Here is a 230,686-nt window from a genome sequence, read left to right as displayed (position 1 = left end):
GCGGCGGGTTCGGACCATCGTCGAGACCCGAAGACGTTTTGCCCAGGCTGAGCCAGGCCCGGATGACGGCCACAACGCCAAGATCAGCACGGACGAGGTCGCGACGATTGACGCCGAACCCGGAGTGCAGAAAGTGCAGATGGCCCTGCCCGGCGAGCAGGGGACGTATTCTGATCCCTACTGGGTCTGGCGCAAGACGGAGAACGGATTGCAGAAGCATGGTATCTTCAAAGGGTCAGGCGAGGGCTTTGCGGATCACTACGACCTGCGCGCAGAGCAAGTTTACGCGGACGTCGGGGACATTGTCGGCGTGGAGGTTCCGGCCTGCGCCCAGGGGAAAATGACCATCGGCGGCCAGGTACGAGAGGGCATCTATGTCCGCAATGCCAACGGCACCTGCCTCAAGCATCTGAGCCATGAGGCCCAGATCGCGCTGAAGCCTCAGATCGCTCGCGACCGGGTGCTCGCCGCATTCCTGGGCGATCACGACCGGCACATGGGAAACTACCTGGTCACGCGCGACGGTCGGGTGATCAGCATCGACCACGGGATGGCCGATGTCTGCGGGAAGCGCCTGCTTGAGAACAATCCCTTCGCTGATGACGCAACCTTCCGGATGGCGATGAAGAGCCGTATCGTTGACATGGGCCGTGGCCGCTACGGGCTCACCTATATCGATGAACACATGACCATTGAGGATATGCTGCCCACGATAGAGCGGATCGAGAAGCTCTGTAACGACCCCGATGGGCTGCGCAGACTCCTCGCCAGGACGTTATCTGACGTGGAACTGGAAGATGCTGTGCGGGTACTGACAGGACGCGCCAGGGTCCTTCGACAGGTTATGCAGGAGTGCTTTGGCAGCGCCGCTGACCCACAAGCAATCCCCGTGCGGGTGTCCGCGCGGGCCTTGCCCTCCCACGACATTGGAAATGGGGCATGCCGGGCCTTGCGAGCGGCGTGAGCACGCCCCGGGTCAGGGGCCGCCGGGCGAGCGCAAGACCACAGGCCCACCAGGCAGGCTCAGTCGGTTCGACCCACCTGAGGTCCCTTGTCGTTGGTGGCGCCAGGTGGCGGGAAGGTCGTGGTCGCCGTCGGCCGGGAAGCGGGAGTGCTTTCCCAATACGCTGCGGCCCTGGGACTCTCTCGCGGCAGCGGCGGCCGCGGATGTGTGCAAAGGAGATGAATTGACCCGCTTGCTCGCAACCGGCTCTCCGCGATATCCCTCGCAGGTATGACCGTCGCTGGAGTCGTTTCGTGGGGTCACGTCCAGGGCTGAATCGGGATAGCACCCTGCATAGACCCCATCGAGCTCTTGCCGCCTGGCAACCTGTCACAGGGTGTGCCGGTTTCACTCTGCGTGGAGACCTTAGCGTCTTGCGTGAACACGGGGATATCGCTGAATTGAGGCAAGTCATCGATAAGGACCGGGCCGTCCTGGGTGCTTTGGAGCGCAAATCGGCGGCTGAACTCGCCGCGGTGGGTCAGCGCCACTTGCCGGCCGGATGTGTGCTGAATGAGCCGGTCATCCGTCCGCGCAAGAATGAACTGACGGCAAATGGTCTCGGCCTTATCTGACGGCCGTCTCGTCAGCGAACAGGGGCTCGTCACACCTGTGCTTGGCTAAAGGCGCGGGCCACCGAGAGACACGGGGCTCGCAGCTTGAGGTCTCGCAACACCGTGCGCTGGCCGGCAAGTGAACTATTGATCTATGGGAGACCCAGATATGTCAGCAATCAAACTGGGAGCATGGGGGTTGGGGCGGATCGGGTTTGTGCATGTGGAGCAATTTGCGGCTCAGACCGGGATGTTCGAAGTTGTGGCAGGATGCGACATCGAACAAGCGAAGGTCGACAGGCTGGTGGCCAGGTACAATTGTGCGGGTTACACCGACGCCGAAGACCTGCTCGCGGATCCCAACGTCGAGCTTGTGATCATCGCAACGCGTTCAATGACCCACGTGGACAACGCCTTGCAAGCCCTTGCCGCCGGCAAGCTCGTCTTGCTGGAGAAGCCCATCGCCCAGTCCTTCAGCGAAATCGAGCAGTTGCGCCAGGCTGACCGGAATTACCCCGGAAAGCTCTTCTTCCTGCACAATCATCGCTTCGAACCGGCGATGCAACAGATCTTCGGGATCGTCCGCAGCGGCATCCTTGGTGAGATCATACAGGTCAAGCTGTGCCGCCACCATAACTTCTCGCGCCGGGCCGACTGGCAGGCCTATCTGCGTTACGGTGGCGGGCAGTTGAACAACTGGGGGTCCCACATTATCGACCATGCTCTGCAGTTCATCGGCGGCCCGGTAAGAGACATCTGGGGCAATCTGAAGGCCGTCAATGCCATCGGAGATGCGGAGACCCACGTGAAAGTCATCTTGACCGGCGAGAACGGGACCGTCGTCGATCTGGAGATCAGCAACAATGTGGCCCTCCCCGGCGCCTTCTGCACCGTCTACGGTAGCCGGGGAAGCCTGCTCTGCGAGGATGAGCGGCGCATTCGCCTGCGCTATCTCGAACCGGGCTTCGACTTCCCCGAAGCCACCGCCGGCACCGGTTCGCCGCCCCTAAACGGTGGTCATTGGAGCGATACGGAGCTTCCCTGGCGAGACGAGACGCACGCGGTCCAGCCCGATACGAACATGTGGGTCCACGTTGAGATTGAGACCGCTCGACATCTGTACCGGGCTGTGCGCGAGAATGTGCCATTTCCCGTCGCGAACACCGAAGCCCTGGAGGTGAGCCGCATCATCCAGGTGATCAAGGCCCAGAACCCCGAGTTCACGTGGGATTTCCAGAACCAGGACTGAAGGAGTGGACCGATGCGACCATCGTTCCTGCGGCTGCAGTCACCCTGTCTCGCGGCCATCATCGAGGCAGCAACGCCGGAAGCGACCATCGCCAGTATTCTGAAATGCGAACACGAGGGCGCTGAGGCCTTCGCGGTGAACTTGGCATCCTGGGAGCGGGACAGGCTCACACTTGAGGAACTCTCGCGCGTCTTTCACTGCACGGGACGGCCGATGATGCCGCTATGCTACCGTTCGGGCAATCTCGCCGCTGACATAATGGACGATGATGCCCGCGCTGATTTGCTGCTGCTGGCCGTAGACGCAGGCGCCGCCGCGTGCGACATCATGGGCGATCTGCACGATCCTGCGCCTCGTGAGCGTACCCGCGACCAGAAGGCGATTGAGAAGCAGAAGCGTTTGATCGACCGCGTCCACTCCAGGGGAGCCGAGGTGATCATGTCCTCGCATGCCCCGAACGAGTTCCTCAACAGTGAGGAAATCCTCGAGCACTTGAGTGATTTTGTGTCGCGTGGTGCGGACATCCCGAAGATCGTTGTGCGCGCGGACACCGAGGACGAGGTGGTTGAGGCATTCCGGACGACGGTCCTGCTGAGGCGGGAACTCCGTACACCCTTCGTGCATCTGTGCAGCGGGAAGTACGGCCGTCTGCAGCGCTACGTGGCGCCGATGCTCGGCTCCCTGCTGACCTTCGCGATGGAGAGTTCGGTGCAAGGTCCGCAGCCGCTGGTGCGGTCAGCCAGGGGCGTGCTGAACGAGTTGCAGTGGCCCCCGCGCTATCCCGAAGGCGGGTAGCGGCGCCGCACACGCGGCCTTGGCGCACTGCGGGTCTATTCTCCGCGCGGCACGTGCGAGACCGTAATTCCGCGCCCTGAGTATCGAGGTGCAGTCGCTTCCACCGTGACCGGTTTGACGATGAGGACGCTACAACCAACGAATGGAACTCCATCGTGCACTTCTGCCCGACTGCGGCCGGAGCGCAAGTATGAGCAGGCCGACCATGACCCGTCGGGAGTTACTTCGCCTGGGAGCGCTGGCGGCCGGGGGAGCCGCAGCGGGGCCAGCCTTCGGCGCACAGGCTACGGCAGCTAACGCTGGAAATCGTGAGGAGAGAGCGATGCCGCCGAATATTGTGCTGTTTCTGGTGGACGACATGGGTTGGCAGGACACATCCCTGCCGTTCCACGAGAGGCGCACCCCATTCAACAACCGCTACCACACGCCCAATATGGAGCGCCTGGCCGACAGCGGCGTCAAATTCACCCAGGCCTACGCATGCTGCGTTTGCTCGCCCAGCCGGGTATCTCTGATGACGGGGCTGAATGCCGCGCGCCATCGCGTCACCAACTGGACGCTTCACCGCAACAGGAACACCGACCCGGAGCACCCTGACCTGATCATCCCCGACTGGAACGCGAACGGTCTTAGTCCAGACCCCTCGATGGAGCGCGCGGTGCATGCGACAGCTCTCCCAGCGCTGCTCGGGAAGGCGGGGTACCGGACGATCCATGTTGGGAAGGCGCATTTTGGTGCTCTCGACACGCCCGGCGCAGACCCGCTCAACATCGGCTTTGACATCAATATCGCAGGACACGCCGCGGGCGGTCCTGGCAGTTACCTCGGCACTCAGAACTTCAGCGCCCAATGGCGTGGTGGCGGGCATGTATGGGATGTCCCCGGCCTTGACCAGTACCACGGCCAGGACATCTTCCTCACCGAGGCCCTCACCATCGAGGCGAACCGGCAGATGGATCAGGCCGTGGCCGACGGCGTGCCATTCTTCCTGTACATGTCCCACTACGCCGTGCATGTGCCGTTCGCCGAAGACAAGCGGTTCATAAAGCGTTATCTCGACGCGGGTCTGGACTACACCGAAGCCCAGTATGCGGCTTTGCTGGAGGGAATGGACAAGTCGCTGGGGGACATCCTGGACAACATTCAGGCCCGGGGCATCACCGACAACACGATTGTGCTCTTCATGTCCGACAACGGTGGCCTGAGCGCTCACGGTCGCGGCGGCGAGCTGCATACTCACAACAGGCCGCTGTCCAGTGGGAAGGGTTCGGCTCACGAGGGTGGGATCCGGGAGCCGATGATCGTCCGATGGCCGGGAGTCACACGCGCCGGGACGGTGTGCAACAGTCCGGTCATTATCGAGGACTTCTTCCCCACCATTCTCGAGATGGCGGGTGCTCCTCAACATACCCAACCCGGCGGCGCAATGGACGGCATGAGCTTCGCGCCACTCCTGCGGGGCGATGAACCTTCCGGGCAGCGTTCTCTTTTCTGGCATTATCCCAACAACTGGGGACCCACCGGGCCCGGCATCGGGGCTTCGAGCACCATCCGCCGGGGCGATTGGAAGCTGATCTACTACCACGCGGACCAGCGTTACGAGCTGTTCGACGTGGCAGGCGATCTTGGCGAAACGAGAAATCTGGCCGACGACAAGGTCAGCCTTCGCGCCGATCTGGCCGAGGAGTTGAGGGAGTACCTGGCCGGTGTCAACGCGCAGATGCCGGTTCTCCGAGCTACAGGCGAGGAAGTGCCCTTGCCTGGCTAACCGGAAGCCACGGAGCGCAAGCTAACCGACGATGGAGCACAGACAGAGGGAAGGCAACATGCCCCCGGGAAGCGAAGATTCCGCAGACACTGTCTCGGCCAGCGGTCTCCGTTCGTCACAATCTCGGCGCGAAAGGTGAGAGTGTTGGATTCAAGACAGGACGCGTGGAGACAGCTGAAGGAGCTCCTCCAAGGTCAGGCGCTGGCTGTCCTCGCTACCAGCCACGAAGGGCACCCGTACTGCAGTCTGGTGGCTTTCGTCGTGTCAGACGATATGCGCACTATTCTCTTTGGGACTTCACGCAACACGCGGAAGTTCGCAAACCTCACCAGTGATCCCCGTGTCTCCGTGCTCATTGATAACCGCGGCAACACCGACGCGGATTTCCACGAGGCCTGTGCGGCAACAGCGGTTGGCCGCGAGGTCAAGCTGCCTGAAGTGGAATACATCGCTCTGCGCAAGAAGTACCTGGCGCGCCACCCTCACCTGAGAGACTTCGTGTCTTCGCCCACCTTCGAGCTTGTTGCGCTGCGTATCGAGACCTATTACCTTGTGACCCGATTCCAGCACGTGATGGAGTTGCGCCTGGAACCGTGAAGCTGCTAATGTCGCTGGAACAGATCGCCGAAGAGTATCCGCCGGACGCGGGAGGCAAGGCCCTGGCGCTTGCGCGGATGTATGCTGCGGGAATGAACGTGCCATCGGCTCTCGTTCTTCGCGCCGAGGCTTACCGCGAGTATGTAACCGTCACGGGTCTGCGAGAACGCATCCTGCTGGAACTGAACCGCAAGAGTTTCGAAGACATGCGCTGGGAGGAGATGTGGGACGCTGCCCTGCGCATCCGCAGCATGTTCCTGAGCACGCCGATGCCGGCAGGTATGTATGAAGAGATCGCTCGGGGCATCGCACAGGTATTCTCCGCAGTGCCTGCCGCTGTCCGGTCCTCTGCCCTGGCAGAAGATGCCGAGGGCACCTCATTCGCCGGGCTCCACGAGTCGTACGTGAATGTGCGCGGCGCCAACAGTATCCTGGAGCATATCCGCCTGGTCTGGGCGTCGCTGTGGTCTGACGGTGCGCTGCTGTATCGCAAGGAATTGGGTCTTGACGTGGCTGACAGCGCGATGGCGGTGGTGATCCAGGAGATCGTTGCAGGGCAGGCTTCCGGGGTGTGTTTCAGCCGTGACCCGGAAGATGCCGGACGGGCCATCGTAGAAGCTGTGTACGGCCTCAACCAGGGACTGGTGGACGGTACCGTTGAGCCGGATCGCTGGTTCCTGGATCGTGCCTCGCGACGCGTGCTCAGCCATCATCAGCCCAGACGAGAGAGCGCTATGCGGACTTCAGAGCGCGGGGTCGAGCTTGTCCCGCTCTCCGCCCGAGAAGCTGCCTCGCCGCCCGTCGACGAACGGGAACTCACGCTGGTACTGGATCATGCGCTGCGGGCCGAGGCGCTCTTCGGGAGCCCACAGGACGTGGAATGGACGGTACGCGGTGGCGTCCTTCATGTGCTGCAGTCACGGCCAATCACCACCGGCGAGGCCGCAGATGAGAGCAAGGCGTGGCATCTCAGCCTGCGGCGCAGCTTCGATAATCTGAAGATATTGCGCCAGCGCGTCGAAGGCGAACTGATTCCTGCGCTCATCGAAGAAGGCAGGGCCCTGGCGCAGATCGATCTCGCAAGTCTTGACGACGCTTCACTCGCTCGGGAGATACAGCGCAGGGAAGCCCTTGCGCGTCACTGGACGGATACCTACTGGGAGCATTTCATCCCGTACGCCCATGGCGCGAGGCTGTTCGGGCAGGTCTACAATGATGCGGTGCGGCCCGAGGACCCTTTCGAGTTCATTGCATTGCTTCAGACAGGTGAGATGGAGAGCGTGAAGCGAAATGCCCTGCTGGAGCAGATCGCGGATGCGATCCGGCAGAATCCAGCGCTTGCCGGAATGATCGAACAGGGCGCCGAACTCCCGCTGCCCGTCCAGCGGATGATCGTTGAACTGGCTCAGTTGGTTTTGCCGGCAGAAAGCCAGGCGGGCGCCGACACCACACGGATCGCCCGGCTGGCGCTTCAGGCCTCGCGGGTTCAGCCCGACCGGCGGGGGCCGGATTCCCCGTCCCGCGAGACACTCGAGAGCCGTTTCCTGGATTCCCTGCCTGAGGATCAGCGTCCATGGGCGTTGGAACTGCTGGACCTTGCCCGGTCGAGCTACCGCCTGCGTGACGATGATAATGTGTACCTGGGGAGACTGGAGGCGCAGGTTTCGGCGGCCATTATGGAGGGGCGCCGGCGACTTGCGGGTCGTGGGACCCCTGGGGCGAGTGCTGTGGCGGACGCCGACGTGGCCTCCGCGCTGCTGGACCCGGGTTTCGTCCCACAGACGGCATCCGCTATCGCACCTGCCCCGCGGGTGGCAATCAGGCCGCGCCAACTCACGGGACAGCCTGCAGGACCCGGTGTGTCCACCGGGCCTGCGCGAGTCATCCGCACCAATGAAGACCTGTTCAAGGTTGAGGCAGGCGATGTGCTGGTCTGCGACGCCATTGACCCCAATATGACCTTCGTCGTCCCCGTCTGCTGCGCCGTGGTCGAGCGACGAGGCGGGATGCTCATACATGGCGCCATTATCGCCCGGGAGTACGGCCTGCCCTGCGTGACTGGCGTGCCCGACGCTACCGAGCTGATCCAAACGGGAGACATATTGACCGTCGACGGCTTCCTCGGCATTGTCGTGGTGAGACACGCTGATTGACGAAGCGCGGAACGCAGTGCTTTTCCACTGAGGGAGCGACTGGATGATCCCCCATGCCCCCGCGCCCTTGCGTAACCTGGTGATCGTCCTGGGAGATCAGCTCTCCCTGGCGTCCCCGGCACTTGACGGATTCGACCGGTCCCGCGACGCGGTCTGGATGGCAGAAGCATCCGGGGAGGCCGTCCACGTGTGGTCACACAAGGCGCGCATAGCTCTCTTCCTCAGTGCCATGCGACACTTCAGGGACTCCCTGCGTGCGCGTGACATCATGGTCCGTTACAGCGATCTTACCGATCCCGACAATACGGGCACGCTTTCCGGGGAACTGCGCCGCGCCATCGAGGATCTCAGACCGCGGTGCGTCGTGATGGCCGAACCCGGGGAATGGAGGGTGCGCGAGGAACTCCTGGCGGCCGTCCGAGAGGCGGGTGTAGACCTGCAGGTACGCCCCGATCGCCACTTCATCTGCTCCCTGGATGATTTCAACCGCCATGCGGAGGGCAGAAAGCAGCTCCGTATGGAGTACTTTTATCGCGAGGTCAGGCGGCGGACCGGCGCTCTGATGGAAGGCGACGGGCCGCGAGGAGGACAGTGGAACTTCGATACGGAGAACCGATCTGCCTTCGGTGAGTCGGGGCCCGAAAACGTTCCAGACCCGTTGGGCTTTCCCCCTGATGAAACAACGCGCGATGTCATCCGACTGGTGACGCAGCGGTTCAGCGACCACCCGGGGAGTCTACACCGGTTCGACTGGCCTGTAACGCCGGATCAAGCGTCCGCGGCGCTTCAGGATTTCGTCGCCAACCGCCTGTCTTTCTTCGGACCTTACCAGGACGCCATGTGGACCGGGCAGCCCTGCCTGTACCATTCGCGGCTGTCCGCGGCGATGAACCTGAAACTGCTCGACCCCCGGGAGGCGGTGGCGGCTGCGGAAAATGCACTCGACGCCGGCGCAGCCGATCTCCCTTCGGTGGAAGGGTTTATCCGCCAGATCATCGGCTGGCGCGAGTACGTCCGGGGCATCTACTGGCGGTTCATGCCCGGGTATCTCGACCGCAACGCACTCAATGCCGAAGCACCTCTGCCCAGGTTCTACTGGACTGGGGATACCGAGATGGCCTGTTTGCGTGAGGTCATCGGCCAGACACTGGAGTACGGCTATGCGCATCACATTCAGCGGTTGATGGTGACCGGGCTATTCGCGCTGCTTCTCGGAGTGGAGCCGCGGCGGGTGCACGAGTGGTATCTCGCCATCTACGTGGACGCCGTCGAGTGGGTCGAGCTCCCCAATGTGTATGGGATGTCACAATATGCCGATGGCGGCCTGATGGCATCCAAGCCCTACGCCGCCTCCGGCAAGTACATCCAGCACATGAGCAACTATTGCAAGACCTGCCGGTACAGGCCCGGTGAGCGTACAGGTGAAGATGCCTGCCCGTTCACCACCCTCTACTGGGACTTCCTGCTGAGGAACGGGCCTGCGCTGAAGGAAAACCCGCGCATGGCTCTGCAGCTGCGGAACGCGGCCCGGCTGCCGCAGGACGTATCGCGCGCGATCCGCAGCCGCGCGGACGAATTGAGGCGCAGGATGCTATAGAGGGGGAGGCAGCGCTGGAGACGGATTGACGCGAGCGGCTATCGCTAACACGCGGCGCGCAGGGAATGTCCGGTCGAACCGCTCTCTCATGCCTGGCGCCGCACGGCCCCGACAACGCCCTGAGGGACGCACCGAGAGGTATGCTCCGACTGATGCGGAACTCCTCTCGAGCTGGGGCCCGGGTGCGTCAGGAGGTATGACCTGCATGCCGAAGGCTGTTGTCATAGGCGCAGGGCTGTCGGGAATCAGTGTTGCTGCCAGACTGGCGGCTCGTGGGTTCGAAGTTACGGTGCTGGAGCGGCTGAAGGCGCCGGGTGGACGCTGTGGTCGCCTGGTGTCCGGCGAGTACTGTTTCGACACCGGGCCGACCCTGTACCTCATGCCGCCGATCTTTGAGGAGACTTTCGCCGCGCTCGGGGAGAATGTCACTGATCACCTCAAGCTGCTGCGCGTAGACCCCACCTACAGGGTGCACTTCAGCACGGGCGGCGCTCTCGATATCACTTCGGACATGGTGCATATGCGGGAGCAAATGCAGAGCATCGAGGCCGGCTCATTCGCCAGGCTCTTGCAGTTCCTCGCGGCGGGGGATGTATTCCTCGAGACTTCCCTTCAGCGGTTCGTGGGCAGGAACTTTTTCACACTGCTGGACTACTTCAGCCCGGCGAACCTGCCGCTAATGTTCCGCCTCAGAGCGCTCCAGAAGCACTTTCCTTTCGTCGCCGGCCACTTTCGTGACCCGCGTCTCAGAGCCGCCTTCTCCTTCCAGAACATGTACCTGGGTCTCAGTCCCTATGCCGCCATGGCGACCTACGCGCTGCTGCAGTTCAGCGAGATCGCCGAAGGCGTCTGGTTCCCTGAAGGCGGGATCTACCGGGTGGTCGAAGCCCTGGCTGCAGTTGCGCGATCCCTCGGGGTCCGATTCGAGTTCGATACTCCTGTCTCACGCATACTCGTCTCCGGCACCATCGCAGAGGGAGTCATGACGCAGGCGGGAGCTACTCTGTCGGCGGACCTCGTTGTGGCCACTGCCGACCTGCCCTACGTGTACGCAAATCTCCTCCCGGACGACGGCAGTGCGGCCCGACTGGCCGCCAAGCAGTACACCTCGTCTGCCATCATGTTCTACTGGGGGCTGAAGGGCGAACGGTCTTCCGCGCTTCTGCACCACAACGTGTTTCTGTCCGAACACCGCTATCGCGAATCCTTCGACAGGATATTCCGGGAGCACTCATTGCCCGATGAGCCATCCTTCTACGTGGCCGCTCCCAGCAGGTCTGACCCGGCCACCGCTCCCCCCGGGGGCGACGCGCTTACGGTGCTGGTCCCGGTGGGGCATCTCGACAGCCAGGCTGGGCAAGACTGGCCTGCGATGCAGGCTCGGGCGCGCGAGGCAGTGCTCTCAGGCCTCGAACGTGTCGGTGTGCCGGACGTCGACCGGCGCATCGACTTCGAGGCGACGATGACGCCTGAAAGCTACGAGCGCGAGCTCAACCTCGTGAAGGGTTCTGCCTTCGGCCTGAGTCACAATTTCCTGCAGGTAGGGTATTTGCGCCCTCACAATCGGCACAGTCGCTTCCGCAATCTCTACTTCGCCGGTGCGAGCACCCACCCGGGAACGGGGCTCCCACTGGTACTGTTGTCCGCGCGATTGGTTACGGAACGCATCCTGCGTGATCTGGGTCTGGCCCCGTAGAGCGATCGGAGGTGCACGAGACGGATGCAAGCTGAGTGGGAGGACCGCTTGACGGCGGAGGCGCTATCGTCACTGCAGGGAACGTCCCACGCGCCGGCCGTGTCCGCGTCGCCCGCAGAGTTGGAACTGGCCTTCTCGGTATGCCGACGGATCACTTTCGAGCACAGCCGGACGTTCTTTTTCGCAAGCGCCTTGCTACCCGCGCAGAAACGCCGCGCAGTGCGCGCTCTCTATGCATTCTGCCGGTCCACGGATGATATCGTCGATGAGAAGGGTGTCGACGCGGCCGAGAGGATGCGCAGTTGGCGGGACGCCGTGGCTGCGCCGGTTCCCCCGCCGGACCACCCGGTGCTGCTGGCATGGTCCCATGTGCGGACCCAGTACAGGATACCGGATACGCTTCCCGCCAAACTGATTGAGAGCGTCTCCCGGGATCTGCACCAGACGCGCTACAGCTCCTTCGATGACCTTGTGGATTACTGCTATGGGGTGGCCTCGACGGTGGGGCTGATGAGCATGAAGATCATCGGCTTCAGTGGGGAAGAGGCGGCCCCGTATGCGCTCAAGCTTGGGATCGCCATGCAACTGACGAACATCCTGCGGGATGTCGCGCAGGATTACGGTATGGGCCGTATCTACCTGCCCCAGGACGAACTGAACGCCTACGGAATCGACGAGACGCACCTTGCACAGGGGGTCGTGAACGAAAACTGGCGGCGCTTCATGCGGTTCCAGATAGACAGGGCGCGCCGCCTGTACTCCGAGGCGCGGCCGGGTATCCCGATGCTGTCAGCCGACGGGCAGTTCGCCATCGCTGCCGCTTCGGAGCTGTACGCCGGGATACTGGGACAGATCGAGCGCCAGGGCTATGATGTTTTCTCGCGAAGGGCGCAGGTACCGCAACTGGCCAAGGCCTGCCGTCTGCCCGGCATCTACCTGCGACTGCTCAGCGCAAGGCGCAGCACGCGGCACCAGGCCTGACGGGAGTGAGCATCGTGGCGAACCCGCTGTGGGAGCACCCCGGACTGGTCATCGCGCTGCAACTGATCATCTGGTCAGTTGTGTGGCTGGTGGCGGCCGTAGTCGGCCTGTGGCGCACGAAACACGAGGCCTGGCGTGGATTCTGGTTCGTCACGGGTATCTGGTGCGCCATAGACGCGGCCATCGGCATTGCGGGCCTTATGGGGACGATCGCGCCGCTGTCCGATCTGCGACGCCTGCTCCTCATCAACGCCGGGCTCGACGTGTTATACGTAGCAGTGGGGGTAGTGCTGGCCACCCGTCTCAGGCCTGTCCTGCGCGGTGCGGGATGGGCAGTGGTCATTCAGGGGCTCTTTCTATTGTTCTTCGACTTTCTCCATGCGATGTCTATTCCCGTGGGACCATAGCGGCATGCTCGCTCTCCACTGGCTTCGGGCCGCGCTCCCGGTTCCCACTGCACCGGTACTCATCCGTCGACAGGCGCCCCGCCAGGATGCAGGTGAACTCAGAAATCGCAGGGCGGCGTTCCGGCGCCAACTCCTCGAGTAGCTCTGAAATGGTCCGGCTTGCTTCCCTGAGCCATGTGGGCCTGTCCGCGCTGTCACACCGGAAAGGCGGTCCGGCGATAACATAGGCCTCCGGGTGCTGGTGGATGCCCTGCTCAATGTGGATCGCCACCGGCTTCAGTTCCACCTGGGGCAGGCGCGTGTGCAGCCAGTGCAGCCCCTCCTTGAAGGGCGCTAGCTGCGGCGCGGGATGCATGTCTCCCTCGGGGAAAAGGAACAGCAGCGAAGGCCCCGAGCGCAATGCCCGGAGCGTGCGCTTCAGGGTCGCCGCCCGGGCGATGGGATCGTCTTCCGGGAAGGGCAGGGCGCCGATGGCCTCGAAGGGCGGGAATGGGGTCAGTTCTCGCATCCACACCATGCTCTGCCCAGGGCGCCAGTGACGGGCGAACAGGTGCAGCAGATAACCATCCCACCAGTAGTGGTGGTTCGCGAAGACAATCAGGGGCCTGCCGGGGTCAGGCACACTGCGATCAAGCAGATACACGCCGCGAAAGTGGCTGCGCAGCGACCTCATTATGAGCCAGTCGGCAAACCAGGCTTTCACCCGTTTCATGGCTCCCCGTACACCCTCCGCTTCCATGTCACGCGCTTCATCGAATACCAGACCACGGACCGCAGCATAACGGCCACGCCGAGAACCATGGCGGCCGGGCAGCAGAGCGCATACCAAAATGGCAGCCGGAGCATCGACACGGACCAGCCGTACAACGCCATCGACGTGCCGACCAGCGCCCATGCGGGGGAAGAGCCGGCGATCCCCAACACAAGGGGCAGAATATTCACCAGCCCCGTGAGGGCCGCGCAGATAACCGCTTGCAACCTTCCGCCGCAGATGACTGCGGCGTTCTTGGAGAAGCCGTCGAAGGCCTCACGCAGGCCGCTGTACATCTCCACGGCTGCAAGATCAGTGGCGTCCCCGATGAGCACCTGGCCGCCCTCTCGCTTCACGAGCCGCGCGATCTCCACATCCTCCAACAAGGATGAACGCACCCGGCGATGGGGATCAAGCTGCCCATAAGTGTCTCTCGAAAAGCCCATCATTTGTCCGTTGGCGAAGGCGAATGCAGGGTGTGGGTGACGTTCCGCCAGAAACAGGGGAAGCAGCGTGAAAACCGACCACGGGACCATGCCGATAAGCAGGCCGTCTCCCAGCCCGGAGGGGCAAATGCGCGGGAGAGCTGTTACGAGTGCGGCCTCGCTCGCCCCGCACCACCCCGCGAACCTGCCGAGGAACTCGGGACCGGGACGCACGTCGGCATCCATGAAGAGCAGCCACTCCCCGCTGGCCCGTCCTGCAAGCTGCGCGCAAGCCCAGTTCTTGCCCGTCCAGCCATCCGGGCGTTGCGCCCCGGCGAACCATCCCACACCATACTCCTCAGCGTGTTCCACCAACCATTCAGTGGTCCCGTCGGTCGAGCCGTCATCGCAGACCAGTACTTCCAGTGGGGCATGGCTCTGCTCGGCGAGCAGCGATAGCAGCGTGGGGAGGTTGCGGATCTCGTCGCGCGCGGGTATCAGAACGGAAATGCTAACAGGTGTGGATTCGGCCAGCCTGCGCCTGTACCAGTAGGTCAGGTTGACCGCCAGGACTGTTATCTGCATGCCCAGGATGATCCCTGCCGCCCATAGAAGCGCGATCAAGCCGATCCGTTCTCTCTTCGCGGAGTTTCCGCCGGGGACGCATACCACCTGACCAGTCCCCAAAGCACCGCCAGCCCGGCGAGCCAGACGACGGCGGTCCACGGTCGCCCGTACAGGACTGCGAGCAGCGCCGGGAAGAGACTCTGCACCAGGTAAAGCGCGAGAGGCATTGCCGATCTGTCGGCCGGCTTCTTTCCCAGTACGGCCAGGCAAGCCAGCGCCAGGAGGAAAGCAGTCAGGAACCATCCGAGGAAGTTCTGAAAGGGGATGCCATAGTAGACGCCGCCCTCCTGCCACTCCCATGCTCTGGCGCCCGCGGTCATTGCCGGGTCCAGGGCGAGGTCCCAGGTCACCATGGCAAGACCGGCGAGCGCGGCTTTTCCTGGCACACGGAGGCGCGTCTGTTGCGCCATCTGCAGAGCGGGGTACATCATCATGAACCAGGCAAGGGGGATGACCGCCGGCAGTACGCCGCCGAGCTTCGGTCCGAGCTGATCCGTATAGCTGTATTCACCGAAGGGGATACCGGTCGCCACACCAACGGCTTCCACGCTTCCGCTAATGGCGGCGCAGAGCAGCAGCACCTCTACTGCCGTCCGGCCACCCCCCACCGCCCACAGCCAGGCCATGCACGCGCCTGATGCGAGAACGATGTTCGCTATCCCGAGTGCCTGGGAGAGACGCTCATAGTTGGCATCGGGAACATCGAGGTTCGCCAGAGCCCACGTACCTGCCAGAGAGAAGACTACAATCGCAGTGCTCAAGCCGAACAGGGCGGCTCCCACGGCGCGCAACAGCCCGGGTCTCGCGCCCCTGTCCGTCTCGTTCATTCGCTGTCACCGCTAATCCGGTCGTCCCATGAGCGCAGCCGCATCACAGCAGACCGGTTTCGACACGCGGCGGCAGTTCTCCTGCCCGATCCCGCAGCACCAGTTGCCTAGCGCTGTCTCAGCCGTTCCGGTTCCATGCAAAGACCCGTCTCCAGGTCGATCAGGTGCCGGTAGTAGTCCGTATCCTCGAACAGGTCCCCGGTTTTTTCGATCCACTCCTGCAATTCGCGCTCAAGTTCCTGCGGCACTGCGCCTGCACTGCGGGTCTCCACCAGGTTCGCCATCTGGTACGGGTCGCGTTCGTTGTCGTACAGCACCCAGGGTCCCGACCGGTCGCGAACGTAGGTGTGCGTTCGGGTGCGGATGCCGCGGTACGGTCGGACAAAGCCGCGGGGCGCTCCAAGTCCGCGGTAGTCGTCCACATACTGCCATTTCTTCCCCCACGTGAGCGCGGAGCACACCCACAGCATATACGCCGATCGATCCACCGGATCAGCGCTCTCATCTCGCAAGACCGGTGACAGGTCGTCCCCCTCGATGCCCTCCGGAATGTCCAAGCCCATCAGCCCCAGGAGGGTCGGCAGGACGTCCGGCTGGCCGACCGGGGCTTCAAGACGTCTGCCCCCACGAATAGCGCGAGGATAGCGAATCAGCAGTGGCACGCGCACCGACTCGTCCCAGGGCTGCACCTTGTACATCTGCCCGTGGGAGCCCAGCATCTCGCCGTGGTCGGAAGTGAAGACAACGATTGTGTCGTCGGCGATGCCCTGGCGCTGGAGCGTCTCCATGAGTCGCCCGAGGTTCTGGTCCAGGCTGGTAATCGCGCCGTAGTAGCTGGCTGTCCAGTCCCGCAGGACTGCCTCGGGATCGGCAACCTCGGTCAGTTCGGCGGTGCACGGGAACCCTTCGGGCGGCAAGAGAACGTTCTCGCGCAACTCCAGGCGGTCGGGGTCGTACAACTCGCGGAACTCCGGCGGGCAGGTGAAGGGTGTATGGGGTGGTCCCCAGGACACTACCAGCGCGAAGGGATCCCGCCCGGTGATATCATCGGCAACGTGCTCGCGGATGAACTCAATGGCGAGATCCGTCTGGGCGTCCGGTTCCCAGCCTTCAACGCGGATGGGCTCCGGCGTGTCCCGGTAGTAGGTCGCCTCCCAGTAGGCATGGGAGCAGTGGTGTGTGGCCCAGTAGTCGAACCCGTGGCGAAGCTCACCCGGGGGAACGTAGCCGTTCTGGAAGTCGTTGTATGCGGTCTGACCGATATAGGCCTCGCCGGACAGATGCCACTTGCCGATATGCCCCGTGGCGTATCCCTCGTTGCGCAGCATCTTCCCCATGGAAAGCATGTCGTTGGGTAGCATGGAGTTGTTGGTGAGAACCGTGTGGGACAGCGGGTAGCGACCGGTCATGAGACACGCACGGGCCGGAGTGCAGACGCCCACGGTGGCGACAGCGTTATCGAAAGTGACGCCTTCGGCTGCCAGCCGGTCGAGGTTTGGCGTGTGGACCTGCCCATTTCCGGCGCAGCCCATAGCGGTATATCGCATCTGATCCACGAGAACAAAGAGCAGGTTCGGGCGCTTCCAGTTTTCCCGGGGCATGTTATGTTTCGCTCCATGTCTCTGGGGGCCGTACCGGTGCCGCAATGATGACGGAAGTCCCCATCGAACGGGGGATCAGACGTATCCCAAAGCGCGAAGCCGCTCGCGGAAGTCTTCTTCGTCCTTCTGCGTGTAGAGCGCCTCGTTGCCGCGCACGTCCGGAGGGGCTGCAGTGGCGCGCAGGACATCCTTCCGCGCAATGTCGCCCGCAAGATGCTCCGTGAGCACGCGGCCATCCATGTACGTCGGCACTGGAAGGCCCAGCACGTGCAGCGCCGTCGGGGTGAAGTCTTCCAGCGAGCAGGCCGTCTCTCCGGACCAGCTCCCTGCCGCGGCGACGTCTCCGCTCAGCATCATGATCCCCGTGCTCGCATGCACGCCTCCGTGGGGCACCATAGGAGCCACCACATCAGTTTGTTCCAGGAATGGCGCCATGTCCGCCTCGTCAAAGGCCACACCGAATGCCAGGTCCGGTGGGGGATCGGCCAAGACAATGTCCGGTGCACCCTGCAGCGCCCAGCCGCTGTACGCTTCCTCGCGCGTGAGTACCCTCCCGAACAGCGGCCGCCCGGTCCCCGGATCCTTGATGTCTCTCAGCTTTTCGACAACCCCCTGTCTGACTTCCGCATACTCTTCGGGGGCGACGATGCCTAACGGATCGCGTCCTCGCACGTTCAGCCGCACTGTCCCGTAGGGCCCCACCGGCGCCGCCACGGTCTGCTCCCAGTCAATGCCCACTCTCGGTCCTGAGTTCAACACCGCTTCACGCTGCCGGTCAGTCGCCCGCCGAATGTGTCGCACCCAATCCGACGGCAGCACACGCTTGGCCATGTTCCAGCCTCTCACCAGCGCCGATCTCAGGCTTGCCCTCCCCCTGTCACCATCCCAGCGGAACTTCATCAGGCCGAGCTGGTGGAAGAGGACATAGAGGTTCGCCTGCCGCCGGGCGCAGCGCATGCCGTGGTCTGAGAGCATCATTACCGGGGTACGCGGCCAGTCAAACATGGCCAGCAGCTCGCCGATCTGCGCGTCAATCGTCCGGGCCACTTCCAGTGCGACCCCGCCGCGTTCAAAGTCCTGCGCGTAACCATGTCCGGCCCAATCCAGGCTGCTGAAGACTACCCCGAACACATCGTAGGAGCGCTTGCTCAGCAGCCACTCAGCCGCCTGCGTGCGCATCCTGCAGAATCGGCCAAGCTCGCGGGCGTCCGGGTAGATCACCGGGCCACACTTCTCGGGATGAAACGCGTACTCCGGCAGGGCCTGGACAAGCTCATTTCGCAGTGCGCGCGGGTGGAAACCCTGTTCGGACATGCCCGGGCAACCCATCCCCGAGATGATCACACCATTGATCGCCTCGGCCGGGAAGTTCATCGGCAGGTTCACCAGGCCGCAGGAAAGCCCTGCTTCCGACAGGATGCGCCACAGGCTGGGGCACCGTCTGGGCTCAGTCCACCATGGCCGCCGGTTGGGAAAGCTGAAATCCCAGAAATCATACAGCCCATGCTTGCCCGGATTGCAGCCGGTGAATGCTGTGGTCCAGGCGGGCGCGGTGACAGGGGGGTGTGTGGAACTGCAAGGAAGGAGGCGTCCGGATTCACAAAGCTTCGCGAGGTTCGGCAGGTGCCCCCCCGCCAACCATTCCGACATCAGGATGAAGTCGGCGCCGTCGATACCGATGACCAGCAGACGGGTTGGTGCTCCCATTCGAGGAACAACCGCCTTTCAACGCGAGCGCAGCGGAATGCCTGATGAGCGCAAGGTGCGATGAGTGTCGTGTGGCTCGCGCCGGCGAGGCGAAACCCCGAGAGGGCGCGATTGTGACCTGCCGCGATGTGGATGGCGCGGCCACTCAGCGTGCTCTCTCCGGGCGCCGCGCGCAGTGCGGCGCGTGTAGCCCTGCTTTGGCGTGCTCATCAACGGCCGGAAGGTGGCCGCCGGCAACGTCCGTCTCCCGCCCCGGCATGCGGGCCTACTCGTCACAGCAGGCAGTTCGGCTCAGTCTTTCATAACTGGGTAATGCAGAAACAAACAATCGGCCCCCAACGGTGTTCCACCCCAGATACGCAATATCCCGCGAGTGTGCCCGGCCATCGTCTCCGTCACCTCGGTCCGGTCAATCAGCCGCCGCTCCTACGCTGTCTACCCGGCCAAAGCGACGTCCCGGGACGCCTGGCGGCCACCGATACAGCGCCGGCGTCCCGGGGCGGCAAGCGCGATTTCAGCGCGTCTTCTGCCAGTAAGTGGTGTAATGCTTCGCGTACGATTCCCACGATCCGCTCTTCTGCCATTTCACGTGGCCGTCGCAGAAGGACATGTTGGCACCTTCATTGTGAAGACCGAAGTCCTGCCCGACGGTGAATGAGCCACCAGCGACTTCGATGATCCCGGCGGGGCGGCCGTAGCAGTCATCACCGCGGCTGCCTCCGGTTCCCATCGGCGTGGCACACCAGCGCGAAGCTCGAATGGCGTCGAAGGTGAGCAAGGTCTGTGCCGGGTAGGTTATCTGGCCGATGCGGTTGTCGAATGCTCCGCGCCCCCCATTGCAGACGTATCGGTTCACGGCGTAGGAAGTGGTGATCGTGGTGCCCGCGTAGTTGGTGGATGGGCCGGTGAGGGTGCTGTCATTGCCGCTGGGACAGCGGAAGATCTGCTCATTCTTCACGTAGGGCTTGACCGCGTCAATCCAGATGAACAGCGGCCAATCAGCCGTGGTTGCCTTGTAGTAGAAACCCGGGAATGCTTCGTCGTAGTCCTGCCCGTACATCAGGATGCCCAATGCGATCTGTTTCTGGTTCGATGAGCAACTTGCCTGCCGGGCTTTCTCTCTGGCGCGCGCAAAGACCGGGAAGAGTATCGCGGCCAGAATCGCGATAATCGCGATCACCACCAACAGCTCGATCAACGTGAACCCGCGTCTCATGCATTTCGACCCCCAGTCAGCCGCCTGCAGGCGGCATGCAGGACAGATGACGCGCAAGCGCCATCCACCAGTCCCTAAGGACGAGTGACGTGTACCATTCCCGCGAAGTTCACTCCTTCGCGCCGGCTTTTTTTCGCGAACTTCATGGGCACGGGGAATCGGGAAACGCACGGCGAGGAACGGCGCCTGCGCGATGACCGAAGTCTGCTGATCATCGCTGCCGGAACAGCCCGGGTTCAGTCCTTGAGGCCTTCCAACAACCCCACGGCCGTCTCGACGATCAGTTCGCCAAACCCCGGCTTGTAGGGGCTGGAGTTGGGTTCGTACCCTCCTTCCTCGAAAGCACGCCGGGTCGGGATGTAGCCCACACTGTCATTAGCCAGCTCGATCACCATGGTCTGCGCAAAAGGCGAGCGGCGCTTGATCTCCAGGCCCAGTTCGACGAAGAACTCTCCCGGCGCGCCCACCAGTGCAAGGTCACCGACGCGCAGGGCCTGAACCACCGTGGCCCGAGCAGCAGGTGGCTCCGCCTCGAAGCGCCGGACGCGCCGCTGGAAGGATCGCTCGCCCATGAGCACGTGTTGGCCAGCGGCGAGACGGTCCTCGATCTCCCGTGCCTTCGCCAGGTCCTCTTCAGTGGCCGGCGGGCGAGGTTCCAGGGTGATCTCGGCAAGCGCGCTGCTAAGGCGCGTCTGCCCGGTGAACTCCGCTTCGTTCCACGCATAGAAGGCGCTCGCGGCGACGATTGCCCCCGCGCGTTCGCAATGCTGGTACCGGTCATTGCGCCTCACGGACCGGCCCAGCACGTCCACGTTATTGATGTCCCCCGATGCACCGTTAGACAGGGCGGCAACGAAGCTCTCCCCCCGCAGCCGCTGCACCATGGTTGAGAAGAATCCAAAATAGTCGGCCGAGAAAGACGTGAAGTCGTCGGGGATACCCACGTAATGCAGCGAGTAGTTGCCCAGCAGGCCCAGCGTCCGGCCATCCGCGCGATGAAGTGCAAGAACGCCTACTTCGGGGTCAACCGGTCCAGCCGGCTCGACCACATCGGGATTGCCCACGCCCGGATTGGTCTGGACAGAGCCATCCGCCATGTGGTACCGGCGATTGAAAACCAGCCTCGCCTCTGTGGTCCGCGCCCATCCCACTTGCGCGGGTTCCCGGGCCTGCCAGGCGATGCGCACACCGTCGGCGATGCGTCCCCAAAGCCACTCTGTGTAAGGGTCATCGCCGGTTTCCGGTCCGGTATGGGTGTGGGTGCAGGCGATCATCACCTGCTTCGGCTGCAGGCCGGTGGTCTCAGCAATTCGGGGTTTGGCCCGGTCCAGGTATTGGCGGCTGATGCCGATCACATCACAGACGGCGATGGCAAGCGCGGCGCCGGAATCCTCCAGGGCGAAGCTGCGCACGTGCAGGGGATCGTGCACGCTGCTGGCCGTGCGTTCCTCGAAATAGCCGCGCATCCGGGTCCCCAGAGGAGGAGTAATATCCAGACAGGACACTCCGGCCGTGAGCATGAGCGCACCTCGTTGCGAGGGAGTCGTGCCGCGTCACTGCAGGACTGTTCCCCTCGGCAGGCGTGGAGACCTTGCAGGAACCGCACCGGCCTTTGTCCAATCCCGCGGGAAGGTGGAGTGTACTTCCCACGTGGAAGAGTCCAGGGGCCATCGCTCTCTATGTCTGCTGCACAGGCAACACACAAAGGCACTACGCATCGTGTGGGTCCGACTGCCGCGCAGATAGAAATGGCCTGAACAACCTTCGGACCGCCCTGAGTGCTCTCCGAGGGCATTCCGTCACAGAACCGAGGCACACGCGAAATGAAAAACAAGATCCGGATCGGCTGGGCACAGCGAGACATCACCCCTCAGGGGCCGGTATCCCTTCACGGACAGTTCAACCTGCGCATCGCCACACGAGTGCAGGATCCGCTCACATTGACCGCCTTAGTGCTGCAGAGAGACGATGACCATGCGGCGATCGTTTCCGTGGATGCGTGTTCAGTCGCTGGCGAAGTGCTCCGGGAGGTGCGAGCGGCGCTTGCCGAACGCGTTCCGGAGCTGGATCCGCACAAGATCATCATCGGCGCGACGCACACGCACACCGGACCATTTAACGGAACCGGCGGCTGGCAGCAGGATGCCGAGTACCTTGATGCCATCAGGGCCCGCTATCCTGATTACGTGACCGTAGCCGAGTACACCGAGATGCTCATCGAGGCGCTGGTGGATGCGGTGTGCGAGGCGTGGAAACGGCGCTCGGAGGGGCACATCGGCTGGGGCTACTCGCACGCAGTGGTGGGCGAGAACCGCCGTGTCCGGTACTTCGACGGCAGCGCGAAGATGTACGGCAGCACCAGTGTGCCCGAGTTCTCTCACATCGAGGGCCACGTAGACCACGGCGTGAACCTGCTGTTCACATACGACTCCGCGAGGAACCTGACGGGCGTGCTGATCAATCTCGCCTGCCCGTCGCAAGCCAGCGAAAGCGGGCAGGACTTTGTCTCGGCCGACTACTGGCATGACGTCCGCGAAGAGTTGCGCCGGCGGTTGGGCGCGGGCCTTTTCGTGCTGCCCCAGTGTTCGGCCGCAGGTGACCAGAGCCCGCACCGGCTGATCGCGAAGAAGGCTGAAGATCGTATGCTGCAGCTCAAATACGGCGGCGGAGTTGGCCGTCCCCTGAACGCCGCTCTGCGCACCGAGATTGCTTGCCGCATCGCGGACGCGACCGTTGGGGCCGAGACCGTCATCCGCGGCGATCTGCGGGACCGGGCGGTACTGAAACACGAGAACCGCACGCTCCAACTCGAACACTGGAGGGTCACGGCGGCGGAGCATGCGGATTTGATGCAGGACATTGCAGAGGCCGAGAGGCAGCTGGCAGAACTGGGTGATGCCGATCGTCTGGGGAGCCAGTACACATCTCTGCGCTCGAGGATCGCCTGGTGCCGGCGCGCGGTGGACCGCTACGAGAACCCGCCGGATAGTGTGCCCACCGAGGTCAATGTCCTGCGTGTGGGCGACATTGCTCTTGTCACAGCGCCATTCGAGTACTACCTGGACTTTGGTGACCGCATCAAAGGGCGCTCGCCGGCGGTGCAGACTTTCGTGGTGCAACTCGTCGTCGGTGGTCCCTATCTGGCAACCGAGCGCGCGGCGGAGGGACTGAGTTATGGTGCGGTGCCGGCAAGCTGCAATGTGTCGCCCGCCGGTGGCCAGCAACTCGTTGATGAGGCCGTGGGGATCCTGGAGACCATGTTCGCGGCAGATTAGGCAGCGCCCGAGGTCCTGGGACCCGCAATGCGGCGCAGGATGCGGCACAATCTCCTGGGCGTCTGCGCATGACATGATAGCCGGCCCGCCCGCGTCTCGACCAACCGAAGTCAGGCGGCTCTCCCTGCTGGGTATGAGTTGCGCAAGCCTGGAGCCTGCTGGAGTCTCGCCGTCGGGCCTTCCGCCTCACAGCCCGCCAAGCGTGCGGCAGCCTTTGGCCACGGGGGGAGTGGAGCGAAGCGGAACGGAACCCGTGGCATCGGTGCGCCTCAGACCGCCTGAGCCCCCGAATGGGACGAAATGTTTGAAGCGCTGCCCGGTTGTGTCGCCCTTGCAGGGGCTTCTGGGTGCTTCTCGGGCGCGTATGTCAGGGGCCTGTGGGGCCCGTATCGCGCGCTTTGCCTCAACGGCGGCGTCTCTTTTCGTTCTCGGGTGGAGGCGCGGAAAGCGATGAGGCCCCTGCCGACGGCTGCTGGTCCATCCATTCTCGGATACGCGACTGAAGGTCTGCGCGGCTCTGTTGGCTAATAGACATGTGGGCCGTCCTCCCGTGAGACTGGTGTTCGTGAGCGCAACTCCATTCTCGCTCCAAGAGGACGGCTCCTGCCATATCCACCCAAGAACCCACCTACTCTCGCCGAACGCACCCCACCTTTCGACGCGTTTTGACATGTCCACGGTGGTGTGGTATAGTAATCTCGGTCTTGTGGTAGTTCACAAGACTGACGCATGCACGACTAAGGTACCTGGTGTGCGATTGTCCAGCTCGGCAGATACATCTCTGCCATTTCTGGTCGCGGCGGGGGTTCCTGGTCGAAACTGGCGAATGGAGGTGTATCTGTTTTGCCTACTGGCACCGTCAAGTGGTTCAACGACGAGAAGGGCTTCGGTTTCATTGAGACCGATGGTAGCGAGGACGTTTTCGTTCATTTCTCCGCCATTGTTGGGGAGGGCTACCGGTCTCTGGCCGAAGGCGCGAAGGTTGAGTTCGACGTGGTCCAGGACGCGAAGGGCCCTCGGGCCGAGAACGTCATGGTCATCAACTAAGACACTCACTGCGCGAGCCCAAGACCCCGCCAGGGCAACCCCGGCGGGGTCTTTCATTTTCAGGCAACAGCCCGCCCACTATGCTTCACGGTATGGGAACATTTCATCCACCGGAGCCGCGGCGAGCTCGGTAATGAACTGCGCCAGCTTGCCGACGATCGCTTCCTCGTAAGCCGCACCTTTTTGCGCTGTCGCACGTGCCGGGTCTCCGAAGCTGCTGTCCACGGTGAACCGGTCCCACGGACGGGCCACCCACGCCCAGCCCTCGCGCATCGCTCGGAAAACCGGTTCGCGCGTCGCCCCGTCTCCTGCAAGCTCCATCCGCACCAGGTCCGGCCGCATGTGCAGGAGCATGGAAGTCTCCATCTCATCCGCATGCTCTCCAGGCCGCTCGAAAACTTCTCGTGCCGCTGCCTGGTTGGCCATGTACCAGTTCACGAGGAACAACCTCACGCTGGTCTGCCGAAAAAGCTCTCGCAGGAGGGGCTGGAACTCGTTTCCTCCGTGGCCGTTGAGCACTACCATCTTCGGGATTCCGTGCTCCTCAACACTGGACACGATGTCCGTGACCACCTGGAACAGCGTACTTGGGCGAAGACTCATCGTCCACTTGAACCCCAGGGTGTTCTCATTGATCCCGAAGGGCAATGCGGGCAGCAGCAGGACCCTGGCGCCGTCCCCCGACGCCCGCTCGCACGCCAGCCTCCCGAGGCGTTCCACCATGATCGTGTCGGTTGCGTACGGAAGATGCAGTCCGTGGGCCTCGGTTGCTCCCACAGGCAGAACCGCGACTTCGTACTGCTCATCCCGCGCTAGTCCCAGGGTGGTCTCGGCAAGATTCCAGTTTGCCATCCGTCGCGTCCTCCGTTCCATATTCCGGTTCAGGGCAGCAGTCGTTTCGTGGTCATCCGCGGCCATTGCGTGAGCTGCCGGAAGCCTTCCGCATAACGGACTCCGCACTGCATGCCGCGGAACTCGGCCATCACCCGCGCAACATCCACGATGTCCAGCCCGTCGTGCTCGCGGATCCATTGCACCTGGCTGGCGTGACACTCGATGATGCGGACCTTGGTCTCCCAGTACGGGGTGATGTCCACGTACTCGGTAGGCTGGAAGCCCGTGCCGGTGGGCGTGTCCATGTAGAAGACTGCGGGCACACGGTCATGTCCCGGCAGGTCTCGCAGTCCTTTCACATTGGGTGCGCCTGCCAGGAAACTCGCGCTGAACACAAGGGCGCTGGTGTTGCAGTGGTCCGGGTGATAGTCCTCGGGGTTGTGTGTGATGATAATGTCGGGACGGGCCTGTCTGATTGCGTCGATGAGCGGTGCACGGCACGCTTCATCCACGAAAAGCTCACCGTCGGGCAGACTCAGGAACATCAGCTCCGCTCCGAAGATCGCGGCTGCTTCCCCGGCTTCCCTGCGGCGGACGGCTGCAAGCTCCTCGCAGGTCATCTCATAGGCGCCTTTGTCGCCGTTGGTCATGCAGCAGACGAACAGATCATCGCCTCTTGCGCGGCAGGCAAGAAGAGTCCCTGAGCAGTACATCTCCACATCATCGGGATGCGCCCCGACGGCCATGACTCGCACGTCGCGTCACCTCTTCCGTACAGGCCGGTCGTCACGGCCGGCATCGCATTGCGCCGTCCACTTTTCACCGGGACTTCCTCCGGGACCTGCGCCCTCGCGTCACTTCTCCGGCGGGGGAGCGTAGGTGTCCAGCAGTAACCGCAGCGCCGGGGGCAGGTAGATGGATTCCAGGTCCTCGGCTGCCAGCATGACCGCCAGCGCGTCCACCTTCCCCCGCAGGTTCTGGCTGCTGTCCACGATCATCACCTTGCGCCCCTGGAGCACGCACTTGCCGCTGCGTCCACCCGCGGCCTCGTATCGGATTTCGTACCCCAGCGAGGTCGCCAGACGCTCCAGGCGGTCCAGCAGTTCGTCGTCATCCATCGGCCGCACCCTCCCGCACGGTCAGGAATCTGCGGTTCGCCCCGCAGCCCGACTCAAAGCCAGCGCCGTCGCTTGAAGTACCAGAGCATGAGCAGAGCCGTCACCGCCATTGCCGCGACGCAGGCCGCAAATCCCCCGACCCACCTTGTGCCCGGCATGTACTCGAAGTTCATACCATAAACGCCCGCGATGAAAGTAATCGGCATGAACAAGGTGGCGATGAGGGTGAGCACCTTCATCACCTCATTCATCCGGTTGCTCACCACCGACAGGTGGGTATCGAGCAGGCTGCTGAGCACGTCGCGGAAGGCCTCCAGGGTCTCGATGGCCTCGACAACATGGTCGTAGACGTCGCGCAGGAAGACCTCGGTCTCGGCTTGGAAGAGCGGGCAGTCGCCGCGGCGCAGGATGCTTACCACGTCCCGCAGCGGCCAGATGGCGCGGCGCATCGCCAGCAGCTCCCGGCGAAGTCCGTGCAGATCGCGTATGCCACCGGACCCACCGTCGCCCGACAGCGCCTGCTCGATCTCCTCGATGCGGTCGCCGATGGCCTCGAGCACCAGGAAATACTGGTCCACCACCATGTCCAGCACGGCGTATGCCAGGTAGTCCGCACCACTGGAGATAATCCTGCTCCTACCTTCTCGAATACGCCGGCGTACCGGTTCAAGGAGCCCCGTTGGTCTCTCCTGGAAGGTCAGAAGGAACCCGGGCCCCAGGACGATGCTGATCTGCTCTGTCATCGGACGCTGGGCCGCGGCGTCCCAGGACAAGAGCTTCGCCACGAGGAGTATCTGGTCGCCGAAATCCTCGACTTTCGGGCGGTGGTGGGTGTTGACTACGTCCTCCAGACCCAGGGGGTGAACGCCGAATGCTTCACCCACAGCCTGCACGGCTTCCACATCATGCAGGCCGTGGACGTTCACCCACACTACGGCGCTGGTCGCCCGCGCCTCAAGGCAGTCGGACAGCGTTGCCTCGCGTTCCACCGCCAGCCCGTCCGGCCCGTATGCGATCAGGCTGACGCGAACGCGGTCCGCTTTCTTCTCACCCACATGCACCAGGGTGCCCGGAGGATTGCCCAACTTCTGCCGAGGCCGGCGGCCAATTCTGCTATGGAACGTGTCCTTGCCGGACATGGTTTGCACTCCCGCACGCTTCGAGACTGGGCCTGCACTAACCATGTCTGGGATTCCGCGCTCGGGGCTATTTCCCCTGCGTCCGTCAAGCCGGTGTTTTGGCAGTGCAAGTGAAGGTGCCTCGCCCGCGGCGCGTCGAATACTTTACCAGCCACGGCGAATGATCTCACGCAGGAGGACCTGCCATGAGCGACAAGCTCCGCGATCGGATACTCGCCCGTCTAGAGTCGATCCGCACCGTAGACTGCCATTCACACACCCAGCAGCCCGAGGATTACGCCAATGTGGCTCCCCTGAACCTGTTCAGCCTCATGAGCTACTTCGTGCGTGATTTCGAGGCGACACTGGGCAAGTCCACGGGGCAGGCTTATGAGGGCTGCGACACCCATGCCGAGCGCTGGCAGGTACTGCGCGGAGTGGTAGATCGCTGCCGGAACATCTCCTACTGGCGGCACAATCTCGTCACCTACCAGGCTCTGTTCGGTTTGCAGGATGCTGAGCTGACCGACGACAACTGGGAGGCGGTGAACGAGCGCATCATCGCAACCACCTCCGATCCGGGCTGGTACGCGCAGGTCACCGGCCTGTGCAATCTGCAAACCCAGATGCTCAACGTCGACTGGTTCGGCAACTGGGATCCGACATACTTCACTGCCATCCTGCGCATGGAGTCGGCGCTGAACCTCCACCATGCAGATACACGGGCGCGGCTGGCAAGCCATCTCGACCGAGACTTCGGTTCGCTTGCTGACATCAGGGAAGGCCTGGCGCAACTCATGGCCGAGTATCAGGCTCGCGGCGCCCGGGGGATCAAGCTGGCCCACGCGTACTCGCGTACGCTCCTGTCCGAACCGGTTGACGAGCGCACCGCCACCGCGCTGTTCTCGCGAAGCCTGGTGGGGCAGACCTTGACAGCGTCCGAGATCAAGCAGCTTCAGGATTACATCATCTTCTACCTGGCGAGGACAGCGGGGGAGATGAACCTCGTCTTCGACATCCACACCGGTGTGCAAAGCACGTGGGGGCTTGTTCCCGAGTCTGATCCGTTGCACTTGATACCGCTCTTGCGCGCAAACCCGGGCACCCGGTTCAGCTTGTACCACGCCGGATACCCCTACAGCCGCGAGATTGGCATGCTCGCTAAGCACTTCCCCAATGTCTGGTTGAATATGGCGTGGATATACGTGGTGACCATGGAGGGAACGCGCCAGAGCCTCAACGAGTGGCTGGACCTCGTTCCGGGATACCGCATCCTGGGGTTCGGCTCGGACGTTCCCTGGCCGGAGATGCTGTACTCGCATCTTGCCATGGCGCGGGCCTGCATTGCGGACGTGCTGGCGACCAAGGTGGAGCGCGACTTCCTCAGCGAAGACTGCGCGCTGGACTTATGCGACAAGATGATGCGACAGAACGCGATGGAATTGTATGCGTTGAAGGAGTGAGGTCAGGTCGGAAAAGGTGGGGCACAGGCGCTCACCTTAGCCCCACCTGTTCGCTTTGTTCCGCCAGGTCAGCGCCTCTCCACCGGGAGCCTTGTTTGCAGCCGACTGTTAGCCGCGCGCTTCCTCATGGTCGCATTCCGGGCAAGCCTGATCCCGGACCTCCGCGACCTTCTCTCTGGCCCTCTCAGCGACCTCATGCGCTGCCTCACGGGCCTTCTCGGCGACCTCGTGAGCCGTTTCCTTTGCTTTTTCGGCGTATTCTCTTGCCTTGTCGCCGATGTCCGCCCGCAGTTCGGACCCGGACTTCGGCGCCAGCAACAGGGCTACTACCGCACCAACCGTCGCCCCGATCGCACCCGCTATGATAATTGTCGCAAGATCGCTTCCGCCCCGCTCAGAGGACATACCCGATCGCCTCCCACCATCTGCTGTTTGCGCCTGGAATGTACCTTCGACGCTCGCACCGCAATCCCCTCCTAACCGACCAGGATCCGGGCGAACCGGCGCTTGCCTACCTGCAGGACGTCGCCTGTTTTCGGTGACACCTGGGCCATCTCGTCGTTGATGACCTCGCCGTTGATCTTGACTCCGCCCTGCTGCACGAGCCGCCGCGCTTCTCCGTTGGTCTGGGCAAAGCCGGCAATGACCAGGAGTTTCACGATCCACAGCGCCCCATTCTCAAGCTCGCCCGACACGTCCAGCTCGGGCATATCGGTGGGCAGCTGGCGCTCGGCATGGACGCGGTCGAATTCGTCACTAGCGGCCTGACCGGTAGCGGCGTCGTAGTAGATCGCTACGATCTGCCGACCCAGCTCGGCCTTGAAATCCCGGGGGTTCGCGCCGGCCTCGATGGCTCTTTCCATCTCCGCGATTTCCGCATTGCTGCGGTTGAGGATCAGCCGGAAGTACTGGGCAAGGGCGCTGTCCGGGATCGACATGACCTTGCCGAACATTTCGTCCGGGCTTTCGGCGATCCCGATATAGTTTCCCAGTGACTTGCTCATCTTGTCCTTGCCGTCGGTGCCCACGAGAAGCGGCCAGGTCATGACCACTTGAGGCGGCAGGCCGTAAGCGCGCATAATGTCCCGACCCACAAGGAAGTTGAAAAGCTGGTCCGTTCCCCCCATTTCCAGGTCCGCTTGCACTGCCACCGAATCGTATGCCTGCACCAGCGGGTACATGAGTTCCAGCATGGATATGGGCACTTCGTCCCGCATCCGCAGGGAGAAGTCGTCGCGTTCCAGCATGCGCGCGATGGTGTAGTTCGAAGCCACCGCCAGGAACTCCGCCGTCGTCATCTTGCTGAACCACTCGCTGTTGTAGCGAATCTCGCACTTGCTCACATCCAGGATCTTCCCCACCTGCTCGGCGTAAGTCTTCGCATTGGCCTCGACCTGTTCGCGCGTGAGCATGGGGCGAGTCTTGGACTTGCCGCTGGGGTCGCCGATCATCCCGGTAAAGTCGCCGATGATGAACACGATCTGGTGGCCGAGCTCCTGGAATTCGCGCAGTTTCCACAAGGGCACGCTGTGACCCAGGTGCAGGTCGGGCGCGCTGGGATCGGCGCCGTACTTGATGCGCAGCGGGCGGCCTTCCTTCAGCTTGTCCAGCAGTTCCTCGCGTGTGTGGAAATCCACGCAATTGCGGGCCAGGATCTCGAGTTGGGCTTCGGGGGTCATCACGTATTGCTCCTGTGAGTTTGAGGCGGGGAAAGCCGCCGGTGTGGTCGCGAAGTGGGCCCGTGCACGGCCCCGATCAGGCATACGGAAGCAGGCACTGACCCCGGGATGGGATCAGTGCCTGTGGATAGACATACCTGTTCTTGCCAATTCGCGCCATGTTATCTCCGGGGCGGGGTGGGCGGCTCAAGTGTCAGCCGAGTCAGTCACCGAGTCCCTCGAACTCCAGGTGAACGATGAGCACACGTGTGTCCAACTCATGCGGGGCAAAGCGCTCCCGCGAACACAACCGTATTGATGACGCGCGCTCCGTCCTCGGTTGCAGTCCGACGTCAGCCCCCAACGGGGGCGGCAGATGAGCAGCGGTTCCTGTCTGCCCGCTGGGGCTTCGCGTCTCTGCGGTCGCGTACACCTGATTCCAGGGGCGCCCGCCCCTGGCTGCATACGGACGGCCCCACCGGGGTTTCACGGCGGCGACAGGGCATAGACGCCGACAGTGCAGCGCCCTCCGTGTGTTTCGCTTCTCCCGGCGTGACCCATGATGGGCGGATGGGGCCCCTGCCACATGACCACCCTCCCCCGGTTGCTTCGCGGGGGCCGGTGTGGGTATTATGGCCCATATTATAACCACCGGCCCGGAAGCGGTCACCCCCATTTCGGGACCCCACGAGGCATACCCGCGCTCATGGACACAGACATCCGCATCACCGACCCCGAAGCCTACCTGCGCAGTCTCAGCTTGCTCATCAAGCCCGCCGGACCTGACTGCAATCTGCGCTGCGAGTACTGTTTCTACTTGCCGAAACACGCGATTTATCCCGGCGGCGGCCACAGGCTGTCGCGCGAGGTCATGCACCGGCTCATAGGTGAGTACATGGAGATGTCTGGCGACAATCCCTCTTTCGGTTGGCAAGGTGGTGAACCCACACTTCTCGGTGTGGATTTCTTTCGCAGCGTGGTGGCTGTCCAGCTTCAGAAAGCGCGGCCTGGCCAAAACATCGCCAACGGCCTGCAGACCAACGGCATGCTCATCAATGATGAGTGGGCCCGGTTCTTCCGAAGGTATAGCTTCCTCATCGGTGTGAGTCTCGACGGCCCGAAGCACATCCACGACCATTACCGCCGCACGCCCACCGGCGAATCTACATGGGACCGGGTCATGCGCAGCACCGAAATACTCGACCGAAATGGCGCAGAGTTCAACATCCTGTGCATGGTCACCGCATACTCGGGCGACAAGGCCGACGAGATCTACGACTTCTATATGCAGCACAACTTCCGCTATCTGCAGTTCATCCCGTGCATCGAGCGCGATCCGGAGACGGGGAAGCTTTGTCCGTACAACTGCACCCCACGACAGTTTGGCGAGTTCCTGTGCACCATTTTCGACCGCTGGCAAGCGGAATCAGCACCGCGAACTTACGTGCGCATGATGGACGACCTGCTTATGGTCTATCTCGGCCACGAGTGCCCATCGTGCGACATGCGCCGGACGTGCGCGGACTATCTGCTCATCGAGCACAACGGCGACGTCTATCCCTGCGACTTTTTCGTGGAGCCGGAATACCGTCTGGGTAATGTAATGGAGACACCGCTGCGAGAGATCGCGCTCTCCGAGAAGTTCATGCAGTTTCGGTTCGACAAGGCCCGGACAGGGTGCGGGTGCGAGGACTGCCCCTGGTTCGGCCAGTGCCACGGTGGCTGTCAGCGACACCGGCTCACCGGCCTCGGCACTATCAACGGCCCGAGCTACTTCTGCGAATCATACAGGATGCTCTTCGAGCACGCGGATGCGCGCCTGAAGGCGATGGCGAAGGAATTGGCCGAGGAACGCCCGGAAGTGGTCGGGCCGAACCCGAGGTTCTGACGGACGGGTGGTGCTTGTAACGTCCGCAAGATAAGCAGCCAACGTGCCGCAAAACTACGCCTGAGCGGAGGGGAGACTTGGCAGCGGGTCAGAACACTCCCACAAACCCTGTACTGCGCGTTTCCAGCCTGCTTCGCTTCTCCGTTGCCGTCTCTCCCCGCGTGGAGTACTATCTGCACAGGTCCGCAGGCGCTCACTCATCCCGCGCGAGAGTCCCCATGACGCCCGAGACCCCGCCGTCATACGACACGCGTACCCGGCGTTGGCTGCTCGTCGGGGCGATTATCGGCATCCTCGCCGCAGGCGCCGCGCTCTGGTCAGTGGCGCGTCCCGCACCGGTGGAGGTCATTCGCCCGCGCATGACCCTGGCGCCGGAAATCCTCTCTGTGGACGGCGTCGTCTTGGGCCCGAAGCAGGTTGAGCTGACCTTGCACGACCCAGGCATCATTGTGCAGATGCTGGTCACACCGGGCAGCGAAGTGTCCGCGAACCAGGTCATCGCGCGGCTTGGTTCCCAGAGCGGCGCTCGAGACCTGGAGCGTGCTGAAGCCGTGGTCAAGGATGCCCGCGCTGAACTGGACGCGGTGCGACGAGCCATCGAGCGTGAACCCGACAGCACGCCGGAATTGGCAGCCACCGACACACTTGCACAGGCCCGGAATGAGGTGCGGCGCCTCCGCGAGGAGTTCGCCCGTCTCGCCAAGGAAGCGTCGGATTCCCGGGATGCCATGCGCGAGATGAAGGACGCGACGAAGGAGCTTGAGAGCGCCCGCAGTCGCCTGGAGATCGAGCAGGCCCACGTGGACCGAATGACGAAGCTGCGCGACCACGCCCGGCAGTTGATGACCGAGGGGAAGAAGGAACCTGAAGTCCTGGCCCAGGCTCAGCTTGATCTGGACCGTGCCACGCGGAAGCTCGAAGCCGCGAAGCGGGGCCTGGCCGCGGCGCAGGAGCGCTCAGATGCCCTGCGGTCCCGCGCGAGGAGGGAGCTGGGCGAGGAGCTCGAGAAGGCCCGGCGCGCGCTGGAGGATGCCGAAGCGCGCTATGTCGCCGCCCTGCGCGAGCAGCAGTCTACAGATGGGCCTGAGCCTGCCCCGAACATATTGGAGAAGCGTCGGCAGGCCCTGGACGAGCGCCTGAAGGCTGCCCTGGAGCGCCTGGAACGTGCCGAGAACCTGCGCGACCAGATCGACGCGTCCCTCCGGACAACTGACGTCAAGTCGCCCTTCGACGGCATTATCACCGAGGTCCTGCGGCAAGAGGGCGACTTCGTGAGCGCCGAATCAGTGGTGCTCACGATCGCGGAAGCCAGACCACCCGTCGCCCGCGTGCAGGTCCCGGCGAGGGATGCAGCGCGCATCCGTCTCGGCCAGACCGCACGCGTCGCGCTGCGCGGTTCGCCAGACGAGAGCTTCGAAGCCACGGTGAGTGAAGTGCCTGAGCCCGGTGACGAGCGGGAAGTGGTCACCGTTACACTGCAACTGAACGCGAGCGCCGACGCAGTGGAAGGCAGAAAGCCCGCTCTTGCCGACATCATCGTGGATGCGGACCGGCAGCTCCCGGCGGTAGCTGAAGCGTGCCTCGTGCGCGTGGGGCAGGAGGCATACGTGCTTCTTGTTGAAGGCGGACACATCCGGCGGCGCCCGGTGCTTCCCGGCCCGCGCACGGATGAGGGCACGGCGATACTCGAGGGTCTCACTGTGGATGATCTGGTGGTGCTTGACCCGTTGTCCGTGAAGGTAGGCGCGCGGGCTCGGCCGGTTGAAGTGAAGACAGCAACCGAGGCAGAAGCCATTGGCAAGCGGCCTGAGAACGCGCCGTGACGGCTAATCCGCCTCCTCCAGCGCCAGCAATTCCACCGGCCGCCAGATGCCGCCTGCGAAGGCCGAGTCATTCACCTTCACCGCGATCTGGTTGGCCTGGCCCCACTTGATCGCATGGCTCACATCCAGCCGGAAGGGCTTGTCCCAACCCATCGGGCCGATGGCATGGGCTCCGGCGGACTTCCCGTTGATCCACACCCAGCAGTCTTCATCCACCCCACCGAAAGCCAGCACCGCCCGGGCCGGTGGCGGATCGATGGCGGGCAGTTCCACGGTCCTGCGGTACCACGCCACGCCATCGTAGGTGTGCCCGAACTCCTCCCACGACTTGCCGATGCCAATGTCCAGCCAGCCGGCATCGTCCAGGTCAGCTGCGAACCAGCCGGCCTGCTCGCCCTGGTTGTCCGGGTCGGTCCTGAATTTCCAGTCCTCCTCCGGCAGGGGAATCGTGCGCACTGTGACGAACCGCGTTCGCAGGACATCCAGCGCCGCGTCGCGCACGAGTTGCTGTTCGTCCGATGTGGCGAGGGCGATGGCCTGCGAGACCTCATCAGACATGGGCCGCACCCGGCTCAGCGCAAACACCGCTGCCTGCCGGATCAGCACATGCGGATCTTTCATCGCCTGCATGAGGTCGGCTACGGCGGGCTTCCCGATAGCTCCCAGGGACGCCACCGCATTGCGCCGAACCAGCAGATCGTTGCTTTGCAGCGCTTTGCGCAAGGATGGCAAGGCGGCATCTCCAAACTGTCCGAGAAGACGGGCCGCCGTGCGCGCTACCACCGGATCGGGGTCATGGAGTGATGCCGAAAGCCGCTCGACAGCCGCGAGTTGCCCTGGCTTGAGTGTCAATAGAAGCGCCCGGCGCGCGGCAGCGTTCTGCTGGGCCGAAGAAGGCACAACCAGGCACAGCGCGCACGTTATCAATACAAACACTCGCGACATTCGCATCAGTCCTCCCAAGTCCGATATTGCCCGGGCCGCACCAGTTCGGTATCCGGCGCGGCGGCAGCGGTACAGCTGTCTGCCGGAGACAGGTTCCGCTCCCGAGCAGTAATCCCTTCAGCGGGGCATGCAGGCGATGGTCTCTTCCCGGGCGAACTGTTGTCATGGAGGTGTGGTGAATGGCTGACACGGTGCAGATCAACAGGGCCCCCGTTCTTGCGCTCTGGGCCGCAGTGGTGTGCGAACGCCTTGGGCACGACGAGGATGCGGCGCTCACCCTCGGGAAAGCCCTGGCGGGCCTCAACGCCCAGTCCAAGGGCCGGAGCCTGGGCGTTTTCGGCCCCCCGAGGCACCTGGATGAAGAGGGCAAACCAAAGAAGAAGGGTCTCGGCGAGGAGTTCTGGGTGGAGGTCCTTGGCAGGCCGGTCCCTGCCAAAAACACAGACGCAGGCTTGCGAGCTGTGGTCAAGGACGAGGCCATTGATCCAGAGAAGGTCCGCACATATCTTCAGAACAAATTCGGCGCGGACCTCGACCGGGTGCGCGACGCCATGCGTGCGCTCGCGGACTCCCTGGAACCAGAAGCCCTCGCGGAGGCAGGCTATGAGCTGTATGAGCGTTTCCGGCCACAGATCGCGTCAGGCAAGAAGGGCTGGGGGCAGAAAGGCGAGCTGGACCTGGACCTGATCCGCTCGCTCGCGAAGCTGCGGTAGTAAGAGAAGCGGGAACAGCGCTCCGTTTTTCGCATATCCTCTGCCGGCCGCCATGCTGAGAGAAGGCGACATGACAGACCCTGAACCGGAGAAACTGGCTGTCCGGGTTGCCCGGGCGCCGCTGCGCATCGCGGTGCTCTGGCTGCGCATTGCCAGGATCGCATACCTGCGCTTCTACTTCACGGGCACCCATTTCATGGCCGCTGCGGTGGCCTTTTACTCCCTGATCTGCCTGGGTCCGCTGGCCGTGCTCCTCGCCGCCGGGCTGCAGATGCTCCTGGGCCCCGGGACTGATGTGTACGAACGCATCCGCGAGGCGGCGCGGGAGCTTGGCCCAAATGCCGCTGACCGGATCATCCCCATGGTCGAGGGGCTGCTTGCAAATCCCATCGGCACCATGGGTTCGGGGGATGCATACGGACTCGTGGGGCAGGGCAATGCGTATCTTGCCTTCGCCGCAAGTCTCGTTACCGTGATCTGGGCCGCAATTCGCCTCTTCGAAACCCTGGAGCGCAGCCTGACAGAGGTCTGGCCGGGGAAGATCACGCGCGGATACCTCACCCGGAAGCTGGTGGCGTTCAACAGCATGGTGGTGGCAGGACTGCTCCTGGGGAGCTTCATGCTTCTCAACGCCCTGTGGGCCTCGGTGCGAACGTGGCTGCTGCAGTTCCCGGAGATCAATCCAGCAATTCTGGACGCCGCTCAGCCATGGTTCGTGGAGGCCGTCCAGATCTTGCTGGTCTGGGTGGCGTTCGCCCTTGTGTACAAGCTCATGCCTGTCCAGCGCGTCCCTAATCAGGCAGTGTTGGCGGGCTCACTGGGCGCGACGGTTTTGTGGCTCCTTGTCTCTCACATATTCACCAGCATTATCGCTCAGTCACAGCAGTTCGGCACGATCTACGGTGGCCTCACCGGCGTCGTCGTTTTCTCACTGTGGTCCTTCATCGGCTCCCAGACGCTCCTGTTTGGCGCGCATATCGCCGTAGGGTTCGAGCACGTCATGCTGCGGCGCCGTGGACTACTGGAGGACGACAAGCTCACGGGCGTTGCGCAGCGTCGGGCCGAGCGGGTCTGGCTGGAGCCTTCCACCAGACGTGTCCCGGGCGCTGCCGTCTCTGCGGCGTGCCAGACCCCGCAGGAGTCGCGCGAGCATGTGGATGCTCTGATCCTCGCCGGTGGAAGCTCGGGCCGCGATCTCGCCGAATGGACCGGTTGGGGGCACAAGGCGCTGATACCGATCCTGGGCAAGCCGAGCATCGCCCACATCATAGACGCCCTGCGAAAAGTGCCCAATGTCCAGAGCATCACCATCGCCGGTCCGGATGACCTGCTGGGGGAGATGGTCGGCGAGGGCAAGGCGGACCGGCTCATCGTAGAACGGCCGGGGCTCACCGCGAACCTGCTGGGCGCCATCGAGGACATAGGCACACACCGTCGGGTCCTGGTGGTCACCTGCGACCTGCCTGCGGTCACTCCCGCGGCGCTCTGCGAGTTCCTGGCGCATTGCTCGGGCGACGCCGAGCTGTGTCTCCCCCTGGTGTCGCGGGATTCCGCGGAGATGGTGGCCCCGGAGCGCCACTGGGCCTGGCTGCCTGTGAAAGAAGGCTGGGTGACCCACACCGGCGTCGCGCTGGTGCGGCCGGACGCGGCGGCCGAGTTCCGTGGCGCTCTGGAGCAGTTTCTGGTCCTGCGCAGGCGCCCGTGGCTTGCCGCCTCACTCGCCGGGCCGGGGTTTCTGCTCCGCTTCCTGGTCGGGTTTGTCAGCCCGCGGGCCGGCACGAGCATATCCGCGCTTGCGCGCCTTCTGGAACGGATGACCGGTGCCGCGCGCTGCGAACTGATGATCCTGGACCGCCCCGAACTCGCGATGGACCTGGACCGGCCGGGGGATGAACGGGACATAGAGGACCTGCTCCGAAGACTGAATCGACCAGCGCCGCCGCCGGACAATCCCTGGGAGCAGAACCAGCTCTGAGGCCGAAGGCAGGGACAAAGGAACCCGGAAGCAAAGGGAGAATCTCCCTCACGGGTAGTCAACAACAGACAGGGAGACACACTATGGCCGCGCTGAGCCGTGACAAACTTGCCGGAGTGTGGTCGGCGACGCCCACGCCTTTCAATGACGACATGACGCTGGACGAAGCCTCGGTGGAGCGCATGGTGGAGCACCATTTGCGCCTGGGGGTGAAAGGCCTGTTCCTCGCAGGGACTTGCGGTGAAGGCGCCTGGATGCCCGATTCGACCCGCCGTGCGTTGGTCAGAGCCACCGTGAAGGCTTCTGCGGGACGGCTGGTAATCGCGGTGCAGGTCACCGACAACTCCTCTGCGCGGATCCTCGACAACATCGCGATGGCTGCCGAGGACGGCGCGGACGTGGCGGTTATCGCGCCGCCCTACTTCCTCCTGAACGCAACGCCGGACAACATTCTCGCTCTGTATCAGGAAGCGATCCGTGACAGCTCCTTGCCAGTAGGCGTCTACGACCGTGGCAAGCTCGGAGCTGTGGTGGTCCCGGATGAAGTCCTGGCCAACATCTACGCCGAAGACAATGTGGTCCTCGTCAAGGACAGCTCTTCGGATGACGGCCGCCGGAAGATCGCTCTCGAAGCCCGCCGCAAGCGCCCAGACCTGCTTCTGCTCAACGGGAACGAGTTCAAGTGCGTGGATTACCTGGCGGCCGGCTACGACGGACTCCTGCTGGGCGGCGGAATCTTCAACGGCTACCTGGCGGGGCTCATCATGCAGGCGGTGAAGTCCGGCGATCTGACCACTGCGAATGCCTTGCAGGAGCGCATGAACACCATGATGTACGCGGTTTTCGGGGGCGAGAGCATCGCGTGCTGGCTGGCCGGGCAGAAGCGGCTTCTCGTGGAGATGGGCATCTTCAGCACCTGGCGGCATTTCCTGCGCTACCCGCTGACGCCCGAGTGCGAGCAGGACATCAAGCGCATCGTCAAGGAAGAAGCCGACGTGCTCTTCCCGTGACTTGACCCGAGGTGGGCGACATGACCTCCCGCGAGAGAGTCCTTGCGGCAATCGACCATCGCGAGCCTGACCGCGTGCCCCTGGACATCGGCGCCACGCCGGTCTCGGGCATCTCTGCGTCTACGCTGTCGAAGCTGCGCCTGGCGCTGGGTCTTGACAAGCCCGGTGATCGCGTACGGGTGATCGAGCCGTACCAGATGCTGGGCGAAGTCACCGATGATCTGCGCGAAGCTCTGGGCATCGACACCGTGGGCATCGGCGGGAAGGACACCCTCTTCGGGTACCCCGCCGAGGACTGGAAGCCCTGGGACATGCCGGACGGGACGCCGGTCCTCGTTCCGGGAGGCTTCAACACCCAGCCCGAACCCAACGGCGATCTGCTCCAGTACCCTGGCGGCGACCAGACTGTGCCGCCCAGTGGCCGGATGCCCGCGGGCGGCTTCTACTTCGACAGCATTATTCGACAGGAGCCGATTGACGACGCGAGCCTGGACCCTGAAGACAATCTGGAGGAGTTTCAGCCGGTCACTGAGGGTGAACTGGCGCGCTACAGCACTCTGGCTGCAGACCTGGATGCGTCAGACCGGGCAGTGGTCGCCAATTTCGGCGGCACTGGATTCGGTGACATTGCCCTTGTCCCTGCGCCTTTCCTGAAGCATCCGAAGGGAATCCGCGACGTGGAGGAATGGTACATATCCACGGTCGCCCGCCGCGACTATGTGAAGATCGTTTTCGCCAGACAGTGCGAAATCGCCCTTCGCAACCTCGAGCGCATCGCCGCGGTGGTTGGTGACGCCGTGCAGGTCGCAATGGTTACCGGGACCGACTTCGGGACCCAGCGCGGGCCCTTTGCGTCGGTGGAGAGCTACCGCGACCTGTTCAAGCCCTTCCATCGCGCGGTGAATGACTGGATCCACGCGAACACCCGGTGGAAGACCTTCATCCACTCCTGCGGCGGCATTCGCCCGCTTCTGGAAGACTTCATCGACGCCGGCTTTGACATCCTGAACCCGGTCCAATGCTCTGCGGATGGCATGGAGGCGCGGGGGCTGAAGGCGGATTTCGGCGACCGCATCACCTTCTGGGGTGGCGGAGTCGACACCCAGCGCACGCTGCCCTTCGGCACGCCCGAGGAAGTGCGCGCCGAGGTCCTGGAGCGCCTGGAAGTCTTCGCTCCTGGAGGCGGGTTCGTTTTCAACACCATCCACAATATCCAGCCGAACACGCCGGTCCCGAATTTGCTGGCGATGTTCGACGCGATCCGCGAGTTCAACGCCGTTCATTGAATCGGACACCGGTGAGGCACCATGCACGAACTCAGTCCAGCAAACGAGCCACTCCTGAAGCGCTATCCCGGTAACCCCATCATCCACCGCAATGCGACGCCCACCTCCAACAGCATCATGAACAGCAGCGTCATCCGGGTGGGCGACGAGTACCGGGGGGTCTTCCGGGTGGACGACCAGGCCCGGAACATGACGCTTCACTCCGGCCAGAGCAAGGACGGCATCGACTGGCACATTTCGCCGGAACCGATCCGGTGGCGCTGTGGCAATTGTGATCTCTCGCGCTTCGAGTACGGCTATGACCCGCGCATCACCCAGCTTGACGGCCGCTACTACGTGACTTGGTGCCATGGCTACCACGGCCCGTGCATCGGCATGGGAGTGACTGACGACTTCGAGGACTTTGAGCTTCTGGAGATAGCCCTGCCGCCGTGCAATCGCAATGCGGTGCTTTTCCCGCGCAAGATCAATGGGGAGTACTGTATGCTCCACCGGCCCAGCGACATGGGCCACACGCCCTTCGGCGACATCTTCCTGTGCTTCTCGAAAGACCTGATCTACTGGGGCAAGCATCGGTTCGTCATGGGCCGGCGCGGCGGGTGGCAGAGCACGAAGATCGGCGCGGGACCCGTGCCCATCGAGACCCCTGAAGGGTGGGTAATGATCTATCACGGGGTGCTCACGTCCTGCAATGGCTTCGTCTACAGCGCGGGTGCGGCGCTTCTTGATCTTGACGAGCCGTGGAGGGTGCTCTATCGCACCAGCCGCTACATCCTTGCGCCCACAGCCCTCTATGAATGTGTGGGCGACACGCCGAACGTGGTCTTTCCGGTGGCTGCGACCCACGACCCGGAGACCGACGAACTCCGGGTGTACTACGGCGCGGCGGACACCTGCGTCTGCCTGGCGACGACCACGCTGACAGAGCTGATTCAGTTCATCAAAGACAATAGTTTCGACGACTGAGGGGCAGCGGAACCGCTGACCAGTCTCAGCCACAGATACGAAGGAGGCCTCACCATGCGCGCCACCGTGTTGTGTAGTTGCCTTCTCATTCTCATCTCCACGAGCTTCGCCGCGAGGCCGAGCATCCAGCGCCTGGACTTCGGGAAAACTCCCGAGCAAGGCAAGCCCGTGGACCTGTACGTCCTGACTAACGTCAACGGCCTGGTCGCGAAGATCATGACCTACGGCGCGCTGCTTACTGAACTGCACGTACCGGACCGCGAAGGCAAATTGGGCGATGTGGTCCTGGGCTTCGACAATCTGGACGCGTACCTCGCCGGGCACCCGTACTTCGGCGCAACCGTGGGCCGGGTGGCGAACCGCATTGGGGGAGCTAGGTTCACGCTGGATGGCAAGGAGTACCTCCTTGCGGCCAACAATGGCCCGAACACCCTCCATGGCGGCATTGTGGGCTTTGACAAGGTGGTATGGAAGGCCACGCCGCTCCGGACTGCCGCCGGTCCGGCGGTGCGTTTCGAATACCTGAGCCCAGATGGGGAAGAGGGGTTCCCGGGAAACCTGCGAGTGCGCGTCACATACACCCTCACCAATGACAACGCCCTGCGCATCGACTACCGGGCCACTACCGACAAGGCCACCCCGGTCAACCTCACGCACCACAGCTACTTCAATCTGGCCGGTCCGGAGAAGGGGGATATTCTCGGCCATCGCCTGACCCTGGCGGCCTCGCACTATACGCCGGTGGATGACACTCTCATTCCCACGGGCGAGATCGCACCCGTGGCCGGCACGCCGCTGGACTTCACCCGCCCCAAGCGCATTGGCCGGGACATCGACATGATGACGGGCGACCCGGGCGGATATGACCACAATTTCTGCCTGGATTCAGGCGGCGGTAAGTTGGCCTTCGCTGCGCGGGTTGAGGAGATTACCACGGGGCGCGTGATGGAGATCTACACGACGGAACCCGGCATCCAGCTGTACACCGGGAACTTCCTGGACGGCACCCTCAAGGGCAAGGGCGGCGTGGTCTACCAGAAGCACGGGGGGTTCTGCCTGGAGACCCAGCACTACCCGGACTCCATCAACAAACCCGAGTTCCCATCCGTCGTCCTGCGACCGGGACAGGTGTACCGGCAGACCACGATGCATGTGTTCGGGGTGAAGTGACCGGGCCGTTGCGCTCCGGTGGTCCTTTGCGCTCGCCGTTCACTATCAACTGTTCACCATAAACTATGCATTCGCCGTATGTTTGACCCACCCCCATCTTGGGGGTATAATAGCTTTGTGAGTGCGGTTTGGGGGCGATTGGTTTCGACGGGGAGACAGGAAAGGCAAGGCTGCGAGCCGAGATCCCCGAGTCTCGTAAAACGCGGGAAAAGAATAACTGCCAACAACGAACTGGCACTGGCTGCTTAACGTAGCCATGTCTCCCGGGGCGAGCCAACCCGCTTCGGATGAGACATCAACTGGGTTGGATACCGACGTCCCAAACGCCCGCTAAGGGACGCGGGAACCAAATTCGGGCTGGCCGGGGATACCGGGCGACCAGGGAAGCCACGGCGAGATCGAATCGGCCGCTACGCTCGTAGACGCAGTGTCGTTCCTCTCTTCGGACGCGGGTTCGATTCCCGCCGCCTCCACCAACCAACACGGTGGATCTGCCCGGTTATGCCGGGCCTTTTAGTGTGCTTGTCCGGGATCGCCGCGCGCTGTGGCGGCAGTCTCGGCCCCGTGATATCGCATCGAAGCCTGCATCACAGACCGCAACACGGGACTGGGTAGCCGATGGGTAGCCGTCTTGGTGGCGTGTGGGTCCTCGGAACGATCATTTTCGCCGGCGTCTGCGTGGCGCAGGAGCCGGTGGGCGTTGTTATATGCGGCCGGGCCCTGGATAGCGGCCCGGCAGCGCTGGTTCTGGACGGCGTTGTCTGCGGCCCACTCGCTGATGCTGCCCGACTGGCTTCCGCGCGCGCGGACTGGAACAAGGCTGAGCAGACACTTACCCTGACCACGGCGCGCGGGCAGAGCGTGAAGCTCGCAGTCGGCAGCGCCACCGCTCAGATTGCCGGCAATCCCCGCGTGCTTCCGCGCAAGATCGAACTGCGCCAGGGCACCTGCTACGGACCTCTTGAACCAGTGCTCACGGCTCTCGGCCTCTCCTTCCGCTGGAAGAAGGGCGACGCATTCGTGCTGGCCAATGCGGTCCTGACTCAAGTGGAAGTGCGTGCGGATGCGCGCGGTGCGCGAATCCGTTTGGACTGCTCCGCGCCGGTGACGGGAAATACCGAACGCATGGCTGCCCCCACCCGCTTCTATGTTGACCTGCGCGGCGCCGAGATTGCCCCTGACGTGCCGATGATCCAGTATATCCACACCGGCCCGCTTGCCAGGGTGCGCCTGGGAGTACCGGTTCCTCAGCCGCCGACCGCTAGAGTGGTTGCCGATCTCGGGAGCGACCAACCGGGCCGCTGGGAGCCGGCGGCAGGCGGGTATGGCGGGATAATGATCATCGGCAGCCCGTCGGACAATGCGCCCGTCGTCAAGCGCCGTTTCCCGGCGATTACCGACGTGACGCTTGTGCAAGGCACGGACGACTCCGAGCGGCTGCGCATTCTCACGGACTGGCCTGTGACCCCAAACTGGGACCTGCACATGCGGCCGGTGCGCATCACCGTGAGTTTTGCCGACACGCGATCCGGCACTAGCGAACGCGATCTGCCCATGTTCGGCGAGTTCGTCGAGTCGGTGACCGTGGACCAGGACGGAGACCCGCCGCAGACCACCCTCACCCTCAACCTGCGCGAACTGATCCAGTTCGACGTGAACCCCATCGCTCCCGCGGGTTTGGAGATTGTCTTCCGGCGCGAGCAGCTGGAAGGGAAGCGGGTAGTTCTCGACGCCGGGCACGGTGGCAAGGACAACGGCGCTTCGGGCAAGGTGCTCAAGGAGAAGGAAGTCACTCTCGACGTGGCCCAACGAGCAGCGCGGATTCTGCGCAGCCGTGGTGTGCTTGCTCGCATGACCCGGGATGATGACCGTTTTGTGGATCTCTATGACCGCGCTGGTTTTGCCAACCGCCTCGGGGCGGACATGTTTGTCAGCATTCATTGCAATGCCATGCCCCGGCGGAACGAGGGTATTGGCACCGAGACCTTCTACTATCGCCAGGCCAGCAAGTGCCTGGGTATGATTATGCAGCAATCTCTGGTTGCGGCGCTCAAGCGACCTGACCGCGGCTTGAAGCAGGCCCGGTTCGTGGTCATCCGCGAGACCCGAATGCCCGCAGTGCTCGTGGAGCTGATGTTTCTGAACAGCGACACGGAGGAAGCCCTCTTGCAGCAGGACACGACCCGCGAGAGGGCTGCCGTGGCCATCTGCGAGGGTTTGCGGCAGTTCGTGGAGGGCACCGGGGCGCCGGGGCGAATGTAATCCCAGCACGAAACAATTACCGGGAAGGAACGAGACGCTTTGATTCGATCTGACGGACGTGGCAACGCTGACCTTCGAGACATCAAGCTGCTGGTGGGTGTAAATAAATACGCGGAAGGCTCGTGTCTCATCGTGCAGGGCGACACCAAAGTGCACGTGACTGCCTCCATTGAGGACCGCGTGCCCCGGTGGCTCATGGACTCCGACCAGGGCTGGATCACCGCAGAGTACGGAATGCTTCCGCGAGCGACCTCCGAACGCTCCAGCCGCGAGGCGGCGACTGGCAAACAGGGGGGGCGCACTCTCGAGATCCAGCGTCTCATCGGTCGCGCACTGCGGGCCGCGTGCGACTTGAAGCTTCTCGGGCAGCGCACCATCACTCTCGACTGCGACGTGCTCCAGGCTGACGGCGGCACCCGGACAGCCTCCATCACCGGTGCCTATGTGGCTCTTGCGCAAGCCACAAAGAACTTGGAGAAGCGCCGCGTTATCAAGCGCAGTCCGCTGGTCACTCAGGTGGCCGCGGTCTCGGTGGGGATCGTTGCCGGCGAACCCATGCTGGACCTTTGTTTCGAAGAAGACAGCAAGGCCGGTGTGGACCTGAATCTGATCATGACCGGTGAGGGGAAGATCGTGGAGATCCAGGCCACCGCCGAGGATGGCGCCTTCAGCTTCGAGCAGCTGAACCAGATGATGAGTCTCGGGCAGGACGGAATCAGAGCGCTCATGGCGAAACAGGCGGAAGCTATCGCCCGACTGGGCGAATGAAGGAGGGCTCCAGGTTGGAGTATCGCAAGCTGGGCGCAAGTGATCTGAACATCTCAACAGTGGGGTACGGCTGTTGGGCGATGGGCCATGCTTTCTGGGGTGACGACGTCGTCGACGAGGAATCCGTTGCCGCCGTCAAGCTGGCCTTCTCGCTGGGGATCAATTTCTACGACACCGCTCAGGCCTACGGCTGCGGGCATTCGGAACGGGTCCTCGCGCAGGGCATCGCCGGCTTGCCTCGAGACCAGGTCATCATCGCCACGAAGACCGGACTGCAGTGGGACGCAGACCAGAACATCACCCGCAACAGTTCGCCCGAGTACATTGCGAGCAGTCTTGAGGACAGTCTCGACCGCCTGGAGACAGATTACATCGACCTGTTCCAGGTTCACTGGCCCGACCCTGACGTGCCGATCAAGGACACCGCCGCCGCGATGAAGGCCTGCCTGGACAGCGGGAAGATCAGGGCTGTCGGTGTCTCCAACTACAGCGTGGAGCAGATGTCCGAGTTCATGGAAGTCTGCCCACTGCACTCCCTCCAGCCGCCCTACAGCATGCTCACCCGGGACATCGAGGCGGAAATACTCCCATTCTGCCGCGAGCACAACATCGGCGTGCTGGCGTACAGTCCCATGGCGCGCGGATTGCTCACCGGAAAGTATGACGAGAATGCGACCTTCCCGGAGTCTGATGCCCGCTCAAGTTCCCCTATGTTCAAGGGCGAGCGCCTCGCGAGAAACGTGGCAGCTGTGCGGGAACTGGCTGCGATGGCGGAGGCTCAGGGACGCACCGCGGCTCAGCTCGCGCTGGCCTGGGTTCTCGCCCAGCCCGGCCTGACCTGTGCCCTCGCTGGTGCCAAGCGACCCGCCCAGATTCAAGAGACAGCGGCGGCATCCGGTTGGACCCTCACTCCCGAGCAGCTGGCTCAGATCGACGAAATCATCGAAAGGCACGGGGCCGGATAGCATGCTGGAGCGGCTCGTGGTCGCCACCCGGAATCAGGGCAAGTTTCGGGAAATCGCGGAACTGTTGGATGGGCTGGCCGTGGAGGTGGTCTCGCTCGCGGACTTTCCGGACGCGCCGGAAGTAGAAGAGCCTCACGATACCTTCTGCGCGAATGCCTGTGAAAAGGCTCTGGTCATCGCCGCAGCCACCGGGCACTGGGCCGTCGCCGATGACAGTGGCCTGGAGGTGGATGCGCTCAATGGCGAACCCGGCGTGAAGTCGGCGCGCGTTGCGGAGACTGATCCCGAACGCATCGCGTGGTTGCTCCAGCGCCTTGAGGGGGTCGCGCCCGAGGATCGCCAGGCGCGGTTCGTCTGCTGCATTGCGCTCGCGTCTCCCGAGGGGATTCTGGGCACGTGGCAGGAGACTGTGGAAGGGTTCATCTCCGATGCGCCCGAGGGCGACAACGGGTTCGGCTTCGACCCCGTGTTCATCTACCCGCCGGCGGGGTGCACTTTCGCCCGGCTGAGCCGCGCGGAGAAAAGCCAGGTAAGTCATCGAGGGAAGGCGTTGCAGGCCTTCCGGCGGGATTTCAAGGCCATTCTTGCCCAACGCTGACGATACATTGCCCAATGAAACACCAAAGACGCCGCGGACTGGTCTGCAATCCGCGGCGTCTGCTTTTCGTCACCTGATCGCGCCCGTCAACCGAGCGTGAGCGGCTATAGCCCCGCGATCTTGAACATCGAATTGGTCGCTCCCGTGGTTGCAGGCTTTTCCCAGCCAATGACCTCGCCGGGCTCGTCTTTCATGATGGGCTTTATCTCATCCGTACCTTCGGCACCCGCCGGGAAAGCCGTGGGCAGCATCGTGAAAGTCTCCCGGGCGTAGACCTGGCTTGGCAGATCGTCAGCCACGTAAAACACCGTACCCTGCGGCTGGTAGCCTGGCTTGGTCACAACCACCGTCACTGTCTCCAGGTCATCGGCGCGGTAGGTGGCCACGGTGAAGCCCGAGAAGATCCAGTTCGCCAGGAACCCACGCCATTCCGGCGGATACTGGTTGCCGAGAGAGACGAATTGCCAGCTTGTCCGGGCGTTCTGCGCGACGCCATCGACCCAGACCGTAACCTCCCCCAGGGCGTCGCCAGCCAGATCATGCACCTGGAGGATGATAGTCAGGTTGTGGTATCGCGGTTCGCAGTCTACGAAGGTGGTCTCGTCATCGCTCGAGCATCCGCTGAACAACACGGGGACGAACACGCAGGCGCCAAGGACCAGGAGCGCGATACCGGGCGAACTGATATTTCCGCCGTTCCGGGGCCTGTATGTCATCGGGGGACCCTCCTTGCCGACTGAGCTGTGTAGTATCTACTATAAGATATAGTAGATGACGTTCGGTGTCAATAGGTAGTTCACCGGAGTCGATGGCCATAACATGCATCGGAGGGGTATCATTCGAACCGCCAGGGCGGCAGAGGGGGCCCGGAGGAAGCTATTTCCTCGAGATAGCAGCCGGTCTTAGCCGTGGGGAGGGCGCCTTTGTGCTCGGCGTCCCCCAGCACGCGGTAGGCAAGGACGCCGTGCCACCGGCCGTCCGCCAGTCGCAGCACCGCACCGGAGGGATGATCGACCATCCAGGCCCCTCCACCGGGAGCCGGACCGAACTCATCTCGGGCGGCCCGCACCGTAAGTGGTTTCTCGAGGTCCATGCGTTCGGCGTTCAGGGGCCAGATGCACAGTGTCTCACGTCCACTGCCGGACAGGTTAGCAGCGATATACGGAGTGCCGTCCGCTGCGGATCCGATGGAGATCGGACCGGAGTTGTGTGCGCCCGCCAGCTTGATCACCGTGCCCCATTCCAGGCCATCGTCCTGCTTGTGCCAGACGCGGACGTCAGGGGTGCTCACCACCAGGCGCCATTGTGGACCCTCGCCGTTCTTACGCCACACCTGAACTTGGCCGTACCGCTCGCCACCCGAGCCCCTGGTGGTGAAGAGCAGGGCACCGTCCTTGTCGCGGACAAGGCTCGGTTCGGCCCAACCCTCACCGGGCGGAGTTACGGGCGAGAAAGCGACGGGTCGCCACCGGGATTGACTGCGAGCCCAGCGCGATACACCGGTCACTTGTCCGGACCCGTCGGTGGCGCTGACTGCCAGGAGCAGATCATCGCCGTCCGGGATGGCGTTTGTGATCCCGGGCGCCACGATCCGCCAGACACCCACCGTCGGGTGCGTCTGCTCCAGCCCTGATGATGAACGCACTGACCGGAAGCCCTCGCCGCCGTATGTGAACTGGTGAACCTCACTACGGTGGATGTACTTCGTACTCCAGCTGAAGTGACCGTTCTCGTCCACGGGGAAAGAGATGGCCTGGCAGAGCCCGAAGCCGCTGCCTGCGTGAGGGTGAGGGGTGCCGTCCTCACGGAGCGCCCCTTGCGGGACGAACCCGCCGATGATCGGGAACTTCACCACAAGACGCTTTTCGCCATCAGCGCCGGTCTCGCGCTCGTTGCGAGAGATCGCGACCGCGTCGTCGGCGCTAATCGCCTCGAGGTCGTTGAAGACGATGACATCTGTCCCGTTCTCGTAGTCCGTGACGTTTATGCCCTCGACACGGACATTGCAGAAAACCGCCGCCCTGTCGGGCGCAACCTGGAAGGGGAAGCCAAGACCATAGACGAGCACTACGTCGTTCGTGGAGTGGGGAGGCGTCACGAGATCCGCCCCCTGCGCGGTGACGCCGGTGATCTGCGCGGCGAGGCGGCTGCTTAGCGCGCACGCGAAAATGGCGATTAGCACCGGCAGCGGCCGTGTTGTGGCGAGTCGATGCATGGCTCTCAACTTCGTGTGCAAAGGCGATAGCTCGCAATCACACCCAGAATGCGTACGTGCGTATCTGGAAAATGATCCCAATCAGGGTCCACAGGCTTCCGAGAATGAACTCGCCCAGGACCAGTCCCAGGGCGGCGGGAATCGCCGACTGGAACATCTTGAACCCGCCGTAGCGCAGCATGACTAACTTGATGAGCCAGGCGATGAAAATGGGGAGCCACAGGCAGTTCATCGACCAACTGCCCGAGATTGCATAGCCGACAGGGTGGAAGGGCCACCAGATGAAGTTCACGCGCAGAAACATGAGAAGCAGTGAGAAGACGAATCCCACTGCGTAGGCGCCGATTTCGGGCCAGCGAGTGCCGTATGGCGCCTGTAGCCAGCCTGCAAGACGCTGGAATGGCTCGCGCCCGAAAGTCTGGGCGACAAAACTCATTTTCGCCGCCATCCCATAGCTGTAGTAGTTGTGGACCTGTGCCCAGAAAGCGGCAAACACGCCGATAACCGTGGCGATGGTAAGGGCCAGCGCCATCGCGGACTGGGGGATTCCCGACGTCTGCGCGATCTTGAAGGACTCAAGCTGGATCGGCATGGGGTGTGCGCGGTAGGCTCGGTTGAACCAGTAGCACATTTCGAGCACAGTCAACTGGCGGGCGTCGAAGACAGCCGTGCTTGTGCCGAACAGGTTCGTGAGGATGAGGTCCGGGCCGCCATTGTGCAAATCATGGGCAGGCGGGCCAAGTTCAGCCCGAACGCGTGCCACCGTCAGAGAGATCAGGAAGTAGATGCCAAAGAGCAGTGTTGCGACCCACATCCACATGCCCATGCGCGCCGCGAAAAGCGCAAGAAACGCCGCGCCGCCCCCCAACACCCACATCGCCAGGGGGTAGCCCATCGGCTCACCCTTGTCGTTGATTGGCGATCGGCCCACCAGACCCAGCCAGATATCCTTGATGTGTCCCCTGGCCATCCACAGCGCAAAAACTGCCAGTCCGATATATGCCGCCGAAGCCTGCTGATCGGCGTACGGGAAACGTGGGATCTGGCTCAACCCGAGCATCGCGGAGACAAGCCGCTGCCCCTTCCAGAAGAGATAGAAGAACCAGCATGAAAACGCCAGGTCCAGGGGAAGCAGGAGGCCCAGGCCTACCGCGAAGGGGTAGAAGGAGATACGCGTCCCGCCGAGGGCGTTCCACGGATACGTCCGGAACAGCGTGGACATGTACGCATCATAGTGGACCACGCGCACTTTGATGAGCGGGATCGCGGGCCACAGTTCGTGAAAGCCGTTGATGAGCGTGATCGCCGCGGCGACTGCGAATCCCATCCACATGAACTTGTTGCGCAAGAGGGGGACGCCCGGCTGGGTCAGCTCCAGGGGCATGTGGGTGATGGGGTAGGTCAGCTTTTCCCGGTCCATCCAACGCTTGCGAAGCAGAGAGTTCATCGCCAGCATCATGGTGCTCAGGACGATGAGAAACAGACCCCAGTTCGCGACCGGCACGGCCCAGGCCTTTATGCGCTCCATGGTATACAGCGTCGTGCCGCCCTCGAATGCAGGCTCGTAAATATCCGGGTCGCTGATGGTCAGGTGCTGCGGCAGGTACTGGAAGAAGAGGTCTTCCCACTTATTCTCCGGGCTTGCCAGCCAGAAGGGCATCACAATCTGCGGAGTGACCACTTGGATCAGGTCGTGCCCACAAAGCGCCGAGGCCACGCAGACCATGCAGTAGATCACTAGCAGTTCATTGCGGTGCAGCGCACGGCGCGGGAAGAGTCGACGGATGCCGGAGTTGATCAGCACCAGCGAGAAGAGTATGAAGACGGCGTTGAAGAACAGCGAAACCGTGGTTGGGTGGCCCTCGTACCGCACCACGGCCATCTGGGTGATCCAGTAGGCGTTCGCCGGCAGCAGTATGCAGGCAAGGATCACAGCCCGGGGAGTGACGCCCCTTGCCCCGGGATCGTTGGAAACAGGAGGCGAGGTCGCGGCGAGTATTTTCAACGCGGTGGGGCTCCGAATCTCCAGAATCAGTGCGGCAAGCATGAGGGTCTTGAGGCAGCAGGCACGAGCTGCCGCACAATTCCACGTGACCCGCGGCTACACCTTCTCGATGGGCGCAACCTCCGCCAGTAGCGTCTTCACACCCTTGCCGGCGAATGCCACCACAAGCTCCATGTCCACACCGCTTCCCCTGACCTGCACCACCAACCCCTCGCCGAATGTCCTGTGACGCACGCGGTCACCGGACTTGTACTCGATGCCGGATGCGTCCGCAGCCGGCGCGGTCCCCGCGCCGCGTTCTCGTTTGCTCTCTGGCGCCGCCTTCGCTTCGCGTTCCCGGCGCCGCTCCTCTCGACTGCTTTTCGGCCGTCGAGGCGTCCCTTCGGCCTGCGCCGCGGCCTCCTGTCGCTGCCGATCTCGCGCTTTCTCCATGTTCGCCCGGGCGCGGGACAGGAGCTCGGTCATATCGATCTTCCGCCCACCGACCTCCTGTTCTTCGCCGTCGTCATCATCCCCGAGGACCGAACTGGACACCAGGTTGGCGAGGGTGACCTGCCGGTCTACCAGTTGGTCGGGCAGGTCGGCCAGGAACCGCGAGGGCCGCATGAGCTGGGGCTGCCCGTAGATGACACGATTGTACGCATGGGTGAGGTACAGCAGGCTCTGGGCCCGGGTCATCCCAACGTAACAGAGCCGGCGTTCTTCCGCGAGTTCGTGCTCCTCTCCGAGACTGCGCTGGTGAGGAAAAATGCCCTCCTCCATGCCCACCATGAACACCACCGGAAACTCCAGCCCTTTTGAAGCGTGGAGGGTCATGAGCGATACTTTGCTACCGATCTCCTGCGCCTCGTCCAGGTCTGACAGGAGCGAGATGTGCTCCAGAAAGCTGCCAAGGTCGGCATCGGGGCGGTCACGCTCAAACCGCTCAGCAAGGGAGACGAATTCGCGCAGGTCTTCGGCCTTGGTCTGATCCTCCGCCGTCTCGCTGCTTTCCAAAGCATGCAGGTAGCCGGACATCTCGGCCACACTGCGGCAGAGCACGGTGAGAGACTGCTCCGCGGCTACCTGCCGCAGCCTCTCCATGAGATCGTAGAAATCCGCGACTGCGTCCCTTGCGCGCTGCCGCAGGTTCTCGTCGGAGGCGACCACCCGCACCGCGTCATACAGGCTCATACCGTTGGCCGCGGCGATGCGGTCGATGTGGGAGAGGGTCTTGTCCCCGATGCCCCGGGCGGGGACGTTGATGATCCGGCTCAAGGACACGCCGTCCGCAGGGTTGAAGATTACCCGCAGGTATGCAATGAAATCCTTGATTACCGCGCGCTCATAGAAGCGGATGCCTCCCACGACCTCGTAGGGTATTCGCCGGCGCATCATGGCCTCTTCGAACACCCGGGACATGGCATTGGCGCGGTACAGGATAGCGTAGTCGCCAAAGCTGGTCATTCTGCAGTTGACCTGAGCCTGGATGGTCTGCGCTACCCAGTCCGCCTCTTGTTCGGCATCCACGGCCTCATACTGCACCACATTCTCCCCGGGACGGTTCTGGGTCCAGAGTTTCTTCTCGCGCCGATCAACATTGTGTCGGATGACTTCGTAGGCGCACTCCAGGATTTTCTGGGTAGACCGGTAATTCTGCTCCAGTTTAATAATCTGCGCCTCCGGGTACTGGCTCTCGAAGTCCAGGATCAGCCCGATGTTCGCCCCGCGCCAACCGTATATGCTCTGGTCATCGTCGCCCACCACGCAGACGTTCCGACTGGCTTGCCCCATGAGCCTGATGAACTCGTTCTGAGCATGGTTGATGTCCTGGAACTCGTCCACCAGGATGTACCGGATGCGGTCGTGGTACACCTTGAGAGTCTCAGGACTTTCACGCAGAAGCTGCACGGTGCGCATGAGCAGGTCGTCGAAATCCAGCGCATTGTTGGCCCGCAGCGACTGCTGGTAGCGTGGATAGACCTGGCGCACCACCTGATCGAAAGGTCCGCGGCTGGAACGCCGGTATTCCTGGGGCCCGATGAGTTCGTTCTTCGCCGCACTGATCGCCCAGTGGATTTCCGCCGGCTTGTACTGCTTGCTGTCGATGTCCAGCACTGACAGCGCCTGGCGGATCAGGGAGCGCTGGTCGGACTCATCGTAGATCACGTAATTGTCGGGGATGCCGATGGCCGACCCGTGGGCGCGCAGGATACGGGCGCAGATGGAATGGAATGTACCCACCCACAAACCCTTGCCGGCATCGCCGGTGAGCTTGTGGATGCGCTCCTTCATCTCGCCCGCGGCCTTGTTGGTGAAAGTGACTGCGAGAATCGCTTCCGGCGGGATCTTGAGGTCATGGACCATGTGGGCGATGCGGTATGTCAGCGCCCGGGTCTTTCCGCTGCCGGCGCCGGCGATGATGAGAACAGGTCCTTCGACTGCCTCGGCAGCCTGACGCTGCTGAGGATTGAGTTCGTCCAGTAACGACAAAGTGAATCACCGATGATACGCGTGATGGGTCCGGCTCAGTATCGGGGTCGTCAGGCAAGAGGACGGGCGGCACGCCCTGTCCCTCGCAGTCTGCGCGTTACGTTCTTATGGCGAATCCCTTACGCAGGCCGCTGGCCGCAGCCGCACTCGCCCTGGCGCTTGAGGGCTGCTTGTACCAGACCCCGGAAAAGGGGGTGTGCGCGGTTGGGCCGAGATTGGAATTCCGGGTGGAACTGGGTGGCGATGAAGAACGGATGCTCGGGGTACTCGATGATCTCCACCAGGTCGCCCTCGGGCGACGTCCCCGAGAACACCAGCCCGCAGTCGGCCAGCGTCTTTCGGTATGCGTTGTTGACCTCCAACCTGTGTCGGTGGCGCTCGTGGATTTCCGTGGTCCCGTAGAGCCGCGCAGCCAGCGAGCCTTCCTGCAATACGCACGGGTAGGCGCCCAGGCGCATGGTGCCGCCAAGTTCGGTCACGTACTCCTGTTCTTTCAGGTAGATGATTACCGGGTGCGCCGCATCCTGCTTGAACTCCCGGCTATCTGCGCCCTCGAGACCGCAGACGTTGCGCGCAAACTCGATGCAGGCGGTCTGCAGGCCGAGACAAAGGCCCAGGTAGGGGATGCGGTTCTCCCGGGCATAGCCGATGGCCGCGATCTTGCCCTCGATACCCCTGTCGCCAAATCCACCGGGAACCAGCACGCCGTGCACTCCTGCCAGGTGAGCCTCGGGGCCGTCGCGCTCCACGTCTTCCGAATCCACGTAGCGGATCTCCACCGCGCAGTCGTTGGCGATCCCGCCATGCTTCAGCGCCTCGGTGACGGAGAGATAGGCATCCTTCAGGTCCATGTACTTGCCGACCATGGCGATGGGCACCGTGCTGCTGGGATGATTGATTCGGTCCACCATCGCCTGCCACTCGCCCAACTGCGCCGGTCTGGGGGGGATGCCCACTTCCTTACAGATCAGGTCGGCGATTCCCTGCTGCTCCAGAAGCATGGGGATCTCATACAGGCTGGCGGAGGTATCCTGCGCCTCAATGATGTGCGATGCCGGTACGTCGCAGAATAGCGCCAGTTTTCTCTTCGCCCCTTCATCGATGGGGCCCTGAGTGCGGGCGACGATGATATCCGGCTGGATGCCAACGCTGCGCAGTTCCCGGACGCTGTGCTGGGTCGGCTTCGTCTTCAATTCGCCGACGGTTCCCACAAAGGGGACGAGCGTCACATGCACGAAGCACACGTTCTCCGGGCCCTCGTCAATGCGCATCTGGCGGATGGCTTCGAGGAACGGCTGGCCCTCGATGTCGCCGACAGTCCCGCCGATCTCGACGATGAGCAGTTCCGCGTCCTGTTTCTTCGCAGCGAGGCGGATACGGGACTTGATCTCGTCGGTGATGTGCGGAATCACCTGGACGGTGTGCCCCAGGTAGTAGTTTCCGTCCCGCTCCTTGGCGATTACCTCGCCGTAGACCTGGCCGGTGGTGACGTTTGATGCCTTGCTCAGGGGCTGGTCGATAAACCGTTCATAGTGCCCCAGGTCCAGGTCGGTCTCGGCGCCGTCATTGGTGACGAACACCTCGCCATGCTGGAAGGGGTTCATCAGGCCTGCATCCACGTTGATGTACGGGTCCATCTTCACGATACCGATGCGGATACCACGGTCTTTGAGCAGACGCCCGACGGATGCAGTGGTGATACCTTTCCCGATACCCGAGATGACTCCACCGGTGACGAAGACGTACTTTGCGCTCATGGTCTGTCCCCTTCTATGCGTGTGCTTCAGATCGTGTCCTGCGGTTCCTCGGGTGCGGCATCAGCAGGCGCCTCGGCAGGCGCGACTGGTTCCGGGGCAGTCTCTACAATGGGTTCGGGCGCCGGCTCCTGCGCCGCGACCACAGGCTCCGCACACACCGGCGGCTCCGGTTCCTTGACCGGTTCGGCTGCGGGTTCCACGGTGGCCGGGGTGTCATCGGTGACCTCAGGCACATCCAGATCAGGCTTGGCTTCGTTGCGCAACTTCTCCAGGGCCTCTCGGGCTGCTTCGAGTTCCTTACCTATCTCGTCGATGCGCTTACAGGCCGCGAGCAGGTCCAGGTTCTCCACCTTGCCCCGGCGATAGAGCGCGTACACCTTCTTGCCCATCTCCGTCACCAGGTCCTCGCGTTCGCGGTTGAGGTTCCGCATCTTTCCGCTGATCTTGCTCGCTTCAGACCGCTGGTCGATAGTTGCTGCGAGACTGTCCACGCTCTCACGGCTCTTGCGCCAAAGGCTGGCGGCTATGTTCTTGGCCTCGTCCAGGAAATCCGACATCCAACTCGCCTCCCGAAAGCGGACAGATTTCATGTGGTATGCGCTGCGCGTGTGGCTAGGCCAGATTCGTCGGCCGATCGTCGAACCGGCGCAGGCCCGCGACCGAGGCGTCCGTCAGGGCCTGTTGGAACTCTTTGGCAGTGATGCGGCGGGCGATCCGCGGGAAGTCCGAAGCCCGGTGACACGGGCGGTACTGGGCCATGATGTTGACGTATGTGTCCCTGCTCAGTGACGCAAGGAACCCCGCTATCCCGGCGGTTCCAGCCAGGTTCTCAGGCAACACGAGATGGCGCACGAGCAGACCGCGCGTTGCGATACCCCTGCGATCAAGGGCCAGGTCGCCCACCTGCCGGTGCATTTCGGTGATAGCTTCCTGCATGCGCTGCGGATAGTCAGGAACGCCCGAGAGCTCTTGCCCCACCGCGGCGTCCCAGTACTTCGCATCGGGCATGTAGATATCCACGATGCCGTCCAGGAGCCGCAGGGCCTTGACGCTCTCATACCCGCCGCAGTTCCACACCAGCGGCAGGCGAAGCCCCTGCCTGGCCGCTACTCCCACTGCTTCCACCAGTTGGGGCGCGAAGTGAGTGGGTGTCACGAAGTTAATATTGTGGCAGCCCTGGGCCTGCAGGTCGATCATCACCTGTGCCAGCGCGGCGCAGGTCAACGGCCTGCCCTGGCGCAGGTGGCTGATATCGTAATTCTGGCAGAACACGCAGCCAAGATTGCAGCCGGCCAGGAAGATCGTGCCGGACCCTCCGGACCCAACAAGCGGTCGCTCTTCCCCGAAATGCGGGCCTGCCCCCGACACAACGGCCCGGTCCAATCCGCCGCAGAACCCGGCTTCCCCAGACAGTCGATCCACGCCGCACTCTCGCGGGCAGAGACGACAGGGCGACAGCAGCGCTCTCAGATCTGCCAGCTTCCCCCCGAAGGTCCCTTGCTCGATGGCTTCGAGGTAGGACGGCCTCATGGCTTCACGAGCCCCATAGCTGACAGTTGCGACATAATCCCGCCCATGGCCTCATACGCGGTGATGTCGAACCGCATGGGCGTGACCGAGATGAATCCGGCCTGTGTGGCGCCGATGTCGGTGTCTTCGGTGGCGTCGGCCTCCCGGGCTTCCCCGCTAAACCAGTAATAGGGCACGCCTCGCGGGTCCTCGCGACGCTCCAGGAAGTTCTCGTACGACCGTCGGCCCAGACGCGTGACCCGGACGCCCCGAATCTGATCGGGTGGCAGGCTGGGCACGTTCACATTCAGCACGGTGTCTGGCGGCAGGTCCATGGTTGTGCAGGCCGGCCCAAATCGGGTCGCGAACTGCGCCGCCGCACGGAAATCACAGTCGCGGTAGGCCGTCACCGACATCGCGACACTGCGGATGCCGTGCAGCGAAGCCTCCATCGCCGCCGCTACGGTGCCCGAGTAGAAAACCTCCTCACCCAGATTGGCTCCGGCGTTGATCCCGGACAGCACCAGGTCGAAGGGCTCCTTCTCCTGCAGGCAACCGAGAACCACACAATCCGCGGGAGTGCCGCTCACCGAATATGCGCGCACATCCGCTCCGTCAATGCGGGCGTCCCGGATGCGCAGGGGCTTGTGCAGGGTGATTGCGTGCCCGCTGCAACTCTGCTCGCGTTCGGGGGCGAACACCACCACTTCACCTAGCGAGGTCAGCTCCGAAACCAGTGCCCGCAGGCCCGGTGCGTGAACTCCGTCGTCATTTGTGATCAGTATGCGCATATCAGTCGAAAACCACCGTCTCCAGCCTCGCGACGTCCGGGTGCTCACGGATTGCCTGAAGCACCTCGGACGATGGTTCCTGCAGAACTCGGATCACCAATAGGCCGCGGTCATCAATGATCTCATGGCCAACCTGGATGCTGGCAATTCCCACCCCCGCATCACCGAGGGTCGTGCCCACCGCACCGATAAATCCGGGCGTCCCCGGCCGGTCCTTCCAGACGAGAATAATCCTGCCTTCAGGGCGTAGATCCACTGCATAGCCCGCGATGCGCAGGATTCTGGGCTGGTCCCCTTCCAGCACAGCTCCCGCGAGCTCATAGGCAAAGTCTTCACCCACAATGCCGGCCTCAAGATAGCGCGAATACCCCGGGTCCTCGGCCAGTGCGCCGTGAAGCACCTCGATGCCGCGCTCACGCGCAACTACTGGAGCGTTCACCTCGTTCACCCGCTGGTCGATCTTCCCCGACAGCATCCGCGCCACGATGGTGTGTGCCAGGAGCGGAATGCCCTGAACTGGCGCGCCTGCCCCTGCATCCACCTTCACCGACCGAGCGGCGCCGGTCACCAGCACATTCGCGAGGGTCCCCAGATGCCTGGCAACAAGCAGATACGGGCTGAGCTGGTCCATCAGCTCTGCGGGCAGGGCGGGCACATTCACCGGCGAACTGGGAGGCAAGCCGGCCAGTACATCCATCACCTGCGACGCCGCGTCCAGAACAACCGTCTCCTGGGCCTCACTCGTGGAGGCGCCCAGGTGCGGTGTCGCGATGACACGAGGGTGCCCCACGAGGCTCGCGTTCACGTCGGGCTCGCCGACGAAAACATCTAGCGCGGCTCCGGCGACCGTGCCCGCCTGAAGCGCCTCAAGAAGCGCGTTTTCGTCGATGATCCCTCCCCGCGCACAGTTGACGACCACGGCATGGTCGGGCAGCAGATCCAGTTCACGCGCCCCGATCAGGCCCCGGGTCTCGTCTGTCAGCGGCACGTGTACGGTCAGAAAGTCGCTCTGGGCCAGCAGCTCATGGAGTGGGGCAGAGGTGGCTCCGAGTTTGCGCACATGTTCCTCGGAGGCGTAGGGGTCGAAGGCGACGACGTTCATCCCGAGAGCTCTCGCCCTTCGAGCGACCTCGGTCCCGATGTTTCCCAGGCCCACGATCCCCAGCGTCTTGCCCAGGACTTGACGGCCTATGAAGCTCTTGCGGTCGAACCGCCCCTGTTTCATTGATGCATCGGCCTGCGGGATGTTTCGCGCGGCAGCAAGCAGCATTGCCAGGGTGTGCTCGGCCGCGGCCAGCACGTTCCCCGCGGGGCTGTTGACCACCAGCACCCCCCAGCGCGTGGCAGCCTCGATATCAATGTTATCAACACCCACGCCGGCGCGAGCCACCACTTTCAGGCCCCGGCAGGCTTCAAACACGGGCGCGGTTACTTTCGTTGCGCTGCGGACGATGAGAGCCTGGCAGCCATCCAGGGCCGCAATCAGCGCCTGTTCGTCCAGGCTGCCGGCTTCCACCACTTCTGCTCGGGTGCGCAGAAACTCCAAGCCGGACGCCGCCACATTGTCACAGACCAGTACCCGCGGCCTCATGCCTGTGCCCAGACCTCCCGCAGCGTTTCCTCGCCGGCCTGCGGGTCGCACGAATGCCCCAGACCGGCTAAAGTCTCGCCCGTTGCACGCACCGTGCGCGCCAGCATCTCCTCGTCGAACCAGCCCATATGCCCTATTCGGAAAATCTTACCTTTCAGTTCACTCTGGCCGTCGGAGATTACGATCTGGTGGTTAGCCGCCAACCGCTTCACGACATCTGTGGACGAGACTCCCTCAGGTGCTCTGATCGCGGTCACCACATTGCTTGCGTAGGCGGGGTCCGCAAACAGCTCCAGGCCCAGCGCCTGCATTGCCAGACGCACCGAACGTCCTGCCCGGGCGTGGCGCGCGTACACTTTCTCAAGGCCCTCGCCCAAGATCAGCTCAAGAGACGCCCCCAGGCCCTGGATCAGGTTGACGGCGGGGGTGAAAGGCGTCTGGCCTTTCGCCAGTGACTTCCGCGCGGCGGGCAGGTCGAAGTAGAAGCGCGGCGTCTTGCTCTTTTCCGCAATCTCCCAGGCTCGCTGCGAGAGAGATACAAAGGACAGCCCGGGCGGGAGCATGAAAGCCTTCTGGGAGCCGGAGATCACTGCGTCCAAGCCCCATTCGTCGGTGCGCACCGGGATCCCGCCCATCCCGCTCACACAGTCCACGATGGTCAGGCATCGGTGATCGTGAGCGATCTTTGCCAGCGTAGCGACGTTCTGTGTGATGCCAGTCGAGGTCTCGTTCTGCACGAACAGCACGGCCTTGAATGGCTTGCGCGCCAGTACATCCGCAAGCTGCTGGGGCTCGGCGGCTCGCCCGGGTTCGACGTCGAGCGTCGTTACCAGCGCGCCGAATCGGGCCGCGATCTCGGCCATGCGCTCGCCGAACTTCCCTCCGCGCACCACAAGCACCCGGTCATCGGGGTTGATGAGATTGACGATGGCCGCCTCAACGCCCCCGGTACCCGATGATGCCAGGATGATCACGTCGTTCTTCGTCTGGAAAACTACCTGCAGGCCCCGGTTGCAGCCGTCGAGGAGCCCCATGAAGCCCGGCCCGCGGTGGTACATGCTGGGCGCGCCGATGGCCGCTCGAACTTCTGGCGGCAGATTGGTCGGCCCTGGAATCATCAGCAATGGATCTTGGTGGCTCACCGGACGACGACCTTTCCACTGTACTTGCAGCCCGCGCCGATGGTCACCCCGGCGCCGATTATGCAGTTGTGAATATGGGCATTGGGCCCAATGGTCACATCTTCCCACAGGATAGACGCCTGGATGCGCGCCCCGGCGCCGACTGTGCCACGCGCGCCAATGCACACCTCCGGCCCTACTCGTGCGCCATCCTCAATGCGTACGCCTTCAGCCAGCCCCACCGGTTGTTCGATGTCCTCGGTGCGTCCCATGACAGATGTGGCGACCGCTCCCCGCATCCACGGAATTGCGCCTCGCAGCAGGTCGCGGCTGGTCTGCAGGTACGACTCTACTGTGCCCACGTCAGCCCAGTAGCCCTGTTGTTCGGGCATGAACCCCAGCAAGAGGCAGCCTTCCTGGAGCAGACCGGGAAACAGCTGGGTCTCGTTGGACCACTCAACGCCCGCGGGCACCCGCAGCAATGCTTCCGGGTCCATGAGATAGACCCCGCTGTTCACAGTATTCCGTCCGGTCTCGTCGACCTCCCGCTTTTCGCGGAAGGCCACGACTCGACCGGAATCGTCGCACTGGATCAGCCCGAAACGCCGTATATCCTCCACTCGCCGCAGGCAGAAACTCACCATCGCGCCCGCTCGCAGGTGGGCTTCGGCAAAGGCGGACAGGTCTACGTCGTACACCAGGTCCCCATTCATCGCCACGAAGGGCCCATCCAGCAGCTCCAGGGCATTCCGCAGACCGCCGGCGGTTCCCAGTGCCGAAGGCTCCTCAACGTACCGCAGCCTTACCCCCCAGCGCGACCCATCCCCCAGCGCATCCTGGAGGACGCGCGCGCGGTAACCAACGGAAAGGATCACGTTAGTGATGCCGTGGCGTGCCAGAAGGCGCAGTTCGCAGGCCAGCAGGGGCTCATTCAACAAGGGTACGAGAGCCTTGGGGCGATCACAGGTCAGGGGACGCAATCGCGTGCCCTGTCCACCCACCAGCAGGACCGCCTGGTTGACGGGGGCCTTCAAATCGGCACCTCGGATCCTCCGAACCAGAGCTGTTCCGCGCTGAGGCCTGCGATGAGCTTACCGTGCCGCGCGAACAGCCTGGAGACGCAGTTGGACCCCTCGGGTCCCATTGTACTCATTGATCTCGGGAGTGTGGCAGATATCGATAGTAGATCCCCGGTCGATCCAGTCGGCTTCAGGACCCATTCCGAACCCGATACAGTCCACCGGGCGGTCACCCTGGCTCACGAACAGTTTCAGGTGCTGGTTGTCCCTTCCGACAGTCCGGACATCCAGCACATCCACCCCGTGGGTCACGAACAAGGGCGCCGGGTTCGCCTGCCCGAAGGGCTCAAGCTGCGCCAGACCCTCAAGCAGTTCCGCGTCCACCTCGTCCAGCAACACCTCAGCGTCGGTCTCCAATCTGGGCTGAAGGTCCTCCAAACGCAGGGATTCGGCGGCGAGGCAGTTCAGGCGTCGGCGGAAGTCCGGCAGGTTCTCAATGCGCAGACTCATCCCGGCCGCCAGGGCATGCCCACCGTGGGACAGCAGCAGGTCGGTGCACCCCTGCAGGGCCTGGCTGATATCGAACCCATGAACGCTCCGTGCGGATCCCCGGGCCTCACCGTTTTCCTGCACCATGAGGATCGTCGGGCGCGAGTGGGTCTCCATGATTTTCGAGGCCACAATGCCCACAACGCCCACGTGCCATTCAGGAGACGCCAGCACCACGACGTGCTCGTTCTCGAAGTCCACCTCTCCCTCTATCATCTCCAGGGCATCCCGATAGATGCGCTCCTGGACCCGCTGACGCTCGCGGTTCGCGTTATCCAGGGAGAGAGCCAACCGGGTGGCAGTCTCCGGGTCATTCGTGAGAAGCAATTCCAGGGCATCAGTCGCGTCGCCCATTCTCCCGGCGGCGTTCATCCGCGGGGCAATACGGAAGGCCACGTCGGAAGCTCGGATGTCTCCGTCTGCATTGCACAGACGCATCAGAGCTTGCAGCCCCACTTTGCGCGTGCCTGCCATGCTCCTCAAGCCGTGACTGGCCAGGATGCGGTTCTCGCCGATGAGCGGGACCACGTCGGCTATGGTTCCCATGGCCACCAGGTCCAGGAATGCCCTCTGCAGGGATTCCTGGGGCACGTCCATGAGGGTACAAACGGCCGACGCGGTCTTGAAGCAGAGGCCGACAGAGGCCAGATCGCGCTCGGGATAGGTGGAGTCGGCGCGCTTTGGATCAACGATGGCGTTGGCGTTGGGTAGTCTGTCCTCGGGCTCGTGGTGATCGATGACCACCACGTCCATGCCCAGGCGCCGCCCCTCCGCCACCGCCTCGAAGCCGGTGACACCGCAATCCACCGCTATGGCGAGATGGGCACCCACCCGCGCGGCCTCGCGCATCGCCTCCACGCTCAGCCCATAGTGGTCAATCTGACGATGGGGCAAGTGATACTGCACGTCCGCCCCCAGTTTCGACAGGAAACGGACCATCAGGGCAGAACCGGTAATTCCATCCACATCGTAGTCACCGTGGACCAGGACGGTCTCATGGTTTTCGATGGCCTTCACGATTCTCCGGGCCGCGATGTCCATATCGGGCAATAGGAACGGGTCATGCAGGTCGGCCAGATCGGGGTGGAGGAAGCGGCGTGCGTGGTCTGGAGTGGTTATGCCGCGGCGGCGCATGACGCCCGCTATGACGGGGTGAATCCCCAGTTCGCGGGCCATCTGCGCTTCAAAATCAAAGTCTCGTGGCGCGGCGTCCCATGCGGGTCTGCATGCAGGCATATGTACCGAATTCCAGTGTCTTCCTTTGGGGGCAGTATACGGTAGACGCTGGATCGAGTCAAACAGACCTCGTAGCCCGCCGGCGGGCTTGACTTGTCCAAGAGGGGCCCTCTATAGTCTAGGCAGAATGAGTGTGCTATAATATCAGCGGCGTGCTTCGGGCGCCATTTGTGCCCGCCTGCCGACCCCAGCGGCGAATTGCCGCAAGAATTGCAGTCTATAGACGACGCACAATGCAGACACCTCGAGCTGGGGAGGACGAATACATGTTCCGCAGGGCCACGTCTAGGGCCGGCTTCGGAAGGGTTGCCCTTCTCGTCGCCCTCCTGGTATCTTGCAGCGCTGGAACCGCCTGTGCGGCAAGTCTCAAAGACGACCAGGCCTCCCGCGATACAGCGCTCGCGCAGGCTGCCTCCTCAGCAAAGTCCCGGACAGCGGGGGCCGGGCCGGTGCGCTCCCTCACGCCCCGCTTTTCCGTGGATACCGACTATCGGCTCAGCGCCGGCGATGTGGTGCAGATAGTGGTCTTCAACGAGCCCACGCTCTCCACCGCCGCGCGCATTGGCCCCGGTGGATCCATCCCCATGCCCCTCCTCGGCCAGGTCGGCTTGCGCGGGATGACCCTGCGCGAAGCCGAGGCGTTCTTGGTCAAACGTCTCAGCACGCTCGTACGAAAACCGTCGGTCAAGGTGACCGTGGACGAGATCAATTCCATCCGCAAGGTGTACGTGTCCGGCGAACTGTCCCGCAACGGGGCGGTCACCTTGCCCTTTGGCTCCACGCTCACCGACGCCGTGGCCGCCGCCGGTCCCGGCCCGTACGCTGACTTGCGCCGGGTGCGCCTCACACACCCGGGCGGTAAGCCCATCGAAGTAGATTGCAGCGGCCTTCGAGGTGAAGGCGGTCTTGGGCACGAACATCGCCTGGAATATGGCGACACCGTCTATGTTCCTCGGGTGCGCGAGGAAGTCATGATCCTCGGGGAGGTTCAGGCCCCCGGCAGTCTCCTGCTCCCCGTGGACCGCGAAGTGCGGGTGCTTGACGCCCTGCGCATGTCCCAGGGCTTCTCTCCCATTGCCGACCGCTCCCGCGCCATCCTCCTGCGTGCCGATTCCGACCCGCTTGAGATCGACCTGAACGCGCTGCTCAAGGGCGGCAGTACCAGCCAGAACCATGTGCTCCGCGGCGGGGATGTACTGGTGGTGCACGAGGCCGGCAGCATTTCGGTGGTCGGACAGGTCAACACCCCTCAAGTCTTCCGCATGGGGAGCCCCATCCCCGTCCTGCAGGGCCTGGCAGCCGCCGGCGGCCCCACTGCCACCGCGGATCTGAGCCGCGCGGAGATCATCCGGGCCGGCAAGAGCATCAGTGTAGACCTGCAGCGGTTCATCGAAGCTGGTCAGGCCCCCGATGAATCCTCGCTGCTGCCCGGTGACGTGCTGGTGATTCCCGAAGGGGTCTCCCAGACGCTGCTGGTCATGGGAGCGCTGGGGCGAACCGGGACTTTCAACCTGCGCGGGGTGACCGAGCGCGACCTGCTGCGCATCATCACAACCGCCGGCCCGGGCCCCATGAGTGACCTCACCCGGGTCACCGTCTATCGCGGCAAGGAGACCATAGTCCGCAATCTGCAGGCGCTCATGGACGAAGGCGACCTGTCTCAGAATCTCGACCTCCAACCCGGCGACATGGTTATGGTGCCCGCACGGGAGGTTGACAGCGTGCTTGTGACCGGCGCAGTATCCCGCCAGGGAGTGCTCCAGATCGCGCGGGACGAAGACCACGACCTTCTGCGCATCGTCACCGTCTCCGGACCGGGCACGGGCTCCAATCTCAGACGCGTCACCATCCACCGCAATGGCGAGACCATCATCCGCGATCTGCAGGCCGCGGTGGACGAAGGCCGCATGGAAAACAGCATCCCTGTGGAAGACGGGGATGTCATTGTTGTGCCGGAGATCGACGAGAACGTGGTTCTGTCAGGCGCCGTAGAGCGCGGCGGGATCGTGCGCCTCGTGGATGATGACTGGCGCGATCTTGGCCGCCTGATCCTCATGTCTGGTCCGCTGCCCTATGCCGACTTGACCCGGGTCATGGTTAGCCGTGGTGGCAAACAGATTCTGGTCAATGTGAAACCGTACATCGAGGAAGGCAATCGCCAGGCCACTCTCGCCCTGGAAGACGGGGACATGATCCGCGTCCCCGTGGTCGAAGACAGCATCATGCTCACTGGTGCGCTGAGCCGAGGCGGAGTGCTGAGGCTTGTGCCAACGCTTGACCGCGACCTCGCGAGCCTGATCTTGGCCGCCGGACCTCTGCCCCAGGCCGATCTCGAACACGTTACCGTCCACCGCGGGCAGAACAAGATCGTCCGCAACCTGCTGGCGATGATCCAAGACGGCGACCGCACCCAGTCCATGTATGTCGAGCCCGGAGACATCATCACGGTCCCCGCCCGCGAGCTGCGCAATATTCTGATCACCGGTGCGGTGGCCCAGGCGGGGCTGCTCACCGTTGCGGATGACCCGCGGAGTGACCTGGCCCGCCTGGTTACCCTTGCCGGGCCGCTGCCCAACGCCGACCTCACCCGCGTCAAGGTCCATCGCGGCGGCAATACCACGGAGCGCGACATCAAGGCCTTCATCGAAACCGGGCTGGAAGCCTACTCACTGCAGCTTGAGGATGGCGACGTGGTGGTGGTGCCGCGCGTTGAGCATACCGTCCTTGTCATGGGCGCGGTCGCCCGATCCGGCAGCATCCAGCTCTTCGATGACAAACAGCGCGATCTCCTGCGCGTGGTCACTCTCGCCGGGCCGATGCCCAACGCCGATCTGTCCAGGGTCACTATCTTCCGGGGCGAACAGCAGATCAAGCGTGACCTGAAAAAACTATACGAGACCGGCGACCTGTCCCAGAGCTTCCTGCTGGAGGACGGCGATATCATCAAGGTCCCGGCATACGAGGACAGTATTCTCCTGGCCGGCGCCGCAGGACGCACCGGCGTCCTTGCCCTTGGCGACGAGGATACCCGGGACCTTGCCCGGCTCATCGCCGCATCCGGACCGGCTCCTTTCGCCGACCTGCGCCGGGTGACGGTGCATCGCGGCGGTGAGAAGATCACCCGCGACGTTCAGGCGTACCTGTACGAGGGCGACACCTCGCAGACCCTCCAGCTGGAAGACGGCGACCTCGTGGTCATCCCCATCGACCGCGGGACGGCGCTCATCACTGGCGCGGTCCAACGAGCGGGGCAGGTGCGGGTCTCCGACCCCGAGAACCGCAGGCTGGTGGATACCTTGCTGGCATCCGGCCCGCTGCCCAATGCGGACCTGAAGCGAGTCACAGTGTTCCGGGGTGACGAGCAGTTCGTGTACAACCTGAAGGGTCTAGTGGAGGAAGGTGTGCCGGTGCCGGTGGATGCCGAGGTCCTGCCCGGCGACCGCATTCTCGTCCCGGGCCTGGACACCGTGAGCGTCCTCATCACCGGCGCCGTCCAGCGTCGCGGGACCATCGAATTGGTGACCGAAGAGCAGCGCGATCTCGCCCGGGTAGTGACCGCTGCGGGCTGGGACCCCATGGCCGATCTGACCAATGTCACCGTCCATCGGGGCGATGAGGTGATCGTGCGAAACCTGCGCGCTTACTTCGACCAGGGCGACACCAGCCAGACACTGCTTCTCGAAGACGGCGACCGGGTGCTCGTGCCCCAGCTTGGCACGGGGAGCATCATCATCACCGGCCAGGTCATGCGCTCCGGCGTTGTGCCCCAGGAAGTCGGGCGCAGCAATGACCTGTTCGCTACGGTCACCTTCGCGGGGCCGAATCGGCCCACCGCCGATCTGTCGCGGGTCAGCGTCTACCGCAAGGGCGAGAGAATCGTCCGCGACCTCACGCGGCTCGAGGAAGAGGGCGACACGTCGCAGAACATGATGCTCGAGCCGGGGGATATCGTACACGTGCCCATGGCGACCGAAACGGTGGTGTTCGCGGGCGAGGTGGCGAGGCCCGGCGCGATCAGCATCCACGGAGCGAAGGAGCGCGACCTGGTACGCTTGCTGCCTCTGGCCTCACCCAATCCCGAAGGCGGCCTGGACCGCGTAACCATCTATCGTGACGGGGAAGCCATCGTCCGCAATTACCGCGCCCTTGTCGAAGAGGGCGACATGACCCAGAACCTCGAACTCCAGCCCGGCGATCTGGTTTATGTGCCGACGGACGATGTCAATAACATCATGGTCCTCGGTGCCCTGCAGCGCAATGGCGCCGTGAATATCCGCGAGAAGGCCAACCGCGACCTGCTGCGAGTGGTCACGCTCATGCAGCCCCTCGCCACTGCCGATCTGACCCGCGTGACCGTGTACCGCCCGGATCAGGAGCCGATCTACAGGGACCTGAGGCTCCTGCAGGACGAGGGTGCGCTGGATCAGACCATGGACCTGCAGCCCGGCGATGTGGTGGTTGTGCCGGCAATGGACGAGATCTACGTGCTGGGCGCCGTGGGGCGTCCGGGGCCGTATCCGCTGGACCCGGAATGGGGCATCATGGACATTGTCAGCCGCGCTGCCCTCGCGCCGGGCGCTCAACAGCGCGTGATCATGATCCGGAAGCGTCCCGACGGGACCACGGAACACACCGAGATCAACCTCGCCAAACTGCGGCAGGGGAAGGTGCCGGACCCGGTCAAGGTGAAGCCCGGCGACATTTTCTATGTCCCGCCGCGCGCACCGGCACGTGGAGACCTCTGGCGCACCCTCCGTGACTCGTTCTGGGTCGTCAGCGCAATCGTCAGCCTGTTCGACTGACGCATTCAACCCGATCGGACACACATAGGAGCCCGCCTTCGGTCTGGGAAGGCGGGCTCTCTCGTCCGTGTCGAGCAGCCTACAGTGCGCGGACTTCGGCCACGCGATCCATGAAAGCCTTCCGCAGCAGGCCCAGTTCGCCACCTACGACCAGCATGTTCGCGCCTGCCTGCTTCCATCGGGCAGCCATGTTCATGGTGGGGCAGGTGCTCGAGGATATCTTCCTGTTGGCTCGGGCGGTCCGGATGATGTGTTCTCCAGCCGCGAGAAGCTCTTCATTGTCCCAGTCTGAGGGAATGCCCTTGTCCAGCGACATGTCACCCGGCCCGTAGAACAGCCCATCCACTCCTTCAATCGCCGCGATGCCCTCCACGTTGTCCAGTGCCTCCTGGGACTCGATCTGGACCAGCAACACCGTCTCACGATTGGCCTTGTCCAGGATCTCATTGGGAGTGGTCGCCATGGCGCCGTAACCCAGGCCGCGACTGCCCGTATTGTACCCGCGCTTGCCCAGAGGTGGGAACTTGGCCCACTCAGCCACCGCCGCTGCCTGCTCAACCGTATGGACCTGGGGCACGAGGACGATCTTCGCCCCTGCCTCCAGGGGGCGAAGAATCCAGGGGCGGCTGGGGTCCGCCGTGCGGGCCAGTGAAAGGATTCCGTGGAGTTCGGCCGCCCGGCACAGGTGCTCCAGCTGCATGACGTCCAGCGAAGAGTGTTCCACCTCAAGCCAGACGAAATCGCAACCCGCCAGCGCCGCTATCTCCACGGCGGCCGGCGATGCAGACGTCAATGATGGCCCGTAGAGTGTGGGGCCACTCAGAATGCGCTCTCGGAGAGTGGGTTGGTCAGACAAGGGCCTGATCCCCTTTCGGTGCGCGGCGCAGGTTCGCAGCATCGGTTTGCATCCGTCATTTCGCCTTGCGCGCAGGATTGCCTTCCCCCGGGGACGAACCTACCCGGCGAGGTGATTGGACGATGCTCGAGATACAAAGTAGCCACATCCGGTTCGCGGTCAGCGAAGACGGGGCCCGTTTCGAACTCGGATTCCCCGGCGAGGAGGCGCTGATTAGCGGCGACCGCGGCCTGTTCCGCATCATCGCGGGCAAGGGCAACCGGCACGAAGCGGCCGCAGATTACCCGATTCTTGCCGCGCGCGTTGAGAAGCAAGAAGATATGCTCGCCGCCGTCTACGATGGCGTTTCGCTGGGCGGCGCACCCGTACCCCTCGCGGTTCAGCTGACGTTCCGCATCATCGGCGACTGCCTGGAATGCCGCGCCTCGCTGGACAACCCCGGCAGCATCACGGTGGAGGAGTTCTGGTTCCCGCTCATCGGGCTGTTCACAGGCCTGTCTGATGACCCGTCCCGCGATCTTCTCATTCGCCCGGAAGGTTTCGGCAGGCGGATACCCAACCCGAAGGCGCACCTGGCTTCCCTGCATACCGGATACATGGCCCCCGATCAGGTTCACATCCTTGACTGCGGCTTCTATCCGGGCGGGCCCATGAGCATGCCCTGGTTCGGCATTTACGGTCAGCGGGCATCGATGTCCATCTTCTCACTGGACGCGTCGTTCCAGACGACGGGTCTCCTGCAGGTGCTGGACACCCCCACCGGCAAGATGTCCGCCGGAATCGCACGATACCCCTTTACCGAATCCGGGCGCTGGGATGCTCCGCTCTCCGTAGTCCGCCTGCATCGCGGCGACTGGCACACGGACGCCCGTTTCTACCGTTCCTGGGTGGACAAGGTCTGGTGGTCGCAGCCCGCCCGGCCGGACTGGGTCAACCGCATGCACGGCTGGCAACGGATCATCATGAAGCACCAGTATGGCGAGATTTTCTATCGGTACGCGGACCTCGTTGACTGCTTCGAAGCAGGGCGGAAGTATGGAATCGACGCTCTGCTGGTCTTCGGCTGGTTCCGGGGCGGACATGACAACGGTTACCCGGAGTACCTCGCCGACGAGGAGCTAGGGGGCGAACAAGCCCTGCGCGACGCCATCGCCGAGGTGCGCAGACGCGGCGGCCGGATCTTGCTCTACGCCAACGGACACATCATCGACGTGGACACGGACTTCTACAAGAGCGTGGGGCAGCGCATTTCGCTGAAGACTTCCCAGGGAAGCGAGTACCGGGAGCACTACAAGTTCTCGGGCGACGGGACCTATCTGCGGAACTTCGGCGCCAAGTCGTTCGCGGCCGCGTGCCAGTCAACGGATGAGTGGCGCGAGAAGCTCATCGAGATCGGTCTGCGCATGGCCGACCTGGGCGCGGATTCCATCTTCTTCGATCAGATGGGCGGACATGTCCCGTACCTGTGTTTCGACAAATCCCACCCGCATCCGGGCCCGGCATTTGCCCAAGGGCCGGGCAAGGACCGGAACATGAAGGAGATGCGCCGGCGGGTGGTCGATCCGCGGCCCGGCCTGGCCTTCGGGACTGAACTGGTCTCCGACTGCCTGGTGCGCCACGCGGACTACGTTCACACTTGCACTTACGGCATGTCTCCAGGGCCGCAGGCGCTGCCGGAGCTGTTCCTTTACACCTTCCCCGAGATCATCCTGAGCACCCGTGAGATCCGCGACGAGCGCGATCACGAGCGCCGGATGCACTGGGCATTTACCCATGGCTGGATCTTCGATGTGGAGATCTGGCGCTGCCGTGGAGACCTGCGCGATGCCCCCGCCTACGGCGAGTATATGCGGCGTCTTATTGCCCTGCGGGAGCGCTGGCCCGAGCTTCTCATGAACGGGCGCTTCACCGACCAGGACAGCTGCGAGCCGGGCACCGACCTCCTCCGTGTGAAGGGGTTCGAGAGCACCGACGGCCTGGCGGTCGTGGGCTGGAACGACACGGGGGAGCCGGTACAATTCGCGCCCAGAGTCCATGAAGGCTGGGTGTTTGAGGAGGGTGCCACGCCTTTCTCAGGGTTCGAACCGGGCAACTCCCTACCCCCGCAGTCTATCGCAGTTCTCGTCTATCGGAAGGGCAGGAGATGATCATGCTTCTCAAAGACAAAGTGGCGCTGATCACCGGCGCGTCACGGGGAATTGGCCGCGGAATCGCCGTGGAGATGGCCCGCGAGGGAGCTTCGATCGCCATCTGCCACCGCAGTTCGGCGGAACAGGCAGAATCGGTCGCAAGCCAGGTCCGGGAGTTCGGGGTGTCATGTCTCGTCCTCCAGGCCGACGTCTCCCGTGCCGATGATGTGTCCCGTCTGTTCGACGCCGTCTGCTCCGAATATGGCTCCCTCGACGTGCTGGTCAATAATGCGGGTACATCCCAGCCGAAGACGATTCTGGAGATGACTGAAGAAGACTGGGACTTCATCATCGACACAAACCTGAAATCCACTTTCCTGTGCTGCCGGGCCGCGGTGCCGATCATGCGTGACCTTGGCGGCGGGCGCATCATCAACATGACTTCCATTGTGTCCCGGCGAGGCGCATTATACGGCCACGTCCACTATGCCGCGAGCAAGGGAGGGATCAATGCTTTCACCATGACCCTGGCCCGGGACGTGGCAAAGTACGGGATTATCGTCAACGCGGTTGCGCCGGGGATCGTGGAGACGGAGTTGTTGCATGAGACAGTGGGGGACAAGCGCATCGCCCAGTTGTCTTCGGAGATTCCGCTGGGATTGGGCACTGTGGAGGACATCGGGCGCGCCTGCGTCTATCTCGCATCTGACCTTTGCACCCATATGACCGGGAACATCTTGGACATCAATGGTGGGGCGCACATGGGCTGAAGAGCCAGGCCGAAGGCGCTTCACGAGCATCGATTCTGCTGGATGTGTGCCGGCTGGGGCCGGATACCCGTTCAGGGCGCCGTTCGCCGTGAGCCCTTGCCCCACAGCCCGCGGCGCGGGCGGCAGCCTGTAGACGGGAGCGGAAGCCCCCGGATTCCTTTCCGACGGGGGCTACAGGCGGACAGCTCCTGACGGAGCCTGATAGCACACGGCACGGCCCCAACACCGCAGGCAGCGAACGCTGGCCACGTACGAGGCCGGCACGCATTCCGCAAAACCGACGGTCCTGCCCAACGGCCGCGCTTCCTTGACGGGCTCGGAGTCAGGGTGTATCCTGTCCGCCAACACGCTTCCGCCGTGCTCCAACCGAGCAGGCTGTCCGGCGCGTTTCCCCGCGGGGCCTGCGTCCGAGGTTGCGCTATGTCCCTATGCCCACCTGCCAGCTTGACTGCCACCTTCCTGTCCGCTGCGGCGCGGTTCCCTGAACGTCCTGCGGTCAGTTTCGAGGACAAGACACTCACCTATGCTGATCTCTCCCGGGCAGTCGGAGCGTGCGCGGCATCTCTCGCAGAGCTGGGGGTCGGGCCGGATCAGCGCGTTGCTATTCTGTTCCCCAACTGTCCCCAATTCATCATTTCATACTTCGCCGCCCTGCAGCTTGGGGCGACTGTCGTTCCGCTCCACTGTCTCCAGGGGCCTGAAGAGTTGGCCTACATCGTGGCGAACGCGGAGGCGGAGACCCTCATCGGTCTGAACCTGCTGGAGCCGGTGATGGCTGCGATCCGCACGAATGTGTCCTGTCTCAAACGGCTCATCATCAGCGGCCCGAGCCGGCTCGACGACGTGGTTAGCTTCGAGGGCCTTCTCAAGCCACCCCAGAGCGCGCCGCCGGTCCATGATGCGCGTCCGGATGATGTGGCGGTTCTCATCTACACATCCGGAACCACGGGCCAGCCCAAAGGCGCCATGCTCACCCACGACAACCTTGTGTTCGACGCAGCCTCATGCGCCGTGGCCATTGATGTGAACGAGAATGATGTGTTCGGCACTGTCCTGCCGTTGTTCCACTCCTTCGGCGCGACAGTCTGCATGGTTCTGCCGTTGAGCCTCGGCGCACATACGGTCTTGATCCCGAAATTCGCGCCGCTGTCAGTACTTGAGACTCTCGAAAGCCGCCGCTGCACCGTGTTCGCGGGAGTTCCCAGCATGTACGCGGTGATGCTGGGGATGAAGACCGACCGCGACTTCGACCTCTCCTGTCTGCGCATCGGCGTCTCCGGCGGCGCGGCAATGCCCGATGAGGTGCTCAAGGGATTCGAGCGGCGCTTCGGAGTATATATGATAGAGGGCTACGGCCCCACCGAAGCCTCCCCGGTGGTCAGCGTGAACCGCACTGATGGGACGCGCAGGATCGGCACCATCGGGCCACCACTGCCGGAAATCGAGGTCACCATCCGGGACGACGACTTCAACATCGCCCCGGTGGGGGTGCCCGGCGAACTGTGCGTGCGCGGGCGCAACGTGATGAAGGGCTACTGGCGCGACCCGGAGCGCACTGCGGAAACAATCCGCGACGGATGGCTGCTCACCGGCGACGTGGCCACGGTGGATGCTGATGGTTACCTGCGAATCGTGGATCGCAAGAAGGATATGATCATCGTCGGTGGCATGAACGTGTATTCCCGCGAGGTCGAAGATGTCCTATACCGCCTGGAAGCCGTGGCCGAGGCCGCGGTGGTGGGCATCCCGAACAGACTTCGCGGAGAGGACGTCAAAGCTTACGTGTCCCTCAAAGAGGGCACGCAGCTTGACGCGACTCAGATCATTGAGCACTGCAAGTCTCACCTGGCCAATTACAAGGTGCCCAGGTTCGTGGAGTTCCGACCAGAACTGCCCAAGTCGGCGACGGGGAAGATCCTCAAGCGCGAATTGCGCGACGAGGCGCGGGCAGCGATGGCCGATGAACCTGTGTCGTGAGGAGAAACTGGATGCTCATTCGCCACGGGGCTTACCGCTATGCCGCAGTTGGGCTATTCCCCTCCATGCTCCTGCCTGTCACGCTGCTGCTCACTCTTCCCGCGATCGGGGCGCCGGTGATCAACTCGCAGACCGTCAGCGAGACGGCCCTCGATAACGGCCTGCGCGTGATCATCAAACCGGAGCGCAACTGGGGAGTGGTATCCGCCGGTCTCGTCATCAAGGCCTGCCCGCTCTACGAAACGGACAGCGAGCAGGGGCTCTCTGATCTGGTCCGGCACATGATCCACGACGTCCCGGCTCCGGGCGACGACCTCTCCCTGTCCGACTGGATCGAAGATCGCGGTGGGAGAATCAGCAGCTACACCACTCCGGATGGGACTCACGTCCGGATCACCACGAGCGCTGGTTTCTTCCCCGAAGCCCTGGCCCGGACTGCGCGCGCCACCTTCGAGCCCTCCTTCAGAGAGGAGATCTGGGCCAATCAGCTTCAGACCCTGCGCAGGCGCCTGATGGACGTGGAAAGCAGCCCGGTGGGAAAGCTGTGGCGGACCATGTGGGAGACTGCCTTTCGCCAGCATCCATATGGGCGGCCGGTCTCGGGCACTCCTGACGGCATCGCCGCGTACGATGCCGAGGACCTCGCGGCTTACCACCGCAACCATTTCGTCCCCAACAACTCTGCCCTCATCGTGGTGGGAGACATAGATGCCGCCGCGGCTCTCGATCTGATCCGTGAGCTGTTCGGCAAGTACCCGCGGGGAAACATTGCTCTGCGAGAACCAGATCCGGAGCCGATCCAGACCGACACGCGTACGCGTCTGGAGAAAGCCGATACCCGCAACACGCTGGTGTCCTTCGGCTGGCACGCGGCGGGTATCGCCAACAAGCCCGACGTCTGCGCACTGGACCTGATTTACGCCTTGCTCATCGAGGGTCAGCAAGCCCGTCTCATGCAGGCCTTCGTCAGTCAGGAGGAAATCGGGGCAGTTCCCGAAGTAGAGTTCATCACCAAACGCGATCCCGGCCTGTTCCTGGTCACCTGTGTGGCGAAGCCCCAAATGGAGCTTGAGACCCGTGAGATCATCCTTGCGGAGATTGAGAAGCTGCACAATACACTTCTCACGCCCGAGGAGCTTGCAGGCGTGAAGGCCGTGGTTCGCGCCGGCTACTCCTTCGACAATTCCAGCTACGAGAACCAGGTGAGTTCGATGGGCTTCTACGAGGCCATCGATAGCTACCGGTTCGCAATCGATTACATCACCACTCTCGAATCGGTCACCGCCGAAGACGTCCAGAGAGTGGCCAGGCAGTACCTGGGGCTCGATAACTATTCTCTGGTGATCATCCGGCCCAAGTCCGCCTCGGGCCCCGTCTGGGAGGCCCGCCTGACCCCATGAAACCCGCTTTCGCTCCGGCTGTGGCAGTACTCTTCATGATGATCGCATCCGTCGCGTCATCCGATCAGCTATTGCTGCCCAACGGCATGAATGTGCTGGTCTTCGAATCGGGCGCCAGTGATGTCTGCGGCGTCCATCTTGCGCTGAACATCGGCCCGGAACGTGTGCCCCCGGAGAAAGCCGGTCTGCGTGCCCTGACCCAGCAGATCATCCTTTCGAAGATCCGCGCGCAGATGAACACCACCGAGAGCCTTGCCAGCTTGCGTCAGGAGGGTACCCAGGGCGCGGGGTTCAGCGTGGAGACCCAGGAAGACTGCGTGGAGTTCACAGCGTCGGTGACATCGGCGCAACTCAAGCCCCTCCTGGAGTTCCTGGCTCCGGCAGTGTTTGCCGCCGACTGGACCCAGGACGACGTGGTCAGCGCGCGCGAGATCGTGCTGCAGAAGGCCAATTCCCCCTCCGGCACCGGTCCCGAATCGGGCGCGGAAAACTACATCGAGGCCTACCGGTTGTTCTCGCACGCGCTCCTTGGTGACGGGCCGCACACTCAGCCCGTCTTCGGGACCCGTGAGACCCTCGAGGGGATTACCCTCGCTGACGTGAAGTCTTTCTACCGCAGCTACTACGTGCCCAATTTGGCCAGTCTCTGCATAGTCGGACCCGTTCCGGCGCGCGACGTCATTGACCTCGCTACCGCGGCCTTTGGCGGTTTCGAGTCCCGCAAGGTGGCTCCGGCTACGCCTGTGGTCCAGGGACGGCCACGCACGCGGGTACAGGTGGGGGAGAGCGCCGCGCTGCGCATGGCTGTGCTCGTGGTGGGCATCCCGCTGCCACCGGTGGGGACGGAAGGCTACGCGGCCGGGCTTGTCCTGAACGCGGCCCTGTCCGGCCCCGGCGGTTCGCTGGCCCAGGACGAAGGCCTCGCGAACCTGGAACGGTCCGAAGGCTCCGGCCCGAAGGCGCCGTCCGGTGTGCTGCCGGTCCTCGTATCGCACACGCCGTCTCTGGCGATCATCGTCGGCGTTATGCCCACGTCGGTCGAGGACGCGCGCCAGCTTCTCCTGGGCAAACTGGCAGCGCTTGGCGAGAAACCCCTGGCCGCCGAGGAACTCGCCCGGGCGAAGACGCGGGCAATCAATCTCCGTGTTCTGGGGATGGATGAGCCGCGTGTCGCCGCCGCCGCGCTCAATCGCCGGTACCTGGTGACCGGCGAGGTCAGTCTCGACGATCCAATAATCGCACAGATCGCCGGGCTCAGCGCCGAGACCGTGCAGGCGGTCGCTGCCGAGCAGATGAAACAGCACGCAATCGGCCTGGTCATGCCAGGAAACTGAGCCGGACTGCGGGACCTGGTCGTGATCCGTTGCCGGCCATTGCCCGTTGCGCTTGTTACCGGGAGGGAACCCGGACGATGATTGATGGCGTCCGCACCAAGCCGCTGAAGCTCATCGCCGATGACCGCGGGTACCTCATGGAGGTCCTGCGCAACGACGAGGAGCTTTTCCTTGGATTCGGGCAGTGCTACATCTCCGCCACGTATCCGGGCATTGTGAAGGCATGGCATGCTCACGCCAAGCAGACAGATTCCTTCTGCTGCGTGAAGGGCAATGTGAAAGTCGCTCTCTGGGACGGCCGCGAGAACTCGCCGACCCGCGGCGAAACCAACTCCTTCGTCATCGGCGAACTGAACCGCACCCTGATCCAGATTCCCCCGGGGGTGTGGCACGGCTGGGTCTGCCTGGGCAGCGAGATGGCCTTGGTCCTCAACGTGCCCACCGAGCACTACGTCTACGCCAGCCCTGATGAACTCCGCCGGCCCTGGGATGACCCTGAGATCGGCTACCAGTGGCACACGAAGGGCGGCTGAGCCGAGCTCCCGAACCGGATTCCCTCATTCACGGAGGTTCCGATGCAACTCATCATGTTCTCCAAGATGCTCCAGGAGTTCCCGGTGGCCGAGGCCGGCGACATCATCAAGGACCTCGGCTTCGAAGGCGTCGACCTCACCGTGCGCGACGGTGGCCACGTTTCGCCCGAGAGCGTCGAAAAGGACCTGGAGCCCGCGGTCTGCGCCCTCGCCGACAGGGGCCTGAGCGTACCGATGATCACCACAAACATAACCAGCGCGGACGACCCTACTGCGGAGCCGATCTTCCGTGCGGCGGCCGCCAACGGGATTCCGCGCCTGAAGCTCGGTTACTGGCAGGTGCGCGAGTTCGGCACGATGCGCGAGAAGATCGAGGAAGCGCGCATGTCTCTGGTGGGCATCAGCAAGCTGGCCATGAAATACGGGGTGAGCGCCAACATTCACGTGCACTCCGGTGATTTCCTGAGTGCCATGTCCGCGGTGGTTTGGAACCTCATTGAGCCGTATGAGGCAACTGTCATCGGCGCATATCCAGACCTGTGCCACATGGGCCTTGAGGGCGGCCGGTCGGGCTGGAAACAGGGGCTCGACCTCCTCGGTGACCGGATCAACATGGTGGGCGTCAAGAACGCCGGGCTCTACCCAGAGAAGGATGCCGAGGGGAATGTGCGCTGGCAGGGCAAGCTCGTCCCCGTGTGGGAGGGCCTGACGCCCTTCAGGCAGGCATTCGGATTTCTCAAGCAGACAGGCTTCGACGGGCCCTGCAGCTTCCACAGCGAATACCAGGGCAGCTTCAGCTTCAAGGACATGACCACGTCGGAACTCATCGAGCAGACCCGGCTGGACCTGGAGTACGTGAAGAAACTCCTGGCCGAAATCTGAGCGCGATTGGACAGTGGCAATGCAAGGGCCCCCGGTCATCACTCGGGGGCCCTTTGGCATCCGCCGCCCATAACGATCAGTACAGGTCCCACATGGTGTTGCTCGTCGACCACGTGCCCCCCTTACTCATGGACTTGGCATGCCCGTCCATGAAGGCAAAGTTCGCGCCGTCATTGTGTCGGGTGTCCACATTGTACGGCCAGGCAGTCGAACCCGAGAAAGACAGCCCGACGATGTACACATTCCCCTGGTTCTTGTCGGCTCCTGCGATGGTCTCCGATGGGCTCTGGATGGCGCTCAGCGGTATCGGCGGGACCGGCCACGGCGAGCCATTGCCCGAAGGGAAGACGGTTTCGTTGAGACCGTACCCCGTCTTGTGGGTGGGGGCACTGGGGTTCCAGTCGGTCTTGCTGGGGCAGACGAGAATCTGCCGGTTCTTCATGTACGGGATGATGTCGTCGTACCACGCGTAGCCCCACGGCCGCTGGTAGTAGGGAAGGGTCTCGTCCCAGTCGTCGGCGTACATGAGTAGCGAGAGGGTGATCTGCTTCAGGTTGGACAGGCAGGAACTCTGCCGGGCTTTCTCCCGCGCTCGCGCGAAAACCGGGAAGAGAATGGCTGCCAGGATCGCGATGATCGCGATGACGACCAGGAGTTCGATGAGTGTGAAGCCGGCGAGAGGCCTGCGTTTCATGGTTGCCTTTCCTGAGTGTAATGTGGGCTGAAACATCCTTTTACCCCCTCAGATCGCCTGCCAATCCGATCGCCCCCGTGACGCAGACTCTTGACACTGGCCCCAATGCAGGCGCCCCGCGATTCCTCGCGGGGCGCCTTGTCCGGTTGGCAAGCCGCGAGTCAGTCTGCCATGAGATCGCGCAGATATGCCGTGCCTTCGCGTGCAGCCTGCACCGGGTCGCCTGTGCCTTCATATTCGAAGGACAGGTAGCCCGTGTAGTTCAGGGTCTTGAGCGTACGGATGATCGCCGGGTAGTCCAGCACCCCGGCGCCCACGACCGTGCCGATATACTTTTTTCCTGCCCGGGAGGTGAGCCCGCGTTCGGCGTCCGGCGGCAGCAATTCCCAATCCTTTGCATGGGCATGGGCCAGTCGGCTCTTGACTGCCAGGAGGAACTCCACGGGGTCCTCGTCGGCCATAACCATGTTGCCGGAATCATAGGTCATCATCAGGTCCGGGCCGGCAAGCTCGCAGGTCTCCATGCATTCGGCCGAGTTCTGGTACGGCGCAACCGGGCTGCCGAAGTCCTCGATGGACAGCACAACCCCGGCCGCTTTCGCCACCGGCAGTACTTCCGCAAGCCCGGCTGCCACATTGCGCCGGCCCTCGGCCTTGTCCTGATCGGGCGCGCAGCCACCGGTTGTGACCAGCAGGTTCCGGGTGCCCGCTTCCGCAGACTTGTCAATGAGCGCGCGGATGGTATCCAGCGATGCTTTGCGGATCTCCGGGTCATTGGTGGTCAGATTGCCCCCGCCGATCCACGCTGAGACCGCGATTCCCGCATCCTCCGCCATCTTACGCACTTCCGCCGCCGTGTATCCGGTGACGTGCCCGTCGGTGATGTCTACGCCCTCCACGCCACAGTCCTTCATGAGCGCCAGAGCGCTGGGGACTGTCAGCGTACCATCTGCAAGCGACCGGCTGAGCGAATAGATCATGAAACCAAGCTTCATCTTAGGCTCCTATCCCTGTTCGCGCGCGGATTCGAGAACCCGCTGCGCGTTCTCGCTGATCTTCTGAAAGCCCTGCACGTACAGCTCCATCAGGTCCATGCCGTTGGGAGGGTAGACGCCGCCCAGATAGGCGTGACTGCTGATGAACTCCTTCGCGGCCGGGTATTCCTCGGGGTCGTAAACCACGTCCTGCCGGGCGAATGGGCTGCTCCAGGGGTGTCCCTTGCCGAAACCCACCTTGTCACGGAATACGCTCATGCCCGGCACCGGCTCATACTGCCAGTTCCCCAGCCCCATGCCCTCGGCGGCAAGGGCCCTCTTGCACGCTTCTTTCCACTCCTGCGCCGTGCAATCCAGCCCTAGTTGATCGGGCCTGAATGTTACCACATAGCAGAAGTAGCACGGATCCGCCCAGTCCGGAGTGACGGGCCCCTCAAATCCGGGTATTTTCGCCAACTCCTGCGTGATATACGCCGCATACTTTCTACGGATGCCGTTGTACTCGTCGAGGCGGTCGAGCTGGCTCAGGATGAAGGCGTTCACGAACTCATGGGGCCGGTATCCCCAGCCCAGCGCGTAGATCGGGTCACGCGTGGTCTGCGGGATGGGGCCGACGACTCGGCAGCGGTCGGCTACAGCGGCGAAATCATCGTGGCTGGTCGTCACGAGCCCGCCCTCGCCGCCGGACAGGCACTTGGAACGGTTGCAGCTGAACCCCGCCACATCGCCCAGAGAGCCGGTCTTGTGCCCCTTGTACATGGCCCCGTGGGCCTGGCAGGCGTCCTCAATTACAACCAGTCCGTGCTTGCGGGCGATCTCATTGATGGGGTCCATATCTGCCGGCATACCATGGATATGCGCCGGCAGGATCGCTTTCGTATGATCGGTGATGCGCTCCTCGATTTTCGCCGGGTCCAGGGTGTACGTCTCCGGATCGATGTCCGCGAAGATCGGGATGCCGCTCTGCTGCACCACCGGGACCACTGTGGCCCAGTACGTGAAAGCGGGAACGATTACCTCGTCGCCGGGCATCACTCCGGCTGCCATCAGCGACATGTGCAGCGCTCCAGTGCCGCTGCTGGTGACGATAGCGTATTTCGTCCCGCAGTACTCGGCCCAGCGCCTCTGGAGCTCGGTGGCCAGTGGTGCGCTGGTTCCGTGCAGATGGCCGCTATCCAGCACCGAAACCAGCGCCTCGCGGTCCGCGTCGGTGATCACCGGCCAGCTCTTGATCATGCCCTCGGGCACGACCGGTGAGCCGCCGTCAATGGCAAGCTTCGTTGGCATTGCAGTCCTCCCTTGCATGCGCCTGCCGACATTCGAGCGAAGACCACGTATTCCCCGCGCAGCCGGCACGACCTTCCCAAGCCCTACTCGTCGTCAAGCCTTTCAATCTGAACGTCATCATAGTAGACCGTTCCCACCGCGCCGTTACGAAGGAGCACCTCGGCGCTCGTGGCTCCTTCCTTCAGCGCGAACTCGTGTTCCGCGAGAGCCCAGTCCTGGGTCGGCGCGAACTTCGGCGAGTAATCATACTGCAGCCGCTCACCCTTCGCATCATAACTCATCAGCGAGAAGACCGGCGCCGGCGTCTCCTCCGTTCTGTACCATGCCCTCACCCTCACCCGCGTCTTCCCCTCAACTCGGAAGCGCCGGCTCTGGGCTACCTGGTTCACTCTGGTACCGCGCCCGGTCATCATCAGTGCCCAATCGCCGGTGTGACCGGGCTGGACGCGCTCGAACAGGGAGCCCTCACCGCCTTCACTCCAGACTCCGCACTGCCACATGAACGGGCTGTCTTTCGTGCCAATTTCGAAGCCGGCATTGGGCAGTTCGGCGCTCAGCAAGTTGCTCAGCATCTTTGTGCCCTCGCGGAACACGGGCAGGTCTTCAGGCGGGACCCCGTCGCGCTGGCGGATGATCTCACAGATGGTGGGACACATGGATATCTGTCGCTGCAGGTCCAGGAACAGCAACTGGGCAAGCTCCCAGGCCCGCTCGTCCTTGACGCCCAGCTCGATCCAGTCGGCCCAGGCAACCTTGTCACCCACGTTGGTATTCACCCGCGCGCCAAAGCGCGGATGTTCCCGGTTCTGATTCCACATCACGTCAACGTAGGTCGACGCGAAACGGGTGAGGTCCGTTGCATCGAAGACCACGTTGCGCCCGGCGGCTTCGATGGCGAACCCGACGTCGATGGTCGCGTGGCTGTAGTCCTCAACACTGCGGCGCACGCCCTCTTCGTGGGGTAGCGGGTCCCAGTAGTTCCACTCGTACGCATGGCCCACTAATCGCAGGTTCTGCTTGAAGTATGTGGCCATTGCCGTGGCCCGTCTCAGGCAAAGGTCCGCGCCCTCGTACCCGGGGATGTCCTTGAGCACCAGCCAGGTTCGGGCCAGCGCGAGGTACTGGTTGTGAGGCAGGCTGTAACCCGGGAAGCGCTGGGTAGGATTGTCCGTAAACTTGTACAGACCCGCTCCGCCGGGCAGGTCCACCCACGTCGATTCCCACTTTCGCAGGAAATGCCGGTCCAGGAGCGCCAGGTACTCTCGGGCCTTGTCCCCGTAGGCCGCATTCAGCTCCGGGTCGGCCAGCACTAACTCGATGAACTGCGCGATGCGGTGGGTTACCATCCCGTCATGCACCTGGTACTCGCACCGGGCGGGGGCAGTGGTCTCAACTATCCACTTTGCGCCCACGGGCGGCGTGCCGGTCAGGGTCAGCTTCCCCGGCTCGATTCCCGGAATCCCCATCTTGTCGGTGACAGGCGCCTCCGCGATCACCTTGCCCTCATCAACGTCTCGCACCACCAGCTTCCCGGCATCAGGCACACTGATCTCATACCTGTGGCCCGTGGCGTCCGGTACCCCCTCGCGCTTGTTCACCCGCTGCAGCGCGGGCTCGATCTTTGCTTCCCCCACATTGCCTGCGGGCTGTGTCTCGATGATGCTCACCGAGTAAGCGGGGTCATCCCACGCCAGGTATCCTTCAGCGTTGGGCTTGAGGTTGCCCACCATGCGATCGACATGGTCCACGATCTTGTCAGCCCAGTACGGGTCGCGGGTTACTCGCAGGCAGTAGACATAGTCGCGCAGGAAACTGGCCTCGCCCCAACCGAGCCCGCCGGATGTCGTGGCGGCCGAGTTGCCTTTTCCATCATTGTAGGCGGCGTCCCAGGTCTGGTACTTGGAGATCAGGTCGGGCAGGTACTCAGCGGCGCAGGACGGAAGCACGCTCGCCATCAGGGTCACCAGCCCAATCGCAAAAGGGGTGGTCTGTCTCATCATCCGAATCACACTCCATGAGGGCCATTCGCGTCCAATCGCGGAATCATCGTCACTCTATTCCCCCTGCACAGGATTCGGGCCTGCCTCGGGCGAACATACCCTCGGAAAAGTCAGCGACCTTTTGTCGCCGAGATCATCGTATCGAGGTGCCCGCATGCCCAGCGTGTTGCTTGCCATCGTTCTTGTGCTGCTCCTTCTGGTCGTCGCGCACTGTCAGGACGGCAACACTACCCAAGGTCCCCTCAAGGGTCGGTGGGTGCGCATGGCCGAACACACGGACTTCAGCCCCCGCGACACCGCCGAGGACTTCGTCCTCAATGGCAAGATGTGGATCAGCAACGCCTACCACAACGGCAATGTGCTCATCCGCGATCTGTGGAACTCTTCCGACGGTATGGTCTGGACCAAGATCAGCGATGCTACGCCGTATGACGGCTACAGTGAAATGGCCGTCTACAAGGGTAAGGTCTGGGCGGTGAAGGGCAGCGTCTGGAACTCCCCTGACGGCATCAACTGGACCCAGGTGTGCGAGAAGACTCCCTTCGGCGTGCGCGGGTACGGCGAACTGGTGGTGTTCAAGGACGAGCTTTGGCAGCTTGGGAGCGGAGCCGACGTCTGGCGGACTTCGGACGGCAAGAACTGGACCTGCGTGAACGACAACGTACCCTTCGAGAAGCGCTACGCCACAGCGGTCACCGTGTTCAAGGACAAGCTGTGGGTCATGGCCGGCGCCGTCGGCCGGGAGAACAACCCGCCCGAGAAGGGCTACAAGACCATCACCACCATGAATGACGTCTGGTGCTCGGAGGACGGGGTGAACTGGGAGTGCGTATTGGAGAAGGCGCCCTGGCCCACGCGCATGTGGTCGATCTGCAAGGTCCACGCGGGCTACATGTGGCTTATCGGCGGCTATCGCAATGCCGAGGCTCACAACCTGGGCGACGTCTGGTACACGGCCGATGGGAAAAACTGGTACGAGTTCAAGTCCGAGCCGGTTTGGAGCCCGCGCCACGAAGCAACCGTCTATGATTTCGACGGCTATCTGTGGGTCGTTGCGGGCAATTCCTGGCCGCTGATGAACGACTCCTGGCGGCTGGAGCTTGAACGGTAGGCGGCCGCGTTTCATCGTTCCTGGGGCGGGCACCTTTGGCCCGCCGGCCATTGTCGTTGTCTTGGTCTCCTCATCCGGAGCAGCTTTACCGCGACGGAGAGAGGAGAGGGCATCGACTCGTCGCGCAGGGGTGAGGCCGCACGTTGCCTCCTGTCCTTGGTCTCGCCATTCATAGGAGCTGACCACACATGCGCTGTCTCCAGATCTGCCTGTGTCTGCTATCGATCTCTGCCGCTCTCGCCGCTCCCGTACCTACAGGCCGGCACACGAAGATCATCGAGTGGGGCTGGGACGAGCCCGACCCCGCCTTCATGCGTGCCAACCAGGAGCGCATGGACAACATGGGTTTCGATGGCGTGATCTTCCACGCCATGCCCGTGCATGAGGGCAAGCCCGTGAACTTCGCGTGGACCTGCTGGAGTTCCACGGTGTTCAAGTATGAGGAGTTCGCTTCGAACATTGAGGACCTGCAGGCGTGCCTGTTCGAGAAGCTCACCGACAATTTCCTGCGGTTCAACGTCTGCCCGGGGAACGTGGACTGGTTCGACGACAAGGCTTTCGACGCGGTCCTCAACAACGCTCGGGTGGCCGCGAGGGTCGCCCGCGAGGGTGGCTGCAAGGGCTTCATGTTCGACATCGAGATCTACAATGAGCCGCTGTGGACCTACGCGAAGCAGGCACACTGCGAGACACGCAGCTTCGCTGAGTACATGGAAAGGGTCGCTGACTGCGGCGCCCGATTCATGCGGGCGATCAACTCGGAGTACCCGGACATCGTGGTGCTGCTCACCTACGGCTACGGGATTACGGGCGGCGTTGATGATGCCGACAAGCGGCCGTACGGCCTGCTTCGTGGCTTCCTGGACGGCATGTTCCAGGCTGCCGCGCCGAAGACCGTAATCGTGGACGCATACGAGGGCGCCTACACTTTCCGCACTCACCAGCAGTTCGTGAACGGCTACCGCTCGGTGCGCGAGGGCGTCCTGCCCCTGGTGGCCAATCCCGCGAAATACAAGAAGCACATCGAAGTCGGCTTCGGAATCTGGATGGACGCGGCGTGGCGCAGCTACGGGTGGCACACGGATGACTTCAGCAAGAACTTCTTTACACCCGAGGAGTTCGAATACTCGGTCTTCTGCGGGCTGAATGTCACCGACCGGTACGTGTGGATCTACACGGAATGTCCGCGCTGGTGGACCCGGCAAGACCTTCCGGCCGCCTATCAGCGAGCCTTGCGGAGATCGCGCCTGCCCCACGAGATCAACGATGCCGCGTATGTGGGGCGCACTATCAGGGACGTCCCGGCGCCGCCGCCACCCAAGGCCTCCACGCAGCCCGGATACGACGATGAGGCCACGTTCGGCGACCTGGAAGGCAAGTACGAGTTCATCGCCGATCTGCCCAAAGTCTGGCGGTTCCGCACCGATCCGGGCAATGTCGGGGTGAAACACGGTTGGTTCAAGCCGGGCATCTCGCCGGACGGTTGGGGGACTATGGAGATCGGCAAGTTCTGGGACGAGCAGGATCTGCGCTACACCGGCTATGCCTGGTACCGTCTCGATTGGACCGCGCCCCTGTTTGACCTGCCCCGGGACAAGCGCCTGAAGCTCTGGTTCGGCGCGGCCGATGAGCAGGCAGAGGTCTGGGTCAATGGCGCGCGCGCAGGGCAGCACAAGCTCGCCCCCGACCTCGGCTGGGACAAGCGTTTTTCCATCGACGTCACCGGGAAACTCCTCCCTGGCCGGCCGAACACGATTGCCGTGCGCATTCACAACCTGAGCCTCGCCGGCGGACTGTGGAAATCTGTAAAGCTTGCCGTAGAAAGGTAATGGACATGAAGATCGTCCTCGGCACTGCGCTTCTCGCCTGTTTGGGCTGCGTCTCCGCCCATGCGCTGGATGTGCTGTTCGACTTCGAGAACGAGGCCGACGTGGCCGCCTGGAGCCTGCGCAACGCGGCTCAGGACAAGCTGGTCCAGAGCACATCCTTCGCCACCTCGGGCCGGCATTCCATGTTCTTCTCCACCCCCGCGTGGAAAGAGGGCATGGAGCAATGGCCGGCTTTCGAAGCCAAACCGCCCATGGCCGACTGGAGGGCGTATGATCGCCTGCTCATCGACATCACAAACACCGGCGAGAAGCGGCCCTTCCTGTCCATGTTCATCTCCGACAGCAAGATCCCGTTCCGCGAGGCCTTCAGCTACCGCTTCGAGTTGCCGTCCTGCGGCTTCAAGCGCTACGTGGTCCCCCTAACGGACATGCCGGAGAAGGTGGATCGCTCGGGCATCTCCATCATCCACCTCTTCTCCCAGCGCCCGGAAGATGAAGTCGGTCTGTACCTGGACAATTTCACGCTTCTCAAGCCGGGTGAGGAGCCCCCGCCGATCCCGTCCAGTTTCGCCCGGGAACTGGCTGGTCTTGCGCTTGCCGGGCTGGTGGAGCCAACGTCCGCTCTTGGCAAAGCGGCGATGGAACTGGCGGCGATTGCGGATACTCCCGCGAGCAAGGCCCGGCTACAGGCGCACATGGCGCTGCTGAACTCCCGCATATCCGCGACCCGCACTGCGCTGGCATCTGAGGGGCTGACGGTAGAGGACGTGGATCAGCTGCGTTCGGAACTGGAAGCACTTCTGAGTTCGCCCGACCGGCTCAGGTCCGTGCTCACCTTCGAGCGCGACTTCGACCGCACGTTCCCCGGTGGTGGTCCGATGCTCGTGGGGCTGGCCACGTCCATGGAGAAGATCCTCCCGCGCGACATGCCCTTCTCCCTGAACGTGACAACGAAGGCCTCCCTGAGCCTTGCGCGCAATGAGAAGGAAAGCCTTCAGATCGCGGTCATGCCTCGCAAAGACGGTCTCAAGGAAGTCTCCGTCTCGGTGACGGACCTCAAGTCTGAGGATGGTGCCGTCTTCCCGGCAGAGGCCATCGACTGCGATGTGGTCGGCTACGTGGAGACGAAGAACCGGCCTCCATACACTGTCCCTTACGTGGGCTGGTGGCCAGACCCGATCCTGGACTTCCTGGGGCCGGTCGACATCGCCGAAGGTGACCTGCAGACCTTCTGGGTCCGCGCCAAGGCCGGCAAGGACCAGACGCCGGGGCTGTACCGAGGTACATTGACGGTCTCTGCCGCCAACGCGGAACCTGTGACGCTGGACCTCGAACTGCGCGTCCGTAACTTCACCCTTCCGGATCAGACGCCGTTGCCCACCGCCATCACTTTCGGCGAACGCCCCGCACAAATGGGCGGCGTGGAGAACTGGCCGCACATGAAACTTGTCTGGGCGGACTTCCTGGCCGACTACTATATCGACTACGACAGTCTCTACCGTAGCGGCCCGCCGGATTGGGACGTGATCCAGTACCTGCATAACCAGGGCCGCCTGTGCGCCTTTAACCTGGGGAACGTGTTCAATGCGGGCACGACTGAAGAGGGCTTCGACAAGGCCATCGCCGACACTGTAGCACGCCTGCGTCCAGCCTATGAGAAGGCGAAGGAGCTGGGTCTGCTTGACCACGCGTACATCTACGGCTTTGACGAGCGGCCCAAGGAGCAGTTCGGCCTCCTGGAGCGGTCAGCGCAGGCCCTCCGCAAGGCCTTCCCGGAAGTCCTGCTCATGACCACGAGCTACGACCACTCCTATGGGCTGGAATCCGAGGTCAAGACCATCGATGCCTGGTGCCCGCTCACCCCAAGATTCATCCCGGAGCTTGCCGAAGACGCGCGGGCTGCGGGCAAGTATGTCTGGTGGTACATCTGCTGCGGTCCGCACAATCCCTATGCCAACTGGTTCGTAGAGTATGCGGCTATAGAGTCGCGCTTGCTCATGGGCGCTATGACTGCGAAGTACCGCCCGGACGGATTTCTGTATTATCTCATCAGCATCTGGAATGACAACAAGCCAATCGAGTCCGGGCCCTTCACTGCCTGGAACCCGGTGAGCTGGACGACATACCACGGGGACGGTAGCCTCACCTGCGCCGGACCGGGAGGCAAACCGGTGCCAACGGTTCGCCTCGAGAACTACCGCGACGGCATGGAAGACTACGCCTACGCTTGCATTCTCGAGGAGATTATTCGCCAGTACAAGGCGCGCGAGGGAATTCTGAGCCCGGGTGAGCGCGACTGGCTGAAACAGGCAGAAGAGGCGCTCGTGGTCCCTGACTCGCTGGTGGAAAACATGGCGAAGTATTCACACGACCCGGCCGCACTGTATGAATACCGAGAGCGTATGGCTGACCTGATTGATCGCTCCGGAGTGCCCGACGCCGACCCCTGGGGGGAGGATTTCGGCGTCCGTGGGTTCCGCGGGCGATAGCCACTACCATGCCAAGAACACGGTGAGATCATGCCGGCGGCGCACTCGACGGTGGCGATGGCGCGCGAGTTGATTGCGCGGAAACGGTACTCACAGGCCATCGACATCCTCAACGACAAGCTGGCTCGGAACCCCGATGATCTGAATGCTCTCGAGGCGCTGGGCCTCGCGTACTTCGAGCTTCAGGACTACAACGCCGTGGAGCGGGTGGCATTCCAGACGACACGGCTTGCGTCCACCCGAGCGCGCACGTGGTGCAACTGGGGCATGGCGCTGCGCAAACTGGGAAGGCTCGAGGAAGCCCGCGAGGCCCAGGAACGAGCGCTGCATCTCGACCCGGGCTACCGTCGGGCGCAGATTGAGCTGGCCAAGATCGACCGCCTGCAGTGGGATGCGCCGCCGGCCATGGAGGACTTGCCGCTGCCCTCCACTTTCGGCCGTGACGATGAAGAGCATCTGCAGGAAGGGTCCCAGGACGGTCACGACTGCCCGGTCTGCGGCTGCTGGATGGCGCCCGGAGAAGAGGAGTGCACGCGCTGTGGGGGAGAAGCGGCCACAACCGCCATCCATGCCCCTCCGGTGCAGGAGGCTGCTCGGCCATTGCCGGCCTCGAAGTCTCCGCGCGTCAGTGCGGCCTTCGGGCCCATCATCACCGGCGTGTTCGTGCTGGCTGCGCTGGCGCTGACGTTCGTGGCCTGGAGGATGATCTTCCCGCCTCAGCGGTCCGACATCCCCGCATCTCAGCAACCCGCCGCAGTGACAATGACTCAGTCCGGCGACCCGATGGCCAAGTTCCGGGGCCTGCCCCCACTGGGACCTTCCGACACGGTATACTATGTGGCGGGGCGCTCCTTCTACCATCGCCAGGGATGCCCGTATCTCGCGGGCCCTCCCATGGAAGTGGACAAGGGAGAAGCCGAAGACAGCCTCTGGCTGAAGCCGTGCAACAAGTGCAAACCCTGACAGAGGACCGAAGGCACATGACATCTGTCGCACGCACCCTGTCGATCCTCGCGGCTATCCTGGTCCCCGCGGCACTTCTCGCTGCCGGCCTGGAATCCATCGGCAATGTGGATGGTGTGCTCACCTGGCACCTTGGCGACATACCGGTCGGTGAGTCGCGCTCCCGGACGGCAATTCTGGCCTGGGATGCCGACTTGGAGGCCCTGGTCAGCCGCCTCCAGCGTGTTCGCAAGGAGGCTGACCTGCCTGCGGACGGCAGACCTGCCGCGAAGCAGGCAGGCGATGTGATCTGGATTTCCAGCGGCGTCACGGACTTCGCGCTGAATGATGCGGGTTCCTTCTACTGGGAGGGTCGCAGGCAAGCCCTGGCTTGTCCCGCCGGGGGACAGCTAAGTCGCTTCGGCTACTTCGCCCACTATACCTCGGGAGAGCCCCGCCGGGCAGGAACCATCATCGCCCGGGGCGACCGCGCCGAGGAAAACCTGCGCGTGGCCGAACCCGCCGTGGCCCTCTCCGAGACTCGCTTGCGCTGCCGGACCGAAAGCGCAGACGGACTCCTGGCGATCACTATCGACGCCGCCGCCGGCCCGGAGTCGCTGGTGCGCGTACGCTTCACTCTCGCCAACCGCTCTGACAGGAAGCTCGAAGATGTGAAACTCACGGTCTATGGCAACCTGGAAGCGGCTCATACCCACGACGGCGACTACAGTATCCTCGACCGCCGCACCGGTGGCCTCCTTGTGGCGGACCCGACATCGCGCCTGTGCGCGGTGTTGACAGGCGTCGAAGCGCCGGATGCGGGCTGGTCCGGCACCTGGGCATCCCAGGATGCTTTGCAGACGCCTACCGGTCTTCCGCGCGAGTCCTGGGGCTCCTTCGAGGGCATCCCGGCAGGGCTTGCGGAGCGCCTGGCCCGTGAGGGCATCCCGCACCCGGTGGCGCCATTTGTGGCGAACCCGACCGAACCGGAGACACGGACCCTCACCGTGGCGGAGGCCCGTGAAGCCTTGGAGCGCGATTGGCTTTTCCAGGCCGAAGGAGTGCCCTTCCGCGACCGTGCGCTGGAGGAAATCGGCTGGGCACGGGCACTTGCGACGAGGATCCGCGCGATGCCCGGCTGCCCTGATCTGTCCGCTCTGCTGGCGCGACTGGCCCAACTCGAAGAGCAGATCGGGGCAGTTGCGGACGCCAACGGTTCCGAGGCCCGGCACCTGTATCTTGAGGTGCGTCGCGCAAAGCGCGAGATCGCCTTCGCGAATCCCGTGCTGGACTTCGAGTCTGTGCTCTTCATCGACCAGCCCTACCCGCAGGGCGCTGAATGGCCTCACGAGGCTCGGCACCGCAACGGTATGATGGCCATGCCCGGAGGCAGGCTGCTGGTGCTCACGGGCCTTCATCCCGGAGGCTCGTTGCGCAAGCTGGCGCCCGATGTGCCCGGCGCATTCTGGCGGCCGGACCTGTCCTTCGATGCCACTCGCGTGCTTTTCTGCTACAAGCCCCACAACGGCCCGGCCTTCCACCTGTACGAGATCAATGTCGACGGTTCCGGCCTGCGCAAGCTCACGGACGGACCCTATGACGACCTGGATCCCATCTATCTGCCAGACGGCCATATCATCTTCACGTCCACGCGCTGCAACACCTACGTTCGCTGCATGCCCTACACGTACTCCTATGTTCTTGCTCGGTGCGAAGCTGATGGCAGCGACATCTACCTCATCAGCCAGGGCAATGAGCCCGACTGGTGCCCGTCGCTCCTGCACGATGGCCGCGTGATCTACTCGCGGTGGGAGTACACCGACAAGGCCCTCTGGCGTATCCAGAGCCTCTGGGCGACGAACCAGGACGGAACGGGGACCACCGCGTTCTGGGGCAACCAGAGCGTCTGGCCGGATCACCTCGCCGAACCGCGCGCGATTCCCGGCAGCCCGCGGGTCATGTTCACGGGCCTGGCGCATCACAACTGGTTCGCGGGGAGCGTAGGCATTATCGACCCGCGCAAAGGGTTCAACTTCCCGGACGGTCTTACCAAGGTCACTCGCGACATGCCCTGGCCCGAATGTGGCGCGCCGCCGGTTGACCCAGGTGAGGCCGCGGATTACCACCCGTCCGGGGCATATACGGCTTACAAGAGCCCCTACCCGTTGTCCGAGGAAGACTTCCTGGTGTCGGCCAGCCGCCCGGATGGAAAGTTCCGCCTGTATCTCATGGATGTGCACGGGAACCGCGAGCTTATCTACGAGGGCGCGCACAACATCTGGTACGCCATGCCCGTGAAGCCACGGCAGGCGCCTCCGGTGCATACCGACCGCGTCAAGTGGCCTGGGACTGGACCGCATCGCAAGCCTGCCGATCCCGGGATCTTCTTCAGCTCCGACGTACTGCAGGGCGTGCCGGATCTGCCCCGCGATCTCGTCCGGTACCTGCGCGTGATCCAGATGGACTCGAAGACCTGCTCCACCTGGACCCGGGACTCCCGCTTCTCAGGGCCCGGCATCTCCATCCTTCAGGATGACGGACCCAAGCGCATTCTCGGAACGGTCCCGATTGAGCCCGACGGCTCAGTGCACTTCCGGGCTCCTGCGGGCAAAGCCCTGCATTTCCAGTTGCTGGACGCGGACTTTCGGGCCTTACACACCATGCGCAGCTTCACCGGGGTGTTGCCGGGCGAAGTGCGTGGGTGTGTGGGGTGCCACGAACTGCACAGCGTCGCACCTCCTGTGAAGCGCGGCCTGGCTATGCAGTCGGCGCCTCGCGACATTGAGGCGCCGCCCTGGGGAGCCACCACCATCAATTACGAGCGTCTCGTTCAGCCTGTCCTGGACCGGTACTGCGGCGCCTGTCACCAGCGCGACGGTAAGGCCCGCGGGAAACTGGACCTGACGTTGCGTCCGGGGTTCCAATTCTATAAAGAGCCCTATCCCACACTGGTGGGCTGGGCAAATTACAGTGGCGCGCCGAATGTCGGAAAGCCGGGGATTGCGGGCGCGATCATGTGCGAGAACTATGAGCAGAGCGACCCGGCGAGTTACGGAACTATCCGTCCCATGACCAGCCTGTCTTACACCAGCCGGCTCATACGCATCGCGCGCGGGGAAGACGCTGCGCACCCTCGCCTGAAAGTGGATACGGAGAGCCTTCGGCGCCTCATCGCCTGGGTGGACGCCAACTGTCCGTACCGCGGCGAAGAGGAACTGCGGGCTATTCCGGACCCCGCCCTCACCTGGCTGCCCGTGCCGCCGCAATGCGCAAACGCGCCGGAAATACCGCGTCCATGACACCGAACCTGAACATCACGGAGTTCCCAATGCCTCGATCCATGCTGGGTCTGTGCGTTTCCATCGCACTCATGCCGGTACTGGCCTCCGCGGAAGTGCTCATCGACGGCTCGTCAGCCGCCGCCTGGAAGCCCATGACCGGGTGGGTGCAGAAGCAGCCTGAGAGCCATTCTATCGCCAGCCGCGACGACAAGCTGGTCTTCAGCGTCGGCGGCGCCAACGCCGAGCTCCCCTGGCTCCTGAGCCTCGTCGGACACAATGTCAGCGGCGACGAGCGGTACGTTCTGGTGCGGTATCGAGCCAGCGGAGCCAATACGAACGTGGACAACTACTTCCTCCACGGGCAGGAGGGCACCGTCGGCGGGAAGCGCTACGCGAGTGCCCGCGAAGTGAAGGCGGACGGTCAGTGGCATACCCTCGCCGTGGACCTGATGCCCATTGAGCCGGCAGAACCCACATACGGATTGGCTGTGAAGCTCATCGCTGATGCCGGCGGCAAGGCGGAGCTTGAAATCGACTGGATCCGTTTCGCTGATGAGCTGCCCGAGGGCGCCGACCTGGCCTCTCCGCCGCCGAAGACGGCTCTGGCAAAGACAGTCGTGCTCTGGGATGACCCGAATCGGCCCGAACCGCGTCCGGGCTGGACCACCAACGCTACCGATGCGCATGCATTCTCCATGAACGGCGAAGTTGCCACTTTCGACCTCGCCGGGCGGGGCAAGGGCATGCGTTGGCTTCTGCAACTGCCGGATCCCGTGGACCTGGGCGCGCTGCCTTTCATCTCTTTCCGCTACCGCATCACGGGCCGCGTCGATCCCTCGGTCTACGCCATCTGGCTGGGCGAAGACGAGGGCGGAAGCGGCGGGAGCCGCACAATTCCCTGCTTCGCCCGGGACTTGTCCGCGGACGGCGCGTGGCATGAGTTTGCAACCAAAATCGGCGAGAGGTTCACCGCGAAATATCTAGCCGTGGGCCTCGAGAGCGAGAGCGCTTCCGCCCGGCTGGAACTGGGCCCCGTGACCTTCAGTTCGCGACCCGTCCCGCGGGCGGTGTCCGAAGTCTTGCAGTTTGCCGCGCTGGACTCCCCGTGGCCAGACGGCAAGGACGGCTTCACCGCGCGCCCGGTGGATGTGCGCGGCGGGAAGGTCGCCGGGCTGATGCCCTCGCGGTTGTCGCTGGAAGGCTGGTTCTCTTCCCCGAACGTTCTCGTGGAGGGCATCCCGTTCGCCGTGCCGGGAGCCATCAACGACGCGCGCCAAACCGGCACCGGAGACTTGGGTGAGGTCAGCTTTGACCTGCCCCCCGGGGTACGTGAGGTCTACCTGCTTACGGCAAACACCGCGCCGGCGACGGAGCCCTGGGGCCTGGACCCAATGCACCCGCAGCCCCAGGAATGGCTCGACGTTCCCGAGAAGGTCTTCTGCGAAGTGCGCTACTCCGACGGCACGATCGACCGCATTCTGCCGCTGGATGTCTCCATGGCGCGATGGGGTCTGCGCCGCGGCTTGAGCCTGAGCGTCGTGCATCCCGACCCATCCCGCACACCCGTGAGCCTTGCTCTGAAGGACCGGATGCAGACGGCCTCGTTCTCGATCCTCGCCGCCACCATGTACACCGGTGAGCCGCGCGTTACCGAACCCGACTGGGCCGTCCTTCATTATCCGGAAGCCCGCGCGGAACTTCCGGTGCCTGTGCCGAACACCACCCCTGCGGGCGCTGTGACATCAGGTCCGCTGTGCGCGGAGTTCGAGACGATTCGGGGGCTCACGTGGGGCTCTCTCACTCTACCCGCGGCTGAGAACCTGCTTTCGGTGGGCAGAGGGCCGCTGTTCACCGTGCGCATCGACGGCCGCGAACTCCCCGCGTACTCGTGGACTGTCAAGTCGCGCGAGCCCCTCGATGGTGGGCAGTCCTGGAACCTCCTGCATACGGAGACCGGTCTCGCCGCAACTGTGACCTGCCTCCCCGGTAAGCCGGGCGAACTGCTCCTGCGCATGTCACTGGAGAACCGTGGCCAACGGGAGATCACCGCGGATGTGGAGTTCCCGGTGCTGCGCGATGTCGTGATGGGTGATGTCGCGGGGACCTGGTATCTGTCCGGCAGGCGCGGCGGGATTTTCAGCAACCAGGATCGAGACTTTCGTGACCCCCTGGGCGAACCACACCCCCTCCAAATGGACGGGTTCTTCAACCCAAGATCCGGGCTGGCGCTGGCTTGCCTGACTCACGACACCCTGGCGCAGCACCACTTCATCCGTCTGTCCAAAGGTGAGACAGGCGGTGCGTGGTCGTGCGAGTACCCGAGCCGCGATCTTGCCCCGGGCGCGCGATTCGAAGCGACCGAGGCTGCACTCATCGCGCTTCCCGGTGACTGGCGTGCGATCTTCGGCGCCTACAGGGACTGGCTCGCAACCTGGTTCAGGCCGCCTGCGCGCAAGGAATGGTTCCAGCAGTCCTTCGCGATGTTGTCGGCGAATGCCCATTATGACTATTCGCGCGACCCGAAGAAGCGCGGGGACATCCAGCGCCTCGTGGACAATATGCGCCGCTACATAGGGCCCTGTGACTGGGTCCACCTGTTCGGCTGGGCGGCCTCCGAAGAGTGGGGAGACTGGGGGGATTACGCCCACTACGATGACACCGTGGGCGGCCTGGACTACTTCCGGGGCAACATCCAAGCCCTTCAGGAAAGCGGGGTCGCAGTCAGCCTTTACACCGACGGCTACCTGAGCAGCGCAAAGGGCGAATTCGTCGGGGCGCATGCGGAAGAGTGGTCGATGCGCAAGCCTGACGGGAGGCCTGATTTCATCCCTGCCTACGACGCCTACAACCAGTGTCCATACCTGCCAGGTTGGCGCGACTACTTCCCCGAAGCCTGCGGACGCATCGTCTCCGACCTTGGCAATCGCGTCCTGTATATTGACGAATATGGCGCGACGGACGGACGTTGGGTTTGCCACGCCAAGAACCACGGGCACAATGGCTACGAGATTCCCTACGCCGGCGAAGTCGAGATGCTGCGACGAATCCGGGAGCGCGTCGGCCCCGATGTCGCCCTGTTCAGCGAATACCCGCCGGCCGAGGTAATGCGCGAGGTCCTCGACGGGTCTTTCACATACTACGCCCTGTGGAGCGTGCCGGAGCGAGATATTGCGCCCCATTTCGTCAACCTCTCCCGCTTCGCGTTCCCGCATTTCAAGCCGATTCATATCATTCACTATACTGCCCTGCGGTCCGGTAACTGGTGGAATCACAAGTTCCCATTCTTCAACGGCGAGACCCTGCGCGTCGCGGAACCGGGCCTTCCGGGGATGGACGGGCCTTCCCTGGAGTTTCACCGCAAATCCATTGGCATCCAGTGCGAGCACCGAGCGGCATTCGGCTCGGACGACGTGGAAGCGCTCGTGCGGACCGAACAGGCTGGGGTCTTCGCGAACCGTTTCAGCACGGAGGACGAGACGGTCTGGACGCTGTACAATGCCAATGGCCGCACTGTCCGGGGGGCGATTCTCCGTGTGCCGTACAATCCGGGCGACATGTTTGAGGATGTCTGGAACGGCGCCCCGCTGACTCCCGGAATCGATGGGGAGATTGCAGAGATCGCTGTGGAGATCGGGCCCATGGACCTGGGCTGTGTGGTACGCCGGTCCGCGAAGCGCTGATGCAGCACGAGGGTCAGGCGAACCAATCTCTGCACCGATGTGTCTATGCTATCGTCGGGTACGATGGACAAGATCCGTTTACAGGGGAGGGCGTCGAGTATGGCACAACGCTTGTTCTTTGTTGCAGTCGTCATGCTGCTGGCCTGTGCCGTGATGGCTCAGGATGCCGAGGGGGTTCTCAGGTCCTGGGACTTCGAGACCGACCTCGAAGACTGGTCGGTGCTCGATCCGCAGGCCAAGCTCGCACTCACACAGGAGGCCGATGCCGTCTACAGGGGCCAGGGCTCGCTGCAGTTCACGTACATGCAGCGTCTGCCCGACGAGGGCAAGGAGGGCGATATTCCCGGCCTGTTTTTCGTTCCGCTTCCCGCGAACCTGCCGGAGCTGAAGACCATTCGGTTCGCCGTTTCCACTGCGTTCTCGACACCACTCATGGTCGCCCTGAATGAGGAAGACGAGTCGAGCTACCAGTCCGTTTTCTGGTCCGAAGCGGGGCAGTGGAACGAGATCGAACTGTCCATCAAGGACTTCGCGTTGGGTGACGACGGCAAGGACGAAAATGGGAAGCTTGATCCCGATCAGGTGAACCTGTTCGCTATCGCGGATGCCAGCCTTTTCGCTCGGGTGCTGGAAAAAGCGGGCATGCCCATCTACAATCCGCCGCCTGCGCAGTCGATGATCTGGCTCGATGATGTGGTGCTCAGCTCGAAGGAGGCCGAAAAGCCGGACATCCAGGCGGAGGATGTTGATGAGTACCTGCTCGACGCGTGCTCAACGCCCACGATCCACTGGATGGCTGTGGGCGGCGAAGACGTGAGTCTGAAAACTCAGACACCCGACGACGGGAGCGAGCCGTTCCTGCGGGTCAAGTACGTCACCCCGCCTGATAAGATCTTCGGTATCGTTCGCACTGTGCCCCGGGACCTTCTGGACGGCGCTCGCGGCATCAGCTTCGAGATACGGACGGATTTGCCTGCGACCCTGATCCTGGCGACTGAACAGCGGGACAAGGGACGTTTCGGGGCAATGCGCCAGGTGGACACCAGGGGCAAGTGGGACCTGGTGAAGGTTGAGTTTTCGGAGTTCAACCGAGAGGGGGATCAAGGAACGGCGAGTCTCAAGCCGGGAGACATCAAACAGCTGATCATCGCCGACTTGCTGCCCATCACCAGCGGCTCGATCTCGGCCAACACGTGGGATGTCCGCAACGTGGCCGGATACAAGTAGACCGCGGCGCATCTCGCCGGCGGGGCCGAGTGTTCACGCGGCCCCGCCGCTGCGTATCCAGCATAGCAATCTACTCTCTATCAGCCTCGTAGACGTGCCTTTCGTACCCCGCGAAGTCGTCCGACCAGCCGCCGTCTTCAGCCGCCACCTCGCGGTCTTCGAACACCACTCGGAGCCTGCTTCCCACTCCAGGCATATTGATCCTGGCCCGCACCGGCTCATGCCCGGTGTTCACAGCGACAATTCGCGTCACGCCCTGATGCCGGTAGGCTCGCGCGAGCACGACTGGACTGTCCGCTGTGACTTCAGGCGCTTCCTCCAGACTGTACAGGAACGGTGAGAGCTCATCCACCTCGACGCACATCGCTCGCATCTCGGCGAAACACTCCCTGGTACGCGGTATCTGGGCGAAGTAGTAGATGCCCCGCGCGCCCTCGATCAAACTCCCGTAGACCATGCACGAGAGCTCGCGCGGTGTGGGCTCCCGGTCCATCCAGTAAGCGTAGCCGGTCCCCTGCAGCCACATCCACACCGGCCGCGTCGGCGGGGCATCCGCGCGCATGGATCGTACCGCGGAAATGGCGCTCATCGGGTTCGAGTGGGGGATAGGGTAGACGTCGGTGGAGTAGATGTCGCCGGTATGACCAGTCAGCTTGTCAGGCAGGTAGTTGATGAGCGCCGGGTGGTTCGGGTCAAGCTCCCGCGCGAGGCGATAGCGCGCGTCGGCTTCCGCGAAACGGTCTCCGGATGGCTCATCGTACACATACCAGCACAGCAGGCCGGGATGGTCCTTGAGTGTCTGGATGTGCTCGATGAACTGTTGCCGGGTCATTCGCCCGTCCAGCCAGGGGATCACCCGCATCCCCACGGCAGCACTGCGGTCCAGGATCTCCTTGAGGCGTTCCGTAGTAACGTTCGGATGGATCTGGCAGCAAACGTCCTTGAACCCGGAGCGCGCGACAAAGTCCAGGATGGCCAAGTCCTCCACGAACTCCAGCCCCAGAGAATGCTGCACATACGGCTGGCCATTCACCGTGAAGCGCCCGTGTTCATCGATGACCACGCGGGTCTCGGTGACTGGGCCGCTAACGCTTCTTCCAGCCGCAACCTCGGGTGTTCGGCGCGGGAATCCCCAGTCAACACGGGCCTCCCGCATGGCGGTGGCCTCGTCGGTGAAGGCCGCGTGGAACTCGGGGGTGGGTTCATCCAGCGCCTGCAACTGCACGGCGTCCAACCACATCTTTCCGCGAGCCTGTGGGGCGATGACGACTGTGAGCCGCTGGCCTCGCGGTATGCCCTTCAGGGCGAACTGCCCCCAATCAGTACCCGCCTTTACCTGCACGCTCTTCCCGCCGCACTCCATTACAACGGGCAACTCCTGTGTGTCCGACCGGATCCACGCCGAGAGCGTCAGCGTGCCCTCCTTTCCAGGGGGGGTGTGCCAGGCGGACACGGCCCTGAGCATCGGGAGGTCCTGCTGGTTGTCGATCAGCAGCGATGTTTTGCCGTCTTTCGCGCTCCCTGTGTCCAGCTTCCACCGGCTCCGCCACAGGTCCATGTCCGCCGCCCACGGCATGCTCCCGACACCCCAATGCCCGCTCCCCCAGGCGATTGGCATGCCGGCGCCGGTGATCTCAAAGCTTCCGTTGCGGAGATAGTTCTCCCCCGGGTCGCGGTCGAGGACTCTCAGGTTGCGCAGTCTATATGTAGCCTTGCCCGGTCCGGCGCTCCAGACGGAGAAGCGGAACTTCGTCAGCTTATCCCAGCCGTCCGGCTTGCCCTCTTCGCTCCAGCCCTCGAGAGGGAAAACCATGGGCGTCCAGTCGTTGGTGGCCCCCCACCACCAGAAGCGTGCGTACCAACCGTTGGGGGTGCCGAAGAAGATCCCGATGCTTCCCGCGTGGGCAGTGCCGGTCGACGAAATGTCAAAGGCGACTCGGCCAGCCTGCGAGAGATCCAGGTCCTGAATCCAGTCCCAGCAGACCCGGTCCTTTTCGGCCTTAAAGTCGGCGTCTAGAGCGATGTAGCTCCGGCCTTCGTTGTCGGTCTCAACGCGCGCGGGCAGGCTCCCAAACTGCGGCTGCCAGTGCTCTCTGGCTTGTTCAGTGGTCGGGTACGAAAACGCCGGCAGATCCCGGCAGGCCCCGGGCATGCAGACTGCGAATAGTGCAATAAGAGTGGTTGGAGTGAGCATCGTGCACCGTTCCTTTTCTTGGATGCAGGAGATTTCACTGGCCGGCGGCTACTGACCTGCCTCCGGCTCGGGGGTATCGAGCATGCGCATTGCCATAAGCATCGACCTGGGCACCACGGGCTGTCGGGCGTGTGCGTACTCGGCTGCTGGCGCGGTCCTGGCCTCGCACCACGTCGAATACGGCCTCATCCACCCCGAACCGGGGGCTGCCGAACAGGAGGCGGAGGGCTGGTGGTCCGCCGCGCGCACATGCGTCCAAGCCGTGACGTCGGCTCTGCCTGATCCGGATCAAGTGGTGGCAATCGGGATCAGTGCCCAGGGGCACTCCTGGGTGCCGGTCAGCGAGGACCTCCGGCCACTGCGGCCTGCCATCACCTGGCTGGACACCCGCGCCGCCGGGGCCGCCCGGGACCTCTTGCGTGATCGGGGCGTCGCTTTCTGGGGCGACAGGGCCGGCAAGGCACCGGGTGCCTGGCACACATTGCCGCAGGTGATCTGGTTGCGCGAAGCCGAGCCCCGGGTTGAGCGTGCTGCCGCTCACTATCTGTACGCTCACGATTTCCTGATCGCCAGACTCACCGGCAAACTCGCGACAGATTACACCTGCGCAGCCGCGTCCCTGCTCTTCAATATCCGCCAATTTCAGTGGGACCGCGGTCTTGCGGCGGATTACAGGATCGACATCGACCGCTTCGCACCAGTCGTTCCCGCCGGTGCCGAAGCAGCGCCGCTCCAGTTCGAAGTGGCGCGAGACCTGCGCCTTCCTCCCGGCATTCCTGTGGCCGTAGGCGCGCAGGACCAGAAATGCGCGGCCCTCGGAGCCGGCCTGGAAGACCAGTGCGCCACCATCTCCTTGGGGACCGCAACGGCAATCACGGCGCTGGCACGGCGACCAACCTTCGAGCCGTCCGCGGCTATCCCATGTTTCCCGTACCTTGCTCGGAACACCTGGGTCCTGGAAGCGCCTCTCACCACAACCGGCGCCGCACTGCGCTGGTTGCGTGACCTCGCGCGGAGTTTCGGTGCGGCTTCTGTGGACTATGATGCCCTCTCGGCTCTCGCAGCCGAGAGCAAGCCGGGCGCCGGAGGCCTGCGGTTCCTGCCCTTCCTCGCCGGAGCAGGCGCACCCCACTGGTCTGCCGATGCGCGCGGCGCTTTTCTCGGACTGTCGCTGAGCACCAGCGCCCCCCAGATGGTCCGGGCGCTGATGGAATCGGTAGCGTTCGAGTTACGCACGAATCTTGACGCCATGCAGGAGCAGGGCGTGCGGCTGGAGCGTGTGGTTCTGTTTGGCGGCGGGGCGCGGTCGGACCTGTGGACCCAGATCATCGCCGGCGTGACGCGCCTGCCCGTACATCGCAGCAGCAATGTGGAAACTGCTGCTCTGGGAGCTGCTGCCCTGGCATTCTCCGCGGCCGGTGTGTACCCGTCACCCGACGCAGCCCGTGTGGTAATCGGCGGAGACAACGACCTTTTCTCCCCCGACCACGAGGATGTCTACGAGGGCGCGTACCGCGATTACTGCGCTCAGCGTGATCATTGCCTGCGTCATTGGGGCGGCGGCTCGAGATAGGGGCGGCCGGCGGCATCCGTGTTGCCACGAACCTCCAAGGCGTGATTGCCGGAGAGCCTGACCTGCGCCCCGGGCTCCCGGAACCGGTTTGCCAGGAGCCGCAGGCCCTGCACTCCCTCAATCTGTACGCTCCCCTGGATCGTGTTCCCCTCGATAAGCACGTCGTGGATCGCCCGCGGGGGCGATCCCGCCTCGGGCTCTGCGGCGTCACTGCCGGGCCCTCCGGAAATGACCAGCGCAAGCGTGGGGTTGCCGCGTCCCCTGCGCAGGCTGCAGTCGCGCACCCGCACCCCGCTCGGGAATGCTCCCTCCACATGCTCCGAGTAGAACCAAAGGAGCGCGGTCACATCGCAGTTCTCCAGCGTCACCGGTGACTGCAGCCGGCAACTCATCTCGATCCGGCAGCGTCGCAGCGTGGTGTCCGGGTTGCACTGGCCCGGGTCCCAGACCATTGTCCCCGGTTGAAGCCCCTGGATCGGCGCGTCCAGTCTGATCCGCCACGCCGGCGCGGCGGGCATCCCCTGTATCGGCCCCGGTTCGGGACCCGGGACGGCTTCGGTCACTCTCGCGCTGCCCAGCAGCCGCCGAGCAGCCTCGTCCGCCGCGACCAGGGTCGAGCCCACGTGCCACGGGATCGGCAAGAGCGGGAACTTCTGGCGCACTTCCACCTCGTCGGGGGCGATGACCCGCTGCACGCTGCTGGAATGGGTGGAGATGTTGAGCGCGTCGTCGTTCATCCCGCCGAGGATGCAGTCTTCCCAGAGCAGGGAGCCGCTGTTGCCCTTGACGTGGAAACCATCTCGCCACAGCGACATCAGCCTCCGCGTTTCGGGTTTCGGCCGTATATTCACTCGCCGGAAGGTGATCTTCCCCCGGTTGCGTGTGACCTCGAACCCGAACCACGGAGCAGACCACAGCTCGACGTCTTCGAATGTGACCGTGTCATTGCCGCTGATGCGGAAACACGGACCCGGGCCGAACCGATGCGCGACACCGGGGACAGGAAGACTGATCCGCCAGCGCTCCGGCTCAATATCGGAGAACGCACCGAACTCCCGCGTCGCGTACACGCGGAAAAGCCCGGGCTCCTCGGTCGCTTCGATCCGTTCGGTCCAGTAGTGTCGGCTCACAGGGCCGTACGGGCCGTCGTGCCACAACATCGAGAAGAAAGCCTGCTCTCCATCCTCTTTCGTGGGGCCACCTGGGTGGACGCGCATGCCCTCCTCAACCCTGACGAGCAGGCAACGCGCGGCGGTATCCACCTCGACCACGGTCCCGTCCGCGAAGGGCAATGGGCTGTAGTCCACCTGGAGATGCTTGACTGTCACATTCCGGGATTCAGTCAGGTCCATGAACCGCAGGTACGAGTCCAGTAGAAAGGTGCTCCCGCGGCCGTCTAGAGTGAGATCGGACGCGGCGCCGAAGGGGAATACGTACCGCTGGGGAGAGGTCCGGATGAGGTACACCCTCGCCGGCTCGAACTGCAACTGCACAGGCCCGGCGATCTCGCTCGCCCGAGCCATCATTCGCCCAAGGGCCGGGCCGTCATCCGTGACCCCGTCACCCACAGCCCCGAAGCCGGCCGCAGACAGAACCGTCGGAGCATGGTCGCCCCGTGCCCACGAACAGGTGAGAGCGAGCATCATCACGAGCAGGCACATCAGTCGGTTCACAGGCATCCCGCACCCAGACAGGATGGATACGAAAGGGGATTGCTACGGCGCAACGTTTTGCTCGGTAGCCTGGAGTTGCTTCGCCAGGCCCAAAGCCCGGCGCTGGAGGGCAGGATCTGCCGTCATCTTGGCAGCTTGCTGAAGCCAGACCACGGCTTGCGGCTTGTCCCCATCGCCAGCAACCGCCAGGGCCATCGCGTAGGCCGCATCTGGGCATTTTGGGTGGGAATCCACCGTCCTGCTGATCAACTCCAGGCCCTTGTCCTTCTGCCCAAAGGAAACCAGAGCCCAGCCGTGGACCGCATTCGCCCGGCAGTTCTCAGGGGCAAGCGCCAACGCCTTCGATGAGTACTGCCTGGCCGCGCCCGGGGCCTTCCGGTCCTCAACTGTCAGCCAAGCCATCTCTACCCACGGCTCAGGGTCCTCTTTGGCCAGCGCTGCGGCACGCTTGTAGCTGGCCATGGCAAGCGCGAGCTGTCCTCGAGCTCGCAGAGCCCTCCCCAGAGACAGATGCGCCGCGGGATTGGACGGCTCAGCGCTGACCGCCTGCTGATATGCTTCGAGCGCCCGCGTGAACTCGCCCATGGTGTCGTAGACGCGTCCCCGGGCAATGCCGATCGATGCGTTGCCAGGGCATGCCTGGATGGCTTGGTCTAGAATCGCCAGGGCGTCTACCGGGCGCTCCTGCGACAAGAGCAGGTCAGCCAATGACACCCAGTTACCGGCGAACCGCGGGTCTGCACGCAGGCCCTCGCGTAGTTGCGCCTCGGCCTCGGCGGTCCGTCCCAGGTCCAGCAGCAACGTGGCCAGGGCTGCATGCGCCTGGCCAAATCCTGGAGCAATGCTCAGGGCCGTCAGGTAGTGCGCGGCCGCCTCATCGGTGCGGCCAAGCTCCGCCGAATAGAGTCCGAGCTCAAGCCACCAGTCAGCGCGGTCCGCTGCCAGCTTCGCGGCGGTCTCGAGCTTGCGCAATGCTCGCTCGCCTCCGCCACGGGTCCGCAGCGACTGATACCAGGTGTAATAGGCCTCCGGCGCGAGGAGGGGTGACTCGACCGCCGTCGCGAGCGCCGCTTCAGCCTCGATGAACTTGCCTTCCGAAAGCAGCTTTCGCGCGTCTGACAATGCGTCTGCCTGCGCCGAAGACAACATTGCGCACTGAAGGGTGACAATGACGGCGGCGGCCAGCAATACGGCGTTCATCAGCTCTCCCTCACCTGTGCCATCCGCTCCAGGTCTACCAGTTGCGATAGCCCGATGCCGGCCTCAATCATCAGCACCCGGCAGAACCGAAGGTTGCCGACGGCCCCCGCGCACTGGGCCTCGCTGCTTACCACAAACTTCACACCTTCTTCCGCGAATAGCCTGAGAAGGCGAACATACTCCTGCGTGAACTCCTCCACGGTCATCTGCGGATACGACGCATAGGCCTGGTTGCTGATCTCGAATGCGACGTTGTGCTCGAACAGTGTGCGTGCTACTCGGCGGACGTTGTGGCCTGCGAATTGCCCAGGGGTAAGAACCGCTTCGAACCGCCCGAGAGTGAAGGGGTGCGCGATCACGTCCACAAGGGGGTTCTCCGCCGCATTGCAGGTGGCTGCAATCACGTTGTCCGCATAGCGCCTGGGGCTTGCAGGCGGTTCGTCGCCGATTCCGCGTGTGCGCTCGCCGATGCCCGCGAAGACAATAGTCGCCCCGGTCGCGTCCTCCTGTGAGACGGTGAGTGCGCCGTCAGGGTTCAGGATAACGGCCTCAACCGCCCCGACCACCAACACCGGACTGTGGGCGTTCAGCCACCGAGCGTGGTCCATGCGCCGGGCGATTTCGTCCGGAGAAGTCTGCACGTCGCAGATGTCGCCCAGTCCCACGCATTGCAGGCTGGCCGCTTCGGCGGCGCGCACCACTTCCTCCGGGCTACTCGAACCCCGGCCGAGGGATGTGTGCACGTGGGCATCGTAGGGCAGGCTCGCCATGGCGTCACCCGCCGAAAATAGACTGGAGCGCCGCAAGACTGCGGCGTGCGAACCCCTCCGGATCTTCGCCGATCCTGAACAGATCAACCGTCAGCCACCCGTCATATCCGATCGAGTCCAGCGCCGCCTTGACCTCGGTCAGGTCCAGGTCGCCCTCGCCGGGCACGAGATGGCGGTGCTCCCCCGCCGGCATTCCCTCGATGTGGGTGTGAGCAATCCGGTCGCCGAGTTCACAGATAGCGGCTCCGAGATCGTCGTCGGTGAGGTACGCATGGCCCACGTCGAGATTCACGGCCAGCAGCGGATGCTCGACTTCGGCGATTAGCCTCGTCATGTCCGCGGACGAGTGCAGGAAGTGGCCGGGCTCGGGCTCAAGCGCGATCCGCGTGCCCGACTTCTCGGCCTCCGGCAACAGATGCTCCAGGCGGCGTTTCAGATCGTCCCACTGGGCCCGCAGGCGCTCCGGCTCTGCCTTCTCCGCATTCAGGATCAGTACGTCCGACCCAAGGGCCGGCGTGAGCTGCAGCGACCTGAGCTGATTGTCGGCCCGCTCCTGCGGCGGTTCGAAATCACCGTGGTAACTCACCGACGCACAGGATAAGCCGCAGTCCGCGAGCACCTGGACGATTCCGCCGGCAGCTTTCTCGTCCAACTTTTCCGGCCGGCACTCAGGGTGTTCCAGGCAGACCTCAACACCGGAGTAACCGACATCAGCGATGGCTTGCACAGCCCGCCTGAAGCTCCAATCGCGGAACCCGGCGGTGCGGAACCCGAACCTGTTCTTCGGCATGACGCGCAGTTGTCCTCTCGCTCAGTCTGCAGTGCTCCAGCCGTGTCGCCCGAGCAATGGTACGAAAACGCAAGCGATGCTGTCCCGTGACTGTACGCCGTCGGCAGTCCGGGTCAGGATCACGAGTTTCTGCAGGAAGCGGTCGCCCACGGGTGCGATCAGCCGCCCGCCAAGCACCAGTTGTTCGATCAGTGGAGGCGGGATGTCCGGCGCCGCCGCCGCCACAATGATGCGGTCGAAAGGCGCCTTCTCGGGCAGCCCCACCGTTCCGTCGCCCGCGATGATATGCACGTTTTCGTACCCTAACCGCTTCACAAGCCGCGCGGCCGCATCGGCCAACGCCGGCACAAGCTCCACCGAGTACACTTCGGATGCCAGTTGGCCCAGAAGCGCCGCCTGATAGCCGGACCCGGCACCCACTTCAAGGACCCGGTGATGGGGCTCGACCTCAAGCAACTGGCACATCAGCCCAACCATGTAGGGCTGGGAGATGGTCTGGCCATGGCCGATAGCCAGGGCCTGGGCCGTGTATGCAATATCCCGGATGTTGGCTGGGACGAACTCGTGTCGCGGGACTTCGAGCATGGCTTGAAGGACGCGCCGATCCGTGATTCCTCGCGCCTCAAGCTGCGTTGCGACCATGTCTTGCCGAAGGCTTTCGTATCCGCGTTCCTTGTCCACGACGGATCACCTGTCGCGCCTCGAGTTGGAGCAATCGATACGCCGGGAACCCCGGAGGTCTCCGGCGGGTTCGGGGTGAATAGAGTACTCGTCCCCGCGTTATCCGATGCTCCGGGCAAAGGGAGGTGAGAGCCGTTGAGATTGCGCCCCGGTCATACCACGACGACCCCCGATGCGGGATCCGCGACGGACGAGTCCGACGTGGCGGTTGCCCTGATGCGCACTGCATTCATCATCGCCTTCGCTCTTACCCCCAGTTTCCGGCAGTCACCCGTCGGGCTACCGACTGTGACACAGTTGGTGGTCGCGTTGCTGCCGCCCATCGCCTCCATTTTCAGCATCGGACTGTTCGCGTCATACCTGTGGGATTTCGCGCTCCCACTCAGGCGCCCGATAGCTCTGACCATCGACATGCTGCTGGTCGCCGCTGCCATTGCCAGCTTCCCGCCGTCGGTTCCGCAGCGCGAATGGATCGCCGCCGTGTATTATCTGATCATCATGGTCGCCGCCATCTGGTTCCGCCGCACTGGCGCACTGGTTGTTGCGCTGTTGTCGAGTATCCTCGATGGTGTCTTCCGTCTCGACCTGCTGCAGACAGCCGGCCCCGGCGCGGGTCCGCCTTTCCTGTGGCTGGTGCTCACCGAGGGCCAGACTGTGCCGATGCTGATGGTCGCCGTCGCAGCGTCGTACATCGTCATGGCGCGTGACCGCGAGTTCATGCGGGCCGGGCAGCTGGAGCACGACATGGCCATGGCCCGACGCTTGCAGGACCGAATGCTTCCCGACTGCATCCCACAGGTGCAAGGACTGGATATCGGCGTGCAGTTCCAACCGGCCCGAACGGTGGGGGGAGACCTGTACGACCTGCTGCCCCTTGACGGCAACCGGCTTCTTGTCTGTGTCGGCGACATGCCCGGCAAGAGCGTCTACGGTCTGGTCCACCTGTCTCTGGTTCACTCACATATGCGCGCGGCCGTGACACGGGGCCTGTCGCCCGCCGACATCGCCACCGAGGTGAACCGGGACGCGTACGATGCGCTGCAGCCGACATCATACGCCGCGCTGTTCATCGGGATGCTGGACTGCACGACTCACGAGCTAACATTCGTCAACTGCGGCCATCTTCCTCCCCTGCTGATGCACCTGGGCGTTCCCGGCCGCTATCAGGAGCTTTCCACGGGTGGAATCGTAATCGGCGCCACACGGACACCGAGGTACACGCAGCAGGTGGTCACCATTCACCCGGGGGATGTGCTGATCTGCTACACTGATGGGATTACGGAGGCCCGCAACCGGGCCCGAGAGGAGTTCGGGATTGAGGGGATCGTGCGGGTCGTTGACGCCAACCCGCACGAGAACGCACACGGCCTTGCACAACGCATCATCGACGCGACCCGGCGCTTCAGTTCCGACACCGGGCGCGACGACCGCACCGTGCTCGTTATCCGCGTCCTTGAGGTGGAGAACGGCTAATGCTCGTGCGGCGCTCAGAAAGAGCGAACCACGCCCCGGACCCTGCCCAGGATAGCCACCTGTTTGACGAAGATCGACTCCATCTGGCTGTTCTCGGGTCGCAGCTCAATATCACCATTGTGCCGGAAGAACCGCTTGACCGTGGCCTCGTCCTCCACGAGCGCGACCACGATGTCGCCGTTCTGAGCGGTCTCCTGGCGCTGCACCACGAGAAGGTCGCCGTCCAGGATGCCCGCATCGACCATGCTGCTGCCCTTGACCTCGAGCATGAACAGCTCCCCATCCGGGAACAGCTCGGCAGGAAGCGTAAGACTGTCCTCGATGTTCTCGGCCGCAAAGATCGGCTGCCCGGCAGCCACCTTGCCAACCAGCGGAACGTACCGGACGCCCCTGGATGGGCGGGTAGATGGCTCTGTATCCGCGTCGCGGGGCCGGATTGCGCGGGTCAGAGAGCCATCGCGCTCGATAAGCCCCATTTTCTGCAGCACGTTCAGGTGGAAATGCACTGTGCTGCTGCTCTTGAGCCCTACTGCGTCGCCGATCTCGCGCACCGTCGGCGGGTAACCGCGGTCCTTGATGGTGGAACTGATGAACTCGAGAATGTCTCGCCGGCGTTTGGACAGAGGCTTCTCGACCATCTTTCGACCCCCGTCTTCACTGATTGGTCGCACGTCTGTTCTTATATTAGCAACAGGTCTGAACTCTGTCAAACGAAAGTTCGATAATACCTGTTCGGATTCAAGGGCACGCGAGGGTGCCTGAAGGACTGGTTCCGACCCACCATGCGGTACGAAGAACTGCTGCGCATGTACGAAGCAGAGGACCACTACTGGTGGTTCGTGGGCAGACGAAGGCTCATCCGGGCGCTTGTTGATAGGTACGCTCCGGGTGCCCGGCGCATTCTCGATGTGGGGTGCGGCACCGGTGGGACCCTGGACGCACTTGCCGGCCTTGGGGACCTGGCGGGAGCCGACCTCTCCGAGGACGCCCTGGGCTTCTGCCGGTCTCGCGGGCACAAAGACCTCGCCCGATGCCTTGCTGAAGCCCTGCCCTTCCGGGACGGCGCCGCGGACGTTGTCCTCGGCTGCGACCTCTTGGAGCACATGGAGAATGACGCCGCCGGTCTCGCGGAGATGGTGCGTGTGGCTCGCCCTGGCGGCGTCATCATCATCACCGTACCCGCCTACCAGTGGCTTTGGAGCGAACATGACGAGGCGATCTCTCACCTCCGTCGGTACTCGGCGTCGGACATTCGCAGAATCGTGGAGGCCAACGGCGCACATCTGGTGAAACTTACCTATGCGGTGAGCCTTGTGTTCCCGATTGTCGTAGTATTCCGTATTCTGTCGCGGTTGCGTCTGCGGCCCATGGGCAAGCCACACACGCAACTGATGTCCCTGCCGCCCTGGGCGAACCGAATCCTCATCTGGCTGCATGACCTGGAGACCTGGTGGGTAACTCGGGCAGGTTTCCCGTGCGGCACAACGGTGGTGGTGGTCCTGCGGGCGCCTGATGAGTCGGAAGCGGAACAGTCCGTGCAGGCCAACACGGCAGCGGAGACGGGCGCGGCCAGCTAACGCGCCACCGTCGCAGCACTTCAGATGCGCAAATCGACGCCGGCATCTTGCGAGCAGACTGACTGTTCGGATGGCGGGAGCAGCCCATGAACGTCGGCATTGCGGTCACGAGCGGAGTGCAGGGCCTCAGACGGGTGGACACCCGTCTCCTGCGAGACCTCGGGTTCAGCGGGGTCTTCGTGGTGTGCTTCGAGGACGAAGTGCGCTGGCACGTGGAGGATATCGCTGCTTTTGTGCGCCGGGCGCGAAGCGATGGTCTGGAGCCCTACGCCGTCCCCTATGGGTATGGCCGCTTTCTGGATCCCGACGCCTCCGTCGAAAGCCTCTACATTACCACTCATCCCGACACCTGCCAGGTTGACACTCGCGGTCGAAGGGTGCCGCGCGCATGCCCCAACCACCCGCGCTTTCTTGAGTGGTTCAGTTCCAGCATGCGCACCCTTGCCTGGCTGCTCGAAGTCCGCGGTTTCTTGTGGGACGAACCCTCGTTTCACTACGCCCGGGGCCAGTGGGCTTGCCGCTGTCACTACTGCGCCCGCCTGTTCAATGCCGGCTACGGCCATGACATGCCCCGGGAGCTGACCGATGAAGTCCTGGAGTTCCGGCGCAACAGTGTACTCATGTTCATCCTCGCCGCCGCCGCCGCAATCCAGTCCGTGGACAGGAAACTGGGATCGCTCGTGATGCCGCCGCCGGCCCCTCTCGGGCAGGTGGGTGGCACCGGGGCCGACGGCTTGCAGGAACTGGTAAGTTGCTCGGGGGTCGACGGACTGTTCTCTTTGGTCCCATGGCAGGAGGTGGGGTGGGACATGGAGCATGCTGTGCGCGAAGCCGTTGAACGGCAAGGGAGACTGGCCCACGCGCACGAGAAGGCCTCGGCTCTCTGGCTGACCGCGAGTCCTGCCCGGGAAGACCGGGTCGTGGACACTGTGGTCTATGCGGCCCGGGTCGGCGCGGATGCGCTGGTGTTATCCGACTACCACAGCCTCGTGGCCGCCCCCGGGTTTGCGGCAATCCGAGAGCCACTCCAGGCCGCTTTGCATGCTGCCCGCGCGTCTCGTCCACGCTCGGCTATCAGGTGAACCAGATCAGATAGCGCCGGCCCACGTCTTCGTCAATTGTGCCCACGATCCCCCACACACCCCCGGCGGTGAGCATGTGCCCCACCGCAAGACCGAGAAACATGGGGGTGACCTGTCGGTACAGACGCGCTCCGCCCAGCCGCAGGATCAGCGACTTAGCCAGCCAGACGCAGAAAATCGGGAACCAGGTGTGGTAGCCGTAGGCTGTCCCGATTGCATAGCCCACCGGGTTCAGCGGGAATCTCAGGAACCTCGATCGCAGCCAGACCAGCGTGAGAACGATGACGACGCCTGCGATGCGCCCAATCGTGGAGCCGATACTGATCCCTGCGGGCGCTGTGTACCGTGCCTGCAGCAGGTCATACTGGATCACTGACTGTCGGGTGCGCCAGCCGCCAACGGTGGTTCCGCCGTCCAGGATGTTGTTGCCGTACTCGTACGCCGCGGCGAGGTGGGTCCAGTAGCCCATCGCGGTCCCGACCACCAGCGCGATAAGTATTGCGCCGAATACATCGCCGCGCCGGATTCCCGCCAGGTCGCCCTGCCTCATACCCTCCATCTCGAAGGCCGCCAGTTGCGGGAAGGTCATCCGGGCGATCACGGTGAGCACCGCGAAGTTGGTCTCCTGCTTGAGCGCCGTCGGCCCAAGTCTGCCGGGGCTGCGCCACAAGGCCATCACCGACCGGTGGGTCTCCTCACGCGGCACGATGTAGCTGATTGGGAGGCCTGCCTGGGCCCTCAACCTGCCGTACACCACCGCAGCCACCGCAGAAAGCGCGATGTAACTCACTGAGATGGGCAAGCCCACCCCGGCGGCATTGCACAGGAGGACCATCCCCGCCAGTCCCCCCATCCCGCCCCAGAACGCCAGCCGGTAGGGCACCGCCTCCTCATCATCATCGGCCGCAACCGCGCCCACAGCCGCCTTGACCACATGCGCCAGGTGATTCCGCGCCATATAAACCAGCGCAAGCATGAGCCCGGCGTAAGCCCCCATAGCCTGGGGCCCTTCAAAGGGGAACTCCGGGATGCTGTAACCCATCAACTGGGCGAAGAAGTTCTCGAACCGCAGCAGGATGTAGAACAACCAGGATGAGAGAAGGATATCCACGGGCACAAGGTAACCCAGGCCGAGGATTTCGGGGCGGAAGGCGAGGTATAACGGCCGGATGCCCGTCCACGGCTGCTGGGTGAAGAGTGCGCCGAAGTCATAGCCCACGCCCATTGCCGGGATGCCGGGCGAGAATGCATGGGCAATGTTCACGGCATTGAAGACGAACCCACCCGCGAACCCTATCCAGAACAGTGGTTGTGCCAGTACGTGCTTGCGCCCGGCGCCATGTTCCCCGCCCGGGGCGAGGTCCATGGCAAGCTGCACCAGCGGAAACGACAGGTGCTCCTGGTCCGCCCAGGGCTTGCGGAAAAGCGCCAGCAGACAATACAGGCAGAGGCTGTAGCCGACGAAGATCCCGCCCCAGGTCAGCAGCGGGAGCGCCCATGCACCCCACGGGATTGCGCCGCCGTCGGAACCCTCGCAAAACTGCCGCGCCGCTTCATTGTCCGCAACGGCCAGCCAGCGGGGAATGTACTCGGCGAAGAGCGCGTAGTCGTTCTCCGGCCCGGCGAAGTACCGCATGGAGGTGAGAGCCGGGAACAACTGGCGCATCACATTGTCGCTGGACAGCGCCACGCCGATGCTCATCATGGTGTAGATGATCAGCAGTTCGCGACGGGCCGCACCGGGGTTCAGGCGCAGGAGAATCGCCAGCCCTGAAAGCAGTATCAGTCCCATGAGAGCGGGGACGGACGGCGTCCCCTCGGAAACTTGGCAGGTGTGGGAGATGAGAGAGACTTTCTGGACCCAGAGGCTTCCGGCGGCAATCAGCCCGACGCCGACCAGTGCGGCGCTCACTGTCAGGCCGCGCTGGCGTGGCTTATCACGGTGCAGCATGGTCGAATCCATGCACCGCTATTCCCTCGGCGGGCTTCGGTGTCCTGCAACACGCCCAGGCCAACTTCATTCCGCTTCACAACCGCCCGGTTTCGCAGTATACATAGGCGTTGCTCGTTCCAGACGGTTCAATCATGGAGGCCGGTCATGAGCGATTTTCGCGTAAAGGACGGGGACCTTTTCATCTTCCAGGGCGACAGCATCACCGATTGCGGTCGTCGCGGAGCTGCCGCACCCTTTGGCTCGGGCTATGCGTCAATGTTCATCGAGATGGTGACCGCGAAGTACCCCGAGCGAAACATCCGCTACATCAACCGAGGGATCGGCGGCGACAAGACCGTGGGCCTGCGTGACCGGTGGGAGGATGATGTCGTCCGACACCAGCCCAACTGGGTCTCCATTTTGATCGGCATCAATGATCTGCACTCTTATCTGCTCAATTCCCAACCCTACGTCCCCGTGGACGTCTACCGGCAGGCATATAACGACATCCTGAGCATGACCCGAGAGAAGACGGATGCGAACATCGTGCTACTGGATCCCTTCTACATCAGCATCGCCGGATCCGGCCAAAGCTTCCGTACGAAGGTGCTGGAGACCCTCCCGGAGTACATCGCGGTTGTGCGCGAGATGGCTGCGAAGTATGAAACGCTGCATGTCCCGATGCACGACATCTATCAGGAGCAACTGAAGTACCGGGACGCCGAGACTTTCTGTCCCGAGCCGGTTCATCCGAACCATACAGGGCATATCGTGATGGCGAATGCGCTCCTCGAAGCGCTGACGGTGGGGTAGAGGGTCGCTGCCCCGATCACGGCCATTCTATGGGCCCGCATAGGCCGGCGCTTCGGTGCTCAGCGCCGAGCCTGTCCGGCCCGCCCATTGTCGTCGCATTGGGGACTGGCATCCGAACTCGAGCCGTGTTCGATTTCGGTGCCTGCACCCAATGGTCCTTGGTCTCTCGAACCGGTCACCATCCCCCGGTTCGTCCCTGCAGCCTGAGCCCACACCTCACCTCGTCCGGAGGTCTTCCCATGAAGACCGTGGTCCTTGGCGATCAGAAAGCTTGGCTCGAGGACGCGCCCGACCCGACCCCCGAAGGCGAATGGATCGTGGTCAAGGTCAACGTGTCACCGATCTGCGGAAGCGATATGCACGCCTACCGCGCGCCGGGCGAACACCGGGGACAGGGCCACGAGGGAGTAGGGGAGGTGGCGGCGGTCAGTGCGGCTTCCCGCCGCAAGGTTGGCGAGCGTGTGCTGATCAACCCTGTTTCCGGGTGCGGTGACTGCCGGTCATGCCGGTCGGGCAACTACATCCACTGCATCCAGAAACCCGAGGGGTCTGGCGGGCATTTCGCCCAGTATGTGCGCAAGCAGGACTGGCTCTGCCCGGTTCTTCCGGACGACGTGCCGGATGACCTCGCGAGCCTCATGGGTTGCGGATTGAGCCCCGCCTATCAGGCGCTCACGCGTATGAAGGTCAGCGCCTTCCATACCGTGCTCATCACTGGCCTGGGGCCGGTTGGCCTCGGGGCGACGGCCTTGGCGTCCTTCCTGGGCGCGCGGGTGATTGTCGCCGACCTCGAGCCCTGGCGTCGCGCTCGGGCACTGGAACTGGGCGCCGAGGTCGCCCTCGACCCCTCACGCCCGGACATGCTGGAAGCGCTGCGCGAACTCACTCGCGGCGAAGGCGTGGACCGGGCCGTGGATGCGTCAGGGAGCCCTGTTGCGGAGCGCTTGTGCATCGACGCATTGGGCATACTCGGCAGGGCGGCGTTCATCGGGGAGAATCAGGGGAACATTGAGTTCAGCCCCAGCCGTGACGGCATCCGCCGGGGCATTGAGATCATCACCGCCTGGCACCAGAATCTGTCGGCGATAGACGACTTGATCACTTTTTTGCGGCGATTTCCGGATGCGCGGAAGCTGATCAGCCACACCTTTGGATTCAGCCGAGTAGACGAAGCCTTCGCGACGATGGCGTCAGGGAAGAGCGCGAAGGTTCTCCTCCGCCCGTGGGACTGAGGGCGCGGTCGAACCGGGTACAGCCATCGGTTTCGGGCTCTCCGTCTCTGCCGCGCTCTGTTCACCATCAACTACTCACTATTCCCCATCCACTGCCATCCTCCCCGCTCGCGCCATCTTTTCCATGAACTGCTCGCTTCGCAGTTCCACACCCACATGGTAGCGGATGTGCCTGCGCAGAAGCTGCCGAATTTGCTCTTTCATGCCCGGATTCAGGCGCAGGCGGTCCACCCTTTCCGGTGGCAACTGCAGCAGCGACCTGAGCGCCGCCCGCACCTGGGGCAAGATCGGCAGCCCCTGCGGGCCATTGCACGCGTCGCAGACGATGCCGCCCACCTGGTCCACATAGCGCCAGGTTCGGGGCTCACAAGCGCCGCACAGGCCACATTCGTCCAGTCTGGGGCCGATCCCGTGCAGGCACAGGTACCGCAAAGCGAAAGCCCATGTGACCAGTTCCGGCTGCTCGGACACGGTTAGAGCGGAGAGGGTGTGCACCAGGGCGTCGAAGAGCTCGGGGTCTGGATGGCCCGGCTCAGTGGTGCGTGCCACGAGTTCGGCGGCATACGAGGCGAGAGACAGACGCTGCAGGTCTTGGCGCAGTTCGTAGAAAGACTCCACTACTTCGCACTGGGTGAGGCGGTCCATGTTGCGGCCCTCGGCGAAGTACAGGCGCGACAGAACCAGCGGCTCCACCGCCGGGGCCAGCTTGCTCCCGGGCTTGCCCACGCCGCTCACGGTCGCCTCAACCTTCCCGCGCTCGCGGGTGTAGAACGAGGCCAGCCGCTGGGTGCCTTTGTACTTGTGGACCAGCAGAGTAACGCCGGTTGCGGGGTACGTGCCCATTGTGAACCACCTGAATGGTGCTAACAGGCTGCACCGTTCCCCGGGTTCCCCGCCTTGGGTCCGGAAAAAGGCGGACCCCGGCCATCGCCGGGGTCCACACGGAAGCCATCTGTCCGGAGCACATTGGGAAAGCGTTAGGCCGCCTTACGCCTGCGCCATGCTGCGAAGCCCGCGAGGCCCAGGCCGAACAAGGCGGCAGTGCCAGGCTCTGGAACGTCCTGTGTTGGCGCCGGATCGAGCTTCAGCACGGTCACTCCCTCGTGCTGCCTTCCGGCGTATTGCATGCCCCACTCCATATAGTGTGGGGAATAGTCCCAGGTGTCATAGAGGATGACCTTGTCGGCGTCTGTGTCGTCGTACCCGATCCCCAGCATGGTGTGGCCTGTTACGTGGATCAAGACTGGACGCCCCGCGTCGATCTCGGCCATGTAGTCTGCGTAACTGAAACCGTAGGTAAGGTCCATTGCGTCAATATACTGGTTGTAGCTCTGATAATTACCATTTTCGTAGGCAACGCTGTATCCACGGGACTCCGCAAACAGCCTCAGACCGTGGCTCAAACCGGTGTCAGGCTGTCCATAGTCTTCGCCCATGAGCGCTCCAATCTGCACGTCGTAAGTTGGGGAGCCGTCCGTGAAGAACCACAGGGTCGTCGCGCCGTCAGTATTCGTGTCACGGGTTCCGTCTGTACTCGGGAATGAGCTGTAGTCCCATTTCCATTGGTTCGTACCGAGGAAATCCGCGGTGCAGGTACTCCAGGTGTGCTCCGTCCAGCCGTTGGCTTCCCAGGGGTCCGGGCCGGCACTGTCGTATGCGATCCAATAGTCGTCAATGTGGTCCTGAGTGGCGATCAGATCGCGTTCAGTGGCTGTGTCGATAGCGCCCACGATATCGCCACTGAACATATCCGGGTAACCATGGCTATCATAGTACCCGAACAACATTCCTGCGGAGGTCGCAGTGCAGCCGTACCACCACATGGAGGCGGGCACGCCTGACAGAGTCTTTGCCGACATCAACTGCTCGGGAGTGAGGCTCGCCGAACTGTGGGAAACCAACTCCGGAGGCGGGCTGTCGATGATCATCGGCTGGATGCTCACGGCCATCGCCTTCGACGATACGAGCAGAAACAGCATCGCTGCGGACCACTTCTTCTTCATCCGTGCCCTCCAGGGAATGAGAAGCGGCGATTCTGCGTCTGAGCTCTTCCCGATGGCACGAAAGTATATGCAAAGCTGCACGTTACACCAAAGGATGCAGTGTGAACCTTCATTCAATTCTTTGCGAACATGTAGACATGCTAGTCGCATACATCAGGAGTCGCCGTTGTCAGGGGCCAGGGTCATTGCATTGTCTATGGACAAGCGGCAGCAAGTGCCAATGCGCGATTTGGATGTGCAGCGTACGTACGTAGAGCCGCCGCGATGTTGCTCGCCCCGGCGCAGCGCAGCACGCCGATCACAAAGTTGCGCAGGGCTGACATCACCTGGGGTGCCGCACCGCTGCGCACCTGACAGCGGTCTTCGTCGAAGGTCACATCCCGCACCCAGTGTAGCCGGTTCTCGATCCCCCAGTGTCCCCGCGACAACTCCAGCAAGCGGCCCGGATCGGCCTGCTCGGGCGGCAGGCTGGTGATGAGATAGTGGGTCTCTTGCGTCGTCTCGCCGCGCTCGGTACGCCAACTGGTCAGTTGCGCAACCTGAGCCAGGTGAGGCCACTGTGCCCATTCGTTGAGCATCGTCGACGCCACCAATTCCCGAACTTCTACTCGCCCGCCATGCTTACTCACGCAGCGCACCGGCGCCGATGTCTCCACGCCCGAAGAAAACAACACCGCAATCCCCTCATACAGCGTCGGTTGGTTCGCCTTCACTCGCAACAGGTAGTGCCCCTTTTTTCACCACTTGCCCACACAGGCTCCTTTGCGCCAATAGCGCGTCTCCGGTCACGACGTGCCCCTGCAGGTCCAAACGCGCCAGTACGGCCTTGACCGCCGCCAACTCCTGTCCCTTGCCGGACGCCGCCTCCTGGGTCAGCACGATCCCGCTGCAATGGCTGAACGCCGCCACCAGATGCACTCCGGGCACCTGATCCCCATGAATGCCACGAAGCGTCTTGCCGTCGAGGGCAATCGCTTCGCCCTCCTTCAAGCCCCGCGCGCACAGCCACTCGCCCAGCACCTGCTCAAACGCTCCCACGTCCAGATTACGGAAGATGCGATGCAGCGTCGCCGAGTCCGGGGTCGTCAGCCGCTGGATCCCCAATGCCTCGCACACCAGTTCGCGATGATCCCGACCCCACTGCGCAATCGCGTACAGGCTGCGCGCGCCACACGCCATCGCGCATACGGCCAACGCCAAGACCGACGCCAGGCTGTACCGTCGCCCTCGGCGGAACCGAGGGTCGGGTACTCTCTCCAAAGCCTCCAGCAGACTCTCCCGCTGCGTTGCTTTCATGTATGCTGCCTCCTTTGCTGCGGGTGTTGCTGTATCCTACCTCCTATCCCACCAAAAGAAAAGACAATGCAATGACCCTGGTCAGAGGCTAGCATGGATTGACGCGAGTGTTTCCGTGGTATAGACTAATCGAAATATAACAATATCCTGAAGGGAGATAGAGTCCATGCCTGAGCCCACCGCGGCAGACCGCGAATTGGCCGACGCTTTCAAAGCTTTGGGACACCCCGTCAGGGTCGCACTCCTGCACAGGCTGCTCAACGGCGAGCCCTGCGTCTCTGACCTCCACGAATGTCTTGGACAGAGCCAGCCAAGCATATCTCAGCACCTCGGAGTGCTTCGCGACCGGGGTCTGATCGTTCCCCAGCGCAGGGGCAACCGCACCTGCTATCAAGCGTCGGACGATCGTCTGCGAGACCTGCTCAACCTTGCCCGTGATATTCTCGCCAATCCGACCGCAGCGAAGGGAAGTGAATAGTATGCCGATCTACGAATACCGCTGCCGAAAGTGCGGGAGTCACTTCGAACTCCTGACCGACTTTCAACGCCGTCACGACCCGGCTGACTGTCCAGTCTGTGGCGCGAATGATGCGCAGCGCCAAATGTCCGTATGCGCGAAAGGCTCCACGCGCACCGGTTCTTCCTGCTCTATCTCCAGCGGCCCAGGGTGACGGCGTTGATCGGCCACGGACGTGGCCGTTATCCGGGCGCGACACCGACACACACCTGAAGGAATCTCCTCTCCCGGCTGGAATAGGCTCGCTGCGGCCAGCCGTGACGCGGCCGGGAGATGGACATGGCAGAGCTCATTGACGTCCGTCGTATCTACTCCGATGGCTTCCACAACGCCTTCACCGACCTTCTCGAGTGGGGCGGGCATTACTACCTGACCTTCCGCCAGTCCGACAATCACGGCCTGCAGCCGCCCGGACACGTGCTTGTCATGCGCTCCGAGGACCTTGATTCCTGGGAGGTGTGCGGGCGCATCAGCACCGGCGGCGATGACCGCGACCCAAAGCTCGTCGACGCGGGCGACCGCATTGGGCTGGTCATGGGTACCTGGTACCCGCGCTGGCAGGAAGGCAGCATCCCCAATACCCCCCATGACCTGGTGTCGCAGGTTACTGTCTCCCGCGATGGGACCTGCTGGCCCGTTCCACGGCAGTGCTATTCACCCAACTATTGGCTCTGGCGCGTGCTTCCTGCTGAAGGCCGGTTCCTGTGTGCCGCATATCACTTCCCGCGACGCGAAGACCGGCTGATGCGCTCGGTACACCTGCTGGTCAGCGATGATTTCATAGACTGGCGCCTCCACTGCTTCATGCGCGAGGGTTACGGGTCCGGCGAGCCCGTGCTGTACCAGCCGGAACCCGGTGTCCTTCACTGCGTCCTTCGGGCAACCGAGCCGGACAATCATTCGTGGCTGGGACGCAGCAGGGCGCCGTACACCGAATGGGAATGGGCTGATCTGGGCGCGATGATCCATGCGCCGGTGGTTCTCAAGGTGGCTGACCGCTGGATCTGCGCCGGGCGCTCTCAGTCCAGGGACCTGCCGCCGGGAACTGTGGAGCCGGATTCGGGACACCATACATCGGTCTGGGACATTACCGAGGGCCGGGCCGAATACCTTCTCACCGTCCCGAGCGCGGGGGACTGCTCTTACTGTGGCCTGGCATTCGCGCCCGACGGCACCGTGGCGATGAGCTACTACTCGCAGCACGAATGGATGCCCCTGCCGCCGGGCCAGCCAACACCGGCTGACATATTCCTGGCGAAGTTCCGGCTGTAAGCCGTTTCGGAGATGACCTCCCGCCACGCATCCCAATAACCGATGGAGTTGATAGCCATGCCCCAACTTCCGCCCAGCCTGAATGAACTCATGACCCGGGGACCCGTGATCGGCCCGATCAACCTCATCCCCTCACAGCCCATTGTGGAGCAACTCTGCGCCGTGCCCTTCGACTTCATCTGGGTGGACATGGAACACGGGCCCCATTCCGTGCAGGACCTGGGTTCGGCCGTGAGTGTCTGCCTGGGCCACGGCATCAACCCCATTGTGCGGGTGCCGTGTGTGCAGGACTGGGCCGCGAAATGGGTGCTGGATCAGGGCGTGCGCGGCGTCATCTTCCCCTTTGTGAACACCGTGGAGGAGGCGAAGCAGGCTGTTTCAGCCTGCAAGTACCCGCCTGCGGGGCACCGCGGGTACTTCCCGGACATGGCTGCCCGTCGCTGGGGCCTGGACAACTTCGCCTACGTGAAGAAAGCCAACGAGGACATCTGCGTCATCCTGCAGATTGAGCACGATGACGCGGTACGCCGGGCGTCGCAGATCGCGGCGGCGGAAGGCTGGGACCTGCTGTTCATCGGCCCGATGGACCTGTCCAGCAGCTATGGGAAGCTGGGCCAGATCGATGACCCGCAGGTGGACCGCGCCATAGACACCGTGCTCCGCGTGGCCAAGTTCGCCGGAAAGCGCGCGGGGATTCTCGCGGTTACCCCCGAGGACATCAAGCGCCGCATCGATCAGGGCTTCGACCTCATCGGCGTCCTGCCCGACATCGGCATCATCGGCAAGGCGATCCGCGACTACTGGGGGAGCATCGAGAAGGCGCTGCGCTGAACCGGCGCGACTGGAGACAAGGCATGGTCACCGTCGAGAACACGTGGAAAGAGATCCGTGATTCCGGGGTGGACACGGCAATCGTCGCCTTCGGAGCCATCGAACAGCATGGGCACCATCTGCCGCTGTGCGTGGACTGGATGGTGGCTGATGCCGTGGCCCGGCGCCTGGGTGAAGAACTCAACGCCTACGTGCTCCCGGCCATGCCCTTCGGGTGCTCCCGGGAGCACATGGCTTTCCCGGGGACCATCACCCTCCGGCCTTCCACGCTGGCGGCTGTGCTGGAAGACCTGGTGGAGTCCCTGTATCACCACGGTTTCCGCAAGATCGTGCTGTTTTCGTCCCACGGTGGGAACTGGGTGCTGAAGCCTGCGATGCGCGAGATCAGTTTCCGCCATGATGATTTGTCGCTGATCTGGGCGGGCGGGCCCAACCCTGAGCGCGGCGACCCGGTGCCCGAAGAGACTCACGCAGGCAAAGGCGAGACGTCCCTGCTCCTCGCCCTGCGTCCCGAACTGGTGCATATGGAGCTTGCGGTGGATTCGCCGGGCATCGTGGGGCAGGAGTTCAACGACTATGTGGGGTACGAGAAGACCACGAAGACCGGAGCCTGGGGCATCCCGACGCAGGCCACCGCAGAAGGTGGGGAAGAGGCGCTTCAGCAACGGGTCAAGTCCCAGGCGGAGTACATCCGCTGGGCCTTCCGCCGGCTGGACGAACTCCGTGAGCAGCGGAGCATTGTCGATGCCGATGGATGACCTGCTCGAGGCATCCGTGCGGATAATGCGTCATGGCGGACCGCCTGCGCGCGGCTCAATCCCCCAGCGCCTCAAGCCGCTTCGCCGCAAGCTTCCCGGCGGTGGTTTCGCCGGCTGCGTCAACCAATCGCGTGTAGGCGGCCCGGGCGTCCTCGGGACGGCCGGTCATCTCCAGTGCAGTCCCCAACAGGTACACCACGTCCGGCGTTGCCGGAGCCTGTGACAGGACCTTCGCCGCCTCCTGCCATCTCCCCTGTCTCGCCAGTGCACGACCAAGGGCGACGTAGCAGCCCGGCAGCGCAGGCGCCATGGCAAGCGCCTTCCGGGCCAGCTTCTCGGCCTCTGCGGCACGGCTCTTGTCCTTTACCAGGACGTCGGACTGCAGAAGCAGAGGTTGGACGTTGCTCGGGTCCAGCTTCGCTGCCTTGCGCGCTGCATCCAGGGCCTGCGCGTTCTTGTCCTGCAGCGCGTAGGCTATCGACAGATTGTGCCAGCCGCGGGCGCTGTCGGGAAACGCCGCCACTGCCTGAAGCAGGACCTCCTCGGCTTCGGAAGGCCTGCGCTGGTTGATCAGCACCGAGCCCAGGTTGCTCAGGGCATCGAAGAACGTGGGCTCGAGCTCGGCGGCGGCACGGTACGCTGTTTCGGCGGCCGCGAGGTGGCCTTGCCTCTCGCTCAACAGGCCGAGATGGAAAAGCGGGTCGGGGTCTTCGGGAGACAGCGCGATGGATCGTTTCAGGCTCTCAATGGCGCCTGCCAAGTCTCCGCGCCGGGACAACGCCAAGCCCTGGAGATAGTAGTCGCGGGCTCCCGTGTCCGACTGCCGAGCCCCGGACAGGTCGGCATGGCAAAGAGCCGCCGCGAAGGCCGTCACACCAATCGCGAGGATCGCCGGCCGGTGTCCGAGGCGGATCTGCTGGACCCCGTCTAACCAGAGCCACTCGACCCCCACTGCTGCGAGAATCATCAGGAACGGAACCGCGGGCAACCTGAATCGCGCGCAGACGAAGAAAGGCAGGAGCACCAGCAGCAGCACGGATGCGAACACGATCAGCGGCGCCAGTGCGTTTTGCTTCCTCCCGACGATGACGCCCAGCACCGCAAGCGGAAAAAGCAATCCGAAAGCAAGCCTTGCCGGCAGGAGCACCACGGAGAAACGCCGGGCGAAATCATAGCCCACATTGTTGCGGATCTCCCACCAGGTGAACAGTGCCGTGAGTTTTCGCCAATAGAGGCCCGCGATCTCCCCCGCGGACATGGCGCGCAACTCCTGCCAGCCCCGTGCCGTCCAGTAACGCGACGCTTCCCCCGGCTTGAGCGCACCCGCATTGTGGGCCTCCTGCTGGTACCGCTCCCACTTCGCACCTTCAGGGATCGCGCTGTAGCCGTCAGCGCCCAGATGATTGCCAGTGAAGAAGTTGATACCCCCGTTGGCAGATACCGGAACGATCTCTCCGCCGACCAACCAATTGCGGGCGGTCACGGGGATAACGAACAGGGCGCAGCCAGCGAGGAATACCAGTGTCGCCTGCCAACCTTGAGACTGCCCGGCGCGGTACCGCATCCACCAGAGCCACGCGGCTGCCGCGAGCCCTGCCGGAAGCAGGGTAGGCCGCGCGATGGTCGCCAAAGACAGAACGGCACCTGCAAGGAACCAATAGCGGGTCAGCCCGACCTCGGCGGCTTTCAGCATTGCGAGCATGAAAAGCACGCAGAGAAGCACTTCGAGCCCGGTGGAGAGAAGCTGGCCTTCTTCGTGGATCAGCGGACCATAGAACGCGGCCATTGCCCCCGCTATCGCGCCCACTCGGTCTCCCGCGACGCGGATTCCCAGAAGCGCGATGAGGCCGCAGGTGGCCGCGCCTGCCAGCAATTGGAGCGCACGCACCAACGGGTAATCCACGCCAACCACCTTGTAAGCCGCGGCGAGGAGATACGGGTACAGGGGGGGCTTGTAGTAGGCCTGACCGTCGAGCAGAGCTGGGGAGGCTGGGGTGGCGAGACCGTTGAGTTGTCTCGCCCAGACATCATGCAGGCTGGCGTCCACCACCGGCGCCCGCAGGAAGGGGTCGCGGTGAAAGGTGACAGTGAAATGAACGGTGCGGACCAGGAGTGCCAGGGCGAACACCCCCACGATCCACCACCAGTGCGCCCGATCCCTGACTAATCTGTCCGCCGGGGCTGGTTGCTCCTGGACGACTCCGATCACGTCCACGCTCCCTGAACCGTCTGCCGTGTGTTCCGGTCTCGGTATGACGCCCATTGTAGTGGCTTGCTGCGCCCCCGGCAACGGGCAGTGGAGCGATGTGTGTCTAAATATGTCATGAAAACCATCAGACTATTCAGAAAAGTGTGCGTGTGATGCGAATGACAATTTATAGAAGGAAAAAACATAAACATATCATTATTCCATAGGAAACATCAGATTGACTTCAAGATATCAGATAGCTATCCTTCTGTGCAGTAGGGCGACAATCTCGGGAGCTCCCCAGAATGCACACAACCGGGCTGAGGTTCACACTCTTCATCGCGGCTGTCCTGATTCTCCCTCACGTTGCCGACGCCACATCGCTGGACCCAGTTCTGACAGTGATCGCCAGTCCCCCACCCGAACTCATGCCCGGGCTGGATTCCGTGTCGGCTGCAAGTCCCGAAGTGCTCATGAGCGCGAAGACCCTCACGGGTGTGCCTGCCGCGATGTGGTACTACGGCTGCACAGCAACATCGGCAGGGATGCTCTTCGGCTACTACGACAATACCGGCTATTCAAACATGCTTTCGGGGGAGATCACTGGCCGGATCGACACGGCTGCGGAGCTGTCGCTCATCGCCACACAGGATCATGTCACCGACTACTGGAAGGCGTATGACAGTGTGGGACCCGATCCCTGGGTTTCAGGCGGAGTTGAGCACAGCTGGTCAGGGTGCACCGCCGATTTTCTGGGCACCAACCAGTGGAAGTGGGACTACAACGGGGGCGGGATTGACTTCAATCGCGACGGGTCCACGGTCTACTGGTCGCTGGACACCGGGCAGCCCCTGTATGACTATATCCCCCCAGCTTCATTCGGCCTTCCCCAGACTGAAGCCGGGCACGGCCTCAGGCTTTTTGCCGAATCGCGCGGCTACAGCGTGGCATATCGCGACGGCAAGTACCAGGTGTACAACCAGCGCATTGACACGCTGTACCCGGGCACGGGCTTCACTTTCGCGCAATACATGGCCGAGATCGATGCGGGGCGTCCCGTTCTCATACATGTCACAAATCACACCATGCTCGGGTACGGTTACAATCGGGATACGAATCAGGTGATCCTGTATGACACCTGGAACTACGACAGCCACGCCATGACCTGGGGAGGGACCTACGCCGGGCTCCAGCACCGCGCAGTGACCGTATTGGAGCTCGATCCCGCTCCTGAGAGCCAAGCCGATGTTCCCGAACCCGGAACCATGGCGCTGTTTGGCGGCGGCCTTACCGCACTGGCCATGGTCCTGCGCCGCCGGCGGCAGACACTGGGCTGAGGCTTCGTCCGACGGTCCTGATCCGTGATCAGTCCCTCCCGCCTCTGCAAAGGGCGGGAGGTTTCGTCTGCGCCGACCGATCCGGAGGGCACGCCGGCAGGTGCGTTGGGAGCCAGAGTGGAAAGAAGCACCATCTTTCCCGACTCCATGGAGGCTTCCATGCGCTTACAGACCAACTGGCTGTGGCTCCCGGTTGTTCTTTGCCTTCCTTCCATCCTCGCTGCGCAGGGGAACGAGATGCCGGAACTTGCCGCGAACCCGGGAATGGAGCTGGGCGCCGCGGGAAGGCCCCCCGACGGCTGGCAGATGAATTCGTACGGTGAACTGGCCGCCTCGCTGAATTGGGACAACCGCCTGGCGCGCTCGGGTCAGGCGTCCCTCAGGCTTGCCTGCCCGGCCTTTCGCGGCGGGGCTGCTCAGGCCTTCCTGCCAATTGCTTCGGTGCGCAAAGGACAAACTTACACCCTCCGCGCCTGGATGCGACAGGAGGGGCTCGCGGGGCCTGTCCGTTTGATGATCCGCGACATTGCCCCCCCTTACCATTCGTACCTCGGCACCACAGCACTGGTGACATCTGACTGGACGCCGGTGTGGGTAACCGCTGAATCCGACGCTGACGGGGTTTCGGTCGGCATCTTCGTCAACTTTCAGAGCGCCGGCACACTCTGGATCGATGATATCTCGCTGATGACGGGCCGGCACACCCTCGCTGCCGGTGCCGTGCGGCCGCCTGTGGTGAAGGGCAACCTGGTCCAAAACAGCAGCTTCGAGACGGGCATGCAGGGCTGGACCATGCCGGAAATGGTAGCGATCGAGCCCGGTGGTGTGGACGGCGGACACTGCGCGCACTGGCTGAACAAGAGCCCATACATGCTGGAAGGCCGGCCAGTGGCGCTGAAACCCAATCAGCAGTACACGTTCTCGGCGTACCTCAAGGCGCCCCAGGAAGGTACCCGTGTGTCTCTGAGCGTGCGCGAAGTGGGTGGCCCGGACGCTCACGGGAAAGAGTTCTCCCTGACGCCGGACTGGACCCGTCATCAGTTCAGTTTTACCGCCACTCCGAAGCAGAACGCCCGGTACTACCTGAGCCTTGCGCGCACAACCGGGGGCGATTTTCACGCAGATCGGGTGCAGCTGGAGGAGGGCGAACTCACTGACTGGTCTCCAGCAGCGCCGGCGGAGGCCGGATTCGACCTGCCAAGGGGGCTCCGCTTTCCGTATGTTGGCGAGAAGATGGAGTTCGCTGTGCAGGTTGCGGCTGACGAGGCCGGGACTATCGCGCCGCTGGAACTGACGGCGTCGGACATCGCCGGCAAGCCGCTTCAAGAGCTCAGCCTGCCTGTCACAGGAAAGCGCTTGCCGGTCACCCTGGCCTTCGAGCAGCCTGGATTCGTGAGCCTCGCGATCCGCGACGGTGCCGGGCGCCTGTTGGACGAGGCCCAACTGTGCGTGCTCCAGCGCCCAAATGGGGCGCCAGACCCTTTCTTCGGCTCCCACGGGTCCGTCGGCGCGATGGGGGAGCACCACGCGCCCTCGGTCCTCGCGAAAGGAGGCGCGGGTGCGTGGCGGCTGCACGATATGGGCAGCTATGCCCAGTGGTTCCTGGCCGAGCCCGAGAAGGGCAGGTTCCAGTGGTTCGACGAGGAGGTGAACGCCCTGCGGGACAGGGGTCTGCGGATACTGGGGGTCTTCAGTCGCACCGCTCCCTGGGCAGGGAGAGACCCGGGTGGCGAACCTGTGGACAGGACCGCCTGGCCGCCCCGGGACTGGGACGAGTTTGGGGAGTACGTCTTCCGCGTGGTAGATCACTACAAAGACCGCATCAGGCACTGGGAAGCCTGGAACGAGCCCTGGGGGCGGGGTTTTTGGGCCGGGACGCCCGAGGAATACGGCAAGCTGCTGCAGGTGGTCTATACCCAGGCCAAACGCGCGGACCCGGACTGCGTCATTATCGGTGGCTGCTTCTGGCCGCCGAAGCCTGAGTTCACTGACCGCGTCCTGGCCACGGGCGCCGTGAACTACATGGACGCGGTGTCTTACCACCACTACGTGGAGCCCGACGCCATTTCAATGGGACAGGTGAAAAGCTGGTACCGGCATATTCGCGACAAGATGAATGCCGCGGGCGGCGCGCACCTGCCGATCTGGATGACAGAAGGCGGCACGCATTGCCCTTCATACTATGCCTGGATGGACCGGCGCGATCAGGCACGGGCGGCCACGGAGACCGTTGCCAAGCATATCATCGAGACAAAGAGCCTGGGCGCCGAGGCGTTCTATTACTACCACGCCTGGCAGGAGATCGGCAGCCCCCGCATGTTCCACTGGCTGCTGCACAACCACTGGGTGCAGCTTGAGTATGATGGCTCGCCCAAACCGATCTACGCATCATACGCGGCGGCGGCGCACATGCTTTCGGGGGCCGCGCCGGCGGGTTCGGTGGAGCTTGATCGCTGGCGCGTCCACGCCTTCCAGCGTGGACAGGATGCGGTACTGGCGCTCTGGGCCCGCGGGGCATTGCTGACGCCGGCGGAACTGAGACTGTCGCTGCCGGGGGATGTGAGGGCTTTCGATATGATGGGCGCGGATGTCGCGCTGACGCGGGAGGGAGACGCGCTCACGCTGGAGGTCTGGACGCACCCGCTGTACCTGGTCGTTCCCGGTCAGGATGCGGCGAATGTGCTCGAAAAGGTCCGGAGCGCGGTAGAGGCGGGTTAGGTCCCCTCGCCCTCTCCCTCCACCAGTTCCCGCACCTGGCCCCAGAAGGCCGCGGCGGATCGCGCGGACTTGTTCGGGGCGCTGTAATACTGGCGTTCCAGGTCAATCTCTGCCCAGATCATGGCCTCCGCATGCAGGTTCGCGGCGGCCATGATCTGCCCGTTGGGGTCGAGGATGTAGCTGTCACCGTAGCCGACGCCCTCGTATCCCAGACTCTCCTGGTGCCCGTCCTCTACATTGTTGCCGCGCACGAAAAATACACCGTTTTCCACCGCCCGGGCGATGTGGTCGTGGCGGACGTGGATGTAATGATCGATCAGCCGCTCCTTGCCGATGTAATTGTAGTGGGGGGCGAAGATGACCCGCGCCCCCTTCATCACCAGCACCCGGGTGGGTTCAGGATAACCGCCGTCAGCACAGATGATAACCCCGAACTTCAGGCCCCTGCGCTCAAAGACGGGTGTTGCCCGACCGGGCACGAAGTAAGACATGACCGGGAAAGCCTTGGAATAGGTCCCCAGCAGTTGCCCGCGTTCCACAACCACCACGGTGTTGTAGAGATCGTCTCCGCGGGTCTCATTGAAGCCCACCATGTAGGTGGAGGGGAAGCTTGCCGTCTGCTTCAGGAGTTCACGCATCTGCGGCGCGTCCAGAGACCATGCGTTGCGACGGCAGTCCTCCTCGCGGGTGAAGTACCCGCCCAGGAAGGTCTCGGGGAAGGAGATGATCTCGATGCCCCGCTCTTCAGCCATCTCCAGACCCTTGAGCACGGTTGCAAGATTTGCGTCGAAGTCTCCGGGGCGGCAGATGCACTGGTAGTGGCCGATGATCATGGGGAGCCTCCGTGTGGCAAGACGCGATGCCTGGGATGTCACAAGGTTTCGAGCAGCGCTCGCAGGAGACCTGCAAGGTGCGGGGGAATAGGTTCGTTCGAACCGGCTCCAGTCTATTTCGGGAGGTCACTTCCGTGCCCACCCTGCCATCTCTGCTTGCCTGCGCCCTGATACTGCTATTGTTCGCCGCTACGGCTTCCGCCGACCGCAATGATTGGTATCGCAATTCCCTGGTGAACATCCACTTCGACAACCACTCCGCGCTTCTTGCTCAGGGCCAGGATGTGGACGAGATCACCAAGATGCTGCGGACCGTCCCGGTGACTATGATCCAGGTCTCGGCCCAGAGCAACCGCGAGGCCACGTATCCCACCGAAGTGGGCCTGAACAACCCGGCGGCAAACGGTTACGACGTGCTGGGGACCTTCAGGACCGTGGCTGACCGCCTTGGTCTGAAGCTGTGCATTTACATGTCCGTGGACCGCCGCCCGCTGGACATCGCGCAGCACCCGGAGTGGTCGCAGATCGGCGCGGACGGCAAGCCTTCGCTCAACGCCGAACCCATCGTGTGCCAGCGCCCGACCGTCGAGAAGGACGGCTACCTGTACGAGCGGTTCATCCCCCAGATCCAGGAGATCATCCGCAAGTACGACCCCGACGGCTTCTGGTTCGACGGCGACTACATTCTCACACGCCCGTGCTGGTGCGAACGATGCATCCGGGAATGGAAGCGCGAGACAGGGCTGGAAGTCCCTCGCGAGCAGTCGTCCCCGGACTGGCAGAAGTGGACTGCCTGGCATTACCGGCGCTATCAGGAGTACCGGCGGCTGGTGGCCGAGGCGATCCACGAGGCCAGCCCGAAGGCGATGTACACCAGCAACTGGTCGTGGGCCTGGGAGCCCGATCCGGTGCCCGAGTTCGCCGACACCCTCAGCGGGGATGCCTGGAACGTCGGGCAGGTGGCCCGCACCTGCCTGCGCTGGGGCGGGCAGTCCCGGACGCCCTGGGACATCATGAGCTACCAGAACCCGGACGCCCGCGCGTTCTCGGGGGAGTACTCGCTTCAGAGCACTTTCCAGGAGGGCGCGCTGACTCTCGCCCACGGGGGCAACTGGTTCGCCTGGACCTTCGGCGGCGGCCCGATCACCGCCCACGCCGTCGCGGTGACACGGCAGATGGCGGATTTCGCCCGAGAACGCACGGATGTCGCCGGGCCATCGCATTCGCTAGCTCATATCGCGGTGCTGGACAGCGAGACCACGTGGGCGGGGAACCTGTCCCGGACCGAGACCCCGGTGAATGTCGCCCGGAGCCTTCAGGAACACCGGTGGTTCGTGGACCTTGTGAATGAGGTGACGCTGCGCACGAACGGGGTGCCCTACCGGGTAGTCGTGATCCCCTGCGGCAGGGCACTCGCGACTGAGACGCTGGCGCATCTGAATGCCTTCGCCGAATCCGGCGGAATCGTCCTGGTTGCGGGCGATGGGCTTGCGGCACATGAGGCACAGGGGCTGCGGTTCCTGGGACTTCAGTCGCGTGGGGAACTCGAGCGCAATCCGTGCGCAGTGGAAATCGGCGATCGGGTATTCTACGGCGCTTCGAGCGCTGCGGTTGAGCTTGGTGGCGCCGCGACTCTTGCTGCCTTTGAGGACGGGCGGCCCTGCCTGGTGTCTCGAGACGTGGGCGCGGGCAAGGTGGCATACCTCGCAGTGGGCGACCTGGGGTACCCGGATGACGGCCTGCTGGCGTCCGCGCTGGGTCTCCTGGGGGTGGGACCCTCGTACGAGGTCCAGGGCGCCGGGAACGCCGCGGTCCTGTGCACTTTGCGGCGCAAGGGCGACCGGCAGGTCCTGCATGTGTGTGATCTGAGCGCACGGGTGCGCGGGATGCTCAGAGACATCGATACCCGGGAGTACACCGACTGGAACCCCTCCCTGCGCAATGTGCGGGTGCGGGTGAAGGTCGCGGATGCTCCTGGCTCGGTGCGGGGCGTTCCGGCACTTACAGGGGCGAAGGCATCTCACGAGAACGGCATCCTGACTGTCACGCTGGGCGCTCTGCAGACCCATGCTGCGGCCGTTCTCGACCTGCCCCCGGACAGCCGGGTCGACCTGTTGCCGCCGGGGCCCGTTACAAGCGCCAGCCCGTTCCACCCCGAGAATGAGCGCGGGGGCGTGATCTTCAGCGACGACTTCGAGGCACTGCAGCCCGGCGCTTCTCCGCCCCGGCCCTGGGTGCCGGAAGTGCGCGGCGATACGAAGCTGGATGTCACCGCCGAGACTTCCGCCGGAGGGACCCGCTGTCTGCGTTTCGTGGACACCGAGGACTCCAGCTTCTGGCCCTTCCTGCACCGATCCGTGGCGCCTTTCCGCAAAGGCCGCGCGCGGCTGACGTATGACCTGCGGGTGGATGCGGGGGCGACCTGCCTGATGGAGGTGCGTTACGAGGGTAAAGGACCGGGGCCGCAGGTGTTCGTATACGGGGACGGGCGGGTGACGGTGGGCGGGAAGGAACTCACGCGCCTGGAGCCCGGGCAGTGGGCCCGGTACACGGTGGACTTCGAACTGGGCACGCGGGGCCCCGCGTATTCGCTGACTATCGCCCCGCAGGGGCAGGAGGCACGGACTTTCGCCGATCTACGCAACGCGACGGACTGGTTCTACGTCTGCGACAGCGTATACTTCGTGGGCTCCGGCCAGACGGCCGGCACATTCTACCTGGACAACGTGACTTTCGAGCGTTTCGCGCCGGGGTAACTCGGACGGAGCACCACAGACTGCACAGGTTCAGTCAGAAAAGGATCACTGGAGCCACTGACATGACCGCCAGACAAGGCGTCTACGTATCCGTGCGCAACGCACTCCTCGCCCTCGCATTCGCGGCCGGTCCCGCATGGGCCCAGCAATCTCACGGCGATCCGGGCACTGCCTGGAACGCCTACTGGGTCTGGGGCAGCGAGAACATGCACGGGGGCACGGGGTTCTTCCGTCTGGCCTTCGATGTGCGCGGCGAAGTGGACTCCGCCATTCTCCAGGGCAGCGGCGACGACGGCTACACCCTCTACCTCAATGGGGAAGAGCTGCGGCGCGGGGGCTTCGGTTTCAACCGCACCGACCGGACAGATCTCACGGAACGCCTGCACCAGGGACGCAATGTGCTCGCGGCTGTGTGCAACAACGCGGCATATCCGGGCGGTTGGCTTGCACAACTGGACATCCTGTACGCGGATGGAACCCGGCAGCAGGTGGTCAGCGACGAGCGGACGCGGTTCCATCACCGAGAGATCCCGGGCTGGACCAGTGTCGACTTCGACGATAGCTCCTGGGAGAACTGCTCTACCATCGCGAAGCCGCCTGCGGGCGTCTGGGGGCCGCTGCCCCTGGATTACACCGGCCCGCGCACCCGGCTCAAGCTGCTGGAGGCGAGTATCCCCGGGGCAATTCGCGCCGGCGAGATGCTGGCCGTCAGCGCCCGGGTTCAAATGCTGGAGGAGCCGCGCGACCCGGTCAATATTTCAGCCATCGTCGATCAAGAAGGCCTCACGCTGGGCGAACTGCCGCAGTTTGAGGTGCCTGTGGGCGTCTGGAAAGCCGGACAGGTCGTTACCATCGGCCCGCTCAGCCTTCCGGTGACGCGCTACGCGCCGGGGGGTAAAGCTGAAGTGCGCCTGGTATTGAGCCGCTGCAGGTTCGAGGACGGCTCGGACACTATCGCGCGTGAGATCGAAGTCGCGCAGCGGGATACGGTTCCACCGGCCCCGGCCGCGAGAGTTGCCGATTACCGTGGGGCTCCGGGGCTGTTCCTCGACGATCAGCCCGTGCCGACGATGTTCTACCTGCAGGGAAGAACGCCTATTTCCGCAGAATACAGGCAGATGGCCGATGCCGGCTACCGGCTGTTCAGCGTAAGCATCGGCATGGGCTGGATTGGGCCGGATGCCTACGACTACGATGCGGTGGATCGCCAGATCATCGGCGTCCTGCGCGGCGCGCCAGAGGGGTACGTGGTGCCGAGGGTGGACATCAGCGCCCCTTCGTGGTGGTGCGACCGGTTCACCGGGGAGCTGATCACCTGCGCCGACTGGACCGGCTGGGTGGACGACGGCTGGGGCGGCACGAAGCACCAGTCTTTCGCCTCTGAGAAGTGGCGCAACGAAGCGGGGGAGGCCCTGCGTCGTCTTATACGCCACATCCAGCAATCCCCCTACGGTGACCGCGTCATCGGCTACCACATCGCGACAGGTATCTACGGGGAATGGCACCTTTGGAGCCCCGGGCACCTGCCCGATAACAGCCCCCCCATGCGCCGGGCTTTCATCGAATGGGCGAGGGAGCACTACGCGGGAGATCTGCAGGAACTGAACATCGCCTGGCGCACGCAGCTTGCGTCTTTCGAGGAGATCCAGTGTCCGACCCAGGAGGAGCGTTTCTCCGCGGACCTGGGCGTGTTCAAGGACCTGTCGGTCTCCCGGTTCGTCTCCGACTACTGGCGCGCATTGCATGAAACCACCGTCAGCGCCATCAATCATTTCTGCACCATCGCGAAACAGACCACGGACAACCGCGGGCTCACGGGAGTCTTCTACGGCTACCTGACCGACATCGGCTGGCCCCAAGAAGGCGGACACCTCGCCGCAAGTCTGGCCTTCGACAGCCCAGTCGTGGATTTCTTTGCCACTCCTCACAGCTATTCGCACCGGGCTCTGGGCGAAGACGGGGCATTCCGGGCGTATCCCGAGAGTATCAAGCTGCGTGGTAAGCTGTTCATCGACGAGGGCGACGACCGCACGTATCTCGCCGGGGATGACGGGTTCAACCATGTTGACGGCCCGGAGCAGACCGTTGCGATCATGCGCCGGGAGGCCCTGAACGTGCTCACAGCGCGGGTCGGTATGTGGTGGTTCGATATGTATGCCGGGTGGTTCAACGATCCAGCGCTCCTGGACACTGCTCGCGAAATGCGCGACCTCGCGGAACGCGCGCTCGAAGACGAGCGGCAGGGCTATGCGGAGATCGCGGTAGTGCTGGACCCGACCAACTACTACGGAATGGCCGACTGGAAGACCGGTACAGACGCCCTCCACCTGCCCCTGTGCAATGAGCAGTTTCGGGAATTGCACCGCATCGGCGCACCCTTCGATGTGCTCCTGCTGGACGACCTTTTCCGGCCTGGAGTGCGGGACTACAAGTGTTACGTGCTCCTGAACACCTGGTGCATGACCGAGTCGCGACGCGAGGAACTGGCGCACATCCTGCACCGCCCCGGCAAGGTTGCAGTATTCGCATACGCCCCCGGGTTCAGCAGCAACCGAGGGCTAAGCGTCGATCATATGCGTGACCTCACCGGGCTGCAATTCCAGATGAGTGCAGGCGGGGGCTCCATGGCAGCCCGCTGGCAAGGGTATGCGAGGCAGATTCCGGGGATACAGCCCGGCGGCTCCTGGGGCCCGGAGAAGAGCATGGCGCCGCGGTTCTCGCCCGAATGCGACCAGGAGCATCTCCTGGCGGTCTGGCAGGACACTGGGGAACCCGCGGCCGCCTTCGGCGAGCAGGCCGGCTGGACCAGCGTGTACTGCGGCACCGGGGCCATCCCGGCGCAGCTCATCTCCTGGGCGGCGCGCAAGGCGGGCTGCCACCTGTGGACCCATCCCTGGACCGACGGCTCCGCCTTCTACGCGGGCGGCGGGTTCTTCGGCATCCACACGGCATCCGCCGGAGAGCGAACTTTCAGCCTGCCGTGGCCCGCGCGGGTTACGGACGCGGTCACCGGCAAGGTCATCCTCGAAGAAGGCATCGAGTTCAGCGAAAACCTGCCGCGCTGGTCAACGGCAATCTATCGGCTGGAGCCGGCCTTCGGGGGGTAGTCGCTCCCCGGCCCGCTACGCGATATTCCTCCCGCAGAGCCTGGTCTGTTTGGCCCACAGTCCGGGGTGCCCGCCGCGTATCCCACGGTTTTCGCACCCTTTGGCGGAAACAGAGACGGCCGGGCAGCTGTAGAGACCGCCCGGCCGCTTCCCTTTGCTTCACGCCTGCTGCACTACTTATCCCACACCCAGAGCGTGGTTCCAGGCGCGAACTCGTTCATCTGCGCCCACTTGGCATGACCGTCGCAGTAGGCGACATTCGCACCGCCGTTGTGCCGGCATTCCACGCGTCCACAGAGATTAGCGCCTGCGGGGTCGGTGCCCCAGTGGCCCCGGCGGTTCCCCGGATAGGCGCAGTTGAGATACGAATCGGCGAAGTACCCGACCTCGGCAGGCTTGTTGATCTTGCTCATCGCCCTGCCCCCCGCGCTGTAGCAGCCGTCGCCGGGGTTGGGGCCACCGTTGTAAAGGTTGTAGTTGATCCCGTAACCGAAGTTAGCGGTGGGGTCGCTGGGGCACTTGATCAGCTGGATGTTTTTCACGTAGGGCTGGATCCGGCCATTGGCCTCGTACCACCAACCGCCCGAACCGTTGGCGCGGGAGCACATATACCCCGGCATGATCATCTCGTCATAGTCCTGTGAGTACATCATTGCGCCAAGTCCGATTTGCTTGAGGTTGCTCAGACATGCGGTCTGTCGGGCTTTCTCGCGGGCGCGGGCGAAAACAGGGAACAGGATCGCCGCGAGAATCGCGATAATCGCTATGACAACCAGCAGCTCGATCAGGGTGAAACCACGTCGTGTCATCGGGTGCACCTCCTTGTGGAATAGTAAGGCGCTTATGTAATTCTCCGCCCTGCGCCTGTTCTCCTTCCGATCCTTCAGGGTGTCTCAAGGGATTCTTGATGGCAGTGCCCGCTGGAGGTCCTGACGCCTGCCGGCGCGAACAGATCTTCATCACGAAGCGACGGGCAAGAGGGGTGCATCATGAAGGTCCTCGTCATCGGCGGCACAGGCCACATCGGCAGCTATCTCATCCCGCGTCTGGTCATGGGGGGGCATAAAGTCAGCGTGGTTGCCCGCAACCCGGTCCCGCAGTACACCGATGCGCGTCTGGGCTGGGGAGCGGTTCAGTGGATCATCGCCGACCGTAGGGCTGAGGAAAGGGCCGGAACCTGGCAGCCCCGCATGGAGAGCCTGGAGGCCGATGTGGTCATCGACCTGATCTGCTATACGCCTGAACAGAACCGGGCGATGGTGGAGGCTTTCGAAAGCCGAGTCTCCCACTTCATCCACTGCGGAACTATCTGGGCATACGGTCACCCTGGGCAGGTGCCGTACCGCGAGTGCGACCAGCGCCACCCGATTTCCGAATATGGGAAAAAGAAGGCGCAGATTGAGGCTGATCTCATCACCCGGTATCGCGAGACCGGGTTTCCGGTGACCATTATCCACCCCGGACACATCTCGGGGCGCAAGTGGCTACCCATCGACCCTCAGGGCTCGCGCAACGGGGTGGAAGTCTATCGCAAGCTGGCTCGCGGCGAAGTGGTGTATCTGCCCGAGTTCGGCCGCGAGACGCTCCACCACGTGCACGCGGATGACCTCGGGCAACTGTTCGAGTCGGCGATGATCAACCGGCGGGCGGCCCTGGGAGAGGCCTTCAGCGGCGTGTCCCCACAGGCTTTGTCGCTCGTCGGCTGCTGTCGCGCAGTTGCCGGACTGTTCGGGCGCGAGCCGAACATTGAGTTTGCGCGTCGCGACCAGATGGCCGAGATCATGGGCGCCGACGCCTGGGCCTGCACTCTGGACCATATCGAGCACTCGCCGTGCTGCAGCATCGAGAAGGGGCAGCGGCTCCTGGGGTACAGCCCTCGCTACACCACAGAGCAGATCTATCAGGAGTGCCTGGAGTACCTGCTGGAGAGCGGGCAGCTTGAGGTGTGACTTCCCTACCAGCCAGGAGAGCGCAGTGGCTCGAAGTTGCCCGTCGCGCCGCCTCTCATCGCAGGGCAGGCTCGTGGCTCTGCTCAGACGCACACGGCAGCGAGAGGGACACTCGTCAGGCACCAATGGGGCTCGTGCAGCTCACACCCCCACTGGTTCTGGTGGCCCTATTGCACACCACGGCCCTTCAGAGTGAATCCTCGGCGCGCACGATCAACAGCCGGTCCACCTGCACTTGGTCCAGCGTGCGACTCAGGCCGCCCGGCCAGAGCACCTCAACGCGCACTGGACCAGCGTTCGCCCCCAAACCGAAATGGAGCGTGAGGTCGTTCTGGTTGCCTTCGCCTGTGCCTGCCTCAACCTGCCGGGTGCGGACTCCATCGGCGGTGACCACCCGTACCTGCACCCCGATTGAGGAACGGTCCACCTTCTCCCCGTCGCCAATGACCCGAACCCGGAGCCAGTGACCCTCCGCGCCCTCGTTCACGAACAGGCGGCCGGACGTGGTCAGGTCCAGGTCCCCGTCATTGTCGAAATCGGCCCAGGCGGCCTGGTAGGTGGAGCCCAGGTCCGGCAGGCCCGCCTCCGTGGTGGCATTGCCGAACTCGAACCCGCCATCGTTGCGGAAGAGAACAGGGTTGTTCTTGCGCCCGAAGGATGCGGTGGCGTAGACCGTTGTGAAGAAAAGGTCCAGGTCGCCGTCGTTGTCATAGTCTCCGGCTGCCGGGCTTGCGTAGGACTCCTGGTAGAAAACGCCGCAGGTCCCAAGGTCTTCGAACACGTAGCCTGCTTCCGGGCCGCGATTGCGCAGGAACCGGGACTTGGGCTGGTCACCGCGGTTGTCCACGTGGGCGAAGTTCCCGGCGAACAGGTCGATGGCGCCGTCGTTGTCGAAATCGCCCCACGCAGAGCCGATAGAGTGTCCGCCGCTGAATCCCGGCGAGGTGGCGAGGGCATTGAACTCAGCGGCCTTGTCTTGAAGATTGCCCGTGCCATCGTTGATCCACAGCACGTTCGGCTGGAGGCGGTAGTTGGAGACGTAGACGTCCAGGTCGCTGTCCTGGTCGAAGTCGGCGGCGGTGACACCCCGTGCGCGGTAGCGCTCATCGGTGCGTGCCAGCCGGAAGGACTTGCCGCTCTCGTTCATGAGCACCAGGTCGGGGTAGGTGATGCCGGCGTTCCAATCTTCATATCCTCCCACGTACAGATCAACGAAGGCGTCTGCGTTGAGGTCCGCCCAGCAAGCGCCACGAGAGACGCACGCAGGATGGTCGGGCATGTCGATGGACACGAAGCCTTTGCCACGATCGTTGCGGTAGACCTGAAGCGCTGACCACGAGAAGAGGTCTACAAAGCCGTCGTTGTCGAAGTCGGCAGCCACACAACTGCCGAAGCCTTGCGCTAGCTTGCTGAAAGATGTGCCGCCGTTATTCTTCCACACGATCCCGCCGGCGCACAGATCGGCCCATCCGTCGTTGTCGAAGTCGGCCCAGCACGCGGCGGCGTTGGGGATCGTCAGCCCGAGGTCGGCAGACCGGTCAGTGAAGGTCGGCGCAGCGCAGGCGGTTGCGGCAATCGCGAGGGTGACAATGGTCGAGAAGGCGGGCATCCGCATGATGTGGTCCTCCGGATGAAGAGAGTCAGGTTGATTAGGGCCTGTGAAGTCCTGTCTACAGAGGCAGTTGCCACGGTGCGAAGTTCCAGTTCTGGAAGAGGTTCATGGCCGCGCCGTCCACTGCATCGGTGGCCGGTAAAACAGTGAGGCAGTCGAAGAATGCGCCCTTCTGCGCTCTCAGAGAAAGAGAGTGCTCCCCTGCCCCGCGTCGCGCGACAGATCCACGCTCTGGGACACAATGACTACGCGTTCGGCGTCGGCAGGAGTGTTTTCATCCACGGCGATACGGAGCGACCGCTCGCCCTGACCGCGAGTCCACGAACCCAGGCTGACCAGAGCCGGCGAGTTGACGTCCCACTCCGCGGGGCGATTGTTCCGGGCATCCTCAAACCCCGGATTACGCAGGAGGTTTTCCGGAGGCAATGCTGTCTCCCCAGTCGGCGCGGGACGCAGATTGCGATCTGTGGTATCGAAGTACATGGTGCAGGCGGGTGTCTCACCGGGACGGCTGTTGCATTGTCACGCGAGATACGATACCTCGCGGCGCGGGTCGTACTCAGTGCGGAAGGCAAAGGGCAGGTCCCAGCCGCGTTCCACAAGCCTGAGCGACGCTGGGTCGAAGGCGCCCTCAATGCCTGCCTCGCGAAGTATTGCGCTGAAGTCGGCCGCCACTTCCGCAAGTTTCTGCGCGGCGTCCCGCGCAGGCTCAGGCCCCGTGATCTCGGTGCGGTATCTGCATTCCGGGTGTGCCCACTGTTCCTGCGCCCCGGCGGGAAGACAGCAGAGAACCAGGCCGGTCGCCAGGGCGAAGCTGATTGCCGCGTTCATCATCCTCGCCTCCGCGTTCACGGTTGGGGATGCCTGATTCGCAGATACTCTTCGAACTCGGGCAGGTCATACTCCGACTGCCAGCTCAGCGTAGGCTCGGGTTGAAATGGCCCGCCGCTCTCATCAATGCGCCGCAGTTCGTCATCCATCGGCGGGTCGGCGTCGATCAGGCCGATCACGTACGGCAGGTCGTTCATGGTGAACAGCGCGCCCGGAGTTGATCCGCGCAGCATGGCGCGCGGGCCGGAGTAGTACTCCGCATTGTGCGGCACGATCTGCAACAAAGACCTGCGTCCCTCGCCCTCAGCCCACTCGCGGATCGCCTCACGATAAGGTGCCGGGTCGTCTGCATGCCGCGCAGCGAATGCCACCGCCTTCAGGCGCAGTCCGATGCGCCCGTCAGCCAGGGCATCGTCAGCAGTGGCGACTAACGCCTGTCGGACTTGCTCGTTGCCGGTGAGGTCAAAGTACTCGATGATCCCGTGTCCAGCACCAAAGGTCCAGAAGAACATGTTGCCCTCATTGATGCCCGCATCAGCGGCTGTGCGCAGGACGTCGGGGAAGTCCACCCGGGGCGATTCCACGAGACCGCCGGGCAGCAGGTCGCTCCAGGTGCGCGAACCGAACCGGTGGTGGTTGTCCCAGGAGCAGTAGTAGAACCCCGGCATGAGGCCGTGGCGCCGGCAGGCGGTGACGAAGGCATCCACGACGTCGGTGGTGTTTCCGCTTGTGCCCACGTGATAGTCGGTTTGGGCGCTGGGCCACAAGCAATGACCGGACACATGCTTCGTGGTGAGGACCGCGTACTTCATCCCTGTATCCCGCGCCACCTGGATCCACTGGTCCACGTCGAGGCGGTCCGGAGCGTACGTGGTTGATGGATCGTTCCCCGATGGAAGCTCCTTCGCCACGAAAGTGCTCAGGCCGAAGTGGATGAACATCCCGAAGCCCAGCTGTTCCCACGCCTGCAGCGCTGCGACGGAAAGGCGCTGGTCTCCGGCCCCCGCATCAGTTTCGGCCATGAGTGGCCACTCTCCTGTTCTCGCTATCCGCGCGCCGTAACGCCGCGCGCGATGATCCGCGCCTGCAGTTCGTCCCGCACCGCACGCAATGCCGGGTCCGCGTAGCGGTTCACCCGTTCCAGCGGGTCCTCTTGGAGGCAGTACAGTTCCCCGCCGCCATCATCATCACTGGACCAGAGCACAAGCTTGTGCGTGTCGGTGCGGCAGTAGACGCCGCCCCACTGCCGGCTGTTGTCCACGTGCTCCCCGAAAACGCAGTCACGCCCTCCGGCGCCGGTCTCAATCTCGCCGCGCAAGCTGCGCGCGGACATACCCTCCGGGATCGCCACGCCGGTGTAGTCCAGTATCGTGGGCGCGAAGTCGAACATCTCCACCAATCCCGCGAAGCGTCGCCCCTCCCGGCTCCCCGGCGGGACGATGAATGCGGGCAGGCGCGAGATCGGTTCGAGGAAGCTGCCCTTCCCGTAGAGGCCGAAATCCCCGCGCATTTCGCCGTGGTCAGAGGTGAATAACACAAGCGTGTTGTCCCATAGTCCGCGCCGGTCCATGCACTGGATGATTTGGCCGACCTGGTCGTCGATAAGGTCCAGCAGCGCGTGGTAATACGCTGTCCATCGCCGCGCATTCGCCATCTCGGCTTCCGTTCCGGCCCTGGGCGAACGCTTGCGATACGGCCAGCGATCGCGCAGGTCGATGGTCCAGTCCAGGGGCTCGGGCATGTCATCGGGGGAGTAACGATCCAGATACTCCGGCGGCACATCCAGCGGCCCATGAGGGCCGGTGAACCCGCACCACACGAACCACGGTTCTGCCGGAGGGTTTGACAGGAATTCAACTACATTACCGCCGATCCAACTGTCCACGTGTTCGCTTGCGGGCAACGGGAAGGGCAGCGCGGTGCCGAACTGCCGGTATTCGGGGCGGCGGCGCTCCTGGTAGATACGCTCGTAGCTGCCGGGATTGCGGCTCTCCAGCCACGCCGCGTACTGTGGCCCGAGCGGACCGGGTCCGATGGGCAGCCCGGTGCTCTGGGTCCACCGGGCGCCCTTGCCGCCGGTGACCTGCATAGTGTCGAAGCCCCGATCGGGCATCATGTGGATCTTGCCGAACGCTGCCGTGTGGTAGCCGGCCTCACGCAGGCGTTCGTGGACGGTCAACTCAGATTCGGCCAGTCCGGGCGTAGCATCGACCCTGTCCTCCATATGCCGGACCCCGTGCTGGTGGGGATACTTGCCGGTCTGCAGGGATGCGCGCGACGGGACGCACACCGGGTTCTGGAGATAGCAGCGGTCGAAGATGACTCCCCGCGCGGCCATGGTGTCCAGATGAGGTGTTCGCCCCACTGGGGCGTCATTGCAGGAGAGGCTGTCATACCGCTGCTGGTCGGTGGTGATGAGCAATACGTTCGGGCGGTCCATGAGTTACTCCGGGCTTGCATAGTTTCGAGGTCATCGAACGCATTCTTGCCGGACAAATGCAAGTTCACCGTCCGCGCATCCCTGGCCTTCCCGGACACGCAGGTCTGGTCGGCCTGTGCGGGGAATAGGAACGTATAACTCGTGACGCTCGAAGGGAGACGCCCATGCTGAACAGGTATACGCCCGTGCTGTTGCTCGCCGTTGTTGGTCTCTGCGGATGCGCCGGGGCCCAGGACGGGCTCCTGCTGCACTACTCCTTCGACGAGGGCGCCGGCAATGTCGCTGCCGACTCGTCAGACAACGGCCTGAACGCAACCGTAACTGCTGCCTGGACCGACTCACCCGTCGGCACGGCCCTGTCTTTCGACGGTCAAGCCGCGGGTGTCGCGCGCGTCCAGATTCCCCAGAACCTGCGCTTCGGGAAAGGGTCCTGGACTTTCAGCGCATGGCTGAAGCCGAAGCAGTTTGCCATCGAGGACCGCCAGAATCAGCGGCGTATCTTCGCCTTCGGCGTGTATCCCGATGCCTACCTGGTCATCGACATCTTCAACACAGGTCAGCCTGGCTACTATTTTTGTTACAAGAATGAAGCGGGCAATATTGTCTCGGCAGGTGGCACGGCGGCCACCGGACTCAAGCTGGACGAGTGGGCCCACATGGCCCTGGTCTGCGACCGTGACAAGCGTACGGTGGAGGTCTATGTCAACGGCTATAGCCAGGGCACGACAGCATTGTCGCCTGCGTTCGTCGGAGACTTCTCGCTGGGCGGTGAGTTGACCCTGGGCAGCGGCTGGCACAACTACTGGGGTCTCATGGATGAGGTGCGGGTCTACCGCCGCGCGGTCCCGCGTGCTGAGATCAAGGCGGAGTTTGCCCGCCTGAAGGACACTTTCGGCGCGGTCGAGTCGCCCGAAGCGGCTGCCGCCGAGAGACGGGAGCTGCTCATGCAAGCCTTCGCCCAAACCCACGCTGATTGGGCCGCCGGCGATTTCGCCGCGGTCCGCGCCGCCTGCGCCGCCGTTGTACAGTCGCCTGATGTGTCCGAAGGCCTGCGCAGCTACGCTCGTCTGCGCATTGCCCAGAGCTATGTCGCCGAGGGGAAACCGGATCTTGCCCGCGCGGAGTATCAGGGGATCGCAGACAGCGCCGAATGTGCCGACGTCCACCGCGCCGAAGCGAGGGAAATGGTGGCGGAACTTGACCGGGTTGCGCGAGGTCTCCCGGCGAGGGACCCGGAGGCCAGTCGCACTCGGATCGCGCCCATAGATGAGTTCGCGGCGCATGTGTACGTCGCGCCCAATGGCAGCGACACCGGCGACGGCACAGGCCTGAGACCCTTCGCAACTTTGGCCCGGGCGCGGGACCGGGTGCGAGAGCTCAGGGCCAGTGGCACCGAAGGGCCGATTGCCGTGAGCATCCGCCCAGGAGAGTACCGGGTCACCGAGCCGCTGGCACTTACCCGAGAGGATTCCGGCAAGCCGGACGCCCCCGTCGTGTACCGCGCGACAGTGCCAGGCAAAGTCACCTTTTACGGCGGTACGCGCATTTCTGGTTTCGAGACAGTGACCGACCCGGCAATTCTGGAACGCATACCCGAGGAGGCCCGGGGGAAAGTGGTCGCCTGCGATCTTCCGGCCCAGGGCATTGAAGACTTCGGCAAGCTCGCGGTGCGCGGGTTCAGCCAGCCGCCGTCCCCGCCGACCCTGGAGCTGTTCGTGGACGGCGAACCCATGACCCTCGCGCGATGGCCCAATGAAGGCTTCGTGGGCATAGCGAAGCTGGTGGAGCCCGGCAATCGCGCCGAAGGCAAGCCCTCGATCTTCGAGTACATCGACGACCGCCACGAGCGCTGGACCCGGGCCGAGGATCCCTGGCTTTTCGGTTACTTCCGGTACCTGTGGGCAGACGCGACCATCCGCGTTTCGAAGATCGACCCGGAGACACGCACCGTGATCTGCAATGAAGCCTACCAGTACGGCCCACCCGGAATGCATACGGGTCAGGGCATCGTGTACTACGCCTTCAACCTCCTGGAAGAAATCGACCAGCCGGGCGAGTGGTATCTGGACCGCGACACCGGCATCCTGTATCTCTACCCTCCGACTGACCTGGCCACCGCGAAGGTGGAGATCGGCATGCTATCGACGCCCATGGTCACCATGGACAATGTGACCGACGTGCGTTTCGAGGGCCTGACTTTCGATCTGGGGCGCTACCACGGGTTGATCCTCAGGGACTGCAGCCGCTGCCTGATCGCCGGGTGTACGGTGAGCCGCCTGGCCGGGAACGGGATCACCATCACCGGCGGCGAGGGCAACGGGCTGCTGGGGTGCGACGTGCACACCATCGGCCGGCGCGCCACCGAGGTCATCGGCGGCGACCGCGCTACGCTCACGCCGGGCAGGCATTTCGTGGTGAACTGCCGTATCCACAACTTTGGGCGCATTGACCGCACATACACGCCGGCAATCCAGCTTGAGGGCGTGGGCAATCGCGTCGCCCACAATCTCATGTACAACTGTCCCAGCAGCGTCATGCGCATCGAGGGGAATGACCACATCATCGAGTACAACGAAGTGCACAGCGCCGTGAGAGAGTCTGACGACCAGGGCGCGATGGAGCTGTTTGCCAACCCCACCTATCGTGGTGTAGTGTTTCGCTACAACCGTTTCACCAATTGCGGAAAGGACAAGCCTGGCGCGGCCGTGCACGGGCAAGCATCGATTCGCTTCGACGACGCCATCAGCGGGATGTTGGTCTACGGGAACGTGTTCATTCGGGGCGCCAACGGCAATTTCGGTGCGATTCAGATGAACAGCGGTCGCGACAATGTGATTGACAACAACTTGTTCATCGACTGCAAGCAGGGGATCAGCGGGGGGTACTACCCCGGCAATTCGGTGTGGAACCGGATCCGCAACGGCAACCCCGCGCCTGACTACTACACCAATGATCTGTACCTGAAACGCTACCCGAAAATCGCGACGATGATGGATGAGCCGGGCATCAACTTCGTCTGGCGGAATATGTTTTACCGGTGCGGTCCAATGGTCACTGGTAACCGTGCCAACCTGGAATTGGTCGAGAACGGGGAGTTCGGCGAAACCGATCCGGGCTTTGTGGACGCCGCCACGGAAGACTATCGCCTGAAACCCGACGCGCCGGCATTCGCGACCGTTGGCTTCCGGCCGATCCCCTTCGATGAGATCGGCCTTTATGAGGACACGTACCGGGCTTCGTGGCCCGTGAAGACAACGCCGGTGCCCATGCCTGACTGGCGGCCGAGCAAGTAACGGGACGGCAGGAATGCCTCCGCTTTCCGGGGTGCCCGGGGGGCGGCACGCATCGCGCGCCGCTCCCCGGTGCCGGCGACAGCGCTGTCAGTCTGCGTCCGTGATCGTTAGTCGGTGCCCTCCGGCTCCCGAAATCCGATGGATTTCACTTTCACCCACAGGCCCTCGCCCCCGGAATCCACCGGGTCAAACCGCAGGCGAGTGATCTTGCCGCGGTAGCCGGGGCAGGTGGACAGATCCACAGCGTAGGTGTGATATCTGCCGTCAGGGAGCGTGTCAAAACGCGCGCTCCGCTCCGGCCCGAAGCCTGCTTCCGAGGTGGAGAAGAACACCTCGGCAGGTCCCGAGCCCGGCGCATATGCCGCGCGGATGTACAGGACCGGCGCTTCTTCGGCATTCCAGAACCCCAGCGGCCCCAGCAGCTGCGGATCGCTATCGCCCGGCAGCACGTGAAGCTCCCCCTTGATCGGCCAGCCCGTGTCTGTCGCGTTCACGTATGTCCAGTGCTGTCGGTCCTTCTCGAAAACGTAGTTGGGTGGCTCAGGGCGCTTCGCGTGTTGATAGACGTACTCCCGGATCTGCTGAATGTCGCCGAGAATCAGGACGTAGTTGTACTCATACACGATGTTCCAGTCCAGAATATCCACATGCAGGGGGCTGATGTACCCGGTGGGTCCGTCCCCGGGGCCGCCTTTGCCGGGCTTACCAGCAAAGCCACCAATAGTCCGGTATGCGCCCTCGTTCCAAACGCCCAGCCCGAAGTCGTCATCCCGCAGAAGCGCCGCCCAGTTTTCCGTTGCGGTCCAGCCGGTCCACGGGAATAACCCGCTGGTGGCGCCTTTGGGGATGATCTCGCGAAGCGCATCTCCGGTGAAGGGCTTGTCCCCTGAGTAGGTGACCAATCGGTACAGTGGTCCGTTGGTATAGACCGCGGGGCATTCCTGGTCTCGGCCCGGGTACTGGGTCTTGTCCGGGCGCTGGTTGTTGAGCCGGCAGCGCACGACGGCCGCTGGGCCATCGAGGGTGATCCACTCCTCGAAAGTGCACTCGCCGGGGTAGTTCTTCAGCGGCCAGTGCATGGGGATGCATTTCGTGTAGATGGCGCGCCCGTCGTTGGTGTGTTCAAGGACCCGGGAGCGAAACCCGTAGCAGTCCCCCGACTGGATCGGGTTCCAGCCCAGCCCCTTCCAGTGCTCGCTGTACTCCACGCCCTGCGGCGTGAAAGGGTTCGGGCCGGAGTAGAAAGACATTTGCACCTGCCGCCCCCAGTCGGCGCTATTGATCACATTGTCCTCGCTACCCGCCAGGGACATCCACGTGATCGCGCCACCAATGTCCAGGTTGACCCCCAGCCGGATGACCCCGTTCTCGATGACGCTCAAGCCGCTGTAGGAAGGCGGCTGTGGATCAGCGAGCACGATGCTGGGGACGGAGAGCGGAACGAGCATGAGCGCGAGGGGAACAGGTTGCATCAGTTTTCGGCCTCCGGTACAGGTCGACGTCCGGATAGTTCCGCAGCGACTACCGCACCCGGATCTTCCCCGTGCCGCCGCAGGTCCTGCAGCGGGTTCTCAGTGTGCCCCGGCAGTGGGGGCAGATGCCCCCGGTCAAGTCCTCCCGCAACTCCCGGGCGAACTCGTCATTCTGGGGCAATCCGACCGCCTCGGGGTGCATGAGCCTGCCGTCCCGGGTGTGCATCGCGGCAGGGTACGGACATGCGGTGACGCCGTACCCACGGCAGGTCGGGCATATGGCGTATATGGGGCCTGTCTGTCCTGCCTGCGCGGATGCTCGTTGCCCGGTCTGCGGAATGGGAGCAGGTGTGCGTTGCGGCTGAGGTCTGGGTATCGTCGCCTCTCCGCGCAAGGAAGTGCTCTCCGGGCGCGGAGCCTGTGCTGTTGTCGGTGCAGATACCGCAGGCCTTCCAGGTGCTGAAGGGGTCTGCGCATGGCCCGTCGTACCGCGTGCCGTTGCCTGTTTTTGAGACGCACCGTTGTCGGAGCGCGCCCGGGTTGAGACCGAGCTCTCTGGAGCGGGAGACGGCTGCGCAGCGAGAACAGGCTTCGGCTGAGGCGTTGGCGCCGGCGCCTGAGCTGCCGTCGGTTGCGGAGCGGGGGTGGGCTGTGGAGCGGGTGCCGCCTGCGGCGCAGGTGTGGAGACAGGCGTGGGAGGCGGCTGCGGCGTTTGCTGGGTCACAGGTTGGGGGACCGTCTGCGGAGCAGGCTGCGTGTTCGGCTCCGGCGTGGGCTGCGGTTGGGGAAGCGGTGTCTGCATCTGCGCGGGAGCCTGCGCCGGTGTGGGCCCGGGAGTGCTGGACGCGGGCGCACGGTCCCGTGTGGCGGTCTGCATCTGCGGCGCTATCTGCTGCACCGATGAACTGGCTGCGAACTCTTCCCCGGTTCCAGCCTGCGTGGCTGGCCCCCGTGGCTGCGGGTCTAGTTCCGGCCTCTCTTTCGGCATGAAGATTACGAGAAGGATCGCGAGAATTGCGATCGCCGTCAGGATCCCCGTAATCCGCGCCGGCCAGGGACTGCGTGTCTTGTCGGCAAGCGAGCCGGTGCTGTCGTGTTGATGCTGGTTCATCTGCACACACCAGTAGACGCGGCGCGTCCTGGCCGCGTGAAGCGTTCCCCTGCATACATTCAATGCTTGACGAGGCGTCACCTGCCTCCCAGGTGTGCGCGCAGGATGGCCGTCGAGCCACCAAGGGTCAATCGGCAGTTTCGGCGAACCCCCTTCTCACGGCAGTCACTGCCGCGCGTATTCACGCGCACCACACCTCCGCTGATAGCGCGCAATGGCCGTTCCGAAAGGTGCTGTTTTCTCGTGCTCCGTTACTGTGCGTCCCTGATGCTGCTCATCTCTCCGGCACTGCTGTGCACCCAAGCCAACGCGCAGTCTGTTGTATGGCTCGAAGTCGAAGACTTCGCCGAAGCTTCCGGCAATGTGTCGCTCATAGACACCAACACCAGCGACTATGGCCCCATGGCCCGCGCCGAAGCCTCCGGCAGCAGTTTCTTGCGCATGGGACCAGATGGGATGGTGAATCTCAGGCCATTCCGCGTTGACAAGGCGGGGCCGCGCACGGTTTGGCTCCGCGCGTTTCCAATGAGCGGCCGGCGGGTCACCCTCGCTGTGGATGGCACCGAACTCGGGACCACTCCGGGAGACGCTGAAACCATCGCCCTTGTCTGGCACCGCATCGGGACGGTTGATCTCGGCGGAGGAGACCACACCATTCGCCTGCGCGCTGCGGATGGCAATACGGGGCTGGCCTACTTTGACGCGGTCGCTCTGCTCACGAACCCCGATGCCACACCGTATGGCCGCACACCGGAACAGATTATCTCGGGCCAGGCGGCAGAGCGCATCTCTGAAGATTTCTCTGCCCGCTCGCTGGATGAACTCGCGGCCAATTGGACCATCAACCCACCGCCGGGTGAGGACTCATTTGTGGAGATGCTGCCGGGCGAGGATGACGGCGCGATCCACATTCACAACGGCCCCGGAAGACCCTACAGCCTGGTGGCCCACAATCCCCTGCGCGTTCGGCCCGGCGAACAGATCACACTCCGCATGCGGCTGCGTAAGCGTACCCTGTGCGAGTCACTGTCAGCCACCGTCGCAGGAGTCGGGACCTTCCAACCCCAGGTGTATACCCGCTACACTGACTACGAGTACACCTGGCTTGTGCCCGCGGGGATGACCAGCCCGGCGCTGGTGCGCATCGACGGCAGTGCGGGGGGTGACACGTACATCAGCCGCATCGAGGTCTTCCGCCCGGACCCGCCCCTGTCATCGTATGACACCGGCAGGTTCATTCCGCGCCTCGACAACAACCGCGAGGGCCGCCTGTTTGAGATCGAGGCCTGCGTGGTCAACCAGGACGCCATCAGCGTCGGCGCGGATGCGGATGGGGACGGGTGCTGGAGCTTCTGCAGGCTCTCGCAGGAAGAGAACGAACCGCGGTTCTCGCGGGGCACGTGCCTGAAGTCCGACAGCATCCGTGCGGAGCGCGCCGGGCCGCAGGAAGGTTGCGCGCCCCTGCACGTGAGGGTCGGGCCACTGGAACCGGGGCCCTATCAGGTGTACCTCAATCTGCCGGGCCGAGCGTTGGCCTTCTCCCGCGACGGGGAGAACTGGACGCGGTTGCCCGGGCATGTGGCGCCTGCTCTGGGGCTCATGACCATCTCCGAGCCGTGGTTTGAGTTCTGGCTCGATGACCGGTATCTGGAACCGGGTAATCCGGGGCCGACCTACGCCGACTACATCCGCTTCATGCCTGTCGAAGATCCGGCATACACAATGGCTCCCACCCCCGCCCCCCCGCCTCTCGAGCGCGGTTCCGTGGAGCGCCGGCAGGTGACCCTGAGCGTCGCGAACCCCTCGGACAGCCCACGCACTCGCGAGCCGGTGATCTCCGGTGTGCCCATCCCGAAGGGTGAGCTGGCAAGCCCCCGGAATGCGCGACTGCTGGACGCGTCGGGCACGGAAGTCGTCTGCACCATCACGAGCACCGGAGTCTGGCCGGATGGCAGTGTGAAATGGTTGCTGCTGGACTTCCAGGCGACCGTCTCGCCGCGGGAGACAGCCCGTTACACGCTGGAGTACGGGAACGCGGTGGTTGCGGCGGACAGCCCCCCTGAAATGAAGGTCGAGCGCGACGGTCAGAGGACGATTGTTGACAGCGGGGCGGCGAGGTTCGAGTTCGCCCCGGATGCGGGGAAACCGCTCGTGGCCTTCACCCGCAGGGCCGATTCTGGGCCGGTCTCCCTGGATGGCATCATTGTGGCCGCCGATGGGCGGCAGTGGGACATGAGGTCGGCGCGCGACACGCGTGTCGAGGTTGAGGAGAGGTCGGTTTCGCGCGTGGTTGTGAGAATGCGGGGAAGGTTCGCGGGCAATGATGGGCCAGGGCCCATCGAGTTCGACCACCGCATCCACATCTTCGCGGGCCGGCCCGAAGCATTGTTCGAGTACGGTTTCGTCCCAACCGCTGAGGAAGACACCATCCCGTTGAGACTTGTCCGCGTCCGGCTCAATGGAGCGACGCCAGGCGAAGTCCGGTTCAGCCCCTCGGGAGAGGAGTCAGTCGCTGCACAGGCGGGCGATTCGCCCCGCCTGCTGCAGACAGGCGAGAGCGCCTACGGGAACCGGGGCAGCTTCCCCTTCGCGGTCAGCAAAGCAGACGGCGCGGCGCTTGCGTCGGGCGAGAAGGCCTGCGGAGTGCTGCGCGCAGGCAACACGCTGGTCTGCGTGCCCCATTTCTGGGAGCAGTTCCCGAAGGCGCTGGGGTGTGACGTGTCCGGGGTAGACATCGACCTCTGGCCGGACGCGTCTGGAGTGCCGCCTTTCATGGCCCACGCGGGGTCTGCCAAAAGCCACCGTATCGGCGTTTCGCTGCTCCCGGAGGCATCCCCAGACCGCTGGCTGCAACCCTTGTTCGCCGCCTGCGAGCCCGACTGGTACTGCGCGTCGGGCGCCTTCGAGGGCATGGTCCCCCGGCGCGAAGGACAGTACCCGGAGTACGAGGCCATCGTAGACGAAGCCTTCGAAAGAATGCTGTCTGAGCGTGCGGGCTACGGCATGGAAGACTGGGGCGATGTGTGGCAGGAAGGCTACGTAGCCGGTGCGAAGACCTGGTCTAACCAGGAATGGGATCTGGTGAATAACTGGGCCATTCCTTTCGTTCGTACCGGCGACCGCCGGTTCCTGGACTATGCTCACGAAGCCGCGCGGCACTATGCGGACGTGGACTGCATCCACCATCACAAAGACGCCTCGTGGGTAGGCGGCGCGTGGATGCATGCGCACACATCGCTGATCGGACACCAGCTTGAGCCGCCGAATTTCGCCCACGCGGGCTGGTGTGAGGGCATGCTCAATATCTATCACCTCACCGGCGACCGGCGCGGACTGGAGGCGTCCATCGGCATCGCTGACTGGATCGCCCGGCACGCCCCGCAACGAGACTCTCTGCCGGCAAGCGGGCCGCCTTACAACCTGCACATCCAGCGCCCGGCAGGCTGGCCGCTCACAACTCTCTGCCTGCTGTATCGCGAGACCTGGAAGCCCGAGTACCTGCAGACGGCCCGTAGAATCGTGGATTACGCCCGGCGCGCACAGGTTCCCGAACGCGGCGCATGGGATGCCCAGGTTGGCCACGAGGTGCCGTACCGCGGCGGCTGTGTCTTCGCATATACACTCTTGCGCGGCCTGCGACTCTTCGCGGATATCACCGGCGAAGAGCGCGCCAAGGACGATTATGTGAACGCTGCGCGGTGGATTCTCTGCGAACTCTGGCGACCAGGCCACAAGTATCTGTATGAGCAGTGCCCAATCCACGAGAAGGGTTCCCGCGTGCCCTTCACACTCGGCGAGATGGCTGGTTACGCCACGCGCCTGTCCGGTGACCCGATGTTCGCGGCCATTGGCCACGACGCCTATGTATTCAACACAAGCCCCGCGCAAGCGCCGGCGCTCATAGGTTCTGCCTGCCGTGCGCAGTGGGGGAACGGGGTCCTGACCCAGGCGCCAAGGCTCATGTACGAGTGGGAACAGACGGGTCTCTCCGCGCCGCCGAATGTGACGCTCTTGCCCTCCTCCAGCATCGTTCGAGTTCCCATAGAGCGCGCCTCCACAGTTGCCTTCACGCTGGGCAATGACTCGGAGCAGGCGATCGAGGGCATCTCCGCCTCCTGCATGATCCGGGGCGACTGGTCCGCACGGGTTGCCTCGTGCCCCGAGCGCCTTGAGCCCGGTGGCCGAGGCGTGATTGAGTTGGAGTGCCAGGCGCCGCCTCCAATCATGCAGTACGAACTGCAGAATGACATGGCGAACCTGCACTTGCTCGCGAAATACCGCCAAAGCGGGACAGACTGCGTCTCCTGGAACTCGGTGCGGCTAGAGATCGCTCCCCCGCTGGACATCTCGGGCGGGGTTGCCCTCGCCCTGAAGCCCGGTGCGCAGGCGCAGATTGCGCTGGAAGCAACTGATGGCTTTGACCCGCAGCCGGCTTTCGAGGTCCGGGTTGGGAGCGACCTCGCCGGGCTCGCGCTGTCAGACCCGGAGATCACCCCCACTGCCGCGGGAACCACTCGGATCCGTCTCACTGCGACTGCGGATGCAAAGGCTCCAGCGGGACAGGGCAGCGTGAAGGTCGAGGTTCGTTCCGGCCCCCGCAAGGCCAGTCTCGCGTTGGAGGCCACCGTCGGCCGGTTCCGGGCGCTCATGATCGAGAGCGCGTCGGGCGACGAATGGCGACATCCCTTCAATGCCCTGCGGCCGTACCCGGGGATCGCAGTGGAGTTCATGGCGCCCGAGAGCCTTCCTGCCAGTTTCCCCCAGACCGCTGAAGACATCGCGGAGCGCTGGGAGACGATCATCATCGGTGACACTGGTACCGGTGCGGCGGCGTTCAGCCCCGCGCAACTGCAGGCGATCACTGATTTCGTTCTTGCGGGCGGTGGGCTCATGACTATCGGCGGCGCGAAGTGTTACGCGCCAGGCGGATACAACGAGACGCCGCTCGCGGAGATTCTGCCGGTGGAGATGGCGGACGGGTCGTACAGGATGGGTGAGGTGAAGGTCGTGGTGCTCAAGCCCGAGCTGGTATTCTTCGAGGGCTATGATCCGGTCTTCCCGCCCTTCGGCGCGCACCAGATTCTCCGGGCGAGACCGGATGCGCAAGTCATTGCTCAGTTCGAGGACGGGACCCCCTTTGTTGCTTTGCGGACCGCGGGCAAAGGGCGGGTGCTGTCTATGGGCGCGATCTGGAACCACGGTTCTGGCGCAGCGTTCCGTCAGTGGCGGGAGTACGGCCGTTTCATCGGGCGATGCGTTCGCTGGACGGCGCGCGATCTGTAGAGGAGCAACTGCTTCTGGCGAAGCCAAAGCAGTGCGCGCACCAAAGCACACCACTCGGAGCGTGTTGTGGCGTCTGGCACCCCATTCGCCTGGGCCGACCGTCTCGGTCGGCGGTGTGACTGGGCGCGTTATGGCACCCAGGGGAACGCTACAACACCTCTGCGTCCACCACCGGCGTCTCCGCATGGGGATAGGTGGGGTTCAGGGGCACATGGGGAGCCTCGGTGACGCGCATCGTCTTCCATTTGCCCTGAAGGAACCGCCATAGGAAGAAGAGCGCCAGTACCATGATGAAGGTGGTGAGAGCCGTCCAGGCTGCCCAGACGCTGCCGTCGCCATCCCTGCAAATGAGCCACGTGGGAACGACCATCAGGCCCATGCTCAGGGTTGTCGAAACGACCATGACGAAGAGAGTGTCTCCCGCACCCTTCAACGCGGCGGAGAAGATCAGGTTGATCCCATCCAGCAGTGAGTACAGGGCCACGAAGCGCAGCATGGTCACCGCCATTTCGCACAAGGGCGCGAAATCCTGCGGGTCAGCTTTCGCCCCGAAGGGCAGCAGAAAGACCCGCGGGATCAGCACATACAGGGCGGCGAAGAACGCCATGTAAACAAATGTCAACTGGAATGCCGACCATGTGGCTCGTGCTGCCAGCAGCGGCCGGTTTTCCCCTAGCCGTTGGCCCACAAGCGTTGATGTAGCCACGGCGAACCCAATCATGGGCATGAAAACGATGCCGTTCACCTGGAATGCCAGGTTCGTCGCTCCGAGCTCCGTCACCCCGAGCCGGCCCACCAGCAGGATGAACAGCGACCACCCCAGAATGTCCAGCATGAAATGCAGGCCGCTGGGCGTCCCGAACCGCAGCAGGCGCGCCATGAGGTCGCGGTCCAGCCCGTGCGCCTGCCAAACCCCGAACTCCGCGGCGTGGTTACCGAACAGAAAGAGCCACAGGAACATTGCCGCGCCGATCGCGGAAGCGATCACCGAAGCCCACGCGGCGCCGGCTATACCCATCTCGGGCATGCCCAGTCGGCCGAAAATCATGCCGTAATCCAGCACGCAGTTCACAAGCGTCGCAGCCACGTTGACCAGCATTACCGTGCGCGTCAGCCCGCGTCCTGTGAAAAACGAAGACACCGCCGAAGACAGGATGCCGAAGCCGCCTCCAAACATGAGTATCCGGAAGTACACGCTCTCCAGTTCGCGCAGCTCGGAGGCGTGCCCCGCCAGGTTGAACAGCGGCTCGGACAGGAATGCGAAGGGGATTACCAGCCCCCCCGCGCCGACCGACAGGTAGATCGCCTGCCAGACCGACGCGGCAATGCGCTTGGGCTGCTTCGAGCCGTGGTACTGGGCGACGAATGTGTTGGCATACGACGCAGTGCCAATGAAGAAGCACAGGAGGGTGAAGGATAGCGCACCTGCCGGCAGGGACGCGGCCAGTGCATCCTGGGAGTACCATGACAGGAACATGCGGTTGACAAACTGCTGCACCGTCATCGTGCCGGTGCTCAGAACCAGTGGCCCGGCGAGCGAAAGCACTTCGCCATAGCCGCTGGGGCGGTTCCATCGTTCCCGCAAGATCGCCGGGACTTGCTGCAGTATGTGCTGGGTCATTTCCTGTAGGGCCTTCGCGCAGCTGGAACGGGTTCGACGAAAGCCATTATAGACTGTGGGGCGAATTCGCCAAGGAGACAAAGCCCTCACCACTATGCTTGCGGCCGTCGGGAGAGGGGTGCGTCTCGGTCTCATAAACTTCTGCGCTTCGTCTGATCCTCGACCCGAGCGCTTTGGAGACTCGCGGGTGGGGCTCGTGGAGGGCCTCAGGCCGCTGGTACCAGGGGCTGCAGCCCGCTTCGCGGATTGTGACGTAATTGCAGCGTCCTCTCTTGTTGCCGGGTCGAGCCGAGGAAGGAGAGCAGGCCCCGGCTCGACGGGATGGCTTTGCTTTCAGTGAACGCACCCGTGGAGGGTACGCGCTTGCTCTGCCAGGATGCACCGCCTATAATCCCGCTGTGCATACCGGCAATAAACGCGGACGGGGGCCGCGAGAGGCTCTTGTCGCCGGAGGACGAAAATGGCTTTTATCTCAAGACGCGCGAGTTACGGTCTGCGGACCATGTACCGGCTGGCGGAACGCGCGGAAGAGGGCTCGAATGCGACCATCGCCTGGCTGGCCGAGAACGAAAACCTGCCGCGGAAGTATCTGGAGCAGGTGCTGCGTGATCTGAAGCAGGCCAGACTCGTCGACAGTCGTTCGGGCCCTCGTGGGGGCTGCCGGCTGGCCCGCCCCGCAGAGGAGATCAGCGTGGGGGATGTCATCCGAGCCCTCGACGGAGAGTTGCGGCCTGGCCACTGCCTCGAAGACCCGCACGCGGAGTCAGATGTGGACTGCCCCGGATGCTGGGGGCCCGGCGCGTGCTCATTGCGGGAAGTATGGATTGATCTTCAGAACGCCATGAATCGGATCCTTGACACGGTAAGTATTGCAGACCTGGTGCGAAGGCAAAGGGAACTGAACGGGAAACTGGCTGGCGACTACCAGATATAAGGATCCCGCCGTGTGGCTGGCTGCGAGGGGCGCATCCCGGTCAATCCGCCGGCAGGTCCTCCAGTCGGTCCGCCAGCAACTCTCGCAGGCGCCGGATGGTGAGCGGCGCCGAGCCCTCGAAGTGGTTGTTGACGTTGATCGTGACCTCGACCCCGGCATCCATCAGCTCCCGAGTCATGTCGGCGATGCTCACCAACTCCGCCTCCCGGGGCGACACGAGGGTGCCCCAGTATTTGCCGGTCTCCTTCTCCATGCCTTCGCGGTCCGGACCATGGAGCCGGATCACCACTGCCCGAGAGTTCAGGAGCGGTTCACGCCAGTCGCGGAACACCTGAGCCACAGGGGGCATCCAGTAGCCCTCCAGGAGCACCGGCACCAGCTTTCGTTCCGCCATGAACTCGAAAAGGGGCGCATTGACCCAGTTGGAGTTGCGCGTCTCCAGGGCGTACTCGGGGCCCTGCGGCAATGCGTCCACGAACGCGCCGAAGCGCTTCAGGAACTCAGCCTGACCGCTCATCTTCTTCTTGTTGAGGTACTCGAACTGGAACATCAGGGGACCGAGTGTGTCGCGCATCGGGCCAAGCAAGTCGAGGAACCGGCCGAAGAGCTCCGGCGAGAGGAAATAGGGGTTCTCCACTAACGGATCTGACTTGGACTTGTTGTAGTAGTGGGTTAGCGTGACACTATTGGGGACCTTCACCGTGAATCGGAAGTCGTCGGGAACCGATGCTCTGTACTCGGCCACGTCCGAGGCGGTGGGCAATCTGGGCGCGCTTCCCTCAAAGAGCGACCAGAACCACTGATCCACTTCCACCGTGTCGTATTTCCGCGCGTACTCATGCAGGTAGTTGATGCCCTTCGATGCAGAGTAGACCAGGCCTTCCCAGGAGGGGAATTTCCAGCTGCACGTGCCGATGCGAATTCGTGACACCGTGGCACCTCCAGCGCAGGAGTAGTCAGCAGACCCACCCGGCAGATGGGCGCTTTGGCGGTCATGATTTGGGCGCTGTCGGAGACGTAGCGTGAACCCCTTGAGGCAACTCTTTGTGAAATCCAATTCCAGCGTTGCCTGGCCCAGAGCGGGTCCGAGTCTGTCAATGGGTGCGTTCCTGGAAAAGGACTGGATTCGGTCGCGCCGGGGCCTCATCTCTGTCCTCGGGTGTTCGCGGCAAAAAGATACGACACCGTTACCTTATATCCTGCGAAGCGGGCCGCAGCCCCAGGACAACGTCACCCGAAAACCACCCAAAAGCCCCTGCAGGGGCAGCACAACTGCCCGGCTTATCATCATTTCTGTCGCCCCTCGGGGGCTCAAGCGGTCCGGACTGGGCCGAGTCCACGGGTTCCGTTCCGCTTCGCTCCACTCCACCCGTGGCTGTAGGGTGCCGCCCGCTTCGCGGGCTGTGAGGCAAGAAGCCCGCTGGCGAGATTACAGGACCATCGGGCCGGCGGAACTCATGCCAAACAAAGAGAGCACGATCGCGGCAAGTCCAGACACGCTCCGGAGAACGATAGACGACGCGCAGATGCCTGCAGAACTCAAACATGCCCCGTGTCGCTGCGTCTCTGCGCCGTCGCCATCCCTCCAGCGCGATACGCTTTGCACAGCGCGGGACCATTCTCATCGGCCTGGAAGCGGTCTCTGCAGCACGAAAACGGGGCGTCGCTATCCCTGTGGCCATGAGAGATGGCAGACACCGACCTGCGGCCAAAGACGTGTTTTTCTCCCACGTTGCGCCTGAGTTCCGGACCGAACCCGAGCCGGGACAGACCTCCCGAATCCTTCCGACGCCTGCACGGCCCCCACTGTAATGAGCTGCAACGGATACAGCAAGACCTGTCCACTGCCTGGAAACCTTGCAGCGGCTTTTTCTTCGCATTCCCTGTCAGCGGTTAGTGCCTGCCGAATGAGCCGATGGCCGCAGGAGTGCCCGTGGCCATTGTCGTAAATATATGGCAGTGACGAGGCGTTGACCTATGTAATCACGCAGTCAGGTGGGAGGTGCGTGGCGTGGCCTGGGTCTATCGTCGACGGAATCTGCGCAGTGCGGTCTGCATGACAGTGGTTACAGCAATGTTGTTGCTGGTTGCAGCGCCGGCATTTGCCCAAGGGGGTGGGATTGTGGGGCCCAGCGCCTACGTAGGCCCCCTGAGCATTGCGGATTTCATACGTGGCTGGCGCGCGGCATTGGCAGGCGCCCCGTGGGAGGAGCGGCATGACCTGGATGGCGATGGCACGCCGGGCGCCAATGATGCACGCCTGCTGATTGAATCGTACCTAAGTAGCACGTGGGTACCCGACCGCAATGACCTGATCACCGCCGTTGGGGCGGGTGGACAGGGGTGTGCCGCAGTTCTGAGCCGGGGAAACGGTGTTCCCTGGAGCGAAACGGGCAAGCTCGTTGTGCCGCCGGGAGCACGCGAACTGGTGATAGGCGCTTCGCCCGACTTGCCCAATTCGGACCTGCAGGGTGCGCAGATCAAACTGACTTCGCCGGGCGGCGCCCGCACAGTCACCCTGAGCAATGGCGCGGCGACCTACTCGGGATTCGCCGAACGGAGCCCCGCCGCGCCTGCCACCGACGCGGCTCTGTACAACTACTTTGTGGACATCACCCGTGGGCTGCCCCCGGAGCCGACGGACAGTGACTGGGAGCAACTCATGAACGCATTGGTTCACGGGGACCCTGAGTTGCCCCAACTGTCGGACGCTTTCTGGGCGAGTGCCCAGAGCGCCATGGATCAGTTGGATGGGCTGAGCAATACCGTGCTTACCCACGGGGGGACACTGACCCCGGAGGTCGGTCTGGTCATCAATGGGCCGCAGTCCGGGGAGTGGACGATAGAGGTCAGTTCCGGGCCAAGTGCGGGGCCGTTCGTTGCTACCGTCTGGACTGTACCCGCGACGGACTCCGGGACAGACAATCTTGTACAGGTGGCCGAGGCGATGGCCGCATCAGTGGGGGCGGCTAGCGTCCAGACCCAGAAGAGCTTCTGCACTGGATGCGACCCCGGATGCGAGGCGGACTTTGCGGTCTGGAGAAACCCTCCGGAGTATTCGGCGCAGTGGTTCTATCTGAAAATCTGGGGGACCGTCATCAGCATTATCACGTGGTGGCTTCTACGTGGCTCGTTTACCAAGGTGATTGACATCCTGCTTGCGCGCTACGTCTGGCTGAAGAAGGTATATCCGCTCATTGAGGCCATCATACCGGAGCATGAGTACAAGCTCGGGTCGATCTATCTGATTTCGCGGATCTATTCTCTCATCCTCAAGCAATGGCCCAAAGTGGAGGCGCTCATCCTGCGTCTTCTCTATTCCACCGGCTTTGACCCGTTGCTCAAATGGGGTACACGCTGGAATCAGATATGCTATATCGGTCTGAGTATCCCCGGAGTGCCGATCTGGCTGGCGGGGGTGGTGTGGGATGGGCCCTTCGTGATCGAGATGGGGAAACAGCGACTCATGCTGATGATCGGAGCAAATCCGCTTCGGATGTCGATCCTGCCGGACCATTGGGGACGCCAGGAACGCAGCGATACCGTCAAGTCAGGGAACTGGGACCTCTGGCCAAGCAACCTCTTGATTATGGACCCCCGAGCCACGAGCAAGTCCCAATGCCTGATCGAGTGCCCCGAAGACCCTATCGACGATGAGGGTACTCTCACGCTCACCATCAATGACCAACCTGCGAAGGCCGAGTTCCCTGTGGAGATCGTGGAGGCCTGCGAAGAGCCGGGTCCCGGCTTCATCGTCTACACTCCACACCGGACGGGGGAGTATGCGGTCTACGGGGCGGCATCATACAGTGAGCTTGCAGAGCCATCTACCTGGGCCGAAGCGGACGCAGTCGCCGCCAGTCCCGGTTTGTATGGCTACGTGTTCCTGGGCAAGTCGAAATGCTCGAAGGCTTTCCCGGAGGGTTATTTCCGCTATCTCATCATGCCGACAGGCGACAAGGAAGTCCACATTGACGCCCTGTACAAGTCCAGCGTAGGCTGGTACTGGTCTGCATACTACTGGGCGGACGAGCCGTGGAAACTGGACCTCATCACTCACTACTCGAAGTTTGGTACGCCGGGCTGGCGCGCGGTCACGGGGACACGTGACGGCAATGCCTGTTCGTACGCCCCTGGAGGGTATCTCAATCTGCTGGGGCAGTGCTGGTGCCAGGACGAAGACGGCCCCTGCGAGTGCCAGAAGTGCGGCGGCACGGCGAATCTTGGGCAGATCTGGGCGCCGGCTGTGCTTGGTCCAAACACCCCTGCGTGGTCGGCGGGACAGGAGTGAGTGAGTATCCGCTGGAATGTGCACGCCCCCACTGTGTGGGGGAACACTCTGCCGTGGAAAGCGAGACCGAGAATGTTCGTGAACCCAGCCGCCCTGCTGGTGTCCGTCGTGGTGCTCTTCGCCGTCTGTACAGCTGCCGATTGCGACACGGGAAGGGTGTCCTTCCCGGACTTCGAGGGCATCGCGAGTTTGCAGGTGGAGAGCACTTTCTTCGGAGCGAAAGCCGCGGTGGACCGGCCTCTCACTGATGACCAGCCCGCCTATGACTACAGCGCCCATCTCATCCGGGACGGCGAGGTGTTGCGCTTGTTTTCGGGCGGTCGTTGGCTGAGGCGCGGACCCCAGGGCGGCGACGGGGACCACACGCTGCAGCACATTTCGACCACCGGCGCGCCGGGAACCTGGAAGATGCCCCACGACCGGCCTGAGTTCTGGCAGGGCGGCGAGGAGGGCAAGGGTGACACGTGGTTCGCCAACAACTACCTGGAGCCTGAGGTCATCAGGGTCGGCGATACGTATTACATGTTCACCCAGGTCGAAATTGATCCCGGGCAGCCCATTGACATCCCCGGCCGGCGCGCCGAGACCCAGTGCGACCGCATCCAGCTTCACACAAGCACGGATGCCCTGAACTGGCAGCGGTGGTCGCAGGAGCGCGGGGTCATCGTGGGACTGGACGACCCGACACGGACCAATCTTCACCACCAGGAAGTCATTTACGTTCCGTGGGACGCGGACGGCAGACCGTGGTGGATGTACGTGGCGGCGAACGTTGCGGGGCAGTGGCAGGGTTACTGCCGCATCCGATCAGCCGACCCGACCACCTTCGATTGGCAGCAGCGCGAGTCGGGCGTGTGGTTCGCACAGCTTGGAAACCAGACTGGGTATCTCAAGCAGGCTCCCGGCGGCCCGCTGTTTCTACGCATCACCTTCACCGGAACGGACGACGGGCGCACCGTTCCCACTTTTCAGTTTTCACGAGACGGGGTGAAGTGGATGTGGGGTGAGCCCGGACCGGCGAAACTGGCCGGCAGCGACGATCCGGACTACCCCAATTGTTACTTCCTCGGGATCGAGACCATCAGGGGTACCGGTGAACTGGAGTACCTGGGAAACAATAAGTGGCGCGCGCTCTACGTGGCCACGACCTGCAAGACGCCGGTCGCGCCGGAGATCTTCCATTCGGAGATCGGGTTGGGAGCGGTGACCATCGAGATCACCCCGAAGCCGTGAGCGGACGAGAGAGAATCATCGCCGCGCGGGGAAGGACGGCTGCTGATGTCCTGCCGTCTGTGTCCTTGGACCGCGTGAGGTGGACGTCTCGCCCGCCGCCGTCTCTGTGCGCTCGTGACCCTGGTTGGACCAGGGAATATGGGAACTCCTGTCCATGCGTCCTGCCGGACGCTTAGGTCTGAAGGGCGCGTAAGTCGAGCGTCCCGCTCGACAACCGGCCGGGACGGTCGGCCTACGCGATGGTGCATGCCGTATCTGTCCTCCTCTCACTGCTGGAAGCTATACAGACTCCTCCCTGTGAGCCAACCAATGACAGGCCAGATGGTGCCGCTGCAATAGTCGCCCAGCAACAGCCCCACGAAGAAGGGGACGAAACGCATGTAGCCGCGCTGTCCGCCGTAATGCAGCAGCGCGGTCTTGGCGACCCACGCCAGCAACATGGGGCACCAGGAGACCGACATGGAGTAGCTCCCCGCAATCGCAAAGCCCAGCGGATGCAGAGGCCACCAGATGTACTGGATCGTCATGCGGTGCAACACTGCGGCGAAAAGCAGCCCCGCGCCTGCGCCGCCAACTGAGCCAAAGTTGGGCCCGGCGGGGTTATTGAGCCAGCCCCGGAGGCGGTTGAAGGCCTCGAACCCGAACCAGGTGACATGCCCCGCCATCTTCGCCTCCGCGCCCTTGTGGTACCCGAAGTAGACCAGGGCGACGAAGGTGCTGATTACCCCGAGTACCCCACCTATCACCACCCCGGAGACCATCGGCCGCTCGCTGAACCCCTGACGGCGGGCCATGCAGAAGCCCTCGAGCATGTGGGGCATCGGGTGGCTGCGGTAGGCCCGGTTGAACCAGTAGAACCAGGTGATCAGGTTGAGGTTCTGCGTGCCCAGGGACCGGGTCCCGATCATGATCGGCAGCATGTGATCCGGCCCCCCTGCGTGCAGATCGTGGGCAGGTGGGCCGAGTTCGGCGCGCATTCTGGTGACCGATAGCGAGATCAGCCAGTAGATTATCCAGGCAACCGCCGCAAGCCAGATGGACATCCCTGTGTGCACGAAGAATCCCACGAGAGCGACAAATCCAAGGATCGCGCCCGAGATGGCCAGGCGCCGGTGGAAGACTTCGCTGGGAGTGTTGCCCTCCGAAGCCGGCGCGAACACTCGGGCGACGGATTCGGCGATGTACCGTCTCGCCAGCCACAGCCCGAATATCGCCACGTACATGTAAGCGCCGAAACATTGTTCATTGATGTACGGTGCAAGCGAGTCATACCCCAGCCAGCCAGTGGCCGAAGCCATGATCCGCTCCGCTTTGAAGAGCCAGAAGAAGAACCAGGTGGAGAACAGCAGGTCGGGCGGCAAGAGATACCCCAGGCCAATGGCGAAGGGATAGAAGGAGATAGGGGTCCAGCCCACCGCGTTCCACGGGCGGCCGCTGAAGTAAGGGGCGAGATCCCGGAGTTTCACCCAGATCGTGGGGATCGCCGGCCAGATCATGTGCAGCCCGTTGATCAGGCTGATGAACACGGAAATCGACACCCCCAGCCAGAATAATGAGCCGGAGAAGATGCCGTGGCCGCCGTGGGCGATCTGGACGGGGATAAAGGTGATCGGGTAACTGAGGCGCTCCTGATTGATCCAGCGCGTGCGCAGGAGAGCAGCCATGCAAAGCATCACCCACAGCATCACCAGCAAGACGATCCCCCACACAGAGAGCGCAGGCAGCCACGCAAGGAGCGTCTCGCGCCGCCAGAAATTGTGGGGTGCGCCCTCGTGCCAGTACTTCAGGGCGTCGGTGTCGGTGACGCTGAACCAGGTGGGGATGTAGGGCATGATCTCGTCGGCATAAGGCCGGCCGGCCGAAAGGTCATCGTACCGGTACACGTGGGTGACCATGGGGACCAGCACATCGATCATGTCGATGGCGTCCACCGCCGAAGCGATGCAGAGCATGGTGTAGATGACCAGCAGTTCGGCGGGGTTCAGCTTCCAGCGCGGCGCGATGCGTCCCAGGGAGGCGTTGAGCAGGCTGAGCACAACGAGCAGCAGGACGACGTTGGAGAACAGAGAGAACGTGGTGGGGAACGGTCCGCCGCCGATGCCCGGGTTGTACTGGGTCGCCATTTCCATCTGGGCAATCCAGATGCAATTGAGCGGCACCAGGATGGCGCCCAGAATCAGGGCATGGCCACGGACGCGCATGGCAGCTCAGGCATTCCTCGCACTGGAGTGGGAGAGCGGGACTGGGCCGGCAGGTATCTCTCGCACAGATTCGCCATAAGAAACGAGGCGCCCTCTGTGTGACGCGAAGGGAGCTAAGCTCCGGCGGCGAATTCCCTTCCAAAGGAGCCCGCGAATAACCGGTAAGGAGGCGTCCCGCATGATCCGCTGCCTGACCGTCCTTTCGATGCTCTTGCTCGTGTGTGGGCCCATGGCTGACGAAGTCACGATCGTCGAGGACTTCGAGACCGAAACCTCTCTTTCCAACTGGCAGATTGTTGCGGGCAAAGCCGCTCTCGTCACCGAGGGGGCAACCCACGGTCAACGGGCGATGGAAGTCACTTTCGACCCCGCGGCGGAGTACAGCCCTGGCTATCTCTACTGGAACCGAGTGCCTGCCGACTGGTCGCCATATGACGCGCTGATCCTGGACGTGACCAACCCGGGTGATGTCCCGATGCCCGGCTATCTCCTGGTTGCGGACAAGGCCTGGGAAGACAAGAACCGCAGCTACTGGAACCGGCACAATTCCAATACCACCTTCCCCCCGGGCAAGTCGGAGTGGGTGATCCCGGTAAACGGGCTGTTCCGGGGTGAAGCGGGCAGCAGGAACAATGACATCGCGCGCAATATAGACACGGATTCCATCGTGCGCCTGGACTTCGGTTTCGGGGCGAAGGGTGCAGCGGGCCGGGTGCTCATCGATAACCTGCGCTTCGTGCAGCAGGACCGTCCCAGAAACGTCTGGGCCTTCGACTTCGGGCCGCCGAATCAGCCGGTGATGTTGGGCTGGACGCCGGTGGCCCATGACACCGTGTACTCGAAGGAACGCGGGTTCGGCTGGGGTCCCCAGGGCGGCAACCCGTGGGCCGGAGCGGCGCGAGACACTACCTTCGGCACCAGCCTGATCCAGGACTTCTGCGAGGCCGGCGGATACCGGTTCCAGGTGGATGTGCCGCCGGGCAGGTATCGGGTGACTATTCTCTATGAGAACTCCGGCTACTGGGGCGGAGAGCAGGCGAAGCACACTAACCGTGCAGTGTACGCCAATAATCGCCTGGCGTGGACCCAAAATCGCCCGGACGGACCCGCCCATCCCCTTTATCGTTTTGAGCTCGTGGAGCCCGTCGGCGTGGACATCTGGGACACGTACATGGCGGGAGAACTTGCGCAGCAAGGCGTGTTCGAGGCAGACGTGGCAGGGAGCGGCTTGAATCTGCGCTTCGAATCCGACATTACCTTCGGGAGCAAGATCGCCGCGATTGCCCTGGCCCAGGTGGACGATGAGAAGGCGCTGGGCTGGATCGACGCACAACTCGAGACTGTCGCAGCCGAATTCCGCCGGAAGGCTGCTCTCCTTGACCCGCCCGCGCCTGACTACACCGCGCCGGCGGAGTGGGCAGAGATTGGTCTGGTGGCCTGGCCGGTGGGCATTGAGGCCCAGATCAAGCCGGGCAGCGTCCCGCCGGATGATGTCGCATCCCCCGGAGAGTTGAGCATCAGCCGACTTGCCGTGCGCGGTGAGTACGAGCCATTCTGCCTCGCGGTCAGGCCGCTGCAGGACCTCGGCGCGTGCAGCGTGGCCCTCGAACCCTTCTCGGGCCCCTCTCAGTTGGACGCGGATGTGCGGATGGCCTGGTACAATACCAGCCGAGGTTTCGGAGACATCGCCTACCACGTAGAGCCGCACACGCTGCGACAGACATCAGTTGCGAAGTTGCCGAAGGGCATCACGCGAGAGTTCATCGTGACCGTACGAGTGGCCGAAGATGCGCAATCGGGCAACTATTCGGCTGCGCTGAGCTTCTCGGACCCCGGAGGCAAACTGCTGCTCCGGGTGCCGCTGTCCCTGCGTGTAAGCCCGGTTGCGTTGTCCCGCGACACCCCCTATCTGATGGGGTTCTTTGGTCTCGAACCGCCCGATCTCATCCCCGCGAAGAAGCGCCGGGCAGTGCTGGATGAGACGCTGACGCTCCTTGCGGAGTATGGCATGAACGCCGTCTCCGGCGGCCCGGACATCATCCTCACCGGCTGGCAGAACGGGAAACCCACCGTCGACCTGAACGCCGCGGATGACTTTTTCGCGCAGCTCGCCGACCACGGATTCACGAAAGGCATCAACGGCTACGGCGGCCTGCGCTTCCGGAACTTGCACGAGAGATACGTGAAGGGCGCCATGGGTGAGAAGGTGGAGCAGGACAGTGGGTTGCCGTACGAGGAGGCGCTCATGCGTGCGTGGGAGGTGGTGGATCAGCACGCGCGAGACAATGACTGGCCCACCATCTTCTACTCCATGTGTGATGAGACCCGGGTTCGCGAGCAGGCGGAGGATGAGCTGGAGTTCATGAAGATGCTCGAGAAAGTGAGTGCTGCTTTTCCGGAGACTCTGCGGACCAGCGGTGCGTACAGCGTTCACTTCAACACCCGGCCCGAGAACCCGGAGGACATGCTCTACTGGCATCAGCGGTTCTTCGAGCACCTCGACGTGAGCAATCTGAACAACCATGATGCCTCGGTGATGGCAGAGGCTGAGAAGCTCGGGAAAGACATCCACATCTACAACCAGGGACGGGACCGCTACTCCTTCGGCCTGTATCAGTGGAGCGAGTTCCGCAAGGGCGTGAAGGCCCGCTGGCAGTGGCATCTCAACGTGCTGCACGGCTACCAGTTCTTCGACCTGGACGGTCGCGAGCCGGATACCGCCATGATCTGCTACGGCCGCGAGCAGATCTACCCGACGATTCACTTCGCCCGCTGCCGCGAGGGTGCCGAGGACTTCTACCTGTACAATGCGCTCCAGCGAGCAGTGGACCAGGCCACAGGCGACGGGAAGCAGACCGTCGCGGTGGCCCGCGCCTCCGAACTGCTGAAGTCCCTGGAGGCAGGCGTCAAGTTGAACCAGCGTCGCGCACCCGACGGATACGATGCGGATGCAGTGAAGCGCCGGGTAATCGAAGCCCTGGAAGCCCTTGCCGGGGGATAGGGAACCGCCAGAAGGCCATCGAAACTTCCTGGCGAAAAGAGTATGACACACAAAGATGGCGGGAGGTCCCCCATGCGTCCGACTGTGTTCGTTCTGGCCCTGTTAGCAGGCCTGCTGGCGTCCTGCACTGCCCAGACGCTTCTCACCAGCTTCGAAGACGTTACCGACTGGAAAGCGGCAGGTGGCGCAGTATTCGAAAAATCCGACGATGCCCACGAGGGTGCGGCGTCGATCAAGGTGACCATGCCGGGCCAGGTCTCGGGGAAGATCATCTCCGGCTATCCACCCGCGGAATTCGACAAGTGCGACGGGGTGAGCTTCTGGGCGAAAGGCGACGGTTCCGATCAGTGGGGCTGCATCGCGTTGTACGGGGACGGCTCCAACGCGTCCTACCGCTACTGCTACTTCTTTCCGTTGGCCCAGACCGAATGGCGCAAGTATGAGGTGACCTGGGACCAGTGGATTCCGGAGGGAGCCTTCGAACCTATCGGTGCCCCGGGGTCGTTGCCGCCAAGCGGGATCAACTGGGTCCGACTGGGCACGCGCTGGACCATTGGCCACAACAACGCACCGATCCCATCGCATACCTACTGGGTGGACGAACTGCGGATCGAGGAATCACTGCCGGAGCATGAGCCGCCGCCTGCTTCCGCTCCCCTTACGAGCGTGATCGCCAAATTGCGCGCGAAGCAGCCTGTGTTCATCCTGTGCATGGGCGACTCCATCACTGCGGGGACGGGGCTCCCGGACAGAGACAATCAGCGCTATGCCACGCTGCTCCAGGCAATGCTCCGGGAGCGGCTGGGATATGACGCGATCGTGGTGATCAGCCGTGCGGTGGGTGGAGCGAGGCTCACCGATGCCCGCTCGTGGGTGAACCGCGATTTCCAGGGGCCCGCGCCGGACCTCGTGACCACGCTATACGGGTACAACGACAAGTCCGGGCAATTCTCGGCGGAGCAGTTCGCGGATTCACTGGAGGATTACTACCGGCGGATCTGCGCCCTCACCCGGGGGGCAACGGCGATTCTGCCGCTGACCACCATTCCCGGCGCAGGGCCGCGCTTCACAATGATGGATGACTTCGCCCAGGCTGTGCGCGATGTGGCAGCCGCGCGGGGGATCGAGTGTCTGGACCTCGCCGCGGCGCTCAAGGCTACCGGGCGCGATGGCTACCTGGCCTACATGGGCGACATGGCCCATCCAAACCCGGAGGGCCACGCGCTCATGGCGCGGGTCATCGCCGATTTCCTGGTGGCGAGGGTGCAGGAGGTCCAGTAGAGAACCGTTCCTGACTTGCCACGAAGGGCAAGCCGCGTGGGCAGAGGGGCTCCTACTGCGGCTCGCCCTGCGTTCACGACTAGCCGGGCTGCGCTTCCTGTTCAGCCCCTCGCCCCAGCGCACCGTGGAGCAGTTTCTGCAGTTCAGCGAACACAAACACCAGCAGGGCCACGCCGAAGCACAAACCGAGTTCGCTAGACGACAGAGGGACCGTCTGGAACATAGCCCCCAGGAAGGGCACGTAAACAATCACCAGTTGAGCGATCACGCTGATAGCCCCCGCAGCGATCATGTGCGGGTTCGAAAAGAAGCCGATACGCATGATGAGCTGCCGTTCGGAACGGCAGGCCACGCAGTTGGCGATTTGCGCCAGAGCGAGGGTGGTGAATGCGATGGTCCGCTGATGCGCCAGGTCTGTTCCCATCCGCATCACGGCGAGTACCCCCGCCGCCATGAAGATCCCGTTGAACAGGATGTCCCGCAGCATGTCTCGTGTGATCAGCCCCTGGCGCGGGTCTCGAGGCTTGCGCTGCATAATGTCCTGCGCCCCGGGTTCGAACCCCAGCGCAAGCGCGGGCAGGCCGTCGGTCACCAGGTTGATCCACAGTATTTGCAGGGCGAGAAGCGGCACGGGCCACCCCAGCAGGAGTGCCGTCAGCATCGTGAGGATTTCCGCGAGGTTCGTATTGAGCAGGAAGCGCAGAAACTTGCGCATGTTGTCGAAGATGATCCGGCCCTCGCGCACTGCGGCAACGATGGTGGCGAAGTTGTCATCGGCCAGTACAAGTCTGGATGCTTCGCGCGAGACATCCGTCCCCACGACGCCCATGGCGACACCGATGTCCGCTTCGCGCAGAGCCGGCGCATCATTCACGCCGTCGCCGGTCATCGCGACGATGTGGCCGTGTGACTGGAAAGCATCCACAAGCCGCAATTTGTGTTCTGGAGTGACTCGGGCATAGACCGCGACTTCTTCGACTACCTCCTCAAGCTCACCGGGCTCCAGGGCGTCGAGCTCCCGGCCGTCCATAGACCGGTCTCCATGCTCCATAATGCCGAGTTCCTTGGCGATTGCCTCTGCCGTCAACCGGTGATCGCCTGTGATCATCACCGGCCTGATGCCGGCACTCCGGCACTGAGCCACCGCCTCCCGCGCTTCCTGACGAGGCGGATCAATCATGCCTACCAGGCCGAGGTAAGTGAGATTACGATCCAGCGGCTCGGACCGGTCTCCCCGGCGCTCAGCGAAAGCCAGCACCCGTCGCCCGTTGGACGCGAGTTGAGCCACGCGCTCGAGAATCTCCTGGCGCCTTTCCTCATCCAGCGGTGCGCTCTCGCCGTTGGAAAGCCGATGGGTGCACAGTTCAACGAGCACTTCCGGCGATCCCTTCACCATAACCACCGGCTCGCCATCAATCTCGTGAAGCGTCGCCATGCGTTTGGTTTCGGACTCGAATGGCACTTCGTCCAGCCGCGGGTACTGGGATCGCAGGGCTTCCGGGGATAGCCCTGCTTTCATGGCCACCGTCAGCAGGGCGCCTTCTGTCGGGTCTCCGACGATCGGACAGCTATCCGGGCTTTCCCCATTTTCCTGTACAGCGGCGTCGTTGCACAGCACACCCGCAAGCAGCAGGCGGCGAAGAGCCTCTGACATCTCCCCTGAATCGCCGTCCGCCGTCTTGATCTCACTTTCCGGGACACAGCCGACGCCGGTCACTTTCCACGCACCGCTATCGGTAATGATGTTGGTCACGGTCATCTCATTGCGTGTGAGAGTGCCCGTCTTGTCACTGCAGATGACCGTTACTGCACCCAGGCCCTCCACTGCCGGCAGTGAGCGCACCAGGGCATTGCGGGCGGCCATGCGGCGAGCGCCGATGGCAAGGGCGATGGTGACAACCGCCGGCAGCCCTTCGGGGATCGCGGCAACGGCCAGTGCAACCGCGGTCACCAGCATCTCAGAGAGCGGCTCCCCCCGCAGAAGACCGATTCCGAGGATCACTGCGCACAGCACGAGCGCCCACAGCGCAAGGGTTTTGCCCAATTCAGCAAGGCGTCGCTGAAGCGGAGTCGCGGTTTCCTCGGTGGTCTGCAGCATGTTCGCGATGGCGCCCAGTTCCGTGTTCATGCCCGTCGCCACGATCAGCGCCTCACCGCGCCCGTACACCACGGCGGTCCCGCGGTAGACCATGTTCCTGCGCTCGGCCAAAGGCACGTCCTCTTCAGTCAATACTTTGTCGGTCTTGTCCACAGGCTCTGATTCGCCGGTCAGCGCTGCTTCGTCGACTCGCAAGTTCGAGGCCTCGAGGATCCGCGCGTCCGCGGGCGCGAAATCGCCTGCCTGGAGCAGGATCACATCCCCGGGCACCACTTTTGTCGCTGCGACGGTCTCCTCCTGACCGCCACGCCGCACCCGGACTTGCGGCACCGACAGCTTTCGCAGGGCTTGCATCGACTGGTCGGCCCGATACTCCTGGACGAACCCGATCACACCATTGAGAACCAGGATGATTCCGATGACTATGGCGTCGCCAATGCCGTGAATGACGGCCGACAGTGCGGCGGCGACAATAAGCACCACCACCAGGGGGCTGGTGAACTGCTCAGCCAGAATCAGCAGTGGGCTTCGTCGACCCCTCTCCACCAGCTCGTTCGGACCATACTCCTGCAGCCGCTTCTCAGCTTCCGCGGCACTGAGACCCTCATTGAGGGAGACAGCCAGCTTTTCGGCAAGCTCGTCGGGCGTGAGTGTATGCCAGGGCGTGGCCGGCTGCCGCTCCGGTGCCGGGTTTGGCTCCTTCGTGGAAACCACTCTGACCAACTCCAGATTGCAGAACAGATGCTGAATGCTATCGATAGCGTTCTCGGCCCTACGCGCTCGCGAACTCAGTCGGGCAGTCTGCGCAGGGCGATGGCGTCGAACCAAAGGGCCCAGTGTCTGTCCGGGGTATCTCGCCGGGCCGTAAGCTTCAGGCGGAAAGTGTGCGCGCCGGGAGCAAGATCCACGGTGCCCAGCGTGCTGAGACCCTCTGGGGCGCCGGGGATGCCATGGGTCACCGGCAGAGCCTTGTCGGCGAGGTGCTGTTCGCCTCCGTCGATCTGCCAGACGAAGGGTGACAATGACCGCGGCGCGGCCAGTCGCCCCAGACCGTTGCCGGCGAAGAGTACCTCATACCGTCCTGCTGCAGGAACCGTCAGGTCCAGCTCAACATAGTACCCTTCCGGTCCTGGATCGACATCACTCCAGATGTCCAGGGTCCGGCCTTCGGAGAAACCGGTGTGGTTGTTGACCCCAAATCCCGCGCTTTTCTTTGCGCTCTCAGCCTCGAACACCATGACATCTTCCGCTATGCCCAGGCTCGAGCGAGTAATCTCGATGGCCCGCGCGCCGTTGATGAAAAGCGGCCCGGAGAGGGCAAGCGTCCCCCGACCACCCTGAATTTCCAGGGGCTTTGATCGCCCGAGTATGTCGGTCACGAGCACCGGTTCCTCGGGCCGCAGCGGCGTGACACTTAGTGTGACCTCATTGGCAATCGTGAACAGCTTGCCTGCAACGTCGTGACGGGTAAAGGCCGCGATACGCTCCTCGCCGCGCTGGAAGAAGTGGACGTCGTAGCCGGGGACGCTGCCGTCGCGGCCGGCCCAGGTGCTGTCGCCGATGCAATGCGTGCCCACAGAGAACCATATCGCCGGCTCGCGCGGGGTCAGGTCGAGGTTCACGAGCAATCGGAAGGCTTCGTAGCCGATGTTGATGTGGCAGAACTTGATGGAATGCTCGATGCCGCCGGCCATGTTGCGCACGGGTACCTCCGACCGTTCCTCGGAGTTCCAGATGGGCAGGTTGAGTTTGTGTTTCGCAAGCAGCGCCTTCCAGCCGTCGATCCAGCCCGGGTTCTCGTCCGTGTAGTGTACCGTCAGGATGTCAATCGCTTGGCCCATGCCCAGGTTGAAGCACTTGTCGGCGAAGTCATGCCCTCCCACGAAGCCGGCGGCGGCAATCTTTGCCCCCGGATTTCCCCGACGCAGTCCAGCGGCGGTGCGCTTCACATGCTCTGCGAATTCCTCGACCGTCCCGGTCCAGTAGGCGTTAGGCAGGTTCGCCTCGTTCCAGATCTCCCAGACCGGAATCTCTTCGGCGAAGTCACGCGCCAGCTTCTCCATCAACTGCTCCCACAGGGCATAGTCCGCGGGTTTCACGCGGTTGTAGACGGGGCCGGCATCGCCCGACGGAGTGGTGTCGTCGGGCCGCGACGACAGCTCGCGCGGGCATTGGGCGACTTCCCCGAGTATCAGCAGACCCTCATCCCGCAATGCCTTGACCATCAGCTTCGCATCAGACCAGTCCGCGCTCGCCTGCGGGTTTTCGCCCTGGGTGATGGTGATCTTGCCGAAGATGTGAGCCCAGAAGTTGAACCGCACCCAGGATGCGCCCAGCATCCGGATGTTCCGGGCGATGTCCTGATAGCTCTCGCTGCGCGACTTGCCTTCCCACGTGCGCGGGATATAGAAGATTCCCCAGTGGGAGGTCTCAGACACCGGGTGAGGGGGGAACACAACCCCCAGGCTCTTCTCATCCCGGGCCTGCTCATCCCCGCGCCGGGCCTCGACCGTCACCGTGTACAGGCCGCGCCCGGGCAACTCGAGGGGCAACCGTGCTTCGCCCGCTCCGTCACGAATCGGCTCGACGCTCACCTCGCCCTGCACCTGCCAGGGGCCCTGGGCTTCGCGCACCGTGTATCGGACAGGTACCGGAGCATCAAGGCCAGTCAGTCGCACACGCACGTCCACCGGCTCTGAGTCGGTGAAGGTCAGCCCGGCGCGGGGAGAGACGACCTCGGTGGTCAGCGGGGCAGCGCTGGACACGGCGCACGTGAAAAGGACCAAGATGGCAAAAGGGGTCGGCATCGAAACCACAATCTTTCTGTAGACGGTGACCTGCGCGATTACGCGATCCGCACACCAATTCCGTTACTTGAGGGCGTAGACCTTTCGGGCGAGCCTTCCGCGCCGGTGCGCGGGACGGGATTTCCTGGTCTACGGCCGCATGTGGCGCCCGGCGGAAGTATTCTGCCCGTGCGCGAGTGGGAATTCGCCGGGAAACAGCACTCCGTCCCCGCTGTGGCCCATTGCGCGTGGCAGGCCCCGGACGGGCGGCATGCAGTCACCCTCGCCGACTGGACCCCGGAACCGCGCGAGGTGACAGTACGGGACGCGAGACTGGGCAGCGCTCCGGTGCTGAGTGTCTGCATCCGCACGAACGAGGAACGGCGCGTCATCGGTGACAGCGTAACACTGCCGCCGCTGAGTTGCGCGGTGCTCTGTTCGGCCTGACCGACCGGTCTGCGGCGCAGGCCTACGGGCTGTAATAGTTCCAGGTCATCTTGCTGCGGCGATAGTGAGGCAGTGTCCACAGGCGCGGGGCATCCGGGTTCGGATTCGGCTGCGGATTGGCATAGATGTGGAGTTCATCGCCACTCCAGACGATGATCTCCTCGCGCCAGTCGCCCGTGATGTCCGCCACGTAGAGCCGGTCAGCCTTCTCGGGCAGGCGCAGCAGGAACCTGCCGCCCACGGGATCGAAGATACACACGTCCCCGGACTCGTGGCGCTCCTTGGCGCAAGCGTACTTGCGATCCTCGCCGGTCCAGTGGATGCCGTGGATCACCTCCACGCCGCGCAGCGTCCAGTCCTGCGGTGCCACGTCATCCATCTTGTACTCCGAGTGCAGCTTGCCTTCGGCGTCGAACACGAAAGGCGTCTGGTGCTCGTTGTAACGGCTGCGGCACCAGACCTGGATGTCGTCGCGTCCCGCCACGAACCGCCCGATGGCCGCGTTCTGGGGCTCCTGATGCCGGTGGTGCGTCTCCCAGATCAACCCGGACCTGCCCACCAGGAACACCCGGTTCTGCCGCCCCTCTTCCAGCATCACGACTTCGAGACCCGGCAGGTCGGGGCGCACGTCCGCGACAAAGACCGAGTCGATATGCCCGTCTACGGGGACCTTCGCCAGAAGCGTCCCATCGGGCCCCAGTATCGTCGCTCCCAGGATCTCGTCGCGCCCGTCTCCGTCAATGTCTGCGATGCGCGCGCCGTTGTGAGCGCAGGAGACGAAATCGTCGCGCTTCCACAGCGGCTCGTCCTTCCCATCCCGCAGGGACTCAACCGCATGGACTGCCACGTACCGCCCCATCCGGTAGCCTTTCTGGTTGGTGGCCTGAACGAGCAGGTCGTGGTCGCCCTCCCCCCGGAAGTTGCCGATTACCGCAAGTTCCCACTTCTCGGCACCCTCCGGCGGAACAAGCTTCGCCGACCATTTCTCGTCGCCGGTTGCGCCATTGAGAACGTGCAGGGTGCTCTGGCGGTCGAAGAAGACCACCTCGGTCTGCCCATCGCCGTCGATGTCGCCGGCCTGCAGGCCGGGTCCGTGGTGTCCGGGAAGCCCCTCCGACTCTGACTGGCCACCTACGCAGACGTCAATCTGCTTGGACCACAGTCTCCGGCCATCAGTCGCATACGCGCCCACATATCCGGGCGCGCTCACCAGCAGGTCCATCGCGCCGTCGTCGTTGACGTCTGCAGCGATGAGGCCGCCCGCGCTGTTCTCGGGCGCCCGGACGTCCAGTGGAATCACGCTCTTCGTCGCTTCAAAATCCGCCATCGCCGTCGAGCCTCCCAGCAATGCGCCAATCACCAGCAGAATCTCGACCCTTGCAGTCATCATCTTTCCTCCGATCCACCATCTTCGCATCAGTGCGGCACAACTCGCACATTCTGAATTGTCACGTCCCGCAGGAACTCCGGCCCGGGAGCGACGAATACCGCGCTGTCTGCAGCGCCCTGGTGCAGTACATCGGTGATGACCGAGTCGCACAGCGACCCGCCAATGAGCACCGCATACTGCGCCCTGCTCAGTACTCTCGTCACCATGACCCGGTAGGTGTCCCCGAGAGGCGCGACCCCGCCGCCATAGCCGCTGTCTCCGATTTTCAGAGCCGCCTTGCAGCGCAGGCCCGGTGGCGAAGTATCCATGAGCCCGTCGATCAAAATATCGTGCATGCGCACGCCCGATGTGTTGAGTAGACGGACGATATGGTGCCCTCCCTGGCAGTACCCGCGCACGTTTCGTATGATCACGTGCCGGATGTCGTCCAGCCCGTCGCCGCGGTCGCGGGTGGAGCTCACCATGGTGCTCCCGGTGCTGCCCGCTTCGGACTGCCCGGGAATCGCGGTGAGAGCCACCAGATCATCCCCGCTGTGTCCGGTCACATTCTCGATCAAAATGTCGTGGCAACCCATGCGCAGGTCGATCCCGTCCTGGTTGAGGATGGTCGCCTGTTCCCCGTCGATCAAGGTGTGTTCGGTGGATGCGAAGTCCAGGTCTCGCAGCGTGCCGTGAGAGCAGCGTTCCAGGGAGATGGCCCAACAATGGGTGTCACGCATGTGCAGGCCTTGGATGCTGAAGTTTTCGACGCAGGCCATGAGGATGCCGATGTTGCGCCAGTCCCCGGTCTGACTCTCGCCTGCGACCCCGGCATCCGTGCCGTAGGTGCGCTCTCCCAGCCTCTTGCCGCTGTCGCCTGTGGCCCTGGGATGGTCCGCGCCTTCGAGCACCACATTGCCCAGTCCTCGAATGCGGATGTCCCGCACGGGTGCAATCTCGCGGATCCCCAGGCCGCAGTTGGCGCTGCGGATCATGTTGTCCCGGCAGCGGTCCGAGAGTTTGAGATGGCAGTTGTCCAGCTCCAGCACCGTCCCGCTCTCCACCAGGATCGCCGAATCCAGGAGCCAGGTATTCCGTGGCCCATCCTTTGCCTCATTCCGCCGCGGGATCACCGCGCGCCTGCCGGAGTCTGCAGCGGCGCGGATGGCCTGGTTGATGCGTTCAGAATCCGACCCCTGGAACTCGTTGGGGGTGACAATGAACCGGCTGCCCATGAATCTGGTTCCTCTCGAGTTATCCCGCAAGTCGGTGCGCGCGTGTCCCACGAAAGTTCCATGCACCCGGCCTTCGGCCCTTCCCTGAGAGGTGACTGCTGCCAGAAGACGAACTGCCAGGGTGCCTGTGGATATAAGCCCTGCACTCCGGCGCGAGGTGGATGTCAGGTATGTCGGCAGAAATCGCACAACGCCGCGCTGAGTACGTCGACTGGATAGTCGAACATTTCAGCGCGCTTGAGCCACACATGCATCCCGCGGATGGGCGGCGCTGGGCGCTGAACCACGCGCGTCTCCTGCGCGGCCATGACCTGGACGATGCGAACCGGTACTTCGAGTCCTTCGAGGTAACCCGCGACAGCGACATCTTCTTCATCCGCTTTTTGCGGACGCTCCTGGACACAAGGGGCTTGGGGCGCCTGTCAGCTGCAGGAGAGGGCCGCATCCTGTCCGTCCTCAGAGATTGGCCGCGCAATGACCTGAGTTCCGTGGCGAAGTGGCCGCCAGCCCACACCGAGAACCACGACCTGATGCACCTGACCATCGGCCTGTTCTCGCGGCACGAGGTTGGCGAAGACACCTCCGGTCAGGTCGCCCAGATCATGCAGGCGCTGCGCTGGCGATTCGAGCGCGGGTTCATCGAGTGGAACTCGGCCTGCTACCAGTTCCACTACTCCAACCCGCTGATCATTTTGGCCGACTATGCGCCGGATGAGCCATTGCGGCGCTGCGCAGACGCGCTGCTCAACGTGCTGCTAGCCGAACGTGCGGCACTTGGCGTGCGGGGCTTTCTGGGTGGTCCGTCCTTCCGCTGCCGAACCGCCGACGCCAAAGATTCACCGAACGCCCGGAAGGTCGCTTATCTCGAAGACCCGCGCTATGATGCCTTCCTGCCCACGGTATGGCTGGCTTTCGGTCTCGGCGAACCGCGCTTCGACTTCACGACGTCGCGCGTGGAAGGACTCGAGCCCGCGACCGTGGAGTATGCCAGCGGGAACGAGCCTCGCCTGAAACAGGATGAGGGAATGTTCTTCGCCTGCAGCGATTTCGTCCCGCACCCGCTGGTGGCCGCTTTGGCCGCAGAATCATTGACGCGATCCGAACTGGTGTACCGGGGCCGGAGATACCTGGGCTGGCCCGGGGCCGAACATGGCGAGACCCACTGGGAGAGCCAGAAGTGGATGCCCGGGGCCATCAACTACTACAACACGCCCCACGTCTCAATGGGCTCGATTCACTCGGACGGCTGGATCTGCCAAAGTCGGTACAGCAAAGTCTTTTTCGCTGCAGACCCATCGCAGGGCCTGCGAGTGGAGATGATCCTGCCCGGCGTACCCCCTCACAAGCGCCGATATGAAGCGCGCGGGCGCGTGGTGCAGCACCGCAACTGGCTTCTCGGGCAAGGCACTCTTTTCGAGGACGGCGGCATCACTGCGCGGAGTGTGGGCGGCTGGAACCTGTATGCGGTGGGCGCCGGCCTTTGCGCCCATTTCGCGCTGCCTGACTCGTACCACGTGCTACAGGCGTCCGATCTTGACCAGCACCCGAGCGAAGAGGCTTTCCTGCAGGCGCTGAGGCCGCCGGTGATGACAGGCGGGCAAGTTCGGGCAACCTTGCTGAACGCCGACAGCGTTTGCGTCGACCTGTCCGACATGAGCATAGCGATCAACGGCGTGCCGCGGCCCCACCCGCCGGCGATGCTCCACGACTGCGAGGCCCTCCGATCCGAGTATGGCAGCGGGGAGATCACGATCCACACTGGACAGGGCTCAGTGACATTCACACCGGACGGGCCCCGGGACTGAACTCAATCGTCCGACGGAAGGATCAGATAGGATGGTCCACATGCACCGCACGACAATGCTGCTCATCTGGCTCGCTGCAAGCCCGGTTCTCGCCCAGCAGACCGCCGCCAACTGGATCTGGTATCCGGAGGTTGCCTCGGGCGAATGCATCGATGAGAGCCGCTACCTGCGCAAGACCTTCGATCTTCACGAAGGCTTCGTGACGGCGCTCCTGGACGTGGTAGTGGACGACCGGCAGACCGTCTACGCCAACGGCGAGGGCCCCCTGAGACCGATTGAGCGAGACTCCGGCCCCGCGCGCTATGACTTGACCCGCATCCTCAGGCCCGGGCGTAATGTAATCGCCATTGAGGCCCACAATGTCACCGGTCCCGGTGGGGTCATTGCTCGCCTTACGGTCAATGGACCGGGCGGGACGACGACGGTGATCGGTTCCGATGGAACCTGGCGTACATCCCGAGACGAGCAGGACGGGTGGACCAGCGCGGATTTCGACGACTCCACCTGGGTGGCCGCGCACGTCATCGGCCCGGCATTTTCGCTTCCCTGGTCCGAGTTTCCAGGCTACCACACTGCAGAGATGGTGAGTGAGGAGGAGCTTGCCGAGTACCGCAGGTTCGAGGCATCCATCGTGGCTCCTGTGGAGCAGTTCGCCGATGACCCGCCGGTTCGCGCCGCACTGAAGCACCACAATGGCGCCCCGGCTGTCTTCATCAATGGTGTGCCGCGCCCGGCCGTCATGTATCGCGGCACCGTGGACCCTGCCTCCGTACACGGCCGCCGGCAGATCGCGAACTTCCGCGACGCCGGCATCCACCTGCAGTGCCTGTACACCACTCTTCTCGGGTGCTGGAAAGCGCCTGGCGAGTATGACTTTTCAGGCATCGACACGCTGATCCGCAGCTTCCTGTCAGTCGATCCGGACGCCTACCTGCTGCTGCATATCCGGCTCATCATGCCGGAGTGGTGGATGCAGGCCAATCCCGACGAGTGGGTGCGCTATGCCACATCAGACGCAATTGACAGCAGCGACGAGTCGTACCGGGTCAAACGCGCGTCGCCCGCGTCCGAAGTCTGGCTGCGAGATGCTTCCGACGCCTGGCGCGCCGCGATCCGGCATATCGAAGCGCAGCCCTGGGGCAAGCGAGTCATCGGCTATCACGCCGGGTACGGCATTTACACGGAGTGGCACTACTTCGGAAGCTGGAGCGATCAGTATCCTGACACCAGCCCGGCCATGACCCGCGCTTTCCGTATGTGGCTGCGCGACAAGTATCCCACGGTGGATGACCTGCGCCGGGCATGGCGAGACGATGCCATCACCTTCGATAACGCCGCTGTGCCGACCATGCAGGCGCGCAGGACCGCGACACTCCAGACCGTGCGCGATCCGGTCCTCGAGCGCCCCGTGATCGACTATTACCACTGCCAGCAGGATGTCATCGCAAACGCCATCGAGCACTTCGGACGAATTGCGAAAGAGGAGACCGGTGGGGACGCGATCTACGGGGTGTACTACGGCTACTTCTTCGGTGTCCGACCCCAGACCCAGGGGGGACATCTTGCCTTTGAACGCCTGCTGAAGTCGCCCAGCATCGACTATTTCGTGGCCCCGTACAGCTACGCAGATCGCCTCATGGGACAGGATGGTCGTCTGCGCAGCCTCGCGGCAGCCATCAACGCGGCGGGGAAGGTCCACATCATTGAAGCGGACATTAGGACCTACCTGCACTCGCGCAATGAGTACGGTCGCACGGACACACGAGAGGAGAGCCTTGCGGCCATTCGGCGCGAGTTCGCCACCTCGCTTATTGAGCACACCGGCTTCTGGTTCGTGGATTTCGGCCCGGATGGCCGCGGCGGGTGGTTCGACCACCCGGAGATCATGGCGGAGGCCAAAGCGCTGCAGGAAGTCGCTACCGCGGCTGTCTCGAAGCCCCGGGAATCCGTGGCGGAGATTGCGGTTGTCTGCGACCTGGAGAGCGGGTACTTGCTCAGCGACACCGAGGGTATGGCCCAGATGTACGCCCTCACCGAGAAGCTGGGCACGGCGCTGTACCACCTGGGAGCGCCCGTGGATTTCGTGTTCCTCGGGCAACTTGATAGCCTGGATCTGTCAAGATACAAGCTCCTGGTGTTCCTGAACACTATCCGTATGACACCTGCCCAAGCGAGTGCGGTCGAAGAATTGCGCCTGTCGGGCCGCCATGCCACGGTGTTCATCTGGGCGCCCGGGCTATGCGAACCGGATCGCGTCTTGGTGCAGCAGGCATCACGAGTCACTGGTCTCGACCTGTCGCTGGCGCAAGACTGGCGCCCTGCGGTGGTGGAGCTCACGCCGGAAGGGACCCCGATTGCGCCATCCGTCACGTCGCACACGGTCTACTCGATTGCCCCTGACCGCAGCACTTCCGTGCCGGGATTCGACGACGCGCAGAACTGGCTCAATCCGCGCACGCCTCAGCAGATGAAAGACAGCTACACCGTGTACGAGTTCGCGCCGATCGAGGGCGGTGTTGCCTGGAGCTTCGACACTCGTTACCCCTGGACGGACATCCATTTCACTGCCGAGATCCCGCCCGGCGATGGGGTCGCGTTCGATGTGAAGCTCGAGGCCGACTGCTCGCGGCTCATGCTGCGGACGGTGATCAAGGATGCGAACTGGGCGGAGTTCCAGACAGCGCCGGAAGTGATCGTCCCCGGCGAGTGGCGGCGGCTGAAGTACCCCTTGGAGGCCTTCGCGAATGCCCCGTGGTCGAAGCTCCAGCCTGGGAAAATAGCTTTGCCTATCCGTGGCATGAAGTTCGTCTTGGATGGCACGAACACTGCCGGCAAGTGCACCTTGTCCTTGCGTGACCTCGCAGCGGTCTCGGGGCCCGTGGCGAAGTCTGAGCGGCGCTCCTATGGTGAGGGCGTCTTCACCCCGGCGCTGATTCCCCGCGATGGTCAGGGCATCGTTCTCGGCCGCCTGACAGGCACCGGCGAGCCCGCGGTAGTGATGACCGGCCATGGCCTTTCGAGCAGCCTCTTCTCGGCCGTGCCTTCCATGCCCCGCGACCTGCTGGCGGAGATGGTCCGCAGGGCCGGGGTGCACCAGTACATCGACGCGCCGGCAGACGTGCTGCGGGCTGATTCGCGTTTCATCAGCATCCACACGAAGGACGGTGGCCCTCGTGAACTGAAGCTCATTGAGCCCGCTACCGTACGGAATGCGATCACTGAAGGCGTTGTTGGCCGTGGCGCATCCATCCATCTGGACCTGCCGCCGAACTCCACCACACTGCTGGAGTTGATCCCGTAACCGCGGCCGCCTGCGGGACAACCTGCAGACCGCCGGCATCGGAGGCAAACCGTGAACCGTTCTTTCTCCGTCGTCCTGCCCCTGCTTCTTGCCAGCTGCGCTGTGCCGGTTGCTGCCGAGCCGGTGGTCCTGGCTGGTGACGGTTCTGGAGGACAGGTCACCACCGGTTTCGCGCGCAGTGCATCGGGGGCGTACCTGAAGGTGCAAGCTCGCTTCACCATCCAGTTCAGCGGCAAGGCAGAGGGCACGGGGTTCGTGCTGGTCAACACCGACACCCATGCCCACGGCGCGACGGCACCGGCAATCCCGCGTTGGGAAGAGCCCAACATCCCGGGCGCTTTCGGCGTGGGCTTCGACACCAGCAATCCGCCCACGAAAGACCGGTTCAACGCCGACGGCAACATCTACGGTCGCCCGGAGCATGAGGTCTCTCTGCACTGGGATGGGAGAGAAGTGGCGAACGCACTGTCGCCGGTGGCCTATGAGGATGGAAGACCGTATGAAGTTCTCGTGCAACTGGCCTACGTCACCGCCGGGGCGGATGTGACCGTAACTATCGACGGACAGCCCGTCTACGCGGAGCTCTTCGTGCCGGACATGCAACCATACGAGTGCCGGGCGGCCTTTGGTTTCAATCCTGGCGCCGGCGAAGCCTCATGCACTATCGACTTTGACGGGCTGACGCTATCCGATCCCGCCGGTCCGATGCCAACGCCGGAGCGGTTCACCGTCTTCGACGACGCGGTCCTGAACGCCGGACAGCAGACCCGTGAGACCACCGTGGACCTGCCCGGCGCCACCAGACAGGTCGAGCGCGTCATGCTGACGTTGGCCCTCGGCGCGCCCGAGGGAGGCATCGACCCGTGGGATCGCGCGGGGCATGTTTACGTCTTCGGCGACGACGGGCAGCGATACGAGATTCTGCGGTTCATCACGCCCTTCGGACGAGGGTGCCAGTGGAAGGCGGATGTGACCGACTTCCAGTCCCTTCTCCGCGGCAAGCGCAGGATGGCTGTGAGTATCAGCACATGGGTGAAGGGATGGCGCGTGGGCGTGGCCCTGGAGTATTACTGGGGAACGCCGGAGCGGGAGGCCTTCCGGGTCACCAATTTGTGGCAGGGAGACTTCGAATACGGCAACCCGCAGGACCCGATGGATGCGAAGTTTACTACCCGCACGCTCACCCTTGATCCGGGGACGACATCCGCGAAGCTCCGCCTGGTGGTGACCGGGCACGGAATGCACCCGAACACGGACAATGCGGCGGAGTTCATGCCTGCGAAGCGCACGGTTACCGTCAACGGGAAGGCATTCGAGAATCTCCTGTGGACCACTAACAACTACCTGAACCCTTGCCGGCCCCAGGGCGGCACCTGGAAATATGATCGGGCGGGATGGGGTCCCGGCGCGCTGGTCATTCCCTGGGAGATCGACGTCACGGACCTCGCGAGGCCCGGCGAACAGGCGACTATCGGCTATGCACCCCAGCCTTACGTCAACGAAAACGCGGGCAAGAGCCGGGCCAACCACATCGTCGAGGTGGTTCTGATCGAGTACCGGTGAGCGCTTCCGGCACCGCGCGCCTTAGCGCGCATCCCTCACCGCCCGCACCAGGTTGAAGATCCGGATCGCGTCGCCCTGGGGGCCGCGCCCGTAGGGGAATGCGCGCGGGTCTCCGGCTTTCGGATCACTGCGCTGGGCTCCAGCCCCGTGGACGTCGATCCAGCGGCCGTTGATGCACCCCATCGCCCTTCCGAAGGCCACATAGCAGGCCGCCGCGCCGCCTTGTGGGCCGTCGAAATGAGTCGTGCTGCTCCAGTAATAGCCGAAATCCCACTGCCGGACCTCATTGCTGATGGGTGTGCAAGTGAAGATCGGATCGATGGCGGCGGTTCCGGTGGTGGCAGGGGAGCGTTTGTAGTCCACGATGGACTGAAGCTCCTTCGCGTTCGGCAGCCGCCAATCATCGTAACCTGCAAGGGTGAGGCTTTCGGCGTAGTCCAGTGCCTCGCGCCAGTTGCGTTTCCTGCCATCATCCGCTTTCTGCCACATCAGCCCGGTCGCGCGGTCGGTCACGGTGCCGTCGCCGTTGTCCACAAAGTCATTGATTCCATATCCAATACCTTCCCGCACATACAGGCAGTAGAATAGTTTCTGCCGACCGCCAGGCATGTTCATCGGGTAGCCCTTGATGCGGCCATCGGCGAAGTTCACGCCGAACACCGTGGGGTTGCCGAACATCGTGGTAGAGACATACCGGGTGCTTGAGCAGAACTGAGAGTCAATGAAGCGTTCGCCAGTCACGTCCCCGTAGGTGAAGACAAAGTAGTGCGTATCGATGAAGGGGATCGAGTCGGCCGCCGACGTTCCTATCCGGCCACGGAAGTCGATGAGGGAGTACAGCTCTTTGATGGATGGCAAGCGCCAGTCGGAATAGCCTGCGAGCCTGCAGCGCGTGGCCCCCACAAGCGCGGCGGCGAAGGTCACTTTCGCGCCCGGGTCCTTCTGCCACATGAGCCCGGTGTTCAGGTCCGAGATCGTGCCGTCGCCATTGTCGCGGTACGACGGTTGTGCTCCGGCATACTGGGCATCCTGGCCATAGTAGTCTTGCCCTGGTGCCGGGGAGATAGCGCTGCCATAGAGGTCATAGCAGCGATCCTGACCCGTATCCACCACGGTCCACCGGGCAGCAGCGGTCCCTGCTCCAGCGGGCTGGGCGGCGCCGCAGCCGCCTGGCGCAAGCACACTGGCTGATAGCAGCAGGACGGCGATGGCGACAGAGGGTGTGCGCGGTTGCACCGTCATCGACTCCCTTCCTGTGTGAACGATATCTCGGCGGGACCTCCAAGGCAATATGGCAGTGCGACGGTGCGCCGGGTGATGAGATGCGGCCTGCGCGCCGGTTGGCGCGCAGGCCGTGGGTCGTACCGCGAATGCGTTACTACTTTGCCGGCTCTTCAGGGGCGTTGGGGGTCTGGTGCCACGGCCCTCGTCCCTCCGGCCCCCTGCCCTGCGGGCCTCTGCCTTCAGGTCCCCGGGCTTCGGGGCCCCTGCCCCCGCGTCCTCGTCCGTCAGGTCCGCGGTCCGGTGCTTCCCAGTACGTCGCTTCGGCCAGCTTCTTCAGGGTCTTGGCGTCGTACGCGGTGAGCTTGCCGGCGCAGGCGACGTAGACAACATCCTTCGCAACTGTCACCGTCACTGCGGGTCCGCCGGGAGGAGGCCCCTGCGGTCCTGGGCCTGCCATGGGCCCACCAGGCCCGTGCCTCTGCCCGATACCCGGTCCGCCCTGTCCGTGGGGGCCTGGCCCCGGGCCGCCCATCCTCGCCCACACCTGCGGACCCTCTTCAGCCGGGCCCGGCTGCGCCATCCCCGGCACTGCCAACACCATCGCTGCGATCACTGCGAGACCCACCGTCAGCAACACTGTCTTGTTCATCTTCGTTTCCTCCTTCTTTCTGACCGCGTCCTGCGCGGCCTGGCTGCTTCCTGCGTCGGGTAAGCTTTACCCGCTAAGATGAACGTGGCAGGTGGGGATGCATTACAGAACTGTAATCCTGCGCGGCTTGTCCCGCGGAAGGGCATCTGATACCATTCCGATATGCGCATTCTCGTTGCTGAAGATGAGAAGAAGACCGCCGGGTTCATACGGAAGGCCCTGGAGGAACAGGGCTTCAGCGTGACCCTCGCGCCCGACGGCGATCAGGCCTTCGATCTCGCGACCAGCGAGAGCTTCGATGTGATCGTGCTGGACATAATGCTCCCGGGCCGCGACGGCCTCAGCATCTTGCGCGCATTGCGCGACCGTCACAATACCGTCCCGGTGCTTCTTCTCACAGCCCGCTCCGAACTGGGCGAACGGGTTGAGGGGCTGAACCTGGGCGCGGATGACTACGTGACCAAGCCGTTTTTCATGGAAGAGCTCGTGGCTCGAGTGCAGGCGCTCATGCGACGGGCAAGTGGGGAAAAGCTCAGTATCATCCGGTCCGGGGACCTCGTCGTCAACCTCATTACACGCGAGGTGAAGGTGGGGGAGCGGACGGTTGAGCTGACCACCCGCGAGTTCAACCTTCTGGAATACCTCATGCGCTCACCGGGCCGGGTATATGCGCGAACACAGATTCTTGACCACGTCTGGGGATATGACTTCGACCCGAATACGAACCTGGTTGACGTGTATATCCAGCGCCTGCGCAAGAAGCTCAGCCCCGAGGGTGACCAGCAGTTCATCGAGACCATCCGCGGCGTCGGCTACCGCTTCCGGAGGTCCTGAGTGCGCAATCTCCCGCGCGTGCGCACTTTCCGCTATCGCATCGCCCTGCTTTCGCTGCTGGTCTCAGGCGTGGCGCTCCTCGCCTTCGCAATCCCTGCCTGGATTCTCATCGGCCGCCTGGACCTGCAGCGCATTGATAATGAAGTGCGCCTGCGCGTCCTGCCTCATCTGGCCTGGCATCCTGATAATCGCCATTGGGGCGAACTCGAGGACCAGTTGCGCTACGCTTACGGTCCCAGTGATGAGACGGCCGTGTTCTTGCTGGTGAAGAATCGTGCCGGACGCACCGTCTATCGGTCAAAAACCTGGCCGGAGAGCCTTGATCCGGGCAGTTTCCCGGCGCCGGGTGACAGGGCCAGCAGTCTGAGCATCCAAGAGCCGCCGCCACCCTTGCGCAGCCGGGGCGAATTCCGGCGGGAGGGTGGCCGGTCTCGCCGCGAGGCCCTGCTGCCACCCACCCGCATCAGGCAACCCGAAGCCTTCAGCTGGAATGAAGGGATCAGGCCCTGGCGCGTGGCAATCACGGGCAACGAGTACGTGACCGTCATCATCGGCGTGAGTCTCGCCGGGCACCGCAGTGCCATGCTTATGACCACAATGGCCCTGCTCCTGGCCCTTCCCCTTGCGGCTTTGCTTGCGGCAGGAGGGGGATGGCTGCTGTCGGGGCGCGCTCTACGGCCGGTGAGGGAACTCACCGAAGCAGCAGAGACCATCACGGTTCAGGGCCTGGACCGGCGCATCTCGGCCGGCGATGCCGACGCGGAATTCGCGCGCCTGATCAGCGTCTTCAATGCGATGTTGGAACGCCTGGAAAGCAGTTTCCAGCAGGCCACTCGGTTCAGCGCGGACGCGGCGCACGAATTGAAGACGCCGCTCATGGTCCTGCAGGCAGAGTTGGAACAAGCGCTTCAGGATGCGAAGGACGGCTCACGGGAGCAGCAGGTCTACGGCAATCTGCTGGAGGAAGTGCAGAGGCTAAAGAGCATCATCCGCAAGCTGCTGCTCCTGTCGCTGGCTGACGCTGGTCGGCTTGAGTTGAGCCTCGAACCGCTCAACCTCAGCGCGGCACTGGAGACCGTGCGCGAAGACACGGAGGCCCTGGCGCCGGATCTCGGTGTCTCTATCCAGTCTGAACCTGACATTTGGGTGGCGGCGGATGCCGAACTGCTGGGTCAGGTGCTTCACAATCTTGCTGCGAACGCCATCAAGTACAATCGCCCCGGCGGAACGATCCGCTACCAACTGCAGCGCCGCGGGACGCTGGCGCGCCTGACCGTGGCAAACACCGGGCCGGGTATTCCTCCGGAGGATGTGGGGAAGGTCTTCCAGCGCTTCTACCGGGCCAGCAAGGCGCGAGATCGATCAGTGGATGGCGTCGGCCTGGGCCTGAGCCTTGCCCGGGAGATCGCGCGCGCCCACGGTGGAGACCTCACGCTTGCACGAGGGGGACCGGACACGACCACTTTCGTCCTCACGCTCCCGCTGAGCGATCCGCCCTAGACCCCATCTTTTTTCGGTCAGACCTGTAACACTTTGCGCCCGTCGTGCATATAAGACTGGGCACAGATGCCAAAAGGTGAGCCGGGGGACTGGCCGACTGCGGCCGGAACGTGGATACGGCAGGAGCGTGGGGGCGGGGACGCTCCTGCCGGGTTCGCGTTCGCGTGGTCACTCGCCCCTGGCCGGCAATGGAGTCGACGCAAGCCAACGGAGTCCTGACTTCCACGCACCGGCAGGATTCCCGGCGCCTCTCCACGAACCGTCTCCTGTCCTGGCGCCTCGCGCGCCGCCACCCCAACTGTCCCTCGAGGTTACCGCGATGGTCAACACACTCTGTCTCAATGGCACCTGGCAAGTCACCTGGACCGAAGGTCTTCACGGCCGGTGGGAGCACGGTGTCGCGCCGGAGCTCGACGGGCAGCGTTACATCCCCATCGCCGTGCCCGGAGAAATACACCGGGAACTGCAGCGAGCGGGGATCCTTGATGATCCGAACATCGGCCTGAACAGTCTCAAGGCTCGCTGGGTTGAGGAGCAGGTGTGGGTCTATCGCCGGGTTTTCAATGCGCCCCCGAAGGCGGCGAGTTCCCCGTGCCGGCTCTGCTTCGAAGGTCTGGACCTCAATGCAGTGATCTTCCTGAATGGCGAAGAGATCGGCAGGCACGGAAACGTCCACCGGCCCTGCCATGTCGACGTGACCGGCAAGCTGAAGCCCGGCGAGAACACGCTCGTGGTCGTCCTGGAGAGCGGGCTGTATGACGTGGCGGACCGCGAGGGCGCTGCATACAACCAGGCTCCCGAAACGCTCCTGAACAAGCGTCACTGGATGCGCAAGGCTCAGTACCAGGCTGGGTGGGATTGGAACCCGCGGCTTATCAATGTGGGCATCGTGGGCAGCGTCAGGTTGGAGTGGTCCACCGCGCCGTGGATCGAAGACCTCGTGGTTCTGCCGGAACTCGCGCCGGATCATCGTTCGGCGACGCTCCGTGTGCGGGCTCATGTGACCAACCCCACCGGTGAGCCCGTGCAACTGCGTCTGTTGGCGTCCGCCGATGATCCCGGCGGCAACACAGTGGCCAGCGAATCAGCTGATTTTGCCGCCGGGGTGGGGGAGAGCGTCGCCGAGGTGCAGTTGCCCATCGACTCCCCGGACCTGTGGTGGCCTGTGGGGCATGGCGCGCAGAGCTTGTATGCGGTCTCGGCGTGCCTCAAGGCGGGCAGCGAAACCATTTACGAGCGCAAGACGCGCACCGGAATCCGCACGGTGGAAATCGACCGCAGCCCGCATCCTCAGGTGGGCGACTACTTCATCATCAAGGTCAACGGTCGCCCCATCTTCTGCAAGGGCGGCAACTGGGTCCCGCCGGATATGCTCGCGCCTCAGGGAGATTCCGAAGCCGGTGGCCTCGCGGAGGACATGGATGCACGGTGCCGTGCGCTGGTGGACCTTGCGGTGGAATCGAACTGCAATCTCCTGCGCATCTGGGGCGGTGGGTACTACGTGGGCGACCGCCTGCTGGACTGCTGCGACGAAAAGGGAGTGCTGGTGTGGCATGATCTCGCTTTCGCCTGCTCCAAGTACCCGGCGGATGATCCTGCGTTCCTCGCAGAAGTGCGCCGCGAGATCCGGTGGAATGTGCGCCATATGGCGAATCACCCATCGCTCGCGATCTGGTGCGGGAACAACGAACTGGAGTGGGGCGTCTGGGCGTGGGGCTATGACCGGTCCGGCAAGTCGCTGCCCGACTACAGCCTATTCCACCACGTGATCCCCGTTATTCTGCAGGAAGAGGACACCTCGCGCCCATACTGGCCCAGTTCGCCGTACTCTGAAGGCCACCGGTTCCCCAACGAGCCCACTACCGGAGACCAACATCCGTGGGATGTGACCCTCGGCCAGTATGGCACCGACTTCTGGGCCTACCGCAACTTCGTGGACCGCTTTCCCAATGAGGGCGGCGTACTCGGCGCGAGTTCACCGGCCACCCTGGCCCAGTGCCTGGGCGACCAGTTCAGCTTCCGGTCCTTCGCCTGGGAGCATCACGACAACGCCGCCAATTTCTGGCGTGCTGATGAGGGAGTGACGTACAGGGCGGTGCTGGACTGGTTAGGCCTGGAGGCCAGTCGGATGGAACTTGCCGACTACTGCTTCGCCAGCGCGCTACTGCAGGCTGAAGGGCTCTCCGAGTACATCTGCAACTATCGCCGGCGCATGTTCAGCAGCTCCTCGGCGATCTTCTGGATGTACAACGATTCATGGCCCGCGACCCACGGCTGGACCATCGTGGACTACTACCTGCGCCGGAAACTCGCTTTCCACCCGGTGCGCCGCGCTTTCCAGCCGGTGAGCGTGGTCGTTGCCGAAGACGAGGGCATGGTGACGGTGTTCGGGGTGAATGACTCGCCGGATGACTGGACCGGTGACCTGCGCTTCGGCGTGTTCCGCTTCGACGGCGGTCTGCCGCTGGATGATTCGCGCCCCGTGACGCTTCCGGCCAATGCCTCCACTCCACTTGCGCAGATCAGCCGCGCGGATTGGGAACAGCAGGGCTTTGCAGAAAGCGGGGCATTCGCGGCGCTTCTGGCCGATGGCCGCGTCATCGCCCAGCACCGTCTGCTCCTGGAACGCTTCAAGGACCTTGCATTGGCGCGGCCTGAGATTGAGGTGTCGCTGGCCGAAGACGGGCTGACGGTAACGTTCCGGTCGGATGTGTTCGCGTGGGGCGTGTGCCTGGATCTGAATGGGGAAGCCCCGCTGCCGGACAACTGCTTCGACCTGCTGCCCGGGATCGAGCGCACCATGGCATGGTCGCCGGAACTCGGCGAGCCGAAAGTAGTCGCGGTGGGGAACGAACTGGTGATCGGGCGCTGAACCAGCACTCGCTTCGGAGCACACCAGGCGCGGCCTGGTGTGGCCCCACGTCACGGCTGCAGCGGGAAGGTCTCGTCCAGCGTCGCCCAGTTCTCCGGCGGCATGCCGAAGTCGGGTATGCTCATGCGTTCGCCGTCGCGCTTCGCCGACTCATGGGCGACGATCCTCGGCCTGTGTCGCCGTTACCGCTGCCCGTTGTCAGGCGCTGGTCGCATCCCACAGTTCGTGCAGCATCACCTGGATGTGGTCGGCCATCTGCCTGCCGCCGTCGGCGTCCAGACGGCGCGAAAGGATCGGTTTGGCCCCGTACGCGCCGCGCTGGGCCTGGTCGGTGGTGGGCACGTAACCGAACCAGTCATTGGCAAGCTCGCAGATCAGCGTGAATCTTGCCGGTGACCACCTCTTGATTTCCTTGCCCCAGTCCGTGAAGATCTCACCCGGCAGGCCCACGAATGCCAGGTCACCCAACCGGAGCACTTGAAGCGTCACGTCCGCGATCTGGTTGTCGAAGGGCCAGTCATCGAACGCCCGGACCACATAGTCCTCGAAAGCCCCCAATTCCTCGCGAGTGCGAAGTTCCGCAACTTCTGCCCGCATCTTCTCTTCGCGGGTGTAGTAGGGGATCTTCGCCACTTTCAGCAAGTGGCCGCACGCGCCCGCTTCCATGGGTTCGGCTTTCTCTCCGGCGTTCATTGCAAGCCCGGCAACGGCTCGCCCGAGTTGTACCGTCTTCTCCACGCCCGAGATGGGCAGGCGCGTGGCGTTCCACGTGTGGTGGTTGATGTCCCCGCACGCACCGTTGAGGAACACCGTGATTACGTTCTCTCCATAGACCGCAGAAATCACCCTGTAGATTTCGCCGAACCAGTCCGCAGAGATATGCTTCGCACCACCGCCGCCGATGACGTCCCCATGGTTCGCGTAGTTGACCAGCACCGCGCGCACCTGGTTCTCACGGTCGCGCACGAAGACGCTGATGACCTCAGGGTCCACCGAACTCGTCGGCCCGAGGACCTCGCTCTTGCTGAAGACCTCAGACCCGTCCTTCTTGCGCCCCAGGCGGATGCTGCCCAGGTCAGGCTCGCACTGTCTGCCGGGGTAGAGCACCGCGTCGAAGTAGTCTGCATTGGCCGAAATCACCGCGTCGGCGATGAGCTGCGGCAGGCGCTGAAGGTAGTCCTCGTTCCACGGCACAACCCGGCCCCGGCGAGTCTCCGGGCCGGTATGGGTGTGGGTGCAGCAGATGAGCACCTGTTCGGGTTTGAGTCCCGTCGCCTTCTCGATCAGCGCCTTAGCCGGGTCGGTGATGTCCCTGTTGAGGGAGATCAGATCGCACGATACCAGAGCAATGCGTTCTCCGCCGGCCTGGAAGATGATTGCATTGCAGTAGAGATCATCGCGAACCGTCTCGCTGACTCGGTCGTGAAAATACCCTGCCAGCGAAGTGCCGATGGGCGGGGTGATGACGCTCCGGCCGACGCCTGCGGTGATCTCGGGCAGTCCTTCGGTCCTATATGTCAGAACAGACATGAGGGTGCCTCCTCAATTGCGGCCAAGTCTGCGGCAATTACTCGCTGCCGCCTTCGCCGTACATCGAACCATTCCTTCTCCTGGGTTCTTTGCCTCGCCTACATCTGATGGCAGGGATTGGCGGCCTGCTCGGTGAACATAGACAGTAAGCACGTTCGTTCATGGAGGCCCCCGCCTATGCTCGCCAAACCCCTGACACTGCTGCTTCTGCCGCTCCTCACACTGCCCTGTCTCGCCGCGCAGGAGTTCACTTCCGGATTCGAACCGGATGAGCCCGCGAACTTCTGGGCGCTCACCGATAATGGCGTTTCACACATCGTCACCGATCAGTTCCATTCGGGTTCCGCGAGCCTGAAAGTGACCGATCCCGATGAGAAAGTGGGCTCAAGCGCGCGTTCCGTCTCGATCCCCGCGAGGCCCGGCCAGATCGCGCGCCTGACCCTCTGGCTGCGTCTCGAAACCGGTGAACCCAACGGACTGGGGGTCTACTACAATTTCACCGATGCCGCCGGAAAGCGCTTGAACCAGCCATCGGAAGCAGCCATCCAGCGCCCTACCATGAAGCAGGGCGAGTGGGTGTTTGCGCAGGCATCGGCAACAATCCCGGAAGGCGCTGCCGGCGTGGGCGTCTGGCTTCACAGCTTCTCCACGGCCGCTGTCACCTGTTTCGTGGATGATGTCAGACTTCAGGTCATGGACCCGGGTGAGTTCGGCCCCGCGACCGCCTGGACCGGCGGAACCCTTGATGACCAGACGCGCAAGATCTGGCCCTTCGCAGTCCGCTGGGACCACCGCGTCTCCTCCAGCATCCAGTGCGCATTCGATCCTCCTGCCGACTGGAGCGGGAAGGGCGCCCTGCGACTGTGGGTGCACTCGGCAGCACCGAACAACTCCACCTTCATGGTCATCGCCAATTCCGAGAACCCCGCCAGCGAAGGGGCCGATTACTTCGCGGCCAAGATCACCGTGGATTGGGACGGTTGGAAGGAACTTGTTCTTCCGGTGCATGAGCTTGGCCGGTCACGGGAGCCGGTGGGCTGGAACAAGATTGACAGCATCGTTCTCACCGCTTCCGGCTGGGGACAGACGGTGAACCCGGAGACGGTGCTTGTGGTGGATGGCGTCGAACCGGTGGAAGCCGGCGCGGCCCTGTGGCCGCCGTCGGATGAGAGCCTGTTTGATAGCCTGGATCTGGAGCGCCCGGAGCTGGCCGCTGTGAAGGCGTCGGTGATGGCCGGGGACTATGCGGCGGCGAAGGAAGCGCTCGCCGAACACCTGCGCAACCGCACTACTCCGCGCTGGACTTTCGACTGGCGCGACGCCCCGATGCGCGGCGTCAAAGTGCCCGGTCCCGAGGAGGACAAGGCGCCCGACCAGTGGGACTACTACTCAGCATTCATCACCGTGGACTGGGAAGGCTGGAAGCTGATTCGGCTGGACAAGGCGGACCTCACTCCGCGTGCCATGGTGGAAGGAGAGGGTTGGAAGGGTAAGCAGCCCATCGGCTGGCACTGGATTCAATACATCGCCATGAACGCCAAGGGCTGGGGCCTCACGCCGGATCCAGGGACGGTCCTCTACTTCGACGACGTGCGACTTGTGGGCAAGGAGAAGACCACCGTTGTGAGCGATTTCGAGTCCGGCGCGGATGACTGGTCCGGGCTGGAAGCATCCACGGAGCGTGCCAAGTCCGGGGAGGCCTCCGGCAAGTGGAGTAACCAGGTGCTGACCACTGGCATCAAGAACACGAAAATCCCCCACGACTGGACTGACTACGATGCGCTGGAAATGTGGGTTTACTCCGAGAAGCCGACAGGCTCGCGCATTGTGGTCGTGCTGGACTCGGACGTGCCATCGCAGGTGACCTCCGCCGAAAAAGCACTCAGGCGCGAGTTCGACTACACCAAGGGGCCCGGTGAGCACGGCACGATCACCTTCGGCGACCGCATCGACTGGACCGCTAATCCCACCGAAGGTGAAGCGCGGACCCACCTGTGGAATGAGGCGCTCAACCGGCACTTCCATTTCCGGCAATTGTCCGAAGCCTATTGGAACACGGGGCAGGAGAAGTATGCCGAGGAGATCGCGCGACAGATCCTGGACTGGACCAGCGCGATGCCGCGACCGATGCTGTCCAGTGGCAACAGCGTGGGGCACTACGCCTGGCAGACGCTGACCACCGGGATCCGCCTCGCGGACACCTGGCCGCAGGCGCTCTACCGGTGCATGGGCTCGCCCGCATTCGACGCGAATCTGCTGGCGGAAATCATGAAATCCGTGCGCGAGCAGGCTCGGCATCTCGTGAAATGGCCCAGCAGCGGGAACTGGCTCACCGCCGAGTCCAACGGGCTGTTTACCGCGGGAATGCTCTTCCCCGAGTTCAAGGAAGCCGCCGACTGGCGGCGTATCGCCATCGACCGCCTCTACAAGCAGCTTGACGACGAGGTCTACCCCGACGGGATGGAGTATGAACTCGCCGCGGGTTACAACAACTGGGTTGTAACCGAGTTCGCGCATATCTTGGAGATGGCCGAGATGAATGGCCTGCGGGGAGAACTGCCCGCCGACTACCAGGACAAGCTGGAGAAAATGTTCAATTATCTGCTCTTTGCGTCCATGCCCAACGGCGCGATCCCCGGGCTGAATGACTCCGGCAATAGCGACGTGCGCGGCCTGCTCACAACCGGCTATAAGCTCTTCCCCGAGCGCGAGGACTTCCGGTTCGTCGCCACCGCCGGCGCCTGGGGCGAGACACCCGAGCAGACTTCCTACGCATTCCCGTGGAGCGGCCATTATGTGATGCGCTCCGGCTGGGACGCCGATGCCACCTTCCTCCTGTTCGATGCAGGCCCGTACGGCATGGGACACCAGCATGAGGACAAACTGCATTTCGTGTTGTGGGCCAAGGGCCGCCAGCATCTCCTGGACCCCGGAAACTTCTCGTATGACCGCTCCCGCTGGCGGCGATATGTGCTGGAGACTTACGGGCACAATACGGTGATGGTAGACGGGGAGAATCAGAACCGCGGGGCAAAGCGCGAGACGTACTGGTGGCCGAAGCCCTGGCGGGGAGACGCGCCACCGGAGAATGACGCGCGCTGGGCCTCCACGCCCGAGTATGACTTCGCCGCCGGCATATATTCCGACGGCTACGGCGAGAAGAACGCCATCGACGTCACCCACACCCGCCGCGTTCTGTACCTGAAGAAGCTGGACCTGTTCGTGGTCCTCGATGCCCTCGACCCGGCGGACGAGGGGGAGCACACATACGAAGCGCTTTTCCACCTGGACACTGAGGATGCGCAGGTTCTCGAAGCGGGTGTCGTTCGCACCCTCAACGAAGGCCAGAGCAATCTGCAGATCACCCCGGCGCCCGTGCTTGATCTGGAGATCGTGAAAGGCAAGCAGGACCCGCCAGTGCAGGGATGGGCGAATGGACCGTGGCGGGCTATCCCGACGGCGATCTACAAGACCGGCGGTTCCGGAACGGTGCGGATGGCCTTCGTCCTGGAGCCGATCGCGGCCGGGGAGGAACCAAGAGTTACGAGCGCGAAAATGTTGCCTTCCAATGCCGGCTTTGCCGCCTTGGAGATCTCCCTGGGGGACAGCCGCAGCATTCTTATTATCCAGCGCGACGAGCCGGGCGAGCCGGTGAATGTCGCGGGCATTGAGACGCGGGATGAGATGACCATTGTCATTCGCAATGCGGATGGGGGCGTCACGCAAAGGCTCTCGTTCACGGCCGAGCTGCCCTGATGTGCGTGGACGAAGGGGCAAAACCCGGCGTTGTGCCCTTTCACGGTCTCATTGCACAGGGCGGGCTGTATGGCATGGAGCGGGAGTTTCGCCCGCCCCACGCGGCTGAAGGCCAACGGCCGCGCCGGCTGTTCGCCGTCGGAACAGCAGGCGATTTGCCTGTCCGCCTTTCGGATCGGCTGTTGCGTCTCGTTCGTCCGCCTCTGACCACGTGCCTTCACGGGCCTATCACCGAGGTGAAACCACTGTGTCTCGAACCTGCGCCATGCTGCTCGCATTGCTGGTCTGCATCTGCGCCTGGGGAGACCCAACTCCCGCGGAGCTCACCGCGGGGTTTGTGCACCCGCCCAACTCTGCAAAGCCTCACACCTGGTGGCACTGGATGCACGGGAATGCCACGAAGACCGGCATCACCCGTGACCTCGAGGAGATGGCGCGGGTCGGCGTGGGCGGTGCTCAGATGTTTGAGGTCAGCCACGGTATTCCGCCGGGGCCGGTGGAGTACAACACCCCCGAGTGGCGCGCTCTCGTCAAACACGCAGTCACTGAAGCGGACCGGGTGGGAATGGAGCTGTGCATCCACAACTGCGCCGGCTGGTCCAGCAGCGGCGGCCCGTGGGTGACCCCTGAGCATGCCATGAAAATGCTGGTCTTCACCGACGCTGCCGTGCAGGGACCTGGGCAGGTCCAGGTGCAAATGAAGCAGCCGGAGACCCGGCGCGGGTTCTACAGGGATATCGCCCTTTTGGCCTACCCGACTCCCCCGGCCGAAGCTGCGATGGCCTCCCTCAAGCCCACGATCAGCGCCGACCAGGAGGGTTTCCAGGGTGACCGCCTCGTTGACGGCAACCCCGGTTCAGTCGCGAGCTTGAACTTGCGCCAAGGGGGCGATCAGAAGGGCATCATCTTTGAGTACCCCGAGCCCTTCACAGCGCGGTCACTCACTGTCTGGGCAGCGCCAGGACGTGCGGGACTGACCGTTGAGCTGCAGGTGGCTGACGAGGACGGAGCTTTCAGGCCTGTCACTCGGCTGGGCATCGGCGACCCCGGCCTGTTGCGCGCGCCGTCGTGTGTGGGTTTCGCGCCGGTCACAGGCCGCCTCTTCCGAATCGTGTTCCCCGGCGCATCGAGATCGGTGGCTTTGGGGGAAATTGCGCTGAGCGCCGGTTACCGCATCAGCAACTGGGCAGGCAAAGCCGGCTTCAACGTGAGCCACAACCCGCCCTTTGACACGGTTGATCTCGGCCGGGAAGCGATCATTGCCTCCGAAGACATCCGGGACATCAGCGCCAGCATGGACCCTGAAGGCAGGGTGACCTGGAACGCCCCTGAGGGTAACTGGACCCTCCTGCGCATGGGCTACACCCTCACGGGCAAGGAGAACCACCCGGCTTCAGATTCCGGGCGCGGCCTGGAATGCGACAAGATGAGCAAGGAGGCAGCGGAAGCTCATTTCAATGGGATGCTGGGTAAGGTGATCCAGGAGATCGGGCCGCTTGCGGGCAAGGTGCTGAATAATATCCTTATCGACAGTTACGAGGTGGATTGCCAGAACTGGACCCAGAAGATGCCCGAGGAGTTCCAGGCCCGGCGCGGGTACGCTCTGTGGCCCTTCCTGCCGGCGCTAACGGGCCGCGTGGTGGACAGTCTGGAGCAGTCGGAGCGCTTCCTGTGGGACTACCGCCAGACCATCGGCGACCTGTTCGCCGACTGCTACTTCGGGCATTACGCCGAGCTGGCCCACCGCCACGGGATGATGCTGTCCGTGGAGCCCTACGGCAATGCGGGCTTCAATGAGCTGATCTCCGGCGCACGCGGCGACATTCCGATGACCGAATTCTGGGTGGGGTGGGGAGCGGACCACAGCGGCGGGAAGATGGCCTCCTCCATCGCCCACACCAATGGCCGGAAGTTTGTGGGTGCCGAGGCCTTCACTGCCAGCCCTGAGAACGGGCGCTGGCAGAATCACCCGTTTTCGCTCAAACAACTGGGCGACTTCATCTACTGCGGCGGGGTCAACCGTTTCATCTTCCACCGTTACGCGCAGCAGCCCTGGGAGACGGTGCGGCCCGGGATGACTATGGGACCCTGGGGCTTCCACTTCGAGCGCACGAACACCTGGTGGAATGAGAGTCCCGCATGGCTGACCTACCTCGCCCGTTGCCAGTATCTCCTGCAAGAGGGCCTGTTCTACGCCGATCTGTGCTACTACCAGGGTGAGGGCGCCCCGGCGGGACTGCCAGGTCGCAGCGGCCTGCGTCCTGTCCCGCCCCCGGGATATGACTACGACGGCTGCAGTTCCGAGGTGCTCCTCAACCGCATGTCGGTCAAGGACGGACACCTCGTCCTGCCGGACGGGATGAACTACCGGATGCTCATTCTCCCCGATCGCGACACCATGTCGCTGCCCATTCTGGAGAAGATCGCATCGCTGGTGCGCGATGGGGCCACCGTCATGGGAAGGCCGCCCACAGGCGCTCCGGGTCTCTCGGGTTACCCTGATGCCGACGTACGGGTTCGGGCCCTGGCCGCCCAACTGTGGGGCCCGTGCGATGGGCAGACGGTCACCGAAAACCGCGTGGGCAAGGGCCGAATCATCTGGGGCAAGCCGCTGGAGGATGTTCTGGCAGAAATGAACGTCCCGCCCGATTTCCAGTACACGCCTCTGCGCGGTGATGTACGCATTCCATACATACACCGCGTCATTGCGGGGCACGACATCTACTTCGTCTCCAGCCAGAGCCGGCGAGTGGAGGCTGTGGACTGCTCCTTCCGCATTACCGGACGCGCTCCGCAACTGTGGGATGCGGTCACAGGCAGCATGAAGCCCGCTCCGCTGTGGCGCGAAGATCACGGGCGCACGGTGGTCAGCCTGCGCTTTGGTCCGGCGGATTCGATTTTCGTCGTGTTCCCACCCGAATCAGCGACGCCTCCTCACGCGGTCTCAGCCACTCTCGACGGCCGCCCGCTGGTCTCCTGGCGCACCGCGAACCTGCCCAATCTCGAGATCCGGCGCGCTGTCTACGGTGTGCTATCCATGCCGCAGCAGGACATGGTGGATGTGACGCAGCAGGTCGCCGCGCTGGTGCGCAATGGGACGCTGACCGTTGCCGCTACCAATGCCCTCGCCGGCGACCCCGCGCAGAACGTGGTCAAGCAGATGCGGGTGCAATATGTGTACAACGGAAAACCGGGAACGATTACGGTTGAAGAGAACGAGACCGTGCGGTTGCCCCGCCCGGGCGAGGCGGTTGAGGGGCAGGAAGGAAAACTTGAGATAAAGCGTGCCCTGTACGGCATCCTGCCGCCGGAAGGCGCGCCCGAGCCCAAGCCCGCGACCGTCGACGTTACCGAAGTCCTCGCCGGGATGGTCAAGGATAACACTCTCAGCGTGGTCGCGGGCAACCAGCTTGCGGGAGACCCGGCGCCCCTGATCGTCAAGCAACTCCGGGTGGACTACTCGTTGGATGGCAAACCCTACTCCCGCACCTACTCAGAGAACCAGACCATCAGCCTGCCCGAGGGCACGGAATCCGAGGCCACCCGTCTCGACGTCACTCCGGCCGAACTGGCCGTGAGCCCCGACGGGGATGTTACGTTGACTGCCTGGCAGAACGGCGACTATGAGATCGCCCTGGATACCGGACAGACCGCACAAGAATCGGTTGCGGAAGTCCCGGAACCCCTCCAAGTCACCGGCCCGTGGCAGGTGCGATTTCCGCCCAATCTTGGCGCTCCGGAGTCCGCCACCTTCGACAAGCTCATCTCATGGCCCGAGAGTGATGTGCCGGGCATCAAGTACTTCTCCGGCACCGCGACCTACACCCGCACAGTCAATGTTCCGGCCGGATTTCTGGGCGCAGACCGCCGGGTGAAGCTGGAACTTGGGCAGGTCCGCGAAATCGCCCGCGTGAGCGTGAATGGCACTCCGTTGGGCATCTTCTGGAAGCCGCCTTTCGAAGTGGACGTGACCGATGTGCTGAAACCCGGCGACAATTTGCTGGAAATCAGCGTCACGAACCTGTGGCCCAATCGCCTGATCGGCGACGAGCAGTTCCCGGAAGACGCGGAATGGGCTGGGGGCGGCCCGCTCAAAGCGATCCCGGAGTGGCTTGCCCAGGGCCAGCCGAGACCGGCCACGGGACGCATTGCCTTCGCAACCTACAAGCACTGGCACAAAGACTCGCCGCTGCTGGAATCTGGCCTGATCGGTCCGGTCACACTGCAGGCGGGGATAGTGGTGCCGGTATCGAGGACCCCTTAGCCGCACGGCGGGGTTCAGGCATCCGATTCCGATGCGTACCCCGAGCCTGTGCCGGCAGCTGCCAAGTGCGGCTCCAGTGCGCCGACTGGGCTGCAGAACTATCAATTCGAGTCAGTCGCGAGATGACCGACGGAGGTAGAGACCATGAGAACTTTCGTCTTGCTGTGTATTGCTGCCATTTTCACAATCCCTGCCCTGTGCCAGGAGGGCCCCGTCACCATCGGTGGGGTGACGTACGACCGGGTGGACCCCGGCGAGCCCTTCACTCAGGCGAGACTCACTGTTCAGAATTGGGCGCCGCCCGATCCTGTCCCCGCTGAATCCGCAGCGGGCATGATCCCCTTCGTGACCGGCGATCCCGGCGATAATCGCCCCGATCGCGCACCGAAGCCCGAGGAGCGCGTGGATCGCCTGTCCGCGTTCGTCACCCCGGACGAGTTTGAGCCCGTCTGGGTCAGCGTCTGGGCGCTGGAGGACCTCAGCAAGCTCACCTGCACCGTCGACGTTGGACAGGCGCCAATCACCGCTGAAATCCGCCATGCCCACTTCTGGCCCCAGCGCACCGGCTGGCGGTCTCGGCAGTGGTATATCACACCGGAACTGCTCTTGCCCTGTGCAGACGGTAAGCGCACCGTGCCGGACCACCACGGAGTGCTCAAAGAGGAAGACTTCGATGTTCCCGCCGCAAGCTGCGCAGTGCTTTGGTTCGACTTGCATGCCGCCCCGGAGGCCACGCCGGGCACCCACCGCCTCAACGTGCGCATCCAGGCTGAGGGAAAGCCGGCCCTTGAGCTCCCGCTGGATGTGGAAGTCCTGCCTTTCAAGCTGGACAAGCCTGATGACAAGTTCTGGCTGCTGTACGCCGACACTGGTCGGTGGCGAAACATGAGCGATGCGCAGGTGCTCGACGAACTGAAGGACTTCGCACGGCACGGCGTGACCGGCCTCGTCGAGATGCCTCTGGGTAGCGTCGACCTGTCCGAGATCAAGGACGGAAAGGCGAAGTTCGACCCGTCGGCTTACAACAAGCTGGCGGCACAGTGCATTGAAGCCGGCTTGCCGGGCCCCCACGTCTGCTCGTATGGCGGCATGGCGCCGCGGATCAAGGACATTCTGGGGATTCAGGCGGATCTGAATGCGGACGTCTGGCCCGGGGAGATTAGGCGCGGCGTGGAGGCCGTTGCTCGGGCAGCCTGCGAGGCCACGAAGGACGCGCCTGCCACCTGGTACTTCTACGGTGTGGATGAGCCGGGGGGCGACAATACCTACGCGATTCAGGAGTACCAGGCCTGGCATGCCGGCGGAGCCAATACCTACGCCACTTTCTACCGCCTTGACTTCCTGGAGAAAGCTTCGGAGTACCTCGACGCACCATGTTTCGTGACGGGCCTCGTTGCCGCTGAGGGCACTGCGCGTAAGGCCCGCGAAGCCTGCGAACAGACCGGCGCTGAGTTCTGGTGGTACGGCACCGGTTGCTATGTGAACCCCTTCCCCCAGGAAGGCTACCTCTTTCACAACCGCTACGGCGCGGGGTTCTTCTTCTGGAAGACCGGCGCGAAGGCCTCGGTTGCCTGGACTTTCTGCCGGCCGCATGAGGACGTTTTCAACGACTTCGATGGAAGTATCGCGAACTCCGCCGAGCCCAAAGAACAGGCAACTACCTACCCGCACCTGCTGAAGCCCAATGATTGGAGCACCTACCAGGGCGCAATCCCCACCCTGGCCTGGGACGGCATGCGCGAGGGCGTCGATGACTACCGCTATCTGTTCACCCTTGAGCGAACCATCGCTCGAGCACTGGAAAGCCCGGACCCCAAGGTGCGAGCGCTCGCCGGGAACGCGCGAGAATCGATGAACGCGCTGGTGGACGCGATCCCGTGGGCCAATCCCATGGGTGGCGTGGCTTTCGAGACCCGGAAAATGCACCAGGTGCGCCGCGCCATTGCCGATCTGATCGTGGGGCTCGAGAACGCCCTGGCCGGCAGACAGGCGAGCCTCGACGGACGGGACACGACTGCCACGGTCAAGGTCGCCGTCACCCGTCGCGGTAGCGGGCGGAGGGGCTCATCGCCCGTGGTCTTGCCGAGGGCTTGCCCCGTCGCACCGGTGATTGACGGAATGCTGGATGATGAGGCCTGGAAGCAGTCGGCAGTGGCCGACGGATTTCGTGACGCCTCCACCGGCGGGAAGACTGGTCTCGATACCGCGGCCTGGATCACCTACGATGACGCGGCGCTATACGTCGCATTCAAGTGTCCGGAGCCAGCGATGGACAGTATTGTGGCGAAGCAGACCGGGCACGATACCCCGATGGTCTGGGTGGATGACGGGATTGAGTTCTTCATCGCCGGGCCCGGCCGCACTCCGTACGCCCACTTCATCCTGAACACCAACAACTCGCTGTACGATGAGATCGGCCAGGACCCCACCTGGAATCCTGACGTGGAGTCCGCGGTCGCAAAGCGCGATGACGCCTGGTTCGCGGAGCTGTCCATCCCGTGGCGAGATCTGGAAGCTGGGGGTGTCTCGCGCAAGTCCATGATGTTTGTGAACTTCTGCCGGAACCGCTTCGCACAGGGCTCAACCGCTCCCCATACCGCCTGGTCACCCACCTACGGGGGATTCCACGTTCCCGAACGTTTCGGCACGGCCCTTCTCCAGGAGCCGCCCGTGGCACTTACCCAACTTGAGCTGCCTTCGCTTTACGGCAAGGGGATCGTCCGCACGAATGTACGCAACCTGACAGATCGTCCCCTGGTGGGCTTCGTGGAGGTTGCTGGCCAAAGGACGGGGAAGTTTACGCTTGACCCGGGCCTGTGCACCCGGCTGGCGCTGGTCAACCTTGACCTGCGGACCGAAGGCCCCCACACCATCCCGGTCTCGTGGGGAGTGGGGGACAGGGTCACGGGTAAAGCTCACGTACCGGTAACCACACCCCCGCCTATGGATGTGCAGCCTGTGAGTGGCTTGGTATCCAGTGGAGATGTGGTTGAGATGCCTGTGTCTGTGAACATGGGGGCGGTGGACAGGTCGCGATGTACGGTGATCGTGGAGGTCAGTGACGCAAGAGGGACCCGGACGCACAGCATCTCCGCGCGTCCGGGGAGTGAACTCGAAATCCCGCTTCAGTTTTCCGACCGCGCTCGCATTACCCCGCGGTTAGTCGACGAGAAAGGCCGAGTCATCGCTCAGGGCACGTCCCAGGTTTTTCTTGCAGTGCCGCGCTGATCCTGAGCGGACGCTATCCGGTCGACTGGCCCATCGCCTGCTCCACGTCCTCAAGAGCGGAGACCAGGCTGTTGCGCAATGCTGTCCAGGCGGGAAGGCAACCCACGACAATAACAACCAGTAACAGCGCATACTCGACCGATGTATTGCCGTCTTCGTCATGCCAGAGACGCCGGATAGGGTTGATCATCTCTTGATCTCTCCTTGATTAGACCAAGCTCGGTATACCCCGTTTGCAGGGCTCTTACACCGAATTGCACCTGATTTTCTCAAGGAAAGCGCAACAAGGATGGCCTGTTATTCCCGCACCTCTGTCAGCTCCAAACCGTCAAACCACGCGGGCTCGTTCTCGTCGAAGTTGTACAGGTAGATCGCGGAACTGCGCGGATCCGGGTGACTGGTGAAGACCGTCTCGAGGGTTTCCCACTCTCCGAGGCGGGTGCTGTTCAGGACCGCGGAACGCTCGAATGTGCTGCCTTCGAGATACTCCACCACATGCGCACCGGCCCACTGCGTCGCATTGGGGCTGCGCCTGATCATGCAGCGGAAGCGGTACCGCGTATTGGGCTTCAGCGGCGTGAGGGATGAGACGTGTTTCAGCGGCGCGGTGTCGCGGTCCAGGCGGATGCACCATTTGCCCTCACCCGGGTCCTCCTCGCACGGCGGCGCGCCCCAGTAGACCAGTCGCCCATCCTCGACCTCCTCGAAGTCCCCGTTCACAAGCGGCGGGGCGAGCACACACCAGGTTCCCGCGGTGCCCGTATCCCAGGTAACGTCCAGTCTGATCTTCGACCACCGGGTGAGCCCCCTCAGATGGCCACGGTCCAGGAGTCTTGCGCGGCGTAGACAGGTGGACACAGGCGCCACACCCTGAGACTCGATGTCGAGTTCGCCGGGCGGGAATTTGCCGTCAACATCGCATGATCCAAGCCATCCCATGGGGCAGAACAGGCTCAATTCCATCCCGTCCTCGCCGGGCCGCATAATCTGTTCCAGCCAGGGCACTACCCGCAGTTTGGGTTCGACATCCGCTGCGATCACCGCAGCCGAGACGGGGTCTGTGGGGACATTCAGTACGCAGAAGTCATCGGGTGCGGTACCGGTGGCATCGGCATCCCGGATCGGTTCCACCCGGCCGTCCAGACCGAAAACGTGCACCGTCTTGGGCGCGCCGATGGGTGACAGGTCCACGGTAACCTGCGCGCCCTCTACGCCCTCTTCGTTCATCATCGTGACCGCGATCACCCGATTCCGGCCGTCGGTGCGCCAGAATGCCCGGGCCTGCACCCGCGGGTCTGATAGCTCCAGTCCAACGGTGTCCTTGAACACCGCGGGCCAGTCGATGAAGGGCTTGATGCGCCGCCGCAGATTGATGATGCGTTTGACGCGGGCGTCGTAGCCAGTGATATCGAACCGCTCTCCATTCAGGAACACGCGGTGAGCTTTCTCGGGGTGGGTCAGCTTCCAGGTGGTGTTCGCGAACCCGTCAACCAGCAGGTAGTCGGGGAAGGTGTAGCGGAAGACATTGGGGGTCATGGTGGCGCCGGACATGAGGTGGTAGCCGACCCATTGCCCCAGTACGTCCGAGCAGCCCTCGATGGCCGAGGAGTAGTCCGGGTTGATCGCCCGGCCTTCGCGTGTCACCGTATCCAGAACTTCGGCGCAGCCGCCGGCCCAGTCATTCTGCCCCTGGTGCCCATGCCGCTCATTAAAGCACCGAAAGGGCCCGCCACGCCCCATCACATCCCAGTAGAAGCCGTCCGCCCCATACTCCTTCAGGTAGATATCGATGGCCCACCGGCGCATCCATTCCTGCCAACCGGGGGCACCCAGGCACATCATCCGCTGGGCCATGAAGGGGTGCTCGGTGGCCGGGACACCGCCGGGGTTCTCGATCAGTGCATTCTGCGGGTAGAAGTCGGGTCCCGGCGGCAGGTACTCCTCCGGCACGTCGGCGCGCGTTCCAGTCCCAAAGTCATCCGATACATCGTGGCTCGGCGTCCAGCGCTCATAGAGGTAGTAGAACATGACGTGCCCATCGTTGTCGTGGATTCTGCGGATAGCATCTTTCAGCTCCGCGGGCGTGCCGAACTTCGGGCTGGGGTACAGGTAGCTCAGGGCGTGGGAATGTCGTTTGCCTTCCTCGTCGAACCACATGTTGTCGATGCCCTGACCCTGCACATGGAGGTACTCGATGCCCATCCATTGGGCCGTCCGGTAAACATCAGGTATGCGGTGGAACGGAACGCCGTTCTGGACGCCAATGAGTAGCCAGCCGTTGGCGTCGTGCATCCACTGCGGGGCATCCGGGGGCTTCATCCAGCTTCGCGAGTAGGCCCGGTAGCGGTCGGCGGAAGCATGCCAGTCTCCCTGGTGAACCGCCAGCACGGATTCCGGACAGTCCCAGGTCTCCCCGGGCTTGACCACGATCTCGCGAGTGAGGGACATGTCGAAACTGGGGCCCGGCGCGGGGAGCGCCATCAGTCGCGTCCCCGTCATGCTCGGGTCGTGGGTAGCGAGATACACCCCGCCCTGTTCGCCGGACAGGTCCATCCAGCCCATGACGCCGCGACCGGGCCATGCGGTCTGGCAGCCCGTGGACTTGATTGCATTGGGCACGATCTGCCCGCAGACATAGGGGTGAACCAGCGTGAGTTTCTCCGGGTCTCGGGCCGGGCAGATGCCGTACACCATGGGCAGCTCGAAGGCCATGACCGGGCGATGGGAGTCGTTGGTGACCCTTCCTCCAAAATGGGCCGCCCCGTCGTTGGAGAGGCGGACGGTCACCGTCACGCTCACCGGCAACTCCTGAGCCCTGAAGCTCAACTCCAGGCGCTGCGGGTCCTGCGTGGACATTCCCGTCAGCTTCATCTGCTCGAAGGAGAGTGTTTGATAGCCCAGTCCTTCCTCATCCAGCACCTGAAGTGAGAAGAGCGGTCGGCGCTCTCCTACTGCCGCATAGACCTCACCGGTCCCGAGGTTTTCAATGCCCGCGAGGGCGCCGGTATCCGGGCAGAATGTGACCCGCAGCGGCCCGCCGGTCAGGGAGATCCGCCGGCCCACTGGCGCCGTGCCCAATTCCGGTCTTCGTACAAGCTCCACGCTGAAGTCGTCCACGAAAAACTCGGTGGCTGCGTCTGTCTGGCTCAGCCAGATCGTGTAGCTGCCGGGCTGAGGGATGCGCAGGCTCAGGTCGGCGCGGGTCCAGTCGGTGCTGGGCGGCAGCACCCAGCGTCCGATGAAGTACGTGGGGCCGATGCCCACCACCATCTGCTTGCCCTCGCGCACCCAGTACCAGAAGGACACGCGAAGCAGGTCGCCGGCCTCGAACCGTCCCAGCGCGCGTGACGTGCCCTCGTAGTTGCCGCCCATGGTCTGGACATTGTCGGTCACCACTCGCAGCGACCGTGCGCCGGTCCGCGCGAAATCGCTCTTCTCGACTACGCTCGGGGTGCCGTATACGCTCCACGGACCCGTTTCCGGGAGTTCCATGTCCCCGTCGGGCATGTCTATCCCGAAACAGGTGGTTGCGGTCAGTGCCAGGAAAAATGGGATGAGCCAGCGCATCTCCCGCGTCCTCCATTTGTTGATCGCCCAATACGGCAGCCCCACGCCGCTTCGAAATGCTTCCCCTCATGTCGTGCTCTTACCTGTTCGCCGGTTGGCAGAAGGTCTCGGGGGGCCTTGTGGTGAAGGGCAGCCGCCTCAAGAAACCATTGAAGGGTCACTCGATCATGCCCGTTCCCGAATACTCCATGACCTGCGTCTGCCCAACGGTTGCAGCAGCCCTGAACATTCCTGTGCCGTCGGGCGCGACCGGTGCACCGATCCCAGAGATGCTCGTCGACCTGACGGGGTCCCGACACATTGCCGTTCTCGCGCCGGATGCCCTCGGGCTGCACAGCCTCCGCCACTTCGCTAACGACATGCCTTTCCTGTCCGCACTCTGCGCCCACCGCATGGTCGTTCTGCGTTCGGTCATGCCCTCGATCACGCCGGTGAACTTCGCAACGATGATCACGGGCGCCGACCTTGCGGGCCACGGTGTGCGATCCAAGGAGATGGACTTCGCCTGCGAGACGTTGTTCGAAGTGCTCGCCGCGAAGGGGTTTTCGGCCGCGGGTTGTGGCCGCCCGGGATACACCGGCGGCGACCTTCTGGCCCGTTGCGCGCAGCACAAGGGTGTCGCGCGTGTGCCTGATGACGCCGGGACCGAAGAAATCACGCTGCGCATCGCCCGCGAGAGCCTTCCGGAGTTCATTATCACCCAGATCGGTGGCACGGACGATCATTTCCACCGCTTCGGGCCGGCCAGAGACGGCGCGCGCCCGAAAGTGCAGGAGACCGACCAGCGTCTGCAGAGGCTGTGCGGCGAACTCGCGGCGCTTGACTACGCCATCATCATTCTCGCCGACCACGGCCAGCACGAGACCGGCGATCCATCGCATATGGGCAGTCATGGCACCGATTCCGACGAAGACTGCCTGGTGCCCTGCACCTGGATCGCCGCGCCCTGACGGTCTCTCCGGGAACTGCCCAATGGAGGGTTGACAGCTATGCCAAGGACAACAGTCGCTGCACTCCTCACGCTCTGCGCCGCCTGTTTCGGCGCACCGAGCGCGAAGTCTATTGCGGTCATGGAGCCGCCGGTCATCGACGGACAGCTTGCCGACGCCTGCTGGCAGGGACCCGCTCCGATCCGGGATTTCGTGGTGCTGGGAGACGAAGCCCCGGCGCGCAGCCAGACGCAAGCATGGGTCGGCCATGACGCCGACAACCTGTACATCGCCGTCAAAGCGTTGGACGCCGAGATGCCGAAGCTCTCCGCAACCGTCGTCGGCCGGGACGCCAATGTCTTCGCCGACGATAGCCTCGAAATCTTCCTGGACCCGGCGCGTGACCAGTTCCACTATGTCCAGATGGCCTTCAACCCGCTGGGCACCCGCTTCGACTCTTCGGGTGATGCCGCGGGCGGTCTGCCCGACTGGGACGGCGAGTGGTCCGTGAGCACTGCTCGCGGCCCCGATTACTGGTCAGCCGAAGTGGTAATTCCTTTCGCCACGCTGCCTTTGACCGACGCCGGCGAGACGTGGGGCATCAACATCTGTCGCCACCGCAAGGTCGACGGCGAACTGTCCTGCTGGTCGCAGACCGGAGACCGTTTCGCGCGCCCGGCGAGCTTCGGCACTGTGGAGATCCCCACAGATCTGGAGCGCTACCGGATCGAGCTGACCGTGGCCGACTGGGGACGGGGAATCCAGGGCCGCAATGTGCTCTCTTACTCGGTCGCCAACCGCTCGGGCCGGGAGCGCGACCTGTCCCTGCGGCTGGCAATCACCCCTCCGGACGAAGCTGGGCGCGAGGAGTTTCATCCCATTGGCATCCTGCCGGCGGGTGCAACCAAGGCGGCCACCATATCCTACCAGGCCTTCCAGCAAGGGCCGCACGACCTGGCTCTCGCGGTGACGGATGTGGAGACCGGACGGCCCGTTGCCGCCGCCGGCCGGCGCATTGACGTGACCTCGAGCGCCACCTTCTCGGTCTTCAAGTCGTACTACCGCGACCACGTGACAGTTGGCTACCAGGTCCAGGTGCCCGAGGAGGAACTGGTGGAGCACGACATCGCCCTGCAGTTGCGAAGGTTGGGTCAGGACACGGTACTCGCGGAGGCTTTCGTCCGAAAGTTGAAAGCGCCCGAGGGACTGCTGCGCATCCCGACCCGCGACTTGCCCGTGGGCCAGTATGAGATCCTCGCGCAACTCACCAATGGCGCAGGCGAAGTTGTCTGCCAGGACACTCTCCGTTTCCCGCAACTCCGCGCAGCGGATGCGCCCGAGCCAATCGTCTCGGTGCGCGATGACAACATGCTCCTGGTGCAGGGCAGGCCGTTCTTCCCGCTGGGAATCTACGAGCGGCCCATGTCCGACGCAGCCTTGCGCAACCTGTCGGATGCCGGTTTCAACCTGTGCATCCTCGGCGGCGGCCTCGGGGCCATGCGCCATGTGCTGGACCGCGCGCAGGCCCACGGGCTGCACATGTGGCTCCCTCTCAGCCACATGCTCGACCTGTCAACGGACACCGAGAACCGGAGGGAGAGCCTGCGCAAGCACGCGAAGGCCCTGGGCGATCACCCCGCGCTTCTGTGCTGGGAGAGTATCGATGAGCCGGCATGGGGGAGCCAGAGCGCCGAAGGTCTCTACGAAGGGTACTGCCTGATGCGCACCCTCGACCCGAACCGCCCGATCTGGATGAATCACGCGCCTCGAAATCTCATCTCCACGCTGGCCCACTATAACCGCGGGGCGGATATCGCGGGGGCTGATATCTACCCGGTGCCCGAACCCGCGACGCACTCGAACCTGCCGGACAAGACCATCGCCGTCACCGGCGCGGAGACCGACAAGAACCGGCAAGCGGTCTGTGACGAAAAGCCGATTTTCATGGTGCTTCAGGGCTTTGGCTGGCGGGAGCTGTCCACGAACCCGGAAGACCGCCCGAAGGCGATAATGCCCACCTTCGCGCAGTCGCGGTTCATGGCCTACAATGCCATTACCCACGGCGCGAATGGTCTCCTCTACTGGGGTACGCATTACACTCGCAAGCCATCGCAGTTCTGGTCGGAGCTGAAGTCGCTCATCAGCGAACTTGCGTGCTTGCAGGATGTGCTGGCGTCCAGGAGCATCCTCCCGGCCGTAGACGGAGAAACGCCGGAAAGGCTGTCAGCAATCCGCAAGAGCGTTGGCGACAAGACCTTCCTGGTCGTGGTCAACGAAAGCCCCGAATCCCGGACCGTGAGCTTGAAGGTGCCCTCGCTCCAGTCCCGGCAGGTGCGGCGACTCTTTGAGGGCCAGAGTATGAACGTGGGTGAGGATAGCGTGGTGCGGATCGACCTGGACGCCTATGGTGTGGCGGTGCTGAGTGATGACTTGACCTTCGCAGATAAACGCAAGGACTTCTCGCGTGAGTGGCAGGACGCGCCGGCGGAGAAGATCGATCCGATCCTGACCGAGGCCGGGAACGCCATCGTGAACCCGGGGATGGAGGCCGACCTCGATGACGATCAACTGCCCGACCACTGGGGCATCCGCGAACCATTCTCGGTGGAGCTTGTGGAGGGCGACGCTCACAGCGGCAGTCGTGCGGCGCGGCTCACCAATCACTCGGATGAGAGCATGCCGCTGCTCATCCAGAACGGTGTACCTCTGGAGGAAGACGGGGCGTACCGTCTGAGCGGCTGGGGCAAGACCGGCGAAGTCGGTACGGAGTTCCGCATCTACGTGGAGTGGAACCAGGGGGACGTGTGGTCGGGTAAGGTGGGCCCTTGGGTGAAAGGCACCGGTGACTGGCAGGAGCTGACGGTGGACTTCACTGCCACCCCGGACCCGCAGGGCAGGGCATATGTGGTCCTGCAGATCCGTGGCAAGGGTACGGTACTGTTCGACGATATCGCGGTGCGAAAGGCGGAATAGGAGCGCGCAATTGGAGTGTTCGGGGGCCAGTGGCCCTGGCGAGGTGCAGGGGCAGCGCCCCTGCGCCTTCTCGCCGTCCGCTCTCTGCTCCTATTGCGCCACCTCGTTGAGCGAGATCTGCGCCCGAGCACCCATGCCATTGCGCACACTCAGGCCGCCCGGCTGCAGATTCCCGGTGATGATCGCCGCCTGAACCGTGGGCTCGATCCCGATGGCCACTCCGGGCTTGTGGAAGAAGCAGCCCTGTACGCTCAATCGGCCGTTTTCGGCCAGGATCGCGCCGGTCTCGCCGGGGACATCCACGAAGTGACAGTTGCTGAAGACCACGGCCATTTTCCCCTGCAGGTGGGCAAGCCGGCCCTTGATGCCCCAGAAATTGCAGTTCACGAACTGCGCCGCGCCTGTTGCCTTGGGCCCGGTGACGATGGCTGTATTCGGGTCACCCGCGAAGCTGGTGAACTCTCCGTTGGTAACCTGCAGGCCGATGGGCTGGATGCCCTCGACAAGCACGCAGGTCCGGGCTGCGTCTGCGCCGATGCCCGAGAATTGGCCATTGCACGCGCCCGATTTGGTGGCCACGAAGTGGTACCCCACCTTCGCCGCGAACACGAAGGTGTTGGTGCAATACTGCCAGTCGGTTCGGCCGAAGATGAATGCTTCGAGGTTGTCCATCATGTACCGGGCGGTGTCCATGGTCCGGTCTTTGCCGTCCTGGGGGATGGACGGGTGCCCGCTGCGCTGCCAGTAATGCGGGTTGAAATGCACATTCTCGACGCGGCCGATGTCGGAGCAGCCGTCGATCTGAACGCCCTTGCGCAGGACACAGCCGAAGACATTGCGGATCAGGTGCAGTTCGCTCCAACCCGGCGCACCGATGGAGATGCCCTGATAGGCGTTGACGAAGGTGACGTCCTCAACGGTGTTGTGCATGCCCTCACCGTGGATCGCCCACGGGTAGGCCACGATGTTGTCCCACTGCTGGTCAGGCCACAGGAATGTAAAGCCCTTGAGCGCGCTGCTCTGCTCCAGGCGGATTGTGGGCTGTCCGTCTTCCTGCTCGCGCCCACCGGTGATGAGGAGTGTGGACCCCTTGTCCCACGCTCCGTGGTGGGGCATCTCCCAGCTTCCCCGCAGGCAGACCCCGGTGGGCACCCGCAGGTTCCCCTCGATCAGGTACTTTCCGGGCGGAAGGCGTACTTCTCCGCCTGTCCGGCCGGCGGCGTCCAGTGCGGCCTGGATTGCGGCAGTGTCGTCGGTCTCGCCGTCACCGGTCACGCCCTCCGGCATTGACTCAGACCCCGCCGCGCAGCTGATGAGAAGCACGATGAGAACGAGACCGAGCAGAGCCGCCACCTGCATGACCGGCACCAGCCTCTCAGGAGTGTATTGATGCGCCCTACTGCAGGGAGTTCCCGGCGTTTCCGGAACGGTCAACTATGGCCTGTCCGGACTGCCCATGAATGATGTTCCCCCGGGTCCTCACCCCATCCACGCCGGGGCCCAGGAATATGCCGTAACGCTGGGAGACGCGACCGTCGCGCTGGGTGTCTTCGATGGTATTGCCTGTAAACACCAGGTCGCGGGTGATGCCCTCGATGTGTACGCCATCGCCCGGCTGCTTCTGGCCATTATCGCGGATTACATTATCCTCGAAGGTGTTCCGGTGGCCACCATTGGCCTCGGTCTCAGGGCGGAAATGCACGCCGTGGCGGCCGTTGAGTTCCACCGTATTGCCCACGAACGTGTTGTCCGTGTCCTTGTGGCCGATGGAGATACCGTCCAGGCCGTTGTCGATGATGGTGTTATCCTGGAAGCGCGACCGGGCGACGCGCCAGCACAGGAACAGCCCGACCTCACCATTGCCCTCGATCATACACTCGCTGACGTCGGTGCTGTGGGATCCGGAACCGGGGTGGATACCGTGGCCGGCATTGCGGTACGCTCGGCACCTGGTAATGGTAATGCCTGGACTCACCTGGTAGCTGATTCCGTCGCCATTGAAGTTGCGGGCCTTGCAGTTATCAAGCACACAGTCGCGGGATTTCCAGAAGTAGATCGCGCCGCCGCGACAGCCATTGAGGGGAGGGGTGTTGGAGCGGTTCCCGTCGACGAGGAGATTCTCCAGGCGCACGCGCTCCACTTGCTTGCCGAAGATGACGGGCACGACGGCCTCGACTTTGCCATTACGGGATGCGAGGTAGTCAAGGTCGAGTTCCTGGTCCAGCACTATCGTCCTGCCCTCGACCGCGGTGATCGTCCGGGTGCAGACATACCACGCGGTATTGTGCCGGTCGTCGCTGATCGCCACCCCCATGCCTGCGCGAAAACCGGCGGGATTGGTTACCAGGACGCGATCCACGCCATAGCCGGCGTCTTCGGCCAGGGGACTGCTGACGGCGTCGGCGAGTTGCAGGATGGGGGAGGGTCCGAGGCCTACGACATTCACTCCGCTGCGCAGGAACAGGGAGTTGGCCATGACGTAGCGCCCGCTCTTGATGTAGACCGTGCCGCCACCTTCTGCGAAGACCCGGTCCACCGCCTGTTGCAGAACGCGGTCGTCGCTGCCCGTCAGGTCGCCATCGCGCTGTCCGACTGTGATCGTCGCGGCATCCAGCGTACCCATGATCAGAAGGATCCCAAGAAGGATGGGCAGTGTGCTGACAGCGTGTCCGAGCCAACGCGTCACGAACTGCACCTCCGGAAGCACAAACGGCAGGCTGTGCACGACAGAGCACCGGCGCGAGCGAGGTTGTAGGGGATGGAATGTCCCCGGAGACGGCGCCCGTGCGCCGCGAGCTAATCGTAACACCCGCAAGAGGTTCGGGTCAACCTGACGGCTGCGGCACCGGCTCAATCCCAGCGCATCATCCCCCGGCTACTTCAGCCGGTAGACGTGTACCTGGTACGGCTGGAAGACATCACCGAACTTGCCCGGCTCGGTGCCCGAGACGGTGCGATCCTCGAACATCACCGGCAACTGGGTATCCTCGAACCCCGGCGCGGTGAAAGTGGTGACCGTGGCCGTATCCGATGTGTTCACCGCCACAAGGTACGCCTGCTCGCCGTCCGAGCACTGGGCGACCTGTATCAGCCCGTCCGCCAGTGGAGGCAGGAGCACCCGGCTGGATCTCCCGTGAATCGCGCTTCCAAGGGCTATGAGCTCCTGGTTGATCACGGAAATGCCCTCCCAAAGGTGGGGCGCATCCTGGCGCAGGTTGAAGTTCCGCTGCTTGTCGCTCGAAATGAGATTGGTTGCATAGTAGAGCAGACCATCCGCGCCGTGAATGATCGCTAGATACACCAGTGCGCGAATCTCCTGCACCGTGGGCAGGCGGCCCTCGGTCTGGTCATCCAGCGAGCGGTCGGTGGCCCAGGAGTTCCCGGTGGCCTGGATCAGCGCCCAGACCGGTTTGGCGTTACCCGTCGCCCGGCGCGCATTGTCAACCGCATCAGCCAGCCGCGTGATGGGCATTCTGGGTACCGGAAGCTCCCATGGGACGATGATGTCCGTTGCCCGGGCGTAGTCATCCATGGTGTCGGGGTAGCGCAGCGCTGTGATCACCGGGTGGTTGGGCGACACTTCGGCGATGATCTGGTAGAGTGCAAGCATGACGTCGGGCAGCACGAGCTTCGCATCGGGACGCTGCACGACCTGCCAGCCGATGAATGCGGGCAAGTCTCCGAACTTCTGCTGTCGCAGCTCCCAGAAATCCCGGCGTACGCTGGGCGATTCGATCAGAAAATGCAGGTCCTTGATCGCGCAGGCCTCAGCAAGTTCGTAGCTGGCTTTCGGCGACGGAACCACGATAGTGTTGTACCCCGCCGCCTTCACTGCATCCAGTTCGTCCGAACTCATCACGTAATAGAGCCCGATGGGGAAGTAAGGCGCACCGTTCACGAGCAAACGGCATTCCTCGTCGAAGGTGACCTCGCTGGCGTACGGCTTTGTGCGCTGGATCGGGAGCGCTAACGCCCCGATAATCTTCCCGCCGGCCAGTACCTCCGTTCGAACCTGATGCTCGCCGATGAGAAGCCCTTCGGAGGGCACCGTGATCCGGAATGTGCCGTCCGGGTTGCGGGTGATGCCTTCCTTCTCGGTAACCGTCGCTCCGGTGCCGGTGAGCCGGGCGCGAAGGGAGCACTGCTGGATCACAGACGGGACGCCAAACAGCCTGCCGTTCACAACGATCTCGGGAACCGGATGGTTATTGGTTACCGTGCCCCGGAAGGCGGGTTTTACCAGGCGTGCATCGATGAGGCCCGGCACCTCCCGCTCATCGTGCAGCAGCAGGTCCCCGGACGAGGCATCGCGCAACTCCAGTTCCACCTGATGGGGATCGCAGGCAGGCACGACGTAGTTGAGTTTCACCGGCTGAGGAGTACCAGGACGCAGGGCAAAGTTGCGCCGAACCTGGCTGATTCTCCGACCATCGCGGAACGCGGTCAGCGCCAGGTCCACCGTGAGGCCCTCGGCAACATCGCAGACCATCTCGAAGCTTGCGGCACGCGTGTTGGGCAGGCGTTCCACGCGCCCGATGTCGGCATTGCTCACCTGCACGCCGTCGGGAACGGGACGGATCGACACGTCATCAATGAGGATCGTCCCGGCCTCGAGCACCTGGAAGACAAGCACAACCTGCTTCGCTCCAGGCACCAGTTCGGCGAACCAGTTGGAGGTCTTCCAGTTTGAGACAGGGCGCAGGGGACGGGCTTCGTCCCACAGCGGACGGGTCTCCCACTGGGTGGTCAGGAAGTCCTGGTCGAAAGACACCAGCATGACCTGGGCCTGCGGGTCGTTCTCGGTGCGGTACTTGCAGGTCACCATGAGTCGGTCGCCGGGGGTTGCGGTCACGTCAATCGGGCGCGAGAAAGCGCCGTAGACGGACTTGCCGGCATCCACGGTGATTGCCAGGCAACGCTGCCCGGAAGCGCCGCCACGCCGGGCCTGGACTGTTCCCTGAGTGGCCACGGTCCACGATCTCGGCGCCCAGTTTTCGGGCATGTTCTTGTCATCTACAGCCTCGAATCCGCCGTTCATCACGAGATTGCCTGACCAGGCCAGGCCGCACAAGCCCAGCGCGGCGGCAACCAGGAAGCTACGAAGCGGCGACATCATGTGGGCAATCACTCCTGACGCGACAAGACGGGAGCAGGCGTGCGCCTGCCCTTGAGAACGTAGAAATGCCTGACCAGCGTGTTACTGCGTACCCGGGCGAGATCGGTGACCTCCAGGCCGCAACGCTCGAAGAGACTCTCACCGCGTTCTCCGAGGATGACTGCCATTCTCAACGCCCGCGGGGCCAGATTGTTCAGCACATCCTCGTACAGGCCCTCGCTCGGATGGGTGGTGTGACCGTACGGGAAATCAATCACCACCGCATCCCACTGTCCCCGAACAGTGCGCGCGTCAGCCACCGCCACCGCGGGTGGCAGCCCGAAATGCAGCAGGTTTTCGCGTGCAGCGAAGGCGTTCGCGAGCGCAATGTCGCTCCCCCACGCCCGGATCCCCATGTGCCTGGCCTCGACCAGGCACGTCCCACAGCCGCAACACGGATCTAGAAGCGTATCGCCAGGCGCGGCCACCAGGTTCACCAGTGCCCTGGCATGCCGTGCGCTCAGCGCCTGAGACAGGTTTCGCGGTCGGCCTCTTTGAGCGAGGTCTCCCCGGCTGCTCCTTGAGACGGTCCGCCCAAGCCACCAGTCATTCCGACAGCAGATAACCGCAAAACGTTCCCTCGGGTGCGACAGATCCGGCCAGCCGCTCATGCAGTCCGCTATGCGCCGGGCGATGTCCAACCCGTGCTCGTCAGGACGGGGCGGGAGCTTGTGCAGATCGATCCGAAACCCGTCGGAACGCAGGCCGAGGCCGGCGAGCTCCGCGCACAGTTCGTCCAGCGACCGGCCGTGCGCGACAATCTCCGCACAAGTCCGGACGTACGCGGAGCGCGAGATGTCGCAGGCGACCGGGCCGATCCCGATGCGGCCCGCAGCCTGGCAGCCGGCTAGCGCCCGCAGCTCCGCCTGTGCGAGTTCCGCGTCCTGCTCATCGGTGGAAAGCAAGTAGATGAAGGGCATGTACTCCCGGACTCTTCAGATGGTGACCGCCGCGTCATTACTGCGGCGCCCGTTCGTGGTGCAGAGCCAGTCTACGGCGCGCAGCCCTCGTCCGCGACGACCTTCCACGGCGCGGTCTCAATATGGGTCTCGATCGGGCCGAGGCACGCTTTCCAGTCGATCCCCGCGGCGCGCACTGCCGCCTTGAATCCGCCGAAATCCGCACCTGCCAGAGACGCTTCCAATATTGGGCGGCACAACTCGCGTCCGCCTCGACTCAGGATGGTCTGGGCTTCGGACCAGCGCACCGAGCCGCTGGTCACGTCGTGGATCCCGGCGCGCTGAAGCCCGGACAAAGCCGCGCCGATCCGCCTGCGGAAGGCACTCCCCGTCAGAAACGCCTCGCCTTCATATGCGGTATGGGGCTTGGGAACGAACGGGTTGATCGACACCGAGAAACGCGCCGATCTCGCACGACTGCGCAGGCTCGAGAGAAGACCCGCGATAGCTCGCGCGTCCGCATCGGTCTCCCCGGGCAGACCCAGCAGGAAGTAGAGCTTGAACCTGTGGATGCCCGCGGCAACCCCGCGTTCGACGCAGTCGAAAAGCTCTTCGTCGCTCATCGGCTTGCCGACGCGACGGCGCAGGGCCTCAGTTCCGGCCTCCGGAGCCAGCGTCAGTTGGTGCTGGCCGGACTTGCCGAGCAATGTCAGAAGCCCATCGGATGCCGTCTCTGCCCGGACCGAAGAGACCGACACCTCCGCACCCATCGCTGACAGGGCAGCCCACAGCGTTTCGCCCTCGGGGTAGTCTGAGACCGCGGTGGATACGAGCCCCACCCGTGGCGTCTTGTCCATGACCCGGCCGATCCGGTTCACAAGCATGTCCGCCGGGCGGATGCGCCATGGCCGGTAGATGCGCCTGGCAAGGCAGAAGGAGCAGCCCCGTGCGCATCCCCGTGAGATCTCGATCAGGAACCGGTCGGCGAAAGTGGTGTACGGCGTCAGAATCGCCGACTCTGTGGAGAACACGGACAGGTCTGGCGCGTACAATCGGCCCACCTGTCGCCTGTCTGCGCCCAGAGCCGGTTCGTGTTCGGGCAGCCAGGGCAGGTAGAGGCCCGCATCCCCGCAGACACGCGCCGCCTCTGCGCGCAGTCGATCCAGCTTCGCCTGGCGCCCTTCGGGCAAGAGGCAGATGTCTGCGAGAGCCCCGGCGAAGGGCTCCAGTTCACCGATCCACAGAGCGTCGGCGAAGTCCGCCAGCGGTTCGGGGTTTGCCGTCACCGCAGGTCCGCCGATGATCACCAGTGGATGCTGATCATCGCGCTCTTCCCGTAGCGGAGGAACGCCCCCGGCCGTGAGCATCGCCGGGATGTTCAGCCAGTCAAGCTCGAAGGAAGACGTGACAAGGACAGTGTCGAAGCTGGACAGCAGCGCCTGAGACTCCAGGGACCGCACCTCGCCCAGAGGGTGGTTGGGGGGCATGAAACCGCGCTCACACGCCACTCCGTGCTGGTTGAGGAGCGAATAGAGGGTCTGCACCGACAAGCTGCTCATGCCCGGCTCGTAGGTGTTCGGGAAGACCACCACCGCGCGGCCGCGGCCCTGCGGCATCTGGGGGAGCAGGTGAGTCTCGGCGGCCAGGAGTGTATCGCGGTCCGGTTCAGTCATGCGCTCGGTCAATATGGGCGGTTGGCAGAAGGGCCGCGCGCGGAGCTTCCGCCTTTCTAGGGACTTCTCATCGTGCCCGCATTATACCATAGCGCACGGTGACTGTGGCTGCAGCTCGCTGACGCGTCACGGAAAGACGAAGCCGCCGCCAGGATTGCCCCGGCGGCGGTGTTCGGTGCATGACGTGGGAGGTTTACAGCTTGGGCAGGTAGCTCTCGAGTTCGTACTGGTGAACGACCGTGCGATACCTGTCCCATTCGATCTTCTTGTTCTCGATGAGCTTCTCGTGCACGTGGTCACCCAGGCATTCCTTCAGGAATGCACTGTGCTCGGCAAGCTCGATGGCCTGCGCCAGATTGCTGGGGAGGCTGCCGATTCCGCGGGCCTCACGTTCCTCAGGAGTCATTTCGTACACGTTCTCCTCCACAGCGGCGCAGCACTCCTGCCCCTCTTCGATACCCTTGAGCCCCGCGGCCAGCATGACAGCGAAGGCAAGGTACGGGTTGCAGGCCGGGTCCGGCGAGCGCAGCTCGATGCGGGTGGCCTTCTCCTTGCCGGGCTGGTACTCAGGCACGCGGATCATGTCGGACCGGTTGCGGCGGGCCCACGACAGGTACACCGGAGCCTCGAAGCCCGGAACCAGACGCTTGTAGGAGTTCACCCACTGGTTGGTGACAAGGCAGAACTCCGGCGCGTATTTCATAATCCCCGCGATGTAGCACTTGGCGACGCAGGACAAGTGCATTGGGTCGTTGGGGTCGTAGAAAGCATTCTTGTCGCCGGTGAACAGGGACTGGTGGGTATGCATGCCACTGCCGTTCTCGCCGGACATCGGCTTGGGCATGAAGGTCGCGTAGACGCCGTGCATCCGAGCGACTTCTTTGACCACCAGGCGGTAGGTCATGGCATTGTCTGCCATGGTCAGGGCGTCGGTGTACCGCAGGTCGATCTCGTGCTGGCTGGGTGCGACCTCGTGGTGGCTGTATTCCACGTCGATACCCATGGCCTCCAGCGCAAGCACAGTCTCGCGGCGCAGATCGGCGGACACGTCGGATGGGACCAGGTCGAAATAGCCTGCGTGGTCCAGCGGCTCCGGGTACTTGTCCGATGCAAAGTAGAAGTACTCAAGCTCCGGCCCGACGTAGAAGATGTAGCCCAGCTCTTCGGCCTTCTTCAGGTTCCGGCGCAGGACGTAGCGGGGGTCACCCACATACGGGTCGCCTTCGGGTCTGAGCACATCGCAGAACAGGCGGGCCACTGCGCCCCCCTCGGTCGGACGCCAGGGGATGAGCTGCCAGGTGGACGGGTCCGGCATGGCCACCATGTCGCTCTCATCGATGCGCGCGAAGCCCTCGATGGAGGACCCGTCAAAGCCCATTCCGTTCTCCAGAGCGCCCTCAAGCTCCTCCACCGTGATTGCGAAACTCTTCAGGTATCCCAGAATGTCAGTGAACCACAGGCGGATGAACTTCACATTCTGTTCCTTCGCCGCCTCAAGCACATACTTCTTCGCGTCGTCCATTGTCAGCGTCCTCCTGGTTTCATTAGGCTCGCAGCCCCTCGGTTGGTCGTGATACTATGCCCGGCGTGTTTCCGATTTGTTTCATGGGCGCGAATCAACTCCCTCGCGCTCCGAAGGACGATCGGCGCACCGGGGCGAATACCACCAGGACCACCCGCCGCAACCAAGGAGGACTGGGATGTCCACCATGCTCCCCATTGCCTGTCTTCTCGCGCTGTTAACGGCGCTATGCACTTTCGCTCAGGAGGAGAAGCTTCCCGTTCCTCCCGAGGGCAAGACCTGGAAGCTCACGTGGAACGATGAGTTCAATGGGACCGTTCTTGATGAGAGCAAGTGGCAGGTGTTCGACAACAACCCCCGCCGAGATGGATTCTGGATGCGCAGCACAGTGAACCTCGACGGAGAGGGCAATCTGGTCATGAGCACCGTCAAAGAGGGAGACAAGTACCTGGACGGTTGCATCCGCACCCGCGGGAAGTTCGAGCATGCCTTCGGGTATTTCACTATTCGCGTGAAACTCCAGAGACAGCCCGGACACTGGTCTGCATTCTGGCTCATGGGTGACGGCGTCGGGAAGGTCGGCAATGAGGGGCGCGATGGAACCGAGATCGACATTTTTGAGAAGCCGTGGCTCAACGACACGGTGCAACACGCCCTGCACTGGGACGGCTACGGAGAACATCACAAGTCGGCAGGCCACAAGGTGGAGGTGCCCGGCGTTATGGAGGGCTTCCACACCTTCAGCCTGTGGTGGAAAACCGACGAGTATGTCTTCTATGTGGACGGCAAGGAAACGTGGCGCACCAGCGCCGGCGGCGTCTGCCACGTGCCTCTTTTCATCAAGGTGAGTGACGAGATCGGTAAGTGGGCAGGGGATATCGCCACCGCCGAACTGCCTGACCAGTTCCTCGTGGACTATGTTCGCGTCTATGACCTAGTGGACGCGGAGTGAGCTCCGCGGCCTTATGCTTGTCGCGAAAGGAAGCAGTCATGTCGATCAGGATCGGCGCACAACTCAACTGTTGGCCGTTGGGCACTCTCGGCGAGGAATTGGTCATTGCCGTGCGTGAGGCAGGCGAGATCGGCTTTCAGGGCATTGAGACCAACTGGCGGATGATCAACCAGTGGGGCGACCGACGTCGGGAGTTTGCGGACCTGCTGCGACAATCCGGGGTGGTTCTCTCGGCCCTGTTCTTTGGGGCGGGAAGCGCCGAGTCCACCGCCGCGAGGCAGGAGATCGACGACGCGCTGCGCGCCGCCGAATTCCTGCGTGCGATGGGTTCGGACCGTATGATGGTTGGCGGCGGCAAGGCTACAGATGATCCCGACGAATTCCGGACCGTCTGCGACCATTACAGCGAACTGGGCGCAAGGGTGCTCGACGATTTCGGCGTGAAGGCATGTTATCACCTCCACCACGGGGCTATCGCGTCGTCACCTGATGAGATCGCTCGCATGATGGAACTAACCGATAAGCGCACCTGGTTCCTGTGTCCGGACTCGGGCATCATGGTGCGCGAAGGCCACGACCTCAACGCCACGCTCAGTAGGTACTTCGATCGTATCGGCTACGTTCACTTCAAGGACTGGGACGGGGGCGAGAGCTGGTGCATGTTGGGTGAGGGTGTCGTGGACCACACCGGTGCACTGCAGACGCTGGAAGCCCTCGGGTACGACGGCTGGGTAATCTCGGAGAACGAGTCTCGCCGCCAGGACCTCAGTCCCAAGGAACAGCAGGCCGCGGACCGTGCCTGGTTCCGCGCGCAGGGGTACTAGAAAACGCGTGAGTTCCTACTTGCCATTGCCCGTGCAGGGCGGCCAGCCCCTGGAGGATCCGATGCGCACATCACTTGCTCCGCTTATACTCGCAGTTCTCTTCCTGCCGGCAGTCTGTATCGCCCAGGACGCAGATCAAGACGGAATCTCGGATTCTATCGAAAAGACCCTGGGAACCAACCCCCTGCTCCCGGAGACACTGCAGCTGGTGCTTGAGGACGCGGCGGAACCTGCTGCCCGACTCGCGGCCGAGGGCTACAATGCGGCAAAGGACGTGCAGAGCGTGGAGTTCGGGCACGTCGCGGAGAACCGGTACCTGTGGAAGGTCAATTTCGCCGCGCCGCCAGAACTGGTCAGCACCGTCCTGCATCTGTACCTTGACGCAGACTGTGACGAGGCCACCGGCCGCCCTGGTCCTGCGAAGGGCTATGTCACCGGCACCGACTATATGCTCAGCGTGGTTGGAGGTGGCGCGAACCCGGCGCATTTCGGGGCCGACGGCACTCGCTCCGATGCCCCATCCATGTCTTTCGCAGCCCAGGGCAACAGTGTGTATATCTCATCGGACCTTGACCTGTCCCGCGACGATCAGGGCATCCGCTTCGGTCTGTACGTGCTCTGCCACGATGTAACGCAGCCGGGTGAGAAGCCGAAGATGGATGATTCGGTGCCCAAGAAGCTGGTTACCGGGCAGCCGACTCTTGACCGGGAGAAGATCATGCGCCCCGAGGACCGCACGGAGAATTGGCGGGTTACCGCAACCCACGGGCTGGACATCTTGCGCGCATTGCTGGCTGATCCGGACACCGTGCAGGTGCGCTACGACCAGCTTGAGTGCGACGGGTACGCGGTGGACATTCAAACCCAGCGCCGCTTCGGGCATGTGTCCCGGAAAGCCCTGGGGGGCAAGGTCACGGCCCGCGCACCCAGGTCCGGGAAGTACTATGTCGGGTTCATGATGTACGACGACGGCAATGATGAGCGGGTGGCCATTTACCTGAAGGGCGAACTGGCCGGTCTCGCGCTGGCCCGAAATGACAACAACCAGGACTGGCTCTTCTATCTCAGCGATCCAGTGGACATTTCCGAGGGAGACGACGTCACCCTGGTTGCACTGGGGCCGTCGGGGCTGCATGGGATCTGCAACGTGCTTTTCTTCCCCCGCGCACCGGAGACGCGGGTGGTGGAGAACAAGGTGGAAAACACTCTCTGGGCGGGGGTCGTCAATGAGCCCGGCCGCGTGAACATCTCCTGGACCACTACCTGGCCGAGCCGCAGCCGCTTCGAGTACGGGACCACCACAGAATACGGGCAGGTGGCCGAGGAGGATTGCTACCGCATCGTCCACAAAGCTCGGCTGTCCGGCCTTGACCCAAACGCCACCTATCACGGGCGCGCTGTTGGTTTCGCCCGGGACGGCAGCCCGTATTACGGCCCGGACATCATTTTCGACGCGAAGGGAATCGTCCCGCCGGAGACCCAGGCGGAGACTGCCCGGGTGCCTCTGACCGTGCGCAACCCATACGACTTCGCGCTCGCCGGCTGGCCGACCACTGCCGGCGTTCCCTTCCCGCGCGGCGTGCTGGGTAGCGCAGACAACGTGCGCATTCTACGGGGCGGCGCTGAGGTGCCCGCCCAGATAAAACCCACCGGAACCTGGCCCGACGGCAGCGTGAAGTGGGTGCTGGTCACTCTTCTCGCGGATCTCCCGGCCTCGGGCGAGACGACCTACGACCTCGAGTTTGGGCGGGATGTCAGGCGAGCCTCCGCAGGCGGGGTGCTGGCGAGACAGGACGACCAATTGGTCATCGTGGACACCGGCGCGGTGCGATTTGAAGTCGATGCGCGCGGGCAGGTTGCGAACCTGAGAACCCCGGAAGGTCGCGGATTTGACGGCGCCTGCACGACCTCGATGACCACAAGCCAGGGTGGGGTTTTCTCGACGAGCGCGGGCGATGCACCCGCGCAGATCGTCATCGAAGAGAACGGCCCTCTGCGGACGGTGATCTTCACTTCGCGCGACATGCTGGCCGAGGATGGTGGCGACTGCTTCCGTGTCGAACAGCGTATTGAAGCCTGGCGCGGATCGCCACTGGTGGTCATCCATCACACCTTTATCAACGATGTGGGCCAGGAATGGACCGAGGTCGAGAGCATGTCGCTCACGGTTCCCGTCTCGGCACAGTGGCAGGCCCTCTTGGCGGACGGAAAGCCGATCGGAGTGTCAGGCAAGCTCCAACAGCGCTTTGACGGCGAGTACACAGCGGGGAACGCGGTGATGAAGGGACGGCTCAGCGGGACGGTTCTTCCCGACGGCGATGCCGCTTGCGCGGTCTCCCTGCGCGACATGTGGCAGCAGTACCCCAAGGCGCTTTCAGCCAACGCGGGCATGCTTCAGATCGATCTGTGCCCAGACTTCGAGCCTGGCCTTTACGACGCGTTCCCCTTCGAGAAGGAAGGGCACCATCTCTACTACTACCTGCTGAATGGGCGCTACAAGCTCCGGCAGGGCATGGCGAAGACCCACGAACTGCTCCTGTGCCCGGCCCCGGCGGAGACCCGGAAGGCGCTCTGCCAGGCCTTCCAGCGTCCGCCGCTCCTCACAGCCCCGCCCGAGTGGTACTGCTCCAGCCGGGCCTTCTATGACGTGGCTCCACGCAACGAGACCTTGTTCAAAGCCTACGAGAACGCCGTGGACAAGAATATTGCAGAGTACATCAAGGGCATGGAGCGCCAGCATGACTTTGGCATGATGAACTACGGCGACTGGTACGGAGAGCGCGGCGCTAACTGGGGCAACGAGGAGTACGACACCCAGCACGCCTTCCTGATGGAGTACGTCCGCTCCGGCAACCCCGACGCCTTCTTCCTGGGGCACTGCCACGAACTGCACAACCGCGACGTAGATACCATCCAGTGGGCCCCGGACAGGAAGATGGTGGGGGGCGTCTACGTCCACCAGATGGGCCACGTCGGCGGCTATTACACGGAATCGGTGCCTGGCACTCTGGGCATACCCCGGGCGGGTTACACCGTAAGCCACGCCTGGAGCGAGGGGCACTTCGACCACTATTTCCTCACCGGGGACCCGCGCTCGCGAGAGACGGGTATCGCGGTCACTGACTTCTTCGCCGACAAATCCCTGGGCCGGCCGTATGACTTCGCAAGCTGCCGCGATCCCGGGTGGCATCTCATCATGAACGCCGCTGCGCTGGCTGCAACCAATGACCCGTATTACCTGAACGCGTCGCGGGTCATCGTCGACCGGGTACTCGAGACCCAGGATACGGTGCCGCGACCACTGCCCGAGTACCAACAGGAGCCCGGACGCACTCACCAGCTTGGTGGCTGGTCGCGGATGATGGTTCCGGGCCACTGCGAGTGTGAGCCCCGGCACCAGGGCAATGCCGGCTTCATGGTGGCGGTGCTCCTGTCTGGTCTCAAATACTACCACGACGTAACGGAAGATCCGGCGGTAAAGCAGGCGATCATCCTGGGCGCGCGCAATCTGATCGAGGAGACCTACTCCGAAGAGGTCCACGGGTTCCGCTACACGTCCTGCCCGAAGACCCGCTACGTGCCCGGTGCCTCCCCGCTGATGGTCGAGGGGATAGCAAGGGCGTACCTGTGGACACGCGACCCGGTGCTGCTGGACCCAATTACCACCGCCTTGTCTCTGGGTGCAGGCGGCAGCGGTTACGGCAAGAGCTTCAGCATGTACTACCGCTGCGCTCCCCGAGTGCTGGCGGATCTTGCAGCCTGCGGCCTGACCCTCGCGGAACGGATGACCGTCCCCAAGGCAGAGTTCAAGGCCCCCGACTGGCTGGCGGCCTTGTCTGAAAAGCAGCGCATCGTGCTTCAGGCCGAGAAGTTCACAGGCCAGGGCGGGGGAGAGGTGGCCGAGAAAGACGACCGGCAGGGCTGCTGGGGGACAATGATCACCCAATGGCACGCGGACATCGGGCACTGGCTGGAATGGGAGTTTGAAGTGCCGCAGGCGGCTGAATACCGCATCTGTTTCCGGTACGCCAGCGGCAGTGAGAACGCGCCTCGGCGGAGGGTGGAAATTGACGGCAGACTGCCCACGGAAGCGGCGGAGTCAGTCACCTTCCCCCTCACCGGAGGGTATGCGTCCGCTGCTTCCGACTGGAAGTACCAGTGGCTGAAGGATGGAGCGGGGCAGGACGTGCAAGTTCCCCTCAGCGCCGGGAAACACCGCTTGCGCATGACGAACCTGGGAGATGGTATGGGGCTGGATTTCATAGTGCTGGTCAGAGACTGACGGTTTGTCGCTGTCGGGGACGGGCACTGAGTTTGGCGCCCGTCCCCGCGGTTTGGCGTGGGTTATCCCGCTCGGCCAGTGATGTAACGCTCGGTGCGCTCATCTTGGGGCGCACGGAACAACTGCTGCGTCGGACCGCTCTCAATGAGATGGCCGGTGCGGTTGTCGTCAATCCAGAAGAACGCCGCGTATTCGGACACGCGCGCCGCCTGCTGCATGTTATGGGTCACGATGATGATCGTGTACTCCGGGACTAGTTCCTTCATCAAGTCCTCGATGCGGTAGGTGGCGATGGGGTCCAGCGCGGAGCATGGCTCGTCCATGAGCAGGATCTCCGGCTCGACCGCGAGTGCCCGGGCGATGCACAGGCGCTGCTGCTGGCCGCCAGACAGGGACATGGCGTTGATCCGCAGCTTGTCCTTGACCTCCTCCCATAGCCCCGCGCGCGCAAGACACCGCTCCACATGTTCGTGCAGCCGCCGACCCCGATAGAGCCCGTGCATGCGCGGCCCCCAGGCCACGTTCTCAAACACCGATGCCGGGAAAGGATTGGGCTTCTGGAACACCATGCCCACTCGCTTGCGCAGGCGCATCACGTTCACCCCAGGGGCGTACACAGCCTGGTCGTCGATGTAGAGCTGCCCCTGGAAACGAGCCTCGGGAATAGTGTCATTCATCCGGTTGATGGACCGCAGGATGGTGGACTTCCCGCAGCCGGAGGGACCCATGAAGGCGGTGATGAGACCCGCCGGGACGTGAAGATGGACTTTCTCAACGGCCTGGAAGGCGCCGTAACGCACCCCAAACTGGTCCAGGTGAATCCGGGTCGGGTGGGGTCTTCCATGGGCGTCCATCGGGGCCGACTGTTTCTGCGTGTCGGGAACCGGCGTTCCAGCCCCGCCTTCGAGCTCTGTTGCGGCCATGGTCTTCATAGTCCCTCCACTACTGGATGATCTCGTACTTCCCACGCGTGACGACACGGGTAAGGATGCTCATGCCAAGCACTAGGCTTACCAGGACGAGTGACGCGGCCCAGGCCATGGCGTGCCAGGTCTCATAGGGCGACAGGGCATAGTTGTAGATGGCCAGGGGCAGCGACGCGATGGGCTCTGACAGGCTTTTCGACCAGTAGTTGTTGTTGAATGCGGTGAACAGCAGGGGGGCAGTCTCTCCGGCGACTCGCGCCGCGGCCAGCATGATCCCCGTGATGATCCCGGCGCTGGCGCCACGCACGAGGACAGCAACTGTGGCCCGCCATTCGGGCACCCCGAGCGCCAGCGCTGCCTCATAGAGCGTGTATGGGACCATGCGGATCATCTCTTCGGTAGTGCGCACCACTGTGGGGATCATGATCATCGCCAGAGCGATCCCGCCGCTATAGGCGCTGAAGGTCTGCGCTTTGACCACCACGAGTTCATACACGACGACGCCGACCACGATCGACGGCACTCCGCTGAGCACGTCCGCCGCGTAGCGCACCCAGAATGACCAGCGCCAACCGCTGGCTCGGGCAAGGAGCACACCCGCCAGCACGCCCACCGGGACACCGATGCAGGAAGCAAGCCCCACGAGCACCAGTGTCCCAACCACGGCGTTCGCAAGCCCGCCGCCTTCCTCGCCCACAGGAGCAGGCAGTTTCGTGAAGAAATCCAGGTCGATATGGGTGATGCCCAGTCGTGCCACATGGAACAGGACGGCGAACAGTGGCAGCACGGCAGCGACAGCCATGAGCGTGCAGACAGTCAACGCGAAGGCATTCTTGAGCCGCCGATAGCTCTGCCGATCCCAGGTCATCGTCTGTCGCCTCCCTGCATCCCGGTGCTTCCCCAGATCAGCAGCCGCGCAATGGCATTCACCGCGACGGTGAGCAGGAGCAGCAGCAGCGCGATCTCTGACATGGCCGCGGCGTGCAGTTTGCCCATGGCTTCGGCGAATTCATTGGCAATGACCGACGCCATGGAGTAGCCGGACTCGAAAAGGGAAATGGAGATGGTCGGAGTATTGCCGATGAGCATGGTGACGGCCATTGTCTCGCCAAGCGCGCGCCCCAGGGCGAGGATGACAGCGCCAAGGATGCCCTTCTTTGCATAGCGTAGCACCGGTCCGCGGAGGGTCTCCCAGTGTGTGGTTCCCAGAGCGAGCCCCGCTTCGGACTGGGCGCGGGGGACGGCTCGTATCGCGTCTGTGGAGATAGACGCGACGAAGGGCAACACCATCACCGCGAGGATGATCCCAGCTGCCAGCACCCCGATGCCCATGGGGGGGCCCGAGAAAAGCGGGATGTGGCCCCAGCGCTCCCCAACGAACAGCTCGAACCTCTGGATGATCGGCGCAGCGACGAAGATACCCCACAGTCCGAAGATGACGCTGGGAACTGCTGCGAGCAACTCCACCAGGAAAGACACAGGGCGTGAGATAGCCGTTGGGGCGAGTTCTGCGAGGAAGATGGCAGTTCCGATGCCCACAGGCACCGCAAGTAGAAGAGCGATGAAGGACGTTACGAGCGTGCCCCAGATGAAGGGGAGTGCACCAAATTGCTCATGCACAGGGTCCCAGTCACTACTGATTAGGAACCGAAGTCCAAAGTGATCTAAAGACGCGGCCGAGTTCTTCGCGAGCGTGTACCCGAGAGTGACGACAAGCGCGAGCACAACACCACTGGCGCCATACAAGATGGCGTTGAATGCCCGGTCGCTGATGCATAGGCTAGCCTCTGGGCGTGCTCCGGGTGCGATTTCAGCAGCCATTATGCGGGCTCCTCACCGGCTGTCGTAAAGTGGGGCGCCTCCCATGGGAAGAGGCGCCCCGCGCAGGCCCAGGCGCTGTGCTTCGCCTGGAGGGAGAGATCAGTGGAGCGGGACTACTTCAGCTTCGCGATCATTTCCTTGCAGATGGCGCGCACGGAATTGGGTAGCGGAGCATACTCAAGGCTCTTTGCGATGGCCATCGACTCGTCGGACATGAGCCAGCCCAATAGGCGCTTGAGTTCCGCAGGCTGGGCGGAGTTCTCGTAGACGAAGATGAAGGTCAGGCCAACGATCGGGTAAGCATCGCGGCCGGGAGAGTTGACGATGTCAGCGCGCAGGTCGTTCTTGAGCACGCTCAGAGCACCCTCAATGCAGGCGCTGGTGCTGGAAAGTGAGGGCTTGATGTAGTAGCCGCTGCGGTTCTTCACGCGTGCGGTAGCAATGTTGTTCTGCTTTGCATAGGCAAGCTCGACATAGCCGATCGCACCGGGGATCTGCTTCACCAGAGCGGCGACTCCCGCATTCTTTGCGCCACCCTTGCCGGTGGGCCACTTGACTGCGGTACCCTTGCCGACCTTGGACTTCCACGTCGGGCTTATCGCGCACAGATAGGTGGTGAAGATGTCGGTGGTTCCGCTGCCGTCGCTGCGGTGGCAGACGGTGATCGGAAGGTTCTTGTTGCGCAGTTCGGCATTTTCGGCAACCAGCTTGGGATCGTTCCATCGCTTGATCTGACCCAGGAAAATGCCGGCCACGCTGCTGGCGCTGAGCTTGAGGTCGCGGGAGGCGCCGGGCACATTGTAGACGATGGCGACCGCGCCGCCGCAGGTCGGGATCTGGAAGAGCTTGCCGGGGAGGGACTTGAGCTTCGCGTCGGACAGCGCAGCGTCACTGCCGGCGAAGTCCACAGTCTTCTTGGTAATCGCGTCGATTCCGGCCCCGCTGCCGGTGGCCTGGTAGTTGACTTGAATACCCGTGCGGTTCTTGAACTCTGCAAAGGTCTTCGTGTAATACGGGAACGGGAAGCTCGCGCCGCTGCCGTTCAGGGTCGCCGCGGAAGCGGCCATGGTGCTGATCGCGAACACCGCGCACAGCATCATCGTCACGAGAGACTTGCTTGCACTGCGCATTGTGTGCTATCCTCCGTTTGGTTAGCGACCGCCAACGGCGGCCGTTGTGACTGTCGTAGCGGGGCTGCTCCGGGCCATGGAGGAGCCCCCTTTCTTTGTCTCAGTAATGGGTCATGAGTTGGATGCCGAACTCGCCCCAGCTGTCGCCACCCTCGGGTGTGTCCTCGGAGTACTCCACCGTCACGCGGTTCTTGCCGTCCTCAAGCTCGTGAGCGTAGCCGATGGTCCACCGGTCGCGGGTGTAGTCCTTGGCGCCGCGGCCTTTGCGGCGGCCGTCGAGCTCATCGTAGCGGGCGTAGAAAGTGCCATCACCGTCTTCCGGGCGGTACAGGGCCATGACGTAGAAGCCGTCGATGTCAGCGCCTTCGGTCTCGCCGGTGAAATACTCAGCCTGCAGGCCGAAAGGCTGCGGGGCCAGGTAACCGTGGATACCGATCAAGTCCTCACTGACTTCCTGGCCAAGACCCTTGGAGACGTAATCCCCGGCATAGTAGCTGGCGCCAAACTCCAGGTACTGGTCAGGCTCTTCGCTGTCAGAGTTGAAGCCCTTGATGAGCATGGGCTTGCAGCCGCGCAGGACGATGTGCTTGTCGCTATTGAGCTCGGCGCCGTCCTCGATGCCCTGGCCGTTGAAGAAGGCCACTGCGATGTTGCCGAAGTCACCGGTGCCGAAATGCTCATTCTTCGCAAGGTTGAACAGCTTGGCATCCTCTGGATCGGTGTAGTAGTAGGCGATACCCGTGTCGCGCTCGCCCGCGATGGTCCGGCGAGCAACCCAGTTGCGTTCCAGCGGCAGGCGGGATGAACTCGACTGCGGGCCCTCGAAACCGAAGGGGACCTTGTGCTGGCCGAAGCGAATCATGGATGTCATCTCGTTGCCGAACTTCTTGTCCACGTAGGCATCCTTGATGGTGACGTCGCCCTCGCCAAAGTCCGGCTGGATGACCACTTCGACGCCGTCAGCCGGCTTGGCGGAAAGCTTGATCCGAGCGCGCCGAACCAGGAATTCGCTGTCCTTCTTGAGCGAGACGGACGCGAGATCGACTTCTTTCTCTTCAGCATCCGGATAGTACAGACCGCGAGCCTGTATATAGCCGCCCAGCTTGATGGTGTCGTACCACTGCTTCTTCTTCGGCTTTGCGGCGGCGGCAGCGGCAAGCTCATCGGCCACGGCGGCTGCAGCCTTCATACCCTGTGCCTTGAACTCCGCGGCCTTCTCCGCGGAGATAAGGCCCGACGCCACCATGGCATCGATCACGGCATCGACGTACGCGCGATCCGGCGACGGCGTGGGCTCTCCCGCCCAGGACACCGTGCACAGTGCGGCCACGGCGACGACGGCGAACAGCAATACTGCGGTCCTCATGGTTTCCCTCCTGGGATGTGTGCGATGACGCGACTGGTCTTGTGTGCCCGCCAGACGCGGGTCACTTCCCCACTTGGTCGGAGATCCGTCGCGATGGGGCTCACATGGCAGAAGTATCTATGGGCCCAGTTAAGAAGGGCTGAAGCAGTCGTTAAGAGAGAATTAAGCCATTGGTTAAGGCGTAGATCCGGACGGATGCGCGCAGGCACGCATACGGCCCTGAATCCGGCGCTTCAGGGCCGCATGCCGGGGTCCTTGCGCTGTCAGGTGGGCCGGCCTGTTACGGGGAAGGACGGGTCCTGATAGCCCCTGCCGCAGTGCTCTCCAGGGGGCACCAGCTGGTCAATGCGCGCCTCGACTTCGGGTGTGATCGTCACATCCAACGCTCCCAGGTTGTCCTTCAGCTGGTCCATAGTGCGCGGGCCGATGATAGGAGCAGTTACCAGCGGGTTCGCCATTACCCAGGCAAGTGCGAGCTGCGACAGTGTGCAACCGACCTCTGTAGCCACGGGTCCCAATGCTGCTGCGAGTTCAAGATTAGCTTGCCGGAACTCGGTCTGGAGCATTCGAACATTGCCACGGCCGGCACGAGAGTCGGGTGGGGGCTCCTGCCCCGGCGAGTACTTGCCGGTGAGCACGCCCCGGGCAAGGGGGCTGTACGGGACTACGCCCAAGCCCAGTTCCCGCGCCATTGGAAGGATTTCGACTTCACAATCACGATTCGCCAGGTTGTACAGGGGCTGAATCGCCGCGAAGCAGTCCCATCCCCGAGCCGCCTGAATCCCCAGGGCGTGAGCTGTCTGCCAGGCCCGGAAATTGGAGCAGCCCACATACAGCGCCTTGCCGGCGCGCACCAGGTCCTCCAGAGCCCGCAGCGACTCCTCTATGGGCGTCTCCGGGTCCGGGGCGTGCAGGTAGAGCAGGTCCACACAGTCCAGCCCGAGACGCTCAAGGCTGGCCTCAACGGCGCGCAGGATGTGCAGGCGGCTACTGCCTCTGTCATTGGGACCATCGCCCATGGGCAGGTGGACTTTGGTCGCCAGAACCACCTGGTCGCGCACCGGCCTGATCGCCCGGCCCACAACTCGCTCGGATTCACCGGCATTGTACTTGTCGGCGGTGTCGATGAAGTTGATCCCAGCATCCAGAGCGGCGCGGATGATCGCCACTGATTCCGCTTCAGGCGTGGGGTCGCCGAACATCATGGTGCCGAGGCAAAGCTGAGAGACCTTCACGCCTGCCTTGCCCAGGTTGCGGTATTCCATGGATTGCCTCCATCTCTAGAGGACGCCGGTGCCTTCGTGGGAACCGCGCAGGTCCCGGCGCGGAAAGCACGGATGCGTCACGGCTTCACGAGAACCTTCCCCTCACCGGGCGGAAGAGTCAGCGTGAGTCCATCCTTGCCGCCAGTAAGCCTATCGCCGGTGAGGGCGTCCACCCATGGTCCGCCGGTCTTGAGTGTGACGGTGACTTCTGCATCTGGGCGGACGCTCGCGACGATGAGCACCGGCTTTTTGCTTGCATCGCGGAAACTGCCAATGCGTGCGTCACCTTCGATATTCACGGGCCGTCCGGGCGTCAGGGACATGAGCAGGGGCGAAAGCTTCGTGAGCTTACTGGCGAGATCTGCGCAGGGCTCGTAGATCGGCCGCGGTGTGCCGTCGTACTCCACCATGCCGTGCAGGTATGTTGGCATGTACTGGTAGATGAAGTAGAAGACCCCGCGG

General features: G+C 63.5%; 157 protein-coding genes and 1 other RNA gene (2 of these 158 cut by a window edge). 80 read left to right on the top strand and 78 right to left on the bottom strand.

The features are described 5' to 3' along the window. From HPY44_10310 to HPY44_10260, 11 genes are all read left to right on the top strand, one after another. Positions 1-964, top strand: partial view of a HEAT repeat domain-containing protein gene (locus tag HPY44_10310; protein NSW56399.1) — the 3' end only. The gene continues 4,556 nt to the left of window position 1, outside the view; 964 of the gene's 5,520 nt are visible here — the last part of the coding sequence; the start codon falls outside the window, past its left edge; it ends in the stop codon at positions 962-964. 413 nt (positions 965-1,377) lie between these two features. Then, the gene (locus HPY44_10305) at positions 1,378-1,578 is read left to right on the top strand and encodes a hypothetical protein (GenBank protein NSW56398.1); all 201 of its coding nucleotides are present in this window, start codon (positions 1,378-1,380) and stop codon (positions 1,576-1,578) included. Positions 1,579-1,726: 148 nt separating this feature from the next. Further along, positions 1,727-2,806: a Gfo/Idh/MocA family oxidoreductase gene (locus HPY44_10300; protein NSW56397.1), complete on the top strand. Its 1,080-nt coding sequence runs from the start codon at positions 1,727-1,729 to the stop codon at positions 2,804-2,806. 12 nt (positions 2,807-2,818) lie between these two features. Further along, entirely contained in the window at positions 2,819-3,601 is a 783-nt protein-coding gene (locus HPY44_10295) for a type I 3-dehydroquinate dehydratase (GenBank protein ID NSW56396.1), read from the top strand. Positions 3,602-3,806: 205 nt separating this feature from the next. Continuing rightward, positions 3,807-5,369, top strand: a complete 1,563-nt coding sequence (locus HPY44_10290) for a sulfatase (protein ID NSW56395.1) — start codon at positions 3,807-3,809, stop codon at positions 5,367-5,369. A gap of 144 nt (positions 5,370-5,513) precedes the next feature. Next, positions 5,514-5,966 carry a pyridoxamine 5'-phosphate oxidase family protein gene (locus tag HPY44_10285; GenBank protein ID NSW56394.1) on the top strand — a complete coding sequence of 151 codons (453 nt, stop codon included), beginning with the start codon at positions 5,514-5,516 and terminating at the stop codon, positions 5,964-5,966. Continuing rightward, the gene (locus tag HPY44_10280; protein NSW56393.1) at positions 5,963-8,119 is read left to right on the top strand and encodes a hypothetical protein; all 2,157 of its coding nucleotides are present in this window, start codon (positions 5,963-5,965) and stop codon (positions 8,117-8,119) included. The genes HPY44_10285 and HPY44_10280 overlap by 4 nt, the downstream gene beginning before the upstream one ends. 43 nt (positions 8,120-8,162) lie before the next feature. After that, positions 8,163-9,716 carry a cryptochrome/photolyase family protein gene (locus tag HPY44_10275; GenBank protein ID NSW56392.1) on the top strand — a complete coding sequence of 518 codons (1,554 nt, stop codon included), beginning with the start codon at positions 8,163-8,165 and terminating at the stop codon, positions 9,714-9,716. 205 nt (positions 9,717-9,921) lie between these two features. Further along, on the top strand, positions 9,922-11,412 hold the full coding sequence (crtI, locus tag HPY44_10270; protein NSW56391.1) for a phytoene desaturase: 1,491 nt from the start codon (positions 9,922-9,924) through the stop codon (positions 11,410-11,412). A gap of 24 nt (positions 11,413-11,436) precedes the next feature. After that, on the top strand, positions 11,437-12,393 hold the full coding sequence (locus HPY44_10265; protein ID NSW56390.1) for a phytoene/squalene synthase family protein: 957 nt from the start codon (positions 11,437-11,439) through the stop codon (positions 12,391-12,393). Between the two features lie 200 nt (positions 12,394-12,593). Beyond that, on the top strand, positions 12,594-12,800 hold the full coding sequence (locus tag HPY44_10260; protein ID NSW56389.1) for a hypothetical protein: 207 nt from the start codon (positions 12,594-12,596) through the stop codon (positions 12,798-12,800). On the opposite strand, the gene HPY44_10255 is transcribed toward HPY44_10260, so the two are convergent. The 7 genes from HPY44_10255 to HPY44_10225 all read right to left on the bottom strand — a co-directional run bounded on the left by HPY44_10255 (position 12,781) and on the right by HPY44_10225 (position 21,474). After that, positions 12,781-13,512, bottom strand: coding sequence for a 1-acyl-sn-glycerol-3-phosphate acyltransferase (locus HPY44_10255; protein ID NSW56388.1), 732 nt, complete (start codon positions 13,510-13,512; stop codon positions 12,781-12,783). The two genes, HPY44_10260 and HPY44_10255, sit on opposite strands and share 20 nt — an antisense overlap. Beyond that, positions 13,509-14,600, bottom strand: coding sequence for a glycosyltransferase (locus HPY44_10250; GenBank protein ID NSW56387.1), 1,092 nt, complete (start codon positions 14,598-14,600; stop codon positions 13,509-13,511). The genes HPY44_10255 and HPY44_10250 overlap by 4 nt, the downstream gene beginning before the upstream one ends. Continuing rightward, positions 14,597-15,430: a carotenoid biosynthesis protein gene (locus HPY44_10245; protein ID NSW56386.1), complete on the bottom strand. Its 834-nt coding sequence runs from the start codon at positions 15,428-15,430 to the stop codon at positions 14,597-14,599. Before HPY44_10245 ends, HPY44_10250 begins: the two co-directional genes overlap by 4 nt. Before the next feature lie 107 nt (positions 15,431-15,537). Further along, a complete protein-coding gene (locus HPY44_10240; protein ID NSW56385.1) occupies positions 15,538-17,031 on the bottom strand; it encodes a sulfatase in 1,494 nt (497 codons plus the stop codon). Between the two features lie 75 nt (positions 17,032-17,106). Then, positions 17,107-18,738: an alkaline phosphatase family protein gene (locus HPY44_10235; protein ID NSW56384.1), complete on the bottom strand. Its 1,632-nt coding sequence runs from the start codon at positions 18,736-18,738 to the stop codon at positions 17,107-17,109. Between the two features lie 514 nt (positions 18,739-19,252). Continuing rightward, positions 19,253-19,954, bottom strand: coding sequence for a DUF1559 domain-containing protein (locus HPY44_10230; protein ID NSW56383.1), 702 nt, complete (start codon positions 19,952-19,954; stop codon positions 19,253-19,255). 236 nt (positions 19,955-20,190) lie between these two features. Next, positions 20,191-21,474, bottom strand: coding sequence for a hypothetical protein (locus tag HPY44_10225; GenBank protein NSW56382.1), 1,284 nt, complete (start codon positions 21,472-21,474; stop codon positions 20,191-20,193). Positions 21,475-21,777: 303 nt separating this feature from the next. Here HPY44_10225 and HPY44_10220 point away from each other — a divergent pair, with 303 nt between their 5' ends. Together HPY44_10220 and HPY44_10215 are read left to right on the top strand one after the other, a co-directional pair. Continuing rightward, positions 21,778-23,229: a hypothetical protein gene (locus HPY44_10220; protein ID NSW56381.1), complete on the top strand. Its 1,452-nt coding sequence runs from the start codon at positions 21,778-21,780 to the stop codon at positions 23,227-23,229. Positions 23,230-24,072: 843 nt separating this feature from the next. Further along, on the top strand, positions 24,073-24,276 hold the full coding sequence (locus tag HPY44_10215; GenBank protein NSW56380.1) for a cold-shock protein: 204 nt from the start codon (positions 24,073-24,075) through the stop codon (positions 24,274-24,276). Between the two features lie 78 nt (positions 24,277-24,354). Here HPY44_10215 and HPY44_10210 read toward each other — a convergent pair whose 3' ends face one another. The 4 genes from HPY44_10210 to corA form a co-directional block, all read right to left on the bottom strand. After that, positions 24,355-25,128: a creatininase family protein gene (locus HPY44_10210; protein ID NSW56379.1), complete on the bottom strand. Its 774-nt coding sequence runs from the start codon at positions 25,126-25,128 to the stop codon at positions 24,355-24,357. A gap of 29 nt (positions 25,129-25,157) precedes the next feature. Then, positions 25,158-25,865 carry a PIG-L family deacetylase gene (locus tag HPY44_10205; protein NSW56378.1) on the bottom strand — a complete coding sequence of 236 codons (708 nt, stop codon included), beginning with the start codon at positions 25,863-25,865 and terminating at the stop codon, positions 25,158-25,160. Between the two features lie 99 nt (positions 25,866-25,964). Beyond that, on the bottom strand, positions 25,965-26,228 hold the full coding sequence (locus tag HPY44_10200; GenBank protein NSW56377.1) for a hypothetical protein: 264 nt from the start codon (positions 26,226-26,228) through the stop codon (positions 25,965-25,967). A gap of 53 nt (positions 26,229-26,281) precedes the next feature. Then, the gene (gene corA, locus HPY44_10195; GenBank protein NSW56376.1) at positions 26,282-27,367 is read right to left on the bottom strand and encodes a magnesium/cobalt transporter CorA; all 1,086 of its coding nucleotides are present in this window, start codon (positions 27,365-27,367) and stop codon (positions 26,282-26,284) included. A 185-nt stretch (positions 27,368-27,552) separates the two neighbouring features. Here corA and HPY44_10190 point away from each other — a divergent pair, with 185 nt between their 5' ends. Then, positions 27,553-28,809 carry an amidohydrolase family protein gene (locus HPY44_10190; protein ID NSW56375.1) on the top strand — a complete coding sequence of 419 codons (1,257 nt, stop codon included), beginning with the start codon at positions 27,553-27,555 and terminating at the stop codon, positions 28,807-28,809. A 108-nt stretch (positions 28,810-28,917) separates the two neighbouring features. Here HPY44_10190 and HPY44_10185 read toward each other — a convergent pair whose 3' ends face one another. Then, a complete protein-coding gene (locus HPY44_10185) occupies positions 28,918-29,214 on the bottom strand; it encodes a YtxH domain-containing protein (protein NSW56374.1) in 297 nt (98 codons plus the stop codon). Between the two features lie 71 nt (positions 29,215-29,285). Then, positions 29,286-30,488, bottom strand: coding sequence for a tyrosine--tRNA ligase (locus HPY44_10180; protein NSW56373.1), 1,203 nt, complete (start codon positions 30,486-30,488; stop codon positions 29,286-29,288). Positions 30,489-31,173: 685 nt separating this feature from the next. Here HPY44_10180 and HPY44_10175 point away from each other — a divergent pair. Both HPY44_10175 and HPY44_10170 read left to right on the top strand, forming a co-directional pair. After that, a complete protein-coding gene (locus HPY44_10175; GenBank protein ID NSW56372.1) occupies positions 31,174-32,355 on the top strand; it encodes an anaerobic sulfatase maturase in 1,182 nt (393 codons plus the stop codon). Between the two features lie 77 nt (positions 32,356-32,432). Then, positions 32,433-34,178: an efflux RND transporter periplasmic adaptor subunit gene (locus HPY44_10170; GenBank protein NSW56371.1), complete on the top strand. Its 1,746-nt coding sequence runs from the start codon at positions 32,433-32,435 to the stop codon at positions 34,176-34,178. Between the two features lie 3 nt (positions 34,179-34,181). Here the strand turns inward: HPY44_10170 and HPY44_10165 are convergent, their stop codons facing one another. Then, complete coding sequence (locus HPY44_10165) at positions 34,182-35,123, bottom strand: HEAT repeat domain-containing protein (protein ID NSW56370.1); 942 nt, start codon at positions 35,121-35,123, stop codon at positions 34,182-34,184. Between the two features lie 179 nt (positions 35,124-35,302). Here HPY44_10165 and HPY44_10160 point away from each other — a divergent pair, with 179 nt between their 5' ends. The 11 genes from HPY44_10160 (at position 35,303) to rdgB (ending at position 46,836) form a co-directional block, all read left to right on the top strand. Then, the gene (locus tag HPY44_10160) at positions 35,303-35,836 is read left to right on the top strand and encodes a hypothetical protein (protein NSW56369.1); all 534 of its coding nucleotides are present in this window, start codon (positions 35,303-35,305) and stop codon (positions 35,834-35,836) included. A 70-nt stretch (positions 35,837-35,906) separates the two neighbouring features. Further along, a complete protein-coding gene (locus HPY44_10155) occupies positions 35,907-37,811 on the top strand; it encodes a YihY/virulence factor BrkB family protein (GenBank protein ID NSW56368.1) in 1,905 nt (634 codons plus the stop codon). An 83-nt stretch (positions 37,812-37,894) separates the two neighbouring features. Then, complete coding sequence (locus tag HPY44_10150) at positions 37,895-38,821, top strand: dihydrodipicolinate synthase family protein (GenBank protein ID NSW56367.1); 927 nt, start codon at positions 37,895-37,897, stop codon at positions 38,819-38,821. Positions 38,822-38,841: 20 nt separating this feature from the next. Beyond that, positions 38,842-40,107 (top strand): methyltransferase, encoded by a 1,266-nt coding sequence (locus tag HPY44_10145; protein ID NSW56366.1) that lies wholly within the window; start codon positions 38,842-38,844, stop codon positions 40,105-40,107. A 21-nt stretch (positions 40,108-40,128) separates the two neighbouring features. Next, positions 40,129-41,073, top strand: a complete 945-nt coding sequence (locus HPY44_10140) for a glycoside hydrolase family 130 protein (protein ID NSW56365.1) — start codon at positions 40,129-40,131, stop codon at positions 41,071-41,073. A 54-nt stretch (positions 41,074-41,127) separates the two neighbouring features. After that, positions 41,128-42,243: a galactose mutarotase gene (locus HPY44_10135; GenBank protein NSW56364.1), complete on the top strand. Its 1,116-nt coding sequence runs from the start codon at positions 41,128-41,130 to the stop codon at positions 42,241-42,243. Between the two features lie 130 nt (positions 42,244-42,373). Beyond that, positions 42,374-42,719: a transfer-messenger RNA gene (gene ssrA, locus HPY44_10130) on the top strand. Between the two features lie 142 nt (positions 42,720-42,861). Beyond that, complete coding sequence (locus HPY44_10125; protein ID NSW56363.1) at positions 42,862-44,505, top strand: N-acetylmuramoyl-L-alanine amidase; 1,644 nt, start codon at positions 42,862-42,864, stop codon at positions 44,503-44,505. A 42-nt stretch (positions 44,506-44,547) separates the two neighbouring features. Beyond that, positions 44,548-45,273 (top strand): ribonuclease PH, encoded by a 726-nt coding sequence (gene rph / locus HPY44_10120; protein ID NSW56362.1) that lies wholly within the window; start codon positions 44,548-44,550, stop codon positions 45,271-45,273. A gap of 14 nt (positions 45,274-45,287) precedes the next feature. Continuing rightward, positions 45,288-46,238 carry an aldo/keto reductase gene (locus HPY44_10115; protein NSW56361.1) on the top strand — a complete coding sequence of 317 codons (951 nt, stop codon included), beginning with the start codon at positions 45,288-45,290 and terminating at the stop codon, positions 46,236-46,238. 1 nt (position 46,239) lies between these two features. Then, complete coding sequence (gene rdgB, locus HPY44_10110) at positions 46,240-46,836, top strand: RdgB/HAM1 family non-canonical purine NTP pyrophosphatase (GenBank protein NSW56360.1); 597 nt, start codon at positions 46,240-46,242, stop codon at positions 46,834-46,836. 104 nt (positions 46,837-46,940) lie between these two features. Here the strand turns inward: rdgB and HPY44_10105 are convergent, their stop codons facing one another. The 12 genes from HPY44_10105 to recJ all read right to left on the bottom strand — a co-directional run bounded on the left by HPY44_10105 (position 46,941) and on the right by recJ (position 63,101). Continuing rightward, a complete protein-coding gene (locus tag HPY44_10105; protein ID NSW56359.1) occupies positions 46,941-47,552 on the bottom strand; it encodes a hypothetical protein in 612 nt (203 codons plus the stop codon). 119 nt (positions 47,553-47,671) lie between these two features. Continuing rightward, positions 47,672-49,051 (bottom strand): hypothetical protein, encoded by a 1,380-nt coding sequence (locus HPY44_10100; GenBank protein NSW56358.1) that lies wholly within the window; start codon positions 49,049-49,051, stop codon positions 47,672-47,674. A 37-nt stretch (positions 49,052-49,088) separates the two neighbouring features. Continuing rightward, positions 49,089-51,056 (bottom strand): hypothetical protein, encoded by a 1,968-nt coding sequence (locus HPY44_10095; GenBank protein ID NSW56357.1) that lies wholly within the window; start codon positions 51,054-51,056, stop codon positions 49,089-49,091. 96 nt (positions 51,057-51,152) lie between these two features. Next, positions 51,153-53,528, bottom strand: coding sequence for a UvrD-helicase domain-containing protein (locus HPY44_10090; protein NSW56356.1), 2,376 nt, complete (start codon positions 53,526-53,528; stop codon positions 51,153-51,155). A 119-nt stretch (positions 53,529-53,647) separates the two neighbouring features. Next, a complete protein-coding gene (locus HPY44_10085; protein NSW56355.1) occupies positions 53,648-55,285 on the bottom strand; it encodes a CTP synthase in 1,638 nt (545 codons plus the stop codon). A gap of 26 nt (positions 55,286-55,311) precedes the next feature. Continuing rightward, positions 55,312-55,842 carry a hypothetical protein gene (locus HPY44_10080; protein ID NSW56354.1) on the bottom strand — a complete coding sequence of 177 codons (531 nt, stop codon included), beginning with the start codon at positions 55,840-55,842 and terminating at the stop codon, positions 55,312-55,314. Positions 55,843-55,897: 55 nt separating this feature from the next. After that, positions 55,898-56,815, bottom strand: a complete 918-nt coding sequence (locus HPY44_10075; protein ID NSW56353.1) for a 4Fe-4S cluster-binding domain-containing protein — start codon at positions 56,813-56,815, stop codon at positions 55,898-55,900. Next, entirely contained in the window at positions 56,812-57,585 is a 774-nt protein-coding gene (surE, locus tag HPY44_10070) for a 5'/3'-nucleotidase SurE (protein NSW56352.1), read from the bottom strand. Before surE ends, HPY44_10075 begins: the two co-directional genes overlap by 4 nt. A 1-nt stretch (position 57,586) precedes the next feature. Next, complete coding sequence (gene serA, locus HPY44_10065) at positions 57,587-59,176, bottom strand: phosphoglycerate dehydrogenase (GenBank protein ID NSW56351.1); 1,590 nt, start codon at positions 59,174-59,176, stop codon at positions 57,587-57,589. Beyond that, on the bottom strand, positions 59,173-60,318 hold the full coding sequence (locus HPY44_10060; GenBank protein ID NSW56350.1) for an alanine--glyoxylate aminotransferase family protein: 1,146 nt from the start codon (positions 60,316-60,318) through the stop codon (positions 59,173-59,175). Before HPY44_10060 ends, serA begins: the two co-directional genes overlap by 4 nt. Beyond that, positions 60,315-61,331 carry an NDP-sugar synthase gene (locus HPY44_10055; protein ID NSW56349.1) on the bottom strand — a complete coding sequence of 339 codons (1,017 nt, stop codon included), beginning with the start codon at positions 61,329-61,331 and terminating at the stop codon, positions 60,315-60,317. Before HPY44_10055 ends, HPY44_10060 begins: the two co-directional genes overlap by 4 nt. 57 nt (positions 61,332-61,388) lie before the next feature. Then, complete coding sequence (recJ, locus tag HPY44_10050; protein ID NSW56348.1) at positions 61,389-63,101, bottom strand: single-stranded-DNA-specific exonuclease RecJ; 1,713 nt, start codon at positions 63,099-63,101, stop codon at positions 61,389-61,391. 449 nt (positions 63,102-63,550) lie between these two features. Between recJ and HPY44_10045 the strand changes: the two genes are divergently transcribed. Next, positions 63,551-67,903 carry an SLBB domain-containing protein gene (locus tag HPY44_10045; protein NSW56347.1) on the top strand — a complete coding sequence of 1,451 codons (4,353 nt, stop codon included), beginning with the start codon at positions 63,551-63,553 and terminating at the stop codon, positions 67,901-67,903. Between the two features lie 79 nt (positions 67,904-67,982). On the opposite strand, the gene HPY44_10040 is transcribed toward HPY44_10045, so the two are convergent. Then, complete coding sequence (locus HPY44_10040; GenBank protein ID NSW56346.1) at positions 67,983-68,759, bottom strand: hypothetical protein; 777 nt, start codon at positions 68,757-68,759, stop codon at positions 67,983-67,985. Positions 68,760-68,881: 122 nt separating this feature from the next. Between HPY44_10040 and HPY44_10035 the strand changes: the two genes are divergently transcribed. The 7 genes from HPY44_10035 (at position 68,882) to HPY44_10005 (ending at position 77,784) form a co-directional block, all read left to right on the top strand. Beyond that, positions 68,882-70,906: a hypothetical protein gene (locus HPY44_10035; protein ID NSW56345.1), complete on the top strand. Its 2,025-nt coding sequence runs from the start codon at positions 68,882-68,884 to the stop codon at positions 70,904-70,906. Further along, entirely contained in the window at positions 70,903-71,658 is a 756-nt protein-coding gene (locus HPY44_10030) for a 3-oxoacyl-ACP reductase FabG (GenBank protein ID NSW56344.1), read from the top strand. The genes HPY44_10035 and HPY44_10030 overlap by 4 nt, the downstream gene beginning before the upstream one ends. A 420-nt stretch (positions 71,659-72,078) precedes the next feature. Next, complete coding sequence (locus tag HPY44_10025) at positions 72,079-73,635, top strand: long-chain fatty acid--CoA ligase (GenBank protein ID NSW56343.1); 1,557 nt, start codon at positions 72,079-72,081, stop codon at positions 73,633-73,635. Positions 73,636-73,646: 11 nt separating this feature from the next. Beyond that, positions 73,647-75,035, top strand: coding sequence for an insulinase family protein (locus HPY44_10020; protein NSW56342.1), 1,389 nt, complete (start codon positions 73,647-73,649; stop codon positions 75,033-75,035). Then, complete coding sequence (locus HPY44_10015; GenBank protein NSW56341.1) at positions 75,032-76,369, top strand: insulinase family protein; 1,338 nt, start codon at positions 75,032-75,034, stop codon at positions 76,367-76,369. Before HPY44_10020 ends, HPY44_10015 begins: the two co-directional genes overlap by 4 nt. 77 nt (positions 76,370-76,446) lie before the next feature. Beyond that, complete coding sequence (locus HPY44_10010) at positions 76,447-76,902, top strand: dTDP-4-dehydrorhamnose 3,5-epimerase family protein (protein ID NSW56340.1); 456 nt, start codon at positions 76,447-76,449, stop codon at positions 76,900-76,902. Positions 76,903-76,944: 42 nt separating this feature from the next. Continuing rightward, positions 76,945-77,784 (top strand): sugar phosphate isomerase/epimerase, encoded by an 840-nt coding sequence (locus tag HPY44_10005; GenBank protein ID NSW56339.1) that lies wholly within the window; start codon positions 76,945-76,947, stop codon positions 77,782-77,784. Between the two features lie 76 nt (positions 77,785-77,860). Here HPY44_10005 and HPY44_10000 read toward each other — a convergent pair whose 3' ends face one another. The 4 genes from HPY44_10000 to HPY44_09985 all read right to left on the bottom strand — a co-directional run bounded on the left by HPY44_10000 (position 77,861) and on the right by HPY44_09985 (position 82,760). Further along, a complete protein-coding gene (locus HPY44_10000) occupies positions 77,861-78,478 on the bottom strand; it encodes a DUF1559 domain-containing protein (protein ID NSW56338.1) in 618 nt (205 codons plus the stop codon). 161 nt (positions 78,479-78,639) lie between these two features. Beyond that, a complete protein-coding gene (locus HPY44_09995; GenBank protein ID NSW56337.1) occupies positions 78,640-79,473 on the bottom strand; it encodes a sugar phosphate isomerase/epimerase in 834 nt (277 codons plus the stop codon). A 9-nt stretch (positions 79,474-79,482) separates the two neighbouring features. After that, positions 79,483-80,760 (bottom strand): DegT/DnrJ/EryC1/StrS family aminotransferase, encoded by a 1,278-nt coding sequence (locus HPY44_09990; GenBank protein ID NSW56336.1) that lies wholly within the window; start codon positions 80,758-80,760, stop codon positions 79,483-79,485. 83 nt (positions 80,761-80,843) lie between these two features. Continuing rightward, positions 80,844-82,760: a hypothetical protein gene (locus HPY44_09985; protein ID NSW56335.1), complete on the bottom strand. Its 1,917-nt coding sequence runs from the start codon at positions 82,758-82,760 to the stop codon at positions 80,844-80,846. Between the two features lie 154 nt (positions 82,761-82,914). On the opposite strand from HPY44_09985, the gene HPY44_09980 reads away from it, so the two are divergent. The 7 genes from HPY44_09980 (at position 82,915) to HPY44_09950 (ending at position 97,319) form a co-directional block, all read left to right on the top strand. Next, a complete protein-coding gene (locus tag HPY44_09980) occupies positions 82,915-83,871 on the top strand; it encodes a hypothetical protein (protein NSW56334.1) in 957 nt (318 codons plus the stop codon). 188 nt (positions 83,872-84,059) lie between these two features. After that, positions 84,060-85,700: a hypothetical protein gene (locus HPY44_09975; GenBank protein ID NSW56333.1), complete on the top strand. Its 1,641-nt coding sequence runs from the start codon at positions 84,060-84,062 to the stop codon at positions 85,698-85,700. 5 nt (positions 85,701-85,705) lie between these two features. Then, entirely contained in the window at positions 85,706-88,189 is a 2,484-nt protein-coding gene (locus HPY44_09970; GenBank protein ID NSW56332.1) for a DUF4091 domain-containing protein, read from the top strand. A 30-nt stretch (positions 88,190-88,219) separates the two neighbouring features. Next, positions 88,220-89,152 carry a tetratricopeptide repeat protein gene (locus HPY44_09965; protein ID NSW56331.1) on the top strand — a complete coding sequence of 311 codons (933 nt, stop codon included), beginning with the start codon at positions 88,220-88,222 and terminating at the stop codon, positions 89,150-89,152. Between the two features lie 17 nt (positions 89,153-89,169). After that, positions 89,170-92,430, top strand: a complete 3,261-nt coding sequence (locus HPY44_09960; protein ID NSW56330.1) for a hypothetical protein — start codon at positions 89,170-89,172, stop codon at positions 92,428-92,430. Further along, positions 92,427-96,092, top strand: coding sequence for a hypothetical protein (locus HPY44_09955; GenBank protein ID NSW56329.1), 3,666 nt, complete (start codon positions 92,427-92,429; stop codon positions 96,090-96,092). The genes HPY44_09960 and HPY44_09955 overlap by 4 nt, the downstream gene beginning before the upstream one ends. A 99-nt stretch (positions 96,093-96,191) precedes the next feature. Then, positions 96,192-97,319: a hypothetical protein gene (locus HPY44_09950; protein ID NSW56328.1), complete on the top strand. Its 1,128-nt coding sequence runs from the start codon at positions 96,192-96,194 to the stop codon at positions 97,317-97,319. A gap of 70 nt (positions 97,320-97,389) precedes the next feature. On the opposite strand, the gene HPY44_09945 is transcribed toward HPY44_09950, so the two are convergent. Then, positions 97,390-99,513 carry a hypothetical protein gene (locus HPY44_09945; GenBank protein NSW56327.1) on the bottom strand — a complete coding sequence of 708 codons (2,124 nt, stop codon included), beginning with the start codon at positions 99,511-99,513 and terminating at the stop codon, positions 97,390-97,392. 82 nt (positions 99,514-99,595) lie between these two features. Here HPY44_09945 and HPY44_09940 point away from each other — a divergent pair, with 82 nt between their 5' ends. After that, positions 99,596-101,086 carry a hypothetical protein gene (locus HPY44_09940; protein NSW56326.1) on the top strand — a complete coding sequence of 497 codons (1,491 nt, stop codon included), beginning with the start codon at positions 99,596-99,598 and terminating at the stop codon, positions 101,084-101,086. Here the strand turns inward: HPY44_09940 and HPY44_09935 are convergent. The 5 genes from HPY44_09935 to HPY44_09915 are packed head-to-tail and all read right to left on the bottom strand — an operon-like array spanning position 101,062 to position 106,161. Next, positions 101,062-102,759: a hypothetical protein gene (locus HPY44_09935; GenBank protein ID NSW56325.1), complete on the bottom strand. Its 1,698-nt coding sequence runs from the start codon at positions 102,757-102,759 to the stop codon at positions 101,062-101,064. The genes HPY44_09940 and HPY44_09935 overlap by 25 nt on opposite strands. Positions 102,760-102,801: 42 nt before the next feature. Beyond that, positions 102,802-103,959, bottom strand: coding sequence for a tetratricopeptide repeat protein (locus HPY44_09930; protein ID NSW56324.1), 1,158 nt, complete (start codon positions 103,957-103,959; stop codon positions 102,802-102,804). Next, entirely contained in the window at positions 103,959-104,729 is a 771-nt protein-coding gene (locus HPY44_09925; protein ID NSW56323.1) for a hypothetical protein, read from the bottom strand. The genes HPY44_09930 and HPY44_09925 overlap by 1 nt, the downstream gene beginning before the upstream one ends. Positions 104,730-104,733: 4 nt before the next feature. Further along, positions 104,734-105,519 carry a sugar phosphate isomerase/epimerase gene (locus tag HPY44_09920; GenBank protein NSW56322.1) on the bottom strand — a complete coding sequence of 262 codons (786 nt, stop codon included), beginning with the start codon at positions 105,517-105,519 and terminating at the stop codon, positions 104,734-104,736. A gap of 21 nt (positions 105,520-105,540) precedes the next feature. Continuing rightward, on the bottom strand, positions 105,541-106,161 hold the full coding sequence (locus HPY44_09915; protein NSW56321.1) for a protein-L-isoaspartate(D-aspartate) O-methyltransferase: 621 nt from the start codon (positions 106,159-106,161) through the stop codon (positions 105,541-105,543). A 174-nt stretch (positions 106,162-106,335) separates the two neighbouring features. Here HPY44_09915 and HPY44_09910 point away from each other — a divergent pair, with 174 nt between their 5' ends. After that, entirely contained in the window at positions 106,336-107,673 is a 1,338-nt protein-coding gene (locus HPY44_09910; protein NSW56320.1) for a PP2C family protein-serine/threonine phosphatase, read from the top strand. 14 nt (positions 107,674-107,687) lie between these two features. On the opposite strand, the gene lexA is transcribed toward HPY44_09910, so the two are convergent. Further along, positions 107,688-108,311 (bottom strand): transcriptional repressor LexA, encoded by a 624-nt coding sequence (lexA, locus tag HPY44_09905; GenBank protein ID NSW56319.1) that lies wholly within the window; start codon positions 108,309-108,311, stop codon positions 107,688-107,690. A 144-nt stretch (positions 108,312-108,455) separates the two neighbouring features. Between lexA and HPY44_09900 the strand changes: the two genes are divergently transcribed. Both HPY44_09900 and HPY44_09895 read left to right on the top strand, forming a co-directional pair. Next, positions 108,456-109,250: a class I SAM-dependent methyltransferase gene (locus HPY44_09900; protein NSW56318.1), complete on the top strand. Its 795-nt coding sequence runs from the start codon at positions 108,456-108,458 to the stop codon at positions 109,248-109,250. An 86-nt stretch (positions 109,251-109,336) separates the two neighbouring features. Beyond that, positions 109,337-110,332 (top strand): hypothetical protein, encoded by a 996-nt coding sequence (locus HPY44_09895; protein ID NSW56317.1) that lies wholly within the window; start codon positions 109,337-109,339, stop codon positions 110,330-110,332. Here HPY44_09895 and HPY44_09890 read toward each other — a convergent pair. Next, positions 110,325-112,295 carry a hypothetical protein gene (locus HPY44_09890; GenBank protein ID NSW56316.1) on the bottom strand — a complete coding sequence of 657 codons (1,971 nt, stop codon included), beginning with the start codon at positions 112,293-112,295 and terminating at the stop codon, positions 110,325-110,327. The two genes, HPY44_09895 and HPY44_09890, sit on opposite strands and share 8 nt — an antisense overlap. Positions 112,296-112,430: 135 nt before the next feature. On the opposite strand from HPY44_09890, the gene HPY44_09885 reads away from it, so the two are divergent. Together HPY44_09885 and HPY44_09880 are read left to right on the top strand one after the other, a co-directional pair. Next, positions 112,431-113,078 carry an SGNH/GDSL hydrolase family protein gene (locus HPY44_09885; protein NSW56315.1) on the top strand — a complete coding sequence of 216 codons (648 nt, stop codon included), beginning with the start codon at positions 112,431-112,433 and terminating at the stop codon, positions 113,076-113,078. 239 nt (positions 113,079-113,317) lie between these two features. Continuing rightward, the gene (locus tag HPY44_09880) at positions 113,318-114,310 is read left to right on the top strand and encodes a zinc-binding dehydrogenase (protein NSW56314.1); all 993 of its coding nucleotides are present in this window, start codon (positions 113,318-113,320) and stop codon (positions 114,308-114,310) included. A 78-nt stretch (positions 114,311-114,388) separates the two neighbouring features. Here HPY44_09880 and recO read toward each other — a convergent pair whose 3' ends face one another. From recO to HPY44_09860, 4 genes are all read right to left on the bottom strand, one after another. After that, complete coding sequence (gene recO, locus HPY44_09875; protein ID NSW56313.1) at positions 114,389-115,153, bottom strand: DNA repair protein RecO; 765 nt, start codon at positions 115,151-115,153, stop codon at positions 114,389-114,391. Between the two features lie 134 nt (positions 115,154-115,287). Next, positions 115,288-115,746: a PEP-CTERM sorting domain-containing protein gene (locus HPY44_09870; protein ID NSW56312.1), complete on the bottom strand. Its 459-nt coding sequence runs from the start codon at positions 115,744-115,746 to the stop codon at positions 115,288-115,290. Positions 115,747-116,507: 761 nt separating this feature from the next. Further along, complete coding sequence (locus tag HPY44_09865; GenBank protein NSW56311.1) at positions 116,508-117,032, bottom strand: ISAs1 family transposase; 525 nt, start codon at positions 117,030-117,032, stop codon at positions 116,508-116,510. Then, complete coding sequence (locus tag HPY44_09860; protein NSW56310.1) at positions 116,998-117,609, bottom strand: ISAs1 family transposase; 612 nt, start codon at positions 117,607-117,609, stop codon at positions 116,998-117,000. The genes HPY44_09865 and HPY44_09860 overlap by 35 nt, the downstream gene beginning before the upstream one ends. 166 nt (positions 117,610-117,775) lie before the next feature. On the opposite strand from HPY44_09860, the gene HPY44_09855 reads away from it, so the two are divergent. The 5 genes from HPY44_09855 to HPY44_09835 all read left to right on the top strand — a co-directional run bounded on the left by HPY44_09855 (position 117,776) and on the right by HPY44_09835 (position 120,987). Then, positions 117,776-118,087, top strand: coding sequence for a winged helix-turn-helix transcriptional regulator (locus HPY44_09855; protein NSW56309.1), 312 nt, complete (start codon positions 117,776-117,778; stop codon positions 118,085-118,087). 1 nt (position 118,088) lies between these two features. Further along, positions 118,089-118,280: a zinc ribbon domain-containing protein gene (locus HPY44_09850; GenBank protein NSW56308.1), complete on the top strand. Its 192-nt coding sequence runs from the start codon at positions 118,089-118,091 to the stop codon at positions 118,278-118,280. Between the two features lie 125 nt (positions 118,281-118,405). After that, positions 118,406-119,398: an exo-alpha-sialidase gene (locus tag HPY44_09845; GenBank protein NSW56307.1), complete on the top strand. Its 993-nt coding sequence runs from the start codon at positions 118,406-118,408 to the stop codon at positions 119,396-119,398. A 57-nt stretch (positions 119,399-119,455) separates the two neighbouring features. Continuing rightward, a complete protein-coding gene (locus tag HPY44_09840) occupies positions 119,456-120,229 on the top strand; it encodes a hypothetical protein (protein NSW56306.1) in 774 nt (257 codons plus the stop codon). A 23-nt stretch (positions 120,230-120,252) separates the two neighbouring features. Next, a complete protein-coding gene (locus HPY44_09835) occupies positions 120,253-120,987 on the top strand; it encodes a creatininase family protein (GenBank protein ID NSW56305.1) in 735 nt (244 codons plus the stop codon). A gap of 55 nt (positions 120,988-121,042) precedes the next feature. Here HPY44_09835 and HPY44_09830 read toward each other — a convergent pair whose 3' ends face one another. Next, positions 121,043-123,196, bottom strand: coding sequence for a tetratricopeptide repeat protein (locus HPY44_09830; GenBank protein ID NSW56304.1), 2,154 nt, complete (start codon positions 123,194-123,196; stop codon positions 121,043-121,045). A gap of 284 nt (positions 123,197-123,480) precedes the next feature. Between HPY44_09830 and HPY44_09825 the strand changes: the two genes are divergently transcribed. Continuing rightward, positions 123,481-124,512 carry a PEP-CTERM sorting domain-containing protein gene (locus tag HPY44_09825; protein NSW56303.1) on the top strand — a complete coding sequence of 344 codons (1,032 nt, stop codon included), beginning with the start codon at positions 123,481-123,483 and terminating at the stop codon, positions 124,510-124,512. Positions 124,513-124,671: 159 nt separating this feature from the next. Beyond that, complete coding sequence (locus HPY44_09820; protein NSW56302.1) at positions 124,672-127,230, top strand: carbohydrate binding domain-containing protein; 2,559 nt, start codon at positions 124,672-124,674, stop codon at positions 127,228-127,230. Here the strand turns inward: HPY44_09820 and HPY44_09815 are convergent. Then, a complete protein-coding gene (locus HPY44_09815; GenBank protein ID NSW56301.1) occupies positions 127,227-128,063 on the bottom strand; it encodes a carbon-nitrogen hydrolase family protein in 837 nt (278 codons plus the stop codon). The two genes, HPY44_09820 and HPY44_09815, sit on opposite strands and share 4 nt — an antisense overlap. Positions 128,064-128,197: 134 nt before the next feature. On the opposite strand from HPY44_09815, the gene HPY44_09810 reads away from it, so the two are divergent. Continuing rightward, positions 128,198-130,819, top strand: a complete 2,622-nt coding sequence (locus HPY44_09810; protein ID NSW56300.1) for an alpha-L-fucosidase — start codon at positions 128,198-128,200, stop codon at positions 130,817-130,819. A 62-nt stretch (positions 130,820-130,881) separates the two neighbouring features. Further along, the gene (locus HPY44_09805) at positions 130,882-133,926 is read left to right on the top strand and encodes a hypothetical protein (GenBank protein ID NSW56299.1); all 3,045 of its coding nucleotides are present in this window, start codon (positions 130,882-130,884) and stop codon (positions 133,924-133,926) included. A 173-nt stretch (positions 133,927-134,099) separates the two neighbouring features. On the opposite strand, the gene HPY44_09800 is transcribed toward HPY44_09805, so the two are convergent. Continuing rightward, positions 134,100-134,735: a DUF1559 domain-containing protein gene (locus tag HPY44_09800; GenBank protein NSW56298.1), complete on the bottom strand. Its 636-nt coding sequence runs from the start codon at positions 134,733-134,735 to the stop codon at positions 134,100-134,102. A gap of 180 nt (positions 134,736-134,915) precedes the next feature. Between HPY44_09800 and HPY44_09795 the strand changes: the two genes are divergently transcribed. After that, positions 134,916-135,875, top strand: a complete 960-nt coding sequence (locus HPY44_09795; protein ID NSW56297.1) for an NAD-dependent epimerase/dehydratase family protein — start codon at positions 134,916-134,918, stop codon at positions 135,873-135,875. Between the two features lie 187 nt (positions 135,876-136,062). On the opposite strand, the gene HPY44_09790 is transcribed toward HPY44_09795, so the two are convergent. The 5 genes from HPY44_09790 to HPY44_09770 all read right to left on the bottom strand — a co-directional run bounded on the left by HPY44_09790 (position 136,063) and on the right by HPY44_09770 (position 140,758). Continuing rightward, positions 136,063-137,490 carry a CRTAC1 family protein gene (locus HPY44_09790; protein ID NSW56296.1) on the bottom strand — a complete coding sequence of 476 codons (1,428 nt, stop codon included), beginning with the start codon at positions 137,488-137,490 and terminating at the stop codon, positions 136,063-136,065. 177 nt (positions 137,491-137,667) lie between these two features. After that, positions 137,668-137,913, bottom strand: a complete 246-nt coding sequence (locus HPY44_09785) for a hypothetical protein (protein ID NSW56295.1) — start codon at positions 137,911-137,913, stop codon at positions 137,668-137,670. 96 nt (positions 137,914-138,009) lie between these two features. Next, entirely contained in the window at positions 138,010-138,321 is a 312-nt protein-coding gene (locus HPY44_09780; GenBank protein NSW56294.1) for a hypothetical protein, read from the bottom strand. A gap of 14 nt (positions 138,322-138,335) precedes the next feature. After that, the gene (locus HPY44_09775; protein NSW56293.1) at positions 138,336-139,340 is read right to left on the bottom strand and encodes an alpha-L-fucosidase; all 1,005 of its coding nucleotides are present in this window, start codon (positions 139,338-139,340) and stop codon (positions 138,336-138,338) included. Between the two features lie 23 nt (positions 139,341-139,363). Beyond that, positions 139,364-140,758, bottom strand: a complete 1,395-nt coding sequence (locus HPY44_09770) for a sulfatase-like hydrolase/transferase (protein ID NSW56292.1) — start codon at positions 140,756-140,758, stop codon at positions 139,364-139,366. A 164-nt stretch (positions 140,759-140,922) separates the two neighbouring features. On the opposite strand from HPY44_09770, the gene HPY44_09765 reads away from it, so the two are divergent. Next, complete coding sequence (locus tag HPY44_09765) at positions 140,923-144,051, top strand: right-handed parallel beta-helix repeat-containing protein (protein ID NSW56291.1); 3,129 nt, start codon at positions 140,923-140,925, stop codon at positions 144,049-144,051. Between the two features lie 107 nt (positions 144,052-144,158). Here HPY44_09765 and HPY44_09760 read toward each other — a convergent pair whose 3' ends face one another. Beyond that, a complete protein-coding gene (locus tag HPY44_09760; protein ID NSW56290.1) occupies positions 144,159-145,433 on the bottom strand; it encodes a hypothetical protein in 1,275 nt (424 codons plus the stop codon). Between the two features lie 139 nt (positions 145,434-145,572). Continuing rightward, positions 145,573-145,725 carry a hypothetical protein gene (locus tag HPY44_09755; protein NSW56289.1) on the bottom strand — a complete coding sequence of 51 codons (153 nt, stop codon included), beginning with the start codon at positions 145,723-145,725 and terminating at the stop codon, positions 145,573-145,575. Positions 145,726-146,877: 1,152 nt separating this feature from the next. On the opposite strand from HPY44_09755, the gene HPY44_09750 reads away from it, so the two are divergent. Next, positions 146,878-151,917, top strand: a complete 5,040-nt coding sequence (locus tag HPY44_09750; protein NSW56288.1) for a hypothetical protein — start codon at positions 146,878-146,880, stop codon at positions 151,915-151,917. Positions 151,918-152,065: 148 nt separating this feature from the next. Here the strand turns inward: HPY44_09750 and HPY44_09745 are convergent, their stop codons facing one another. Then, complete coding sequence (locus tag HPY44_09745) at positions 152,066-153,538, bottom strand: MATE family efflux transporter (protein ID NSW56287.1); 1,473 nt, start codon at positions 153,536-153,538, stop codon at positions 152,066-152,068. Positions 153,539-153,998: 460 nt separating this feature from the next. Here HPY44_09745 and HPY44_09740 point away from each other — a divergent pair, with 460 nt between their 5' ends. Further along, a complete protein-coding gene (locus tag HPY44_09740) occupies positions 153,999-154,472 on the top strand; it encodes an Rrf2 family transcriptional regulator (protein NSW56286.1) in 474 nt (157 codons plus the stop codon). Between the two features lie 40 nt (positions 154,473-154,512). Here the strand turns inward: HPY44_09740 and HPY44_09735 are convergent, their stop codons facing one another. Further along, on the bottom strand, positions 154,513-155,403 hold the full coding sequence (locus HPY44_09735) for a DUF72 domain-containing protein (GenBank protein ID NSW56285.1): 891 nt from the start codon (positions 155,401-155,403) through the stop codon (positions 154,513-154,515). Positions 155,404-156,483: 1,080 nt separating this feature from the next. Between HPY44_09735 and HPY44_09730 the strand changes: the two genes are divergently transcribed. After that, positions 156,484-158,763, top strand: coding sequence for a hypothetical protein (locus tag HPY44_09730; GenBank protein ID NSW56284.1), 2,280 nt, complete (start codon positions 156,484-156,486; stop codon positions 158,761-158,763). 72 nt (positions 158,764-158,835) lie between these two features. Then, entirely contained in the window at positions 158,836-159,996 is a 1,161-nt protein-coding gene (locus HPY44_09725) for a hypothetical protein (GenBank protein NSW56283.1), read from the top strand. Between the two features lie 266 nt (positions 159,997-160,262). Here the strand turns inward: HPY44_09725 and HPY44_09720 are convergent, their stop codons facing one another. Continuing rightward, positions 160,263-162,197 (bottom strand): hypothetical protein, encoded by a 1,935-nt coding sequence (locus HPY44_09720; GenBank protein NSW56282.1) that lies wholly within the window; start codon positions 162,195-162,197, stop codon positions 160,263-160,265. Between the two features lie 178 nt (positions 162,198-162,375). On the opposite strand from HPY44_09720, the gene HPY44_09715 reads away from it, so the two are divergent. Both HPY44_09715 and HPY44_09710 read left to right on the top strand, forming a co-directional pair. Continuing rightward, complete coding sequence (locus HPY44_09715) at positions 162,376-165,198, top strand: hypothetical protein (GenBank protein ID NSW56281.1); 2,823 nt, start codon at positions 162,376-162,378, stop codon at positions 165,196-165,198. Between the two features lie 72 nt (positions 165,199-165,270). Further along, on the top strand, positions 165,271-166,479 hold the full coding sequence (locus HPY44_09710; GenBank protein ID NSW56280.1) for a hypothetical protein: 1,209 nt from the start codon (positions 165,271-165,273) through the stop codon (positions 166,477-166,479). 79 nt (positions 166,480-166,558) lie between these two features. Here HPY44_09710 and HPY44_09705 read toward each other — a convergent pair whose 3' ends face one another. Together HPY44_09705 and HPY44_09700 are read right to left on the bottom strand one after the other, a co-directional pair. Continuing rightward, a complete protein-coding gene (locus tag HPY44_09705; GenBank protein NSW56279.1) occupies positions 166,559-169,291 on the bottom strand; it encodes a cation-translocating P-type ATPase in 2,733 nt (910 codons plus the stop codon). Positions 169,292-169,365: 74 nt separating this feature from the next. Further along, positions 169,366-171,384 carry a hypothetical protein gene (locus HPY44_09700; GenBank protein NSW56278.1) on the bottom strand — a complete coding sequence of 673 codons (2,019 nt, stop codon included), beginning with the start codon at positions 171,382-171,384 and terminating at the stop codon, positions 169,366-169,368. 168 nt (positions 171,385-171,552) lie between these two features. Here HPY44_09700 and HPY44_09695 point away from each other — a divergent pair, with 168 nt between their 5' ends. Further along, a complete protein-coding gene (locus HPY44_09695) occupies positions 171,553-171,810 on the top strand; it encodes a hypothetical protein (GenBank protein ID NSW56277.1) in 258 nt (85 codons plus the stop codon). Between the two features lie 22 nt (positions 171,811-171,832). Here the strand turns inward: HPY44_09695 and HPY44_09690 are convergent, their stop codons facing one another. Together HPY44_09690 and HPY44_09685 are read right to left on the bottom strand one after the other, a co-directional pair. Beyond that, the gene (locus HPY44_09690; GenBank protein NSW56276.1) at positions 171,833-173,200 is read right to left on the bottom strand and encodes a hypothetical protein; all 1,368 of its coding nucleotides are present in this window, start codon (positions 173,198-173,200) and stop codon (positions 171,833-171,835) included. Positions 173,201-173,226: 26 nt separating this feature from the next. Further along, positions 173,227-174,414 (bottom strand): hypothetical protein, encoded by a 1,188-nt coding sequence (locus tag HPY44_09685; GenBank protein ID NSW56275.1) that lies wholly within the window; start codon positions 174,412-174,414, stop codon positions 173,227-173,229. Positions 174,415-174,584: 170 nt separating this feature from the next. Here HPY44_09685 and HPY44_09680 point away from each other — a divergent pair, with 170 nt between their 5' ends. Genes HPY44_09680 through HPY44_09670 form a run of 3 tightly spaced genes read left to right on the top strand, consistent with a single transcriptional unit; the run spans position 174,585 to position 181,083 of the window. After that, complete coding sequence (locus HPY44_09680) at positions 174,585-176,219, top strand: hypothetical protein (protein NSW56274.1); 1,635 nt, start codon at positions 174,585-174,587, stop codon at positions 176,217-176,219. 40 nt (positions 176,220-176,259) lie between these two features. After that, the gene (locus HPY44_09675) at positions 176,260-179,520 is read left to right on the top strand and encodes a beta-galactosidase (protein ID NSW56273.1); all 3,261 of its coding nucleotides are present in this window, start codon (positions 176,260-176,262) and stop codon (positions 179,518-179,520) included. 51 nt (positions 179,521-179,571) lie between these two features. Next, positions 179,572-181,083, top strand: coding sequence for a hypothetical protein (locus HPY44_09670; GenBank protein NSW56272.1), 1,512 nt, complete (start codon positions 179,572-179,574; stop codon positions 181,081-181,083). 21 nt (positions 181,084-181,104) lie between these two features. Here the strand turns inward: HPY44_09670 and HPY44_09665 are convergent, their stop codons facing one another. Next, the gene (locus tag HPY44_09665) at positions 181,105-182,325 is read right to left on the bottom strand and encodes a DUF1566 domain-containing protein (protein NSW56271.1); all 1,221 of its coding nucleotides are present in this window, start codon (positions 182,323-182,325) and stop codon (positions 181,105-181,107) included. Positions 182,326-182,461: 136 nt separating this feature from the next. Beyond that, the gene (locus tag HPY44_09660) at positions 182,462-182,956 is read right to left on the bottom strand and encodes a hypothetical protein (GenBank protein NSW56270.1); all 495 of its coding nucleotides are present in this window, start codon (positions 182,954-182,956) and stop codon (positions 182,462-182,464) included. A 162-nt stretch (positions 182,957-183,118) separates the two neighbouring features. Here HPY44_09660 and HPY44_09655 point away from each other — a divergent pair, with 162 nt between their 5' ends. The 3 genes from HPY44_09655 to HPY44_09645 all read left to right on the top strand — a co-directional run bounded on the left by HPY44_09655 (position 183,119) and on the right by HPY44_09645 (position 188,162). Further along, on the top strand, positions 183,119-183,790 hold the full coding sequence (locus tag HPY44_09655) for a response regulator transcription factor (GenBank protein ID NSW56269.1): 672 nt from the start codon (positions 183,119-183,121) through the stop codon (positions 183,788-183,790). After that, positions 183,791-185,290, top strand: coding sequence for a HAMP domain-containing protein (locus tag HPY44_09650; GenBank protein NSW56268.1), 1,500 nt, complete (start codon positions 183,791-183,793; stop codon positions 185,288-185,290). A gap of 319 nt (positions 185,291-185,609) precedes the next feature. After that, the gene (locus HPY44_09645; protein ID NSW56267.1) at positions 185,610-188,162 is read left to right on the top strand and encodes a hypothetical protein; all 2,553 of its coding nucleotides are present in this window, start codon (positions 185,610-185,612) and stop codon (positions 188,160-188,162) included. A 198-nt stretch (positions 188,163-188,360) separates the two neighbouring features. Here HPY44_09645 and HPY44_09640 read toward each other — a convergent pair whose 3' ends face one another. Next, entirely contained in the window at positions 188,361-189,692 is a 1,332-nt protein-coding gene (locus HPY44_09640) for a hypothetical protein (protein NSW56266.1), read from the bottom strand. A gap of 177 nt (positions 189,693-189,869) precedes the next feature. Here HPY44_09640 and HPY44_09635 point away from each other — a divergent pair, with 177 nt between their 5' ends. The 3 genes from HPY44_09635 (at position 189,870) to HPY44_09625 (ending at position 200,940) form a co-directional block, all read left to right on the top strand. Further along, positions 189,870-193,448, top strand: coding sequence for a heparinase II/III family protein (locus HPY44_09635; protein NSW56265.1), 3,579 nt, complete (start codon positions 189,870-189,872; stop codon positions 193,446-193,448). Between the two features lie 247 nt (positions 193,449-193,695). Continuing rightward, positions 193,696-197,712 (top strand): DUF3395 domain-containing protein, encoded by a 4,017-nt coding sequence (locus HPY44_09630; protein ID NSW56264.1) that lies wholly within the window; start codon positions 193,696-193,698, stop codon positions 197,710-197,712. Positions 197,713-197,856: 144 nt separating this feature from the next. Beyond that, complete coding sequence (locus HPY44_09625; protein NSW56263.1) at positions 197,857-200,940, top strand: carbohydrate-binding family 9-like protein; 3,084 nt, start codon at positions 197,857-197,859, stop codon at positions 200,938-200,940. Between the two features lie 13 nt (positions 200,941-200,953). Here HPY44_09625 and HPY44_09620 read toward each other — a convergent pair whose 3' ends face one another. Together HPY44_09620 and HPY44_09615 are read right to left on the bottom strand one after the other, a co-directional pair. Next, positions 200,954-201,130 (bottom strand): Flp family type IVb pilin, encoded by a 177-nt coding sequence (locus HPY44_09620; protein NSW56262.1) that lies wholly within the window; start codon positions 201,128-201,130, stop codon positions 200,954-200,956. Between the two features lie 107 nt (positions 201,131-201,237). Next, positions 201,238-204,507, bottom strand: a complete 3,270-nt coding sequence (locus HPY44_09615; protein ID NSW56261.1) for a hypothetical protein — start codon at positions 204,505-204,507, stop codon at positions 201,238-201,240. Between the two features lie 167 nt (positions 204,508-204,674). On the opposite strand from HPY44_09615, the gene HPY44_09610 reads away from it, so the two are divergent. Both HPY44_09610 and HPY44_09605 read left to right on the top strand, forming a co-directional pair. Continuing rightward, complete coding sequence (locus HPY44_09610) at positions 204,675-205,457, top strand: alkaline phosphatase family protein (protein ID NSW56260.1); 783 nt, start codon at positions 204,675-204,677, stop codon at positions 205,455-205,457. Between the two features lie 39 nt (positions 205,458-205,496). Then, complete coding sequence (locus HPY44_09605; protein NSW56259.1) at positions 205,497-208,409, top strand: carbohydrate binding domain-containing protein; 2,913 nt, start codon at positions 205,497-205,499, stop codon at positions 208,407-208,409. 90 nt (positions 208,410-208,499) lie between these two features. On the opposite strand, the gene HPY44_09600 is transcribed toward HPY44_09605, so the two are convergent. The 6 genes from HPY44_09600 to HPY44_09575 form a co-directional block, all read right to left on the bottom strand. Beyond that, a complete protein-coding gene (locus HPY44_09600) occupies positions 208,500-209,777 on the bottom strand; it encodes a hypothetical protein (protein NSW56258.1) in 1,278 nt (425 codons plus the stop codon). A 28-nt stretch (positions 209,778-209,805) separates the two neighbouring features. Beyond that, entirely contained in the window at positions 209,806-211,095 is a 1,290-nt protein-coding gene (locus HPY44_09595) for a right-handed parallel beta-helix repeat-containing protein (protein NSW56257.1), read from the bottom strand. Positions 211,096-211,284: 189 nt separating this feature from the next. Further along, positions 211,285-213,525, bottom strand: coding sequence for a hypothetical protein (locus tag HPY44_09590; protein ID NSW56256.1), 2,241 nt, complete (start codon positions 213,523-213,525; stop codon positions 211,285-211,287). Positions 213,526-213,533: 8 nt separating this feature from the next. Next, a complete protein-coding gene (locus HPY44_09585) occupies positions 213,534-214,484 on the bottom strand; it encodes a hypothetical protein (GenBank protein NSW56255.1) in 951 nt (316 codons plus the stop codon). Between the two features lie 71 nt (positions 214,485-214,555). Beyond that, positions 214,556-216,136, bottom strand: coding sequence for a radical SAM protein (locus HPY44_09580; protein NSW56254.1), 1,581 nt, complete (start codon positions 216,134-216,136; stop codon positions 214,556-214,558). Positions 216,137-216,329: 193 nt separating this feature from the next. Further along, positions 216,330-217,658, bottom strand: a complete 1,329-nt coding sequence (locus tag HPY44_09575) for a glutamine synthetase (protein ID NSW56253.1) — start codon at positions 217,656-217,658, stop codon at positions 216,330-216,332. Between the two features lie 178 nt (positions 217,659-217,836). Here HPY44_09575 and HPY44_09570 point away from each other — a divergent pair, with 178 nt between their 5' ends. From HPY44_09570 to HPY44_09560, 3 genes are all read left to right on the top strand, one after another. Beyond that, a complete protein-coding gene (locus HPY44_09570; GenBank protein ID NSW56252.1) occupies positions 217,837-218,610 on the top strand; it encodes a glycoside hydrolase family 16 protein in 774 nt (257 codons plus the stop codon). A gap of 38 nt (positions 218,611-218,648) precedes the next feature. Then, entirely contained in the window at positions 218,649-219,434 is a 786-nt protein-coding gene (locus HPY44_09565) for a TIM barrel protein (protein NSW56251.1), read from the top strand. Positions 219,435-219,495: 61 nt separating this feature from the next. Then, positions 219,496-223,716 (top strand): hypothetical protein, encoded by a 4,221-nt coding sequence (locus tag HPY44_09560; GenBank protein NSW56250.1) that lies wholly within the window; start codon positions 219,496-219,498, stop codon positions 223,714-223,716. A gap of 62 nt (positions 223,717-223,778) precedes the next feature. Here HPY44_09560 and pstB read toward each other — a convergent pair whose 3' ends face one another. From pstB to HPY44_09525, 7 genes are all read right to left on the bottom strand, one after another. Continuing rightward, positions 223,779-224,570 carry a phosphate ABC transporter ATP-binding protein gene (gene pstB, locus HPY44_09555; protein NSW56249.1) on the bottom strand — a complete coding sequence of 264 codons (792 nt, stop codon included), beginning with the start codon at positions 224,568-224,570 and terminating at the stop codon, positions 223,779-223,781. A gap of 88 nt (positions 224,571-224,658) precedes the next feature. Next, a complete protein-coding gene (pstA, locus tag HPY44_09550) occupies positions 224,659-225,510 on the bottom strand; it encodes a phosphate ABC transporter permease PstA (GenBank protein NSW56248.1) in 852 nt (283 codons plus the stop codon). Next, the gene (gene pstC / locus HPY44_09545; GenBank protein ID NSW56247.1) at positions 225,507-226,463 is read right to left on the bottom strand and encodes a phosphate ABC transporter permease subunit PstC; all 957 of its coding nucleotides are present in this window, start codon (positions 226,461-226,463) and stop codon (positions 225,507-225,509) included. The genes pstA and pstC overlap by 4 nt, the downstream gene beginning before the upstream one ends. 113 nt (positions 226,464-226,576) lie before the next feature. Next, positions 226,577-227,593 carry a phosphate ABC transporter substrate-binding protein PstS gene (gene pstS, locus HPY44_09540; GenBank protein ID NSW56246.1) on the bottom strand — a complete coding sequence of 339 codons (1,017 nt, stop codon included), beginning with the start codon at positions 227,591-227,593 and terminating at the stop codon, positions 226,577-226,579. A 100-nt stretch (positions 227,594-227,693) separates the two neighbouring features. Beyond that, positions 227,694-228,959 carry a hypothetical protein gene (locus tag HPY44_09535; GenBank protein ID NSW56245.1) on the bottom strand — a complete coding sequence of 422 codons (1,266 nt, stop codon included), beginning with the start codon at positions 228,957-228,959 and terminating at the stop codon, positions 227,694-227,696. Between the two features lie 263 nt (positions 228,960-229,222). Next, positions 229,223-230,224, bottom strand: coding sequence for an aldo/keto reductase (locus HPY44_09530; GenBank protein NSW56244.1), 1,002 nt, complete (start codon positions 230,222-230,224; stop codon positions 229,223-229,225). A gap of 77 nt (positions 230,225-230,301) precedes the next feature. Continuing rightward, positions 230,302-230,686: the final stretch of a hypothetical protein gene (locus HPY44_09525; protein NSW56243.1), read on the bottom strand. 1,577 nt of this gene lie beyond the right edge of the window; 385 of the gene's 1,962 nt are visible here — the last part of the coding sequence; the start codon falls outside the window, past its right edge; it ends in the stop codon at positions 230,302-230,304.

This window comes from Armatimonadota bacterium, assembly GCA_013314775.1.
Taxonomy (GTDB): Bacteria; Armatimonadota; Zipacnadia; order Zipacnadales; family JABUFB01; genus JABUFB01.
The sequence above is the reverse complement of the archived record's forward strand: the minus strand, read 5'-3'. Positions and strand labels throughout refer to the sequence as shown.

Excerpts from the sequence above, each read along its gene's own strand:
- HPY44_10025 (NSW56343.1), top strand. The coding sequence starts at position 72,079 with ATGTCCCTATGCCCACCTGCCAGCTTGACTGCCACCTTCCTGTCCGCT.
- HPY44_09950 (NSW56328.1), top strand. The coding sequence starts at position 96,192 with ATGGCACAACGCTTGTTCTTTGTTGCAGTCGTCATGCTGCTGGCCTGT.
- HPY44_09815 (NSW56301.1), bottom strand. The coding sequence starts at position 128,063 with ATGATCATCGGCCACTACCAGTGCATCTGCCGCCCCGGAGACTTCGAC.
- HPY44_09580 (NSW56254.1), bottom strand. The coding sequence starts at position 216,136 with ATGACTGAACCGGACCGCGATACACTCCTGGCCGCCGAGACTCACCTG.
- HPY44_09575 (NSW56253.1), bottom strand. The coding sequence starts at position 217,658 with ATGGACGACGCGAAGAAGTATGTGCTTGAGGCGGCGAAGGAACAGAAT.
- HPY44_09995 (NSW56337.1), bottom strand. The coding sequence starts at position 79,473 with ATGAAGCTTGGTTTCATGATCTATTCGCTCAGCCGGTCGCTTGCAGAT.
- HPY44_09895 (NSW56317.1), top strand. The coding sequence starts at position 109,337 with ATGAACGTCGGCATTGCGGTCACGAGCGGAGTGCAGGGCCTCAGACGG.
- HPY44_09840 (NSW56306.1), top strand. The coding sequence starts at position 119,456 with ATGCCCCAACTTCCGCCCAGCCTGAATGAACTCATGACCCGGGGACCC.
- HPY44_09610 (NSW56260.1), top strand. The coding sequence starts at position 204,675 with ATGCCCGTTCCCGAATACTCCATGACCTGCGTCTGCCCAACGGTTGCA.
- HPY44_09980 (NSW56334.1), top strand. The coding sequence starts at position 82,915 with ATGCCCAGCGTGTTGCTTGCCATCGTTCTTGTGCTGCTCCTTCTGGTC.
- HPY44_09565 (NSW56251.1), top strand. The coding sequence starts at position 218,649 with ATGTCGATCAGGATCGGCGCACAACTCAACTGTTGGCCGTTGGGCACT.
- HPY44_09885 (NSW56315.1), top strand. The coding sequence starts at position 112,431 with ATGAGCGATTTTCGCGTAAAGGACGGGGACCTTTTCATCTTCCAGGGC.
- HPY44_09715 (NSW56281.1), top strand. The coding sequence starts at position 162,376 with ATGATCCGCTGCCTGACCGTCCTTTCGATGCTCTTGCTCGTGTGTGGG.
- crtI (NSW56391.1), top strand. The coding sequence starts at position 9,922 with ATGCCGAAGGCTGTTGTCATAGGCGCAGGGCTGTCGGGAATCAGTGTT.
- HPY44_10005 (NSW56339.1), top strand. The coding sequence starts at position 76,945 with ATGCAACTCATCATGTTCTCCAAGATGCTCCAGGAGTTCCCGGTGGCC.
- HPY44_09985 (NSW56335.1), bottom strand. The coding sequence starts at position 82,760 with ATGATGAGACAGACCACCCCTTTTGCGATTGGGCTGGTGACCCTGATG.
- HPY44_09635 (NSW56265.1), top strand. The coding sequence starts at position 189,870 with ATGCTCGCCAAACCCCTGACACTGCTGCTTCTGCCGCTCCTCACACTG.
- HPY44_09685 (NSW56275.1), bottom strand. The coding sequence starts at position 174,414 with ATGGGCAGCCGGTTCATTGTCACCCCCAACGAGTTCCAGGGGTCGGAT.
- HPY44_09945 (NSW56327.1), bottom strand. The coding sequence starts at position 99,513 with ATGCTCACTCCAACCACTCTTATTGCACTATTCGCAGTCTGCATGCCC.
- HPY44_09930 (NSW56324.1), bottom strand. The coding sequence starts at position 103,959 with ATGAACGCCGTATTGCTGGCCGCCGCCGTCATTGTCACCCTTCAGTGC.
- HPY44_09855 (NSW56309.1), top strand. The coding sequence starts at position 117,776 with ATGCCTGAGCCCACCGCGGCAGACCGCGAATTGGCCGACGCTTTCAAA.
- HPY44_10035 (NSW56345.1), top strand. The coding sequence starts at position 68,882 with ATGCTCGAGATACAAAGTAGCCACATCCGGTTCGCGGTCAGCGAAGAC.
- HPY44_09940 (NSW56326.1), top strand. The coding sequence starts at position 99,596 with ATGCGCATTGCCATAAGCATCGACCTGGGCACCACGGGCTGTCGGGCG.
- HPY44_09665 (NSW56271.1), bottom strand. The coding sequence starts at position 182,325 with ATGACGGTGCAACCGCGCACACCCTCTGTCGCCATCGCCGTCCTGCTG.
- HPY44_10000 (NSW56338.1), bottom strand. The coding sequence starts at position 78,478 with ATGAAACGCAGGCCTCTCGCCGGCTTCACACTCATCGAACTCCTGGTC.
- HPY44_09605 (NSW56259.1), top strand. The coding sequence starts at position 205,497 with ATGCCAAGGACAACAGTCGCTGCACTCCTCACGCTCTGCGCCGCCTGT.
- HPY44_09965 (NSW56331.1), top strand. The coding sequence starts at position 88,220 with ATGCCGGCGGCGCACTCGACGGTGGCGATGGCGCGCGAGTTGATTGCG.
- HPY44_10190 (NSW56375.1), top strand. The coding sequence starts at position 27,553 with ATGAGCGACAAGCTCCGCGATCGGATACTCGCCCGTCTAGAGTCGATC.
- HPY44_09870 (NSW56312.1), bottom strand. The coding sequence starts at position 115,746 with ATGGGCGAAGACTATGGACAGCCTGACACCGGTTTGAGCCACGGTCTG.
- HPY44_10290 (NSW56395.1), top strand. The coding sequence starts at position 3,807 with ATGACCCGTCGGGAGTTACTTCGCCTGGGAGCGCTGGCGGCCGGGGGA.
- HPY44_09690 (NSW56276.1), bottom strand. The coding sequence starts at position 173,200 with ATGATGACTGCAAGGGTCGAGATTCTGCTGGTGATTGGCGCATTGCTG.
- HPY44_10085 (NSW56355.1), bottom strand. The coding sequence starts at position 55,285 with ATGAGCGCAAAGTACGTCTTCGTCACCGGTGGAGTCATCTCGGGTATC.
- HPY44_09755 (NSW56289.1), bottom strand. The coding sequence starts at position 145,725 with ATGCACCCCGAGGCGGTCGGATTGCCCCAGAATGACGAGTTCGCCCGG.
- HPY44_09560 (NSW56250.1), top strand. The coding sequence starts at position 219,496 with ATGCGCACATCACTTGCTCCGCTTATACTCGCAGTTCTCTTCCTGCCG.
- HPY44_10240 (NSW56385.1), bottom strand. The coding sequence starts at position 17,031 with ATGCCCCGGGAAAACTGGAAGCGCCCGAACCTGCTCTTTGTTCTCGTG.
- HPY44_10165 (NSW56370.1), bottom strand. The coding sequence starts at position 35,123 with ATGTCGCGAGTGTTTGTATTGATAACGTGCGCGCTGTGCCTGGTTGTG.
- HPY44_09700 (NSW56278.1), bottom strand. The coding sequence starts at position 171,384 with ATGCCGACCCCTTTTGCCATCTTGGTCCTTTTCACGTGCGCCGTGTCC.
- HPY44_09655 (NSW56269.1), top strand. The coding sequence starts at position 183,119 with ATGCGCATTCTCGTTGCTGAAGATGAGAAGAAGACCGCCGGGTTCATA.
- HPY44_10080 (NSW56354.1), bottom strand. The coding sequence starts at position 55,842 with ATGTCGGATTTCCTGGACGAGGCCAAGAACATAGCCGCCAGCCTTTGG.
- rdgB (NSW56360.1), top strand. The coding sequence starts at position 46,240 with ATGCTGGAGCGGCTCGTGGTCGCCACCCGGAATCAGGGCAAGTTTCGG.
- HPY44_10150 (NSW56367.1), top strand. The coding sequence starts at position 37,895 with ATGGCCGCGCTGAGCCGTGACAAACTTGCCGGAGTGTGGTCGGCGACG.
- lexA (NSW56319.1), bottom strand. The coding sequence starts at position 108,311 with ATGGTCGAGAAGCCTCTGTCCAAACGCCGGCGAGACATTCTCGAGTTC.
- HPY44_10015 (NSW56341.1), top strand. The coding sequence starts at position 75,032 with ATGAAACCCGCTTTCGCTCCGGCTGTGGCAGTACTCTTCATGATGATC.
- HPY44_10125 (NSW56363.1), top strand. The coding sequence starts at position 42,862 with ATGGGTAGCCGTCTTGGTGGCGTGTGGGTCCTCGGAACGATCATTTTC.
- HPY44_09745 (NSW56287.1), bottom strand. The coding sequence starts at position 153,538 with ATGACCCAGCACATACTGCAGCAAGTCCCGGCGATCTTGCGGGAACGA.
- HPY44_10225 (NSW56382.1), bottom strand. The coding sequence starts at position 21,474 with ATGCTCACGGCCGGAGTGTCCTGTCTGGATATTACTCCTCCTCTGGGG.
- HPY44_09915 (NSW56321.1), bottom strand. The coding sequence starts at position 106,161 with ATGGTCGCAACGCAGCTTGAGGCGCGAGGAATCACGGATCGGCGCGTC.
- HPY44_10265 (NSW56390.1), top strand. The coding sequence starts at position 11,437 with ATGCAAGCTGAGTGGGAGGACCGCTTGACGGCGGAGGCGCTATCGTCA.
- HPY44_09975 (NSW56333.1), top strand. The coding sequence starts at position 84,060 with ATGCGCTGTCTCCAGATCTGCCTGTGTCTGCTATCGATCTCTGCCGCT.
- HPY44_10020 (NSW56342.1), top strand. The coding sequence starts at position 73,647 with ATGCTCATTCGCCACGGGGCTTACCGCTATGCCGCAGTTGGGCTATTC.
- HPY44_09960 (NSW56330.1), top strand. The coding sequence starts at position 89,170 with ATGACATCTGTCGCACGCACCCTGTCGATCCTCGCGGCTATCCTGGTC.
- recO (NSW56313.1), bottom strand. The coding sequence starts at position 115,153 with ATGGGCACGTACCCCGCAACCGGCGTTACTCTGCTGGTCCACAAGTAC.
- HPY44_10010 (NSW56340.1), top strand. The coding sequence starts at position 76,447 with ATGATTGATGGCGTCCGCACCAAGCCGCTGAAGCTCATCGCCGATGAC.
- HPY44_09710 (NSW56280.1), top strand. The coding sequence starts at position 165,271 with ATGCGTCCGACTGTGTTCGTTCTGGCCCTGTTAGCAGGCCTGCTGGCG.
- HPY44_10100 (NSW56358.1), bottom strand. The coding sequence starts at position 49,051 with ATGCATCGACTCGCCACAACACGGCCGCTGCCGGTGCTAATCGCCATT.
- HPY44_10140 (NSW56365.1), top strand. The coding sequence starts at position 40,129 with ATGCACGAACTCAGTCCAGCAAACGAGCCACTCCTGAAGCGCTATCCC.
- HPY44_09585 (NSW56255.1), bottom strand. The coding sequence starts at position 214,484 with ATGCCCTTCATCTACTTGCTTTCCACCGATGAGCAGGACGCGGAACTC.
- HPY44_10175 (NSW56372.1), top strand. The coding sequence starts at position 31,174 with ATGGACACAGACATCCGCATCACCGACCCCGAAGCCTACCTGCGCAGT.
- HPY44_09900 (NSW56318.1), top strand. The coding sequence starts at position 108,456 with ATGCGGTACGAAGAACTGCTGCGCATGTACGAAGCAGAGGACCACTAC.
- HPY44_09805 (NSW56299.1), top strand. The coding sequence starts at position 130,882 with ATGACCGCCAGACAAGGCGTCTACGTATCCGTGCGCAACGCACTCCTC.
- HPY44_09680 (NSW56274.1), top strand. The coding sequence starts at position 174,585 with ATGTCGGCAGAAATCGCACAACGCCGCGCTGAGTACGTCGACTGGATA.
- HPY44_09850 (NSW56308.1), top strand. The coding sequence starts at position 118,089 with ATGCCGATCTACGAATACCGCTGCCGAAAGTGCGGGAGTCACTTCGAA.
- HPY44_09590 (NSW56256.1), bottom strand. The coding sequence starts at position 213,525 with ATGATGTCGCCGCTTCGTAGCTTCCTGGTTGCCGCCGCGCTGGGCTTG.
- HPY44_09990 (NSW56336.1), bottom strand. The coding sequence starts at position 80,760 with ATGCCAACGAAGCTTGCCATTGACGGCGGCTCACCGGTCGTGCCCGAG.
- HPY44_10210 (NSW56379.1), bottom strand. The coding sequence starts at position 25,128 with ATGGCAAACTGGAATCTTGCCGAGACCACCCTGGGACTAGCGCGGGAT.
- HPY44_10235 (NSW56384.1), bottom strand. The coding sequence starts at position 18,738 with ATGGGAGCACCAACCCGTCTGCTGGTCATCGGTATCGACGGCGCCGAC.
- HPY44_09820 (NSW56302.1), top strand. The coding sequence starts at position 124,672 with ATGCGCTTACAGACCAACTGGCTGTGGCTCCCGGTTGTTCTTTGCCTT.
- HPY44_09790 (NSW56296.1), bottom strand. The coding sequence starts at position 137,490 with ATGCGGATGCCCGCCTTCTCGACCATTGTCACCCTCGCGATTGCCGCA.
- HPY44_09765 (NSW56291.1), top strand. The coding sequence starts at position 140,923 with ATGCTGAACAGGTATACGCCCGTGCTGTTGCTCGCCGTTGTTGGTCTC.
- HPY44_10295 (NSW56396.1), top strand. The coding sequence starts at position 2,819 with ATGCGACCATCGTTCCTGCGGCTGCAGTCACCCTGTCTCGCGGCCATC.
- HPY44_09845 (NSW56307.1), top strand. The coding sequence starts at position 118,406 with ATGGCAGAGCTCATTGACGTCCGTCGTATCTACTCCGATGGCTTCCAC.
- pstA (NSW56248.1), bottom strand. The coding sequence starts at position 225,510 with ATGACCTGGGATCGGCAGAGCTATCGGCGGCTCAAGAATGCCTTCGCG.
- HPY44_10200 (NSW56377.1), bottom strand. The coding sequence starts at position 26,228 with ATGGATGACGACGAACTGCTGGACCGCCTGGAGCGTCTGGCGACCTCG.
- HPY44_09825 (NSW56303.1), top strand. The coding sequence starts at position 123,481 with ATGCACACAACCGGGCTGAGGTTCACACTCTTCATCGCGGCTGTCCTG.
- HPY44_09675 (NSW56273.1), top strand. The coding sequence starts at position 176,260 with ATGCACCGCACGACAATGCTGCTCATCTGGCTCGCTGCAAGCCCGGTT.
- HPY44_10135 (NSW56364.1), top strand. The coding sequence starts at position 41,128 with ATGCGCGCCACCGTGTTGTGTAGTTGCCTTCTCATTCTCATCTCCACG.
- HPY44_09770 (NSW56292.1), bottom strand. The coding sequence starts at position 140,758 with ATGGACCGCCCGAACGTATTGCTCATCACCACCGACCAGCAGCGGTAT.
- HPY44_10180 (NSW56373.1), bottom strand. The coding sequence starts at position 30,488 with ATGACCCCCGAAGCCCAACTCGAGATCCTGGCCCGCAATTGCGTGGAT.
- HPY44_09880 (NSW56314.1), top strand. The coding sequence starts at position 113,318 with ATGAAGACCGTGGTCCTTGGCGATCAGAAAGCTTGGCTCGAGGACGCG.
- HPY44_09645 (NSW56267.1), top strand. The coding sequence starts at position 185,610 with ATGGTCAACACACTCTGTCTCAATGGCACCTGGCAAGTCACCTGGACC.
- surE (NSW56352.1), bottom strand. The coding sequence starts at position 57,585 with ATGCGCATACTGATCACAAATGACGACGGAGTTCACGCACCGGGCCTG.
- HPY44_09835 (NSW56305.1), top strand. The coding sequence starts at position 120,253 with ATGGTCACCGTCGAGAACACGTGGAAAGAGATCCGTGATTCCGGGGTG.
- HPY44_09775 (NSW56293.1), bottom strand. The coding sequence starts at position 139,340 with ATGGCCGAAACTGATGCGGGGGCCGGAGACCAGCGCCTTTCCGTCGCA.
- HPY44_10145 (NSW56366.1), top strand. The coding sequence starts at position 38,842 with ATGACCTCCCGCGAGAGAGTCCTTGCGGCAATCGACCATCGCGAGCCT.
- serA (NSW56351.1), bottom strand. The coding sequence starts at position 59,176 with ATGAGGCCGCGGGTACTGGTCTGTGACAATGTGGCGGCGTCCGGCTTG.
- pstB (NSW56249.1), bottom strand. The coding sequence starts at position 224,570 with ATGGACGCCCATGGAAGACCCCACCCGACCCGGATTCACCTGGACCAG.
- HPY44_09890 (NSW56316.1), bottom strand. The coding sequence starts at position 112,295 with ATGGATTCGACCATGCTGCACCGTGATAAGCCACGCCAGCGCGGCCTG.
- HPY44_09780 (NSW56294.1), bottom strand. The coding sequence starts at position 138,321 with ATGATGAACGCGGCAATCAGCTTCGCCCTGGCGACCGGCCTGGTTCTC.
- HPY44_10230 (NSW56383.1), bottom strand. The coding sequence starts at position 19,954 with ATGAGACGCGGGTTCACGTTGATCGAGCTGTTGGTGGTGATCGCGATT.
- HPY44_09530 (NSW56244.1), bottom strand. The coding sequence starts at position 230,224 with ATGGAATACCGCAACCTGGGCAAGGCAGGCGTGAAGGTCTCTCAGCTT.
- HPY44_09660 (NSW56270.1), bottom strand. The coding sequence starts at position 182,956 with ATGAACAAGACAGTGTTGCTGACGGTGGGTCTCGCAGTGATCGCAGCG.
- HPY44_10245 (NSW56386.1), bottom strand. The coding sequence starts at position 15,430 with ATGAACGAGACGGACAGGGGCGCGAGACCCGGGCTGTTGCGCGCCGTG.
- HPY44_10255 (NSW56388.1), bottom strand. The coding sequence starts at position 13,512 with ATGAAACGGGTGAAAGCCTGGTTTGCCGACTGGCTCATAATGAGGTCG.
- HPY44_10075 (NSW56353.1), bottom strand. The coding sequence starts at position 56,815 with ATGAGGCCGTCCTACCTCGAAGCCATCGAGCAAGGGACCTTCGGGGGG.
- HPY44_10260 (NSW56389.1), top strand. The coding sequence starts at position 12,594 with ATGGGGACGATCGCGCCGCTGTCCGATCTGCGACGCCTGCTCCTCATC.
- pstS (NSW56246.1), bottom strand. The coding sequence starts at position 227,593 with ATGCGCAGTGCAAGCAAGTCTCTCGTGACGATGATGCTGTGCGCGGTG.
- HPY44_09625 (NSW56263.1), top strand. The coding sequence starts at position 197,857 with ATGAGAACTTTCGTCTTGCTGTGTATTGCTGCCATTTTCACAATCCCT.
- corA (NSW56376.1), bottom strand. The coding sequence starts at position 27,367 with ATGTCCGGCAAGGACACGTTCCATAGCAGAATTGGCCGCCGGCCTCGG.
- HPY44_09860 (NSW56310.1), bottom strand. The coding sequence starts at position 117,609 with ATGAAAGCAACGCAGCGGGAGAGTCTGCTGGAGGCTTTGGAGAGAGTA.
- HPY44_09640 (NSW56266.1), bottom strand. The coding sequence starts at position 189,692 with ATGTCTGTTCTGACATATAGGACCGAAGGACTGCCCGAGATCACCGCA.
- HPY44_09800 (NSW56298.1), bottom strand. The coding sequence starts at position 134,735 with ATGACACGACGTGGTTTCACCCTGATCGAGCTGCTGGTTGTCATAGCG.
- HPY44_09615 (NSW56261.1), bottom strand. The coding sequence starts at position 204,507 with ATGCGCTGGCTCATCCCATTTTTCCTGGCACTGACCGCAACCACCTGT.
- HPY44_09720 (NSW56282.1), bottom strand. The coding sequence starts at position 162,197 with ATGCGCGTCCGTGGCCATGCCCTGATTCTGGGCGCCATCCTGGTGCCG.
- recJ (NSW56348.1), bottom strand. The coding sequence starts at position 63,101 with ATGCCTGCATGCAGACCCGCATGGGACGCCGCGCCACGAGACTTTGAT.
- HPY44_09970 (NSW56332.1), top strand. The coding sequence starts at position 85,706 with ATGAAGATCGTCCTCGGCACTGCGCTTCTCGCCTGTTTGGGCTGCGTC.
- HPY44_10160 (NSW56369.1), top strand. The coding sequence starts at position 35,303 with ATGGCTGACACGGTGCAGATCAACAGGGCCCCCGTTCTTGCGCTCTGG.
- HPY44_10220 (NSW56381.1), top strand. The coding sequence starts at position 21,778 with ATGAAAAACAAGATCCGGATCGGCTGGGCACAGCGAGACATCACCCCT.
- HPY44_10030 (NSW56344.1), top strand. The coding sequence starts at position 70,903 with ATGATCATGCTTCTCAAAGACAAAGTGGCGCTGATCACCGGCGCGTCA.
- HPY44_09535 (NSW56245.1), bottom strand. The coding sequence starts at position 228,959 with ATGAGGACCGCAGTATTGCTGTTCGCCGTCGTCGCCGTGGCCGCACTG.
- HPY44_09725 (NSW56283.1), top strand. The coding sequence starts at position 158,836 with ATGTTCGTGAACCCAGCCGCCCTGCTGGTGTCCGTCGTGGTGCTCTTC.
- HPY44_10300 (NSW56397.1), top strand. The coding sequence starts at position 1,727 with ATGTCAGCAATCAAACTGGGAGCATGGGGGTTGGGGCGGATCGGGTTT.
- HPY44_10105 (NSW56359.1), bottom strand. The coding sequence starts at position 47,552 with ATGACATACAGGCCCCGGAACGGCGGAAATATCAGTTCGCCCGGTATC.
- HPY44_09920 (NSW56322.1), bottom strand. The coding sequence starts at position 105,519 with ATGCCGAAGAACAGGTTCGGGTTCCGCACCGCCGGGTTCCGCGATTGG.
- pstC (NSW56247.1), bottom strand. The coding sequence starts at position 226,463 with ATGGCTGCTGAAATCGCACCCGGAGCACGCCCAGAGGCTAGCCTATGC.
- HPY44_09620 (NSW56262.1), bottom strand. The coding sequence starts at position 201,130 with ATGATCAACCCTATCCGGCGTCTCTGGCATGACGAAGACGGCAATACA.
- HPY44_09570 (NSW56252.1), top strand. The coding sequence starts at position 217,837 with ATGTCCACCATGCTCCCCATTGCCTGTCTTCTCGCGCTGTTAACGGCG.
- HPY44_10185 (NSW56374.1), bottom strand. The coding sequence starts at position 29,214 with ATGTCCTCTGAGCGGGGCGGAAGCGATCTTGCGACAATTATCATAGCG.
- HPY44_09740 (NSW56286.1), top strand. The coding sequence starts at position 153,999 with ATGGCTTTTATCTCAAGACGCGCGAGTTACGGTCTGCGGACCATGTAC.
- HPY44_09925 (NSW56323.1), bottom strand. The coding sequence starts at position 104,729 with ATGGCGAGCCTGCCCTACGATGCCCACGTGCACACATCCCTCGGCCGG.
- HPY44_10275 (NSW56392.1), top strand. The coding sequence starts at position 8,163 with ATGATCCCCCATGCCCCCGCGCCCTTGCGTAACCTGGTGATCGTCCTG.
- HPY44_09955 (NSW56329.1), top strand. The coding sequence starts at position 92,427 with ATGACACCGAACCTGAACATCACGGAGTTCCCAATGCCTCGATCCATG.
- HPY44_10155 (NSW56368.1), top strand. The coding sequence starts at position 35,907 with ATGACAGACCCTGAACCGGAGAAACTGGCTGTCCGGGTTGCCCGGGCG.
- HPY44_09795 (NSW56297.1), top strand. The coding sequence starts at position 134,916 with ATGAAGGTCCTCGTCATCGGCGGCACAGGCCACATCGGCAGCTATCTC.